General features: G+C 45.8%; 190 protein-coding genes, 4 tRNA genes, 1 other RNA gene and 3 pseudogenes (2 of these 198 running past the window's edge). 62 read left to right on the forward strand and 136 right to left on the reverse strand.

Annotated features, from left to right (window positions below; all coding sequences use genetic code 11):
• Nucleotides 1-225, forward strand: the 3' end of a protein-coding gene (gene malP, locus HYN51_RS10590) for a maltodextrin phosphorylase (protein ID WP_108899991.1). 2,169 nt of this gene lie to the left of the window's left edge; 225 of the gene's 2,394 nt are visible here — the last part of the coding sequence; the start codon falls outside the window, past its left edge; the stop codon is at nt 223-225.
• 10 nt (nt 226-235) lie between these two features.
• A complete protein-coding gene (malQ, locus tag HYN51_RS10595) occupies nt 236-2,335 on the forward strand; it encodes a 4-alpha-glucanotransferase (RefSeq protein ID WP_108899992.1) in 2,100 nt (699 codons plus the stop codon).
• Nucleotides 2,336-3,572: 1,237 nt separating this feature from the next.
• Here malQ and malM read toward each other — a convergent pair.
• The 3 genes from malM to malK form a co-directional block, all read right to left on the reverse strand.
• On the reverse strand, nt 3,573-4,499 hold the full coding sequence (gene malM, locus HYN51_RS10600; RefSeq protein ID WP_108899993.1) for a maltose operon protein MalM: 927 nt from the start codon (nt 4,497-4,499) through the stop codon (nt 3,573-3,575).
• 101 nt (nt 4,500-4,600) lie between these two features.
• Complete coding sequence (locus tag HYN51_RS10605) at nt 4,601-5,866, reverse strand: maltoporin (RefSeq protein WP_108899994.1); 1,266 nt, start codon at nt 5,864-5,866, stop codon at nt 4,601-4,603.
• A 41-nt stretch (nt 5,867-5,907) separates the two neighbouring features.
• On the reverse strand, nt 5,908-7,017 hold the full coding sequence (gene malK / locus HYN51_RS10610; protein ID WP_108899995.1) for a maltose/maltodextrin ABC transporter ATP-binding protein MalK: 1,110 nt from the start codon (nt 7,015-7,017) through the stop codon (nt 5,908-5,910).
• A gap of 413 nt (nt 7,018-7,430) precedes the next feature.
• Between malK and malE the strand changes: the two genes are divergently transcribed.
• The 3 genes from malE to malG all read left to right on the forward strand — a co-directional run bounded on the left by malE (nt 7,431) and on the right by malG (nt 11,216).
• The gene (gene malE / locus HYN51_RS10615) at nt 7,431-8,660 is read left to right on the forward strand and encodes a maltose/maltodextrin ABC transporter substrate-binding protein MalE (RefSeq protein ID WP_407936321.1); all 1,230 of its coding nucleotides are present in this window, start codon (nt 7,431-7,433) and stop codon (nt 8,658-8,660) included.
• Between the two features lie 85 nt (nt 8,661-8,745).
• Nucleotides 8,746-10,311, forward strand: coding sequence for a maltose ABC transporter permease MalF (gene malF, locus HYN51_RS10620; RefSeq protein ID WP_108899997.1), 1,566 nt, complete (start codon nt 8,746-8,748; stop codon nt 10,309-10,311).
• 14 nt (nt 10,312-10,325) lie between these two features.
• Nucleotides 10,326-11,216 carry a maltose ABC transporter permease MalG gene (malG, locus tag HYN51_RS10625; RefSeq protein ID WP_108899998.1) on the forward strand — a complete coding sequence of 297 codons (891 nt, stop codon included), beginning with the start codon at nt 10,326-10,328 and terminating at the stop codon, nt 11,214-11,216.
• A 401-nt stretch (nt 11,217-11,617) separates the two neighbouring features.
• On the opposite strand, the gene HYN51_RS10630 is transcribed toward malG, so the two are convergent.
• From HYN51_RS10630 to mltB, 10 genes are all read right to left on the reverse strand, one after another.
• Nucleotides 11,618-11,694, reverse strand: a tRNA-Arg gene (locus HYN51_RS10630).
• A gap of 79 nt (nt 11,695-11,773) precedes the next feature.
• Nucleotides 11,774-11,850, reverse strand: a tRNA-Arg gene (locus HYN51_RS10635).
• Nucleotides 11,851-11,930: 80 nt separating this feature from the next.
• Nucleotides 11,931-12,007 (reverse strand) — tRNA-Arg (locus HYN51_RS10640).
• Between the two features lie 21 nt (nt 12,008-12,028).
• Nucleotides 12,029-12,121 (reverse strand) — tRNA-Ser (locus HYN51_RS10645).
• Between the two features lie 290 nt (nt 12,122-12,411).
• On the reverse strand, nt 12,412-12,597 hold the full coding sequence (gene csrA / locus HYN51_RS10650; protein WP_027275176.1) for a carbon storage regulator CsrA: 186 nt from the start codon (nt 12,595-12,597) through the stop codon (nt 12,412-12,414).
• A gap of 278 nt (nt 12,598-12,875) precedes the next feature.
• Nucleotides 12,876-15,503: an alanine--tRNA ligase gene (gene alaS / locus HYN51_RS10655; RefSeq protein ID WP_108899999.1), complete on the reverse strand. Its 2,628-nt coding sequence runs from the start codon at nt 15,501-15,503 to the stop codon at nt 12,876-12,878.
• Between the two features lie 139 nt (nt 15,504-15,642).
• Nucleotides 15,643-16,110 carry a regulatory protein RecX gene (locus HYN51_RS10660; RefSeq protein WP_108900000.1) on the reverse strand — a complete coding sequence of 156 codons (468 nt, stop codon included), beginning with the start codon at nt 16,108-16,110 and terminating at the stop codon, nt 15,643-15,645.
• Nucleotides 16,111-16,149: 39 nt separating this feature from the next.
• A complete protein-coding gene (recA, locus tag HYN51_RS10665; protein WP_108900001.1) occupies nt 16,150-17,208 on the reverse strand; it encodes a recombinase RecA in 1,059 nt (352 codons plus the stop codon).
• A 105-nt stretch (nt 17,209-17,313) separates the two neighbouring features.
• A complete protein-coding gene (pncC, locus tag HYN51_RS10670; protein WP_108900002.1) occupies nt 17,314-17,802 on the reverse strand; it encodes a nicotinamide-nucleotide amidase in 489 nt (162 codons plus the stop codon).
• 204 nt (nt 17,803-18,006) lie between these two features.
• Nucleotides 18,007-19,116, reverse strand: coding sequence for a lytic murein transglycosylase B (mltB, locus tag HYN51_RS10675; protein WP_108900003.1), 1,110 nt, complete (start codon nt 19,114-19,116; stop codon nt 18,007-18,009).
• Between the two features lie 484 nt (nt 19,117-19,600).
• Here mltB and HYN51_RS10685 point away from each other — a divergent pair, with 484 nt between their 5' ends.
• A complete protein-coding gene (locus HYN51_RS10685) occupies nt 19,601-21,592 on the forward strand; it encodes an O-linked N-acetylglucosamine transferase, SPINDLY family protein (RefSeq protein WP_108900005.1) in 1,992 nt (663 codons plus the stop codon).
• Nucleotides 21,593-22,077: 485 nt separating this feature from the next.
• On the opposite strand, the gene HYN51_RS10695 is transcribed toward HYN51_RS10685, so the two are convergent.
• Nucleotides 22,078-22,293: an Arm DNA-binding domain-containing protein gene (locus HYN51_RS10695; protein ID WP_108900007.1), complete on the reverse strand. Its 216-nt coding sequence runs from the start codon at nt 22,291-22,293 to the stop codon at nt 22,078-22,080.
• A gap of 223 nt (nt 22,294-22,516) precedes the next feature.
• Between HYN51_RS10695 and mutS the strand changes: the two genes are divergently transcribed.
• Complete coding sequence (gene mutS / locus HYN51_RS10700) at nt 22,517-25,075, forward strand: DNA mismatch repair protein MutS (protein WP_108900008.1); 2,559 nt, start codon at nt 22,517-22,519, stop codon at nt 25,073-25,075.
• Nucleotides 25,076-25,155: 80 nt separating this feature from the next.
• On the opposite strand, the gene HYN51_RS10705 is transcribed toward mutS, so the two are convergent.
• Nucleotides 25,156-25,734: an MSMEG_1061 family FMN-dependent PPOX-type flavoprotein gene (locus HYN51_RS10705; RefSeq protein ID WP_108900009.1), complete on the reverse strand. Its 579-nt coding sequence runs from the start codon at nt 25,732-25,734 to the stop codon at nt 25,156-25,158.
• 4 nt (nt 25,735-25,738) lie between these two features.
• On the reverse strand, nt 25,739-26,845 hold the full coding sequence (locus tag HYN51_RS10710) for an ABC transporter substrate-binding protein (RefSeq protein ID WP_108900010.1): 1,107 nt from the start codon (nt 26,843-26,845) through the stop codon (nt 25,739-25,741).
• Nucleotides 26,846-27,114: 269 nt separating this feature from the next.
• Between HYN51_RS10710 and HYN51_RS10715 the strand changes: the two genes are divergently transcribed.
• Nucleotides 27,115-29,256, forward strand: coding sequence for a TonB-dependent siderophore receptor (locus tag HYN51_RS10715; RefSeq protein ID WP_108900011.1), 2,142 nt, complete (start codon nt 27,115-27,117; stop codon nt 29,254-29,256).
• 76 nt (nt 29,257-29,332) lie between these two features.
• On the opposite strand, the gene rpoS is transcribed toward HYN51_RS10715, so the two are convergent.
• The 4 genes and pseudogenes from rpoS to surE all read right to left on the reverse strand — a co-directional run bounded on the left by rpoS (nt 29,333) and on the right by surE (nt 33,187).
• A complete protein-coding gene (gene rpoS / locus HYN51_RS10720; RefSeq protein WP_108900012.1) occupies nt 29,333-30,322 on the reverse strand; it encodes an RNA polymerase sigma factor RpoS in 990 nt (329 codons plus the stop codon).
• 57 nt (nt 30,323-30,379) lie between these two features.
• Nucleotides 30,380-31,524 (reverse strand): annotated as a pseudogene (gene nlpD, locus HYN51_RS10725) (murein hydrolase activator NlpD).
• 275 nt (nt 31,525-31,799) lie between these two features.
• On the reverse strand, nt 31,800-32,432 hold the full coding sequence (locus HYN51_RS10730; protein WP_108900013.1) for a protein-L-isoaspartate(D-aspartate) O-methyltransferase: 633 nt from the start codon (nt 32,430-32,432) through the stop codon (nt 31,800-31,802).
• Between the two features lie 2 nt (nt 32,433-32,434).
• Nucleotides 32,435-33,187, reverse strand: a complete 753-nt coding sequence (gene surE, locus HYN51_RS10735; RefSeq protein ID WP_108900014.1) for a 5'/3'-nucleotidase SurE — start codon at nt 33,185-33,187, stop codon at nt 32,435-32,437.
• 318 nt (nt 33,188-33,505) lie between these two features.
• Between surE and eptA the strand changes: the two genes are divergently transcribed.
• Complete coding sequence (eptA, locus tag HYN51_RS10740; protein WP_108900015.1) at nt 33,506-35,134, forward strand: phosphoethanolamine transferase EptA; 1,629 nt, start codon at nt 33,506-33,508, stop codon at nt 35,132-35,134.
• A gap of 197 nt (nt 35,135-35,331) precedes the next feature.
• Here eptA and truD read toward each other — a convergent pair whose 3' ends face one another.
• The 8 genes from truD to HYN51_RS10780 form a co-directional block, all read right to left on the reverse strand.
• Complete coding sequence (truD, locus tag HYN51_RS10745) at nt 35,332-36,372, reverse strand: tRNA pseudouridine(13) synthase TruD (protein WP_108900016.1); 1,041 nt, start codon at nt 36,370-36,372, stop codon at nt 35,332-35,334.
• A gap of 8 nt (nt 36,373-36,380) precedes the next feature.
• Complete coding sequence (ispF, locus tag HYN51_RS10750; protein ID WP_108900017.1) at nt 36,381-36,854, reverse strand: 2-C-methyl-D-erythritol 2,4-cyclodiphosphate synthase; 474 nt, start codon at nt 36,852-36,854, stop codon at nt 36,381-36,383.
• Between the two features lie 18 nt (nt 36,855-36,872).
• On the reverse strand, nt 36,873-37,511 hold the full coding sequence (ispD, locus tag HYN51_RS10755) for a 2-C-methyl-D-erythritol 4-phosphate cytidylyltransferase (protein WP_230514059.1): 639 nt from the start codon (nt 37,509-37,511) through the stop codon (nt 36,873-36,875).
• A gap of 80 nt (nt 37,512-37,591) precedes the next feature.
• The gene (ftsB, locus tag HYN51_RS10760) at nt 37,592-37,894 is read right to left on the reverse strand and encodes a cell division protein FtsB (protein WP_108900019.1); all 303 of its coding nucleotides are present in this window, start codon (nt 37,892-37,894) and stop codon (nt 37,592-37,594) included.
• A gap of 75 nt (nt 37,895-37,969) precedes the next feature.
• Entirely contained in the window at nt 37,970-38,932 is a 963-nt protein-coding gene (locus tag HYN51_RS10765) for an aminoimidazole riboside kinase (RefSeq protein WP_108900020.1), read from the reverse strand.
• 151 nt (nt 38,933-39,083) lie between these two features.
• Nucleotides 39,084-39,812: an amino acid ABC transporter ATP-binding protein gene (locus HYN51_RS10770; RefSeq protein WP_108900021.1), complete on the reverse strand. Its 729-nt coding sequence runs from the start codon at nt 39,810-39,812 to the stop codon at nt 39,084-39,086.
• Nucleotides 39,805-40,566 carry an amino acid ABC transporter permease gene (locus HYN51_RS10775; protein ID WP_108900022.1) on the reverse strand — a complete coding sequence of 254 codons (762 nt, stop codon included), beginning with the start codon at nt 40,564-40,566 and terminating at the stop codon, nt 39,805-39,807. Before HYN51_RS10775 ends, HYN51_RS10770 begins: the two co-directional genes overlap by 8 nt.
• 67 nt (nt 40,567-40,633) lie before the next feature.
• Nucleotides 40,634-41,410 (reverse strand): basic amino acid ABC transporter substrate-binding protein, encoded by a 777-nt coding sequence (locus tag HYN51_RS10780; RefSeq protein ID WP_108900023.1) that lies wholly within the window; start codon nt 41,408-41,410, stop codon nt 40,634-40,636.
• Nucleotides 41,411-41,769: 359 nt separating this feature from the next.
• Between HYN51_RS10780 and HYN51_RS10785 the strand changes: the two genes are divergently transcribed.
• The 3 genes from HYN51_RS10785 to HYN51_RS10795 are packed head-to-tail and all read left to right on the forward strand — an operon-like array spanning nt 41,770 to nt 44,246.
• A complete protein-coding gene (locus HYN51_RS10785) occupies nt 41,770-42,603 on the forward strand; it encodes a nucleoside recognition domain-containing protein (RefSeq protein WP_108900024.1) in 834 nt (277 codons plus the stop codon).
• 17 nt (nt 42,604-42,620) lie between these two features.
• Nucleotides 42,621-43,088 carry a YjiG family protein gene (locus HYN51_RS10790; RefSeq protein WP_108900025.1) on the forward strand — a complete coding sequence of 156 codons (468 nt, stop codon included), beginning with the start codon at nt 42,621-42,623 and terminating at the stop codon, nt 43,086-43,088.
• Between the two features lie 45 nt (nt 43,089-43,133).
• On the forward strand, nt 43,134-44,246 hold the full coding sequence (locus HYN51_RS10795; RefSeq protein ID WP_108900026.1) for a M20 family metallopeptidase: 1,113 nt from the start codon (nt 43,134-43,136) through the stop codon (nt 44,244-44,246).
• Here the strand turns inward: HYN51_RS10795 and HYN51_RS10800 are convergent.
• A complete protein-coding gene (locus tag HYN51_RS10800; protein ID WP_108900027.1) occupies nt 44,230-44,412 on the reverse strand; it encodes a hypothetical protein in 183 nt (60 codons plus the stop codon). The two genes, HYN51_RS10795 and HYN51_RS10800, sit on opposite strands and share 17 nt — an antisense overlap.
• A 72-nt stretch (nt 44,413-44,484) precedes the next feature.
• On the opposite strand from HYN51_RS10800, the gene queD reads away from it, so the two are divergent.
• Nucleotides 44,485-44,847: a 6-carboxytetrahydropterin synthase QueD gene (gene queD, locus HYN51_RS10805; protein ID WP_157953029.1), complete on the forward strand. Its 363-nt coding sequence runs from the start codon at nt 44,485-44,487 to the stop codon at nt 44,845-44,847.
• Between the two features lie 355 nt (nt 44,848-45,202).
• Here the strand turns inward: queD and queE are convergent, their stop codons facing one another.
• The 6 genes from queE to rlmD all read right to left on the reverse strand — a co-directional run bounded on the left by queE (nt 45,203) and on the right by rlmD (nt 54,168).
• A complete protein-coding gene (queE, locus tag HYN51_RS10810) occupies nt 45,203-45,874 on the reverse strand; it encodes a 7-carboxy-7-deazaguanine synthase QueE (RefSeq protein WP_108900028.1) in 672 nt (223 codons plus the stop codon).
• A gap of 102 nt (nt 45,875-45,976) precedes the next feature.
• Nucleotides 45,977-47,278, reverse strand: coding sequence for a phosphopyruvate hydratase (eno, locus tag HYN51_RS10815; RefSeq protein ID WP_108900029.1), 1,302 nt, complete (start codon nt 47,276-47,278; stop codon nt 45,977-45,979).
• A gap of 171 nt (nt 47,279-47,449) precedes the next feature.
• The gene (pyrG, locus tag HYN51_RS10820) at nt 47,450-49,087 is read right to left on the reverse strand and encodes a glutamine hydrolyzing CTP synthase (protein WP_108900030.1); all 1,638 of its coding nucleotides are present in this window, start codon (nt 49,085-49,087) and stop codon (nt 47,450-47,452) included.
• A 113-nt stretch (nt 49,088-49,200) separates the two neighbouring features.
• The gene (mazG, locus tag HYN51_RS10825; protein WP_108900031.1) at nt 49,201-50,007 is read right to left on the reverse strand and encodes a nucleoside triphosphate pyrophosphohydrolase; all 807 of its coding nucleotides are present in this window, start codon (nt 50,005-50,007) and stop codon (nt 49,201-49,203) included.
• Between the two features lie 581 nt (nt 50,008-50,588).
• Entirely contained in the window at nt 50,589-52,820 is a 2,232-nt protein-coding gene (gene relA / locus HYN51_RS10830; RefSeq protein ID WP_108900032.1) for a GTP diphosphokinase, read from the reverse strand.
• A gap of 31 nt (nt 52,821-52,851) precedes the next feature.
• The gene (gene rlmD, locus HYN51_RS10835; protein WP_108900033.1) at nt 52,852-54,168 is read right to left on the reverse strand and encodes a 23S rRNA (uracil(1939)-C(5))-methyltransferase RlmD; all 1,317 of its coding nucleotides are present in this window, start codon (nt 54,166-54,168) and stop codon (nt 52,852-52,854) included.
• Between the two features lie 101 nt (nt 54,169-54,269).
• On the opposite strand from rlmD, the gene barA reads away from it, so the two are divergent.
• Nucleotides 54,270-57,044 (forward strand): two-component sensor histidine kinase BarA, encoded by a 2,775-nt coding sequence (barA, locus tag HYN51_RS10840; protein WP_108900034.1) that lies wholly within the window; start codon nt 54,270-54,272, stop codon nt 57,042-57,044.
• Nucleotides 57,045-57,136: 92 nt separating this feature from the next.
• Here barA and pdxJ read toward each other — a convergent pair whose 3' ends face one another.
• The 7 genes from pdxJ to lepA form a co-directional block, all read right to left on the reverse strand.
• On the reverse strand, nt 57,137-57,868 hold the full coding sequence (gene pdxJ, locus HYN51_RS10845; RefSeq protein ID WP_108900035.1) for a pyridoxine 5'-phosphate synthase: 732 nt from the start codon (nt 57,866-57,868) through the stop codon (nt 57,137-57,139).
• A 212-nt stretch (nt 57,869-58,080) separates the two neighbouring features.
• Complete coding sequence (gene recO, locus HYN51_RS10850; RefSeq protein WP_108902033.1) at nt 58,081-58,824, reverse strand: DNA repair protein RecO; 744 nt, start codon at nt 58,822-58,824, stop codon at nt 58,081-58,083.
• A gap of 11 nt (nt 58,825-58,835) precedes the next feature.
• Complete coding sequence (gene era, locus HYN51_RS10855) at nt 58,836-59,762, reverse strand: GTPase Era (protein WP_108900036.1); 927 nt, start codon at nt 59,760-59,762, stop codon at nt 58,836-58,838.
• Nucleotides 59,763-60,022: 260 nt separating this feature from the next.
• Nucleotides 60,023-60,583 (reverse strand): hypothetical protein, encoded by a 561-nt coding sequence (locus tag HYN51_RS10860; RefSeq protein ID WP_108900037.1) that lies wholly within the window; start codon nt 60,581-60,583, stop codon nt 60,023-60,025.
• A gap of 82 nt (nt 60,584-60,665) precedes the next feature.
• Entirely contained in the window at nt 60,666-61,346 is a 681-nt protein-coding gene (gene rnc, locus HYN51_RS10865) for a ribonuclease III (RefSeq protein WP_108900038.1), read from the reverse strand.
• A 160-nt stretch (nt 61,347-61,506) separates the two neighbouring features.
• Nucleotides 61,507-62,496: a signal peptidase I gene (gene lepB / locus HYN51_RS10870; RefSeq protein ID WP_108900039.1), complete on the reverse strand. Its 990-nt coding sequence runs from the start codon at nt 62,494-62,496 to the stop codon at nt 61,507-61,509.
• Nucleotides 62,497-62,512: 16 nt separating this feature from the next.
• On the reverse strand, nt 62,513-64,327 hold the full coding sequence (gene lepA / locus HYN51_RS10875) for a translation elongation factor 4 (RefSeq protein ID WP_108900040.1): 1,815 nt from the start codon (nt 64,325-64,327) through the stop codon (nt 62,513-62,515).
• A 383-nt stretch (nt 64,328-64,710) separates the two neighbouring features.
• Between lepA and bhsA the strand changes: the two genes are divergently transcribed.
• Nucleotides 64,711-64,971 carry a multiple stress resistance protein BhsA gene (gene bhsA / locus HYN51_RS10880; RefSeq protein ID WP_108900041.1) on the forward strand — a complete coding sequence of 87 codons (261 nt, stop codon included), beginning with the start codon at nt 64,711-64,713 and terminating at the stop codon, nt 64,969-64,971.
• A gap of 118 nt (nt 64,972-65,089) precedes the next feature.
• Here bhsA and rseC read toward each other — a convergent pair whose 3' ends face one another.
• Genes rseC through rpoE form a run of 4 tightly spaced genes read right to left on the reverse strand, consistent with a single transcriptional unit; the run spans nt 65,090 to nt 67,767 of the window.
• Nucleotides 65,090-65,545: a SoxR-reducing system protein RseC gene (gene rseC, locus HYN51_RS10885; RefSeq protein ID WP_108900042.1), complete on the reverse strand. Its 456-nt coding sequence runs from the start codon at nt 65,543-65,545 to the stop codon at nt 65,090-65,092.
• 3 nt (nt 65,546-65,548) lie between these two features.
• Nucleotides 65,549-66,505: a sigma-E factor regulatory protein RseB gene (gene rseB / locus HYN51_RS10890; protein ID WP_108900043.1), complete on the reverse strand. Its 957-nt coding sequence runs from the start codon at nt 66,503-66,505 to the stop codon at nt 65,549-65,551.
• A gap of 3 nt (nt 66,506-66,508) precedes the next feature.
• A complete protein-coding gene (gene rseA / locus HYN51_RS10895) occupies nt 66,509-67,144 on the reverse strand; it encodes an anti-sigma-E factor RseA (protein ID WP_108900044.1) in 636 nt (211 codons plus the stop codon).
• Between the two features lie 47 nt (nt 67,145-67,191).
• On the reverse strand, nt 67,192-67,767 hold the full coding sequence (gene rpoE / locus HYN51_RS10900) for an RNA polymerase sigma factor RpoE (RefSeq protein WP_108900045.1): 576 nt from the start codon (nt 67,765-67,767) through the stop codon (nt 67,192-67,194).
• A gap of 98 nt (nt 67,768-67,865) precedes the next feature.
• On the opposite strand from rpoE, the gene HYN51_RS16370 reads away from it, so the two are divergent.
• On the forward strand, nt 67,866-68,018 hold the full coding sequence (locus HYN51_RS16370; RefSeq protein ID WP_157953030.1) for a hypothetical protein: 153 nt from the start codon (nt 67,866-67,868) through the stop codon (nt 68,016-68,018).
• A gap of 78 nt (nt 68,019-68,096) precedes the next feature.
• On the opposite strand, the gene trmN is transcribed toward HYN51_RS16370, so the two are convergent.
• Nucleotides 68,097-68,843: a tRNA(1)(Val) (adenine(37)-N(6))-methyltransferase TrmN gene (gene trmN / locus HYN51_RS10905; RefSeq protein ID WP_108902034.1), complete on the reverse strand. Its 747-nt coding sequence runs from the start codon at nt 68,841-68,843 to the stop codon at nt 68,097-68,099.
• A gap of 195 nt (nt 68,844-69,038) precedes the next feature.
• Between trmN and srmB the strand changes: the two genes are divergently transcribed.
• Nucleotides 69,039-70,379 (forward strand): ATP-dependent RNA helicase SrmB, encoded by a 1,341-nt coding sequence (gene srmB, locus HYN51_RS10910; RefSeq protein ID WP_108900046.1) that lies wholly within the window; start codon nt 69,039-69,041, stop codon nt 70,377-70,379.
• 454 nt (nt 70,380-70,833) lie between these two features.
• On the opposite strand, the gene grcA is transcribed toward srmB, so the two are convergent.
• Nucleotides 70,834-71,217 carry an autonomous glycyl radical cofactor GrcA gene (grcA, locus tag HYN51_RS10915; RefSeq protein ID WP_108900047.1) on the reverse strand — a complete coding sequence of 128 codons (384 nt, stop codon included), beginning with the start codon at nt 71,215-71,217 and terminating at the stop codon, nt 70,834-70,836.
• Between the two features lie 389 nt (nt 71,218-71,606).
• Here grcA and ung point away from each other — a divergent pair, with 389 nt between their 5' ends.
• A complete protein-coding gene (ung, locus tag HYN51_RS10920; protein ID WP_108900048.1) occupies nt 71,607-72,284 on the forward strand; it encodes a uracil-DNA glycosylase in 678 nt (225 codons plus the stop codon).
• Nucleotides 72,285-72,353: 69 nt separating this feature from the next.
• Here the strand turns inward: ung and HYN51_RS10925 are convergent, their stop codons facing one another.
• The gene (locus tag HYN51_RS10925; RefSeq protein WP_108900049.1) at nt 72,354-73,748 is read right to left on the reverse strand and encodes a cytochrome c peroxidase; all 1,395 of its coding nucleotides are present in this window, start codon (nt 73,746-73,748) and stop codon (nt 72,354-72,356) included.
• A gap of 340 nt (nt 73,749-74,088) precedes the next feature.
• Nucleotides 74,089-74,670, reverse strand: coding sequence for a nucleotide exchange factor GrpE (grpE, locus tag HYN51_RS10930; RefSeq protein WP_108900050.1), 582 nt, complete (start codon nt 74,668-74,670; stop codon nt 74,089-74,091).
• A 125-nt stretch (nt 74,671-74,795) separates the two neighbouring features.
• Here grpE and nadK point away from each other — a divergent pair, with 125 nt between their 5' ends.
• The 3 genes from nadK to bamE all read left to right on the forward strand — a co-directional run bounded on the left by nadK (nt 74,796) and on the right by bamE (nt 78,035).
• Complete coding sequence (gene nadK, locus HYN51_RS10935; RefSeq protein ID WP_108900051.1) at nt 74,796-75,677, forward strand: NAD(+) kinase; 882 nt, start codon at nt 74,796-74,798, stop codon at nt 75,675-75,677.
• 85 nt (nt 75,678-75,762) lie between these two features.
• Nucleotides 75,763-77,424 (forward strand): DNA repair protein RecN, encoded by a 1,662-nt coding sequence (gene recN / locus HYN51_RS10940; RefSeq protein ID WP_108900052.1) that lies wholly within the window; start codon nt 75,763-75,765, stop codon nt 77,422-77,424.
• A gap of 263 nt (nt 77,425-77,687) precedes the next feature.
• Entirely contained in the window at nt 77,688-78,035 is a 348-nt protein-coding gene (bamE, locus tag HYN51_RS10945) for an outer membrane protein assembly factor BamE (RefSeq protein ID WP_108900053.1), read from the forward strand.
• Nucleotides 78,036-78,091: 56 nt separating this feature from the next.
• Here bamE and HYN51_RS10950 read toward each other — a convergent pair whose 3' ends face one another.
• Both HYN51_RS10950 and HYN51_RS10955 read right to left on the reverse strand, forming a co-directional pair.
• Nucleotides 78,092-78,376, reverse strand: a complete 285-nt coding sequence (locus HYN51_RS10950) for an RnfH family protein (RefSeq protein WP_108900054.1) — start codon at nt 78,374-78,376, stop codon at nt 78,092-78,094.
• Nucleotides 78,369-78,803, reverse strand: coding sequence for an SRPBCC family protein (locus HYN51_RS10955; RefSeq protein WP_108900055.1), 435 nt, complete (start codon nt 78,801-78,803; stop codon nt 78,369-78,371). The genes HYN51_RS10950 and HYN51_RS10955 overlap by 8 nt, the downstream gene beginning before the upstream one ends.
• A 235-nt stretch (nt 78,804-79,038) precedes the next feature.
• Here HYN51_RS10955 and smpB point away from each other — a divergent pair, with 235 nt between their 5' ends.
• On the forward strand, nt 79,039-79,521 hold the full coding sequence (gene smpB / locus HYN51_RS10960) for an SsrA-binding protein SmpB (RefSeq protein ID WP_108900056.1): 483 nt from the start codon (nt 79,039-79,041) through the stop codon (nt 79,519-79,521).
• 89 nt (nt 79,522-79,610) lie between these two features.
• On the opposite strand, the gene caiD is transcribed toward smpB, so the two are convergent.
• From caiD to caiT, 5 genes are all read right to left on the reverse strand, one after another.
• Nucleotides 79,611-80,396 (reverse strand): crotonobetainyl-CoA hydratase, encoded by a 786-nt coding sequence (caiD, locus tag HYN51_RS10965; protein WP_108900057.1) that lies wholly within the window; start codon nt 80,394-80,396, stop codon nt 79,611-79,613.
• 127 nt (nt 80,397-80,523) lie between these two features.
• Nucleotides 80,524-82,083: a crotonobetaine/carnitine-CoA ligase gene (gene caiC, locus HYN51_RS10970; RefSeq protein WP_108900058.1), complete on the reverse strand. Its 1,560-nt coding sequence runs from the start codon at nt 82,081-82,083 to the stop codon at nt 80,524-80,526.
• Nucleotides 82,084-82,169: 86 nt separating this feature from the next.
• Nucleotides 82,170-83,387 carry an L-carnitine CoA-transferase gene (gene caiB, locus HYN51_RS10975; RefSeq protein WP_108900059.1) on the reverse strand — a complete coding sequence of 406 codons (1,218 nt, stop codon included), beginning with the start codon at nt 83,385-83,387 and terminating at the stop codon, nt 82,170-82,172.
• An 88-nt stretch (nt 83,388-83,475) separates the two neighbouring features.
• Complete coding sequence (gene caiA / locus HYN51_RS10980; protein WP_108900060.1) at nt 83,476-84,618, reverse strand: crotonobetainyl-CoA dehydrogenase; 1,143 nt, start codon at nt 84,616-84,618, stop codon at nt 83,476-83,478.
• Nucleotides 84,619-84,652: 34 nt separating this feature from the next.
• Nucleotides 84,653-86,182, reverse strand: a complete 1,530-nt coding sequence (caiT, locus tag HYN51_RS10985) for an L-carnitine/gamma-butyrobetaine antiporter (protein WP_108900061.1) — start codon at nt 86,180-86,182, stop codon at nt 84,653-84,655.
• Nucleotides 86,183-86,860: 678 nt separating this feature from the next.
• Between caiT and fixA the strand changes: the two genes are divergently transcribed.
• The 5 genes from fixA to HYN51_RS11010 all read left to right on the forward strand — a co-directional run bounded on the left by fixA (nt 86,861) and on the right by HYN51_RS11010 (nt 91,642).
• The gene (gene fixA, locus HYN51_RS10990; RefSeq protein WP_108900062.1) at nt 86,861-87,634 is read left to right on the forward strand and encodes a putative electron transfer flavoprotein FixA; all 774 of its coding nucleotides are present in this window, start codon (nt 86,861-86,863) and stop codon (nt 87,632-87,634) included.
• A gap of 12 nt (nt 87,635-87,646) precedes the next feature.
• Complete coding sequence (locus tag HYN51_RS10995) at nt 87,647-88,588, forward strand: FAD-binding protein (RefSeq protein ID WP_108900063.1); 942 nt, start codon at nt 87,647-87,649, stop codon at nt 88,586-88,588.
• A 55-nt stretch (nt 88,589-88,643) separates the two neighbouring features.
• Complete coding sequence (fixC, locus tag HYN51_RS11000) at nt 88,644-89,933, forward strand: FAD-dependent oxidoreductase FixC (RefSeq protein WP_108900064.1); 1,290 nt, start codon at nt 88,644-88,646, stop codon at nt 89,931-89,933.
• The gene (locus HYN51_RS11005) at nt 89,930-90,217 is read left to right on the forward strand and encodes a 4Fe-4S dicluster domain-containing protein (protein WP_108900065.1); all 288 of its coding nucleotides are present in this window, start codon (nt 89,930-89,932) and stop codon (nt 90,215-90,217) included. The genes fixC and HYN51_RS11005 overlap by 4 nt, the downstream gene beginning before the upstream one ends.
• Before the next feature lie 108 nt (nt 90,218-90,325).
• Nucleotides 90,326-91,642 (forward strand): MFS transporter, encoded by a 1,317-nt coding sequence (locus tag HYN51_RS11010; RefSeq protein ID WP_108900066.1) that lies wholly within the window; start codon nt 90,326-90,328, stop codon nt 91,640-91,642.
• 47 nt (nt 91,643-91,689) lie between these two features.
• Here the strand turns inward: HYN51_RS11010 and aes are convergent, their stop codons facing one another.
• Nucleotides 91,690-92,655 carry an acetyl esterase gene (aes, locus tag HYN51_RS11015; RefSeq protein ID WP_108900067.1) on the reverse strand — a complete coding sequence of 322 codons (966 nt, stop codon included), beginning with the start codon at nt 92,653-92,655 and terminating at the stop codon, nt 91,690-91,692.
• Between the two features lie 463 nt (nt 92,656-93,118).
• Here aes and caiF point away from each other — a divergent pair, with 463 nt between their 5' ends.
• The 4 genes from caiF (at nt 93,119) to HYN51_RS11035 (ending at nt 96,106) form a co-directional block, all read left to right on the forward strand.
• Complete coding sequence (caiF, locus tag HYN51_RS11020) at nt 93,119-93,520, forward strand: carnitine metabolism transcriptional regulator CaiF (RefSeq protein WP_108900068.1); 402 nt, start codon at nt 93,119-93,121, stop codon at nt 93,518-93,520.
• Between the two features lie 143 nt (nt 93,521-93,663).
• Nucleotides 93,664-94,028: a transfer-messenger RNA gene (gene ssrA / locus HYN51_RS11025) on the forward strand.
• 389 nt (nt 94,029-94,417) lie between these two features.
• Nucleotides 94,418-94,990: an ORF6N domain-containing protein gene (locus HYN51_RS11030; RefSeq protein WP_108900069.1), complete on the forward strand. Its 573-nt coding sequence runs from the start codon at nt 94,418-94,420 to the stop codon at nt 94,988-94,990.
• Nucleotides 94,991-95,119: 129 nt separating this feature from the next.
• The gene (locus tag HYN51_RS11035) at nt 95,120-96,106 is read left to right on the forward strand and encodes an acyltransferase family protein (protein WP_108900070.1); all 987 of its coding nucleotides are present in this window, start codon (nt 95,120-95,122) and stop codon (nt 96,104-96,106) included.
• Between the two features lie 45 nt (nt 96,107-96,151).
• Here the strand turns inward: HYN51_RS11035 and HYN51_RS16375 are convergent, their stop codons facing one another.
• The 12 genes and pseudogenes from HYN51_RS16375 to HYN51_RS11090 all read right to left on the reverse strand — a co-directional run bounded on the left by HYN51_RS16375 (nt 96,152) and on the right by HYN51_RS11090 (nt 120,308).
• Nucleotides 96,152-98,308, reverse strand: coding sequence for a tail fiber/spike domain-containing protein (locus tag HYN51_RS16375; protein WP_157953031.1), 2,157 nt, complete (start codon nt 98,306-98,308; stop codon nt 96,152-96,154).
• Between the two features lie 52 nt (nt 98,309-98,360).
• Nucleotides 98,361-99,581: pseudogene (locus HYN51_RS11045) on the reverse strand (host specificity factor TipJ family phage tail protein); the annotation flags it as partial.
• A 596-nt stretch (nt 99,582-100,177) separates the two neighbouring features.
• Nucleotides 100,178-100,807 (reverse strand): hypothetical protein, encoded by a 630-nt coding sequence (locus tag HYN51_RS11050; protein WP_108900072.1) that lies wholly within the window; start codon nt 100,805-100,807, stop codon nt 100,178-100,180.
• 135 nt (nt 100,808-100,942) lie between these two features.
• Nucleotides 100,943-102,307 (reverse strand): hypothetical protein, encoded by a 1,365-nt coding sequence (locus HYN51_RS11055; RefSeq protein ID WP_108900073.1) that lies wholly within the window; start codon nt 102,305-102,307, stop codon nt 100,943-100,945.
• A gap of 696 nt (nt 102,308-103,003) precedes the next feature.
• Nucleotides 103,004-103,273 carry a YlcI/YnfO family protein gene (locus HYN51_RS11060; RefSeq protein ID WP_108900074.1) on the reverse strand — a complete coding sequence of 90 codons (270 nt, stop codon included), beginning with the start codon at nt 103,271-103,273 and terminating at the stop codon, nt 103,004-103,006.
• A 246-nt stretch (nt 103,274-103,519) separates the two neighbouring features.
• A complete protein-coding gene (locus tag HYN51_RS11065) occupies nt 103,520-104,608 on the reverse strand; it encodes a porin (protein WP_108900075.1) in 1,089 nt (362 codons plus the stop codon).
• 258 nt (nt 104,609-104,866) lie between these two features.
• Entirely contained in the window at nt 104,867-105,346 is a 480-nt protein-coding gene (locus tag HYN51_RS11070; RefSeq protein WP_157953032.1) for a hypothetical protein, read from the reverse strand.
• Nucleotides 105,347-105,802: 456 nt separating this feature from the next.
• A complete protein-coding gene (locus tag HYN51_RS11075; RefSeq protein ID WP_108900077.1) occupies nt 105,803-109,096 on the reverse strand; it encodes an autotransporter outer membrane beta-barrel domain-containing protein in 3,294 nt (1,097 codons plus the stop codon).
• A gap of 186 nt (nt 109,097-109,282) precedes the next feature.
• A complete protein-coding gene (locus HYN51_RS11080; RefSeq protein WP_108900078.1) occupies nt 109,283-117,190 on the reverse strand; it encodes an autotransporter outer membrane beta-barrel domain-containing protein in 7,908 nt (2,635 codons plus the stop codon).
• Nucleotides 117,191-117,923: 733 nt separating this feature from the next.
• Nucleotides 117,924-118,091, reverse strand: coding sequence for a hypothetical protein (locus tag HYN51_RS16475; RefSeq protein WP_192878397.1), 168 nt, complete (start codon nt 118,089-118,091; stop codon nt 117,924-117,926).
• Nucleotides 118,092-118,497: 406 nt separating this feature from the next.
• Nucleotides 118,498-119,046 carry a hypothetical protein gene (locus HYN51_RS11085; RefSeq protein WP_192878398.1) on the reverse strand — a complete coding sequence of 183 codons (549 nt, stop codon included), beginning with the start codon at nt 119,044-119,046 and terminating at the stop codon, nt 118,498-118,500.
• A 362-nt stretch (nt 119,047-119,408) separates the two neighbouring features.
• Nucleotides 119,409-120,308, reverse strand: a complete 900-nt coding sequence (locus HYN51_RS11090; protein ID WP_108900079.1) for a diaminopimelate dehydrogenase — start codon at nt 120,306-120,308, stop codon at nt 119,409-119,411.
• Nucleotides 120,309-120,629: 321 nt separating this feature from the next.
• On the opposite strand from HYN51_RS11090, the gene HYN51_RS11095 reads away from it, so the two are divergent.
• The 7 genes from HYN51_RS11095 (at nt 120,630) to HYN51_RS11125 (ending at nt 127,838) form a co-directional block, all read left to right on the forward strand.
• On the forward strand, nt 120,630-121,958 hold the full coding sequence (locus tag HYN51_RS11095; protein ID WP_108900080.1) for an MATE family efflux transporter: 1,329 nt from the start codon (nt 120,630-120,632) through the stop codon (nt 121,956-121,958).
• A 300-nt stretch (nt 121,959-122,258) separates the two neighbouring features.
• A complete protein-coding gene (locus HYN51_RS11100; RefSeq protein WP_108900081.1) occupies nt 122,259-122,594 on the forward strand; it encodes a hypothetical protein in 336 nt (111 codons plus the stop codon).
• 153 nt (nt 122,595-122,747) lie between these two features.
• Nucleotides 122,748-123,140, forward strand: a complete 393-nt coding sequence (locus HYN51_RS11105) for a VOC family protein (protein ID WP_108900082.1) — start codon at nt 122,748-122,750, stop codon at nt 123,138-123,140.
• 149 nt (nt 123,141-123,289) lie between these two features.
• Nucleotides 123,290-123,937: a glutaredoxin 2 gene (grxB, locus tag HYN51_RS11110; RefSeq protein ID WP_108900083.1), complete on the forward strand. Its 648-nt coding sequence runs from the start codon at nt 123,290-123,292 to the stop codon at nt 123,935-123,937.
• Nucleotides 123,938-124,108: 171 nt separating this feature from the next.
• On the forward strand, nt 124,109-124,804 hold the full coding sequence (locus HYN51_RS11115; RefSeq protein WP_108900084.1) for a pirin family protein: 696 nt from the start codon (nt 124,109-124,111) through the stop codon (nt 124,802-124,804).
• A 408-nt stretch (nt 124,805-125,212) separates the two neighbouring features.
• Nucleotides 125,213-126,289 carry an HlyD family secretion protein gene (locus HYN51_RS11120; RefSeq protein ID WP_108900085.1) on the forward strand — a complete coding sequence of 359 codons (1,077 nt, stop codon included), beginning with the start codon at nt 125,213-125,215 and terminating at the stop codon, nt 126,287-126,289.
• Nucleotides 126,273-127,838 carry a DHA2 family efflux MFS transporter permease subunit gene (locus HYN51_RS11125; protein ID WP_157953033.1) on the forward strand — a complete coding sequence of 522 codons (1,566 nt, stop codon included), beginning with the start codon at nt 126,273-126,275 and terminating at the stop codon, nt 127,836-127,838. Before HYN51_RS11120 ends, HYN51_RS11125 begins: the two co-directional genes overlap by 17 nt.
• A 175-nt stretch (nt 127,839-128,013) precedes the next feature.
• Here HYN51_RS11125 and HYN51_RS11130 read toward each other — a convergent pair whose 3' ends face one another.
• The 25 genes from HYN51_RS11130 to HYN51_RS11245 all read right to left on the reverse strand — a co-directional run bounded on the left by HYN51_RS11130 (nt 128,014) and on the right by HYN51_RS11245 (nt 150,335).
• Nucleotides 128,014-128,442, reverse strand: a complete 429-nt coding sequence (locus tag HYN51_RS11130; RefSeq protein ID WP_108900087.1) for a tail fiber assembly protein — start codon at nt 128,440-128,442, stop codon at nt 128,014-128,016.
• 3 nt (nt 128,443-128,445) lie between these two features.
• Entirely contained in the window at nt 128,446-129,192 is a 747-nt protein-coding gene (locus HYN51_RS11135) for a phage tail protein (RefSeq protein ID WP_108900088.1), read from the reverse strand.
• A 121-nt stretch (nt 129,193-129,313) separates the two neighbouring features.
• Nucleotides 129,314-129,904 carry a tail fiber assembly protein gene (locus HYN51_RS11140; protein WP_108900089.1) on the reverse strand — a complete coding sequence of 197 codons (591 nt, stop codon included), beginning with the start codon at nt 129,902-129,904 and terminating at the stop codon, nt 129,314-129,316.
• Nucleotides 129,905-130,570, reverse strand: coding sequence for a phage tail protein (locus HYN51_RS11145; RefSeq protein WP_230513971.1), 666 nt, complete (start codon nt 130,568-130,570; stop codon nt 129,905-129,907). It lies immediately after the preceding gene.
• The gene (locus HYN51_RS11150) at nt 130,567-131,307 is read right to left on the reverse strand and encodes a DUF2612 domain-containing protein (RefSeq protein ID WP_108900090.1); all 741 of its coding nucleotides are present in this window, start codon (nt 131,305-131,307) and stop codon (nt 130,567-130,569) included. Before HYN51_RS11150 ends, HYN51_RS11145 begins: the two co-directional genes overlap by 4 nt.
• Entirely contained in the window at nt 131,304-132,725 is a 1,422-nt protein-coding gene (locus HYN51_RS11155; RefSeq protein ID WP_108900091.1) for a baseplate J/gp47 family protein, read from the reverse strand. Before HYN51_RS11155 ends, HYN51_RS11150 begins: the two co-directional genes overlap by 4 nt.
• Nucleotides 132,725-133,078 (reverse strand): hypothetical protein, encoded by a 354-nt coding sequence (locus HYN51_RS11160; protein ID WP_108900092.1) that lies wholly within the window; start codon nt 133,076-133,078, stop codon nt 132,725-132,727. Before HYN51_RS11160 ends, HYN51_RS11155 begins: the two co-directional genes overlap by 1 nt.
• Entirely contained in the window at nt 133,075-133,740 is a 666-nt protein-coding gene (locus tag HYN51_RS11165; protein ID WP_108900093.1) for a Gp138 family membrane-puncturing spike protein, read from the reverse strand. The genes HYN51_RS11160 and HYN51_RS11165 overlap by 4 nt, the downstream gene beginning before the upstream one ends.
• Before the next feature lie 8 nt (nt 133,741-133,748).
• Entirely contained in the window at nt 133,749-134,690 is a 942-nt protein-coding gene (locus tag HYN51_RS11170) for a phage protein (RefSeq protein WP_108900094.1), read from the reverse strand.
• 34 nt (nt 134,691-134,724) lie between these two features.
• Nucleotides 134,725-135,045, reverse strand: coding sequence for a phage baseplate plug family protein (locus tag HYN51_RS11175; protein ID WP_108900095.1), 321 nt, complete (start codon nt 135,043-135,045; stop codon nt 134,725-134,727).
• A gap of 19 nt (nt 135,046-135,064) precedes the next feature.
• Nucleotides 135,065-135,745, reverse strand: coding sequence for a phage baseplate protein (locus tag HYN51_RS11180; protein WP_108900096.1), 681 nt, complete (start codon nt 135,743-135,745; stop codon nt 135,065-135,067).
• The gene (locus HYN51_RS11185) at nt 135,745-137,715 is read right to left on the reverse strand and encodes a tape measure protein (RefSeq protein ID WP_108900097.1); all 1,971 of its coding nucleotides are present in this window, start codon (nt 137,713-137,715) and stop codon (nt 135,745-135,747) included. The genes HYN51_RS11180 and HYN51_RS11185 overlap by 1 nt, the downstream gene beginning before the upstream one ends.
• A gap of 196 nt (nt 137,716-137,911) precedes the next feature.
• Nucleotides 137,912-138,325 carry a phage tail assembly chaperone gene (locus HYN51_RS11190; RefSeq protein WP_108900098.1) on the reverse strand — a complete coding sequence of 138 codons (414 nt, stop codon included), beginning with the start codon at nt 138,323-138,325 and terminating at the stop codon, nt 137,912-137,914.
• A 103-nt stretch (nt 138,326-138,428) separates the two neighbouring features.
• A complete protein-coding gene (locus HYN51_RS11195; RefSeq protein WP_108900099.1) occupies nt 138,429-138,866 on the reverse strand; it encodes a phage structural protein in 438 nt (145 codons plus the stop codon).
• 17 nt (nt 138,867-138,883) lie between these two features.
• Nucleotides 138,884-139,966: a DUF3383 family protein gene (locus tag HYN51_RS11200; RefSeq protein ID WP_108900100.1), complete on the reverse strand. Its 1,083-nt coding sequence runs from the start codon at nt 139,964-139,966 to the stop codon at nt 138,884-138,886.
• Between the two features lie 4 nt (nt 139,967-139,970).
• Nucleotides 139,971-140,468 (reverse strand): hypothetical protein, encoded by a 498-nt coding sequence (locus HYN51_RS11205; RefSeq protein ID WP_108900101.1) that lies wholly within the window; start codon nt 140,466-140,468, stop codon nt 139,971-139,973.
• Between the two features lie 552 nt (nt 140,469-141,020).
• Nucleotides 141,021-141,473, reverse strand: a complete 453-nt coding sequence (locus HYN51_RS11210) for a hypothetical protein (protein ID WP_108900102.1) — start codon at nt 141,471-141,473, stop codon at nt 141,021-141,023.
• Nucleotides 141,474-141,485: 12 nt separating this feature from the next.
• Nucleotides 141,486-142,712 (reverse strand): prophage tail fiber N-terminal domain-containing protein, encoded by a 1,227-nt coding sequence (locus tag HYN51_RS11215; RefSeq protein ID WP_108900103.1) that lies wholly within the window; start codon nt 142,710-142,712, stop codon nt 141,486-141,488.
• A 386-nt stretch (nt 142,713-143,098) separates the two neighbouring features.
• On the reverse strand, nt 143,099-146,245 hold the full coding sequence (locus tag HYN51_RS11220; RefSeq protein WP_108900104.1) for a prophage tail fiber N-terminal domain-containing protein: 3,147 nt from the start codon (nt 146,243-146,245) through the stop codon (nt 143,099-143,101).
• 366 nt (nt 146,246-146,611) lie between these two features.
• A complete protein-coding gene (locus HYN51_RS11225; protein WP_108900105.1) occupies nt 146,612-148,039 on the reverse strand; it encodes a hypothetical protein in 1,428 nt (475 codons plus the stop codon).
• 231 nt (nt 148,040-148,270) lie between these two features.
• Nucleotides 148,271-148,429: a hypothetical protein gene (locus HYN51_RS16870; RefSeq protein WP_456237235.1), complete on the reverse strand. Its 159-nt coding sequence runs from the start codon at nt 148,427-148,429 to the stop codon at nt 148,271-148,273.
• Nucleotides 148,368-148,793 (reverse strand): hypothetical protein, encoded by a 426-nt coding sequence (locus tag HYN51_RS11230; protein ID WP_108900106.1) that lies wholly within the window; start codon nt 148,791-148,793, stop codon nt 148,368-148,370. Before HYN51_RS11230 ends, HYN51_RS16870 begins: the two co-directional genes overlap by 62 nt.
• Nucleotides 148,790-149,215: a lysozyme gene (locus tag HYN51_RS11235; protein WP_108900107.1), complete on the reverse strand. Its 426-nt coding sequence runs from the start codon at nt 149,213-149,215 to the stop codon at nt 148,790-148,792. The genes HYN51_RS11230 and HYN51_RS11235 overlap by 4 nt, the downstream gene beginning before the upstream one ends.
• Nucleotides 149,205-149,522: a phage holin family protein gene (locus tag HYN51_RS11240; protein WP_192878399.1), complete on the reverse strand. Its 318-nt coding sequence runs from the start codon at nt 149,520-149,522 to the stop codon at nt 149,205-149,207. Before HYN51_RS11240 ends, HYN51_RS11235 begins: the two co-directional genes overlap by 11 nt.
• A gap of 453 nt (nt 149,523-149,975) precedes the next feature.
• Nucleotides 149,976-150,335: an antiterminator Q family protein gene (locus tag HYN51_RS11245; protein ID WP_108900108.1), complete on the reverse strand. Its 360-nt coding sequence runs from the start codon at nt 150,333-150,335 to the stop codon at nt 149,976-149,978.
• 139 nt (nt 150,336-150,474) lie between these two features.
• Between HYN51_RS11245 and HYN51_RS11250 the strand changes: the two genes are divergently transcribed.
• From HYN51_RS11250 to emrB, 4 genes are all read left to right on the forward strand, one after another.
• A complete protein-coding gene (locus HYN51_RS11250; RefSeq protein ID WP_108900109.1) occupies nt 150,475-151,191 on the forward strand; it encodes an XRE family transcriptional regulator in 717 nt (238 codons plus the stop codon).
• Nucleotides 151,192-151,479: 288 nt separating this feature from the next.
• Nucleotides 151,480-151,986 (forward strand): transcriptional repressor MprA, encoded by a 507-nt coding sequence (gene mprA / locus HYN51_RS11255; protein WP_108900110.1) that lies wholly within the window; start codon nt 151,480-151,482, stop codon nt 151,984-151,986.
• Between the two features lie 173 nt (nt 151,987-152,159).
• Nucleotides 152,160-153,326 carry a multidrug efflux MFS transporter periplasmic adaptor subunit EmrA gene (gene emrA, locus HYN51_RS11260; RefSeq protein ID WP_108900111.1) on the forward strand — a complete coding sequence of 389 codons (1,167 nt, stop codon included), beginning with the start codon at nt 152,160-152,162 and terminating at the stop codon, nt 153,324-153,326.
• 8 nt (nt 153,327-153,334) lie between these two features.
• Complete coding sequence (emrB, locus tag HYN51_RS11265) at nt 153,335-154,888, forward strand: multidrug efflux MFS transporter permease subunit EmrB (protein WP_108902038.1); 1,554 nt, start codon at nt 153,335-153,337, stop codon at nt 154,886-154,888.
• 387 nt (nt 154,889-155,275) lie between these two features.
• Here the strand turns inward: emrB and HYN51_RS11270 are convergent, their stop codons facing one another.
• The 6 genes and pseudogenes from HYN51_RS11270 to HYN51_RS11295 all read right to left on the reverse strand — a co-directional run bounded on the left by HYN51_RS11270 (nt 155,276) and on the right by HYN51_RS11295 (nt 162,475).
• The gene (locus HYN51_RS11270; protein ID WP_108900112.1) at nt 155,276-156,430 is read right to left on the reverse strand and encodes a glycerate kinase; all 1,155 of its coding nucleotides are present in this window, start codon (nt 156,428-156,430) and stop codon (nt 155,276-155,278) included.
• A gap of 89 nt (nt 156,431-156,519) precedes the next feature.
• Nucleotides 156,520-157,403: pseudogene (gene garR, locus HYN51_RS11275) on the reverse strand (2-hydroxy-3-oxopropionate reductase).
• Nucleotides 157,404-157,483: 80 nt separating this feature from the next.
• On the reverse strand, nt 157,484-158,251 hold the full coding sequence (gene garL / locus HYN51_RS11280; RefSeq protein ID WP_108902039.1) for a 2-dehydro-3-deoxyglucarate aldolase: 768 nt from the start codon (nt 158,249-158,251) through the stop codon (nt 157,484-157,486).
• 109 nt (nt 158,252-158,360) lie between these two features.
• On the reverse strand, nt 158,361-159,698 hold the full coding sequence (gudD, locus tag HYN51_RS11285) for a glucarate dehydratase (protein ID WP_108900113.1): 1,338 nt from the start codon (nt 159,696-159,698) through the stop codon (nt 158,361-158,363).
• Between the two features lie 88 nt (nt 159,699-159,786).
• Nucleotides 159,787-161,121, reverse strand: coding sequence for an enolase C-terminal domain-like protein (locus HYN51_RS11290; RefSeq protein WP_108900114.1), 1,335 nt, complete (start codon nt 161,119-161,121; stop codon nt 159,787-159,789).
• Nucleotides 161,122-161,140: 19 nt separating this feature from the next.
• Entirely contained in the window at nt 161,141-162,475 is a 1,335-nt protein-coding gene (locus HYN51_RS11295; protein ID WP_108900115.1) for an MFS transporter, read from the reverse strand.
• Nucleotides 162,476-163,022: 547 nt separating this feature from the next.
• Here HYN51_RS11295 and garD point away from each other — a divergent pair.
• The gene (gene garD, locus HYN51_RS11300; protein WP_108900116.1) at nt 163,023-164,585 is read left to right on the forward strand and encodes a galactarate dehydratase; all 1,563 of its coding nucleotides are present in this window, start codon (nt 163,023-163,025) and stop codon (nt 164,583-164,585) included.
• Nucleotides 164,586-164,891: 306 nt separating this feature from the next.
• On the opposite strand, the gene HYN51_RS11305 is transcribed toward garD, so the two are convergent.
• Nucleotides 164,892-166,046 carry a CdaR family transcriptional regulator gene (locus tag HYN51_RS11305; protein WP_108900117.1) on the reverse strand — a complete coding sequence of 385 codons (1,155 nt, stop codon included), beginning with the start codon at nt 166,044-166,046 and terminating at the stop codon, nt 164,892-164,894.
• A 243-nt stretch (nt 166,047-166,289) separates the two neighbouring features.
• Nucleotides 166,290-167,789: a dGTPase gene (dgt, locus tag HYN51_RS11310; RefSeq protein WP_108902040.1), complete on the reverse strand. Its 1,500-nt coding sequence runs from the start codon at nt 167,787-167,789 to the stop codon at nt 166,290-166,292.
• Between the two features lie 258 nt (nt 167,790-168,047).
• Here dgt and mtnN point away from each other — a divergent pair, with 258 nt between their 5' ends.
• The 3 genes from mtnN to HYN51_RS11325 are packed head-to-tail and all read left to right on the forward strand — an operon-like array spanning nt 168,048 to nt 170,247.
• The gene (mtnN, locus tag HYN51_RS11315; protein WP_108900118.1) at nt 168,048-168,749 is read left to right on the forward strand and encodes a 5'-methylthioadenosine/S-adenosylhomocysteine nucleosidase; all 702 of its coding nucleotides are present in this window, start codon (nt 168,048-168,050) and stop codon (nt 168,747-168,749) included.
• Nucleotides 168,749-169,603 carry a vitamin B12 ABC transporter substrate-binding protein BtuF gene (gene btuF, locus HYN51_RS11320; protein ID WP_108900119.1) on the forward strand — a complete coding sequence of 285 codons (855 nt, stop codon included), beginning with the start codon at nt 168,749-168,751 and terminating at the stop codon, nt 169,601-169,603. The genes mtnN and btuF overlap by 1 nt, the downstream gene beginning before the upstream one ends.
• Before the next feature lie 29 nt (nt 169,604-169,632).
• Nucleotides 169,633-170,247, forward strand: a complete 615-nt coding sequence (locus HYN51_RS11325; RefSeq protein ID WP_108900120.1) for a TRIC cation channel family protein — start codon at nt 169,633-169,635, stop codon at nt 170,245-170,247.
• Nucleotides 170,248-170,662: 415 nt separating this feature from the next.
• Here HYN51_RS11325 and erpA read toward each other — a convergent pair whose 3' ends face one another.
• Entirely contained in the window at nt 170,663-171,007 is a 345-nt protein-coding gene (gene erpA, locus HYN51_RS11330) for an iron-sulfur cluster insertion protein ErpA (RefSeq protein WP_108900121.1), read from the reverse strand.
• 378 nt (nt 171,008-171,385) lie between these two features.
• Between erpA and hemL the strand changes: the two genes are divergently transcribed.
• Complete coding sequence (hemL, locus tag HYN51_RS11335; RefSeq protein WP_108900122.1) at nt 171,386-172,672, forward strand: glutamate-1-semialdehyde 2,1-aminomutase; 1,287 nt, start codon at nt 171,386-171,388, stop codon at nt 172,670-172,672.
• A 29-nt stretch (nt 172,673-172,701) separates the two neighbouring features.
• Here hemL and HYN51_RS11340 read toward each other — a convergent pair whose 3' ends face one another.
• The 6 genes from HYN51_RS11340 to HYN51_RS11365 form a co-directional block, all read right to left on the reverse strand.
• Nucleotides 172,702-173,727 carry a hypothetical protein gene (locus HYN51_RS11340; RefSeq protein ID WP_108900123.1) on the reverse strand — a complete coding sequence of 342 codons (1,026 nt, stop codon included), beginning with the start codon at nt 173,725-173,727 and terminating at the stop codon, nt 172,702-172,704.
• Nucleotides 173,727-174,512 carry a thiosulfate reductase cytochrome B subunit gene (gene phsC / locus HYN51_RS11345; protein WP_108900124.1) on the reverse strand — a complete coding sequence of 262 codons (786 nt, stop codon included), beginning with the start codon at nt 174,510-174,512 and terminating at the stop codon, nt 173,727-173,729. The genes HYN51_RS11340 and phsC overlap by 1 nt, the downstream gene beginning before the upstream one ends.
• Complete coding sequence (locus HYN51_RS11350) at nt 174,509-175,177, reverse strand: 4Fe-4S dicluster domain-containing protein (RefSeq protein WP_108900125.1); 669 nt, start codon at nt 175,175-175,177, stop codon at nt 174,509-174,511. Before HYN51_RS11350 ends, phsC begins: the two co-directional genes overlap by 4 nt.
• A gap of 218 nt (nt 175,178-175,395) precedes the next feature.
• Nucleotides 175,396-175,995, reverse strand: coding sequence for a YdhW family putative oxidoreductase system protein (locus tag HYN51_RS11355; RefSeq protein ID WP_230514061.1), 600 nt, complete (start codon nt 175,993-175,995; stop codon nt 175,396-175,398).
• Between the two features lie 140 nt (nt 175,996-176,135).
• Nucleotides 176,136-178,235, reverse strand: coding sequence for an aldehyde ferredoxin oxidoreductase (locus HYN51_RS11360; protein WP_108900127.1), 2,100 nt, complete (start codon nt 178,233-178,235; stop codon nt 176,136-176,138).
• A gap of 56 nt (nt 178,236-178,291) precedes the next feature.
• Nucleotides 178,292-178,921 carry a ferredoxin-like protein gene (locus HYN51_RS11365; RefSeq protein ID WP_108900128.1) on the reverse strand — a complete coding sequence of 210 codons (630 nt, stop codon included), beginning with the start codon at nt 178,919-178,921 and terminating at the stop codon, nt 178,292-178,294.
• A 579-nt stretch (nt 178,922-179,500) separates the two neighbouring features.
• Between HYN51_RS11365 and yddG the strand changes: the two genes are divergently transcribed.
• A complete protein-coding gene (gene yddG, locus HYN51_RS11370; RefSeq protein ID WP_108902041.1) occupies nt 179,501-180,391 on the forward strand; it encodes an aromatic amino acid DMT transporter YddG in 891 nt (296 codons plus the stop codon).
• On the opposite strand, the gene HYN51_RS11375 is transcribed toward yddG, so the two are convergent.
• Together HYN51_RS11375 and acnB are read right to left on the reverse strand one after the other, a co-directional pair.
• On the reverse strand, nt 180,388-180,750 hold the full coding sequence (locus tag HYN51_RS11375) for a YacL family protein (protein ID WP_108900129.1): 363 nt from the start codon (nt 180,748-180,750) through the stop codon (nt 180,388-180,390). The genes yddG and HYN51_RS11375 overlap by 4 nt on opposite strands.
• A 324-nt stretch (nt 180,751-181,074) precedes the next feature.
• Nucleotides 181,075-183,675 carry a bifunctional aconitate hydratase 2/2-methylisocitrate dehydratase gene (gene acnB, locus HYN51_RS11380; RefSeq protein WP_108900130.1) on the reverse strand — a complete coding sequence of 867 codons (2,601 nt, stop codon included), beginning with the start codon at nt 183,673-183,675 and terminating at the stop codon, nt 181,075-181,077.
• Nucleotides 183,676-184,026: 351 nt separating this feature from the next.
• Between acnB and HYN51_RS11385 the strand changes: the two genes are divergently transcribed.
• Nucleotides 184,027-184,332 (forward strand): hypothetical protein, encoded by a 306-nt coding sequence (locus HYN51_RS11385; protein ID WP_108900131.1) that lies wholly within the window; start codon nt 184,027-184,029, stop codon nt 184,330-184,332.
• Between the two features lie 237 nt (nt 184,333-184,569).
• Here the strand turns inward: HYN51_RS11385 and HYN51_RS11390 are convergent, their stop codons facing one another.
• From HYN51_RS11390 to pdhR, 7 genes are all read right to left on the reverse strand, one after another.
• Nucleotides 184,570-187,248 (reverse strand): beta-N-acetylhexosaminidase, encoded by a 2,679-nt coding sequence (locus HYN51_RS11390; protein WP_108900132.1) that lies wholly within the window; start codon nt 187,246-187,248, stop codon nt 184,570-184,572.
• 22 nt (nt 187,249-187,270) lie between these two features.
• Nucleotides 187,271-187,600 (reverse strand): ChiQ/YbfN family lipoprotein, encoded by a 330-nt coding sequence (gene chiQ / locus HYN51_RS11395; protein WP_108900133.1) that lies wholly within the window; start codon nt 187,598-187,600, stop codon nt 187,271-187,273.
• A 55-nt stretch (nt 187,601-187,655) separates the two neighbouring features.
• A complete protein-coding gene (gene chiP, locus HYN51_RS11400) occupies nt 187,656-189,050 on the reverse strand; it encodes a chitoporin ChiP (RefSeq protein ID WP_108900134.1) in 1,395 nt (464 codons plus the stop codon).
• Nucleotides 189,051-189,563: 513 nt separating this feature from the next.
• Nucleotides 189,564-190,988 carry a dihydrolipoyl dehydrogenase gene (lpdA, locus tag HYN51_RS11405; RefSeq protein ID WP_108900135.1) on the reverse strand — a complete coding sequence of 475 codons (1,425 nt, stop codon included), beginning with the start codon at nt 190,986-190,988 and terminating at the stop codon, nt 189,564-189,566.
• 180 nt (nt 190,989-191,168) lie between these two features.
• Nucleotides 191,169-193,040 carry a pyruvate dehydrogenase complex dihydrolipoyllysine-residue acetyltransferase gene (gene aceF, locus HYN51_RS11410; protein WP_108900136.1) on the reverse strand — a complete coding sequence of 624 codons (1,872 nt, stop codon included), beginning with the start codon at nt 193,038-193,040 and terminating at the stop codon, nt 191,169-191,171.
• A gap of 14 nt (nt 193,041-193,054) precedes the next feature.
• Nucleotides 193,055-195,721, reverse strand: a complete 2,667-nt coding sequence (aceE, locus tag HYN51_RS11415; protein ID WP_108900137.1) for a pyruvate dehydrogenase (acetyl-transferring), homodimeric type — start codon at nt 195,719-195,721, stop codon at nt 193,055-193,057.
• Between the two features lie 118 nt (nt 195,722-195,839).
• Nucleotides 195,840-196,604 carry a pyruvate dehydrogenase complex transcriptional repressor PdhR gene (gene pdhR, locus HYN51_RS11420; RefSeq protein WP_108900138.1) on the reverse strand — a complete coding sequence of 255 codons (765 nt, stop codon included), beginning with the start codon at nt 196,602-196,604 and terminating at the stop codon, nt 195,840-195,842.
• A gap of 830 nt (nt 196,605-197,434) precedes the next feature.
• On the opposite strand from pdhR, the gene HYN51_RS11425 reads away from it, so the two are divergent.
• A complete protein-coding gene (locus HYN51_RS11425; RefSeq protein WP_108900139.1) occupies nt 197,435-198,775 on the forward strand; it encodes an amino acid permease in 1,341 nt (446 codons plus the stop codon).
• A gap of 423 nt (nt 198,776-199,198) precedes the next feature.
• Here HYN51_RS11425 and ampD read toward each other — a convergent pair whose 3' ends face one another.
• Entirely contained in the window at nt 199,199-199,747 is a 549-nt protein-coding gene (ampD, locus tag HYN51_RS11430) for a 1,6-anhydro-N-acetylmuramyl-L-alanine amidase AmpD (RefSeq protein WP_108900140.1), read from the reverse strand.
• A gap of 246 nt (nt 199,748-199,993) precedes the next feature.
• Here ampD and ppdD point away from each other — a divergent pair, with 246 nt between their 5' ends.
• The 7 genes from ppdD to yjfF all read left to right on the forward strand — a co-directional run bounded on the left by ppdD (nt 199,994) and on the right by yjfF (nt 208,073).
• The gene (gene ppdD, locus HYN51_RS11435; RefSeq protein ID WP_108900141.1) at nt 199,994-200,443 is read left to right on the forward strand and encodes a prepilin peptidase-dependent pilin; all 450 of its coding nucleotides are present in this window, start codon (nt 199,994-199,996) and stop codon (nt 200,441-200,443) included.
• Between the two features lie 14 nt (nt 200,444-200,457).
• A complete protein-coding gene (gene gspE / locus HYN51_RS11440; RefSeq protein ID WP_108902042.1) occupies nt 200,458-201,915 on the forward strand; it encodes a type II secretion system protein GspE in 1,458 nt (485 codons plus the stop codon).
• Nucleotides 201,916-201,925: 10 nt separating this feature from the next.
• The gene (gene hofC / locus HYN51_RS11445; protein WP_108900142.1) at nt 201,926-203,116 is read left to right on the forward strand and encodes a protein transport protein HofC; all 1,191 of its coding nucleotides are present in this window, start codon (nt 201,926-201,928) and stop codon (nt 203,114-203,116) included.
• 334 nt (nt 203,117-203,450) lie between these two features.
• Entirely contained in the window at nt 203,451-204,407 is a 957-nt protein-coding gene (ytfQ, locus tag HYN51_RS11450) for a galactofuranose ABC transporter, galactofuranose-binding protein YtfQ (protein WP_108900143.1), read from the forward strand.
• 111 nt (nt 204,408-204,518) lie between these two features.
• A complete protein-coding gene (gene ytfR, locus HYN51_RS11455) occupies nt 204,519-206,027 on the forward strand; it encodes a galactofuranose ABC transporter, ATP-binding protein YtfR (protein WP_108900144.1) in 1,509 nt (502 codons plus the stop codon).
• Nucleotides 206,028-206,038: 11 nt separating this feature from the next.
• Entirely contained in the window at nt 206,039-207,061 is a 1,023-nt protein-coding gene (gene ytfT, locus HYN51_RS11460) for a galactofuranose ABC transporter, ATP-binding protein YtfT (protein WP_108900145.1), read from the forward strand.
• The gene (gene yjfF / locus HYN51_RS11465; protein ID WP_108900146.1) at nt 207,054-208,073 is read left to right on the forward strand and encodes a galactofuranose ABC transporter, permease protein YjfF; all 1,020 of its coding nucleotides are present in this window, start codon (nt 207,054-207,056) and stop codon (nt 208,071-208,073) included. Before ytfT ends, yjfF begins: the two co-directional genes overlap by 8 nt.
• A gap of 110 nt (nt 208,074-208,183) precedes the next feature.
• On the opposite strand, the gene HYN51_RS11470 is transcribed toward yjfF, so the two are convergent.
• Nucleotides 208,184-209,227 (reverse strand): GMP reductase, encoded by a 1,044-nt coding sequence (locus HYN51_RS11470; RefSeq protein WP_108900147.1) that lies wholly within the window; start codon nt 209,225-209,227, stop codon nt 208,184-208,186.
• Nucleotides 209,228-209,404: 177 nt separating this feature from the next.
• Here HYN51_RS11470 and HYN51_RS11475 point away from each other — a divergent pair, with 177 nt between their 5' ends.
• The 4 genes from HYN51_RS11475 to yacG all read left to right on the forward strand — a co-directional run bounded on the left by HYN51_RS11475 (nt 209,405) and on the right by yacG (nt 211,928).
• Nucleotides 209,405-210,214, forward strand: coding sequence for a prepilin peptidase (locus HYN51_RS11475; protein ID WP_108900148.1), 810 nt, complete (start codon nt 209,405-209,407; stop codon nt 210,212-210,214).
• 44 nt (nt 210,215-210,258) lie between these two features.
• Nucleotides 210,259-210,882, forward strand: a complete 624-nt coding sequence (coaE, locus tag HYN51_RS11480; RefSeq protein ID WP_108900149.1) for a dephospho-CoA kinase — start codon at nt 210,259-210,261, stop codon at nt 210,880-210,882.
• Nucleotides 210,879-211,631 carry a cell division protein ZapD gene (gene zapD / locus HYN51_RS11485; protein ID WP_108900150.1) on the forward strand — a complete coding sequence of 251 codons (753 nt, stop codon included), beginning with the start codon at nt 210,879-210,881 and terminating at the stop codon, nt 211,629-211,631. The genes coaE and zapD overlap by 4 nt, the downstream gene beginning before the upstream one ends.
• A 99-nt stretch (nt 211,632-211,730) precedes the next feature.
• Nucleotides 211,731-211,928 (forward strand): DNA gyrase inhibitor YacG, encoded by a 198-nt coding sequence (yacG, locus tag HYN51_RS11490; RefSeq protein WP_108900151.1) that lies wholly within the window; start codon nt 211,731-211,733, stop codon nt 211,926-211,928.
• 50 nt (nt 211,929-211,978) lie between these two features.
• On the opposite strand, the gene mutT is transcribed toward yacG, so the two are convergent.
• The 3 genes from mutT to secM all read right to left on the reverse strand — a co-directional run bounded on the left by mutT (nt 211,979) and on the right by secM (nt 216,061).
• Complete coding sequence (gene mutT / locus HYN51_RS11495; RefSeq protein ID WP_108900152.1) at nt 211,979-212,380, reverse strand: 8-oxo-dGTP diphosphatase MutT; 402 nt, start codon at nt 212,378-212,380, stop codon at nt 211,979-211,981.
• Between the two features lie 338 nt (nt 212,381-212,718).
• Nucleotides 212,719-215,433, reverse strand: a complete 2,715-nt coding sequence (secA, locus tag HYN51_RS11500; RefSeq protein WP_108900153.1) for a preprotein translocase subunit SecA — start codon at nt 215,431-215,433, stop codon at nt 212,719-212,721.
• A gap of 109 nt (nt 215,434-215,542) precedes the next feature.
• On the reverse strand, nt 215,543-216,061 hold the full coding sequence (gene secM / locus HYN51_RS11505; protein WP_108900154.1) for a secA translation cis-regulator SecM: 519 nt from the start codon (nt 216,059-216,061) through the stop codon (nt 215,543-215,545).
• 33 nt (nt 216,062-216,094) lie between these two features.
• Between secM and HYN51_RS11510 the strand changes: the two genes are divergently transcribed.
• Nucleotides 216,095-216,631 carry a DUF721 domain-containing protein gene (locus HYN51_RS11510; protein ID WP_108900155.1) on the forward strand — a complete coding sequence of 179 codons (537 nt, stop codon included), beginning with the start codon at nt 216,095-216,097 and terminating at the stop codon, nt 216,629-216,631.
• A gap of 12 nt (nt 216,632-216,643) precedes the next feature.
• Here HYN51_RS11510 and lpxC read toward each other — a convergent pair whose 3' ends face one another.
• The 12 genes from lpxC to murE form a co-directional block, all read right to left on the reverse strand.
• A complete protein-coding gene (gene lpxC, locus HYN51_RS11515) occupies nt 216,644-217,561 on the reverse strand; it encodes a UDP-3-O-acyl-N-acetylglucosamine deacetylase (protein ID WP_192878485.1) in 918 nt (305 codons plus the stop codon).
• A 109-nt stretch (nt 217,562-217,670) separates the two neighbouring features.
• On the reverse strand, nt 217,671-218,828 hold the full coding sequence (gene ftsZ / locus HYN51_RS11520; protein ID WP_108900157.1) for a cell division protein FtsZ: 1,158 nt from the start codon (nt 218,826-218,828) through the stop codon (nt 217,671-217,673).
• Nucleotides 218,829-218,896: 68 nt separating this feature from the next.
• Nucleotides 218,897-220,153 carry a cell division protein FtsA gene (ftsA, locus tag HYN51_RS11525; protein ID WP_108900158.1) on the reverse strand — a complete coding sequence of 419 codons (1,257 nt, stop codon included), beginning with the start codon at nt 220,151-220,153 and terminating at the stop codon, nt 218,897-218,899.
• Nucleotides 220,154-220,184: 31 nt separating this feature from the next.
• Entirely contained in the window at nt 220,185-220,988 is an 804-nt protein-coding gene (gene ftsQ / locus HYN51_RS11530; RefSeq protein WP_108900159.1) for a cell division protein FtsQ, read from the reverse strand.
• 1 nt (nt 220,989) lies between these two features.
• Nucleotides 220,990-221,901, reverse strand: coding sequence for a D-alanine--D-alanine ligase (locus HYN51_RS11535; RefSeq protein WP_108900160.1), 912 nt, complete (start codon nt 221,899-221,901; stop codon nt 220,990-220,992).
• The gene (gene murC, locus HYN51_RS11540) at nt 221,894-223,324 is read right to left on the reverse strand and encodes a UDP-N-acetylmuramate--L-alanine ligase (RefSeq protein WP_230514062.1); all 1,431 of its coding nucleotides are present in this window, start codon (nt 223,322-223,324) and stop codon (nt 221,894-221,896) included. Before murC ends, HYN51_RS11535 begins: the two co-directional genes overlap by 8 nt.
• Before the next feature lie 88 nt (nt 223,325-223,412).
• A complete protein-coding gene (gene murG / locus HYN51_RS11545; protein ID WP_108900161.1) occupies nt 223,413-224,471 on the reverse strand; it encodes an undecaprenyldiphospho-muramoylpentapeptide beta-N-acetylglucosaminyltransferase in 1,059 nt (352 codons plus the stop codon).
• Entirely contained in the window at nt 224,468-225,679 is a 1,212-nt protein-coding gene (gene ftsW, locus HYN51_RS11550) for a cell division protein FtsW (protein WP_108900162.1), read from the reverse strand. The genes murG and ftsW overlap by 4 nt, the downstream gene beginning before the upstream one ends.
• The gene (gene murD, locus HYN51_RS11555; protein ID WP_108900163.1) at nt 225,679-226,998 is read right to left on the reverse strand and encodes a UDP-N-acetylmuramoyl-L-alanine--D-glutamate ligase; all 1,320 of its coding nucleotides are present in this window, start codon (nt 226,996-226,998) and stop codon (nt 225,679-225,681) included. The genes ftsW and murD overlap by 1 nt, the downstream gene beginning before the upstream one ends.
• Before the next feature lie 2 nt (nt 226,999-227,000).
• Nucleotides 227,001-228,083 carry a phospho-N-acetylmuramoyl-pentapeptide-transferase gene (mraY, locus tag HYN51_RS11560; protein WP_108900164.1) on the reverse strand — a complete coding sequence of 361 codons (1,083 nt, stop codon included), beginning with the start codon at nt 228,081-228,083 and terminating at the stop codon, nt 227,001-227,003.
• A complete protein-coding gene (murF, locus tag HYN51_RS11565; RefSeq protein ID WP_108900165.1) occupies nt 228,077-229,453 on the reverse strand; it encodes a UDP-N-acetylmuramoyl-tripeptide--D-alanyl-D-alanine ligase in 1,377 nt (458 codons plus the stop codon). Before murF ends, mraY begins: the two co-directional genes overlap by 7 nt.
• A protein-coding gene (murE, locus tag HYN51_RS11570; protein WP_108900166.1) for a UDP-N-acetylmuramoyl-L-alanyl-D-glutamate--2,6-diaminopimelate ligase crosses the window boundary here: on the reverse strand, nt 229,450-230,686 show its 3' portion. 263 nt of this gene lie beyond the right edge of the window; only the last 1,237 of its 1,500 coding nucleotides appear in the window; its start codon lies off the right edge, out of view — the gene reads right to left on this strand; its stop codon occupies nt 229,450-229,452. Before murE ends, murF begins: the two co-directional genes overlap by 4 nt.

Below are 230,686 nucleotides of genomic sequence, written 5' to 3' on the forward strand. Positions count from 1 at the left end.
GCCTTCGATCTGATGCTAAACAGTCTGGGCAGCGGCGGCGATCCGTATCTGGTTCTGGCTGATTTCGCAGACTACTGCGAGGCACAGAAACGTATGGGTGAGCACTTTATCGATCGCGACCTCTGGACGAGAACGACGATTCTGAATACCGCTCGTGTTGGTATGTTCAGTTCTGACCGTTCTATCCGTGACTATCAGCAGCGTATTTGGCAACGCAAAGCATAAGCAGGTATGTATGAAGAAAGAACAGTCACTCCTAGAGCAAACGGCCACCGCCGCAGGCATATCAAACAGCTATCTGAATGCCTATGGCCAACCCGAGATCATCAGCGATGAGGTGAAACAGCTATTGCTATCAGCAATGCAATTCACTCTGCCGGACGATAAAGAGGGGGAGCCACTTCCCCCGGTTATTGTGTTACGACAAGACAGTACGTTCTCTTTGCCACTGGCTTTTGAAGCACAGTGGCAGCTTACTTTGGAGCAAGGGGAATTACAGCAGGGAAACGTGGCTAAAGGTAAACCGTTAAAGTTACCGACCGATCTACCCTGCGGTTATCACCAGTTAACGCTGACCCGAGATCAGCAACAGTGGCGCTGTCAGGTTATTGTCGCACCAGAACGCTGTTATGAACCTGCGCCACTCCATCATCACCAAAAGCTGTGGGGAACCTGCGTGCAGATGTATACCCTCCGCTCGGATCGCAACTGGGGGATTGGTGATTTTGGTGATGTTCAACAACTGCTGAAAAGTATTGCTGAACGAGGCGGAGCCTTTGTTGGGCTGAATCCTATTCATGCCCTCTACCCGGCCAACCCTGAATTTTGCAGCCCTTATAGCCCGTCTTCCCGTCGCTGGTTAAATATTATCTATATTGATATCAATCAGGTGGATGATTTTCACCACAGTTCTAAGGCTCAAAAATGGTGGCAGCAGTCCGCTACTCAGAAAAAGTTAGCCGAGCTGCGTAAAGTGGAATGGGTTGATTATACCGGCGTGATGTCATTAAAGTTGGCGGCGCTAAAATTAGCCTATCAGCAATTTATTACCCGTCCGGAAAGAGATACATCACAGCGTGAATTCAGCGAGTTTGTGGCGCAGGGCGGTGATGACTTACGCTATCAGGCAATTTTTGATGCATTATCGGTTCATTTGGTACAGGAAGGCCACGCTTGGCAATGGTATCAGTGGCCGATGGACTACCAAGATAGTCAGAACCCTGAGGTCAGCCAGTTCGCTCAAGAGCATGCTTTTGAAGTGTCATTTTATCTGTGGCTGCAATGGTTAGCTCACCAGCAGTTAAGTGAATGCTACCGTCTTTCCCGTAAATTGAAGATGTCCATTGGCTTATACCGTGATTTGGCGGTGGGGGTTGCTCAGGAAAGTGCCGATGCTTGGAAAGACCGTTCCCTGTATTGCTTCAGTGCTTCCGTCGGCGCGCCACCGGATATTCTTGGGCCACTCGGGCAAAACTGGGCGCTACCGCCAATGAGACCCCATGTGATGGTAGAACGTGCCTATCAGCCATTTATTGACCTGTTACGAGGCAATATGACTCAGTGCGGTGCATTGCGTATCGATCATGTGATGTCATTGCTACGTTTGTGGTGGATCCCTCAGGGAGAAAGCGCTAAAAACGGTGCTTATGTGCATTATCCGGTTGATGATTTATTGGCGATTCTGGCGCTGGAAAGTCAACGGCATCACTGTATGGTCATCGGTGAAGACTTGGGGATTGTACCTAAGGATATTGTCAGCAAATTAAGCACCGGTGGTGTTTACTCCTACAAAATTCTGTTTTTTGAACAAGATGAACAAAATCAATTAACCCCACCAGAGGACTATCTACCCCAGGCGATGGCAACGGCAACCACCCATGATATGCCGACACTTAAAGGTTACTGGCAGTGCGGCGATTTAGCACTGGGTAAGCAACTGGGCCTCTACCCTAACCCATTGGCGCTGGCGCAAATCTATCAGGAACGAGAGCTTACCAAGCAGGGTATTCTGAACAGTTTGCATCGCTATTACTGTGTACCTAAAAGTATGCGTAAAACGGTGAAAGATATGCCGATGTCTCCGGAACTTAACCGCGGTTTGTTACGCTATTTAGCGTTGACGGATAGCGCTCTGGTGGGAATTCAGTTAGAGGACTTATTGGATATGTCGGAACCAGTGAACGTACCGGGCACCTATAAGGAATATCCAAACTGGCGTCGTAAGCTGACAAACTCACTGGAGAATATGTTTGCTGATTTATCGATACGTCGTGTGTTGAATGATATGGATAGCAAGAGACAGTTGGCGGCGACTCGGAAACCAAAGCGGAAATAGCGGTGAGGCTAATAACATTACGGGCCATCATTTGATGGCCCGTAATGTTTAATTGGTTTTTGAGGATATTCCGGCTGGTAGACCGTCTGTACGTTAAGCCAGAGTACGTCAGCCTTGCCAACGCTTAGCTTTTGGATAATTGGGAACTGAGGATATTCCGGCCGTAAACACGATCTTGCGTATATCACCGTTGTGCTCGGCCGGAAGACCGTTTGTACTTTGCTCTAGTGCGCTTCGGGCCTAGTCTGCCTAGGGGCACTCCGGCAGCTAAAGCTGCTACGACCCCAACGGCAGCCTCTCCCTCCGATTAGCAATGCTAACTGTCAGTCAGGTGATTCATTCAGGCATTTATTTTTTATATATTGCCCTTTGCCCTTTGCCCTTTGCCCTTTGCCCTTTGCCCTTTGCCCTTTGCCCTTTGCCCTTCAGGTTAAAGCATCCGAATGTTGCCTCAGCCAATAAAAAAGTAGCACGACCAACACGGATGTTGGTCGAGGCGCAGCGACGTCTGGAGCGGCTCTGCGCCGGTGCGTCGACTTTTTTATTGGCTGAGGTTGCCGCCGCAATGCGGCGGTCAACAATCGGCTGCGCAGGCGCGGGGAGTGCAGAGGGGCGTTCGCCCCAATGCCCCTCTGCTCGACGCAAACACCACCGTCGAGATAAACACTGAACCAAAAGCGGCGAAACTTACACCACCCCAGAACATTCAAAAAGGGGCGGTCAACAGTCGGCTGCGCAGGCGCGGGGAATGCAGAGGGCGTTCGCCCTAACGCCCCTTTGCTCGACGCAAACACCACCGTCGAGATAAACACTGAACCAAAGGCGGCGAAACTTACACCACTACAACCACCCCAGAACATTCAAAAAGCGGTGGTCAACAGTCGGCTGCGCAGGCGCGGGGAGTGCAGAGGGGCGTTCGCCCTAACGCCCCTTTGCTCGACGCAAACACCACCGTCGAGATAAACACTGAACCAAAGGCGGCGAAACTTACACCACTACAACCACCCCAGAACATTCAAAAAGCAGCGGTCAGCAATCGGCTACGCAGGCGCGGGGAATGCAGAGGGGCGTTCGCCCTAACGCCCCTCTGCTCGACGCAAACACCACCGTTGTAGTGGTCTAATAAACACTGAACCAAAGGCGGCGAAACTTACTCATGCCCGGCCACCACTCAGTAGCCGGGCAATACTTCATTGGCAGATAATATTGACTCAAAATCTAATCATTGGAAAATGAGTTATTTCTTCGCCTTAACACTCCCAACAAACGTCTCTCTCGCCGTTGTCGATCCCAATCTCTCCGCTTCATCCAGCAGCTTCAGTGCTTTATCAATATCGCCCTGCTTCACCGCAGCGCGAATACTTTGGTTAAAGTAGGTTTCGGTATCTGTCAGCACTTTTTCTGGCGCTGCATGCGCTTTCGCTACCGGTGCCGCCGCTGGCGCAGGAATGACGGCTGTAGCCGCCGCATCTGATGAGGATGCTGGCATTAATTGACCGATCATCACATTGCCATTTTGCTGATCAGATTTAACAACAACCTTCAGCGTCCCCTGCTCACTGTGTTGAGCAATAGGGTCCGGAATATCTGGCACTGCATTCCCCACGCCCTTGGCATAAGCTTTGGCTGGGGCGGTTAATTTGGTGGTCTGTTGCAGGTCTTTATTGGTGGTATACACCAGCATGTAGATCTGCTGTTGGCCTAAGGCTGGCGTCAGGCGCAACGTGCCTTGTAGGCGATCGGAATCCATAACTTCAGGACCGGCGTAAGTAAATCGCTCGCTAGGATAATATGCCGCCGGGCGCATTTGCTCGTCCAATACTAAAACGTTCGGTGCATAAACGCTTTTATTGTCGACTAGGCTGGATAATGTGATTTCCAACGTACCGCGATTAGCCGGTAGCGCAATGGTGGCAATCGCACCACGAATATCCCCCTGAGACAGTTGAGGTGATGCCGCATTCAGCTTGATAGTTTGAGTAGTCGGTGGAACTAGCGACTGCCAAGGTAACTGCTGTAGCTTACTGCCAGAAAGTGTAGGAGCGGTTGTCACGCTCTCCGGGGCCTGAACGTTATCACTGAACAGCGATACCGCCTGCGCCTGACTGCTCATGCCGCTGACCAGTGCCAGCGCTAAACATAAGGCCAGATATTTGTTATTCATTATTTTTTCCCTCTGAAAGTAACAAAAGACTCATACAACAGAAAAATGGCAGACGTTGAACAGCACATCATTCACGCCTGCCATTGGGACATCAGATGTTATTACCACCAAGCTTCGAATTGAACACCGAAGGAAAATTCATCGTTATTTCCACGGCTGTAGGTTTTAGTCGAGGTATCATTAGTGGCAACACCGTCGTTATATCCCCACTTCTCATCCCAATTTGCATAGGTACCAAATACGCGAATGGCCGGACGGGACCAAATGCTGTTACCTGCTTGCCATTGTTGTGCCAGCGTAATTTTATACTGACTGTTACGATCGCCCGTATTCTGAGCCTTCACATTATCATAGCCAGCTTCCAGCAAGGTGCTCATAATTGGTGTCCATTTGTACATTGGACGCACACCAACGGTGTACCACGTTGAGCCATTACTGTTATCAAGATCGGTATCCTGATACATAGCGACGTACATCAGATCCCAATCCTGCGCCAGAGAGATAGCACCGTGATCCAATACGCGGACCATACTGCCGTTATTATTCACGCTGGCACCCTGAGAGTGACCGGTATTCCAAGAAGTCATTGAATCTGTTGCATACTGAACCACAAACTTGTTAAAACCACTTAACATACTTTGAGTATGTTCTGCGGTGAACATAGCACCATCTTTTGAAGCATCATCCGCTAAAGAGTAGCCATCGCGTGCATTGGCGCGACCATAGTCAACACCCAGCTCCAGTACGCCATCCGGGTTGGTATTCAGGTTGGCTAAACGAATGTCAAACACGTCGTTAGCGGTAGGGACTTCATCCGCCTGTCCATCAATCCAACCGTGAGAACCACCGGCTTCGGTATCGCGCGTCACCGCCATAGACAATTTACCAAAGCCCAGATCGATATTTTCAAGCCCCGCTCCCGGACCTGAAATATCCCAGTAGTAAAAGTCGATCATATGTACATCGTGACGCTGGTAGAAACGCTTACCGGCCCACATGGTTGAACCAGGCAACCAGTCGATCAGGTTTTCACCCTTCACGTTAATTTCACGGAATGCCGGATCGGTTGCTTCCCAGTCGTTTGCCTGATCGATTGAGTAAGCTACGTTGCTGTCCAGATAAAACTTCTTATCGCCTTCTTGCCATAATTGTTGCCCTAGCTTCAATTCTGCGTAGGTTTCACATTCGTTACCTAAACGGTACTTACTCTGTGCTCCCGTTGCTTGGAAACACTGCTGGTCACCACCATCTCCTGACCAGCCAATACCAGAACGAGCATAACCATGAAAATCAACAGCCAGTGCCTGAGTTGCAAAAACACCTGCTGCAACGGCTAAAGAAAGTTGTAACTTGCGGGACACGACCATCGTAGTTCTCCTATGATGCCACTTAGTGGCAATATGTTTATTTAAACGCCCAGCTCTCTATGTAACCGTTGACAGGCCCTGCCATCGCTGTGAAATAGGTGACAGCGTTGTGGCGGTAAACCAATCGCAAAGGTGGAGCCTTCTTTTACCAAAACAACGTCGTTCTGACGGTAAATCAGGTTTTGTCCGATCGACGGAATTTGGATATGTATCTGTGTTTCATTGCCTAACTGCTCTACTACCTGTACTTCTCCCTCCAGCGTGACATCTGCAATCTCACTGGTTGTTAAATGTTCAGGCCGGATCCCCAGAGACATATTGGTCCCCACCTGAACTCCATGACTGTCTACCGGCAGCCAAACCTGCTGCCCGTTTGGTAATGCGATTTGAACTTGTTCAATGGCCGTCGCGGTGACTTTCACCGGTAGGAAATTCATTTTTGGCGAACCAATGAAACCCGCGACGAAACGATTCGCCGGATAGTGATATAGCGCCAATGGTTTACCGACCTGAGCAATTCGCCCGGCATCCAGCACCACGATTTTGTCCGCCAGCGTCATCGCCTCCACCTGATCGTGAGTAACGTAAATCATGGTGCGCTTCAGGCGGTTATGGAGACGGGAAATTTCGATACGCATCTGAACCCGCAGTGCGGCATCCAAATTAGAAAGCGGTTCATCCAGCAGAAAAACTTCTGGCTCCGCCACCAGCGTTCGGCCAATCGCCACGCGCTGGCGCTGCCCTCCCGATAGCTCTTTTGGCCGTCGATCCAGCATATGACCCAGTTGCAGCATCTCTGCAACTTGCGTCACGCGGTGCTTAATTTCGCTTTTAGGTGCTTTAGCCAACTTCAGGCCAAAAGACATGTTGTCTGCCACAGAAAGATGGGGATACAGCGCGTAAGACTGGAAAACCATTCCAATTCCACGCTGTGCCGGTGGTACCTCATTCATTCTTTTACCGTTGATGGTCAGTTCGCCGGAGGTAATATCTTCCAGGCCAGCAATCATGCGTAGCAAAGTAGATTTGCCACAGCCCGATGGGCCAACGAATACGACGAACTCACCATCATCGATTTCAAGATTAATGTCCCTGGAAATGACAACATCACCGAATGCCTTACTTACATTGCTTAGCGTGACATTGGCCATAATTAGCTCCTCTCTGTTTGTCGGTCTCTGTGGTCATACTCAACCAACCGATAAATTGGTATGGCTGCGATATTGCATAAAAAATCGCAAGTACAAATCATCCACTGGAAGGTTTTTTATGGGGGGAGGAGGTGGGAGGATGAGCTAAACAGAGGGGAGATGAATCCTCCCCTGATGAGAGAAAGATTGTGAATTTACTCACAAATTAATCACAGGCTTTATGTGATGACGCGCACAAAATGCGTTGCAAATGCCACACGCATCACACAAAGGTATTGGAGGGCATAGAAAAGAGGAGGATGCCTTTTATTCACGCACGGCGGCAACATAGTTACCGTGTAAATGTCTTTGCCTTGGCAACCGTATATCGATTGCCATCCAGACTACCTGACTAAATTGAAAGAAGGATAACTATGATGTTCCGTATACTAAACGCTGCACGTCGTCATACCCAACGTCCACTGGCGGTTTCTAAGGTGGCAACCATTTCTGCCCTAGTCGCACTTTGTCTCTCCAGCTCAGCGATGGCCAAAATTGAAGCAGGCAAATTGGTTATCTGGATCAATGGCGATAAAGGATACAACGGTCTGGCTGAAGTCGGGAAGAAATTTGAAAAGGATACCGGCATTAGCGTCACCGTTGAACACCCGGATAAGATGGAAGAGAAGTATCCTCAGGTTGCAGCAACGGGCGATGGCCCTGACATCATTTTCTGGGCTCATGACCGTTTTGGTGGTTATGCTGAATCCGGACTTCTGGCAGAAGTGACCCCGTCCAAAGCCCTGCAGGATAAAATTGCGCCTTTCACTTGGGATGCGCTGCGTTATAAAGGCAAACTGATTGGCTACCCTATCGCAGTAGAATCGTTAGCACTGATCTACAACAAAGACTTATTACCCGAACCACCAAAAACTTGGGAAGAAGTCACCGCTCTGGATACTAAACTGCGCGCTAAAGGTAAAAGCGCCATCATGTGGAATCTACAAGAGCCCTACTTCACCTGGCCACTTATCGCTGCTGACGGCGGCTATGCCTTCAAGTTCGAAAACGGTCACTATAACGTGAAAAACGTTGGCGTAAATAATACCGGAGCACAAGCTGGGCTACAGTTCTTGGTTGATCTGGTGAAAAACAAACACATCAATCCTGATACGGATTATTCCGTGGCTGAAGCTGGCTTTATTAAGGGTGAAACCGCTATGACCATTAATGGTCCGTGGTCATGGGGCAATTTGGATAAAGCCAAAATTAACTATGGCGTCACTATGCTGCCAAGTTTTAAAGGCAAGCCATCTAAACCATTTGTTGGCGTGCTTTCTGCTGGAATTAACACCGCCAGTCCCAACAAAGATCTGGCGAAAGAATTTCTGGAAAACTACCTGCTGACCGATGAAGGATTAACGCTGGTGAATAACGACAAGATGCTGGGTGCTGTGGCACTGAAATCCTATCAGGAGAAGCTAGAAAAAGATCCGCGCATCGCCGCTACCATGAACAACGCTCAAAAAGGCGAAATCATGCCAAACATTCCGCAAATGAGCGGGTTTTGGTATGCCGAACGCAGCGCTATTCTGAATGCGATCCACGGTCGTCAGACTGTTCCTGCCGCATTAAAAGATGTTGAAACTCGTATTACCAAGTAAATCTGTAACACAGCGGTGCAGATAACTGCACCGCTGTTAACGACCGAATGTTTGTAGTCTCCCGGGCCACCCAAAGGAGTTCGTCATGTCTGTTATTCAAACCGAATTACCGCAAGGAAACGGAAGAGTTAGCCTGGGGAACGGCCTGAAGTGGTTAATCATTACGCTTTTTGCTTTGTTTGCATGCTATCTGGTTGTGCTGATGTATGCACAGGGTGAATATTTATTTGCCATCCTAACCCTGATATTGGTGGGTTTAGGCCTGTATGTGTTTGCTAGCTCACGAACTTATGCTTGGCGCTATGTGTATCCGGGGATGGCGGGAATGGGACTATTTGTGCTGTTTCCTTTAGCCTGTACCATCGCCATTGCTTTTACTAACTACAGCAGCGTCAATCAGCTAACCTTTGAACGCGCCCAATCGGTACTGTTACAAAACCAGTTTACTTCTGGACATGCCTATAACTTTTCCCTCTATTCGGAAGGTCAAAAATGGCGTCTTTTTCTTAATGATACACAAAATGAGATGCTGCTTTCCGAAGCGTTTGATCTCAACGCGCTTCCGCCGACCCTAACCGTAGAAAAAATCACTGCGGCTCCAGCAGGAGAAGCCGCACCTTTGCGCGTAGTTATTCAAAACAACAAACAGCTTGGTACTCTGTCAGTTCAACTACCAGAAGAAAAAGTATTGCGCATGAGTTCACTGCGCCAGTTTTCTGAAATTCAATCGTTGTATGTGCTCGCAGAAGACCAAAAGACCCTGCTAAACCAGCAAACCGGCGTTCGCTACCTACCCAATGAAGAAACGGGATTTTATCAGGCTGTCAATGCCCAAGGTCAGTGGCAAAGCGAAGTGCTAAGCCCCGGTTTTACCGTTACCGTTGGCTGGAAAAACTTCCTGACGGTGATGTTTGATGAAGGGATTCAAAAACCCTTTATCTCTATTTTTATCTGGACTATCGCTTTCTCTCTGCTGACCGTGATATTTACCGTGGCCGTGGGCATGATATTAGCCTGTGTTGTCCAGTGGGAGGCGCTGAAAGGCCGGGCCATTTATCGGGTGCTATTAATTCTGCCTTACGCCGTTCCCTCTTTTATCTCTATTCTGATCTTTAAAGGGCTGTTCAACCAAAGCTTTGGTGAGATCAATATGATGCTAGAAGCGCTATTTGGCATCAAACCAGCCTGGTTTAACGATCCGGTGATGGCACGCAGCATGATCGTGATCGTTAATATCTGGCTGGGCTATCCCTACATGATGATTCTATGCATGGGGCTGTTGAAGACTATTCCCGATGATTTATATGAAGCCGCGGCGATGGATGGTGCAAATTTGTTCCAGAACTTTTTTCGTATCACCTTCCCGCTATTAATTAAACCGCTAACACCGCTGATGATTGCCAGCTTCGCGTTTAACTTTAATAACTTTGTATTGATTCAGTTACTCACCAATGGCGGTCCCGATCGAATAGGTACCACTACACCGGCTGGTTATACCGACTTATTGGTTAGCTTCACTTACCGTATGGCTTTCGAAGGCAGCGGCGGACAAAACTTTGGCTTGGCAGCGGCTATCGCCACCCTGATTTTCTTACTGGTAGGCGCATTGGCGATTATCAATCTGAAAGCATCACGTATGAACTTTGATTAAGGAAGGATAACAATATGGCAATGGTTCAACCTAAATCTCAGCGATTGCGTATCGGTCTTACCCATTTTCTGATGCTGTGTTTTATTGCACTGATCATGTTTCCGCTACTGATGGTTATCGCAATTTCTCTGCGCTCGGGTAACTTTGCAACCGGCAGTTTAATCCCTGAACAGATATCTTGGGAACACTGGAAACTGGCGCTGGGGTTTAGCGTAACTGATGCCAGCGGTAAAGTGACGCCACCGCCCTTCCCCGTTTTGCTGTGGTTATGGAACTCCGTCAAAATTGCGGTTATTACATCAATCGGCATCGTGGCCCTGTCAACCACCTGCGCTTATGCTTTTGCACGTATGCACTTTCGCGGTAAAAGTACTCTGCTAAAAAGTATGCTGATATTTCAGATGTTCCCAGCCGTACTCTCTTTAGTCGCGTTGTATGCATTGTTTGACCGTCTGGGACAATATGTTCCCATGCTGGGATTGAACACGCATGGTGGGGTGATATTTGCCTATCTGGGAGGAATCGCCCTGCACGTATGGACGATTAAAGGTTATTTCGAAACGATTGATGGCAGCCTAGAAGAAGCGGCTGCATTAGATGGGGCCACGCCATGGCAGGCTTTCCGTTTGGTTCTGCTGCCGCTGTCGGTGCCCATTCTGGCAGTGGTATTTATCTTGTCGTTTATTGCTGCTATCACCGAAGTACCGGTAGCGTCATTGCTGTTACGCGATGTAAACAGCTATACGTTGGCAGTAGGCATGCAGCAATATCTCAACCCACAAAACTATTTGTGGGGAGATTTTGCCGCTGCCGCCGTGTTGTCCGCTATCCCAATTACCGTTGTCTTCCTGCTGGCCCAGCGCTGGTTAGTGAGTGGCCTCACGGCAGGCGGTGTAAAAGGATAGTGTTTTTAAGCTGCATCCCTCATTGTTGTCTTTGTATCACTTCAGCGGTCTTTCTGGCCGCTTTTTTTATTGATATTTGTGATGCGGTACGTTGAAACCATCAGCACGATACTGGTGATATTGCCAAACTGATTGAGCACGCTGTAAACGGGTTTAATAAGTCACTTAATGAATCCAATCTCCTGTGCCTTACAAAACCCTCAGAAGGTGTTTCTGGCGCTATATTGGTGACTTAAGGAACGCAGGCTCTAATTCTATATCAGCGGCATAGAGATACTCGCTCACAGGAAATAATGAGCGCATAGAGAATCAACCGCTAAACCGTAGAGCAGCTAGGAATGGAAAAATATTAATTTTTGGACATAAAAAAAGATACCTTTCGGTATCTGCAAACTTCAAGATGGTGCACCCGAGAGGATTCGAACCTCTGACCGCTCGGTTCGTAGCCGAGTACTCTATCCAGCTGAGCTACGGGTGCTCTTTAATTCTTTAAAACAAATACTACAAGGCATTTGTTTTCATGACAAACGCTGTTATTAAAACAACAGAGTGAAGTATGGTGCACCCGAGAGGATTCGAACCTCTGACCGCTCGGTTCGTAGCCGAGTACTCTATCCAGCTGAGCTACGGGTGCTCTTTAATTCTTTGAAACAGATACTACGACAACATCTGTTTTTGATACGAATGCCGTTACTATAACAGCACTGTAAAATATGGTGCACCCGAGAGGATTCGAACCTCTGACCGCTCGGTTCGTAGCCGAGTACTCTATCCAGCTGAGCTACGGGTGCAGATTATAACAGCGTAGTAAATGGCGGTGAGGGAGGGATTCGAACCCTCGATGCAGCTTTTGACCGCATACTCCCTTAGCAGGGGAGCGCCTTCAGCCTCTCGGCCACCTCACCGTGTTCTTACTATCTGCAGGTTGCTAAACATTTAAAATGTTTATTAACACTGCGTGGCGCACATATTACTTTCCCGAACTTATAAGTCAAATACTTTTTCGTTCATTAGGTTCGTTTGTGCACTAAGCAAACAACACGAACACTTTGTCAGCAAAAAATCGTGCTTTTGTGGCTAAACCTGGGAATAAAACAAGGGTATAAATAAGACGTAATAACAAAAAAAATTGGCGTATTGCGCAAAAAACAACGCGCCTTACTTTCTATAACTGCAAGTAAAGCGCGTTAATGGATTAAAAAGTCGATTGCTGTGACTTTTCAGCCTGAATTCGCTGGTAAATCTCTTCACGGTGAACAGATACTTCTTTCGGCGCATTAACACCAATACGAACTTGATTACCTTTTACGCCCAGAACAGTAACAGTTACTTCATCACCGATCATCAGCGTCTCACCAACTCGACGAGTTAGAATAAGCATTCTTTGCTCCTTGACAGATTAAACAACCATTGCATCTCTTTGTGCATCCTGCCCATTATCCATGATATGTCCTAAGAACGTAAGCTATAAATCCGGTAGATTCACTAGCATCACGGTATTCATTCAGCCAATAATCAAGATAAGAACACGCATACGCCTAAGTTTAGCTAATTTTTGTAATTTTGTACTAAATTGTTTCAACTAAAAATATCAGACAATTCCGCAGGTTCTAATATGATAAAGCGCGTAATCATACAAACCTGCGGAATCTCCTATTTCTATAGTTTAGCCGCAACCCAATTTTCGACCGTTGCCAGTGCAGCCGGTAATGCTGCCACATCGGTACCGCCCGCCTGAGCCATATCAGGACGACCGCCACCTTTACCACCCACTAACTCCGCAACAGGGCTAATCAGGTCACCAGCTTTTACGCGATCAACCAGATCTTTGGTAACGCCAGCAATTAAACTAACTTTATCATCATGTACCGTTGCCAATACGATGATACCGGAGCCCAGTTGATTCTTAATATCATCAACCATGGTGCGCAGCATTTTTGGCTCAACGTTTTGCAGATTGCTAACCAGCAGCTTAACCCCTTTCACGTCTACCGCTTTGCTGACCAACGATGAGCTTTCCTGAGCGGCCAGTTGATCTTTTAACTGTTGAAGCTCTTTCTCAACGCCTTTGGCGTGTTCTAGCAGGCTTTTCACTTTCTCAATCAAGCTGTTGCTGTCACCTTTGACCAATGACGCAACTTCGCTCAGTACGTCACTTTGCTGATGCATGGAAACTATCGCGTTTTCACCGGTGACGGCTTCAATACGGCGCACACCAGCAGCAATACCTGATTCCGACGTGATACGGAACAAGCCAATATTACCGGTCGCTTCGGTATGAGTACCACCGCATAGTTCAGTTGAGAAATCGCCCATCGAGAGTACGCGAACTTTGTCATCGTACTTCTCGCCAAAAAGCGCCATTGCGCCTTTGGCTCGCGCATCGTCCAAATCCATGATATTGGTTTCTACCTGCAAGTTACGGCGAATTTGTTGATTGACTAAATCTTCAACAGCACGAACCTGTTCAGGTTTCATCGCTTCAGGATGGGAGAAATCAAAACGCAGATAGTTGTCATTAACCAGAGAACCTTTCTGTGCAACATGCTCACCTAAAATCTGACGCAATGCAGCATGCAGTAAGTGGGTTGCCGAGTGGTTCAGGCGAATACGTCCACGACGTACCACATCGACCAGAGCATCAACACTATCACCCACTTTCAGTTCGCCCTGAATCAAGCGACCAACGTGACCCGTTGCCTGACCATATTTTTGTGTGTCCAGCACGTCAAACGTGCTATTGGCAGACTTCAGTATACCCTGATCGCCAACCTGACCACCTGACTCGCCGTAGAATGGTGTACTGTCCAGCACCACTACCGCTTCCTGACCGCTCTTAATCTCTTTAACTTCATTACCAGCAACAAATAGAGCAATAACTTTTGATGACTGTTCCAGACGCTCATAGCCGCTAAAACAAGTTTCACCGTTGACGCGAATTAATTTACTGTAGTCAGCACTAAAACCGCTAGATTCACGAGCACGGCGACGCTGCTCTTCCATCGCCTTTTCAAAACCGACTTCATCAACTTTAATATTGCGCTCACGGCAAACGTCAGCAGTTAAATCCAGCGGGAAACCAAAGGTATCGTACAGGCGGAATGCGGTTTCACCCGCCAACGTATCCCCCGTTAATTTGCTCAGTTCATCATCCAGCAGCGTTAAACCACGCTCCAGAGTACGGGCAAACTGCTCTTCTTCCGTTTTCAGCGTTTGTTCAACCATCGCCTGCTGGCGGCGCAGCTCATCAGCAGCGCTACCCATAACGCTAATTAACGGCGCCACTAACTTATAGAAGAACGTTTCCGTCGCGCCCAGCATGTGCCCATGACGTACCGCACGGCGAATAATACGGCGTAATACGTAGCCACGGCCTTCATTGGATGGCATAACGCCATCAGAAATCAGGAAAGCACAAGAGCGAATATGATCGGCAATAACCCGTAAAGACTTACTGCTCAAGTCAGTGGCTTTCGTGGTTTTAACCGCAGCATCAATCAGGGTGCGGAATAGATCGATATCGTAGTTAGAGTTGACATGCTGTAGAACCGCCGTAATGCGCTCTAAGCCCATACCGGTATCAACAGAAGGCTTCGGCAATGGCAGCATAGTTCCGTCGGTTTGACGGTTGAACTGCATAAATACGATATTCCAGATCTCAATATAACGGTCGCCATCTTCTTCTGGTGAACCCGGCGGGCCACCCCAGATGTGATCGCCATGGTCAAAAAAGATCTCAGTACATGGACCGCAAGGACCGGTATCACCCATCTGCCAGAAGTTATCTGATGCGTAAGCGCCACCTTTGTTATCACCAATACGGATGATTCTTTCACGAGGAATGCCGATCTCTTTTTCCCAGATTTCGTAAGCTTCGTCGTCCGTCGCATACACGGTCACCCACAGCTTTTCTTTCGGCAGGTTAAACCATTGAGCGCCGGTAAGTAGCTCCCAGGCGAAATTGATAGCGTCGTGCTTAAAGTAATCACCAAAACTAAAGTTACCCAGCATTTCAAAGAAGGTGTGGTGACGGGCGGTATAACCTACGTTTTCTAAGTCATTATGTTTACCACCGGCACGGACACAACGCTGAGAAGTCGTTGCCCGAGTATAGGCACGCTTATCCAGCCCAAGAAATACATCTTTAAACTGGTTCATTCCTGCGTTAGTAAACAGAAGAGTAGGATCGTTATGCGGCACTAAAGAGCTGCTGTCGACAACCTGGTGCCCTTTACTATTAAAGAAATCGAGAAACGCTTGACGGATCTCAGCGGTGCTCTTGCTCATATAATTTCCAATATCTGGCTAAAATGAAGGCGATTCGTAAGTTAAGCACGAAAAATCAGAAGTAAACGTCTTATTTACGAATTAAAAGTAGCAATAAGATAAAATTTCTTTGATGGGAAGTAAATCCGCAGAGGATTTATTATTCAGAATCGCTGAAAACTAATTGAATTTCGTCCTGAGCAAAGCCGCGATAAGCCAGATAACGCTGTATTTTTGAGCGTTCTTTCCAATCCGTTGGGATATCATGACCAAAACGCTGGGCCGCAACTTTTTTTGCTTTCTCATACCAATCAATACCGCACTCTTGCATTGCTTGGGAAATATCATCCCGGTCGATACCCTTCTGCTGCAATTCCGACTGAATACGCTGACGGCCGTAACCTTTATGGCTGCGGCTGATAATAAACTTACGGGAGTATTCTGCATCGTTAAGCCAGTTGTACTGGTGACAATACTCAATGGCCTGATCGATGGATTCTTTGGAGATGGGATCTTTTTCTGCGGTGCGATCGAAAAAAGAATGCGCCGCAAGTTTACGGCGCATCTCTTGTTCACTATAGTCACGCTGGGCTAATAACCGCATTACTCGTGGTAATAGTGATTTCATAACTAATCAACTCGTTACAACTTAAACTTACAGTTGAAATTAAAACTCTTCGCCTTCTGGCAGCTCTGCATCATCTTCTTCAACATCAGACACTGCTGGCACAAACGGGTTGGTAGTCAGCAATAATTCACGCAGGCGTTTTTCCAGATCGTTAGAAATTGCCGGGTTTTCCTGCAAGAATTTCATTGAATTGGCTTTGCCCTGACCAATTTTGTCACCGTTATAGGCATACCATGCGCCAGATTTATCTACCAGCTTATGTTTAACCCCCAGATCGATCAGTTCGCTCTCTTTAGAGATACCGCTGCCGTACAGAATTTGGAAGTCTGCCTGACGGAATGGTGCAGATATCTTATTCTTCACCACTTTAACGCGCGTTTCGTTACCAACCACTTCTTCCCCATCTTTAATCGCACCTACACGGCGAATATCCAGACGGACAGAAGCGTAGAACTTCAGTGCGTTACCACCGGTAGTGGTTTCAGGGTTACCAAACATCACGCCAATCTTCATACGGATCTGGTTAATAAAAATCACCAGACATTTTGCGTTCTTGATATTACCGGTTAACTTACGCAGTGCCTGAGACATTAAACGTGCCTGCAGACCAACGTGAGAGTCTCCCATTTCGCCTTCAATTTCAGCTTTTGGTGTTAACGCGGCAACGGAGTCAATGATGATAACGTCAACAGCACCAGAACGAACTAACGCGTCACAAATCTCCAACGCCTGCTCACCGGTATCCGGTTGAGAGATCAATAAATCATCAACCTGTACACCCAGTTTGGCGGCGTAAATTGGGTCCAGAGCATGTTCTGCATCGATAAAGGCACAGGTTTTGCCTTCTCTTTGTGCCTGCGCGATCACCGACAGCGTCAGCGTGGTTTTACCTGAAGATTCTGGCCCGAAGATTTCAACTACGCGCCCCATCGGTAAACCACCAATTCCTAACGCAACGTCCAGACTCAGTGAACCGGTAGAAACAGACTCAACATCAAGAGATTGAGTGTCACCCAAACGCATGATTGAACCTTTACCAAACTGCTTTTCAATCTGTCCTAATGCGGCGGCAAGCGCTCTTTGTTTGTTGTCGTCCATTATGCGGCTCCGTAGTTATCAAATGTGGTCATAAAGTTATATGAGACTTTATTTCTAAAGCGATGAAGTGATTATACTGTATAATCATACAGTATCAAGTCAGTTTTAAATAAATTTTTCCAGCACGACCGTCAAGGCATATTCTACCGCCTGTTGACGGACCTGATGGCGGTTGCCATTAAAGCGCCTTTTACGGGCAATCACTACCCCATCACGATTCGCCCAGCCAAACCAAACGGTACCTACAGGCTTTTCAGCACTCCCCCCATCCGGCCCGGCAATACCGCTAACTGAAATAGCAATATCTGCACGAGCGGCCTTCAGTGCACCGGTAGCCATTTCTCTCACCGTTTGTTCACTAACCGCGCCCCACCGAGAAAGCGTCTGTTGGTTAACGCCTAGTAGTTGCTGTTTAGCCTGGTTACTGTAAGTGACAAAACCACGATCGAAGTAGGCTGAACTCCCGGCAATCTCAGTAAAATAAGCCGCAATCAAACCACCGGTGCAAGACTCAGCACAAGTGATCCACTGACCTGTCGCAACAAGGCGTTGGCCTATCTGCTGACTCAACGTACAGATTCTGGTGTCCAATATTGATACTCCCTTGCGGTGGGCTGCTCATCTCAAGGCCTGAGAACGCCTGTCTCAGGCTTTGTTCGCCGTTAAGAATATTACCATATCTGAACAACTACCAGAGAATCAAACCTGCGAGTGCCGATATGCAAAACGTCTTCCAATTTTTCTCTAAATATTAAAAAAGGAGCACATCTGTGCTCCTTTTCTGCTAATAATCATCCATTATCTGGCACGTTTAACCGCTTCACCTAGCTGCCATACCGCCATTGCATAATGTGCACTGTGGTTGTAGCGAGTAATGGTGTAGAAGTTTGGTAGACCGTACCAATATTCATAGTTGCTGCCCATATCAAAGCGTAACAGGCTAGCTTCCTGATAGCCGCCAAGGGAGCTTTGTGGTCTAAGCCCTGCGGAAGCCAGCGTTGAAAGCGGATAGCTGGTGTTAAAGCCCTGCTTTAGTGAAGGTGCCTCACCAATGCCCGGTACGGCAATCGGGGCGCCTTTAGTCCAGCCGTGTGCTTTAAAATAATGCGCTACGCTGCCGATAGCATCTTCCGGATCCCACAGATTGACATGACCGTTGCCATTGAAATCCACCGCATAGTCTTTAAACGATGATGGCATAAATTGACCATATCCCATGGCCCCTGCATAAGAACCACGTAGAGAAAGCGGATCGTTTCCTTCTTTGCGGGCCATCAGCAGAAAGGTTTCCAGCTCACCGCTGAAATACTCAGCGCGGCGTGGGTAATCAAAAGAGAGCGTTGCCAGCGCATCAATAATGCGAGTTTTACCCATTACGCGACCCCAGCGGGTCTCTACCCCGATAATACCAACGATAATTTCGGGTGGAACGCCATATTGCTGCCAAGCACGTTGCAAGGCTCCTTCATACTGATTCCAGAACACCACGCCATTTTGTACGTTGTCAGACGTGATGAACTTGCTGCGATAGCGAATCCATGAACCGTTTGGTACTGATGGTTGACCGGTGCTCACCGTAGTAGACGGTGCCTGTTTGTCCATCAATCTGATGACGGAATCCAGCCTTTTAGTCTGACCGAATACGCTTTGTAGCTGTTGGCGATCAAAACCGTGTACCTGCACCATCTTATCAATAAAGCGAGTCGCGGCTGGGTTATAGGCAAAATCACCGTCTGCCAAATGGTTGGCATGTTCAGCCTCAAGCTGAAAACCGCCTTTTACGGGATATACATCAGAACGCTGTGTTGTTCCAGATGTAGACGTAAGAACGGGAGAGGTGGGCTTAGGCTTGCTGCTACAGGCAGAAAGCAACAGGATTAAAGGTAAAAAAGCAGCCAAATAACGCATCAAATATCCATATAACCAAACAAAAAAGAATGGTGCCTATGGTAAGGCATTATCTGCCATGAACAAACAGGAATATGCCTGACCTGTTGCACAACCTTGAATCAACTGGCGATAAATTAGTCATGGATATCTGGGTTTATGAGCACCAACAGCGATAATCACAAAAGAGTTTTAATTTCTACAGGGCTGAATATGAAATTGCGGGGAACCTTGCCCTCTTGCCTACTCGCCTGTTTACTGTGCAGCATCCAAATCATCAACGGCAGTATTGATAATGCACGCAAGATAGCCGGGCTAATAATTCTTACAACTTCTCCGGCAGTCAAAATGACGAATCCGACTATTGTTGGTAAACTTAAGCTCTGTTTGCTGAAGGTGAAGGCTTCCTTTTAGGTAAAAAATATCAATTCCGCTTTAAGTATGAAGCGTAAGTTATGAGGCAGATTCAATTCTGTTGTTCATATCGAGAGCTCCAGGAGGGGCAATGAAGAGCAATCCACAAATTTTAAATCAGAAATATCAAGAAGCTCTGGCCTTATATAACAAAGGTGAATACTTAAAAGCCGAGGGCATTCTGCGTCAATTGGTGCAACGAGCACCAAGATTTGTTGATGCGGTACACCTATTAGGTGTTGTTTATTATCTGCTTAACAGACATACCGAAGCTGAATCACTCGTTCGTAAAGCGATAGTTATCAAACCCACCTCTGAATGCTATTTTAATCTCGGTCTGATCTATCGTGAATTAAACAAAGATGCCGAAGCAGAAACCGCTTTCCTCAATGCAATAAAACTTGACCCACGACACGCCAAAGCAGCCAATAATCTCGGCAATATAGAACTTGGCAAAAAAAATTACGTTAAAGCAGAACATTATTATGATGTTGCGATAGCCAGTGCGCCTAAATATGCCTTAGCCTATAAAAATTTGGGGCTGGTTCTCAGAGATACCAATCAAGAAGAAAAAGCCAAACAAATACTGCAAAAAGCCATCCAGTTCGATCCCAATCTTGCTGAGTCTTACTCTATTCTGGCGGGTATGCATGAGAAAGATGGTGAATTTCAATCCGCTATTGATATGTTCAAGAAAATTGGCAATTACTGTTCCGCGCAGCGAGCCGCACGCCGTGGCGCAATCTGGGATGGGCTGGAGGAATTAGACAAAGCCGCATTGCAAAGTTTAACCGACAGTCGCGAATACAATTTTTTTGAACCTTGGTCACTATTAAATATCCCTGGATTGACGCCAATTCAACATCGAGATATCGGTCACATGTTCGCTCAGTTCAAACTGAAGAGTGCGTTGCAGCGCACGCCTGTGCCACTGGCGCCTACATTACCTGCTGATAATGTGTTGAGGATCGGTTATCTCTCCTCTGATTTCTATAACCATGCCACTATGCATCTACTGTCCGGCATTCTGGAAAAGCACAACACGGATAACTTCTTTATTCGGCTCTATTCCTATTCTCCTCACAAAAATGATACTTATACGGAACGGCTAGCCGCACTGAATATTGAAATAATCGATCTCAGTAATATGTCTGACAGTGCTGCGGCGAAAACCATCGCTCAAGATAATTTACATCTTCTGGTTGATTTGAAAGGTTTCACCCAAAATACCCGCCTGGAGATTGCCACATTGCGCCCTGCTCCAGTCATTGTGAGTTGGTTAGGCTATCCTGGGTCATTAGGTGAACCACGATTAGCAGATTACATCATTGGCGACCCGGTGGTGACCCCCGTCGAACACGCAGAACACTTTAGTGAAACGCTGGCATTAATGCCTCATTGTTATCAACCCAACGATGACCGAAAGAAAATTGCACCACGACCAAGCCGCGCTGACCAAAACTTACCGGAAGAGGCTTTCGTTTTTTGTAGCTTTAATCAAATCATGAAATATACCCCGGAGACTTTCGCTCTTTGGTGCAAGTTGCTACACAACGTACCAAACAGTGTCTTATGGTTACTTTCCAGTTCATCTGTTCCAATGGATAACTTACGTGCCGAGGCGGTAAAAAACGGGATTGATCCACAACGTTTGATTTTCGCCAATAGCCTACCGCTCGAACAGCACCTTGGACGTTTGCAACTGGCTGATTTAGCACTGGATACTTATCCGGTTGGCTCACATACCACCGCCAGTGATGCCTTATGGGCCGGAGTACCATTGGTTACCCGACTTGGTTCACTCTTTGCCAGCCGTGTCGCAGCTAGCCTACTTACCGCGGTTGGGTTACCCGAGTTGGTGACTGAAACCAATGAAGACTATTATCAGTTAGCCCTCTCACTGGCCAATGACCTGGCAAGAATTCAGCAGCTCAAAGATAAACTGGCCGCCAGCAAAACCACTTCACCACTATTTAATACCGAACAGTTTACCCGGGATTTAGAGCGGTTGTATCGAGCTATATGGCAACAGCATTGTGAAGAAAATGCGGAACGGAATCCGATAGTTTTGCAAAGCGAATAATCAATTTTCTGAAGTGAAAAGGCGCTCTTCTGCATGGAGGGCGCCAATAAAAATATTCGGGTGTCCACTTCCCTATATTTAGGACAGATCATAAACATACATTATGGTCATCAGGAGAAAATATTTGAAACCACTCTGAGTGTTATACTAATAAAGTTTCATTACGACGAGATAACTTTCCAATACCCCGCCTTTGTCGAGCCGACCCTTTCCAGAAACTTCAACTGCTGCAAAGTATTAAGATGATGTTCAACCGTTGGTGCTAACTTGCAGCTTTTCCGCAACCATGGTCATCGTCATCGTTGGGCTTTGTTTCAATAGGTTCTGTCAGGTACTGTTCTACCTAGTTCTTCAACCATAAGGATGGATACTTGTTGCTTTTGGCTCTCTTCTAATAACCTTTGTTTTTTGTTCTCTACGCTCAGTAGTCGGACAACGCCCCAATCGCCTTATTTATTTTATTTTTTTAGCTTAAGCCTTGCATTTTAAAGTGAAATTTGCGGGAAGCATCCGATTGTTATCTGTATGAGATTACCCACTATTGGGCTAGAATAACGATAGAAGAATATTTTAACGCCGGTCGCGCCACAAGTGACGTGCAAACCCATATTTTCTCCTGTATCAACCTTATCTTTATCATAAGGCTTCATCGCCTCACGGGCTTTAGTGGAAAGTGACTTTGCAGGCTGTTTGTCTCTCATGGTTACTTCACTTTAAGATAACTAAATGATAGATAACACTAATTTCAAAAATGATCGGTTTTTATTTTATATGTTAAATTATGTCATATTCAACTAAACACCTACATTTTAACCTACTGTTTTATGTGCGTTTTAGTGATATTTTATGGACAACATGAGATTTAATGATAACAAAGCAAACAATAATAAACATTAAACTCAATAACTTAATTGGATTGACTTTATGAATGACAGTTTAAATTTAGATTCACATACCCCCATGATGCAACAGTACCTGAAGCTGAAAGCCCAGCATCCTCATATTTTACTGTTTTACCGTATGGGTGACTTCTACGAGCTATTTTATGATGATGCCAAGCGCGCCTCTCAACTGCTGGATATTTCTCTGACCAAGCGGGGCGCTTCTGCCGGTGAGCCAATTCCTATGGCTGGCGTACCTCATCATGCGGTAGAAAACTACCTGGCGAAGCTGGTTCAGTTGGGTGAGTCGGTTGCTATCTGTGAACAGATTGGCGATCCCGCTACCAGCAAAGGGCCGGTAGAACGTAAAGTGGTACGCATTGTGACTCCGGGCACCGTCAGTGATGAAGCCCTGTTACAGGAACGTCAAGATAACCTGTTGGCCGCCATCTGGCAGGAAGGTGCCCAATTTGGCTATGCTACGCTGGATATCAGTTCTGGCCGCTTTCAGGTTTCCGAACCCGTAGATAAAGAGACCATGTCGGCAGAAATTCAGCGTACCAATCCCGCTGAATTACTCTACCCGGAAGATTTTACCTCAATGGCGCTTATCGACCAGCGCCACGGTCTGCGCCGTCGTCCATTGTGGGAGTTTGAATTAGATACTGCTCGCCAACAGCTTAATTTGCAGTTTGGCACTAAGGATTTAAATGGCTTTGGCGTAGAGAAATCAATACGCGCCCTGCGTGCAGCAGGTTGCCTACTGCAATATGTTAAAGATACTCAACGCACCTCCCTGCCCCATATTCGTGGTATTACACTGGAACGCCAGCAGGATGGCATCATTCTTGATGCTGCCACACGCCGTAACTTGGAACTGACCATCAATCTGTCGGGGGGCACGGAAAACACGCTGGCGGCCATCCTTGACCATGCGGTGACGCCTATGGGCAGTCGGATGCTCAAGCGCTGGATTCATGCCCCAACCCGTCATATTGAGCTACTGCATAACCGTCAATCCGCAATCAATGAGTTACAGGGTTACTACGACGATATTCAGCCTTATCTACGTAATATCGGCGATTTAGAGCGTATTCTGGCCCGTCTCGCACTGCGTACTGCCCGCCCACGTGATTTGGCCCGTATGCGTTATGCTTTTCAGCAATTGCCAGATATCCATCATGTTCTGGCACCGCTTGACTCCGGTTATATTCAGACGCTAAAAAAGCAAATTGGTCAATTTAATGAATTACAAGCATTGCTAGAACGCGCCATTATCGAATCACCGCCAGTATTGATCCGTGATGGCGGGGTAATCGCTCCCGGCTACCATGCAGAACTGGATGAATGGCGAGCTTTAGCCGATGGTGCCACCGATTACCTCGATCGTCTGGAAATCCGCGAACGCGAAAAACTGGGGCTGGATACCTTAAAAGTTGGCTTTAATGCGATTCATGGTTATTACATTCAGGTGAGCCGCGGTCAGAGCCATTTAGTGCCCATTAATTACGTTCGTCGCCAAACGCTGAAAAATGCAGAACGTTATATCATTCCTGAGCTAAAAGAGTACGAAGACAAAGTTCTGACCTCCAAAGGAAAATCTCTGGCATTAGAGAAGAGCCTGTATGATGGGCTGTTCGACCTGCTGTTACCACATCTTGAAGCGTTGCAACAGAGTGCTTCTGCATTAGCCGAGCTGGACGTACTGTGTAACCTGTCTGAACGGGCCTATAGCCTCAACTACATTTGCCCACAGTTAACGGATAAGCCCGGTATTTCCATTACCGGTGGTCGTCATCCGGTGGTTGAACAGGTACTGAACGAACCCTTTATTGCCAATCCATTACTGTTATCGCCTCAACGCAGAATGCTGATTGTTACCGGCCCCAATATGGGAGGTAAAAGCACCTACATGCGTCAAGCTGCGTTAATTGTCTTGATGGCCCATATCGGCAGTTTTGTTCCCGCTGAGAGCGCGATTATTGGCCCTGTGGATCGCATTTTCACCCGTATCGGTGCCGCTGACGATCTGGCTTCTGGACGTTCAACCTTTATGGTTGAAATGACTGAAACCGCCAATATTCTACATAACGCAACGGAACAAAGTCTGATTCTGATGGATGAAATTGGTCGGGGTACATCGACCTACGACGGTCTTTCTCTGGCATGGAGCTGCGCTGAAAATCTGGCGAATAAGATCAAAGCCATGACGCTGTTTGCCACTCACTATTTTGAACTCACCACCCTGCCTGAACGTATGGAAGGTGTGGAAAATGTTCATCTGGATGCGGTTGAGCATGGCGATACCATTGCTTTTATGCACAGCGTACAACCGGGCGCAGCCAGTAAGAGTTATGGTTTGGCGGTTGCTGCACTGGCTGGTGTGCCGAAAGACGTAATTAAACGCGCCAGACAAAAACTGAAAGAGCTGGAATCACTGTCGATTAATGCGGCTAATAGCACAGCAGAAGGTTCACAAATGGCGCTGATCGCCGTTGAAGAGACATCTCCAGCAGTTGAAGCACTGGTAAATCTAGATCCGGATACCCTATCACCTAAGCAAGCGCTGGAGTGGATCTACCGGTTAAAAGATCTGGTCTGATTTTTCCATCCTTAACGTAAAAAGCCGGTCAATTGAACTGTATTCATTGCCCGGCTTTTTGTTATAACAAATAACGCGATTTATGACACTGTTTCACGCCCGGTGTGAAACTGGATAATATCATCAAGAGAAGGCGCTTTATCCTTATTGGTTTGGCTTTCGCTATCCCACAATTTCGCCAGCGTAATAGCCTGACCGCAGTGAATAAATGCCTCTTCAATCTCAACCACAATCACACACTTCACTTTTTTACCGGTATCGGTGAAAAACTCACACAGAGAAGGGTCGATAGAGATCGTCGCTTTACCATTAATGCGAAAAGTTTCGTTATAGCCTGGCACTAAAAAGGTTAAACCAACCTGCGGGTTCTCAATAATATTCTGCAGGCCATCTAAACGATTATTACCAGCATAGTCAGGGATTAATAACGTTTTCTCTCCTACGGTTTTCACAAAGCCCGGATATCCACCTTTAGGTGATGCATCCACCCCGTTTTTACCCACCGTCGCCAGTACAAAAAACGGTGACATGGAGATCAGCGTCTGACCATAAGGTGCCAAAAAATCAATCTGCTTTTTCACCACTATTTCATGAGGCATATCGTAGTGTTCACGCAGTTGCTGTTGAGAAGAGACTGCGTGTTCAGGTTTTATATACATAATACTATCTCTGCAAAGTCAGCCAGTAAGTCCCGGTTAACTTCACGGGAAGAAACCGTTGATTCATTTCGTTCATGGTCTGCTGTGGATCAATGTCCTGATACAGCTCAGGCTGGATCCATTTCGCCATCACTTCAGCACCAACAATATTAAACGGCGAGCCAGAAAAATAGTTCCAGAAACCATACACTCGCCCATTTTTAACCGCATCAAAGGTATTAATCCCTTTCTGCTCCACCAGCGATTTTAACTGCCGCTGGCTTAATGCCATATCAACACTGGTGCCTAATGGCAGGGCTTTTTGTGGATCGACGGCAGAATGACCGGTCGCAATATATACCTGAGGGTTTTTCTGAATTAAGTATTCAAGGCTCAGTAATCCACCATTAGCCGTTGGGAACTTATCAGCACCAACGTTTTCACCTTTAAACAGTGATATATACTCACCAAGACCACCAGAACCACTGCTCCAACAACATTCCCATACGCCAGGATAAGCATGAAGCAAGACTCGCGGATGCTGTAATTGAGGGCCGTTAAGGCGGGAGGTCAAGCGTTCCATATGGTTTTGATAGAAGGCTATCAATTCCTCAGCTTTCGCTTCGCGATCCAACACCTGCCCCAGCACTCGCATAGAAGGAACGGTATTTTTCAGCGGTGACTGGTAGTAATCAATAAACACCACCGGAATTTTGCTCTTATTCAGCAGTGCTATCAGAGATTGCGAACGTGGCGCCTGCCATGCCTCGAAAATCACTAAATCCGGAGACAGCGACAACATCGTTTCTAAAGACAGCTCATCCCCGCTACCACTGCCGATGGTCTTCAATGAGGATAGTTTAGGAAAATGCTTCTGAAAAAGTTCGTAAGTGGCGATATCAAATTTCTTTAGTTCACTTCCCCAACCAACCAAAAATGATGTGGGATCTTCATGGGCATATGACAATGCGACAAAACTATAGCCCGATGCTAAAACCACTCGCTGTGGTTTTTTATTGATAACGACCTGATTGCCTAATACATCGGTGACCGTTTTTGGCCACTCTGCTGCACTGGCCGTTGACATACTGAAAATCAGTACTAACACCAGCTTTAACAAGCTTTTGCTCATCGAATTCTAAAACCCTATATATCAAAAGTGAAAACGGTTGGTATCCATAGCCCATGTGAAAACTCGCAGATCATACCACCGCTGATAACTATAGCTTATAAATAATGATAACTATTCGCAATATATTGTCTTAATGCGCGCTATTCCACTGGTTTAAAACTATTCATCAGGCTTCTTATGGTTTCAATTGACAAAAACATACAAAAGAAAAGAGAATACGCATGATAATTATTCTCATTTTAGATTCATTCATCAGGATACCCTAATCTATGAACAATCCGGTTGCACCGAACAGCCTGACTTACAAGCCATTAGCTTATGCTATTTTACTTAGCCTGACGGCGATTTCACCTGCGATGGCTGAAGAAACCACGGCTAAAAAAGCGGCTGACGAACATGAAACATTGCTCGTTACCGGCAGTAATACGGCGATGAAAATGGATACTCCCGCAGCAGAAACGCCAAGGTCAGTATCAGAAGTCACAGAACAAGATATCAAAGAGCGTGGCGCAAAAAAAATTGATGAAGCCTTACGCTACAGCGCAGGTATTCAGACCGGCCAGTACGGCGCAGATAACCGAACCGACTGGTTGATTATTCGGGGCTTCGAATGGGCACCTTATCAAAACGGTCTGCCCAGCATTTATAATGAAGCAGGATTCTACTCCTGGCATCAGGAAACGTATGGTATAGAGCGCATTGACGCCCTTAAAGGTCCGGCCTCCATGCTGTATGGTCAAAACCCTCCGGGGGGGTTGGTGAATATCATCACCAAACACCCAACTCGCTTAAAGCAAGGGGAAATTGACGTTGCCTATGGTTCAGACGATTACCGCCACTTTGGTATCGATACGTCTGGCCCGGTCAACGAAGAAGGTAACGTACTTTATCGCTTCGTTGGCTTTGCCAAAAAAGATAACGGTCCGGTAGATGGCGCATCCAGCGAGCGTTACTACTTCGCTCCAAGCATGTCCATTGATTTCAACGATAAAACAAGCCTGACGCTGCTTACCAGCTACATGAAAGATAACACTAACCCAACCAGCGGCTTTAAGCTGCCATACGGTACGCTGCATAGCACACCGTTCGGTAAGGTGGATAAAGACACAAGCTTTGGCGAGCCGAGCTACAGCAAAGGCAATTCAGAGCAATTCAACATCAGCTATGAGCTGAGCCACATGTTTAATGATACTTGGACATTTAAGCAGAATGGCTCCTACAGCTACCTTAACCTACTGTTACGCAACGTTTACGGCTCATATATGCTTGATGACCGGAACATTCAACGGGGCCTGACCTATCGCGATGGTAGCGCTCAAAACTATGCTATCGACAACCGTTTGGTCGGTAACTGGACGTCAGGTCGTTTTGAAGATACGTTATTGCTGGGTACCGATTACTCAACCATTAACTCACGTGGTACCGATGGTAACGTCTATAGTTTCGGCAGTCCTCTGGACATATTTAACCCAGTCTACGGTAACTACACGCCAGTCAGCGACGACCAGCTATTTGGTCACCACACCAAACGTTTTCAAACGGGGATATACGTTCAAAACCAGCTGAAGTTTGATGATAAATGGTTATTATTGCTCGGCGGTCGTTACGATAAAGCGCGTTCCAGCGACATCATCTCAAACGCGGGTGCCAACAGTAACACCGCCGACAGCCGTATCGATATGGATGACCACAAGTACACCAAAAGTGCAGGTTTAATGTATCTGGCTGACAATGGTCTTAACCCATACATCAGTTATTCAGAATCCTTCCAACCGCTGTCTGGGCGTGATGGCAACAATAAACCTTATGAGCCACAAACGGGGCAACAAACGGAAATCGGTGTTAAATATGTTCCCGCTGGCTTCAACGGTTACTTTAATGCTGCCGCGTTTGAAATATATCAAAAGAACATTTTGACCACGTCAAACGACCCAACCATTAACTACGCTCAGATTCAAACAGGAATGGCGCGTTCCCGAGGCCTAGAGCTGGAAGCCGTGGGTTATGTCACCGATGCCCTTCAACTTCATGCCAACTATACGCTAAATCGTGTGGAGACAATTCGTTCCGGCAATAGTGATGAAATTGGTAATCGCCTGCCGTTAACGCCGCTGCACATGGCTTCTCTGTGGGCCGACTACGCCTTCAATGGGAAACTTGAAGGGCTAACCATTGGTTCCGGTGTCCGCTATATTGGCAGCACCTACGGCGATAAGACTAACGATAAGGATCTGAAAGTCCCGGCTTACACACTGTGGGATGCAATGGTCCGCTATGACATCAACAAAGAGTGGCAAGTGCAGGTCAACGCCAGCAACCTGACCGATACTAACTACGTTAGCGGCTGTAACTACTGGTGTTACTACGGTGAAGGTCGAAAAGTAACAGCGAACATCAATTACCACTGGTAATTTAGCAACGCATGAAAAAAGCCGGCTTTATTTGAAGCCGGCTTTTTATCGTCTAATAGATTAATACCTAAAGGGATTATTCCTGAAACAGCGACTCAATATTCAGCCCTTGTTTCACCAGAATCTCACGCAACTGACTCAGCCCTTCGACTTGAATTTGACGAACGCGCTCACGGGTTAACCCAATCTCTGCGCCAACATCTTCTAGGGTTGCCGCTTCATAACCTAACAGGCCGAAACGACGGGCTAATACTTCTCGCTGCTTTGGATTCAGCTCAAATAACCATTTAACGATGCTCTGCTTAATATCATTATCCTGAGTCGTAAATTCAGGATCATTGTTATTCTCATCCGGTAAGATATCCAACAATGCACTATCTGATTCACCATTTAACGGAGAATCCACAGACGTCACACGTTCGTTAAGCCGTAGCATCCGACTAACATCACTCACTGATTTATCCAGTTGGAGTGCAATGTCTTCCGCGCGCGGTTCGTGATCCAGCTTTTGGGAAAGCTCACGGGCGGTACGCAAATAGACATTGAGCTCTTTAACGATATGAATCGGTAAGCGAATGGTTCTGGTCTGATTCATGATGGCACGTTCGATCGTCTGACGAATCCACCAAGTGGCATAAGTAGAGAAACGGAATCCTCTTTCAGGATCAAACTTTTCTACCGCACGAATAAGACCCAAGTTGCCCTCTTCGATAAGATCAAGCAGTGCAAGACCCCGATTGTTATATCGACGAGCAATTTTGACAACCAAACGCAGGTTACTTTCTATCATGCGACTGCGGGCTGCGGCATCGCCACGTAATGCCCGCCGTGCAAAATAGACTTCTTCCTGCGCGGTTAATAAAGGTGAAAAACCAATTTCTCCGAGATATAGCTGTGTCGCATCCAGCACATGTTGAGTCACATCTTGTGAAAGCAGTATGTCATCCGTGGAGCTATCTTCTTCGACGGTATCCAGTTGAGCTTTTTCGTCGAACTCCGTGGGTTCACTATCATCGAAATCGGCATTTTCAGGCCATTCGTTGACTTTCAGCGTATTGGAACTCATTTTTGTTTTCCTACCTGTAAATTGCGACAATCAGGCAGGAAAACAACTCCTGCCCAGTTAACGCTGCGGCAAATGCTGCAGCGGGTTGACAGACTTGCCCTTATAGCGGATTTCGAAGTGCAATCTCACCGAGCTGGTGCCCGTACTACCCATTGTTGCTATTTTTTGACCTGCTTTGACTTCTTGTTGCTCAGCCACGAGCATCGAGTCATTGTGCGCATACGCACTCAAATAGTCATCATTATGTTTGATAATGATTAAATTACCGTATCCACGTAGCGCATTGCCTGCATAAACAACTCGCCCATCAGCGGCTGCCTGTACAGTCTGACCACGAGATCCCGCAATATCGATCCCTTTATTACCCCCTTCTGAGGTGGAAAAGTTCTCTATCACCTTCCCTTCAGTCGGCCAACGCCAGCGAACATTTGAGGTACTGCTGCTACTCGCCGTTGCCGGTGTCGTTGCGGTACTACTCGCTGTGGTTGTCGTTCCGGCCGCTGTCGTAGTCGGTAACGTTTTATCAACATTTTGTTTACTACTTGGGGCGTGTACGCGCCTGAATTAGCAGAATCAACACTTGTTGTAGGATTTTGGTTAGACGTCACAGATGAGACGGATGCCCCATTATTACTGGCTCCAGCCAACATTCCACCCGTATTCGCACCGCCGCTAACGTTTAAGGTCTGACCAGCTGATAAAGAATAAGGTTCTGCAATGTTATTTTTTTGTGCCAATTCACGATAGTCATTACCGGTGATCCAAGCAATATAGAATAAAGTATCACCACGAGAGACGGTATAGGTTGGCCCCCCGTTGTAAGAACCTTTTGGAATATCAGAGTAGCTACGATTATAAACAATACGATCGCCGGAAGCGGCAGCCTGATGGCTGACAGCTTTGCTCTGACTAAACGGGTTACCGCTACTCTGAGCGGACGCATTAGAGGCTGCCGGAGCCAATTCCTGACCTTCGGTATAAACAATATTCGGACGGCTGGTATCCATCGCGACTGTCGTCTCTGACCCGGAGGTTTTTGCTGGGGTTGAGGTGGAGGCAGTAGAATAGGTTCCGCTGCTATTATTAATAGACGTAATTGGAGCAGGTTTTGTCGGCTCACTACTACAACCAACCAGTAACACACTTATCGCTGCGCCTATTGCTATACGCCGATACGTCATCATCGGGCTTCCTTTATTCATGCTTCCCCCACCGTGTAGCAGAATCAAAACTGATAATATCCATGCTTATCCCGTCAATAACAGGACAAACCTGCCATAAATATGGCGACTTAAAATTAAGTAAATCTGACGCTGCCGTTGCTAAGAAATCATCAAGATTACGGCAGATAGCATCACTTTATGCGACTTATACTACTAACAACTATCTAATAAAGACAGATAGCCGTAAATTGGACACTAAATTGATAGGTAACGTCAAACAAGAATAGATAAATTTACCTATCTCTACATATGGATCAGGCCAGTTCCCCTTTGACCATAGGAACAAAGCGCACCATTTCAATGGTCTCTACCATAAATTTGTCACCATAGCGTTGAATCAGTTGCAACAACTGAGATTGATGCTGTTCTCCCACCGGCAGTACTAACCGTCCCCCCTCCACCAGTTGAGTCATCAGAGAGGGGGGGATTTCATCCGGTGCCGCAGTAACAATAATTGCGTCAAAAGGCCCACGAACCGGCCAGCCTTCCCAGCCATCGCCGTGACGGGTTGACACATTATGCAAATCGAGCTGTTTCAGCCTTCGTTTCGCCTGCCATTGCAGGCTCTTAATACGTTCAATGGAATAAACATGATGTGTAAGATTGGCTAAAACCGCCGTCTGATAGCCAGAGCCTGTGCCAATCTCCAGCACTTTTGAGTTTGCCGTCAGCTTCAGCAATTCCGTCATTTTAGCCACCATATAGGGCTGAGAGATAGTTTGTCCGGCACCTATTGGTAATGCGGTATTGTCATAGGCCTGATGAGACAGCGCCTCATCAATAAAAAGTTCACGCGGAACGGATGCTATGGCCTGCAGAACCCGCTCATCGCTGATCCCATGCCCGACAAGCTGTTTTAGCAATGTCTGCATACGTTTACTTGCCATTCTCAGGTAACCTTGGTTTGCAATAGCCATTGATTAATCACATCTTGTGCTGCATACGCGGTTAAATCAACCTGCAATGGCGTAATGGATACATACCCTTGTTCAACTGCCGCAAAATCAGTATCAGCACCCGCATCATCTTTTTCTCCCGGAGGACCAATCCAATAGATATCATGCCCTCGAGGGTCCTGCTGGCAGATAACTTGATCTGCCGGATGACGCCTACCGCAGCGCGTCACTTTAAATCCTTTAATTTCATTTAAGGGCAAATCCGGCACATTAATATTCAGAATACGATTGGTACGTAACGGCTCCTGTTCCAACATACGCAATAGTCTACAAGCCATTACCGCAGCAGTTTCAAAGTGTTGGTTTCCCACCAGCGAAACCGCTAATGCCGGTAATCCCAAATGACGCCCTTCCATTGCTGCCGCAACTGTTCCAGAGTAGATAACATCATCGCCTAGGTTTGCCCCTGCATTAATGCCAGATACCACAATATCTGGACGCGGTATCATCAGGGCATTCACCCCCAGATAAACGCAGTCAGTCGGCGTACCTCGCACAGAAATATCGCCCTGTTGCTGGGTGTGGATGCGTATTGGTAACTCCAGCGTTAACGCATTGGAGGAGCCGCTGCAGTTGCGATCCGGGGCGACCACTTGTACCTGAGCAAATTTTCGCAGATGTTCAGCTAATATCTGAATGCCCGGCGCAGAAATGCCGTCGTCATTGCTCAGAAGTATTTTCATCATCAATATTGCCTGCAGCCCTTAAAATCTGAATAAGTATGGATGATATTTATTCCCTGACCCACTCGGCCTAGAGGTCGTTCATCATCATTATTAACACAAGTTTGATTATAACCACTTCCGCATGTGCAGGAAAACCTGACAACCCCATTCAGTGGTGCTTTCTTCTAAGATTTGTCCCTCGCTGGCGATATATTATGCAAACTATCATCAATGAAATAATTAACCGTTATCAAGTCTGAACTAAACGATAACCACAATATCCAAATAGCTGTCATTTCCAACTACCCGCTTGTCAGATTATATGACTGGAGCAACGCTATGAGTATTGCCAGTAAGTTACGCTGCCGTGGACTTACCTTTGTTGTAATAACCGCATTGTTTTTTACCCTGTTTCAAAACGCGCTGGCATTAACCGCATTCTGGCACGCCATTACTGATACCGGACGGCAGCACTGGCTTTTTATGGCGACGGTGCCAGTTACACTATTTTGTGCGTTGAATATCCTATTTAGCTTACTGTTGATCCCCTGGTTGCGAAAACCATTGGTAATCGTTTTATTGTTGGTCGGCGCCTACGTTAACTATGTGATGTACAGCTTCAATGTGGTTATTGATCGCAATATGATGCAAAACGCCTTAGAGACCAACACGCAGGAAATCATAGCGCTGATAACCCCAAAAATGATGCTGTGGCTCTTTCTGTTGGGTGTGCTGCCTTCTATACTGGTCATTGCGGTAAAAATTCAGTCGACACCGCATTGGCTAAAAGCCGTGGGAACAAGGCTGATGAATATTGGCCTTTCACTGCTGGTGATTGTGGTTATCGCTTTCTTTTTCTATAAAGACTACGCTCCTCTAATTCGCAATCACCCTCATCTGGTCAAGATGCTGATTCCCACCAACTACATTTCTGGTTTAACCAGTGCCTTAAAGCGAGAAGTAGAGAGCCATCAGCCGTTGGTTGATATTGGTATGGATGCGCATGAAGGTCCCGTTATTCGGCAAGAACCGAAAAAGACGCTGGTCATTCTGGTCGTCGGCGAAACCGCCCGGGCGGCTAATTTCTCCTTGGGTGGCTATCCACGGGAAACCAACCCTAAGCTGAAGCAAAATAATGTTATCTATTTTACGCACGTAACTTCCTGCGGTACCGAGACTGCGGTTTCCGTGCCCTGTATGTTTTCCGATATGACACGCAAAGAGTATGACGCCGTAAAAGCCGCACATCAGGAAGGACTGATGGATATTGTTGCCAGAGCCAAGGTCAATGTATTGTGGCGGGAAAATGACGGAGGATGTAAAGGCGCCTGCGATCGCATTCCTCATCAGGATATTACCCAACTAAAACCTGATGGCTTATGCCACAATGGCAGTTGCTATGATGACGCATTATTGAGCAAACTGGATAACTATATTAACGGCCTGAATGGCGATGGTCTGATCGTATTGCATCAAATGGGCAGTCATGGGCCGGCCTATTTCGAGCGTTATCCCTCTGAATATCGACAATTCACGCCAACCTGTGACAGTAATCAGATACAGGACTGCGACCACCAGTCGCTGATGAATACTTATGACAACACACTGCTCTATACCGATGCCATGCTGGATAAAACCCTCAGCCTGTTGAAAAGTCACCAGCAGAAATTCGCTACAGCACTGGTTTATCTTTCCGACCATGGGGAATCACTGGGTGAAAAAGGATTGTATCTGCACGGAACCCCTTATTTACTGGCTCCAGATGAACAAACCCATATCCCGTTCCTGATGTGGATGTCAGACGATTACCAACAGAATTATAAAATAGACCGTCGCTGTCTGGAACATAAAGCTCAGCAGCAGGCGTTTTCACAAGATAACCTGTTTCACACCATTTTAGGAATGCTGAATATAGAGACTCAGGAATATAAATCCGAGCTGGATATTCTACAGGGGTGTAGGGCGTAGGAATAATTAGACAACGCGTTGATATTGCGTATTTACGCTCGAAGACAATCCAGACTCGAAGTACACCGAGGCTGAGTAGATGACCCTTCCGGCCGAGCACAATCGTGAAATACACACATTGTATTTACGGCCGGAATACTCACTAAAATTGAAACAAACAAATCTGCTAACCACTATCTGACAATAGCGGTCAGCAATTATTCTTCCGGAATATCTTCACTGGCTACGGCTAGCATCACCTCGCGCACCACGCTGGTAGCAAAGCTCCCCGCCGGTAACCAGAAGTTAACGGATACCGTGGCATCATCCAACCATTGCCATGCCATATGCTGAGGTTGAACCAAGATCGCCCGACGAGCAGGCTCTACCCGTTCGCGTTTTACCAGCGCGTACAATGTTTGGTCGTCAACCAATGCCTGTTGCTCAAAAATCTGAGCATTCAACTGGGTCCCCAGTTCGCCGTCGCCCGGTAATGGTGCTGTCACTCGCAACTCGCCCTCGTTTAACCGCTGCTGCAAAGATTCAAGCTCTTCAGGTTGTGCAACAAACCAGCTTCCTCTGCCACTCAGTTGCATGGCATCACCGGGCATCACTTGCTGATATGACGATTGCGCTACTCGCTGGCTGGCAACATGGTTAAACATCGCGCTGCGAGCAGCGGAAAGGTAAAAGCTACGTTTGTTACGCTCTTTTACGCTAATTTCATTGTTGGCCCAACGTTCTGCCATCACCAGATTACTACCCTGACGGCCAAAACGTTGTTCACCAAAATAGTTGGCCGCTCCGGAGTGCTGAATCTTTTGTAAGCGCGACTCAACATCATCCTTCAAACTGATATCCCTTAACACCAGTTGAAAAAAATTTCCTTTGAGAGTACCGATACGTAGCTTGCGGCGATGACGAGCCACTTTCAGCACCTCACACCCTTCCAGTGAGAAGGCGCTGAAATCGGGTGTCTCTTTCCCCGGCATTTGCAGGCAGAACCACTGCTCAGTCACCGCATGACGATCTTTAAGTCCGGCATAACTAACTACCCGACCCGACACTTTTGCAAAACGCGCCAGATTATCGGCTACAAACTGAGTATTACAGCCAGTCTTGCGTAAATAAACCAGTACGTGTTCACCTTCACCATCGGGTTCAAACCCCAGATCTTCTTTAACGCAGAAATCTTGTGGGAATTTTTTAAGTACGCCGGTGGCAGCCGGTTCGCCATATAGCCAGGATAATGACATCATGCTGTTGTTCACGCCTTAACCAGCAGGGCTACGGCTTCACAAGCAATCCCCTCTTTACGTCCGGTAAAACCAAGCTGTTCTGTCGTTGTCGCTTTGACGTTAACCTGCTCCATATGACAACCTAAATCTTCCGCAATATTGACCCGCATTTGTGGAATATGGGGAGCCATCTTGGGTGACTGAGCAATGATGGTGACATCCACATTGCCAATCTCATAGCCCTTTGCCTTAACCTGACGAAAAGCTTCACGCAGAAGCGCTCTGCTATCTGCACCTTTATAAGCTTGATCGGTATCGGGAAACAGCTTGCCGATATCCCCCAACGCCGCTGCGCCCAGCAGGGCATCCGTTAATGCGTGCAGTGCCACATCCCCATCAGAATGGGCAAGTAAACCAAACTCATAAGGGATGCGAACCCCACCAATAATCAGCGGGCCTTCTCCGCCAAATTTATGTACGTCAAAACCATGACCAATACGCATTAGCCACTCTCCTGTCTCTTATTGGTGTGTAAGATAGAATGTTGCCAGCGCCAGATCTTCAGGGCGGGTAACTTTAATATTGTCTGATCGACCAGGTACTAGCAGCGGATGAAAACCACAATATTCCAGAGCTGAAGCTTCATCGGTCAATACTGCGCCTTCTTGTTGCGCCCGAACCATGCATTCAAACAGCAGTTCCAAAGGGAACATTTGTGGCGTTAATGCATGCCAAAGGCCGTTTCTATCTACCGTATTCGCAATCGCGGCTTTATCGATAACTGCTCGTTTCATGGTGTCTCTGACCGGCATGGCCAAAATACCGCCCTGCTTTACGTGTAATACCGATTGAATCAGCTTATCTAAATCACCGTAATTCAGGCACGGACGAGCGGCATCATGTACTAAAACCCAATCAGCCTGCAGGGTTTTGGCCCGCGTCAAGCCAGCCAATACCGAGTCAGAACGTTCAGCACCGCCCACAACCACTGAAACGCGAGGATCTCGGGCCACCGCCAGTTGAGCAAAGGTATTATCCTTAGGATTTAGCGCAACAATAACCTGACGAACAGCAGTATGGGACAATAGCGTATAAATAGCGTATTCAATGATCGTCTGTTGACCAATAGTGAGATACTGTTTGGGACAATCAGCCTGCATGCGGCTGCCAATACCCGCGGCGGGAAGGATGGCAACAATATCGGGATAAGATGACGTGGAGGAAGAATTTGCCTGCGTCACTACTTTTTACCACCTTGTGCTGGCTGAGACTGTTCAGTAATAATCCGATAGAAACTCTCTCCCGGTTTAATCATTCCCAGTTCATTACGGGCACGCTCTTCAATGGCCTCTTGGCCACCTTTCAGGTCGTTAATTTCTGCGAACAGTCGTGCATTACGAGATTTTAGTTTGGCATTGTTATCTTGTTGTACAGCCAAATCATCTTCTACACGGGCATGATCGTGCATGCCATTTTTGCCCAGCCACAGGGAGTACTGCAACCAGCCAATAAGTACAATCAATAACAGCGTAAGTTTTTTCATCCCGCCCCCTAAAAACCGGCTAATCATCCCATAACTCAAGGCTAGACTCCATACAGAAATGGGATAAAACTGAACTTATCGCGTTCCCGGCTTTAACATTCCCTGTATTGAAAGAAAGTGTTGCAACTGATTTGGATTCGGTAATGCCGCCCACGCGCCTTTATGGGTTGTCGACAATGCCCCACACGCGCTGGCTTGACTGATAATCAGGCTCAGGATTTTTAATACCTCGTTTTCTTGTCTTGGAATGCCATATTTGGCGATACCCACCAACAATCCGGCCATAAATGCATCTCCGGCCCCGGTAGTATCGACGCTGGTTACCGCATAGCTGTCAAATGCGTGGATCGTATTCTGGCACAAGACCAGACATCCCTGTTTGCCTCGGGTAATCACTACCAGTGCTGCCGGATAATCGCTTAAGCGCGCCAAGGCATCGGACCAACTATCATCAGAACTCTGGGTTAACCAAAACAGTTCTTCCTCTGACAACTTAAGCACATCGGCCTTAGTGCAATATTCAGCGATGAGTTGATACATTTCCTGCTTATCCGCCCACATCTGATCCCGCAGATTCAGGTCAAAACTCACCATTCCACCCTGCTGCTTAATCTGACGGGTAATATTGAGCAGCGAATCCCGACAAACTTTACCCGTCAGGGCCAGTGAACAGGTATGCAAAATAGCCGCCGATGCGTCAGGTAATGCATGTAAAGCAAGAAACTGATCTGCCGAAGGGCTAACCAAAAAAGTAAAACTGCGCTCACCGCTGGCAGTTAAATCGACAATAACGGTGCTGGTTTTATAATGGTCATCCTGTTCAATGCACTGACAGTCAACCCCTTCCTGTGCCAGTGATTCAGCCATAAAACGACCAAATGGATCGTTACCCACCCGTCCGACAAAACCTGATGGATGCCCTAAACGAGCAACCCCCACCGCTACATTAGCCGGAGCACCACCGGCACAGGCCTGATACTGCATATCTTCCAGCGGTAGCAGATCGACTACCACATCACCTAATGACCAGATTTTCATCATATTCAATGTTGATTGTTATCAATAACTGAGGTGCAGGGGGATTCGCCCTAATACCACCCTGCTCGATCACTTGCACCAATGCTAATTCGGACGCCCCACGGTTAGTGGACGGAACTTACTCCGCAATTAATACAAAAGCCGAACTAAACTAAACCGATAATACCTTACTTAAAAATGCTTTAGTTCTCTCACTCGACGGGGCGGTAAACAATTTTTCTGGTACGTCTTCTTCCTGAATGACGCCCTGATCGATAAAGATGACTCTATCGGCAACATCCCTAGCAAAGCCCATCTCGTGGGTCACCACCACCATTGTCATGCCTTCATGGGCTAGAGACTTCATGACGGCCAAGACTTCACCCACCAGCTCAGGATCGAGCGCCGAAGTGGGTTCATCAAATAGCATCACTTTGGGTTCCATCGCCAGCGCACGGGCAATAGCTACCCGCTGCTGCTGCCCACCGGATAACTGGCTTGGATAAGCATCAATCTTATCGATCAAACCTACTTTTTGCAGTAGTTGTTCAGCGCGTTTTATCGCTTCGGCTTTCGACAATTTTTTCACGTCCATCGGCGCTAGAATCAGATTCTCCAACACCGTCATGTGAGGAAACAGGTTAAAACGCTGAAACACCATACCGACGCTTTCACGCAGTTTATTCAAATCGGTTTTACTATCGTGAACATCATAGCCCCCGATGGTAATTTCACCGCCGCTCATCTCTTCCAGCGCATTCATACATCGCAGAAATGTACTTTTACCTGAGCCCGATGGGCCAATAATACAGACCACCTCATTGGCGGCAATATCACAGGAAATACCCCGTAAAACGTGAGTTTTTCCAAACTGTTTTTGTAAATGACGAATCTTAATCACTTCGGCCTAACCTCTTTTCCATATGCCTTACCGTCAGCGAAAGTAAGAATGTGATCACCCAGTAAACAACAGAGATTGTCAGGTAGGGTTCCCAGTAGCTGGCATAGGCACCAGAAACGGTGCGGGCGGCATAGGCCAGATCGGCAAGCCCAATGGCGGATGCCAGCGAAGAGTCCTTAACAATGGCAATCGCGTTATTACCCAACGGCGGTAACATACGGCGAAACGCCTGCGGTAAAATAATCTTACGCATGGTTTTACCATAGCTCATTCCCAGCGAACGGGCCGCTTCCATCTGTCCACGATCGATAGACTGAATACCGGCGCGGAAAATCTCGGAAACATAAGCCCCAGCGTTAAGGGTAATCGCCACTACGCAGGAGAGAAATGCACCGTATTCCGATCGCAACATGCGGGCAAAATCCACAGACATGATGCCACTGCTGACCAGTAAACCATCGCGAGGATTAATCAGCAGGGGGATCAGGGCAAAGTGTACCACCATGATCTGAACAAACAGCGGCGTACCACGAAAGGCACTGACATAAATCTTAACTGGCCACTGTACAAAAATATGCAACAGGCGGTTTAAACCGCGATTGCGTGGCGCCTGAGCCGTACCGCCTAACCCGAGAATGAGTCCCCAAGTGACACCCAATATCACACAGATGATGGTACACTTGATGGTCATCCATGCACCCTCAGCAAACAGCGGGGCATACTCCTGGATTATCTCCCAGCGAAATCCTGACATAAAATGAATCCGTTATAGAAAAACATTCAGGGCGAATAATCACCCTGAATAGAAAATCGGTGAAAAATCACTCGGCAGGTAATACCGGTACGTTACTGTCAAACCACTTCTGATAGATTGTCGCGTAAGTGCCATCAGCAATGATTTTCTTCAGGCCAGTATTGATCTTATTGCGTAACTCTTCGTTACCTTTCGCCACGGCGATACCAAAGAACTGACGCTCAAACTTATCATCGGCAACCAGAGAGAACTCTTTTTCCGGATGATTTTTGATGTAGAACTTAGCAACACCTACATCACCTACCGCTGCATCGATGCCATCTTCATACAGTTCTTGCAACATCAATGGCGTATTGTCAAAGCGCTTAATTGAAGTGCTGTTCTTCCCCAATACTTCCGATACCACGATATCGCCAGTGCTGGAATTAACCACGCCGACTTTTAGCGGTTTCAGTTCAGCAATAGACTTGATGTTTTTATTTTTTGGTATCACGATAGCCTGCTCAGCAGGGAAATATGGCGCAGAAAAATCAACCATTTGCTTACGTTTATCGGTAATAGTAATACCGGAAATGATGATGTCGCGATCGCCACTGCCTAACGTAGCAAAGATCCCTTCCCACGGCGTATTCACCAGCTTGATATTGAAGTTTTCAGCTTTAGCAATCGCACTGATGATATCAATATCAAACCCTTCCAGCTCTTTTTTGCTGTTTTCAAATTCGAAAGGACGATAAGTACCACCAGACCCTACAACATAGGTTGGCTCTACTGCATTAGCCACAGGTAATGTACATAGGGCTGCTACTAGGCATATACCAAAAATAGAAAGACGTTTAAACATTTATGCATCCTTTATTATTGCATGGGGAATTGTACAATTATGCACTAAAATCGCATAAAAAAACACTGGCTATACAATGGTTATATAAATGAATAAGATTTACGTCTATCATTCCTTTTATAACAGAAAAACTTGCTAAACAGCGCCTGACTTTTAACAAATAAATTACATTTCAATCAGTGTAACTCATTATTTTGTATAAAATTCAATCAGCAAAAGAATGGAAAATGAGATTAATGTCAAAATAGTGATCTCAAGCAGCTATATTGTTTGATCGAAGTCAAATGCTGATAAAACATAACTAATAGATAATCGGAAATTATTCACCACTATCATTATTTCTTAATGGAACAATTAATATGTCAAATGATAATTCACTACCCGCCGAGCCGAAGGAACTAAAAATTAGGGTAGGTGCCTATTTTGCGTTGTTTTTTGCTATTGTCTTTTTCTCTGGGGTATTTGGCCCAACATCCTCAGCCACACTCTGGGTTGCCTCACAAATTAAAGAATTACATGTACAGCACCCTGGATTATCCCACTGGCTAACAGATTGGATCGTTCCATTGTTATCGACCATTGATTTCACTACCCTCAATGGCTCCTTTGGTAAAATACTCACCGGGGTGACTCAGGTCGATAATGCCCTAAAAGCAACTAACGGTACTTATCGTGGCACCGGTGGTAGTGGCGCAATGGAGGGTTTCTTATTTGCCTTTGGACTAATTCCTTCAGTCATGTTCGCTTTGGCAATGATTAATGTGCTGGAACACTACGGAGCGCTAAATGCAGCACGTAAATTATTAAGCATCATTTTACGCCCTCTTCTGGGCATTCCTGGCGTTACCGGTCTGGCTATTATTGGTAGCCTACAAAGTACGGATGTTGGTGCATCACTAACTCGCGCTCTGGCGGATGAACAAAAAATCAATGCAAAAGAAAAAGAAGTATTAACCATGTTCCAGTTCTCTGGTGGAGCCATGATTACTAACTTTTTCTCTTCCGGTGCCGTCTTATTCACATTAGTACTGGCATCCGGTGAACTCGCTGTTCCTACGACGATCGGAGCCTGTATTGGCGTTATTTTCATTATGAAAATTGTTGGAGCCAACATCATGCGTCTTTATCTGACAACATTCCCAGATAAAGACGAACAAACTCAGCAACAATCAAACGCTACGACACAAAAATAATAAGGGAATAAAGCATCATGTCTAATAATTCAAATCCAATGATCACAGATATTTTTGTTGCTGGAGCGCGTAAAGGCTGGGGAATCGCGACTACAAGTACACTACCTAACGTACTGATGGCGTTTGTCATTATTAAAGCATTACAGATCACCGGCCTGTTAGATCTGCTAGGCAAGCTATGCGAGCCTGTAATGGCACTATTTGGCTTGCCGGGAGAGGCTGCTGCGGTTTTAATTAGCAGCTTAATGTCTATGGGTGGAGCAATCGGTGTTGCTGTAAGTCTGTTCCAAAGTGGGCACCTCAATGGAGAACATTTGGCGATCCTTGCCCCAGCGATCTATTTGATGGGTTCGTTAGTGCAATATGTCGGGCGTGTTTTAGGCGTTGTGGGCACGAAGGGCAGCCGGATTCCATTAATGTTGTTGATTGCCGTCATCAATTCATTTGGTGCAATGTTCCTAATGAGAATTATCATTAATTTATAAGAGAATACGCCTCTTCAACACGAGACAGTTAAGGAAGGATGAACCATGCACTTAAACCAATATTTAGATGAATTACGTCCGTTGGTTAATATTGATTGTGGCACTCAAACCACCGAAGGCGTTGCCGTTGTGGCCGGTCTGATGGAGAAAAAATATAAAGATTTAGGCTGGCATACAGAAGTGGTTGATCTGGGTAAAGAAGTTGGCCCGGGTGTATTTGCCACCAATAAACCAGGTGCTACTCAGTTTGATGTATTACTGATTGGTCATATGGATACCGTATTCCCACCGGGAACCGCGGCCGATCGTCCAATGTCTACTGATGATACGCGTTTGTATGGCCCGGGTGCAGCAGATATGAAATCTGGCCTGCTAAACATTCTGTGGGCTATTCGTGCGCTGAATGACAGCGATGTGCAGAGATTATCTATTGCCGTTGCGATGAACCCTGATGAAGAGACCGGTTCCGTTTATTCTCATCAGTGGTTGGGGAAATATGCCAAGCAGAGCCGCTATGTGCTAGTTGCTGAAGCGGCACGTGCCGATGGTTCGCTGGTGAAAGCCCGGAAAGGCATGGCGCGTTACAACATTGATTTTCACGGACGTGCGGCTCACGCGGGTAATGCACCTGAGAAGGGACGTTCAGCGATTACCGAATTGGCTAACTGGATTCTAGCAATAAACCAATTAGGTAATGCTCAAGCCGGTACCACGCTAAACGTAGGCGTAGTGAAAGGCGGTGATGCTGCCAACATCGTCCCGGATAAAGCCCAAGCGGTCATTGATGTGCGTTTTTGGGATAACAATGAGTATCACCGCATTGATAAAGCCATCAATGAGATGAGTAAAAAAGCTTATGTGGCAGATGTCACGGCCACCATTACCGAGATGGCTCATACTCCGGCGATGTCCCCTTCGGCTGAAACAGAAAAACTGATGACATTAGTTGAGCGTTGTGGTCAGGAAGAAGGTATTCCCGTGAAATGGCAGGCCGTGGGCGGCGGTTCTGATGCTAACCATACGGCGGCTCTCGGCGTGCCTTCTCTAGATGGTTTTGGCCCTATCGGTGCCGATTTCCACAGCCCGGCTGAGTATGTTGAGTTAGAGAGTATTATTCCTCGGATTAAGTTGCTGAGTCGTATTATAAAATCTTTGTAATGCGTTTTGTTTTTATGTGAAAACCGCCTTCTGGGCGGTTTTTTATTGCAAATAGATTGTCTTTATTGGCTATTGTTAATATTCCAGCCATCAAGATGATGGTGATACGCCCTACCGCCGCCGAACGCCACCAGACACTAAATACCACAATAATGGTAGCTATCACACCATCACCTCTTCGTGGCAACCCCCCGTGCTTTTTAGTAATATACCGCTGGAATTTTTATCAGAGGCGATTATGGTAACCACATTATTTAAAGACTTTACTTTTGAAGCCGCACATCGGTTGCCAAATGTTCCCGAAGGCCATAAGTGCGCCCGTCTGCATGGGCACTCTTTTGTAGTCAGAATCGAAGTTACTGGTGAAGTTAGCCCGAATACCGGCTGGGTGATGGATTTTTCTGAAATTAAAGCCGCTTTTAAGCCCATCCTGAACCGTTTAGATCACTACTACCTGAACGATATCCCCGGACTGGAAAATCCCACCAGCGAAGTGTTAGCCCACTGGATTTGGCAACAGCTTAAGCCGGGGCTTCCGTTGTTGAGTGGGGTTCGGGTGAAGGAGACGTGTAGTGCTGGGTGTATTTATAATGGGGAGTGATCCTCTATTCAGGCAACCCATCTGATTCAGATTAAGTGATGTTGAAAATTTAAAGTGCTATTGAATTTGGAGTATGTTTCGGCCATATCAGTATCGTGTTTGAATTAACATTTGTGATCGGCCGAGCAGGGGCATTATGGCGAATGCCCCTGCACCCCACGCCTTTCACACAGAAATTCAGGTCGCTTAGGCGACTCCCTTCCTCCTTCGTTTGGCCTTAACGCACCGGCACAGAGCCGCTCCCGGCGTCGCTGTGCCTCGCCCTGCATCCATACGGGGCGTGTAGCCTCTCTCAGTCGTCAGCTGAATTCAAGTGTTCATAGGAAAGATCAAGAGCAAGGGCTGGAACTGACTATTATTCAATCCCTAAGTATTTATGCGTCTGCATCGACAACCGCCAGTTGCGTTCAATACAGGTCTTAATACACAGCTCGGTGGCTCTTGGATTTTGGCTAATCGGCTGTAGCGCTATCACGCGTTTTTTATCATCTGACAGCGTCGCTAACAAAATGTCCAACTGTTCAATATCTCGCTCACGGGCTACCGGATGTTTTATTTCATCTGCTCTGACCAAAGCCTGTGATATCACATTCAGTCCACCGCGCATATCGACTTTAGGGGAAACAGTCACCCAGGTTTCCGTCGAGCACATCACCGGTTGAGTACCGCTAGTTTCAATTTGACACTGAAAACCATGCTGCTCCAGTAAACCAGTCAGAGGAAGTAAATCATAAAGACAAGGCTCGCCACCGGTAATCACTACATGACGAGCCGTGTAATGCGGTTGCTGTAGAATAGCCAGCAGTTGTGGTGCACTGGCTTCTGCCCAACTATCGCTCTCTTGGGTTTTCGTCAGAATATCATCCATTGATTGCTGACGATCGGCAATCTTTTCCCATGTGTGTTTGGTATCGCACCAGCTACAGCCAACCGGGCAGGCCTGCAAACGAATAAAAATAGCGGGAACGCCGGTGAAGAAACCTTCACCCTGTAGGGTTTGAAATAACTCATTAACGGGATATGACATTTTTCTCTCAGAGATTTTCTTTCAGACAGTGCGGCAAAAACAAAAATCCCGTATTGATATCAACCAATACGGGATTTAACTAAGCGACGGAAGGATTAAAAATTAACCCTGACCTTTCACTTCTTTTAAACCGTAGAATGGAGCACGGTCACCCAGCGCTTCTTCAATACGGATTAATTGGTTGTACTTAGCAACACGGTCAGAACGGCTCATAGAACCCGTTTTAATTTGACCAGCAGCAGTACCTACCGCTAAATCAGCGATAGTGGCATCTTCAGTTTCACCTGAACGGTGAGAGATAATTGCAGTATAACCAGCGTCTTTAGCCATTTTAATTGCGGCTAAAGTTTCGGTCAGAGAACCGATTTGGTTAAACTTGATCAGGATAGAGTTAGCGATACCTTTTTCGATACCCTCTCTCAGGATCTTGGTATTCGTTACGAACAGATCGTCACCAACCAGTTGGATTTTATCACCCATCACTTTAGTCTGGTAAGCAAAGCCATCCCAGTCTGATTCGTCTAAACCATCTTCGATAGAAACGATTGGGTATTGCTTAGTCAGCTCTTCCAGATAGTGAGTGAATTCGTGAGAAGTGAAGGTTTTGCCTTCGCCTTTCAGCTCATAGTTGCCAGTTTCTTTGTTGTAAAACTCAGAAGCTGCACAGTCCATGGCTAAAGTCACATCTTTACCCAGTACATAACCTGCTTTTTCTACTGCTTCTTTGATAGCAGCCAATGCAGCAGCATTAGACTCTAGGTTAGGTGCATAACCACCTTCATCACCTACCGCAGTGCTCATGCCTTTAGACTTCAGAACTTTAGCTAGGTTGTGGAATATTTCAGAACCGATACGTACCGCTTCTTTCAGAGTTTTAGCGCCGATTGGCTGAATCATAAACTCTTGAATATCAACGTTGTTATCAGCGTGCTCACCACCATTGATGATGTTCATCATTGGTAATGGCATAGAGAATTTGCCTGGAGTGCCGTTCAGTTCAGCAATATGCTCAAATAAAGGCATACCTTTTGACGCGGCTGCTGCTTTAGCCGCTGCTAAAGAAACCGCTAGAATCGCGTTAGCACCGAATTTAGATTTGTTCTCAGTGCCATCTAAGTCGATCATGATCTTATCGATGTTAGCCTGATCTTTTGCATCTTTACCAGTCACAGCTTGTGCAATTGGGCCATTTACCGCAGCAACGGCTTTCAGTACACCTTTACCCATGTAACGCGCTTTATCGCCGTCACGCAGTTCCAGAGCTTCACGAGAACCGGTAGATGCACCTGATGGCGCAGCAGCCAGACCTACAAAACCGCCTTCTAAATGAACTTCAGCTTCAACAGTGGGATTGCCACGAGAGTCGATAATTTCACGACCGAGCACTTTAACGATTTTGGACATTCGGTTTTCCTCAGTACAAGTTGATTAAACTACAAACTGTAGATTGCAACGCCTCATTGCGTCGCATACTCTGGCCTAATGTATCAATAAACGCCATGTCTGAACATTTAACGTTTACGACCAGTAATCAGGCCGGGTTTACTGAATACTTTCAATGCTATTGCTGACCACTTAGTCTGCCTGACGCTTTTGGTACTCACCAGCAGCCTTCACAAAACCGGCAAACAGTGGGTGGCCATCACGCGGAGTTGATGTGAACTCCGGGTGGAACTGACTGGCAACAAACCACGGATGATCAGGCAGTTCAATAATTTCCACCAGCTTATGGTCAGCAGAACGCCCAGCTACAAGTAACCCTGCTGCTTCAATCTGCGGCAGCAACATATTGTTCACTTCATAGCGATGGCGATGACGTTCTGTGATTGTTGGTGAACTGTACAGTTCGCGTACTAGGCTGCCTTCAGTCAAATGACATAACTGGCTGCCTAAACGCATGGTTCCACCTAAATCGCTCTCTTCTGTGCGAACTTCAACATTCCCCTCTTCATCACGCCATTCAGTGATCAGCGCGATAACCGGATACTTACAGTCTGGCACAAATTCGGTCGAGTTAGCACCGGGCATACCAACAACATTACGTGCAAACTCCATCATCGCAACCTGCATGCCTAAACAGATCCCCAGATAAGGGATCTTGTTTTCACGAGCATAGCGGGCAGCAGTGATTTTGCCTTCCACACCGCGGTAGCCAAAACCACCGGGAACCAAAATCGCATCAAGACCAGACAGAACTTCTTCACCTCTGACCTCAACATCTTGCGAATCGATTAGCTTTATATTAACGCTGAATCGATTCTTCAGTCCACCATGCTTTAATGCTTCGATGACAGATTTATAGGCATCTGGCAATTCAACGTACTTGCCGACCATACCAATAGTGACTTCACGGGTAGGATTCGACTCTTCATAAATCACCTGTTCCCACTCAGATAAGTTGGCTTCAGGGCAGTCGAAACGGAAGCGTTTACAGATGAATTCATCCAGCCCCTGTGACTTCAATAGCGCAGGAATTTTATAAATAGAATCAACATCTTTAAGAGAAATAACCGCCTTTTCAGGCACGTTACAGAACAGCGCAATTTTAGCCCGCTCATTGGCAGGAACTGAACGGTCGGAACGACACACCAGAATGTCTGGCTGAATACCGATAGAGAGTAATTCTTTTACCGAGTGCTGAGTTGGTTTAGTTTTCACTTCACCAGAAGCCGCCATGTATGGCACCAGTGTTAAATGCATAAACAGTGTGTGCTCACGACCCACTTCAACCGCTAACTGGCGAATGGCTTCTAAAAACGGCAGTGATTCAATATCACCCACGGTGCCGCCAACTTCCACCAGTGCCACATCATGGCCTTCGGCACCCGCAATCACGCGCTCTTTAATCGCATTGGTAATATGAGGAATAACCTGAACGGTTGCTCCCAGATAATCACCACGACGCTCTTTGCGTAATACATCGGAATAAATACGACCGGTCGTAAAGTTATTACGGCGGGTCATTTTTGTGCGGATAAAACGTTCGTAATGGCCTAAATCCAGATCGGTTTCTGCACCGTCTTCGGTGACGAAGACTTCACCGTGCTGAATTGGGCTCATTGTACCTGGATCGAGGTTAATGTAAGGATCCAGCTTCATCATAGTGACGTTTAAGCCACGAGCTTCAAGAATAGCGGCCAGAGAGGCTGCTGCAATACCTTTACCGAGTGAGGATACAACCCCGCCTGTCACAAATATATAATTAGTTGTCATGCTGAACCTGAAGGTTAGGTTTAAAGACTAAAATGGAGGTACTAGGACGGGAAAGTAGTATACCAGACCCTTTCCCTCACAACAAACGCTGAAATCAGATAGTGAAAATAAATCTATTTTTCTGTCTGATTTTCTAGGCTTTTTACCTGCTGCCATGCAGCTTCCATTTCATCCAGCGATGCTTGCTCCGTGGATTTCCCCGATTGAGCAACCAATTGTTCCACCTGACGGAAACGACGTTCAAACTTACGATTAGCCGCCTGCAGAGCACTTTCTGCTTTATGACCCAAATGGCGACTCAAGTTAACCGTGGCGAAAAATAAATCACCTAACTCCTCTTCCAGTTTAGACTGGTCGATGACAACTTGCTTAGCCTCATGCATCACTTCATCAATCTCTTCGTACACCTTGTCCAGTACCGGACCTAAGGTTGTCCAGTCAAATCCGACCGAAGCACAACGCTTCTGAATTTTATGGGCCCGCATCAATGCGGGTAGCACTTCAGGAATATCATCCAACACCGAAAACTGTGCTTTCTGCGCCCGCTCTTCACCTTTACGTTTCTCCCAACCGGCAATCACTTCCTGACTGTCATGCTGAGTTTGAGTATCAAAAACATGGGGATGACGGCGTTCCAGCTTGTCGCTAATGCTGTTACAGATATCATCAAAGTTAAACCGGTTTTGCTCATCCGCCATACGCGCATAAAACACCACCTGAAACAGCAAATCCCCTAACTCCTCTCGCAAATCGCCAAAATCCGAACGCCGAATCGCATCCAGCACTTCATAAGTTTCTTCCAGCGTATAAGGCGCAATGGTCTCAAACGTCTGTTGCTTATCCCACGGACATCCATTTTCCGGGTCACGTAATCGGTTCATAATATTCAGCAACCGCTGAATGGGCGTAATCTGATCCATTATTTATCTTCTGATTGGTGAAAATACATTCAAAATTATAAATGTATAAAGGGGCTTTAATTGATCTTTTGAGACTGCTAACAATCCTAATAAATCGGCATCAATGGACATTCCGGTCGTAAAATCTAATATGCTTATATTGGCTTGGTGCTCGACCGGAAGACCACCAATACTTAGCGTCAGTGTATGTCGGGCCTAGCCTCCCTAGGGGCAGTTATGAAACACCTTGCGGTGTTTCACCCTGACGGGCCAGCGCAAGCGCTGTTCAAACAAGCTTTGCCTGTTTGTCGTTGGCTTACGCCAAGTCGCTCCCCACGGGAGTCCCTCCCGACAATTGGCTCTTTTAAAACACAAAACTGAGCAAATTAATGATACTAATCGAGCTAAACGACGGGAGGGATTGCCGTTGGGGTCGTAGCAGCTTTAGCTGCCGGAGCGCCCCTAGGGAATCCAGGCCCGTCGCACTCCGCGGTCAAGTACAAACGGTCTAGATCTACCGGCCGAGCACAGCGTTAATATACGCACACAGCCATTACGGCCGGAATATCCTCAAAAGCCAATCCCCCCTTGAAAGGCAAAGGTTACTTAACCCCTAACCTCTTAGCCTCAATAATATCCGGCAACTGATTGATTCGCGACAGCACCCGATCCAACACCTGCAAGTTATACAACTCGATCTCCATATCAATGGTGGCCACCTGTTTTTTCACATCACTGCGGCTGGAAACGCTCAGTACATTCACTTTTTCGTTAGCCAAAATAGTGGTGATATCACGCAGCAACCCGCTGCGGTCATTGGCAATCACTCGCACCACCAGCGAATAACCGCTGGAGTAGCAATCACCCCATACCGCCTCAACCAGACGCTCTGGCGCATGATTCTTCAGTTCATTTAACTGATCGCAGTCGGAGCGGTGAATGGAGATTCCTCGGCCCTGAGTGATAAAACCAATAATGTCATCACCCGGAATCGGCTGGCAGCAACGAGCGATATGGTGCATCAGGTTACCGACCCCTTCGACCACGATCTGACTGTCATTTTTCGCATTACGCTGCTGGGCGTTAGCGGTCTTCTGATTTAGCTGGCGCAGCGCTTCACGATCCGCCTCTTCCGCTGTTGGTTGGTTAAATTTACTTTGCAGGAAATTCACCAGTTGGTTGAGACGAATATCGCCACCGCCAATACCTGCCAGAACTTCATCAAAAGAGTGCACGTTATAGCGAGGTACCAGCAGCTTTTCTGCATCTTTAAAGCTGATACTTAAACGCTCAAGTTCATCATCCAGAATCTGGCGACCTGCAAGAATATTCTTATCCCGATCCTGCTTTTTAAACCACGCCTGAATTTTCGCCCGCGCTCTGCTGCTGTTAACGAATCCCAGATTTGGATTCAACCAATCCCGACTGGGATTAGGCTGTTTCTGAGTGATAATTTCGATCTGATCGCCCATCTGCAATTGATAGGTGAAAGGAACGATACGCCCACCAATTTTGGCACCGATACAGCGGTGACCTACATCGCTGTGGATGTGATAGGCAAAATCCAACGGTGTGGAACCGGTCGGCAAATCGATAACATCACCTTTCGGTGTAAAAACATATACCCTGTCATCAAATACTTGGCTTCTGACTTCATCCAGCATTTCACCACTGTCAGACATTTCTTCCTGCCAGGCAACCAACTTACGTAACCAAGCAATACGCTCTTCGTAACCGGAACGACCAGATATCGTACCCTCTTTATATTTCCAGTGGGCTGCAACCCCCAGTTCCGCATCTTCATGCATTTGGCGCGTACGAATTTGAATCTCTACCGCATGCCCTTTAGGGCCAAATACCACAGTATGAATCGACTGATAGCCATTAGGCTTTGGGTTAGCGACATAATCATCAAACTCACTCGGCAGATGACGGAAATGAGTGTGAACAATGCCCAACGCCGCATAACAATCCTGCAGGCGCTCAACAACGATTCGCACCGCGCGCACGTCATACAGCTCTTCAAAAGCCAGCGCCTTCTTCTGCATTTTGCGCCAGATGCTGTAAATATGCTTCGGTCGACCGTAAATCTCCCCCTGAATGCCCTGCTCTTTCATGGAGTCGCGCAGAGTTCGAACAAAGGTATCAATATAAACCTCGCGATCGATACGGCGTTCGTGCAACAAATTGGCAATCTGCTTGTATTCGTCCGGATGTAAATAGCGGAAACAGAAATCTTCCATTTCCCACTTCAACTGCCCAATACCTAAACGGTTAGCCAGCGGAGCATAGATGTTAAAACACTCTTTAGCCGCCAGAACGCGGATTTCCTCTGCGTCATCTTTAACTTCACGCAGATGGGCGATACGCTCTGCCAGCTTGATAACTACGCAGCGGAAATCTTCCACCATCGCTAACAACATACGACGAACGTTATCTACCTGTATTGAGGTGTTAGAACCATTATGCGTGGCGTTAAGCTGACGAATGGCATCCATATCCAGTACCCCATGTACTAGATTGGTTACTTCACTACCAAATTGTTCTTTTATCGTCTCTTCATCAATAATTTTAGCGTCAGCTAATGGAAACAGCAGAGCAGCACGCATACTCTCGTTGTCCATGCTGAGGGTAGCTAAAATTTCCACTACCTCCAACCCGCGCCATAATAGAAGGGAAGCATCCGAATTGCCCTGAACCTGCTGCTCACAATACCGCCAAGTCGCTGCCAAACGTTCGCATAATTCCGGATTACTAATGCCCAGACTACCGATCCATTTATCCAGCTCAAACTCTCCAGCTGTATTTAAATGCGCACTTCTTACCGCAACCATAAGGCTTCCTCATTACTGACTACTAAGATACTTACTTTTTAATAAATAATGCCATTGACTCAATATGCCCCGTTTGCGGAAACATATCCAGCATACGTAATTGGTCTAATTGATATCCGCCTGACAACAGCACTTTACTGTCTTCCACTAGCGTTAGTGGATTGCAGGACACGTACACAATGCGCTCAGGATGTAAGCTAACGATCTGTGACATGGCTTCTGCTGCCCCGGCTCTGGCAGGATCCAACAATACTTTATCAAAACCTTCCCTCGCCCACGACTGTTGACTGACATCCTGTTCTAAATTGTGGTGTAAGAACTCAACGTTTGATAAACCATTTAGGCGAGCATTCTGTTGCCCTCTGGCTACCAGAGCCTCTACCCCTTCCACACCAGTGACCCATAAAGCGCGTTTAGCGATGGGTAGGGTAAAATTACCCATACCGCAAAACAGGTCTAATACACGATCGGTCGGCTGTAGCGCCAACCAGGCGAGTGCTTGCTGTATCATTAACTGATTAACACCCGCATTAACCTGAATAAAATCTCGCGGGTTAAAGCCAAGAGTTAAATCATCCACCTGATAGCAAGGATCCGCTCCAATCAACCGCTCCAGTGAATCATTCTCTCCCGCCAGATAGATGGCTATCTGATGATTCGCAGCAAACTGTAGCAAACGTTGGCGATCGCTTTCTGCCAGCGGAGCCAAATAACGTAGCACCAACAGTGGCCCATTATCCGCCATCACTAGTTCAGCATGCCCCAGTTTCTTCACTATCGATAACTCACTAAGGCACGTTCTCAAAGGAACCAGTAATTGCTCCAATTCAGAAACCAGAATCGGGCATTCGGTCATCTCCACCAAATCGTTGGACGCTCGCTGGCGAAAGCCCATCTGCAAGCGCTGTTGCTTCACTTGATACTGCAATCCCAGTCGAGCACGGCGTCGATAGTGATATCCTTGAGCAAAAATCACCGCTCCCTGAGCAGGTTCTAATCCAGTTTCTCGTTTAAACAGCTGGCTGAGTGCTTTATATTTGCTACTATGCTGCAAATCAGAGGAAACATGTTGCTGATTACAGCCTCCGCAAATACCATAATGTGAGCAAGGCGGCGTCATTCGTTGAGAACTAGGCGATAAGATACGGATCGCTTTGGCTTTAGAATAATTTCGTTTATTCTCGTAAATCTGCGCTTCAACCTGCTCTTGAGGAAGTGCACCAGAGATAAAAATAGTTTTACCGTTATCACGAGCAACCCCCTGCCCTTGAGTATCAAGTTCATGGGGAATAACATTGATGATTTGTTGTGCCGCCTTACGACGACCGGGCGAGTAAAATTGCGCCATAATATCTGAATAAAGATTTCCGTAGTTTATTACTATTTATACAATCGGGTACGTCACTAAGTCGCTAATTGTCACATATTGTCGTCCCATATTGGAACCTTATGACCAAATACAGCCTTCGGGCCCGCATGATGATATTGATCCTTGCCCCAACCCTATTAATCGGGCTTCTGATCAGTACCTTTTTCGTGGTTCACCGCTATAACGAGCTACAGGATCAGTTAGTTGATTCTGGCTCCAGCATCATCGAACCTCTTGCCATTGCCAGCGAATATGGCATGACGTTCAGTAACCGTGAAGGCGTTCGTCAATTGGTCAGTATGTTACACCGACGCCACTCAAATATCGTGCGTTCTATTGCTGTTTTTGATACACAGAACCACTTATTGGTGACCTCCAACTTCCACCAGAATTATACCTTATTACAGTTGCCCAAGGGGGCGGCAATTCCGGATGATTTAACCGTCACCACGAAAGGGGATTCCCTGATCCTCCGAACCCCTATAGTCTCAGAAAATCAGCTACCTGATATGGATGTCAGTCTGGAGCCAGACCACAGCACGTTAGGCTATATTGCCATTGAGCTGGATTTACGCACTGTTCGTCTACAACAATACAAAGAGATTTTCGTCGCCACCCTACTGCTTAGCCTCTGTTTATGTATTGCCATGCTGTTTGCCTATCGCCTGATGCGCGATGTTACAGGCCCCATTCGCAACATGGTGAACACGGTAGACCGTATTCGCCGCGGTCAGCTCGATAGCCGGGTTGAAGGCTATATGCTGGGCGAGTTAGATATGCTAAAGAACGGGATTAACTCGATGGCGATGTCTCTTGCTGCCTATCATGAAGAGATGCAGCAGAATATCGATCAGGCGACCTCTGACCTGCGCGAAACGTTGGAACAGATGGAGATCCAGAACGTAGAACTGGATCTCGCTAAAAAGCGCGCTCAGGAAGCGGCTAGAATCAAATCTGAGTTCTTGGCCAACATGTCCCATGAGCTTCGAACCCCTCTTAACGGCGTGATTGGCTTCACTCGTCAAACCCTGAAAACATCACTGACGCCAACTCAAACCGATTATCTGCAAACCATTGAGCGTTCGGCTAACAACTTGCTAAACATCATTAATGATGTACTGGATTTCTCAAAGCTGGAAGCCGGTAAACTGGTGCTAGAACATATCCCATTCTCACTTCGGGATACGGTAGATGAAACAGCGATACTGCTGGCTCACAGCGCCCATGCGAAATCTCTAGAACTGACGTTGAACATCAATGATGATGTGCCTGACAATATCGTCGGCGATCCGCTACGTCTGCAACAAGTGATCATGAACTTGCTGGGAAATGCCATCAAATTCACCGAACAGGGCAATATTGATATCAATATTGAACTGCGTATGTTGCATGAAAATAGTGCGGATATTGAAATTCAGGTACACGATACCGGTATCGGTATTTCTGAACGTCAACAGTCGCAGTTATTCCAAGCTTTCCGTCAGGCCGATGCCAGCATTTCCCGTCGTCATGGCGGTACCGGTTTAGGTCTAGTGATTACCCAACGTTTGGTGAAGGAGATGGGTGGCGATATCTGTTTCCACAGCCAGTTACATAAAGGTTCAACCTTCTGGTTCCATATTAATCTGGAACTTAGTGACCGTTCTATCTTGGGTGATGGACGCCATTTGGTCAAACTCTCAGGCCAACGCATTCTGTATGTGGAAGCTAACCCTGCCGCAACTCAAGCTACATTAAACATCTTCCAGTCGGAGCCGGTAGAAATTATTCACTATGATAATTTCGACCAGATTCCAGAAAAACATCAACAATACGATATCGTTTTGCACGGTGTACCTATTGCTACCGATGATATTGCTAGGTATACCAATGGCGTGATGAAGCAGGCGTTATCGCTGTCTGAACGTTTGATTCTGGCCATTCCGAATCAGCCTCATATGGATGCGGAAACCCTGAAACAAGCCGGTGCTCAAGCCTGCCTGTTTAAACCCCTTTCCCGCAATCGTCTGTTTAATGCCCTGTTGGCGACGCAGTCATCGCCAACACCATTGATATCGACCAAAGCTAATCATCTGCCATTAACAGTCATGGCCGTTGATGATAATCCCGCCAACCTGAAACTGATCGGTGTATTACTTGAAGACTTGGTTTCCAACGTCATTTTATGCCACAGCGGTGAAGAGGCGATTGCCCAAGCGAAAAAACACGATCTGGATATTATCCTGATGGATATTCAGATGCCGGAAATTGACGGTATTAAAGCCGCAGAGCTTATTCGTAAGTTGCCAAACCATATCACTACGCCAATTGTTGCCGTTACCGCTCATGCTGCCATTGGCGAGCGAGAACGACTGATGAATGCGGGTATGGATGACTATCTGGCTAAGCCAATAAATGAAGATATGTTGTTCAATGTGTTAAAAGCCCAGTGCCGAATTCCACTAAGCATTCAGGCTAAAGAGCCGTTTGTTCCAGTAAGTCATCTGGAAACCAGACCGGTTACCATGGCATCAACATCACTGGATTGGAGTCTGGCGCTACGTCAGGCGGCAAATAAAGAAGATTTGGCTCGTGACCTGTTAACGATATTGGTCGATTTCTTGTCTGAAGTTGAGGAACGCATTCAAGCGGTGCTGGATGGTAATAAAGATGATGACATCATTAATATCATCCATAAACTGCATGGAAGCTGTAGTTACAGCGGAGTGCCGCGGCTGAAGCAACTGTGTCAATATTTAGAAAGCCAACTGCGTAACGGGACACCTCCAGAAGAGCTGGAACCTGAATGGATGGAACTGTTGGATGAATTCGAAAACGTCAGAAGCGAAGCCGTTGATTTTATCAAAACGGAGTAAGCGATCATTAATTGACTGACTTACCCATGATTATCTACCTGTCGCCCCGTGAATTGCGGGGCGACGTCATGTTCAGAGCGATTAACCTAAAATTACTTTCTCGCAGCCAGCATCAATGCCTTCATATCCGCCACGGCTGCATGTAGCCCTGACATCACCGCTCGGCCAATAATGGCATGTCCAATATTCAGCTCATAAATTTCAGGCAGCGCTGCAATTGCCTGAACATTATGGTAGGTCAATCCGTGTCCGGCATTCACATGCAGACCTTTACCAGCGGCATAAGTGGCCGCCTGAGCAATACGCAGCAGCTCTGCTTCACGCTCCAGCTCGTTTTCCGCCTCTGCATAGCGACCAGTATGGATTTCAATAAAAGTGGCGCCAACGGCCGCGGCTGCATCAATTTGACGATGATCCGCATCAATAAACAGGGAGACAAAAATACCGGCTTCCACCAAACGCCCTACTGCTACGGTCATTTTATCGATTTGACCGGCCACATCTAATCCACCTTCAGTGGTGACTTCCTGACGTTTTTCCGGAACCAAACAGCAGAATGCTGGCTTTATTTCACAGGCGATATCCACCATTTCATCGGTGACGGCCATTTCCAGATTCATGCGGGTCTGAATCGTCTGACTAAGCAACTTCACATCCCTATCGGTAATATGGCGGCGATCTTCCCGCAGGTGAATCGTAATGCCATCCGCCCCCGCCTGCTCGGCTATAAACGCTGCCTGAACCGGATCGGGATACTGTGTACCACGAGCATTACGTAAAGTCGCAATATGATCGATATTAACGCCCAACAATAAATCCGACATGATTCCACCTTAAAAGTTATTAAATGCCCATTCTGGCGACGAAGACTGAACTATTTTCATGTTCCAATCGTTTTACTCACAATCCTGTGTGCTATTGCGCCTGATGTTAAGAATGGACTAAAAAATCTGTTCCATTCTTTTACCGGATTTAATCAAAAAAGAAAATGAAATCAGAAATTTTAACGATAGGACAAGGTATAAACCTTTAATGATTATTGGTCGTCAACGGGTAGTACTGAGTCTAAAGTAGGTTTCTTAATGGTAAATTGTCGGAACAGCTCGCGGCTTTTCAACGGTTTGCCGCCCAAGTAGGGTTTCAGTGCGATACGGGTAAAACGTTTGGCCGCTTTAAGTGTGCCAACATCAGGAAACTCTCGATTAGCAAGAGCCTGTAAATCACGGCCGGTGAAAGAGAAATGGTCTACGACTAGACTGGCAATAAAACCTTTTTCTGCCCGATAGCGATAAGTCATTTGTTCGGTGACTGGCTCACCGCTGCCAGCGCAGTGCAGAAAATCAATGCCGTATCCCAGATGGCCCAACAGAGCGAGTTCAAAGCGACGGAGGATTCGTTCTGGTGAACCGGAAATACCGGCAAGAGACTGAATACAATCTAAATAATCGAAAAACAGCGCAGAGTATGGCGTTTCTGCTTCCAGCACCCTATCCAATACTTCATTAACGTAAAGCCCGCTGTATAGGGTTAGGCCCGAAAGTGGTAAAGAAAGGGAAACAGCTTCAGCCGCGCGTAAGGTTTTAACACCGCCTTTCCCTCCCCAGCGCACTAAGAGAGGTGTAAAAGGCTGCAAGCAGCCTTTTAAATGTGAACGGCGACCACGAGCACCTTTCGCTAGTAACTTTATTCTGCCGTGACTCTCTGTAAACAGGTCCAGTAGCAAACTGGTTTCACTGTAAGGTCGTCCGTGCAGAACAAAAGCCCGTTGCCAGCCGTCAATCATGCTTACCTTCAGAGGTCGTCGGTATATCCCAGACTGCGTAATGCGCGTTCATCATCCGCCCAGCCTGATTTAACTTTCACCCAAAGCTCTAGATGAACTTTGGCTTCGAACATCTCTTCCATATCGTGACGGGCTTCAATACCGATAGTTTTGATTTTCTGCCCCTTGTTGCCAATAACCATTTTCTTCTGGCCTTCACGTTCTACCAGAATCAAACCGTTAATGTCATAACCGCCACGTTCATTAGCAACAAAGCGTTCAATCTCTACCGTAACCGAGTAAGGCAACTCTTCTCCCAGAAAACGCATCAGCTTCTCACGAATAATTTCAGAAGCCATAAAGCGTTGGGAACGGTCGGTAATGTAATCTTCTGGGAAGTGGTGCCCAGCTTCCGGTAACAGTTTACGCACAATACCGGCAATGGTGTCGAGATTGATCTCCTTCTCCGCAGAGATAGGAACAATATCCATAAAGTTCATCTGCTGGCTCAGGAAAGCCATGTGCGGCAGCAGTGCCTCTTTATCGGTAACGTTATCTACTTTGTTGATAGCCAGAATAACCGGGCATTTTAAGCTGCGTAGCTTATTTACGACCATCTCATCATCTGGCGTCCAGTGGGTACCTTCCACCACAAAGATCACCAGCTCGACATCACCAATCGAGCTGCTGGCAGCCCGGTTCATCAGGCGGTTGATGGCACGTTTTTCTTCAATATGTAACCCCGGGGTATCCACATAAATCGCCTGATAAGGCCCTTCGGTGTGAATTCCCATAATACGGTGACGAGTGGTTTGCGCTTTACGCGAAGTAATCGATACCTTCTGACCTAAAAGCTGGTTCAGCAATGTTGATTTACCAACGTTAGGGCGGCCTACGATGGCAATAAAGCCACAGTATTGCTTATCCGTATCGGTTAATTGATTATCTGTTGTCATTCCAATCCTAAATATAACGAATTATTTATTCATTAAAATCAATTAATTAATTCTAACGAGTTGATTCTAATGTATTTGCTAATAAGCAGACGTGAGCGTGGTTGATCTTTGCTCAGCGGTTTTCGTTGTGAATGTGGGTAATATTAGCATTGATTGGGGTGGTTTGATATCACTGGCTGGAATGAGAGAAGTGATTAAGTCATGGGCTCAAATAAAAAGATCAAAAGAAAAAAGCTAAGGAATAATTATTACTTGATTCACTACAATCGCCCAAGGCTAGCTGCCAGCGAGGCGATAAGTCCAACCAAAGTCAGGGTGCTGCCAATAATGATAACAGGCATCAGTGCACCGAGTATGATTGGGCGAGTGTAAGGGGCGACTTCTAATTTAAATTCGGGGCGAATCTTCTCTGGAGTGGTACAGGTAACCTGATATTTTCCGGGTCTGTCACACTGAAAATAACCTAAAGGAAGTGACATATTACCGCGCATATCTGTACGCCGTACGGTAAACAGGTTAAAGCGGCTAAAGGATGTGTATTCTATACCTTGTGCGGAACCGCTTTCTTTAACGGAAAATTTAGCGGAAAAATGCGCAATCCCAACAATAAACTTTAACGGGGGTATAACCACCGAAATCACATATCGCCCCGGTTCCGGAAGATCGACTTCTTCTCCTGGTTCTGGCGTGACCGGAAAAACATAGCGCGTGTTGGGAGAAATTATTTTCCGTGCTCGCAAAATAGCAATAACCAGAATGGCACTACCGACAATAAAACCGAGGGGAGCAAGAAAATAAAGAAATGGGAGTAGTATGCTCATCGATTATCAATCCGTTGATAAAACACCAGCAAAGAAATTTAGCTAATGCGCTCACCCGATTAAAATGAGCGCACTGTATCGATTATTCCAGACCTAAATGTTTAAGCGCCTGCTCTGCCGCAGCCTGCTCTGCCTTACGACGGCTGGAACCAATGCCTATAATCGCCTCGTCGATACCGCTCACTTGGCAATGAATGGTAAATTCCTGATCGTGGGCTTCACCCTTCACTTGCGTCACTAAATAACTCGGTAACGGTAAATGACGCCCTTGTAAAAATTCCTGCAACCGAGTTTTAGGATCTTTTTGTTTATCGCCCGGGCTGATCTCATCTAAGCGACTCTGATACCACGCCAGAATCAATTGCTGGACTCGATGAATATCGCTATCAAGATAAACCGCACCGATTAACGCCTCTACCGTATCAGCTAAAATCGAATCTCGACGAAAGCCACCACTTTTCAGTTCACCAGGCCCCAGACGCAAGCATTCACCTAAATCAAACTCTCTCCCCATTTCAGCCAGCGTATTCCCTCGCACCAGCGTCGCACGCATACGGCTCATATCGCCTTCATCAACGCGAGGAAAGCGCTGATAAAGTGCATCAGCAATGACAAAACTCAAGATAGAATCGCCCAAAAACTCCAGACGTTCATTATGTTTACTGCTAGCACTCCGATGTGTCAGAGCTTGCTGTAAAAGCGCTTGCTGTTGAAACGTATAACCCAGCTTTCGCTGTAGCCTCTCAATGATGATGGGGTTCATGCATTACCAACAAATGTTCCAAACGAGAAAAAATAACGGCCTAGCTTAACGGTTATCCAGCTAAAGCACTACTATGTTATGGCGAGATAATAAAAAATCCGGATCTAAAGGGTTCTAAATCCGGACTATTCACATCTTAAACAATATAACTCAGAACAAATTAATGAATTCCACCAATACGGCTAAAACGAATACCGGTTGGCCACTCACCTTCTTGTTTCTCAAAGCTCATCCAGATCCCGGTTGCTTTACCAACAAAGTTTGCTTCCGGTACAAAACCCCAGAAACGGCTGTCCGCACTATTATCACGGTTATCGCCCATCATGAAGTATTTGCCTTCCGGCACAATCCAAGTATTAGCCGGAGCGCCCGGTTGTTGATAATAATCACCCGCGCTGTTTGATACGCCCGGAATCATTAATGTCTGATGGAGTTCACTACCCAGTTTTTCTTTGCGTTCAACCATATACACACCGCGTAAACCTTCAGCACGTGCTGCTTCGGTTTTGGTATCAAAGAAGCGAGTGGTCATTTGATTTGCACCGCCCGCAGAAGGTTCAAAACCAATAAACCAGCTGCTTTTCTCCAACTCAGAATACTCCAGCTCGGCGGTTGGCTTACACGCGTTACCCGAAGGACAGGCTGGAGTGATAGTTAACTTTTTCGAGGTTGGATCAAAATGAATGGTATCTCCCGGTAATCCCACTACACGCTTGATATAATCGATATTCTTATCCAGTGGATATTTGAATACCGCAATATCACCGCGCTGCGGTGTACCGGTTTTAATCAGTGTAGTCTGGGTAATAGGGTCTTTAACGCCATAGGCATACTTCTCCACCAGAATAAAATCACCGATAAGCAACGTTGGCATCATTGAACCTGATGGAATTTGAAAAGGCTCATATAAAAAAGAGCGCAGCACAAACACAATAGCCAATACGGGAAACACAGAAACGCAGCTTTCAATCCATCCTGGCTGTCTGGCAACTCGGGCCAGTGCTTTGCCATCAATCTTTCCGTCGGTCTCAACCCTGAGGGCTTCGATCTTAATGCGTCGCGCAGGCGCCCACTTAAAGCGGTCCAAACACCAGATGATTCCAGTCACCAGTGTGGCCACAGCTAAAATTAAGGCAAACATATTCGCCATGCGAGCTCCTTATTACTTATTTACCAACGTGGAGAATAGCCAAGAATGCTTCCTGAGGAACTTCGACGTTCCCCACTTGCTTCATGCGTTTCTTACCATCTTTCTGTTTCTGCAATAACTTTTTCTTACGGCTCACATCACCACCGTAACATTTGGCCAACACGTTTTTACGTAATTGTTTGACCGTTGAACGGGCAATCACGTGGTTACCAATAGCGGCTTGAATCGCAATATCAAACTGCTGGCGCGGAATTAATTCACGCATTTTCTCCACCAGATCACGACCGCGGTTTTGTGAGTTATCCCGGTGGGTGATCAATGCCAGAGCATCCACTCGCTCACTGTTAATCAACACATCAACCCGCACCATGTCGGAAGTCTGGAAACGCTTAAAGCCATAGTCCAATGATGCATAACCACGAGAGGTAGATTTCAGGCGATCGAAGAAATCCAGAACGACTTCAGCCATCGGGATGTCATAGCTCAAGGCAACCTGATTACCGTGGTATACCATATTGGTCTGGATGCCTCGCTTCTCAATACACAGAGTGATGACATTTCCCAGATACTCCTGTGGCAATAGCATATGACACTCAGCGATCGGTTCGCGCAGTTCTTCAATATTGTTCAACGCAGGAAGTTTAGACGGGCTATCCACATACACTGTGTCGCCGCTGGTAGTGATAACCTCGTATACTACCGTTGGTGCTGTGGTAATCAGGTCAAGATCGTATTCACGTTCTAGACGCTCCTGAATGATCTCCATATGCAGCAGACCCAAGAAGCCACAACGGAAACCAAAGCCCAGCGCCGTTGAGTTTTCTGGCTCATAGAACAGAGATGCATCATTTAAGCTCAATTTGCCCAATGCATCACGGAATGCTTCATAGTCGTCAGAACTGATTGGGAACAGGCCCGCATAAACTTGAGGTTTAACTTTCTTAAAGCCCGGCAGTGCTTTTTCTGCTGACTTATGTGCATTCGTCAGGGTGTCTCCTACCGGTGCGCCAAGAATATCTTTAATGGCACAAACCACCCAACCCACTTCGCCACAGCCAAGGGCTTCAGTATCTATGCGCTTCGGCGTGAAAATACCTAAACGGTCTACGCCGTAGGTTTGACCGGTGCTCATTACTTTAATTTTATCGTTTTTACGCAGCACGCCATTTTTGATACGTACCAATGACACTACGCCAAGATAGTTATCAAACCATGAGTCGATGATCAACGCCTGTAACGGGTCATCAGCAGAGCCAGACGGAGGTGGAATATCACGAACTAATCGTTCCAGCACCTCAGGTACACCCAAACCGGTTTTAGCCGAACAGCGCACGGCATCGGTCGCGTCAATTCCTACGATATCTTCAATTTCCTGCGCGGCACGATCGGGATCGGCTGCCGGTAAATCGATCTTGTTCAGAACCGGAACCACTTCCAGATCCATTTCAATGGCGGTATAACAGTTTGCCAGCGTTTGGGCTTCAACCCCTTGTCCGGCATCAACCACCAGCAGAGCACCTTCGCAAGCCGCCAGTGAACGTGATACTTCATAAGAGAAGTCAACGTGACCTGGGGTATCGATAAAGTTCAACTGATAGGTTTGACCATTCTGTGACTTATAATCCAGCGTCACACTTTGCGCTTTAATGGTGATACCACGCTCCCGCTCTAGATCCATAGAATCCAGAACTTGTGCCTCCATTTCACGCTCACTCAACCCGCCACAAATTTGAATAATACGGTCGGACAATGTCGACTTACCGTGGTCAATGTGGGCAATGATCGAAAAATTTCTTATATTCTTGTTTGCTATACTTTTATTATCAGTCATTTACCTAAATCCGGCTGATACAGAAACCCACTGATGCAAGGAATATATTAAAAATCCTCACACAGCAAAAATTCACTTAATCTCTAAACTGGCGGACATTCTACACGTCACTATGACTAAAACATAGCAGCATACGTTATCAGCTAACCAGTTAAATATTGCTGTTACGCTTTTCTTCCCGGCGAATTATCGTTGAAATCAGCCATCGCGTTAAATGATTAGAAATGAAACGTACAGGATTAAACATCCTCCTTTCACACATTCAAATAAATTGAATAAATGAATCAATTCTCTCCGATATCCATTCAGACTCACTCCTTTAGAATGTGTGTTACCAAAAGACAATAATCTTTCAAGCTGTTAACTAACCGGAGCTATCTACCATGAAAAGCATTAAATATATTGCTACTGCCGCCATCCTAACAACTTTATCTTTCAGCACTTTTGCCGCTGAACAAGTCACTCGGAGTCAAACAGAAAATTTGGATAAAATCGGTACGATTTCCGCCAGCGATGCGCGCTCTTTATCCGCATTAGAAAGTAAACTCGCTGCCAAAGCCGATGCGTTGGGTGCAAGCCACTATTATATTACCTCTGCGTCTACCAGCGAGAATATCCACGGCACAGCGATCATTTATAAATAAGCTAGGCTCTTTTATCGCCTTCTATTCCTGAATCAATCACTCCGTCATGCGGAGTGATTTTTCCATTGTGTCATTGAGGATAGATAAAAATAAGAAAAACACAGGAATTCCGAGTAATTTAGTTCTCGGTCTGGCTCACGGAAAGAATACCTATCTGCAATATAACCGGATGAACTGACGCATTAGTGGCTAATTTTGCCGCATAAAAACGTGCAACGGAGAAACCACCAACCCCCCCGATGACAGACCCGACAACCGCAGCGATATCACTTCCTAACCAATAATAAAACAGCGCAGAACACAAGAGAATGCCCAACAGAGGAACCATATAAACCAGCAGTGCGGATAACAGCACTCCAGACTCAGGGATCCCCAGTTCAACACGCTGCCCTACAGATAAGGGTTGCTCAACCGGTATTTGCAGATCGTGAACAACCTGAGGCCCCAATTTATTCAACACTCGAGTCCCGCAGGAAGCTTTTGACTGACAGCTACTGCAACCTGCCTGTTGTTCACAGCGCAAAGTCGCAATGCCCTGTTGCCAATCGATGACGGTTGCCCACTCACGTAACATTTATCAGCCTTTATTGACCACTACGCTGGTAGCAACGCGTTTGGCGGTAGCTGGAGGTAACTCACCAATCACCGTAATTTCTACATTATTACGATTTTCGGTATGAATAGTTCGACGCCCCTGACGCAATGCGTGTTCACTGGCCTGACCCTGATAACTGTTCGGCGATACGTTCAGTGAGAAACTGAATAAGCCATCAGAATAGAGTCGAGACTCCACCGTGCTATTTTTCGCATCAGAAACTGTGTGGCGGCTGCGAGAGGATTCGGAAAAACCTTGAGGTAACCAACCCACACTCCAGTGCATGGTCAGTTTATCGGTAGGAGGAACAGCTAACAATGGAGGCATTACCGGCATCGAAAAATCAGCCATTTTGGCTTTTACACTATCGCCATCACTAAAGGCCACCACGCGAAACTGCTCTAACGTGTCGCCATCTCGATCGAGTAAATCGGTACGCAGAGGCAGTTTGGTTTCAGTGTCTAACCAAACCACATAGCTATAACGTAACCCATCGTGCGGCACTACTCGAACAACATCACAAATACGATTAGCGATACGTGAACGCCCCACCGGAACAAAATCATAGTTTTGTTCTAAACGACCAATATCGGCAAACACCAAAGAGGGTAATGAGTCGACAATATGGTCACCGCGAATGCTAAAAGGCTCCATGCCGGGCTCGAAGTAACTCACTTCAATACCGCGCAATATGGCCTCCCGCTGAGGTCCATCCATATTGATTAGCTGAACCAGCGGTTTACCATTTTGTATAGAATGTCTGTACTGCAGGGATTCAATGCCCACTTTGCTAACATTCACATAAGAGAACTCATAGCTTAAAGTCTGGCTGGCATTGGTCATTTGCTGCAATAAAACTTCTGTTGGATTCGGTTCAGAAACCGCAGCCAGGGGGAGCCCCCCCAGCAAACAACAAACAATAAACGCGATTGGTTTCATCGACTACTGCGCTAACCCTGTTGACGCAGAATTACTGGTTTTTGCACTGGTATCAGCAGCCCTTGGTGCGATTTTCAGCTGTTCCGCGTGTAAACGACGTTGTAATTCATAATCCTGTAGCATAGCGTTAATGCGTTTACGCTGCTCCAGAACCTGCTGATTAGTATTCTGAGCACCTTCCGTTGCCACATCAAAACTGACTGGCGATGCTTGTCCGCCTAACGGAATGGTATTAAATACCGGAGCATCTGGCGTACTATCAGTGCCTTGTTGATTGTACTGCTGTACGCCAACAATCACTGCCAGTGACACACAGGCTGCCACACCAATTTGCCCAACCTGAGCAAACCATGGACGAACCTTATGCCAGAACGGCATCTTCTGCCAAGTTGCAGGATGAGGCTGTGACACTACCGGTTTATCAACGGTAGATAACGTTGGTTCCGACGCTAATGCGGCAAAAACTTTATCTGCGATATCGAAATGAACCACTTCGCCGATATCTCCACGCAGAGTATCGCGAATCAGGTGGTAGCGATGCCAACTTTGCTGAAGCGTTCTATCTTGGGATAGCCCATTGATAACTTCATTATCAATGCTTTCTCCATCCATCAGAGCGGAAAGCTTTTCTTTTTGCATGCCTAATACCCTTTTTCTTACAACATCCTAGAAGTCAGATACAAACACTATCGCTGTATCAGTGGCTGTACTTTATTATCAATTGCTTCACGAGCCCGGAATATTCTTGATCTTACTGTACCTACCGGACAATCCATGATTTCTGCAATCTCTTCATAACTCAAACCATCGATTTCACGCAGGGTGATTGCCATCTTTAAATCTTCAGGCAATGACTCGATAGTTCCAAACACAATACGTCTCAATTCCTCTGACAACATTAAGTTCTCAGGGTTCGAAATTTCTTTTAATGCTCCTGCATTTTCGAAATTTTCTGCATCACCAGCATCCACATCACTTGAGGGAGGACGGCGCCCCTGAGCCACTAAATAATTTTTCGCGGTATTCACTGCTATTCGGTATAACCAGGTATAAAAAGCGCTGTCACCACGAAAAGACTCCAACGCTCTATAGGCCTTAATAAAGGATTCCTGCGCCACATCGGCAACATCTGCCTGTGGTACATAGCGGGAAACAAGGCCCGCAACTTTATTCTGGTAACGAACAACCAGAATATTAAATGCGTTTTTATCGCCCTTTTGGACCCGTTCAACCAACACCTGGTCGGTTAACTGCTCGCTCATTCGAGGTAAAGTCTCCTCAACTATCTCGATGCGTTTCGTGCTGCCAAACCTATATGTTGTACTAATTTGAGCAAGCAACTTCTTAGAGACGCTGTTTAATGATTAGTTCCCAACATCTCACGCGTAAAAATATCGTTAGCTGGTTTTTCAACCAATCTGCCTGTTATTTTGTCGTTCTGGAACGCCCATCAGGTGCATGGCATCAGGATATTCAGCCAATACAAACCCGTTCCAGACCGGATTCGGTGTAGGCTACCATGATTTTTCACTTTCAGCCTCACTCTATACAAAAGATTGCAATAATTCGCCATGCTATTTTTATATATTTTTCAGAGTGCAAGATAAAAATCTTTGGCTAACTGTTTAAATTCTTCCGTGTAATCTTTTCTACCTGATTGATGCGTCACCAGCTTCTGCTCATCACAAATGAGTGGAACTTTGGATAACTCCAACAGCACAATATAAGGTAATTTATCCGGCACATCACAAACCCAAGTACGGCGGACAACAAACCACCCCATATCCAACGCCAGTTTTTCCAACTGTTCACCAGAGGCACAAGGTAACATCACCGAAAATCGCCCCTGTGGTGCCAGCAATTTATCAGCGTACATCAGCAAATTCTGATGGCTAAGAATATGGGTATAACGCGCTTTAGCTCTAGACTCATCGCGACAATCTGTTCCCTCTGGAAAATAGGGAGGATTACTGACGATTAAATCATAGCGGCTATCCGCTATTTCAGCATAATCAGCAATATCCTGATTAAATACCCTGATACGCTGATGCCATGGTGTAGCCTGAACATTCTCTTGCGCTTGCTGACAAGCCGCAAGATCAATCTCAACCGCGTCAATCATAACCTGCTGTTCACTGCGCTGTGCCAGCATCAGTGCTAATAATCCGGTTCCAGTGCCAATATCCAAAATGCGTCGACATGAACCCACATGAGTCCAAGTTCCTAAAATAACGCCGTCTGTCGTTACCTTCATTCCACATCGGTCATGACCAACAAAAAATTGCTTAAATGTGAAACCACCGCGGCGAAGTAAAGGTTTCTCCCTATCTTGTTTCATCGTAACCTGCATAAATAACCCATACGCTTTTACTGCCAATACAGCGAATTATTCTGTATTTTGCCAATAATTTCATTCACCAATAACGTCAGATGAATTCTAACCGAAAACGAAGATAAATGCCTGATGTCAACAATAACAGATGAAGATCGCGCTCAATACATCTATAATCGGCGCCCCAAGTAGAGGTAGATAATGACAGTATTAGACTTTTCCGCACTCGATCTCGACCAGCTGTTGCTGGATGCATTAAGTGACAAGGGCTATGAGCGCCCAACAGCCATTCAGGCCGCGGCTATCCCGGCAGCGATGGATGGACGTGACGTTCTGGGTTCCGCGCCAACGGGAACCGGTAAAACTGCGGCATTCCTGTTGCCCGCACTTCAGCACCTGCTCGATTATCCGCGCAAAAAGTCCGGCCCTCCGCGCATTCTGATTCTGACGCCAACCCGAGAGCTGGCCATGCAGGTAGCAGAACAAGCACGTGAATTGGCGGCCCATACACATCTGGACATTGCTACTATTACGGGTGGTGTGGCTTATATGAATCACGCTGAAGTTTTCAGCGAGAATCAAGACATTGTGGTCGCGACGACCGGTCGCCTGCTGCAATATATTAAAGAAGAGAATTTTGACTGCCGTGCGGTAGAAACACTGATTCTTGATGAAGCAGACCGCATGTTAGATATGGGATTTGCTCAGGATATCGAGCTCATCGCCGCAGAAACCCGCTGGCGTAAACAAACTCTGCTGTTTTCCGCGACGCTGGAAGGGGAAGCTATTCGTGACTTCGCCGAGCGCTTGTTAAACGATCCTATTGAAATTGAGGCGGACCCTTCCCGCCGTGAACGTAAAAAAATCCATCAGTGGTATTATCGCGCTGATGATATTAAGCATAAAACCGCCCTACTTTGCCATCTGCTGAAGCAACCTGATGTGCATAAAGCCATTGTCTTCGTACGCAAACGCGAACGTTTACACGAGTTGGTAAGTTGGATCCGTGATGCTGGCATCAGCTGTTTCTACCTTGAAGGAGAAATGGTACAGGCAAAACGTAGTGAGGCGATTAAACGCCTACAGGACGGAACGGTTAACATTCTGGTAGCCACCGATATTGCAGCACGCGGTCTGGATATTCTGGACATCAGTCACGTATTCAACTTTGACCTACCGCGCACCGCCGACACCTACCTGCACCGCATTGGCCGTACTGGCCGCGCGGGTAAAAAAGGCATCGCGATCTCTCTGGTGGAATCTCACGATCACCTGCTGCTGGGCAAAATCGAACGTTATCTTCAGGAGCCACTGAAAATACGCGTGATCGATGAACTGCGCCCAACCAGCAAAGCGCCTGGACCAACCAACGGTCGTAAGCAATCCAAGAAAGCTAAAGAAAAAGCGGCAGAAAAGAAAAAAGAGAAAAATAAAGAAAAGGTCAAAGTAAAAGTCCGCCACCGGGACAGCAAAAACGTAGGCAAACGGCGTAAGCCAGCCAATGAGCCCACATCTCCGGATACACCTACAGATAAAGCATAATGAAATAACGGCTCCCTTCGGAGCCGTTACTTTTTAAGCCTCTTTGCCCTTTGTCCTTTGTCCTTTGCCCTTTGCCCTTTGCCCTTTGCCCTTTGCCCTTTGCCCTTCAGGTTAAAGCATCCGAATGTTGCCTCAGCCAATAAAAAGGTAGTATGAGCCGCAGGGATGCGGCGAAAGGCGCAGCGACGTCGGGAGCGGCTCTGCGCCGGTGCGTCATTTTTTTGCTGACTGAGGTTGCCGCCGCAACGCGGCGGTCAACAGTCGGCTGCGCAGGCGCGGGGTGTGCAGAGGGGCGTTCGCCTCAACGCCCCTTTGCTCGACGCAAACTCCACTGCCGAGATAAACACCGCACTTAAAGCGGCGAAACTTACACAATACGACCAATAAAACAATTCAAAAAATACAATAAAAAAGGCCGCTGTTCCCAGCGGCCTTTCCGAAAAACTACCTGCTATTACAAGCTTTCAGTGAAAGTACGAGTAATAACATCACGCTGTTGTTCCGGAGTCAGTGAGTTAAAACGCACTGCATAACCAGATACACGAATAGTCAACTGTGGATATTTTTCTGGGTTCTTAACCGCATCTTCCAAGGTATCACGGCTCAGTACGTTAACGTTCAGGTGTTGACCACCTTCTACACGTACGGTTGGTTTAATTTCCATTGGAACTTCGCGGTATTCGATTTTGCCCAGTTGGCTAACAGGTACAACTTGATCTTCTGAATAATCAGCTTTTGCACAGACGCAACGCGCTTCAGCCGTTTCATCATCCAGCAACCAGAAAGAGTTTAATAATGTTGCGTTATCAGCTTTAGTAATTTGGATACCAGTAATCATTTGGTGCCTCCATCAGTATTTTAAATTTAAGTTCCCCCTAATCTTTTGGGGAAACAATATCGAATTCATCCAGTCGTAACATTAGCAATACAAAACTAACATTATTTTTTATCTTATATATCAGCGATACATTTCATATTCTTTGATTAAAATCAATTTTTGAAATACATGAAAAATGACAATTTGGTCACCTTTTTGTTTTATATCAATTTTTGCCCGTTTTTGACATTTAATTATTTTTGTAAATTTTCAACTTTTTTTATAACCGCAGTTAATTCACCATCCGAAATCACGATTAAAAGATCATAATCGTAGTCGCCTTACTGTATTATTCATCGATACCTTTTTCTTAGCGCTCGATATACCATTCAAAAGAAAGGAGATCCTCTATGAGCGACAAACTGACATGGCATGATGTTATTGGTCAGGAAAAGCAGCAGCCTTACTTTCAGGACACTCTCAAGTTTGTCGCCTGCGAAAGAGCGGCTGGAAAAGTGATCTACCCCCCACAAAAAGACGTTTTCAATGCCTTTAGCTCAACTGAGCTGGCAGACGTTAAAGTGGTGATATTGGGTCAGGATCCTTATCACGGCCCTAATCAGGCTCACGGTCTATCGTTTTCCGTATTACCAGGTATTCAACCGCCTCCATCTCTGGTCAATATGTATAAAGAACTTATGAGCGATATCCCCGATTTTCAACGCCCAAACCACGGTTATTTACAAAACTGGGCATCGCAAGGAGTGATGTTACTCAATACCGTCCTCACCGTTGAGGCAGGTAAAGCGCACTCCCATGCCAGCCTAGGTTGGGAAACCTTTACCGATAAAGTCATTGCCGCCTTAAACGATCACCGTGACGGCGTTGTCTTTATGCTATGGGGCTCTCACGCTCAGAAAAAAGGCCGCATTATCGACCGTAAACGCCATCATGTACTGGCTGCGCCTCACCCATCCCCATTATCGGCTCATCGTGGTTTTCTTGGCTGTAAGCACTTCTCTCAAGCTAACAGCCTGCTAGAACAGCAAGGTCTGACACCTATCCGTTGGCAGTTAGATAACCTTTGATATCCGGTTTGGCTGGTAAAAAACAACCGCGCTCTTTAGCGCGGTTATGCATTGTAACTTCAGCCAAGATTAGAGCTTGGTCGGCTGATCCAGCTTATATTCACCGGTAGTAGACTTCAGAAACTCAACGATATCATCTACGTCTTTTTCTGGCAGACTAACTTCTAACTGATACTTAAGCATCATCTCAACCGCACTTTTCAGAGTGTCCATACTACCGTCATGCAGATATGGTGCAGTTTGCTCGATATTTCTCAGAGTGGGTACCTTAAAGCGGTTACGGTCGCGTTCAAAGGTAGTGAAGTTGAAACGCCCCCGATCTGCATCGGTGATGCCACCGCGAGCAGCGAAGTAATCTTCTTTCAACCCCATCATTTCAAACGACTGACCACCCAAGTTTTTACCTACGTGACAAGTTCCGCACTTGTTATCTTTGAACAGTTGGAAACCGCGCTTCTGCTGAGCCGTTAATGCACTATCATCACCCTTCATGAAGCGGTCAAATGCACTGTTTGGCGTTACCACTGTCTTTTCAAACTCTGCGATAGCGTCAGTAATAGTGTCCGCGGTAAAACCTTGCGGATAAACTTCAGTAAATGCCGCGGTCAACGCCGGATCCTGAGACAGTTTACCAATGATTTGATCCCAAGATTCTGAGCCCATCTCAATTGGATTCAGAGGAGGCCCCCCCGCTTGCGCTTGCAGGTTTTTCGCACGTCCATCCCAGAATTGTTCAATGTTATACACCGAGTTAAACACGGTTGGTGCGTTAATTGGCCCAATTGAACCGTTGATACCTTTTGAAGTAATCAGATTATCAACACCACCCGCATCTAACTTATGACAACTTTCACATGACAGTGAGTTATCACCGGATAAACGGTTGTCATGATAAAGGATAGACCCCATCGCCACTTTCTTTGGATCCGTTGGCATAGGAGCAGGTAATGGTTGAACCACCTCGTTCTTAAAGGCTGGGCTGACGCCCTCTGTGACGTAGTATTTAGATCGTTGCTCTTGCGCCCAGGCCAAAATCGCCGCTTTATCTTCTGCCGTTACGCCACCGCGCCAGTGCACGGCAGTATAGCGACCAGGAGGCATGATTTCGTCCCGAATAGCGCGTTCAATTTTAGCCAAGTCTGACTCTGGTGCTGCCGTACCATTAACCAGGCTATCCATGGTGCCTTCTAGGTTGAAGTGTATATAGCCCATCTTCACATCGTGTGCCATTAATTGCTTGGCAATTGGAAATGCTGCATAGAAAGGCATCTCGGCATTAGCGGTATGGCAATATTCGCAACCACGCTGATAGAAAATTTCTCTCACATGCGAATCACCTTTCGGTGCTACTGTGGCAATCAAACGCTCGCTTCGCTTAGCATCATAATTGTAAATATAGGCTGCCGTCCCCAGATAACCGACTATGCCTAAAGCACAAGCTCCTACGATTAGCTTCTTTATCATAGTTCCCTCAGATTCTTCTCTGTCTTATTGGTATGTCATGAGAAAATGCGACCTCATGATGAAAATCTTTTGGATTATCTCTGGTAAGAAAAATATCGAATTGATGCGGATCAAGTATCACAGGCAGTCTTACCTATCATTAGAATAGGCTCTAGCTATTAATAGGTATTTGGTTGGGAATATCTGATAAAAATCGGGGAAGCGAATAAAAATTACATCTAATAAATTGAATAATATAAAAATATAGAAATGTGAGATAAGGTTTATTTTAGACTCCTATCTCACATTAATCATAACGCTAACTCTTATCAAGTCCAATTAGCATTCGTTTGTATCCCGACTATTTAGAAACAGCCACCATTGCCGGGCGAATCAAACGGCCATTTAGGGTATAGCCTTTTTGCATCACCATCATTACATGGTTTGGTGCATGATCGGCAGACTCCATCATGGTCATTGCCTGATGTAGCTCAGGGTTGAAAGGAACATTAACCTCTTCCACCACTTCCACACCAAATCTACTGACTGCATTAAGCAGTGATTTCAGGGTCAGATCCACACCTTCCACCAACGCAGCCAAGTCAGGATTCTCTTTATCGGCAGAAGCCAAAGCGCGCTCAAGGTTATCAATCACCGGAAGCAACTCAATGGAGAACTTTTCTAAGGCAAACTTATGTGCTTTTTCCACGTCTTGCTCTGCACGACGACGGACATTTTCAACTTCGGCACGAACGCGTAAAATATTCTCGCGCTCCTGCTGCTGAGCCTGAGCCAGCTGAGCTTCCAGATTAGCAACTTGCTCAAAAATTTGAGTATTTATCTCTATCTCTGCGGCTTGTTCTGCGCCTTCCACTCGCTGGTGCTCGTTTAATGTCTCATCCAAGACTTGCTCATTAGGGGTGTTTTGTTCTTTACTACTCATGTAAATCTCCGCAGTTTGGCATTACGCTCACTTGTTCGCTTATATTATGGGGATGAAAATTGACGAATCAAGGAAGTCATTCATATTGTATGGATGCTATTGTCGCATCTGACAGGAAAAATTAAATGAATAATAACAAGTTCAGTTGCATTGGGTTAGTCGGACACCCACGTCATCCTTCAGCATTAGCGACACACAAGGCATTATACCACTGGCTAAAGAGCAACGGTTATACTGTTATTGTAGAGCAACAAATAGCAAACGATTTAAATCTGGAGGATATGACCACCGGTAGCCTGTCGGAAATTGGACAACAGGCCGATCTGGCGGTAGTCATCGGTGGTGACGGAAATATGCTGGGAGCGGCACGGGTTCTCTCCTGTTACGATATTAAAGTCATTGGCGTTAACCGCGGGAACCTCGGTTTTCTTACCGATCTCAATCCAGATAACCTCCATCAGCAACTTTCTGAAGTACTATCAGGCGAGTTCATCACCGAAAAACGTTTTTTGCTGGAAGCACAGCTGCATCATGCGGGTCAGCCACCTCGCCTTAGCACCGCCATGAACGAGGTGGTGCTGCATCCGGGTAAAGTGGCCCATATGATTGAGTTTGAAGTGTATATCGATAATAACTTTGCCTTCTCTCAACGTTCCGATGGTCTGATCATTTCTACCCCTACTGGTTCAACGGCCTATTCACTGTCCGCCGGTGGCCCTATTCTGACACCAACGCTGGATGCTATCGCTTTGGTCCCCATGTTCCCACATACCCTAACCTCCAGACCTCTGGTTATCAGTGGTGATAGCATTATTCATCTGAAATTTTCTCACTATAGTCGTGACCTAGAAATCAGCTGTGACAGCCAGATAGCACTAACGGTCCAAAAAGATGAAGAAGTCATCATTAAACGTAGTGAAGCACACCTGAATCTGATTCATCCTAAAAATTACAGCTACTACAATACATTAAGTACAAAATTAGGGTGGTCAAAAAAATTATTCTGAAAAATCAAATATCCCTCTTTACTGTATATAAAACCATATTATACTGTATGTAATTACAGTCATTGGGTTACACAGGAAGACAACCATGCTGGCACAGTTAACCATTAGTAATTTTGCCATTGTTCGCGAACTGGAAATTGATTTTCAGTCAGGTATGACAGCCATTACCGGTGAGACCGGTGCCGGTAAGTCGATTGCTATTGATGCATTGGGCTTATGTCTAGGTAGCCGTTCCGAAGCGGCGATGGTGCGTAACGGTGCCAACCGGGCTGATATCTGTGCCCGCTTCTCCCTGAAAGATACCCCAGCAGCCCACCAATGGCTGGAAGATAATCAGTTAGACGACCAGCAAGAGTGTCTGTTACGCAGGGTGATCAGCGCTGATGGTCGTTCCCGTGGTTTTATTAACGGTACGGCGGTTCCTGTATCCCAACTGCGTGAACTGGGTCAGCTACTGATTCAAATTCATGGTCAACACGCCCACCAGTTGCTGCTAAAGCCTGAACACCAAAAACATCTGCTGGATGCTTACATACACCAAACGGAACTGGCTAATGAGATGCAGCAGAGTTATCAATGCTGGCATCAGAGCTGTACCCAACTGGCACAGTTTCAACAGCAGAGTCTTGAACATGAATCCCGCCAGCAACTATTACAGTATCAGCTCAAAGAGCTGAATGAATTTGCCCCACAGGCTGGCGAATATGAACTGATTGATGAAGAGTACAAACGTTTGGCTAACAGCGGTCAACTGCTCTCACTGAGTCAGGATACCTTACAGGTACTGGCTGAAAATGAAGAACAAAACGTACTCAGCCTGCTGAATCACGCGAAACATAGCCTGCAAGAACTTTCCGCTATCGATGAAAAAATGGCGGGGCTGCTGACCATGCTGGAGGAGGCCGCCATTCAGGTTAGCGAGACCAGCGAAGAACTCCGTCACTACGCGGAGCGGATGGACATGGATCCAGTACGCCTGTATGAACTGGAACAACGCCTGTCTCGTCAATTGGCTCTGGCTCGTAAACACCATATTGCGCCGGAACAGTTACCGGATCTCCATCAGCAATTGCTAGATGAACAGCAACAAATCAGCCGTCAGGGTGATGATTACGAAGCACTGACCGAAGCGGTTGCTCAGCATCATAAACAGGCTCTGGAAGTGGCTAAACGTCTGCATGTGCAACGTGCCCACTATGCCGCAGAACTTTCCACCATGATCACTGACAGCATGCACTCACTGGCCATGCCGCACGGTCAGTTGGTGATTGATGTGGAATGGCAGCCAGAACATCTGAATACCGAAGGTGCCGACCGAGTTGATTTCCGGGTCAGCACTAACCCAGGACAACCACTGCAAGGGCTGTCTAAAGTAGCTTCCGGTGGTGAACTGTCACGTATTGCCTTGGCGGTTCAGGTGATTACCGCACAGAAAATGGATACCCCAGCGTTAATATTTGATGAAGTGGATGTCGGTATCAGCGGGCCAACCGCTGCTATCGTCGGTAAGCTGCTGCGTCAGTTGGGTGAATCCACCCAAGTTATGTGCGTCACACACTTACCTCAAGTTGCCGGTAATGGTCATCAGCACTTTTATGTCAGTAAGCAAACCGATGGCGAAGAGACCGAAACCCAAATGTTGCTGCTGGATAAAAATGCCCGTTTGCAAGAACTGGCCCGCTTACTGGGCGGCAGCGAAATTACCCGCAACACCTTAGCCAACGCCAAAGAACTGCTGGCCGTCTGATACTCATGTAATCGTTAAACGATAGTTGAGCGAAAGTTAAACGATAGTAACGACCGATAAAAAGAGCCAAATTAACAACAAAAGTTTTAATGCGGCTCAACTTTTTGTGAAAATTGGGGTCGAATCAACACATATCTGAAGCATAAGAACAGATTTGCAGATAAAATCTTACTAAATGACCTCGATAAACAATCAGTAAAGGTTTCCAAATGTCGCAAGGTCTATTATCATCGACAGCCTATGTTCTAAAGGAAAGTACTATTATGCGCTGCAAATTGCTGACTGCCGCTGTGGTGGCTCTTGGAATTCTGGTAACCGGTTGTTCTACATTAGAAAAAGTAGTTTACCGTCCGGATATCAATCAGGGTAATTTCTTAACGCCAGCAGACGTCTCCAAACTGCAAAAAGGCATGACCAAGCAGCAGGTGGCTTATATTTTAGGCACACCAATGTTGCAGGATCCATTTGGTTCCGAGACTTGGTTCTACGTCTTCCGCCAGCAGCCAGGACACCAGGACGTGACACAACAGACGTTGACGCTAACGTTTGACGGTGGCGGCTCATTAAGCGGTATCACTAACGATACTTCTATGATGAAGCAAGAAAACTAAGTAACACTAATCAGGTTACTCATGCGAATGACATAAATAAGACGCCAAATGGCGTCTTATTTTTTTGAACGCTCTGCCCGCATACGACGCAACTCTTTAGGATCGGCAATCAACGGACGATAGATTTCTACCCGATCGCCATCGTGAACCGAATCGCTTAATTTAACCCCGCGACTAAAAATACCCACCTTATTAACTTTCAGGTCAATCTCCTGGCGCATTTCCAAAAGGCCAGAGGCGATAATAGCCTGCTCTACGCTGCTACCTTCAGCCATAGTTAGATTTTTAACGTACTGTTGCTCAGGTAAGGCATAGACAACTTCAATACGAATATTAGACACCGTAAACCTCTTTCGCTCTACGAGTGAATGATTGCACCATGTTTTGAGCTAAATCCTGAAAAATTCGGCCAAAGGCTATTTCAATCAACTTACTACTAAATTCGAACTCAAGATTAAACTCAATGCGACAGGCATCATCACCTAGAGGTGTAAATAGCCAGCCGCCCTGCAGGCTGCGAAACGGCCCATCCACCAGCTTCATATCAATAATGGCGTTTTCTACCATGTGATTACAGGTGGTAAAGGTCTTACGAATGCCCACTTTGGCAACATCAATAGATGCTGTCATGGTATTTTCTGTTTGCTCAAGTATGCGGCTGCTCACACAACCCGGTAAAAACTTCGGGTAAGAAAGAACATCGTTAGCCAGTTTATACATTTGCCCGGCGCTATAATTGACCAGTGCCGAACGTTTGATACGCTGCATAACATTTCCTAATCAATGGTCTGAAAGCAAGAAAGATTTAAACGGCGCAAATCATATCATCTAACCGGATTGTGACCAAAAACCTTATCACCCGTCTCTTTTCCCGACAAAAAGTAAACCACAGGCAATCATCCAGTGAATACACCGATATAATAAAACGTAATGGAAGAAAATTACCCGAGCAGAGCGCTTAGGGGATATCTTTCAAATCAGCATTAAGTATAATAAAAACATTATGACAAAGAAAAAAGCATACAAACCCGGTTCCGCAACCATTGCGATGAACAAACGAGCACGCCACGAATACTTCATCGAAGAAGAGATCGAGGCGGGTTTAGCCCTGCAAGGCTGGGAAGTAAAATCCATGCGCGCGGGCAAAGCAAATATCAGCGACAGCTATGTGGTATTCCGTGACGGTGAAGCCTATCTGTTTGGGGCCACCATCATCCCACTTAACGTTGCCTCGTCACATATTGTTTGTGACCCAACTCGTACCCGCAAGCTTCTGTTAAACAGAAAAGAACTTGATAAGCTGTTTGGCTTGGCAAATCGCGATGGCTACACCATTGTTGCCCTTTCCATGTACTGGAAAAATGCCTGGAGCAAAATCAAAATCGGCGTGGCAAAAGGTAAACAACTGCACGATAAGCGTACCGACATTAAAGATCGCGAATGGCAGTTAAATAAAGCGCGGATTATGAAGAACGCCAACCGCTAAGGGTTGGCTACTTTCTGTTAATGTAGCTTTCACCAACACGATAAGCATATAAGTGCGTATCGTGTTGGCAAACCACACTGACCTCTGGCTTACTTTCCTTTCCATACCGGATCGCGTTTCTCTGCAAAGGCTTTTGGCCCTTCCAAGGCATCTTCTGAATGAAGAACTGACGGATAATTTTTCAGTTTGCCGCTACGTATATGGCGATAGCCCTCTTCCACCGACATTTCACCGGTTTCACGATAGATTTCCTTAATCGCCGCCACGGCTAACGGCGCACTGAGAGCCAGTTGATGAGCCATTTCGCGAGCCACTTCCATTAGCTGTCCGCTTTCCACCACCCGATTCACAATCCCCCAACGCAAAGCCTCTTCGGCATTCATCTGGCGTCCGGTCATCATCATTTCATTAGCAATGGCTGGCGGCAATATTTTAGGCAGGCGCAGCATACCGCCGCTGTCGGGTACGATACCGAGTTTCGTTTCCGGTACGGCGAAACTGGCGTTTTGAGAACAAACAATCATATCTGCCGCCAGCGCCAGTTCAAAACCACCGCCAAAAGCATAGCCATTCACTGCGGCGATCACCGGTTTATCCAAATTGAAAAGCTCCGTCAAGCCAGCAAACCCACCTGGGCCAAAGTCGGCATCGGGTGCTTCCCCTTCCGCTGCGGCTTTTAAATCCCAGCCAGCAGAGAAAAAACGCTCACCGGCACCGATAATAATCGCCACCCGTAGCTCAGGATCGTCACGAAACTTAATAAATACGTCACCCATTTCAAAACTGGTTTTGGCATCAATGGCGTTAGCTTTGGGCCTGTCTAAAATAATCTCCAGAATGTGACCATTCCGGCTTACGTGTAACGATTCGCTCATATTAATACTCCATTAACTGGCAATTAATAACGTCACTGAGCTGATAATGGAGCACAGTAAACCAATACGGCATCCTCATGAATCACCGTGTCGTATAAGCGCTCTTTTTATTATTTCACTAGCAAACTCAGTGCAGACCTTTTTTGATAATTTTTCCCGAGCAACTTCTTGGTAAGCTCTTTCTGATTTCCAGAAAGGATGGCACTTTAAATTTGGCCATCTGGCTTTCACAAAACGAGAAGAACTCCTCTTCGGTTATGACTTCGCCTTCATTGAGCACCACGAAGGCTTTAATCGCCTCATCACGAATCGAGTCCTTCAGGCCAATTACCGTGACGTCCATTATTTTGGGATGGGTAGAAATAATATTCTCCAACTCGACACAGGAAATATTTTCACCACTACGCTTGATCATGTTGCAGCTACGCTCAACAAAATAGAAAAAACCTTCGCTGTCTACATAGCCATAATCACCGGTACGCAGCCAGCCATCAGCACACAATGCTTTAGCTGTCTCTTCGGGCATGCGGTAGTACTCTTTAAACAGGGTCTTGCCGGGGATGCCTTTAATGCAAATTTCCCCGGTGACGTTAGCCCCCAGTAGCGTTCCATCCCGATCGCGGATCTGCACTTGGTAGCCAAATCCGGCGCGACCAATAGATGGCCAGCGGCGTTTATCTCCGGGGCGATCGCCAATGGCACCAACGATGGTCTCTGTCATACCGTAAGAGGTGAATAATCGAACGCCAAAACGCTGCACAAAGGCATCTTTCTCCCTATCCGAGATATTGAGATAAAACAGCACCTCACGCAGGCAGTGCTGTTTTTCCCATGGCATTTGCGGTTGCATCATCATCGTTTTGATCATTAACGGTATACATTCGGTCACCGTCGCCCGGTATTTGCATACCTGAGCCCAAAAGGTACGTGCACTAAATTTCTCCAATAGCACAAAGGTCGCGCCTGCGGAGAATGCCGCCATCGCCGCAGTACACTGACAGTCAATATGGAAGGCTGGCATTGGCGTAAGGTAGATGTCATCCTGACGCAAAGCGCATTGCCAAGAGGTATAGTAGCCAGCAAATCTCAGGTTATAGTGAGTGATCACCACCCCCTTGGGACGAGAGGTGGTACCGGAGGTAAACAATATTTCCGCCGTATCTTCAACATCGAGCGCTTCCCAATGCATCAAATGGAGGGGTTGAGCCTGTTTCAGATGATGAAAGTCCAGCACATTGGATAAGGGCTTATCTTCTGCCACCGGATCGATCAACATCAGTCGCTGTATGGGTGCCAGCGCCTCCTGCTGAATCTCCTGATACATGGCATAGAATTCCCTGCTGGTCACCACCATCAATGCTTCACATTGGCTAATAATATAGGCGCTTTCATTTTTCAGCAGATTAGCGTTAACCGGTACCATCACCGCACCGATTTTCGCCAAACCAAACCAGCAAAAGAAAAACTCAGCACAGTTATTGAGATGCAAAGCTATCTTGTCGCCTTTAGCCACCCCCTGCGTATGAAAGAGATTGGCGGTACGGTTAATCTCCTCATTCAACTCACGGTAACTATATTCCAGCGCCAGCCCCTGAAGATTCTCTACAATCAATGCGGTTTTATCACCGTGCAGTTCCGCAAGGTCGTCCCACATTTGACGTAAATCTTGTCTACCTACTATATCCATTCAATACCTACCCAATATTGCTGCACGGTTGGTGGGGGTGCAATGACGGCAAAACATGACTCAGTTAATGTTAATAACTAAAGGGGTTACCCCACCTTGGCCAAACCTTTAATTACCAGTTGTTGAATGTCCGCTTCACTGTAACCAACGTTGGCTAAAATGGCGGCAGTATCCATGCCCAAGGTTGGCATGCCGCGCCAAATTTGCCCCGGATGATTCTTAAACTTCGGCATGACGTTAGGCCCTTTACAGTCCTGACCATCAATGGTTTGCCAATGGGTGATAGACTCACGGGCAACATACTGAGGATTACCTTCCAACTCAGGAATAGTAAGCACTTTAGTCGATGCAATTTTCAATTCAGCAAAACGAGCCAACACCTGAGCAATCGGCCTTTCGGCCAAAAACTCATCCAGTTTATCTTCAACAAATTGGCCTTTAGGACACTCAATACGGTGTATCAGTTGAGTATCTTCCGGAATATCGGGGGTTCCCCACAGGGAGTCAATGCCCATATCCTTAAACATTTCCTGAATCTGATTCACACCCACCAGCTCCATGACGATGTAGCCATCCTGACATTTATACAGGCCGCAGCCGGTATAATAGGGGTCTTTACCTTTGGTCATACGCGGACAGACTTCGCCACCGTTAAAGTAGTCCATCATGAAGTACTGACCCATACGCAACATAACTTCGTACATTGCTACGTCGATACTTTCACCCACACCGGTCTCCCGCACCTTATGCAATGCAGCCAACGTGGCGGTGGTGACTGTCATACCAGAGAAATAGTCCGCCGTATAAGGGAAAGCCGGCATCGGTTGATCTTTATCACCATTTTGAATCAGATAGCCGCTAAAAGCCTGAGCAATGGTGTTATAAGCAGCAAGATTGGTGTACTCCGGCGTACCGTACTGACCAAAACCAGAGAGGTGAGCAATCACCAGCTTTTTGTTATGTTCCCACAACACCTCATCGGTCATGCCACGACGGGAAAAAGCAGGGCCTTTACTGGCTTCAATGAAAATATCAGTCGTTTCAATCAGCTTCAGAAAGGCTTCACGCCCTTCGTCTTTAAAGATATTCAGTGACAGCGCGTGCAGGTTACGCCTTGAAAGTTGAGGGTAATTAGGTTGAATACGAATCGTATCGCCATAAGTGACGTTTTCGATCCAGATAACTTCAGCCCCCCACTCGGCAAACATTTGTCCGGCAAAAGGACCGGCGATCTCAATTCCGGAAAAAACTACCCGTAAACCGGAAAGTGGGCCGAATGTGGGCATGGATAACCGTTCAGACATAATTAGTAGCCTTTTGTATAGGCACCAGCTCAGGAATGCTTTAGATCAGTTCGTCACCAAAAGCATTCCCGTTCTCTGGTGAGAGTGATTAACGATACTTTTTCAGTTCGGCACGGCCCAGAGTCAGAATCTGCATTTCATCGGACCCACCGGAAATGCGGTCAACCCGCAGATCACGCCAGAAACGTGTTACCCGATGGTCTCCAGCAATACCAATACCGCCCAACACTTGCATCGCGGAATCCACCACTTCAAAGGCAGCGTTAGCACAATAGAATTTACACATTGCCGCATCGCCAGACGTCATCTGGTCGTTATCGCTTTTCCAAGCTGATTCAAACAGCATGTTCTTCATGGCGTTCAATTTGATCGCCATATGGGCGAACTTTTCCTGAATCAGTTGGAAACGGCCAATCGTCTCACCAAACTGTACCCGCTGATTAGCATACTTAGCCGCATCTTCATAAGCGCAATAAGCGGTACCATAGTTGGTTAAAGCCACAATGAAACGCTCATGGTCAAACTCTTCTTTCACCCGGTTAAACCCGTTGCCTTCACGGCCAAACATATCCTTCTCTTCCAGCTCGACGTTATCGAAGACGATTTCGCAGCAGCTATCCATTCGCAAACCGAGCTTCTCCAGTTTGGAAACTTTAACTCCCGGCTTACTCATATCCACAAACCACTCGGAGTAAACAGGCTTATCCGGTGAGGCGGCATCCCGAGCCATCACCACGATATAAGGGGTATAGGCGCTACTGGTGATAAAGCACTTGCTACCGTTGAGATACACTTTGCCATTCTTGCGGGTGTAGTTAGTTTGCAGGCTACCCACGTCAGAACCAGCGCCCGGTTCGGTAATGGCCGAGTTCCACATTTGTTTGCCGGTGCCCTGAAACGCCATAATCTTATCGATTTGTTCCTGAGTACCTTCCCGCAGAACCGTATTGAAACCTCCCGGCAGCTGATACAGCACATAAGTCGGTGCTCCCAAACGTCCTAGTTCGGCCCAAACCGCTGCCAGCGTGACGAAACCCGCTTCCAAACCGCCGTGCTCTTCCGGCAGCAGCAGGCTATCAAGCCCCATCTCTGCCAGCGCTCTCACAAAACGTTCAGGATACTCACTGTTACGGTCGCATTCCGCAAAATAGGCTTCCCAATTTTCCTGCGCCATCAAATCTCGAATACCGGCAACAAACAGTTCCTGTTCATCGGTCAATGTAAAATCCATAAGTAAAGCCTCTTCTATTTTCGATGTTAAAAGATCAATATTTCCAATGAGTCGCTTTGGCGTCTTTCAGGAAAGAGATGGTTATCATTATGTTGACGAAGAACAGCGGACATCCTCCGGCAATAATCGCTGTCTGAATCGGCTTAAGACCACCTAATGCCAACAGGATGATGCCGATAATGCCAACCAGTACCGACCAGCCCACACGCACCCAAACCGGCGGTTCATCGTAACCATTAGCCTCTTTGCAGGTTGACATGGCTAGCGTGTAAGAACAGGCGTTAATCAGGGTGACCGTGGCGATAAAACAGAGAATAAAGAACGCCCACATGGTGACGGTGCTTAACGGCAATGCAGCCCATGTATGGATGATGGCCCTCGCCACACCGTGCTGTTCAATGATTTGAGGAATATTGATGGTTTGGTTATTGATCAGTGACAGGGTGTTACTGCCCAGAATGGTCCACAACAACCAAGTAGATGCTGTTAGACCGCCGACCATTCCCAGACACAATTGGCGTACGCTACGTCCTTTAGAGATACGCGCCAAGAAGATACACATCTGGATGCCGTAAACGATCCACCACGCCCAGTAGAATACCGTCCAGCCCTGTGGGAACCCACCCTTGCTAATTGCATCGGTATAAAACAACATACGGCCCACGTTCATCAGCAACACACCAACCGAGTCAGTGAAGTAATTCACCGTAAAGCTGGTTGCACCAATGATAAATACCCAAGCTAGAATGATAATACTCAGATAGTTACGTACATCACTGGCAATCTTGATCCCTTTTTGCAGGCCAAACGCGACGCAAATGGCGTTAAAAACAATCCAGCAACCAATGATTAGCGCATCCAGTTCCAGAGTATGCGGAATACCAAACAGGTACTGAATACATTCAGTTACCAGCGGAGTTGCCAGCCCCAGACTGGTTCCCATCGCCAAAATCAGCGCCACTAAGTAGAGGTTATCCACCATTGTACCGACGATCCCTTTACAGCACTTCTCTCCCAGCAACGGTGCTAAGGTTCCGCTGGGCCGCATCACATTGATTTTTCTTACAAACATGAAGTAGCCAAACGCCACCGCCAAGAAGCTATAGGTTGCCCACGGCAATGGACCCCAGTGGAATAGGCTGTAAGCCAAACCTAACTCTTTAGCCGGAGTAGAAAACGGTTCCAGACCAAACGGTGGAGAAGAAACGTAGTAATAAATCTCAATAGAACCCCAAAACAGTACTGCAGCAGACGTACAGGAAGCGAACATCATGAAAATCCAGCTCAGCGTGCTAAATTCCGGCTTCTCATCCCCCAGAGTGCGATGGGCAAATGGCCCAAAAATCAGCCAGAACCAGCCACCGAACATCACGACCATGTACCATTCAAACGCCCATCCCCATTCGTAGGTGATGTAGTTAAATACCGCATTGATAACCGCGTTGGATGCCTCCAGATCGCGCACCGTCAGATAACAAAGTATTCCCACTATAATCAGTGACGGAAAAAAGACTTTGGGTTCTATTCCCGTTTTCTTTTTACCTGTTTCATTTTCAGTTTTCATTGTTGTATCTGCCCCATGAAATATTCTCCTCACAATGGCAATATTGAGAGCTACATTTCTAAATAGAAACTATCCATGTCACCTCTAATCGGTGAACACACCCCAGTATGAATTTGCTTTTTAAATTAAACATCAGAATCAGAAACCAGAATAGACAACACATTTAATATATAAAAAATCCAAACCATATTCCTTAATGCAAAAAAAACAGCGAATGAATATTGGGTTTATAATGAAATCTGAGCGGTGAATAATCCGTGATCTTAATCAAGTTATGTCCTTGAACTCATCTCATCGAAAATGAGTGTATGAGATGATTTATTGCTTTTTCATTAAAAATAATATTTAAAATCAATTAAATAAAAATAAAAACATCTACCAAAAAAGAGTTATATCCAGAGGTGTCACTTTCAATATTGGTGATCCAAGTATTATTTTGACCCAGTGAATCATGGTATTTCTATTGTCATCAGGATAATTTGATGTTGAGGAATGGATAAAGAGAATATTAATTAATCACATTAAGTTTAGTGAACTCTTTTATAGTCAATAACCACGTAAACATTTAAACGGCTTTACACATGCCGTTATATTATATTTTCCTTAATTTGTATTTTATTTATAATTTTGGAAATACTTCACAATATTGAAATATTATATTGCCTAATCGGAGAAGTGATGAAAATAATTGCATGCTATAAGCTCATTCCCGAGGAGCAGGATATTACCGTCAACGGTGATGGCACGCTGAACCTCAGTAAAACAGATGCAAAAATCAGCCAATTCGACCTTAATGCCATTGAAGCTGCCTGTGCCTTAAAACAGCAAAATAACGACATTCATATTGTCGCCATGAGCACCGGTGGTGAAGCGCTGGCAAATCCCAAAGGGCGTAAAGACGTACTCTCTCGCGGCCCAGACGAACTGATTGTTATCTCTGAGCCGGGTCTGGAAAATGCACTCCCCCACCAAACCGCAGCTATACTGGCCGCGGCCGCGCAAAAATCGGGTTTCGATCTGATACTGTGTGGTGATGGTTCTGCTGACCTTTATGCCCAGCAGGTTGGCCTGCTGCTGGGTGAAACCCTTGGCGTTACCGCCATTAACGGCGTCAGCCGTATTATCCAGCTTTCCGACACACAAATTCAGGTGGAACGGACTCTGGAAGATGAAGTGGAAACTTTAACCCTCAATCTGCCTGCGGTGGTCGCCGTTTCTACCGATATTAACGCCCCACAAATCCCGTCAATGAAGGCTATTCTCGGCGCAGCTAAAAAACCTGTGCAGGCCTGGCAACCAGCAGATTTAGGTTTAGGTAATGTCGCCTCTTACACCACATTGCTCAGCATATTGGCCCCTCAACAGAAAGCGCGAACCCGCGTGATCATTGAAGGCGATGGCGAAGAACAAATCGCCGCATTTGCAGAACACCTGCGTAAAGTAATCGGTTAATGAGGGGATGACATGAGCAAATTTTCAACTGTTTGGGTATTCAGCGATACAGCATCCCGTCTGCCGGAACTGATGGGTGCGGCCCGAGAGCTTGGCGAAAACATCCGTGTGATAGTTCAGGGTCATGAGCTGTCAGCTCAGGCCTTCCGCCTTGGGGCTGACGCGGCTTATGATGTAGGGACAATACCCGCCGATCGCATTATCGAAGACTATGCGGACACGCTGGTACAAACCATCAAAAATCACAGCCAGAACGCACTGGTGCTGCTACCCGCCACCCGTCGCTGCAAAGCGCTGGCGGCTCGACTGGGTGCCCGTCTTACGGCGGGTGTAGTGAATGACGCCAACGAACTGGTGTTGCAGGATGGTCACTTAGTGGCAACCCATATGGTGTATGGTGGGCTGGCGTTCGGTAAGGAGCAAATTACCACGCCTTACGCGGTAACCACCCTGAACAGCGGCGTATTTGAAGCCACACAGGAAGACGCATCCCGCAGTGGTAATGCTATACCGTTGGAATTTATCGCACCGAAAAATCCAATTATCTGTGTATCCCGTAACGTTAAGCAAAGTAACAGCGTCGACCTTGGCAAAGCACGGCGAGTGGTCAGCGTGGGCAGGGGTATCGGTAATCAGGCCAATATCTCTATTGCCGAAGCCCTCAGCAATGCAATGGGTGCCGAACTGGGCTGTTCACGTCCGGTAGCAGAAAATGAAAAGTGGATGGAGCGGGAACGCTATGTTGGTATTTCCGGCATTATGATCAAGCCAGAGCTTTATCTGGCGTTGGGTATCTCCGGTCAAATCCAGCACATGGTTGGTGCCAATGGCGCCCAAATCATTATGGCAATCAATAAAGATAAAAACGCGCCGATTTTCCAATACGCCGATTATGGTCTGGTCGGCGATCTGATGAAGATCGTTCCCGCGCTAACTGAGGCGTTAAAACGTTAATGAAACGGCGTAGCCACTCAAAGCTACGCCCTTTTATCGTCTACCTGGAGACACTATGTCCGAAGATATCTTTGATACCATTATCGTCGGTGCGGGGCTGGCTGGCTGCGTTTGTGCACTGGTACTGGCGCGCGAAGGCGCGAACGTATTAGTTATTGAGCGCGGCAACTATGCCGGTGCCAAAAATGTTACTGGCGGCAGGCTGTACACCCACAGTCTGGAACGCATTATTCCCGGCTTTGCCGAACAGGCACCCGTTGAGCGCCGTATTACCCATGAGAAGATCTCGTTTCTTACCGATGACAGCGCCGTTACCCTTGATTACCACCGCGCTGGCGATGCCAAACCGCTAAAGGACTCCTACTCCGTATTGCGCGCCCAATTCGATCCTTGGTTGATGGCTCAGGCTGAAGCGGCAGGCGCACAGTTCATCTGTGGTATCCGCGTCGATAAACTGGTTCAGCGTGACGGAAAAGTAATTGGCGTTGAAGCGGATGGCGACGTGCTGGAAGCCCATACGGTGATTCTGGCTGAAGGGGTTAACGCCATTCTCGCTGAACAAATCGGTATGGCTCAACCGGTGTCTCCTGCTTCCGTTGCCGTTGGCGTCAAAGAGTTGATTGAACTCCCTCAAGATCTGCTGGAAGCGCGCTTTAATCTGGAAAGTAATCAAGGGGCAGCCTGGCTATTTGCCGGTACCCCTTCAGATGGTCAGATGGGCGGTGGTTTCCTGTATACCAACCGCAATACCCTCTCTCTGGGGCTGGTATATGGTTTGCACCACATCGAACAGGCAAACAAATCTGTACCGCAAATGTTGGAAGATTTTAAACATCACCCAGCAGTACGATCGCTGATTGCCGGAGGAAAAACCATTGAGTATGCCGCTCATGTCGTGCCGGAGGCGGGTATCAATATGATGCCAAAACTGATTGGTGACGGCGTTCTGATCGCCGGTGATACCGCTGGTATGTGCCTCAACCTTGGCTTTACTATTCGCGGTATGGATTTAGCCATCGCCTCCGGCGAAGCCGCAGCCCGAGCCGTGCTGGATGCCAAAGCCAAAAACGATTTCAGCGCTCAGGGATTAAGCAGCTATACCCAGCATCTGGAAAACCTGTCGGTAATGCAAGATCTACGTCACTATCGCAACGTTCCCGCCATGATGGATAACCCACGCATGTTCACCCAATACCCTCAAATGGCCGCCAATATTATGGCAGATTTGTTCACCATTGACGGGCAGCCCCCGCAGCCGTTACGTAAAAAAATCATGCGCCACGGAAAACAAGTCGGCTATCTGAATCTGCTTAAGGACGGTATTAAAGGAGTAACTGCGCTATGAGTGAGCCAGTCAATATTGACGTAAAGCTGGGTATTAACAAGTTTCATGTGGACGAGGGGCATCCCCATATCATTATTCGCGAACACCCTGATATGGCGGCATTTCGTACCCTGACTCTCGCCTGTCCTGCTGGGCTGTATAAACAACTGGAAGATGGTTCAATTCGTTTTGACTATGCCGGTTGTCTAGAGTGTGGGACTTGCCGCATTCTATGTCGCCATTCGGTTTTGGAAGAGTGGACCTACCCGCGCGGTACCTTTGGGGTTGAATATCGTTACGGTTAAGGCCAATGCGGAAATAGATGAAATTTCTATTTCCGCTCTTCACATAATAACAATAGCCTGATGGCCTTCACGCCGGCCAGAGGCATAACAAATGTGGCCTGACACTTTATGGAACAATATAAAAAGTTCGATGACATCAGTTTTTCACCGATACACCGCAAAATTATGTTGTGGGGTAGCGGAGGCCCTTTTCTTGATGGCTATGTTCTGGTCATCATCGGTATTTCTCTGGAACAACTTACCCCAGTTTTAAAACTGGACGCTAACTGGATAGGTTTAATCGGTGCTGCCACGCTGGTTGGCTTGTTTATTGGTACCGCCCTGTTCGGCTATATCGCCGATCTGGTTGGTCGTCGCCTGATGTTTCTGATTGATATTCTGGCCATCGGGGTGATTTCTGTGGCCACTATGTTTATCTCATCCCCGCTGGAACTGGTACTGATGCGCTTTCTTATTGGCATTGTAATAGGGGCTGACTACCCTATCGCCACCTCTATGATTGCTGAATTCTCCAGTACCAAACAGCGAGCCTTTACCATGGGGTTTATTGCCGCCATGTGGTATATCGGTGCAACTGCTGCCGATCTGGTGGGCTATTTACTCTACGATATGGAAAACGGCTGGCGCTGGATGCTGGGTAGCGCCGCTATTCCCTGTATTATCATTCTGCTAGGTCGGTTTGAACTACCGGAATCACCCCGCTGGTTGATTCGCAAAGGCCGGGTAAAAGAGTGTCAGGAACTGATGTTTAAACTGTTTGGTGAGCAGGTGGTTTTTGAGGAAGAACGGGAACCTGAAACCCGCTACCGTCAGATTTTTACCCGCCGCCATTTCACTTCACTGCTGTTTGTCGCCATTATCTGGACTTGCCAAGTGATCCCAATGTTTGCCATCTATACCTTTGGCCCACAAATCATCACGCAGTTAGGCCTTAGCGAAGGGAAAGATGCCGTATTGGGTAATGTGATAATCAGCCTATTTTTCATGCTCGGTTGCCTACCCGCCATGTACTGGCTAAACAGCATTGGCCGCAGGCCGTTGTTGATTGGCAGTTTTACTATGATGAGCATCGCCCTCGCGCTGCTGGGTTTTGTTTCAGAACCCGGCATTCTGTTTATTATTATTGCCTTTGCGACCTATGCTTTTTTCTCTGGAGGCCCGGGGATCCTACAGTGGCTGTATCCTAATGAGCTGTTCCCCACCGCCATTCGTGCCTCTGCGGTTGGTGCGGCAATGTCCCTCAGCCGCATCGGTACGATGATTTCCATCTACGGATTACCGCTATTTATGCAACAGTACGGTATTTCAGCAACCATGCTGGTTGGTGCTGGCGTATCGCTGTTTGGTTTACTGGTATCCGTTGTACTGGCACCGGAAACTCGCGGCATGTCGTTGGAGCAAACCAGTCAAATGAAACTTTATTAAGGTATTTTGTGAAGGTTGCCCAAACGGGCAACCTCAGGAAAAATTGACTAATTTAGATGGCGACAGAAGTAGTCAGCCCCATCGCGCAGGGCTCGATCGGCACTCTTCATCATGCGGGAATAGTGCAAAAAGGCGTGCAGGGTTCCAGAATACATCTGGTAGCAACAAGGCTGTTGATGCTCACGCAACGTTTGATACAGCGCTCTACTATCATCAATTAACGGGTCAAACTCCGCTCCGGCAATAAAACAAGGCGAAATATCATGAGTTAAGTCATTATTAAATATGCAATAGTAAGGTGATTCCTTATCTTGTTCATTCGCCAAATAAGCTTGCTCATACTCTTCCAAATCTTTTTGGGTTAGCCCATCCCAACTGCCACCGTACAGACGTCTGGTCATGGAATCACGTAAACCATATAGTCCATAGTAGAGCAACACACCCGCGATACGACCACAATCAATGCCACGATCCCGCAGCCACAGGGTGGTAGCAAATGACAACATCGCACCAGCCGAATCGCCTGCGAACCCAATCTGCTGCATATTTAACTGATAATCCTGAGCGTGAGCATAAAAATATTGGCAGGCAGCAACCGTCTCTTCAATCGCCTGCGGAAATCGCGCTTCGGGAGAAAGTGAATAATCTATCCCTATCACCGCGCAACCGGTGTAATGTGCCAACAGGCGCATAATCCGATCGTGAGTATCGAGATTGCCGACAATAAAACCACCACCATGTAAATAAAAAAGTGTGGCCCGGGTTTTGTGTTGTGGATAATATATTCTCGTCCCAATTTCACCATATTTATTGGCTATTTTTACCGATTGCGCTTTTACCATTTCTGGCCCTTCACTATTCCAATATTTACGCTCGTCAATATAACTTTGGCGAATCATTTCATAATCTGAATTAGCGGGTTGAGGTTTGGCATTTTGTAATTGAAATTGCAATACATCGCGCATTTCCTGAGAAATACACTCAAGAACATTCACTTTATTTTCCGGCTTCATTTTATCCTCCTCGCAGATATCGATTAATTTTATTGATTCTCTGAAACCGAACTAAGATCCACACCACAAAAAAGTAATTCAATGAAATTTAGAATAAAAATCGCTGATAAATTGATTGGCAAACAGAAGCTAACACAGAGAAATACCTCACCCTTTATCAATAAATGATGATGACCAATAAAAATAGTTAATAATTATTTAAATGTCACAAATAATCATTTTAAATTACGCCAGAGACACCTTGCTGAAACAATGGATTAACATTATCAATTAATTGATATTTTTATAAAAAATAGTATAAAAACACATAGTTCTTTGGGGCATGATTAGGTATATTCAGGCGAATTGATAATAAAAAACTTAAATATCAATATATCGTCGTGACATCTATTTATTGCTCTAAAAAAATAGATAAATGTTGGCAATATTATAGGTTAGTAGTCCTGATGAAATAGGTGAGAATATGTACAGACAGTATGTTCAAGAACCTTTATACCTTTCCATCGCCCGCTGGGTAATGCAGCAAAGTCGTTGGATTAGTGCAACAGAGATTGCAGAGCACTTCGAGCTAACGCCGTGTAAAGCCATCAATACCGTTTCTTATATTCTTTCTGCCGTTGATGAGATAACCTGCAAAACCAAAAGCGTACCTAATCAGCTTGAAGGCCGTGGCTGCCAGTGTCAGCGTCTGATTCAGGTGAGCCACATTGATGAGGTAATCACCACCCGCATCAAGAATGCCGTCAACAGCGAAACTGAACACGATCCCGTTTCACGTTTGGATCCCTCTCTGCGAGTTCCCCCTCCGGAATTGAATCGTGAACAAAAATGGCAATGGATGCTTTCTAAAGGACAACGTAAGTAATCATCCCCGTTAGCTGACCTGACGGGCTTATCTCTACGCCCTGTCAGGCACTCTATCCCCAGCGACTCTGCCTATAAAACCGGCAAACGGTTAAGTCGCTGGTGTGTGCAGGGATAAATCTGTTATAATCGCTAAGTAAACTTGGGGCTGATTCTGGATTCGACGGGATTTGCGAAACCCAAGGTGCATGCCGAGGTGCGGTAGGCCTCGTTAATAAACCGCAAAAAAATAGTCGCAAACGACGAAAACTACGCACTAGCAGCTTAATAACCTGCTCAGAGCCCTCTCTCCCTAGCCTCCGCTCTTAGGACGGGGATCAAGAGAGGTCAAAACCAAAAGAGATCGTGTGGATACCTTGCTTGGGGTTGAAGCATTAAAACTAATCAAGCTAGTCTGGTAGTGGCGTGTCTGTCCGCAGCTGCTAGGCGAATGTAAAGACTAGACTAAGCATGTAGTGCCGACGGTGTAGAAATTTCGGACGCGGGTTCAACTCCCGCCAGCTCCACCACTTTTAGTGAGACAGTGATAAGACAACAGTATTTAAAACAGTAAGTTAGCGTTTTAAGTTGGACATCACTGAGACACAATTAAGACTTGAAATGATCCACAGGTGATCCGCGGATCAGATTTGACTCAAAGAGATATCCAAGACTATAGTCAGCTCATACCAGCAAATTCTGGTATCGAGATTGACCTCTCGGATATCCAAAAGGCGCATATACCGCGCAGGCGGTTTTTTTATGCGTTAAACACGGCTACATGTATATGGTGGACTGTGTTAGGGCAGAGAAATCTGCGCCGGAATCCTTTTGGCCGGTAAGGTCAACCTTGCACAGTTCACCACCCATCGATTGACCTCGTAAGTGGTGATTTCCAAGACCAAAAGGAAAATCACAAATGAATAATCAATTATCAGTTTCAAGCCTTCCCTCTATTACCCACAATAGTCAGCCTGTAATTACTACCGAATTATTAGCTCAATTATATGGAGCTGATATAGTTCGTATTCGTCAGAATCACCAGCGAAATACTTCCCGCTTTGTATGTGGTAAACATTATTTTAAAGTCACAGGTAAAGATCTTGATGATTTGCGAGTATCTTTAAGCTACCCGCAAATCTCGCCTAAAACTCGAACACTTATCCTTTGGACAGAACGTGGAGCCTGCCGGCATGCAAAGATGCTGGAAACCGATCAGGCATGGGACGTATTTGAGAAGCTGGAAGATAGCTATTTCCAGAAGAGACAAGAACCAACCCTATCAACCCGCTTTCTCGTTTCTATTGAGAATGGACGCCAAACAGTTATGGCTGTTCCTGAAGATGCCTGCGTTATGTCAGTAAAAGGAATGGCTGCTAAGGTGGCCACTGGTGAAATGTATGTGACGAGTGAGGAATTGTATTCATTTATCACTGCTGCTGTAGATCAGCTTTACCGGCGCAATGAATATCTAATGAATAAATCAGCATAGGTAGGATTTGAAAAGAGCCGCTGATGATCTGCGGCTTTCTATTTTTATTATGTTCTTGGGATCGCTCGGTGCATATCTCCGGATTTTGTGATTAAATCTTGGTTAATTTTAGGTTTGGGTGAAAAATAGATGGTATCGCACAAAAAAAACTCATTTGATATAGCCAGGCACGTAGCTGCCCTGATGGTTATCTTCTCTCATCATTTTGCTTTATCAGGGTTGCCTGAACCTAGTTTCCTTGGATTTGAGACATATGGTGGACTTGCTGTATTAATTTTCTTTTCAATATCTGGTTTTTTAATTTCTAAATCAGCAATGAGAAGTGATGACTTCATATCATTCACTGCAAAGAGAATAAGGAGAATTTTTCCTGCACTGATAGGTTGTGCTATTGTTATCAATATATTTTTAGGGAGCATATATTTTCCTGATGCTAGCTTTATTCATTACCTAAGCAGAGCAGTAAAAACTATTTCATTAAATGGTTTTAATGTATTCATCACATCTAAGGATTTCACCCATACAGACTTATTGAATGGTAGTTTATGGACATTACCATTAGAAGTGGCTTGTTATATGATTGTAGGTTGTGTGATCATTTTTAGTAAAAAGCCACAATATTTTGTTGCAGTGTTATTAATAATATTATTTGGCGCTATATACACCTTATCTTTTAATGTTAATATTCAGGTCTTATCCATCCCTGTTAATCTATTCTTCACTAGAGCGTTAGCTTTCTTTATCGGTAGTGTGATGGCTATGTATTACGAAAAATGGAATAAAATTAGCATCAAATTATTTTTAATATCATTTTTAGCTTTTTATATGTATGGTGTTAAAGAAAGTCCTGTTAATTATATAATCTCTGCCTATGCGCTTTTTAGCGTGCTTACAATTATTATTTGCACTTCATTTCATGAAAAAATAATATCTGGAAGATTCGATTATTCCTATGGAATATATATATATGCATTCCCAATGCAGCAATTAATCATTCATAAAACAAATTTCTCATTTTACGAAGGGATGGCAATAACAACGGTGATTGTTGTCATTATAGCAGCCATTTCATGGCATCTTATCGAGAAAAGATTTTTAGCAAGAAGTAAAAAATAAAATACTGCCCTATAGATGAGTAATACACCTATAGGGCGTTATTAATTATTTTTTGAAGGCTCCAAGAAGTTTAACTGAATAGCCAGACGTTATCAGATCTCCAACTGTATCTGTTAACTGTATAATTGCAGCCCCTCCCACTCCAATGACAGTAGGAAAAGTTACACTTCTACGAAGTGGCGTCCCTGAAAATCCTCCTGAGATTACATCGGTACCATTAACCCTTAACACAATGACTCCGGTAGTAGTTTGCCCGCCATTTATGGCACAAGATGCACCTGATAAAATCCCATCATCAATAGTTATGGCATTACTAATACTGGTATCATTTGCGCTCGCGCCACCTTTAAAGTTGTATAACCGCATTGCAGTAAACGCAGGTGAGAACTTATTGTAAGCGGGCCCCCAGTTTACATTTTCACAATCCTTCGTCTCTATCTCCATTGACCCGCTAACTGTTCCTGGTAATCCAGAATCAAAGTATTTAACAATAGCCCTTGCAGTATTATTATCCCATTTCAATCTTGTATGACTGCCATAGCTAGCTATTAACGTTGTTAGATCTTTAAATACACATTCGCTTATTTCATTTCTATCACCGCCTTGCAAAACAACACCTGTTTGTGAGGATGTAATTTCTACATAACGGCTAAATGATCGCCTTAAGCATGATGCTGTTAATGCAGGGGTACATGTAAATCCAATAAGATTACCGAATACTGGATCAGTGATATTTCCTGTTACGGCTGAAATTGTATGTTCAGCGCCAGAGTCAAGCATTATCTTTAATCCCACTACTGGAGCCGGGCTGCCGCTATAAACCGGAATATATGCTGCTCCACTATCAAACCGATATATTCGATCATATGCAGATACTCGTGAGTAAAAATCTATATCATCTCTCTCGCAAATATTATTTTTAATCGTAGCATCATTTGTATTTATCAATTCTAATGCGATTTTGCATGAAATTGTTTTTGTTGACATTATTGTTAAATTCTTGGGGTTTAATGTGCTTTGAGATGCAGAGCCAGTACACGATATCCCCACAAGGCTATTAATAACACGCGTTCCCGTCACATCAATATTAGGACTATTATTTACAATACCTATGCCTTTTTGTGTATTTGAGATAATACCACCAATAACGGCACCTCTTTGGTTTGATTCAACTGTCTCAAACTCTACGCCATAAAGACCAATATATTTCATTAATGGGTTTGTTACTAAAGCCGATTTAACCCCAGTCCCACCGACACCAGATTGAACCTGGCAATTTGTCATGACTGGGTTTTCGACATGGTAATCATCAATATTGATGTGAATTATACCCCACCCTTTTACATCTTTAATATTTGGGTTAACAGAATGGCACAGACCAGTACAATACATATACTCAATGCCTGAATCACCATCTGCAACAGGATCAACGCCACCATTAAACTTATCAAGTTTCGCACCAACAATAATTGCATCTGTAACTTTAGGGTTTGAGCAGCCATCAAATACAATAATTCCCCGATATTTATCGGCAAAAATGAAATTTGTATCAATAGTTAGGTCTGCGCCATTTCTAAACTCAACTGTTGGATTGGTTTTATCTTTAACCAGCAAATGAGTGCTGATGAATATATTATGTGGGATGACAATATGACCGCCAGTATCGCTTATTGCCTGTTGAATCGCTGTAATATCGTCTGTCACGCCATCACAAACCGCTCCCCACCCTCTAATATCACCTTCATCTCTCCAGCGGGCCAATTGAAATTCTGGATATTTTGTACTTCCTTCTGGGTCTTCTAATTCAGTGCGAAGTGCTGCATCCCCAACGCCCAGCCATTTACCAGCACCAATGCCACCCGAAGTTTCTGGGGTTGAACCAACAGGGACTGATTTTGGAAATTCGCCATCCCAGCGATAATATTCTCCATCGCCATCAGGAAGTTTCCAGCGCAAAACTTGGTTAGGAAGAGTTAATTCAGCTCCATCTTGAAATGAATCAATAGTTATATATCCATATTTAGATATTGCTTCTTGTGCCCATTTTTCTATGCCATACCATGTCTTTCGGGGTACGCCAAAACGATCATTCCATTCAATATTTACCCGATCGTTTGAGAGATGATCAAAGTTTTCCGCGTTATCATATAAATCCTTTGCGGCAGGTGACCCTAATGGATTACCGGTATTATATGTAGTCATATTTATCCTCATAAACAAAAAAACCGCCTAAGCGGTTTATGTATTGTGTTTTTTACGATGGCAACCCTGGGTAAACAGCATCGTCATAGATATAAAAATTAGATCGGTATTCATTAGCGGTTACTTGACACGTCCCATCATGCTGAGGTGCTATTTCAGAAACAATTGCATCATAACCAGCTCTTGTAGACGCACAAAAAATAAGGCGCGGAGGCTCAATAACAGGGTCGTTAATAACCATAGAATCGAATGCTGGTATATATGGCACTGCTAATTGATAATCACCAGCTTGGGTTGCCGTAATCAGCCCTGAAGCGGTACCATCTTGATAACGAATAAGGACTCTTGGGTTTTCGAATGTCCAATCAAGAAGTTCTGATACTGTTAATGTCGTCACTAAACCAACTGTGACAACACTTTCAATAAGGCATGATATTGTTTTATCGCCTGGAATATCATCCGTCAAAACTAAACGATCCCCTACGTTGTAACACATAGCATCCATTTCAGTTGTCAAACTAAAGGACAATCGCTGATACCGGTATTTCATCAAACGGCGCATACCAATTTGGTAGGCTCTATCCCTACTTAATACGCCATCCAAATTATAGCTTTCTACTTTTTCAGGGCTTGGATTACCAGCTGTTCGACATTGAACTACTTCTTCCGCCCACGTTGTCCCATTAACATAGGTTACATCAACACCACCGTAATCATCTTGTGATGGGGCTATAAATGCAGTTTGCAGATCGGTCGTCATTTCCTGAGGGCTAATAATACCTATCCAAGGTTTTATTCCTTCTCTCCCAACAGATGCCAACCCATCGGAAAGTAAGAAATAACTTTTACCGGCATTAGTAATCTTCTGTAGCATTTCCAGTGCAGAAATACTGTCAGTTGCGGCAAAATCAAAAAATTCGTTACCCGGCGTCCAATATGTATTTTCCAACTGATTTATCGTATCAGTATCCATATTCAGTCCGAGTGAATTACCCACATGATAAAGCGCTCCTGATAAACTGCGATCATTTCCATATTCATAAAGACGAGTTGCTACAATATTAACTCGTCGATCAGACTGTGCTGCCAGCTTACCGCCTGTTTCGACTGTTACTCCCATTGTAGTAACACCAGCATATGATGTTGGCCGGTTTAATAACCTCCCTCTGAGGGCTTGCCAGTACATACTATCTCTCGCATTGTCGCTGCCCTGTTCATTCCTGCGACGACAACGCACCTCAACAAGCCCGGCGTTGGCAGCAATGAGAGAATCGAAGCTGGAAAGAATGGAATTATATTAGGATTAGGAATAAGTTTCGGCTTATTTATAGCTATTCCTGAGTTTTTAAATTCAAGTTTTGAATGGAACATATCCATGGGATTTGGGCTTGGTATTTATTCTATTATCATTACAGTTATATGAGCTTTAATAGGAGCCTTTTTATCCATAGAGTTGGAGGAAAGAAAATACCGTGGTAAACCACCAAGATTTTTTAGAGTAAGAAATATATAAACACTTAGGATAACTACTAACCAATTATATTCTAATAATATGTTAATTATTAATATATAAGATTACCTAACGTTTACCTTATTAATGAAATTATTTATTAGTCAATCTAAAAATACTCTGCAGCAAGGCATGATCACATCTGATAACCCGTTAAGAAAAAAATACGGACTTAATGCTTTTGAAAATTAGTTGCTAAAAGATCTCACTAAATATGCAAAAAACCATATTCTAAACCGAATATTACACTAGTCATCGATTTTAGATATTCTTTATCCAGTAATTGACGATAGCTTGTGAAGCAGCATAATTCTCTTTATCGACAAAGAAAAAGGTGTAGCACAATTAAGTATGATTATTTAGCTAGGAATGGTAGGTACTGAATTCATGGACTGAAAACGAATTGCACCTTTTGCCCAGCGGTCTCCCAACCTTGCTGCATTATTCAATTCATTTGGATTAGATAATAACCAAGTCGCAAATTTTTTCTTCACTGTCTTTGAAGAATATTGTTTTTGGCAGTATTCAATAAATTCTTGAACTCGAATTCCAATATCATCTGGAAAAATAAACCCCACCTCTTCTGCATATCGAATTTTTTCAACATATTGAAGATAATTTGGTAGAGCAACATTTTTTGACCAAGCAACCATTGGCATAGATACCGCACATATTCGAGATCTTCTGGGTAAATAAGACACACATGGGTCTAAAATAACTCCATTTGCTTCAACCCAATAGTGACTAGGTTGAACCATATCACCACCACTAAAACCCTCTAGCAAAGCTTTTCGACCATCAGCAGATAGGGTAAACGCTCCCATATTCCCACCTACTATAACGGCTTTAACTCCTTTGCTTATAAGTATTGCATGAATTGCACACGCACTATATAAGCATCTAGCATCATAATCTTCAGGAAAACTATTTTTTATACACCAGTCTATAACGGCAAATAAATTCTCAATTTTAACGTCACTGATTTGCAAAATAAACTCTCCTTTTCCATGTTAATTATTTAAATTTAACTATATATCAATTAGTTATTAATTTAACAAATGGGTGCAGCCCCTTAGCGAATTAATAAAAGACATAATGTCACAAGTCCCCTTCGAGGACCTTTTCTATTTCCCGTAAAGCGCATCATCAAACTCAGCAGTGCTTCCGGCGAACAAATTTTCCTCCACGGCAAATGCTTCCTGCTTGAATCCTGCAATTTTTAGTTTACGGATGATTCGTGCAGGGTAGCCATTATGTCCAATACTTTGTATCCAGATATCATTAATTTCGGCCTCACGAACTTCCTGCATTGCATCACAAATCATGTTCATTTCCTGCAACTGATATGAATATCCTTTGTCATAATCCTCAGGAAATTTATAGCACCCTGCGTCTAACAAGGTGTAGAGTCCAGCTAGTTTTTCAGGGGTAGTCCACTGGTGGAACTGCTCACGAGCCTGTTCAGCATCTCTTATGCTTTCATTCTCGCTCTGGATAACGTCCATTATGTGCACCGGCACCACAGCAGAACTGCCCCCATTTATATAGTCATGCAGCTTACTTTTCAGCTTGTCATAATCCCACGCTATCTTCCAAATATCATTTAACTGAACAAAATCCATCGTAGATAAGCCTGGTACGGAAATAGGAAGTCCAATTTCCACCGCCATATCACGGGTTTGCTGAATCAGCATTAAAGCTTTACTCAGTTCTCTGTTACTAATGTCATATTTAGATTTAATTGAGGCTTTCACGTTATCGAAATCTACATCTCTCCAAGTTACACGCGGAGGCAGCTGACGCGCTATTATCATAAGCTCCTCCCTACTCAAGTGACGAGTAAATGTTCCCGTTCTATATTCGGAGATCAGCCAGTCTGTCAAATAATGGAGAGCATCAAGTTGTTCCCGGATTAGTTCGAATACCTCGCGTAGAACCTGTATGTTAATGACACTTACATCGGTCAAGTGCTTGACTGCTTCTGTACTGTAACTATACCGGAAAGTCTGGCCAGTCGGATCTGTATCAGCGATGCATTTGATCAACGGAGTAAGTGGCTGAAGCAGTTCGACATAGCGACGGTCTGTAACGACTGCACCGACAACAAAAAAATCCCACAAAAGCTGAATATCATGCCCATTAAGTACCTTTTCCAGTTTATCGTCTGTTGCCAGTGGCTGTTTGCGTATTTTTGACAATCTGACCAGATCCTGAATTTGTCCTTTTATCGTGAGCTCGACCGAATGTCGCAGGCTGAAACATATCGGGTAAATAAGAGTGTCCAGCGCCCCTCGGTGCTGTTCCAGATCTTCAATAAGCAGCGTAACACTGTCAGCGAAACCATCAGCGTAGAAATAGATATCAGGTGAACCGTTATTTCCAACACAAGCGTTATAATTAATGCGCGATCGGTCACCTCGAAATAGAGTATTCCAGTTAAGAGCTGGACGGGTAGTTGTAGCCTCAGCTCGCGAATCACTATCAGTCATATACAAACCTCTTAAATATCAAAATATTATTCTAATAATACAATAATAACTCAATCAATTCTTTGGGCTCTGTAGGATCCACCGGAAGTCAAAAAAATAAATAATAATCCAGAGCCCATTCAGGGTATACCTACGATACCTAATACTCTGTCTGGATAGCTGATACTTCATTATTGAGGTGTTTTACTACATGGGCGGGGCTTTTTCGTCAAGAAGGTAGTTTAAAAATAGATTTAATTATAGCTCCTCGTACTGAGAGAAACTGGCTTAACACAGTACTTTGTGGTTGGTACTATAAACACACCTGTTTTAGTACCATTCACATTGTATATCGTGAAGCGGACATATTACCCAATACTCACGTCACCAAATTTAATACCAACGCAGACTCTAATACCACTCCCCCTCTCTCTGATGACGAACAGCAATCACAGTAATCACTTCCTGTTCAATTTCAGACAAAAGAACGTACCCTGAAAACGTCCCCAAGATACGATCGGCACACGGAAAATAGGCGCAAGAACTTCAACCCTACGCCCGTCCCAAGGAGAAGACGATATATATTCCAGTCCTTTCTGTAAGGCAGCAAATGCATTCTCAGCAATGTTAAGCCCCTGTCTTCTCCCATATCCAACAAGAATTGATATAATCGCTAGAGCTCTTCCTCAGCATCGAGTGTAAAGCGAACGTCTATATTCACTTCTGCTTCACCTTGGCTTCATTAAGCTTTGTAGATAAAGCAGATAACACATCGGTAGCAGAACGATACTCTCCAGTCTCTCTGGATTTATCTCGCGAATTCATCGCATTTTGAATAAATTCATTATTCATTTGCCGTTGCTCAATTTGCTTGATAATAGCCTTCTCAATAAAGCCAGATATCGATTCTCCGTCATAAAGTGCTCTTTCTGCCGCACTTCTCAACTCCGGACTTACACGTAGTGATGGGAAACTGGCAGTTTTCATAATGACCTCTATCTGTGGTACTCCGGATTAGATGCATTGCACTATGAGTAAAAATCAACCAACTGATTTTTCATCATCCCCCAATAATCAAAAAACCTATAATTATAAGGAAAAAGATCACCACCTTTTTGTACAAGTAATAAAATGCCGATACAAAAGAATACTCAAACTAAAAACCATAAAAAAGGCGCATTACGCGCCTTTCCAAAACTCAAGCCACTCACCCACCAGCAAGTAGCCCTTCAATTAAAACTGATAAACGAACGCCACCGAAACAATATCGTCCGTCGATATATCCGCGCTCTTAGTGAATTCGTTGCTATCAAGCATATTGATCTTATAGTCGATCTTAGTGGTGAAATTGTTGTTGAAGTGGTAATAAGCACCAACATCAATATAGTTAACCAGATCTTCGTTATCGTAAGTTTTACTGCCTACGCTATGACCTAGGTCTTTACCTTTGGAGTAAACCCACGCCAACGACGGTTGCAGGCCGCTGTTAAACTGATACTGAGCCACCAATTCTACGTTCTGAGTTTTATTAGCAATAAATTCATCACCATACTCAGTCATATTGTAGGTTTGCCCATAGATGGCAGCCAAATACAAATCGTTTGCATCATATTTGATACCGGCATTCGCTCCGTCAGCACGGTCACCCAAGCCATCTTTCGACTGAGTGTCAGTACGGTCAGATGAAGCATAAGCAGCACCAACAGAAAGCCCCATGCCTAAATCATAGGTAGAGGACATACCCCAGCCGTCGCCGTTGCTATCGGTTCTATTACGGTCATTGGAATCGTTGCGTCCCTGATACTGAACGGCAAAATCCAGCCCCTGAACGGCACCAAAGAGGTTTTTATTACGATAAGTTGCCAGATTAGCCGCGCGCTGAGTCATAAAGCCATCGGTCTGCTCATAGGAATCGCCACCGAACTCAGGCAAAACGTCCGTCCAGCCGCCAACGTCATACAGGATCCCGTCGTTACGACCGTAGTCGAAAGAGCCTAAATCACCAAATTTAATACCCGCGAATGCATAACGCGTGGTGGAATTATTCGCACCGCTGTTTTCGCTTGAACTAGCGTTAAGTTGTGTCTGATAGTAGCCGTAACCCATGATTTGCTCAGTGACCTGAGTTTCTCCACGAATACCAAAACGAGCATAGCTGTTGTCGCCATCTTGCTCTTTATCATTAGAGAAATAGTGGTTACCTTGAATTTGTCCCGAGAAGTCTAACTTATTGCCGTCTTTATTATAAAGCTCCGCCGCATTTGCTGTACCCGCCACCATAATAATAGGTAACAGCCCTACCAACAGTTTATTGTTTCTCATTATTCTTTTCCTTGATTGATCTTGCCTAAATATCACCTGTAGCACTGCAGAGGACAGAGAAAATATGAGATATCAGACCCTATACTCAACCGCGGATTTTATTGAATCAAACAATAGGTTAATAAACAACATATAATAATTATTTTCATTATCATTTAAAGAAAAAAGAGGACGGCTTAATGGCAGGGATATTGATAAACTAAATACAGTAAAGGGGCTTTCGCCCCTTTACTAAAATCATCGTTTAACGCTTATAAATCAGTCGTCTTTACCATCATCAGGTTTCGCATCAGGGTTCTGTTTTTCAGCTTTTTCTTTATGTCCACCTTGCTTTTTATCAGAACGTTTTTTATCACTTCTGGCTTTGCGTTCTTCAGACGACTTTTTATCGCCCCTTTCTTTACGATCTTCCGGCTTCACGTCAGGACGTTGCTTATCGCCTTGCTCTTTACGATCTTCTGATTTGCCATCAGGGCGCTGTTTATCACCTTTTCCTCGGTGACCTTCTGGTTTTCCATCAGGATGTTCGCCTTTTTCTCTACGCTCATCCTTTTTCGCATCAGAACGCGTATTATCACCTCGGTCTTTATGACCATCTGGCTGACCAGATGAATGCCTTTCGTTATGCTGTGTATCTTGAGATTGCTGTGCACTATCTGGCTCGGCAAATGCGCTGAAGCTGCCCGTTAATAATGCTGCGCTAAATAGACCGATAACCATAGCTTTTGATTTCATCATATTTCCTTATTAGTGTGATAATGCCCTCTACGCTTATCAAAATATACCAAGGCATTTCACCGTCAATGCGCTTTACGCTTCCTTAACAGAATTTTCGCTTCCTTATCGATTGATATATAAAAATAATTTAGATGAGTAATTATTAATCGGAAATGCGGTAAATCGTTCATTCCAATTAATCTGTTTAAGACGTAATAATAGTGTCATGGTCGATTACAACTCATTATCTTGCCGTTTGGCTAATAAGTATCTTTTCTGCACTTCTGTTTTCGTCGCTAGTTAAAATGATTCAATAAATTAATTCGCTGCCTGATTATTTTTAGAAAACGTCATATATTGCAGCAGTGATATTTTTATCGAACCACCACATCCTGACGTATCGTGATTAATAACAGTATAAAAAATCAAATAAAAAGGGCTGCGATCATCGATTGCAGCCCTTTTACTCAGTGATTACTAGAACTTATATTTAAATCCAACGGTAACCGCCGTGTCGCTATAACCATCATCACCCAGTTGCTGGGCCACGTTAGTCCACAGGTTGATGTACTTATTCAGTTGGCCTTCGGCCCCCAGCTTCAGTTCACCAATGTTCGCGCTTCCCGCCTGTTTAATAGCCACGCCGTCCATGGTGGCACCCGCCTGTTCGGTGTTGTGCAGCCAGTTGGCTTCGGTATACACGGTAAACAGTTTGTCGCTGCCTTTGTCCATATCGCTCACGCCATCACGGGATAACTTCACGCCCAGACGCGTCTGAACATTATTGTTGTCATCAGAGGTCACGCGGGTGCCGTTGGCTTCCTTATGATCGTCAGCGTTGATACCGCTCCACGTGATCTGCGCCTGTGGGGTCACAAACACATTGCCGTTTTCACCCTGATAAACCGGAATACGATAGCCGCTTTCAACCGAGGCGCTCCATCCATTAATATCGTAGCTTTCACTGGATAGCTGCTCACCGTCCACCGAGGCATTTAACATGCTGTATTGTACCCAACTGTCGACATACAGACCGTCCAGCGTTTTCGCATCCTGATACCACGTGGCGTAAACGCCGCCGCTGTAACCATCGACTTGGCCTCGGGAGTTATAACCACTGCGGTGATTACGACTCTGGCTGTCTGACTTACCGTAACCTAACATCAAGCCAACGCCTAAACGATCGGTATCCGAAAACTGAGTTTGCGCCACTTCACCGCCGCCCTGTACCACATAGGTATTGGTGGCGGTTTTAATTTGCCCGCTGTTATCTCTAAACTTGGTACGGTCTCCCTGCTGACGCAGCCACATGCTGGAGTTCTCTGCCCGACCTTCACGGTCTTCTAAACGCAGATTAAACATCTTGCTGGCTGCCGCCATATTCGCCATGTAGCTACCGGCTTCCGGACGAATCGTTGGTGAAAGCGGCGTTGGATTAGGTGTCGGCACTGGATCCACCGTCGGTTCTGGTGTCGGTGTTGGCTTCGGTTCTGGGGTCGGTTCCGGTATTGCCCCAGAATGGAGATACCAGCCACCGTCATTTTGATTTTTAGCCAACTGATATTCATAGGCACCCGCAACCGCACGGCCTTTCAGCGCAAAGCTACCGTCTGACTGGCCGGCAACCGACACCAGTTGGATACCATTAATCGTTTGTGCACCGGTACCGCCCGCATTTTTAACTTGAATAGCAGTATCACCGCTGGTGTTGCCCTGAACCACTAACTTGTCGCTTTGTGAATTATCATCCCCCAGCGCCACGTTCATGTTGAGAAGCCCGCCGTTACCGGTCATATCCCCCCTCACCGTTAGCGTGCTGAAGTCAGTACCCGATGCGCGATAGCTGTTGCCTGGCGTATAATTGACCTGTCCACCAAGGTTCAGCGAAGCCACATCAGCATCACCGGTCAGGTTCCACAGGCTGCTGCCGTCAACACTGATATTGTTGGCATTGCGCGCAGCACCGTCCCAGATTGAGCCATTGGTCAGGGATAAATTGGCAATATTATCCTGCTCGGCCTGAATATCGCCGGTTAGGATAGTCTGGTTATCCGCCGTCATATTGACGGTACTTGTCAACAACGTACCGTTGGGAATATCGGAGATCGCATTAATCAGAATACCGTTGCCGCCTGTCACTTTAGAACCATTTATCACATCGACATTCAGGTTGATACCGTTGGCGGTGAGCCCGTTGCCTAACGCACTATTTAACGACGTGTTATCTAACTGGACACTGACATCTTGGCCAAAACCCATAGGGCTATAAGAACCATTAGTCATATTGGCAGTAGCAGCATAAATTCCATCAGCATTAGCGCCGCTGGTTGATACCTGGCTGTCTTTTACCAGAATAGTACTGCCATTTTGAACATTGATACCATGAGCGCCAACGCCTGTTGACTCGGCCCGAATATTATTCGCCGTAATGTTTGAAATATTGTTAGCCAATAGCAGGCTTGATGATTCACCCGACGTGGTAATAGCAGAGTCTGCCACCGTAATGCGGCCATATAGATCGGTGGAAATACCTTGGCTACCCACTCCCGCAGTAGTTATGGTCATATTAGATGCATCAACAACAGCGTAGCTAGAATCTTTAGACGAATAACCGCTAACTAGTAAAGCCGGGGAATTGTCTCCGTTAGTGATAATGTCAACATTATCAATGGCGGTTTTACCCATAGTGCGTATCCCAACGCTTTTATTTCCATGGGTCGTTATTTTAGCCTCGCTAACATCAAGCTCACCCGCCTTCAAAGAACGCCACTGATTACTATTTATGCCGTCACCATTAGTGACATCATAGGCCCCACCTTTAATCTTAAGTGTACCGCCGTCTAAATAAACTAAACCAACGTTACCACTGACATCATTAATCGCCCTATAGTTAATATTTTCATCAAGCACAGCCGTGACATTAACGTTAGTTAATGTTGTCATTCCCTGCCCTGACGGCGAAGACAAACTTATTGCACTACGTCCACCGGTCTGGTTAATCGTAGCATCACTCATATTTAGGGTAGAAGAATCACTAGTTATCCCAGCATTTTGTGAGCCAATCGTAGCCGTTACATTTAAGTCATTAAGCGTAAGGTTAGTATTAGAGGAGGCATTTATTAACTGACTAAATACTGAATCAGCTGAGGTCGTAAAGGTAGTCTTATTCAGAATAGCCGTTGAATTTTCAAGGTATATACCCGAATTATAACCTGAAGATGCTATAAAGGTATTGTTAACACCAGTTAGCATTGTACCGGCAGTGTTCATATCTGTTATATCGATAAGTTTGCCACCGGCAGATGTCATCGTTGAGTTATTTAACGATATTTTTGCACCATCTGCACCAGATATACCTATCTGACCACCCGTTATCTGAATATTACTTAGAGCAACTTCAGTACCAATCCCTGTCGCAGAAATACTCGCATTCGCATTTTCTAAATTGAATAATGCGCCATCTAAATTCAATGCACCGCCGTTTTCAACCATGACACCGGTTAAATAAGCCGATGATTCAAAACTGGTTGGCCCATTATTGCTTACTGTGCTGTTCGGATTTGTAACATAAATCAGATTAGTATTATCAGTAGCGCTACTATAAATTCCAGAGATGACAACGCTGCTGCCATCAGTAACGCTGGCTGTTCTATCAACTGCCCATACGGCAGGGCTTATTAACGGTAATAACAAACTGGCTAATAGTGTTTTACGGAAAACGGGCAATAAGATCCGATCACTTTCAGAACATACATTTCCTTTGTGCTTCATAACATATCCTTAATTCAGTTGATTAAGTTTTTGATATCAGAAAAAAAGAAAAATCGACTTACCCAATAATTATAATCATTAAATTAAGACAACATCTTAAAAATCAATATCAAATATTAAATTCACTTCACTTTTAATTATAATCAGCCTGCAATCATCGATTGCAGGCCTTTTACTTAACTATTATTAGAACTTATATTTAAATCCAACGGTAACCGCCGTGTCGCTATAACCATCATTACCCAGTTGCTGGGCCACGTTAGTCCACAGATTCACATGCTTGTTCAGTTGCCCTTCGGCTCCCACCTTCAGTTCACCAATGTTCGCGCTTCCCGCCTGCTTGATAGCTACGCCGTCCATGGTGGCACCCGCCTGTTCGGTGTTGTGCAGCCAGTTGGCTTCGGTATACACGGTAAACAGTTTGTCGCTGCCTTTGTCCATATCGCTCACGCCATCACGGGATAACTTCACGCCCAGACGCGTCTGAACATTGTTGTTACCGTCAGAGCTCACCCGCGTGCCGTTGGCTTCCTTATGGTCATCGGCTTTGATACCGTTCCACGTGATTTGCGCCTGTGGGGTCACAAACACGTTACCGTTTTCACCTTGATAGACCGGGATACGATAGCCGCTTTCAACCGAGGCGCTCAGCCCATTCATGTCGTAGCTTTCACTGGAAAGTTGGTCACCGTGCACCGACGCATTCAACATGCTGTACTGTACCCAGCTGTCAACATACAGACCGTCCAGCGTTTTCGCATCCTGATACCACGTGGCGTAAACGCCGCCGCTGTAACCATCGACTTGGCCTCGGGAGTTATAACCACTGCGGTGATTACGACTCTGGCTGTCTGACTTACCGTAACCTAACATCAAGCCAACGCCTAAACGGTCAGTATCAGTAAACTGAGTCTGCGCCACTTCACCGCCGCCCTGTACCACATAGGTATTGGTCGCGGTTTTAATTTGCCCGCTGTTATCTCTGAACTTATTACGGTCTCCCTGCTGACGCAGCCACATGCTGGAGTTCTCTGCCCGACCTTCACGGTCTTCTAAACGCAGATTGAACATCTTGTTGGCTGCCGCCATATTCGCCATATAACTTCCCGCTTCCGGACGCACAACGCTGTTGGTCGGGGTCGGAGTGACTGGCGTCACCGGGGCTACTGGTGTATCTGGCGTCTCTGGATTAACCGGGGTGTCTGGATTAACCGGCGCTGGCAACACTGAACGCAGGTACCAATCACCGTCGTTCGGCGTCGAAACACCACCTTTATTCAGGAAGTATTCATACGCACCCGCCACCGCACGGCCTTTCAGCGTAAACTCGCCGTTCGAGCTGCCACCCACATCGATAAGTTTAATCCCTTCGACGGTTTGGGCTCCCTCCCCGCGGGCGCTCATGACCACAACCTGACTCTGTCCGGCGGTATCGCCTTTGATAATCAGTTTATCCGTCGCGGAGTTGTCATCGCCCAAATCGGTATTAAAGGTCACGGTGCCGTTATTGCCGGTATAGTTACCGTTGATGGTAAATTCACTCGGTGCACCGCCCGTTAACGCACGGCCCATCGTCAAGTTACCGCTGTTGTCCACATTACCCACCACCTGACCGTAACCACCTAATGTACCCTGCTCGGTGATATTCACATTGCTGGTCAAGATGGCCTGTGATGCGGTGCCCGGCGTTCCACCTACCTGCAACACCCCATTCTCAATGGTGGTCAGCCCGGCCGAGACGTTGTTACCGTCTAACAGAACGGTACCCGTGCCGCGTTTCACCACGGTGCCACTGCCGTCGACGGTGTTATTCATCGCCCACTGCTCTGCCGTATCCAGCACAAAGGTGCCGTCATTGTGAACCGTTGACGACCCCAATTGCTCACTGGCCGTGCTGGTCAGTGTGGTTCCGCTGGTGGTGGTGAAGGTACCGGCATAGTCGGTGTTATTTCCGCCCAAGGTGATGTCTGCGTCCTGCGTTAACAACACGTCACCCTGAGTGCCTTTCAGGCTGTTGAGCAAGGTGCCCGCCGCGCCGTCCAGATTCAGTGTACCTTCATTATTAATCACACCCTGACCTAAGCCCTGAGGCTGCGTCACGCGGGCGGTTGCCCCGGCGTTAATGTCGGTGGTCCCGGTGAATCCACTGTTGTTCTGGGTCAGGGATAGCGTATCCCCTGTCAGGGTCAACTGGCCTGCGCCCGCCAGACTACCGTCAACCTGTCCACCGTGCGTCACGGTCAGGTTACCGTTGTCCAGATTCAGTTGGCTGGTCTGTGCCGTCGCTAACTCACCCACGGTCTGGGTTTTACCATTAACGTTCGCCGTGGTGCTGTCAGCTAACGTCAGTTTGCTGGTTTGTCCTAATGCGTTATCAGTCCCCAGCGTCAGGGTTCCGGTTTGCAGGTCGGTCTCGCCGGTGTAGCTGTTGGTGACATTGCTGATGGTCAGCGCGTCCGCGCCATTACCCGCCACAATCCCTAAGTCGCCACTGCCGATAACCTTAGCGGACAAGGTTTTTTCCGTGCTGTCGGCGGTATTAATCACCAGTTTGTCGGTGCCGCTGGTTAACAGGTCAAGCTGAGTTAAGCCATACGCCACGTACAGGCCATTGCCCTTATCTCCGCTGGTGGTTAAACGATAATCATAGGTCCCATCGGCGGCATGAACCCCGTTCTGACTGATGGCGCTGACACTGCCATTGCTGATAGCGGCCCCGTTTTCATCAATCAGTTGCAGCGCACCCGCCCCACCGATTGCCGTCTGCGCGGAGACTAACTGCACCAACGTTTCGTTCTGCTGGTCCAACAGGCCGAGGGTTTTATTCACCACCGGCACGGTCGCGTTATCAAAACTGCCCTTGGTGACCTGAATTTTACCGATACCCGATGCATCCAGCGTACCCGCCACCGCAATGAAGCTATCCGACGTAACCGAATTCGGAATGGTCACCCCGAAATTCATCGTACCGCCGTCGATGCTTAAGCCACCGATATTCTGAATGCCGTTGCCGACCGTGGTGGTGTTATTGCCCATCACCGACAGCGTCGCTTTGGTCAACGCCGTGGTATTCAAGCCCGAAAGCGCAAACTCCGCGCTGTTCATATTCACCCGTCCGGCAAACTGATTGCCCGCCGCCGCGCCGAAGTCGAACTGGGTACCCGACGTCACGTCAATCTTACCGTTGCCGCTCAAGGCATGGTTCAGGGTGTAATCCGCCGGGGCCGCAATGGCCAACGTTGACGTGCCGTCAATACTGATTGACCCCGCGCCGCCCGCCGTATCGGTCATCTTGATTAAATCAGCGGTGTTAATGGTTGAACCATTAATCAGCTTCATGTTTTCAAAATGGTCAATATCACTGGTCGCGCTCAGGGTATGCGTTGCGCCATCAAAGGTCACCGTATCCGCGCCGCCGCCAATCCCCCCCTCTAGGGCGGTAAAGGCCGCATCGCCTTTCACGGTCACATTGTTAACGCCTGTAGTCCCGCTGACGTTCACCACCGTTGAACCGGCGTTCAGGGTCACATTATTGGTGCCTGAACCCAGCGCGATATCGCCCACAATCGTGCCGCTGTTCGTCACGGTGTTATTGCCCGTGGCAGAAATGATGTTACCGGTGATGCTCGCGCCCGCCGCGTTAGTGGCGGTGTTGGCACCAGCACCCAAATCAACCACCCCGATAATCTTACCGGTGTTGCTCAGGGTTGAATCCTGCGCATCAAAGGTCAACGCCGCCCCAGTCGCACTGGCCGCATTGATTTCACCGCTGTTGGTCACGGACTTCGTCGCACCCAAATCAACCACGTTGGCGGTTGAAGCGGTGTTCAGTTTGCCGGCGTTCTCAAAGGTCGAGACACCACTTAATGCCACCGCAGAGCCGCCACCGGCCGCCACGGTCACATTGGCCGCATTTTTCACCTCGCCATTGCCGGTGTGTTTCACCGAAATCCCGGTACCATTAGCGCCAGTCACGTTGATATTCAGGGCGGACGAGCCTGACAGGTCAACATTGTTGCCCATGGCCGCACCCGCCGCGTCTTCAAACGCCAGACCCGTGCCAGAGCCGGCCACATTGATGGTGCCGCTGTTGGTGGTGTCTAACGACGCCGAAGTCCGCACACCCTTGCCGTTCATCACGTCAATCGTGGTGTCATTTAACTGAATACCGGCAATATTTCCGGCATTCTCAATGCCGTTACCGCTGGCACCGGCGGCGTTAACGATCAGATGTGCACCGCTAACGGTTAAGCCGGTCGCGCCGCTATCGACTAACACCGCATGTGCCGTGCCCTGACCCTCAACCGTATTCACGCCCGAGCCAACCAGATTGAGGTTCGCTCCCGTGCCTAACTCGACCGCAGCCTTACCGTCGGTGGCCAAGATCGCCCCACCGTTATTTTGAACCGTGGCCTTCGCCCCTTCCACATAGACGGCCGTGCCGTTGGCTGAAATGTTGGCGGTGTTGATGAACGTCCCATCCAGCACCTTCACGGCCTGACTGTTAGCACCTTGGAAATTGATGGTGCCATTGTTGGTCAGGATCCCCTGATTCTGAGTAATAAAGCCGGTCGCCCCTGCCGTGGTGGAGTTGAGAGTAGCGTCAGAATTGAGTTTAGAGCCGGTGTTGGTGTTCAGTACCGTGACGCCATCAATCGCGTATTCGTTACCGTCTACCGTCCCGACGATAGTGTTGGTTCCCGTCAGGTTGACGGTGGTTCCCGCTTTAAGGTTTCCTTCCGCGCCGCCTTGTACCAATACCGCCATGGCGTTGTCACCACCGACATTGAAGGTGGAGCCTGACAATGCCGTCACGGAGGTGCCCGCACCCGTCGCCCAGATACCCCGCGAGCCAGTTCCTGTTGCCCCCATGTTCAACACGCCTGATTGAGTCGCGCCATTTTCAAGGCGGATCAGGGTGGAGTTTTTACCGGAAGCCACCAGGCCTGTACCCGAAGTATTGGTGTTAATGGTGGAGCCTGCACCGGATACCAGGAAGGCTATCTGATCGGTGATACCGGTAGGCTCGGCGGCAAACGTCACCGCTGAAGTCCCGGTCAGGTTAACTTTAGCACCGGCGGTGGCACTCACGCCCACGGCACCTTGGCCCTGCATGTCGATAGTCCCTGCGGACATATTCACCGTCACCGCCGAACCGGTTGCGGAGATACCGGTTGTGCGATCGGCATTGGTGCCGCCTTTGAGCACCAGACTACCGGTGTTGTTCAAGGTGGTGGCCGCGCCTGAGGACGAAGCACTCAACCCCACAGAGCCGTCTTGAACGGTGATTGAGCCTGAGTTCCCCCCGGTTGAGCCTTCAAGTACCTGAATACCCGTGGTCTCTTTACCGGTGAAGACAATATTGCCCGAGTTACTGAATGATGCGCCGTTTTTAGCAATGTAGCCGGTCACCTTATCTAAGGTGGAGTTGAGGTTCGCTTGTGCAACCAGCAACGTCCCGGTGCCAAAACCTGCCGCACCGGCTGCCAGCGTACCATTACTTAAGGTTCCGGCGATTGGCGTGCCCGTGGCTGAGCCATCCAGCGCGTGCTTTTGTCCATCAACAACGCCAGCTACGGAGCCCGCGCCGGTTAAATTAATGGTAGCAGTAGAGGCAATCTTACCCTGTGCGCCCCCTTCAACCAACACCGCCACCGCGTTTTCGCCGCTGGTGTTAATGGTCATGCCGCCGGAGTTGAAGGCGGACACATCAGTGCCAGTACGGCCAGTCACCAGAACAGCGGTGGAATCTTTACCCGATGCGGTCAGGATTGAAGAAGCACCCGCCCCGCCGGTAAAGTCTGCGCCATCTTCCATACGGAACAGCGTCGAGCCTTCCGTTGACACATCCTGTGTGCCAGTGCTGGTATTGTTGATGGTCGCACCGGTGCCGTAAGCAAAATAGCCGATCTGCTTGGTGCCACCAGAGAACACAACATTGCCGTTGCCAGAGGTGGTTACATTACCCAGAGAACGGGCATGAACCCCGATGGCCCCATCACCGGACAGATTAACTGTACCCGACAAATTGACCTGCGCACCATTCCCTTCCGACCAGATACCATAGTTACGCAACAGAGAAACCTCATCCATACCACTGATGACGTTGATTGTTCCGGATGACTGCGCCTTGCCATTGCTTTTAGTTTGAAGGCCAATAACATTAATACCCGTCAGATTGATGGTGCCTGCATTATCAAATACGGCAGACGTATTGCCATTGGTGGTGTACATACCCACATTTGATGAAGGTGCTGCGTTATAATGGCCGCGTACCTCAATCGTGCCGCTATTGACGGTGGAGTTGGTATAGGAGTTAGCGGAGTAAATACCATACCCCTTCTGGACCTTATCCCCAATAATAATAGTGCCTTTATTATTGACGTTCGCACCAGCACCGAGCACTTGAATCGCGTAGCTTCCGTTGCCTAAACTGACGTCCGCACCCCCACGACCGAGCGGGTCACCCGTTGTTATGGTAGAGGCAGCGCGGCCAATATACATCAAACCATCAGTATCATTGGTAAAGGAACCCGCACCACGAACACGGACTGCGGCCGCAGCATTATTCGGTGCGGCCGTTGTTCCAACATTCACTGCACCATGGTTAACCGCGTCTCCCGACATCACGTCAAGCCAATAAGCCGTATCGCTAGGCCGAATATTAACCGTACCATTGTTAACATGGGTTGAACCTGCATCAGTGAGGAGATCAGGTATATAGGTGCGCGAATTATAGACACCATTATTAATGAAGTGTCCTCCACTTGAGACTGACACACCGCCAGTAAAGCCACTTCCTGTTTCTAAGGTACCGTCATTGATGATGGTTCCGCCGTTTCGCGCCGCCACAATGAATGCCGGTACAGAGTTAATCGAGTTTGTCGATGTCATCGACATCGATCCGGTCGCAGTAATATGCCCCGTTGCATTCACACCATCGGCCAACATGCCAATCTGGGTTCCGGTAGGAACAAGAAGCGGGTCAGTCCCATTAACTGGTGACGTTTGTGGGTTAACGGTATAGGTGGCGTTGGTATTGCTGTAGGCCAGAGCGATAGCACTATTATAATTCCCTTGTGCTGCTGTACCCGTTCCTAACTTGCCTGCCTTCAACTGCTGGACTAACCAAGTATTATAAGCCTGAAAACTGGCAAGATCCGTAACACTCTGCGCTTGCGGGCCATCCGTGGTTGTCACGTTAAAAGAGCCAGAATAGCTCGTCCATAATTGATCCACGGTATAAGGCTGTAGCTGAGCCGTCGTAACGGCCGTGGCGGCAGCTGCGAAAATGATGGTGTTGACCGAGTTCCAGTTAGCGGTACCGTCAGTAACCTGAACGTAAACGGTATCTTTAACCGTATTGTTACCAACATTACCGTTGGCATTCATATTGAAAACGCCACCGCCAGCTACATTGGCGATTTGCGAAGAAACAAATGGCCCACCGCCAGCAGAAGACGGACCATAAACATAAAATGAAGTGGTGGTAGCCCTTTCCAAAAAATTTGAATTAACATAAGTGTTAACACTGATGTTACTTTGCGTCACCGGGTCGAAAACAAGAACCGCGTTGTTCTGCGCGTTCAAATAAAGGCTCATCTTGCCATTGGGATCAACACTGCCAGTCACATATCCGGCATTGTAGCCGAGAGTTACGTTAGAAGCCGCCACGTTAGCCCCGGTTGACCCAGTCCAATCCATTGTCCCGTTCAAATTGACGGTATCAGAGCCGACGGCAATAGACTTAGCACTGTTATTGGCGTTGCCAGGCGTATAAGAGCTTGCGGTTATATCTGTTGCATTCGCAGGAGAAGCAAGAAACGCGAACGTACCCGCTACAAACAGACCCTGTAGTTTCTGTTTTACTCCGTAAGACTTACCCTTACCTTTAATGACGTCAGAAACAGCGACCCAACTGGAAGTTTGATCGTTCCAGATCAATCGATATGCTTGATCACTGATAGATGATGTTGACTCTCCGCCAGTCGATGTCTTCGATGCCGCACTTTTGGTTTTTCCTCGACCTAACTCAGAAGTAACAACCCACAGCCCTAACGTATTGTTCCAAATAATACGATATATCTTATTCATTAATAACTCCCAAAAATGATAGTACGATCCTTGTATTCAAACTATATCGTTATTTAATGAATTAACGACCTTCGCCTGAAAGCTTAATCAATTATGTTCACCACAGGCACACCCTAGAGACAGCGGCAGGCCTTAGGTTAAAAAGATAAGATTGTCACATTGATGCGCTACACAACGCCCTTAACTAGGGGGATTCTCTAAGAGAATTATGACTAGCCGTGTTTTTAAAAGCGCGGCTTACCTCTATTCGCGCGAGATTGTAATCCAGTTTTTATTTGCCAATTATCCAAAAAGCGAAATAACGTAAAAAGTTACAAAATAGTTTCAATTGGAAATATTTTATAAATTTATACGTGTTTTAATTAATAATCATAAGATCATGAATGAAAATGAAATTGCATTCATAAACATGGTGTGAAAACTTTATTTTAGTAAAAAAAACTAATTAATATCGCGTGTAATTATTTTTTAACAAATGAAAAAAATAATATAATAAAGTAGAGTTTTTATTTCTTATAAAAATAATAAAATTCGTATTTATTTTTTTATATCTATTTTTTCAATTAAATACATATAGTTATGATTTTTAAATGCGTAATTAAACCTGTTAACTTTTAAACCAACCCTTCAATACAATGTGTATTTATCAAATGGCCGTAGTCCTATTGCCTAAATTTAAAGCATAAAAAGGATTGTCCCCTCCACAATCCTTTTTAACTGACCACTATTACCGTTACTCTCCCAACACTTTATACAACGCCCTCAACCGCTCTTGCAGTACAAACATTAACGCTTCACGAGTGGCTAGGTTTTCGGTATTCAACGCGGCATTGATCACGGCTAAACACTGAACCGCAATCTCTTCAGGGGTTAAAGATTCTTGTTGGATAAGTTCGTTCATGGGCTAACTCCAAAGGTAGTTAATATCTCCCACCTCCAAAGCTGCAAATCTCTCGGGGTGGTGGCTTTGATCGGGTTTGCAGACCGCCCCTTGGAAACGGCACATCCAAAGATGTCCCAGCCAAAGCCACCATAGAACAAACATTATGACATGTTTTCAGGGTGCGCAAAGACCATGACTATAAAAATACTTTATGTATCAATATGTCATTCTCAAGGAGCTTAGCGGGCTGCAAATCCCGACATCCCAACTCAGGATGCCCCGCCACTATACCAACCCTAAAACCACCAGCAATCGACCAGTTCAGATTCGTGCCAACAATGCGAAGCATCTCGAAAAACTATGCAGTGTGCGGCTAAAAAACGTTAACTATTGCTTGTCTGTATTCCAAATAATTCTAGCTAGCTTATACCGGACGATCTAGCTTCGCCGCCGCATCCTCTAACAGCTTATCCAGACTGGAATACAACAGTTTAGACTTCACCTCTTTACTTTCAGTTTCGAGCTTTGAGCCGACCTTTTTATCCATCGTATAGATAGTCACTTTTCCTTCCTGATGGTCGTAAATCAGCAAGCCATCGACACCATAGCCATCCTGATCTGCGAATTTGCTCAATACACTTTGCATTTTCCGTTTGGCAGTATCGTCCCCTTTCACTGCTTTACGCAGTTCCTCAACGGATAAGCCCACTGGCACAGAGTAGAGATAGAGCATATCAACAGAGCCGCTTCCGCTACTATCTTTGCAGAGAAAACAGTACTCTCTTTTTCCATCCGGCAGTGACTCCATTTTTCTCAAGTCAACCAGCAGCTTTTGACCATCCTGATAGGGCTCTTCCGAGATATCCAGAAACACTAATCGGAAAGGTCCCGGATCTCCGGCATGAGCCGAAAAGGTACAGCCCAGCGCTAAGGCAAAAAATAACCCATAAATAAACTGCTTTATTCTTTCCATCACATTGTCCTTAATAAAAATTGGTCATTCACTATATTCGTTTCCGACAAAACAGGAAATTACACTTTATTATCACCAGCAACACAGTCGATTTTGCGCCAACATGTAACACAAAGCATCGAGATAAAGAAAAACGCCCGTTGCTGTTGGTGGATTGGGTGCAAGTATTTTTGTGTGGAGAAGGGCTAAAAACTTTGCCCAATATGGAGAATATATTATCTTTTACCAATTGATTATGTTGGAAAAATATCGACTCTGCCGTTCTAACCCGGTTTGTCGCCCATACATCATAGTAATAACAAAACCCGCGCACCAATAGGTTAACGCGGGTTTTGTTATTAAACGGCTAAACTTGAGTCGAATTACACTAGGCGCTCAATCAGTTTATCCGTTTCTCCCTGTAGGAAGTGAATAGGCGCCACTTCAATCACCGTGTAGGCACCGCTGTTTAGTTTGGTGGTCGCTCGAGCGGCAGAGACTAAAAACTGTGAAGTTAACGCCGGGTTGTTAATACGCATGGAGTATTCAAACAGTTGGTTTTGAGTTTCGCCAGACACGCCTTTATGGGTTAAATGCACGCCGTGCCCCATATCTCTTAGGTTGTCGACGCAATCGACCTGCTTCACGTGAGTCTCGTCCGAGGCGAAATAGTCATCAGCCTTCAGCGTTTTTTCTACTGTAGCAAAATCAGCACCCTGCTCCAGTTCAACATACACCAGACGGCGGTGCACGCCGGTTCCCATCGGTACCGTCACGGATAGCGCTTCTTTAACGCCCGGAATCGCTCTGGCCGCCACCGAGTGCCCCATGCTCATACCCGGCCCAAAGTTGGTATAAGTGATCCCTTTTGGCGCCATCGCCAGCATAAGGGTGCGTACAATAGAGTCAGAACCCGGATCCCAACCGGCAGCCACAATAGACACCGCGTTATTGGCTTTGGCGATAGGGGCCAGCGTATTTTTTAAATCAACAATCTGAGAGTGAACGTCAAAGCTGTCTACGGTATTAATACCCTTTGCCAGAATTTTCTGGGCCACTTCTTTAATCGCTCGGGTTGGTGAGCAGAGAATGGCTACATCAACATTGTGTAACTTATCAATGTCATCCACCACTTGATAAGCCGCTAGCTCTGCCAATGGTTCACCCGCGCTACGACGTACTATACCTGCAATTTCAAAATCATCTGCCGCGTTCAGGGCTTCAATCGCATACTTACCAATATTTCCATAGCCGACAATGGCCGCTCTAATTTTTTTAGTCATGGTTATCCCTGTCTCAGTGATTGTTTTAATCTTGTCTTTCTCATTCTTCCACTAACCAAAATGATTAACAAAAGAAAAACCGCTTCTGACTTTAACTAATGCTATCAAATATTTCAAAGCAGAAATAATACTCTGGTTTTAATCAATCAAAATTAACACCTCCCCGTCACGATTCAGGGAGCGATTTAGTTTAAAAAATTATCACTCAGTTAGAGACTATTGGTTGAACAATGCTACAATACGACGTGTTGTTTTCCCTTCTCACCTGAGTTGAACGTCCGTTTTAACGTTTATCTGATAAAAAAGTATTAGGATTTTTTAATGCATCACCATGATGTTACAGAGCGCTCATTATTTTCTCTGAGCTGGCCAATATTCATCGATCTGTTTTTACACTTTTCGACGCTGCTGATTAATACCTATATGGTCAGTCAGGTATCCACCGCCTATCTTGCTGCGATGGGGCCGGGTAATCTGGTTTTCGATATGTGTATTACCATATTCAGCTTTATCAGCGTTGGATGTAGCGTTGTTATTGCTCAGTATCTGGGTGCTCGCCATATGGATATGGCAAAGAAAGCCATTCATATCTCCATTGCGTTTAACTTTGTACTTGGCCTGTTCTGCGCGGCGGCCATCATCTTCTTTGGCTATAAAGCTTTGAATATCATGAATATGCCTGAACATCTGATGACAGATGGTTTCAACTATTTGCATATTCTGGGTATTTGTCTGATCCCTGAAGCGGTTTCCTTGATTCTGGCAGCCTGTTTGCGGGTTTATGGCAAATCTAAAGCGGCCATGTACGTGACGCTGATTGTGAATATTATTACCATCCTCGGTAATATTCTGGCGCTGTATGTTTTCGATGCGGGTCTGATAGGCGTAGCGTGGTCGACGGTATTTGGTCGCGTTATCTGTATTATTCTGCTCGCCTGTTTGTTGAATTACGGTTTACGCATTCGCTTTGAGATAAAACTCTTTTTTCATTGGTCTAAAGAGCTACTGGGAAAAATTCTGCGCATAGGCTTACCGGCCGCCGGTGAGAACATGGTGTGGATCCTGCAATATATGACTGCCAACGCCTTCATCGGCCTGATGGGTGAAACCTCTCTGGCGGCACAAACCCTCTATTTCCAGATAGCGCTCTTTGTCATGCTGTTTGGTATTTCCATCAGTATCGGTAATGAGATCTTTGTTGGTCATCTGGTGGGGGCTAAACGCTTCGAGGATGCCTATCGCCAGACTTTCCGCAGCTTGAAGCTGGGCGTGGGCGTGACCATTCTGGTGGTGATTGGCTTTTGGCTAGCGGACGTGCACATTTTGCACTTCTTATCGAAGGATGACGGCATTAACAAGCTGCTAATGCCGCTATTTTTACTGTCGGTATTCCTTGAGCCGGGCCGAACCTTCAATATCGTGATGGTCAACGCGCTGAGGGCATCCGGCGATGCCACTTTCCCTCTGTGTACCGCCATCTTCTTTATGTGGTGTGTCTCAATACCCGTGGGCTATTTCCTCGGTATAACCATGGAAATGGGTCTTGTTGGGATCTGGATCGGCTTTATGTGCGACGAATGGCTGCGTGGCCTAGCTAACACCTGGCGCTGGAAATCAAGAAAATGGCAGGAAAAACGACTAAATATTTAGTCTGTTGTTTTTAAAACAGGCTTACTCTGCTTTATTCAGAGTAAGCCTGATACTCCGGTTACACCAATGAAGTATTTCATTATTTTCTCAAGAATCCTGGCCGTTCGCCTGCATCACTTTCCTTCCTAACGCCTAATCGCCACCGCCTCCATTTTCTTTAATATTCGGCAAATATTGCCGATCTTTCCTCAGTTTTGCGTATTACAAGCGTAAAAAAATCGTAAAACCGATTTAGCGCTATTGAACAATTTCCCTTAAATGCAATGATTAAAATATGTTCACTCGCTCAGGAATATCAATATGCTTAAGAAGACACTGTTCATTCTATTATTAGCGGTATCGTTCTGCGTATCTGCAGGGCCGAGGGATTATCGAGACTATCGCGGTTATAAGAGTTATCCAAAGCATTATAATTACAACCAACATAATCAATATCGTGATCGCGCCCACCATAACTATAGAAGCTATAGAAACTACAGTAATCAACGCGATAACCATCGCTATAATCGTGATGCTAGCTTTCAGTATCGTTATCATCTGAACAACTATCGTCCGGTATATAAAGGAGATTATCGATCGGCTAACCGATACCGCGCATACGACTATCGCGGTGGGCGTCCATCACATCTTCGTTAGTTCTATCCTATGCAAAGAGTCTGAATACCATTTCAGGCTCTTTGTTCACCAGCCTACTTCACAATTCCGATATTATTGTCCCTTGGTGATAGATTTCCGTTATTCTTTTGCCATAATTTTATGACTGACCGCATAAACAGACAGGATTGTATTATGGTTAAATTTGGATACACCATTGTCTATGTCGACGATGTTGAGAAAACGCTTCACTTCTTTAATGAAGCCTTCAATATGAAAACCCGTTTTCTGCATGATACCGGGGCTTATGGCGAGCTGGATACCGGTGAAACCGTTCTCGCATTTGCATCTCATGAATTAGGTCATGGTCATTTCCCTGATGGCTATATACAGGCCAGCAGCTCAGAAAAACCACTGGGCATTGAAATCGCGCTGGTGACAGACGATGTTCGAACCATTCACAATGCCGCCATTGTTTATGGCTCCACCGAGCTAAAAGCCCCGGCGGTAATGCCGTGGGGGCAAACGGTTTCTTACGTCAGAACACCGTCTGGAATTCTGCTGGAATTATGTAGCCCGATGTCCTGAGTGTTGGCGGCAGGTTTGCCGCCTCGCTATCTATGTTACTTGCCATTTTTCTTGGCTTAGTTGAACAGGCGGTAAGATAATAATGGCATCCATTTTCATTCTGGGTTAAACCTATACTATCCCCTGATTCTGCTGGCTAAGGATATATTATGAAGCTCTATGTCTATGACCATTGCCCCTTCTGCGTGAAAGCACGCATGATATTTGGCATCAAAAAAATCCCTTTTGAACTGGTAATGTTACTGAATGATGATGAAGAGACACCCATCCGCATGATCGGCCAGAAAATGGCCCCTATTCTGGAAAAGGATGATGGCAGCTACATGCCAGAAAGTATGGATATCGTGCACTATGTTGATGAGTCCTTTGGCGCGCTAGCTTTAATGGGTAAAACCAATCCCGCTATTGCTGATTGGTTGAAGCAGGTTTCTCCTTATCTCAATAAATTATTAATTCCTCGCTACGCTCAGGCTGACTTCTGTGAATTCAGAACGCCATCTGCTCGTCAGTATTTCAGCCATAAAAAAGAAGCTATGATTGGTAACTTTTCTGAAGCGTTGGCACAGTCGCCGGAACTGATTAAGCAGTTGGAGCAAGACCTTGCTCAACTGGAAAAACTGATTCAATCACCGGGAGCCTGTAACGGTGAACTGTCGGTAGATGATATTCACCTGTTCCCGTCGATACGAGGAATCTCCATTGTGAAGGGTGTGAAATATCCCCCTAAAGTCGATGCTTACCGTAAAGAGATGTCAAAGATATCTGGCGTTAACCTGCTGGATAGTCTCGCTCAGTAATTTTGCTCGTAAAAATGGCATTCGGCATTTATCAATTTGCCGGATGCTATATTCCATCGTCTGTTTCAACCTATTCTATTATTCAATTTATTTGAATGTCTGAGTGACTTTTTTCCGCTTTTTATCTCTGTGCTATCGACTAAACTGTTTAAAACGTTAAGGAGGTTTCACATGATTTATTTACGTAAAGCTGATGTACGCGGCCATGCTAATCATGGCTGGCTTGATAGTTGGCACAGTTTTTCTTTTGCTGATTACTACGATCCTAACTTTATGGGATTTTCTGCACTTCGAGTGATCAATGAAGACCGCGTCGCATCAGGCCAGGGTTTCCCTACCCATCCACATAAAGATATGGAAATACTCTCTTATGTTCTGGAAGGTTCAATTGAACATCAAGACAGTATGGGAAACAAAGAGCGTGTTCCAGCCGGCGATTTTCAGATTATGAGTGCCGGTACTGGCGTTCGCCATTCAGAATACAATCCGAGTGATAGCGAGCCACTACACTTTTATCAAATCTGGATTATTCCCGATCGCAAGGACATTACGCCACGTTATGAGCAAAAAACCTTTACTGAAAAGCATGCTCGTCAGTTGGTTCTATCACCGGATGCCCGTGATGGCTCTCTTAAAGTCTATCAGGACATGGAGCTATGGCGTTGGACGCTAGATGCCAAAGAGAAGGCTGAATTCAATATTAAAGAAGGACGCCGCATCTGGGTACAAGTGGTAAAAGGGGAAGTGGAGATCAATGGTGTTCAAGCCTCAAGCAGCGATGGTATTGCCCTATGGGATGAGCCAACCATAAATATCACCGTTCATAGCGATAGTGAAATTTTGGTATTTGATTTACCTGAAGTTTAATATTTTAAAACAACCGGTTTGCTATTAATGAGTGAATTCTATCATTAATGGCAAACCTTTTTTATTTCTGAAAAATAACCATTAATTTAATTATTCAACGATTACATAAAAATCATCCATTCCCCACTGATTATTAACGCTATAAATCCCCATAAAAAATTACATAATTACTTATAAATGGCAAGTAAAGACTTACAAATCTATATATAATCATATATTTAATCTACAATTCATAGCTATAACCATTGACATCCATAACGTTAAATATTATTAATACCGCCGAATTAAAAATACTCAACATCAATTATATTCAAGTGCCTTTCGAATAATGAAAAATAGGAAAACTCTTATTTACTCGTCAGGCTATTAACAAGGATATTCCGTTTTAATACAGGGAACAAAATCAGCATGTCGCCCGACAACAATATAATACCAGCAGCAACAACGGGTACAAAAAAAAACAAAAATAATAAGAAACGAGTATTCTCTCTTTATATATTATTGTTGTTGATCATCGGGCTGTCCTCCTTCAGTTATTACTGGTTCTGTCTGAAAGACTACGAAAGTACCGATGATGCCTTTATTGATACCCATATTGCGAAAGTTTCTGCGGCCGTCCCCGGTCGGGTGGATCGTATTCTGGTAGAAGATAATCAATATGTCGAAGCTGGTAACCTATTGATTGAGCTAGACGCTCGTGATTACCAGAACCTGCTAAATAAAGCCATTGCCGCCCAAAATGTGGCATTAGCACAAACACCCCAGCTACATAATCAAATTGAAGCACTGGAAGCAAACTTAAAGCAAACGCAAGCCAACGTAAAATCAGCAGAAGCCGAATATCAGCGAGATAAAGACGACTACGACCGTTATCAAAAGTCACAGCAAACCTGGAGCCAAAGTCAGTTAAGCATGCAGCATGCGGCTTTTAAAGCCAGTTCAGGTCGATTAGACGCCACTCGTCAGGCGGTTATCTACAATCAAGCGCTGCTCAATAAAGGAAAGGCCGCGCTGGAAGAAAACAATGCCCTGCTTAAACAGTTAGAGGTCGAAATTGAAAATGCAAAATTACAGCTTTCCTATACCAAAATTATCGCGCCGCAAAGCGGGCATGTCACTAAGCGCAGTGTAGAATTGGGAAGTTATATCGATCCAGGTAAGACCCTGTTATCTGTGGTTTCTAATAATGTCTGGATTACCGCCAATTTTAAAGAGACTCAGCTCGCCAATATGCGACCTGGGCAACAGGTCGACGTTGCTATTGATGCCTATCCTCAAGACAAATACAGTGCAAAAATAGAAAGCATTCAACGGGGAACTGGTCCAGTATTCAGCATGTTACCAGCAGAAAATGCCACCGGTAACTACATTAAAGTCGTTCAGCGGGTACCGGTAAAGATCCTGTTTACCGACCCCAGAATTAATGACGCCGAGCATCCTTTGTCTCCCGGTATGTCAGTCGTGCCAAATGTCCATATCAAATAATAGCGGCGCGGCGTACCTTCCCCGATCCGCTGCGGGAATTCGTAGCCCGTGGTTAATGACTATTATTGCCTCTATTGCCACATTTATGGAACTGCTGGATTCCACCATCGCTAACGTTTCGCTTTACCATATTTCCGCCTCGCTCAGCGTCTCTTATAGCGAATCACTGTGGGTATTAACCAGCTACATTGTTGCCAATGCATTGGTTCTACCGATGAGCGGCTGGCTGGCCAGCACCATCGGTAGAAAGCGCTACTATATGTTAAGCATTACCGGATTTACGATTGGCTCTCTGCTTTGCAGTCTTGCCACCAGCATCGAATTTTTGATTATCGCCCGAGTTCTGCAAGGATTGAGCGGCGGTGGACTCGCTCCGGTTGAACAATCCATGATCACCGATTCATTTCCGATAGAGAAACGCCCCCATGCTTTTGCTCTGTACGGCGTTGCTATTCTGGTTGCCCCGGCAATTGGACCTTTTGTTGGCGGGTGGTTAACGGAAAATTTGTCATGGCATTGGATCTTCTTAATCAATGTACCTATCGGCATTGTTTCACTGATACTCAGCTACTACTTTATTGTAGAGCCGTCACTTCTAAAACAAGAACGTGAACAGCGTAAACAACAAAAAAGTCATATCGACTACATCGGTATTTTACTGGTGATTATCGGATTTGGTACCTTACAGCTATTTTTTGACCGTTTTGAAATCAATGACGGCTTCTCTTCCAACTTCATCTGGATTATGGCTATTACCGCAGCAATTTCACTCAGCGCTCTGGTGATGTGGGAGTGGTTCCATCCTCAGCCAATTATGGATATTCGACTGCTGCGCTACCGTAACTTTTCCATCAGCAGCCTGATCATATTTTTAATTGGTTTTCTCAGCTACAGCACCACTCAGGTTCTGCCACAGATGACTCAGGAGCTGTTTAACTATACGGCGACAATTGCCGGTATCATGCTGGGCATTGGCGGTATATTGGTGGTTGTTCCCATGATGATCGTAGGTAGTATCGCCGGTAAGGTCGCTCATCCACAATGGCTGGTGGCAATGGGTTTGTTGGGTACCGCCATTTCAACCTGGCATATGTCACAAATGACGCTGAACGTTGATTTTTCAACCTTCGTCTGGGCCCGTATATTACAAGTTATTTGGTTTCCGGTAATGTTAATCCCGGTCAGCCTGATGGCCTATGAAGGACTCCCTGCAAATAAAAGTAATGAAGCCGCCGCTTTTGCGGCACTCATGCGTAACATCGGCGGCAGCGTGGGCCTCACGCTAATGGCAAATATGCTTCACAGTCGAACTAATCTGCACTACAGCCGCATCAGCGATCGAGTCACAGAAAGTGTAGATTTAAGCGTGTCGCTAGAAAATATAAAAGAGATCGCCTACGCGCAAGCCAGATTACTTAGCTATCTGGATATTTTCTATCTGATGGCGGCTATTTGTGTGGTATTTATCCCACTGGCATTTTTGTTCAAAACACCGCAAAAACGTGCAGAGGAAGGGAGTTGTGAGGTGGGGTATGGGCATCATGTTTGATGTGGGAGAAATAGGCGTGACTTATTCAGATCACAGAATACGCAATGGTATTGTAGGATAGTAGTACATACTAGCGATGCTCTTATTAATTTAAGATAAGAATTGAAAGCTGTTATATTGAATAGCACTAGTATTTTATCAAATAAAATACTAGTGCCAAGTATTAACTAGTTCACTATGCTGGAACTATAGGCCATGTAATATTAGGCGCTGTAGATGTATCAATTGCGTTTAAAGCATCAATATAGTCAAGCCATTCATTAAATGATATTTTCTCCACCTCTAATAAGCGTTTCAATATTAGTTTAGAAGGCCAGTTATTTTTATTTATAACGTCATTAGCCTCAATGATAAGATATTTTCTTTTATTTTCCGCCCCCATAATTAATTCATCTGGTGTAAGCGGTGGCTGCTCTCTCCATATAGGTACTCCCTCTGAATCAGATGCGCGTATCTTACCAGTTGAATTTTGTCCAGAAAATTCATTAAATATAGAATCAGAAACAGCTACGCCATCATCTGGCCAAGATTTCGAATTTTCATATTCAAACTTAAGTTCTATTGGATAAAATGCGTTGTTTTTGGCGCTATAAATATAATTCATTTATTAATAGCCTATCGCAATATAATACACAGAAACTTCATTCGAGCCTGAACCAGACCGATAGCATCTAAACAGTGTATTATTAACCACAAAAACAGATACAACCCCCACTATTGCCGGGGAATGTCCTGTGTGGGTAGTTGTCACAGCCAAACATTTATTAGGAAAGGCAATAGGAAAGCTGTTTAGAGCCCCAGCTTCGATAGAACCAGATCCTGCGCTGAGACAACATCCCCATTGTATGATGATTCCCGATGGTAACTTTTGCCATCCAAATTCTAGGTTTGATGATTTAAAAAACGACATATCTGGAATTTGATTTTCACCATTTCCAATGTTTCGTGTTGCAGCCTTTTCCGACAGACCAAGGTTTTTCAGAACCTCAGCAACATCAGCAACATCAGCTAAATTAGCACTCTTACTTAGTGACTTCGTAGAAACATCTTGGCTAGCCTGCAAAGCAATACTATGCGCCGATTTAACCGCTTTTGAGGTCGCCGCGATATGTTCATCATCACTATTAATCGCATTACTTAACTTCACAATGCCAGATTCAGTGAAAGATGATGCGGCTGGAGTAAAGTATTTCTTCAATACATTACTATTAACCGACTTATCAATAATACCCTGTCGAATAAGTAACAAATCTTCTGCACTTAAATCCGTTGCCGCAGGTAATTCAGATAAGGTTATTTTATTTTCATCTAATAATGCTAATAACGCTTGTTCTTGTTCAGTTGTTAAAGCCATTTTGTTTTCCTTATAATTATATTCACTCTAAAAAACATGAGCTAATCCATGCCAATAAATTAATATACTTATGACATTTTATTAAATAGAGTTAATACATTATTATTTTTAATAAAATATATTATTTAGCTGGCGGTAAAGGCCAGGAAATATTGTGAGGTGAATTGATGTCAATTTGATCTAATAGAACTCTGTACTTTCGCCATTCTTTCAATTTAAAAGTATCATCAGGTAAAGCCATATCTAATTCAATTGCATCTGATAATTTTTCAATCATTTCTTTTGCGATAGATTCAAGTTGATATTTCTTTTCCTTTATCTGGACAATAGTTAATTTATGCAAAGCCTCAGAATCCGTTACCCAAGATGAACCATGCCACTTATCGAATGCTGTTTTAGGCTTAAATATTGTGACATTATTAGCAAGAGATCCCAATTCAGTCACATTAAGTTCCTCGCCAGTCTCGATTGAATAAACTACCTGATTACGAAAATCAGCGATATATTCCCAACCTGACTCCCCACGACAAATAGCAAACCCTGCTTTTTCCGGCAATGGTTTCTCGATATAGCTATATGCTGGTAGTCCAATCCCTTGATTTAAAAACTCATAAGTACTATAAATATATTCATTGGTTACGGGATTTACGTTATAAACATAAATAAAAATATCCGAAGTAGCCAGACCGTTTTTATCTAACAAAGTGTTCATTTATGCTGCTCTTACTACATATAGAAATGCAATATTGCGAGGACGCGTCTCATTCGAGCTTCTGGCCACGTTTGCAGAATTAAATGATACGTTAGCAACACCATAACCACCTTTAGGTAGATCGCTGGATTCCTTATTAACAGTACTATTATTTGAACCCAAAAAGACTCCTTTATAATCAGCAATTCCTTTCATTTGGATACCATCAATAGAACCCTGTAAATGCTGTATAGAATCCATTTGTGAACTCAAAATTATTCTACCCGCATCAACCCTTCGCCCATCATCCCACCCACGAATAAACTCCCCTCTCAGGTCAGGCAATACCCCTGCTGGATAGCCTTCAGCTAATTCTGGATATTTTTCTTTGTCAAAAGCTGCACCATTACACTTTAAATAACCAGCAGGGGCCTCGGACATAGGACACGCAATTGGCATCCAGGCTGGGATAACCCGGCTATTTAACGTTTCACTTTTTTCTTGTAGTTCAAAAGTTTTGCGATAAACATCCCGAAACAACCAATTCAAATACTGTGCCGGTAACGGCATACCCGGCGCATCACGGGTTTCAGGCGTAAAGCCATTACGCATAAGCGCTTCTGGCAAAGGGGCAACGTTTAGCTGCCCATCAGGGAAAACGATATTATTTTCTGCAAACGTGGTCATTGAAATACTCCTGGTAAATGATATCCGTTATCAAAGACCTGATAACTGGTGCTGACAGCCAGAATACCGCCGCCAACGCTGATTTTGACTTGATTAGCCGTAAGTGAAATCTTGTTAGGTGACATGCCCGATAACCGAGCAGAGCCCAATGGGTTACTATTGCTGATGGTTAACTGCCGATCGTTAGTCTGTAACTGACCACTTCCATCCGAAGTTTCTACTTTCATGCTCATTGGGCTAGCCAAGCGTCCGGTACGAAGAGGTGCAGCTCGCCCATAACTCACCATTAAAGGAACATTTTCAATAGCCGTTGGAGCAATATCCTGTAGAATCGCCTGGCTGCCTTCCGGTACTGATTTACCATTAGAAAACAACAAAGCGCAGGCAGGATAGCTTTCCATATATTGAACCTCTGTCGCTTTAGTTAAAAAGCGAACCCCTTCAATCAAGTCTTGCGGTCTGGCCTGAGAGGTATTACTGAGGATCCGTGATTTAATCGCCGTTCGATATTCATCATCACCCCGGCTCAAACGGCTAACACCCACGATATAGCCACAGCCATCCAACTGCGCGCCAATCGCATTATCTACCCAGCGAAGATGCTTAATTTCATCCAGATCGGTTGAAATATCTTCGAGTGGAGCCACCATGGACTCCACTAACGCTTTAACTTTTGGCTTATCCTGAAATTGCCCTACCAGCCGTGAAAGTGCGGTCTTCCTGTGGGGAAACGTCATAATCCAATCACCTCCAGACGTAATTCATCAAACAGTGCAACGCTGCGTTTATCGATGGCGATATTTTCTGATTGATATTCTGGTTGTTGATCTGGAGCACGGGTAATCGCCGCTTCAATAGCTATTTCAGCTAAGCCACTGGTGTTGCTGTAAATAGGCCCCAGCATACGTTGTAAAATGATGTCATCACCAATACCCAGCGTTTCGCCATAACTCAGCACCGCTTTTTTAATATTGTTAATGACATCCTGCGGCAGCGTTTCTTCATCATATAGCCCGGTGACATTAATTTTGATCCAGGCGTATTTCTGGCTTGGCCTTGAGAAGCTAATTTGCTGACCATCACCATTTTCGTCTTTCACCATCACGCTATTTGAACCAAAAGTTTCGATACCCGCTGGCTTATATTTCCATAAGGCCTCTGCAACACTTTGGGTATCGCCGCCAACGACCAGCGCCTCAAAACCATGCGGTGGAATGCCATCTTCAGACATGCTATTCGTGCGGTTTTCAAAAATATAAACCTCACTGACGCCAGTAACTTCCTGAATCAGTCGAGCACGAATCGCTTTAACGGTTGCCGAACCGGTTACCTGACGGGACTGTTCAAAACGCAGTCGAAGTTCAGCATCACTTTCTCGTTCCCGACCAATCACTCCATCATTCAGGTTTGAAATGGCATCCCAACCGCTGCGTGGGGTAACGATTTCCGTTAACGCTCCCGCAGGCAGAACCTTTCGTCCCTCTTCCATCGCAATAAAGCGGGCAGGAGAACCAATTTGGGCTAGCGTTAAATGTGCACCAACCGAAAGTGCGAAAGGCGTAAAACCATCCGCAGCATAGATACGTAATGCTTTCTCTTTTATTTCATAACGCAGAATTTTGGCGTTTAACTGCTCACCAAAACCCTCTGCAATTTGCCCCACTGTTGCATGATTTTCTGAACGATACTTAAACAGCACACCGCTAATATTGATGGCGTACTCCGTATTATCCTTAGCATCAATGTCAATCAGGGTATCAATCGCATTAGCCCGGCTGATAACCACATCCAATACGCTTTGGTAGCGTTGGCTTCCATCCGTTGCCTGAGCACCACTTTTCAGTAACGTTGACTCTCGACCATATGCCGCGGCAATCACCTGAGTTGACGTGGCCGCAAATCGGGTGATCCCTACGTAAGACACGGCACCATCCAGCGACACACCCTCCGCACTAAATGGATACATAGAGTGATAGGTATCCTGAGCTTGCTCATAGATATTGGCTAATGCTTCAGCCCAAATGCCTTCAAGCTGTCCAATAACCGAGTCAGGCTGAGTATTGATTGGCCCAAAACGATTGATCAGTAAGCGGTCATACTCTTTTTTCAGTTCAGCTAACCGTTTGATTGTGTAGCCATCTTTAGTTAAAGCCATTATTGTTTACCTTTATATTTGACTAAACCATAAGGCGTTTTAACGGCAAACTGCACGGTTAACTGCCGGGTTTGCCGGTCAAAATCGTAGTTAAATTGTTCGATCTCCTGTACGCCATCCACTTCATTGATGCTATTTTTTAACGCCGCCAGAGCGCCATTCAGTGTGATGTGTTTTCCCAAAATCTGCTGGAGATAAGGCGTACCAAATTCGGTATTTAAAAACCACTCACCTTTCCATAATTTCAGCTTGACCTGAAGTTGTTGATGTACACGTTCTGCCCCATCAACCCATAGCAGGTCGTTACGTTGCAGTTCGAGATCGCCCGTAGTATCAAGTTTTAGATCTATCATTGAGCGGATCCTGTTGAAGGCCCATCATGTTCGCGATGGGTATGTTGAGTTAATGAAATACCGCTGCCCTGAACATCCCCTGTTGCCTTCACCGTTCCGTTAATTGTGGCACCACCGGTGCCGGACATTCCTGCCTGATAGCTCAGCTTGCCTTCGGTGGTTAATAAACCTTTATTCAGGGTTTCAGGTGTGGTTATCTCCACACCCGCCGGAGCATTAATCAGCAACTTGCCATCTTCCGTCAGGGCTACATAGGCTTCACCAAAATAGAGTTGCATCTGGTCATTTTCGGCACCGCGACCTTTCGCGGCGCCAAAACCACCGACAATGCAATAAGCATCAGTGAGCGAAAAACGGCGTTCATCATCGCTGTCGTCCACTGCCTGCTGACAAAAAACCAGCAGACATTTATCGCCAGGTCTTACCGGGCCTTTAACGCCGGCAACATCTCCGGCGAAGCGTGGCCACATTACTGGGATATTGGGGATGACGGGGTAATCGATTTTACTCCCATCACTAAACCGCTTTTGTGGTATTGGTTTCACACATGCAATACCTGCGTTATAGCTCTCAATGATCCCGTTGACTGCCGTGTTGATTTGGCTATTTTCTGCTTGCACGATAGATTGCAATGCTTGTAATAAATTATTATTTTCTGCCATTTTTAACCTTATCCAATTGCTTTTAATTGGCACTCAGTTAACCAATCATCCTCATGAGTATCCCCCCGGTGCACTACTGTTTCAGCCCGAAAAAAAGCTCTGGGACGACGAGTATTGCTACTATCAATTAACGGATCTAATAGCAGAACATTACTTTCTAATCCGACATAGCAACCAGGGTATATCCGTGGTTGTAATAGGCAATTAACCTTATAACCATCGATTTGAAAATGTTCCCCCTCTTTTAAACTTTCAGATAAAACCATTCCGGATGGCGGAGAGCTATCACCTTGGGATTTCTTACGCGTTGCATCAATAATTCTTTCAGGAATATTAATTAATCCATTTTCTGGTGTCAGAACTACAATTTCATCACCAAAAGGTCTATTTTTATCCAGTATTTGAATTTCATTATTTTGTATGGACCACGTTAATCCAAGGTAATTACAAATCTCACTCATTGCTCCTTCAGCTTTACCACAGAATGAATATCCGCCAGAATAAAATTTATCGATTAGATTTTTAGGTAATGGTTTAACTGGAATCGCAAAAGATGCCATCACATCATCAAGTATTGATAGTGCTGATGTTCCTTTCATATAACTTAGAGATATCTTCGTATCTCTTAATGGTAAAATACCGTCACGAACAGATAATTCAGTGATAATGTCATTGCCTACACTAATGGTCCATGCGCTGACAACAGACCCCGTAAATATTGTTACAGCACCGATATCATTTTTATAACCAGCCTTCAAAATAACATTATTATTAACACGTTCAACAACACTACGAGTTTGTTTATTCATGTTATATACTTTTAATGTCAATTTATTAGTTGATTTATCATTATCTTTTTCTATAGAAAAAGAAAAACGCAAATCATTAATAATAACGGCATTACCATTAGCCTCGCCGACTATTAGTTCAGCGACACGATCAAATAGCATATCGCCACCTTATTATATTAAATGAAATAAAAATTTAGTTATAATTTCGATAAATAAGAATATGGTCATTACCCAAAGAATAAAAATCAGGTCTCGATTTACCACTATTATTATCATAAAAAATAAAATCACCTGCAGGTGAATTAAGATTGTAACGTGACAACAAGGGAGTGTTCTTTACTAGTTTAACACCACTAATAATAACATCCCGATTGCGTTGATATATATCTAAAGACCAATATCCTGAATATTCATTCCAATAAACTCTTAGTGAACATGTTTCCGTATCTAAAATAACATCTAATCGTTGATCGGCTAATCCAGCAATCAACGGTACTTTCATATATTTCGCCATCTTACCGCCTGTTGATTAATCACCATGGTCGACCAGTGTTGACGGGCTGACATCCTTCAGGACCACATGAACCATTAAAGGTCGTATCCGCACCTTTCTCTGTTTCTCCTGAAGCGGGTTCACAGGGTACTTTACCTCTATTTTTTTCAGGTGAAGACTTACGTGAGGTTTCAGCCGAGTCGCTATTTTCTGCATTGATACCTGCATCCTCAGCACTAACTAATAGCGTTGAAACACACCGAACATGGGTGAATGTTGCAGTAAACTCAATACAATCACCCGCTTCTACGGTGCGTGGAATATTCAAACTCGTTAGAACCATATCAGGATAATATTTATATTGGGTATAAACAGTAACGGGCCGTTTTTCATCCATTAACTTGTATAATTTATCAAATGCTTGTTGAACCATAGACTCAGTACCTAAACCCAAATCCATCCGTTCAATCAATCCACCTAGCTTTCCATGAATTGATGCATTACTAATAATGCCTGTCATTTGTAACGTATCAGGCTTTCTCTGAACATGATCGCTTACTGGCTCCCCTTTTTCTACGGGATTGGAAGTTGTTTCCGCTGTCCATGAATGAACTTCATTCGTGACAACTTCAAACTCCATATTCATGTAATCGCCATATATACTTATAACGCTATTTTTTTTATTGATAAATTTTGCTAGTACTCCCCAAATTTGGCTCATTAATTAAGCCCCCTATTCACTTCATTAATTAGACTCGCTTGGCTTTCATTAGCACCTTTAGTAACGGCTTTAGTCACTGAGTTAGCCAATGCTTGCGGAGTATTAGCAGTAACATGAACATCAATTTTTTGATTACTAACAATGTTGTTATTATTAGTAACGCCAGCTACAGCTTTTGTCGATAATACAGGAACACCAAAACTTTCATTTTTAGTTAACTGGCCAATACTTTGATTAGGTTCTGTTAATTTTTCAGCCAATTTTTTGGCCTTTGGATTAATCGTTAACTGACCAGATTTAGTTTGAGATGAATTTAACTGACCAATACTTTGATTGTATTCTGTTAATTTTTCAGCAAAAAGTTTAGCCTTTGGATCAAGAGCTAATGCATCAGGCTTAGTTTGAGATGAATCTTGTTGAGGTTTATTATTTTCACTTTTGGGATCGGTAGAACCCAAAAAATCTAAAATACCAGGACTCATAGATTTGAATGGTTGAAGAAAATAATCAATCGCTCCTTTTATTGATTCCTTAAAACTATCAATGATATTTAAAATACCAGAACATAGCTGTTCAAAACCCGCTTGAATCTTATCTTTATCCAGCGTGAACAAACCGGATATAATCGTTCCCAACCCCTTAGCTGAAGTCATAAAACCTGAGAATATTAATTTAACATTTTCCCAAATATTTTGTAATGACGTTAAATAATTATCCCACGGGCCGATTAAACTACCGATAACTGAATCTTCACCCTTAATCCAATGATAGGCATCCACCAATGCGAAGATTGCTGCAATAATAGCCCAGATAGGCCAACTAACACCGAAGAGAATGCCCCGAAGAACGCTAAAACTTGTTTTTAAAATATTAATAACAGGTCCCAGTTTTCCCAATGTAGAAATAAAAGATAGAATCAGACCTACCGATTTCCCGGCAAATACAAGTCCTATAACACTGGCAATAAGTCCTAAGGCATTTTCAACACTACCACAGTTAACAATCAACCAATTGATAGCTTTCTCAACTAAGTCAAATCCTTTAATAAACATATTTGAAACTTTAGTAATAACACCACTGCGGTTTTCTAAAGCAAAAATAAGCTCATCCCAACGATTACTGACTTTAGTAACAGCATCACTCCATTTCATCGGCAACTGATCAACGCCTTTTTGCATTCCAGGTGCGGATTTCTTTAATGCCTTATCTAATTGAGCGCCAGTGATTTTTCCTTGCTTAGCCATTGACTGCAGTTGTTTAGTTGATACCCCCAAATTGGCGGCCAACTCACTTAATGTTTTTTCACTTAAATGTGATAAAAACCCAGTCATCGCCGTAGCATCTATCTTTCCTTTTTTAAAAGATGAGGCCAATTCTTTTAGAGCTGCCGATTGTTTTTCCGAACTCCCAGTTCCAAGCTTAAGTGCATTAGACATTGCATTCAGTGTATTAGTCACTTCAGCAGGTGATTTCAGCATTAATTTACTATTTTTAGCCAGATCAACATAAGCATCGCCATAAGCTTGGATAGGCATGCGTGCTTTATTAGCCTGCTGAGTTAAATAATAGATTCCGTCAGCTGAATCACAAAAGAGTTGAGGTAACCCTTTAATTCTTTGCTGTAAATCTTGAAGTTGATTCGCACTACTGGCCAAAGATTTTAATGATAATTTATTATCAAACCATCCATTTACTTTACTAAATCCTTTAATTACTTTATCTGAAGCATCACTTAATTTTTCAGCCCAGGATTTACTTTTTTTCTCCGAATCCTGAAGTTTATAATTAATCTGATTAATGTTTACACTAATTGCATTAACTGTATTAGCTGATATAAAACTTTGAGCAATATTAACCTGAGAAACCTTTTGGTTAATCACCGTTATTTGATGAGTTAGTTTCCCCAACATGGCAGATAATGCGTTATACATTGCAATATGTTCTGATGATATTGTCGCCAGACTACTCATATGCGACTCTCCTGTTGCGTTTTAGACTGTATTGCGTCACGCATATCTAATAACGCATTAATTTTTAATAGATCCTCTACACAGATAGAACCTGATTTTACAGATTCAAGTGTAACAAGTTGGGCCATAATTGGACGCCAAATCCATAACTCATCTTCAAGGTCGGAACTAAGTTCTCCAACATCATTACTACTAACTACACTTTCGCTACTTCTGCTGTATGGCTTCCAAAATGGCTGGCCAATTGTTCGATAAAAGGGGCAAAATTCAATTTCAATACCTCCCAGACCAGAAGATAGAAATCGAGTAAATTATCTACCGTAAAACAGAAATTCATATCCGCTGGAGAAGCAATTTTTCTTTTATTTTCGACTGAATAAGTAGCCGAGACAGACAAAATTGGAAATAAAATATCTTCATGCGTTTTTTCATCCAATCCCGAGAAAAGCTCTAAAATTGATGAGTTATGAACCTCTCCACCTTGCCCCATCAGAGCAAGACCCGGTGCAACAACAGATTTTAATTTGAGTAATAAGCGGCCTGCGTCAAATGCATTCATTTTTCCTGCTGTAAACTCACGATTACCAATAATAAAAGTTTCAACTTGCATCTTATTTCTCCATAAAAAAGGGGGGAATCCCCCCTATTAAAATTATTGATTCAATAATAAAGTGATAATTAAATTAATTTTTCATTATCAATTAGATAGAATATTAGTTACCACCAACAAAGATTTTTAAATCAGCACATTCAAGCACCCAGGATCTAGCCCCAACAGAATCGCCAAAAGAAATTTCAGGAAGCGCTTTTAACCACGCCTGACCGGCGGAACATAATGTACGACCATTGCCATCATTTACACTCACCGATAGCACTGGAGAACCATCTTCGTTGAAGTTATCTACATAGAACAATTCGGAAAGCTCATCATTCACCTTACTGGTTTGCAGTAACTTAAGCTCAATGGCTCCTGATTTATTTGCGTTCCGTACTCGAGCGACTCCCCCATCAATACCCACTTTAGTTGTGTATAATTGTGCCGCACGCTTAACAGTGATCGCATCACCGTCACTAAAACCAGAAATCAGAACCGGACCTACGGTAACAAAAACCTGATCGCCTTTATAAGTACCTGTTAATTCAGCTGCCATAGTTTAGTTTCTCCTTATTATTGTAATTCGTACGACAGATTGCCGTTGATGTTAGTTAGATGAATAGCACCCGCCAGACGAGCAGAGAATGCTAAATTCAGAATACGGTCGGCTTTGTCCTGGAATGGAACATCAACACTGCGTGGATAAGTCACGACGAAGCCTTTGACATTATTGCCATCTGCATCGATTTCATCCGGTGCAATACCGCCAACGCGTTGGCCTTCAATCAAGCAACCGGTCAGGTTGTTCACAATCAGCGCGATACCACCATCGGTATAAGGCACTTTATTGCGGTTGATCATCAACGTACTCAGGCTGGTTTGAATGGTATCAGCCAACCAATCACGGAAGCGGATCACATCTACCCACTCGCCGCTGACCACTTTACCCGGCGTTGTCAGATAAATTTGTGGCGCAAAACGTTCGAAGGTATTACCGCCCTTCTTAAGGATGGTTTGCTGTTCAGTTGCGCTCCAGTCAGAAGCTTCCACAGCCGAAAGTTGTTTCAGAGCCCAAGTTTCACCACCCGGAGCAATTGTAAAGCAGCGACCCATCCAGGCCATTTCCAGATACTGATCCGCTGCATGTTTATCAACGATAACCGCAGTACGCAGGTAGTTTTTAGCCGCTAGCGAAGACAGGACATCTGTCGTGCTACTGGCATCAGTAATTGCCACTTCAGCGCTGGAGGTAAAGAACATTTTGGTTTGAGTTTCAGCCCATTCTGCCGCTGCTAATTGCAGTGCAGGAGTGCGTTGAGTCAGCGCAAAACCGTACCAGTTAGCATCTTCAGCCTGAATAGCTGACAATTGTGCAGCCAGCGTATTGGCAACCACCTTCCCATCAGCACCAACATCCAAACGACCTACTTTGCACATTTGTGGCCGTGGCGTTTGGCTGAATACTGCACGCAGGGCTTTCAGTACGTCTGCCGGGAGGTTATCTTCCTGAGCAGCATTGTAATCAAGATAGACACGAACACGTTCAGTGAACGTGGTTAATGGAGCAATAATCATTGGTACGCCAAAAACACCGCGCGGTACGCTGGTAGTACTTAGTGCAATATTTACATTCACAATCTGATTCAGAGAACCCATTGTTTTACCTCGTTAAGTTAATCATGATTTCGCTACCATCAGTGGCAGCATGGATATTATCAATGACGCTAATCGCGTCCTTGATAATGACAGAATAGTGGATGAACAAACTCAGATAGGTTTCCGAGTTTGGAGTCCATTCAGCGTCTTCTTTCATTTCTGTTTTAAGTTGAGCGCTGCCTTCTACTCCGATTTGTGCCAGTTGAAACCGCTCTGACACGGATACTTTTCTCAGTCTGTCGCTGAGTTTATTTAATTGCTCCACTACCCCCTCTCCACGGTAGTGAATCGCAATTTCAGCTCGACGTTGGCCACGGATGATCAAATAGCCTTGTTCATCGACCTCCTGCCCAACTTCATCGCTCATGCCTAATGCCTTACAAGAAACCATACTCAATTCGGCATAGGGTTCTTCCGGTACGGCTTCCCCCTTAACAATCAAGCTGGCGTCCAGCAGGGGTTGCAGCAAGTTTTTCAACTGCTGTTCAATGCTTATCGCCATGAAAACCTCAAGAATTGATATTCAGTAGATGGGATAAATAAAAAAGCCCCGCATTATGCGAGGCTGGTGTTGGTTGTTAGAACAGTCACTATTGTTAAATAACCAACAAAATAACAACTTTAATAAGCCATAATAATTGCGTAAAAAATGACATAAGACCATCAATAAAGATAAGAAGCCGGATAGCAAAAAGCCTGCATTATCTGCAGGCTCTTATACAATCTATCAAGATACAACTTCGTGACTTTATAGTGGTTACTATACCTGATAATCAGATAAAATCAACATCTTTTTATTGTTTTTACCACTTTAAGTTTATTTATTTGTAAATACAAACGTAATCAATGAATAACAAGAAACAATCAGAATATGGAAAATTACGTTAATTGGATTGTTCCGGATGGTAAATTACCCCAGTCAAAACTACTAAAAGACAGAGTTGTTGCCCCAGAATAAACAGAACCCCTACCTACAGTACATTCTGAGCAGCATTCGTACTTAATAACTGAATCGGCGCGGCTTTAATTTTCAATACTGCAATATAATCTCAAATTATGGTCTAATTGGGGGCATGGGATTAACCCCATCACCTGAATAGCTTTTGACGGCCTGGCGATATTCGCGTAAATGTGATGCATTTCCACCGACATCTTCAATATCATTGATCTGATCTTTCAACCAATACAACTCGTTATAACGCCATTGTTCAACATCAATAAATTTTGTAAACGCTTTACCATCGTAGCAATACCGTGTCGTATAGATATCATTTGGGATTTCATCTAAAAAATAAACTTTATAGGGCTGACCAAAACCAAAATATCCATCTTCATCTGCACCACAGACATGGTAAGGCGATTTTATTTCAGTAATAACCACATACTTAGGGCGAATATTGTCTCTTAAATCATAATAATTATCGCCATGTTCATTACTGATAATCCAATAAGACTGACTCTCATTTATTGTTTTTAATTCTGAATTCCTAAATATACCTTTATACATTTCACCCTCTTACTAATTACTTTCTGCATTAACCCACGTACCATTAACAAGATACATTGGCACCCTGAAATACCATCCACAAAACCGAAGGTTTCCGTCATTAGTTGAATTATTAAAACCGGTTATGTAGCCATCAGGAATTTCATAATTTGCTGTCCCATCAGGAGGCCTTGTATACTGTTGTGAACCTCTGCGGATCCCCTGAATGAAATTTTTTCTTACCCAACTGCTAAGAGTGCCACCAAACGCGGATCCATTGATATCACCGCTAGAATTCATATATGAGTTACCCGCATACACCCAGCCACCACTGGCAATAATATCTTGCCCGGCAGTGATGCTCTTTGGTGCATTATAGTTACCCTTAACATCCCATTTATGATTAACTTGCTGCCCCCCAGAACCAATCATATGAAGCAGCCAGCTTAAGTCTGTTCCTCCAACCAGCACTCCCATAGAAAATGCATACGCATTTACGCTGGGGAGAACAGTCCTTTGTTTAATTATGGGATGATATTCGCTGCCTCCTGCTGGGCGCTGGACTGATTGATAAAATGCAGATTTTGTATTGTATTGGTCTGCGTAAGCATTCGATCCAATATATGTACCGGTAATCGGCTGAGCAAACGTACCACCAGTCGTGGCAGAAACAGCGTCTACATCAACAGCACTTAATGTAATAGCGTTGCCAGACTTACCATTAATCGTTGAAACTTTACTATCTGCTAAATCATTTGCCTGCTTCACCGCTTTAGATGTTGCCGAATCCGTTGAACTATCACTGGTTATGCTGTCACTCAGTTTTACAATGCCGGCAGTTGAAGTTGAGGCTTTAGGTATATTAGAAAGCATATTAGCCGCTAGATCATAAGTTTGTTTAGCCTCAGCAGCCGCTTGCTTAGCCTCATCGCGCAATTGCTGAAAGACTAAAACCTGTTGCGGTGATAATTCACTTTCCCCCGGCGAAATTAAGAAGTCGTTCAACGTACCTGAAGGTGAGTCCGAATAAACAGTAATACTACCAACACATTTAGGTGAGAATCCTTCAACAAACAGTGTCACATCATATTCACCAGGTTCCACATCCATACTGTATGAACCGTTCTTATCAATTAATAAATTTGCTTCGGTTTTAATGATGACATTCTGTGTGGTTCTTTTTGTTTTTAATTCAATCGTACAATTAGGAATAGGCTCTCCTATTCCATCCTTCAAAATCCCGGCAATATTTATAGCCATGGAAGCTCCTGAATGTTATTAACACATATTGAGTAAATAGAATAAAAAAGCCCCGCATTGTGCGAGGCTAAAATTGGTTGTTGAAATAATCGATCTTGCTAAATAACAAATTCAGATAACAATACGTTAATGAGTTAAAACGTTTTCATTATGCGTTATATAAGGCCACAAACACAGCCCTGAACCAGATGGCAAAAGAGCCCGCATATCATGCAGGCTCTTTACACACATCATTCGGATACAACTTAGTGACTTTATAGTGGTTACTATACCTGATAATCAGATAAAATCAACATCTTTTTATTGTTATTACCACTTTAAGTTAATTTAGTTGTAAATAAAAACGTAATCAATGAATAACAAGAAAACGATAAGAATGTGGAAAATTACGTTAATTGGATTGTTCCGATACCATCAGCCATAATCTGATTACTAACAATACTACCGGCTGTGCCACTAGCCCGAATAGACCTGCCAACCAACTTATATTTGATCTGATAGCTCCCAGCGCTCACTGTTTGAGTTCCATTTTTAAATACGATTGACAAATTACCTGATAACTTAAAAGGCCCTGTACCTGATGGATTAATATCCCCTAACTCTTGCACAATAACTTTTTTCAGATCTGAGCCTGTTTGTGATGTGAAATTTCCCAAAAACGCCGAAACTCCACTCAGATTGTCAAAAAATACTGACACATCTTCGTTGTCAAATTGCGACGGTAAATAGGCATACAAACGAGCGTCATAAAGCCAACCATCAGTATCAATTTGAACTGCCGATTTGAGTGATTTAGTTCCTAAAGTAGACGATGGTAAATTACCCCAGTTTAGAGAATTCAAAGTCAGCGTTGTTGCTCCAGAATAGACAGCACCTCCACCTACTGGCACGTAAAGACCATCCGCCTTTTTCTGTAATTGATTGCCTGCATCTGTAGAAATTTTTACTGAAGCGGAAAGATTTCCTTTGTTTGCCAATAAATTAATAGAATCAGTATTGGTAACTTTAGCTAAGGCATTGAGAGAATTATCAGGTGTCGTATCTTTTGGTATGCATTTTAAAAAACCATTCTCATCAGATACCGTATTAGCAGTCGATAACATTTGAAAACTACCGGCCTTATACTCTTCAGCCACATTTAGAACCATCTGACCAGCGTATCCAGAAGAGGCTCGAACAACAAAATAGACTGAACTACCGGAACTTTCTAACTGAACTCTGGCCCCAACTTTTTCCGGAGCAACATTTGTGCTCACCAACGTAACATTGGGCCACCCAGCAGAATATATATAGGGTTTATTATAAATATTAGTTGGAGATACCTGAACCAGATTAGTTCCATCATCCGTAGCCATTGCCTTTAAACCAAGATTATTTCTGGCGGTTGCTTTAGCTTCAGATGTCGTGAGTTCAGACAGGTTATTCCCTACCTTGAACAATTTAGTAGAATCAATACCACACGGATCCGTCATAATGGCCAAAGAAGCATTATTGTGTGTTTCTGTCATTCCACTAGTCAAAATCATTGAATGACTACGCTCACCTGATTCGATTTGTGCAGTATCAGCATAAATCGAGTCGCCAATAGTCGCAGATGTAGAACCCAGTGCGTTAGATGGCCCAAAAAAAACGAAATAGTTAGCAGCCAATGGGGCTGTGAATTTCACTGTTAATAGAACACAGCCGTTCCCCTGTGCTGTGGCTTTTGCTGAATGGGGAATCATTGCGCCACGGGGTGTACCTAGTTTTGTCATAAGCGTTGATAAATCGCAGAAAAACGTCATGCCGTCAGCCAGTCCTTCACGCTCAATTGTTCCGTGTAGGAATTTTGTCGTTCCCTGCTTAACGATGATTTGCATCACCCCCACTCCAGCAGGCAGAGGACGAGTCACTGTCACCCGAGGAAAAGATACATCAGTAGCTGTGATTTGCTGCATCGTGTGGTTGCTTATCAGACCATCAACTAACGTATTTACAACAGTGACTCGTGTCGCCGTCCATTTTGTGAAATCTGACGAATAAAGAAAATTATTTGAGCCCTGTGGCTCTGGTTCATGCCGACCAACAGCTATACCATTAATATATTCAACTGGGTATATATCAGCTCCTGCATAATGCAACAAACCATTGGCTCCTTTATAAGCATACCCATTGGCGCACTTATATCGCAGACGGTTATCCAGCTCTTCTGAAAGCATATTAATGACGGAACCATTACTGTATTTGATACTTTTTATGTAGCGAGCACCCCAATCGAGTGATGCTTGAGGCAGTGAGAACCATTCACTATCATCAAACGCGATCTCGGTTTCATCACCATTCGTATAATAGATAGTACAACTGCGTTTGGTATCAGAATCGGCAGGTATAAAAAGTCCATCACTCTTCTTCTGCAACTGATTTCCCGCAGATGCCGATACTTTTACGTTTGCCGAAAGCGTTCCCTTATTGGTCGTTAAATCGATAGTTTCAGTATTCGTAACGTTAGCCAAAGCATCCGCTGTTGAGGCTAACGTCCGGATAAACCCATTTGTATCTACGGTTGTATTTGATTCCGAACGGAATTGAAACCAATTACTCCACACTCCCTGTACTTTTGTCCTTTGCCACATCAAATTTTCTGCGCCAGATAAAGTAATCGCAAGCTGGCTTGAATATTTGGACAGCCCATGTTCAAGATGAATAACATAGAACCAGACAGAAGGTAGAGGAGCATTAGTAATCCCATCTCCCATATAAAATCCGGTTTTTTCAATATTATTCCAGTCTGCTGGAGGCTCAATACGTTGGCATACCCCACCCAGACCAAAAGCCCCCACCGGCATTAAATTACCGGAGTCAGTTCCAACATTGCTCGCCGCCGCTGTACCCAACCCCAAGTTTTCTCTGGCTTTAGCGCGAGTCGCTGTATCAGCAAATTCTGAAAGGCAATTGGATATTTCTAGAACTTCATCGTCGGAAGCTGCGCCAATCATCGCTCGGGCATGAGACGAATCTGATGCAGATAACAAAGTTCGACCTAATTCACTCAAGGCAGTAACTGCTACAGAGTCAGGCCCTCTCAGATACATCAGCTCATCTGCCGCTGTTTTAAGTGCAGCAATTGCTGTAAGTAAAGGTGACTTATCCTGCTTATCATCCAGGCCAATAAGTACTTGTTCTGCACTATTTTTAGCCTCAGCCGCCGCCTGTTTAGCCTCATCGCGCAATTGCTGAAAGACTAAAACCTGTTGTGGTGATAACTCACTTTCCCCCGGCAAAATTAAAAAATCGTTCAACGTACCTGAAGACGAGTCCGAGTAAACAGTAATACTCCCAACACATTTAGGTGAAAACCCTTCAACATACAACGTCACATCATATTCACCGGGTTCCACATCCATACTGTATGAACCGTTCTTATCAATTAATAAATTCGCTTCTGTTTTAATGATGACATTCTGTGTGGTTCTTTTTGTTTTTAATTCAATCGTACAATTAGGAATAGGCTCTCCCATTCCATCCTTTAAAATCCCGGCAATATTTATAGCCATGGAAGCTCCTGAATGTTGTTAACGCATATTGAGTAAATAGAATAAAAAAAGCCCCGCATAGTGTGAGGCTGGTGTTGGTGATAGATAGATAAATGGTTACTAAATAATAGCCTCTGATATAACAACTTTAGTTGGTTAAATTTGTCATATCAGAAATAACAAAAATTATAAAATCAATTATTCTGCTGTAAAAACAGAGAGCCCGCACAAATATGCGGGCTCTCTGTATGTTCGTTCGGATACACGTTTTCGACTTTATAGTGGTTACAATACCTGATAATCAGATAAAAACAACATCCTTTTATTGTTTTAACTACTTTTAATTAACATTCATAACCAGGTAAACAAGCCGAAGTCTCCTTGCTGTCAGCGGCATCCATGACTACACTTATTTTCTTTCATCGTCCAAACTTCACAGCCCTGAGAAGCACAGGCGGTACCGATATACAGAGTGTGATCATCAGGCGTATACATTTTTCGTATTCCCATATTTTCCCCATTGCCAAAGCCATCAATAGAAATCATCTCGAAAGTCTTTCCATCTTTACTGCTCGCAAAATCGAAGCCAAGGCTTTTTGGGTATTTGAAAAAAGTACGGAACCACGCTTTAAACCAACGCGTCATATGATAGTCATCTTCAACGATATTCGTATTAATACTTTTGAAAAAGACTCGAAGAAAATCTGCAAGCTTCTTGTATTTTTCGATAGAAGGATGCAAAACCAAATCACTAAAAAACGTCTTATAAACGGTGCCGGTATCCCAACTTCCCAAATATAAGCGCCCATCAAAGCTTCGTAATTCCCAGCAGTAGGCATTAGCCATATTACCAAGACCCGATGGATATTTTCCTAGGTTTCTGGTGCCGGTTGTGGGCTTCGTGGGTGAAATAGGTTTCTGCCCGATGATAATTTCCCATTTGTCAGCTTTAGATACTCTGACTAAATCAAATCCTTTAGAAATAACCCACCGATTGACAGGATCGGTACTGTAAAGTGAGCAACTGATCCCTACGCCGACATAGAGGTGATTATCGAATACTTCTAAAGAAAGTGGGCATTCGTTGAGTTCATCACCCGCCCCTTTATCGATAACACGCTTCCAATTACCACTTTCTGGATCTTCACATCGCCACAATTCAAACCCACCAATCGGCATCGTTGCAATATACAGGCTACCGTTGAAACTGATCATATTAAATATCTCACCGATTATCGCGTCTGTGTTTACGCGAGTCCAACCCTTTTCAGGGTTTTCAGTAACATATAAAAAACTTTCCAGTTCAGTAGTAACTTGATGTAACGCCGAGGTATATAGCTTTCCTTTATGAGCCTTAACGCTTCGCGTGCTGTATTCTGGCTCTATGCCCGCCAGAATATGCGTCCAACTCACACCATCGGTGGATTTCAACATATACGAAGGGCCGTTTCCTCTTGCATAGCAGCCGCAGTACAAGGCGGTCTCACCTTCATCATCAGTGAATATCTCCATACTTCTAAAGCCCATCACACTCCATTCTTCTGGTGCACGAAAAACTCTTTCCCATCGTTTGTGGTCACTATCACACTTTGGATAGCGCCATATCTCAGCTGCCATTACCGGGTTATCGGGTGTATAAGCCTTTGGAGCGATTAAACCAAAATTTCCATAGGCATTATATGGAACATTCCGGCCTGTCCCTACATAGACGTAGTCGCCAAAACCTAACATACTCCACGCATAATTATTCTGACGTGCATTGTCAGGATCGGCTTGATCGAACCCAGGTACTTTAGTTATTTTCTCAAATTTCATAATGAACCACTTAAATGTTAATGTAATTTGGTCGTTATTAGGCCATTGTTAATGCCTACAACCTTTTTCTTATTGTTTTTTATATCTTTTCTATATGTATTTCTTCTTCATTCTTTGCTGTCGATAAAGCGGAAATAACGCATCAAAAGCCGCCCCGACTATCACAGAGCTCTCCCTCTCTAAAGAATGATGAAAAAATATTGGTGCACTTGTAGTGACATATAGAACTTTTTACATTTCTGATGTTTTCAGTATTTCCCGTACCCCCTTTAATTGCCCGTTACATTGCTCGATAACAGCAAAAAGCTCAGCGATATAGCTGGGATAATCACCGTAATGTTGAACCCGATACTCCGGCACCAAACAAGGCCTGAACAGGCTCGTTGGCACCGGCAGCGGTGGCGTTGACTTCGACGACTCGTTCACGCAGCCGCTGAGTAACAGCATCAGGAACGGGAACAGCAACGCAGGGACTCTCCAGTTGGCTTTGCGCCAATGCTCGTTGCAACACTGCAGTGCGTTTTTCACTCTGTTGTTTTTGCTCTGCAACACCATCCATCACCTCCTGGATTTGCAAGTACTGGGTCCTGATCTTGGCTGAATAGGCCCGTTCTTCTGCTAACGCCACCACTGCCTGTTGCTTCTCACTCCTTAGCTGATTTAACTGATGGCTCAACCAGCGGCAATAGAGCAGCAACACAACAATGCATAAAGCCGCTAATGCGGCAGTAACCCATTTACTGGAAAAACTCATGACTCAAACATCCGCTTCTCCAGACGGCGGCGGCGCTCCAGCCCGCCCAGCCTTTTTCCATCGGCATGTACCCAACGGGAGAACTCTTCCGCCGAGCCGCCGTAATCTCGTTGATTGAGTTTGCGTAACAGGGTTGAGGTGCTGAGCGCCCGAGTTCCACAGTTAAATGCGAAAGAGACCAACGCATCAAACTGCCCCTGAGTTAATGGAACACGAACAATTTTTTGAATATCCTGCTCTACACGAACCAAATCTGCTTTTAGGTAGCGTTCAGCCTGCATCAGGCTAATTTGATCTCCTGATTTCACCCCCCCGGTATGGCCATAACCGATGGTCCATACGTTTGCCGGACAGAGATAAGCTTTTAGCTGGCAGGATTCAAAAGACTTAATATGATCCACACCCTGTTGACTAGTTATCATGATTTCCTCCATCGACCCGCTTTAGAAAGCGCCTCTCCAACGTTTTAATAAATTCAGCACCAGACCAGCCGGATAGCCCGGCTATGCCACCGGCAAACTCGGCGGCCCAGTGATAGTAATTGGCTGCCAGTAACACCAGCGCACCGGCAAAGATGGCCACGATGGCTTGCAGGAGAAGAATCGACCAGCGAAACTCCTCTCCATTAAGAATTCGATAGGCGTAGCTGGCGATAGCCCCCAGCAAAGTCATAATTAGTACAAGTAAATGACTAAGTAGATTGAAGTTTTCAGGTTCTTTTATTGGCATTTATGTTTTTCAACTCCTGAACGGGAGAAATAAAAAAGCCCCGCAGAGCGGGGCTAAATTTGACAGACTGATACGTCACACGTGGTTAATATATGGCATCCTGCGGTTTAACCATTTTTGTTAATAGTTACCGAGGCTGTTGACGGACAGCATTGATGACACCTTTTGCCATTCTGGCTTGTTTTCCATTCATGTTTCTTCGTATCAAATAAGGCCATAAAGCCGTCATCCTCCAGGCAATAAAAACAAAAATGCCCGCATTCAATAGCGGGCATTTGTTGAAGCACTCTTTGGATACAACTTTTTGACTTTATACTGCTTACTATACCTGATAATCAGATTAAGTCAACACCTTTTACTTGTTTTAACAACTTTGTTTATAGGGGATTTAAAATGAAAAGTGCCGCCTTTCGGCAGCACAGCGATGTAAAAATCAATCATCGAAAAAATTCATCAGACAGAAACGGCCTCTCCCGTTTGAACAAAAATTTGTCCCGCAATAAAAGCTTCTGCCACTCTTAAAATGCCTGCAATATAGCTTTGAGCTTTACCAAGTTGCTTAGCCAGTTTTGACTGGCTAATTCTATAAACATAGTGTGCAATCACCAGCTTATAGGCTAATTGGTCATAATGCCGCAGCCCGGCGACGGCAGAATCGACCACCATACCTTGCTCGTCATCAGTGCGAAAAAATGTCGAATTGCTATCCGGTAAAACCGCTTGAAAAGTGACATTCACTTTGGAATATTCAGTACCGACATTGCAACGAGCCCAGTTGCCCCACATCTCTAAAGTTGTCTTGATATTGTTCATTATATCCCCCGGACATTAACAACATTTTGTTGTATGGCTATACTAATGTAAAATTAGGGGTTGATCAACATATATTAGTTGTTATAGTAGAACTATATTTAGTTGTCATTTTCACCTTTTATCTATTATGAGAATCACTATGCAGACGTTAGCAGAGCGCGTTGCAAAGCGGCGCGAACAGTTGGGTTTAAGTCAGAAAACCCTGGCAGAAAAGATTCAGGTCAGCCAACAATCGATTAATAAAATCGAATCGGGCCAGACCCGATCGCCACGCAATCTGGACAAACTGGCCGAAACGCTAGATGTCAGCCCACAATGGCTATTATTTGGCGATGAGCCTGCGCCCATTAAGTCCGTTGACATCTATGATAGTGAAATCAAGGCCAGCAGTTTGCGGGTTGAAGAATGGGAATCAATGAATCACGACAAAGACGAATTTGTCGAAGTTTCCATGCTGAATGTGGAAGCCGCCTGTGGTGACGGGGCTATGGCCGATAATGAGCATGAAGTCTATGCCCTACCGTTTCGCCGCTATACCTTACGCAGAATGGGCGTTAATGCCCGTAATGCGCGAGTTGTACGGGTTATCGGTAATAGCATGGCGCCAATGCTACGCAGCGGGGATGTCGTAGGTATCGATACCGCCAATAACTCAACGATTATTGATGGCGACCTCTACGCTATCCGTGACGGTAATCTGATTAGAGTAAAGCAGATGATCCCTCGTCCAGATGGTGGTGTGATCATTAAAAGCTTTAACAACACAGATTATCCCGATGAACAGCTAACCAGAGACGAATTCGAACAACGTATTCATATTATTGGTCGCGTTTTCTGGTCGTCCACGCTTTGGTAAGCAAAGATTGTTATATACCCCAAAAAGCCTGTCCAGATCGCAAATCTGTCAGGCACAATCCATGTATACGTTTAACGACCACGCCCACAAATCGCATGATTATTACCTTATTCATTATCAATAAGATGACAGATAAAATCTTTATAAAAGGCTTTGCTAAAGCGTTGCAAAAATAGACTTAATTAATTCAATCAAACTAATAAAAACCATGTGGGAAAATTTATAATATTTACTTATGGGCATTAACAACGTTATTATTATGCAACGCTAACGAGGAGAATGTAGCACATGGAAAGTTCATTTTCGCCTACTGAAAGTATCTTAAGCCTGTACGCAACAATACAGGAAGAATTTCCACATCAGGAAATTCAGTTAACCCGTCTTAGCATGCATACCTACTCAAAGTTACTTGAATGTCGTAATAAGATTTTCAAGGCTCAAGGAATAAACGAAACGCTCTTTATGACGTTAGTAATATTGAATGCACAAAAAGACAAATCAATTCAACCATCAGAATTAAGCCTAGCCCTTGGTTCGTCCAGAACCAATGCTACACGCATTGCTGACGAGCTGGAGAAAAAAGGATGGATCGTTCGTAAGGAAAGCGGCAAAGATCGTCGCTGCCTGCACCTGTTTATGACTCCTGCAGGACAGGCATTTCTTAACGGTATGTTCCCACAGCAGCATGCTAATTTAATTAAAATTTGGGACGTCTTCTCTGAAGAAGAACGTATCCAACTTGAATTGTTAAATCGTAAACTGCTTACCCGTTTAGAAGCTATCGATCACACCTGATGGTTAATGCTGTAATTTAGCTAAATATGCGATCCCATCGTATACTGCTAAATTACAGCGATTTAACGCTGCCTTATTGCACAAAATACCCATAAACTATAACGCTGAATTTCAGGGTAACTGAATGGGTTTCTATACCATTCAGAGCGAACTTATTTTTGAGGTAGAACCGAATGTCCGCGGAAACTCTCTCCCCGCAACCAAGAAACAAAAAACAAACACGCAAGCTGGCTATGACAATAGCAACCGTGCTGTTCGTCATTATTGGCGCGGGTTATGCCATCTACTGGTTTGTTGCATTACGCCACCATCAAACAACGGATGATGCTTATGTCGCCGGTAATCAGATTCAAATTATGGCGCAGATAGCCGGCAATGTAACCACTATCCATGTAGATAATACCGATCGGGTAAAACAGGGAGATGTTCTGCTAACGCTGGATCCAACCGATGCTCAGCAAGCCTTTGAGCGAGCAAAAACCGCGCTGGCAAATAGCGTGCGTCAAACCCACCAACTGATTATTAATAACCGGCAATTGCAGGCCAATATTGAGCTGAAGAAAACAGCACTGAATCAGGCAGCAGCAGACCTAGTTCGCAGAGAAACGCTGGGTAAAGCCGCAGCGATAGGGAAAGAAGAACTCCAGCACGCTAGAGATGCCGCCGTTAGCGCCCGTGCTGAACTGGAAGTGGCACTACAGCAATATCAGGCCAACAATGCGCTAGTGCTTGATACTCCGCTTGAACTGCACCCTTCAGTGCAGCATGCCTCATCTCAGCTACGGGATGCTTGGTTAACTTTACAGCGCACGAAAGTCGTTTCGCCTCTTGATGGTTATGTTTCACGACGTAGCGTTCAGGTTGGCTCGCAAATCGCAGTAGGCACCCCGCTAATGGTGATAGTTCCTGCCGATCGGGTGTGGGTTGATGCTAACTTTAAAGAGACTCAACTGGCCAATATGCGCATCGGTCAGCCGGTCCACATTACCAGCGATTTCTATGGCGATGATGTGGAATATACCGGCACCATAGCAGGGCTGGATATGGGAACCGGCAGTGCCTTTTCTTTACTTCCGGCGCAAAATGCTACCGGAAACTGGATTAAAGTCGTGCAGCGCCTGCCCGTTCGTATTGAGCTTGACCCAAAACAGGTTGTACAACATCCATTGCGTATCGGTCTGTCAATGGAAGTCACCGTAGATACTGCCGACCAACATGGATTAGTACTGGCGGAAAAACCACGTCAGGGAATCGCCTATGAGACAAAGGCCCTTACTTATGACCTAGCACCGGTGAATACATTGATTACTGACATTATTCATGCCAATGCTGGCAACTGATGCCAAAAATGAATAACACACCGCTAAAGCCCCTTGAAGGGGCTCAACTAGGCTGGATCACGCTGGCTCTGGCTCTTGCTACCTTTATGCAGGTGTTGGATTCCACGATCGCCAATGTGGCGATCCCAACCATTTCAGGCGATCTGGGTTCATCCCTTTCTCAGGGCACATGGGTCATCACCTCTTTTGGTGTGGCTAACGCTATCTCCATCCCTTTAACCGGTTGGTTTGCCAAACGTGTTGGTGAAGTTCGCCTGTTTATGGCTTCCATCACGCTGTTTGTGGTGGCTTCATGGCTGTGCGGAATGTCACACAGTCTGGAGATGCTTATCCTTTCCCGAGTGATACAAGGATTGGTCGCTGGGCCGATTATGCCTCTATCACAAAGCCTGCTATTGAATAACTACCCTCCGCTGAAGCGCAGTATGGCGCTGGCACTGTGGTCAATGACGGTCACGGTAGCCCCCATTTTTGGGCCAATACTGGGTGGCTGGATCAGCGATAACTACCACTGGGGATGGATTTTCTATATCAACGTTCCGGTCGGTATTGCTGTCGTTATTATTATCTGGGGCATATTAAAAGACCGGGAAACACCAACCGAGATCCGTCCTATTGATACCGTTGGGCTGGTGCTGCTGGTGGTGGGGATCGGCTGCTTTCAGATGCTGCTTGACCGGGGCAAAGAGCTGGACTGGTTCCAATCGACTGAAATCATTGTTCTGACTGTGGTTGCCGTGGTGGCGATTACCATCTTGATTATTTGGGAGTTAACCGACGACCACCCTATTGTGGATTTATCGCTGTTTAAATCGAGAAATTTCACCATAGGATGCCTGTGTATTAGCTTGGCATTCATGTTGTATATCGGTTCAATTGTGCTGCAACCACAGCTATTACAAGTGGTATACGGTTATACCGCCACTTGGGCAGGGCTAGCAGCGGCTCCGATTGGGCTCGTTCCGCTACTGTTAGCGCCGATTATCGGAAAATATGGTCCTAAAATCGATTTACGTCGATTAGTCACCTTTAGCTTTATTGTGTATGCCGGTTGTTTTTACTGGCGAGCTTATACCTTTGAACCTGCGATGGATTTTGCCGCCGTCGCCTGGCCGCAATTTGTGCAAGGCTTTGCCATTGCCTGTTTCTTTATGCCGTTAACCACCATCACCCTTTCTGATGTAGAACCATCAAAAATTGCAGCGGCTTCTAGCCTGTCCAATTTTTTACGTACATTGGCAGGTTCGGTGGGAACGTCCATAACCACCACCTCCTGGACTCAAAGAGAAGCGCTGCACCACTCCCGATTAACCGAAGCCATTAGCCCTAATAATCCGCTATCGCAGCAGGCTTATGAATCTATGGGGAAAATGGGCATGTCACCGGCGCAGATTAGCGCTTATCTCAACAACCAGATAACCAATCAGGGGCTGATTATTTCTGCCAATGAAATCTTCTGGCTGTTTGGCGGGATCTTCCTGTTATTACTGGTGTTTGTCTGGTTCGCTAAACCACCGTTTATTATTGGCGGCGGGGCCGCGCATCGGGGTGCAGAACACTAGTTAATCAAAAAGTAATCTGCTACTTACAGGCTGATTACCTTAGTAAAAAACAACCTGCGTTGAGATTTATTCAGGTTGTTTTTTTATTCCAGAAGCTAGTCTTATCTTTTGATGTTGACCTTATAGAGAATTGGAATTCAGCTGACGACTGAGAGAAGGTAACACGCCAAACAGGAACGTTTGGCGTGGCACTGCTTCGCTTGGAGCGAATCAGTGCCGGTGCGTAAACCCGAACGAAGACGGAAGGTAGTCGCCGCAGGCGACCTGAATTCGTGTGCGAAGACTCAGGGGGCGTTCGCCCTTAACGCCCCCTGCTCGGCCACTCACTCCATTGCTATTTTTTACACTGCACTGCTAGTGGACGATACTTACTCAATACAATGGTATTCAATCAGACCTCCCCCCAGACGCCAGTCCCAAACGATATACCATTGCTATATTCCTAGCCGTCATCCTGACATTATCCGCTGCCTGAGTCAGTGCCTCATCCAACGAACTAATTTTATACAGCACGCTAAACGCCGCATCCAAACCATGTTGATAAACAATATCCACGTCGCTGCTTAGGCTACCAGCAATGGCGATCACCGGTTTATGGTAGCGTTTAGCAACTCGGGCCACCCCAATAGGTACTTTTCCGTTAACCGTTTGGCTATCAATCCGGCCTTCACCGGTAATCACCAAATCTGCTTGCCTGACGGCGGCATCTAACCCAACGGCTTCGGTGACAATATCAATCCCCGGACGCAGCTCCGCACCAAGGAAAGCCAATAAAGCCGCGCCCATACCACCCGCAGCCCCAGCGCCCGGGACATCATTTACATCCAGCCCAAGATCGCGCTGAATAATTTTTGCGTAGTGGAGCAGATTGGCATCCAGCTGTTCGATCATCGCAGGTGTTCCGCCTTTCTGTGGACCAAATATCGCTGAAGCACCCTGAGCGCCGGTTAGTGGATTGGTTACATCACAGGCCACCTCAAACCGACAGTCGGCAATACGCTTGTCCATCTGGCTAACATCAATACGATGTAACCGGGCAAGTTCTGCACCACCAAATCCAATTTGTTGGTCGTTTTCATCGAGTAATTGAGCACCCAGCGCCTGAACCATTCCTGCACCACCATCATTAGTCGCACTGCCACCAATGCCAATAATGCAGTGTTTCACGCCGCTGTTAAGGGCTTCAACAATCAACTCACCGGTCCCAAAAGAGGTGGTAATCATTGGATTACGCCGGCTGGCTGGAACACGTTCCAGCCCACTGGCCGCTGCCATTTCAATAATGGCATAGCGCTCGTCACCAGACAGTCCTAAAAAAGCAGAGCCTCGTTCACCTAATGGATCGGTCACATCGACGGTAAGAACTTGTCCTGATGTCGCAGCTACCATCGCTTCTACTGTTCCTTCTCCTCCATCGGCAACGGGGAGCCTCACATACTCCGCCTGTGGGAAAATCTCACGAAATCCAGCTTCAATCTGGGTCGCAACGTCCAGAGCGCTCAGACTTTCTTTGTAGGAATCCGGTGCGATGACTATTTTCATAACCTATCCATATATAAGATTATTGAATGACCAACAATAGAAACAATATCTTTGCCCGCCGTTCACCTGTGAAAGCTGGCAAACGGTGATTACCGGGTCACTTCGACTTTAGCCAACTTCTCATAGTAACGCGCTAAAGCACAGTGGTCAGAAGTACCCATATCGTCAGCTTTCAGGGCTTGCATCATTTCCATCACTGCGGCGGTGAGTGGCAGTTGAGCACCAACGTCATGTGATGTATCCAGCGCGTTCGCCAGATCTTTAATATGCAGATCGATACGAAAGCCCGGCTTAAAGTTACGATCCATCACCATAGGCGCTTTGGCATCCAGTACGGTACTGCCTGCCAGCCCGCCGCGAATGGCCTGATACACGAGATCCGGATTTACCCCTGCTTTGGTTGCTAATACCAGCGCTTCAGACATAGCCGCAATATTTAGCGCAACGATCACCTGATTAGCCAGTTTGGTCACGTTACCGGCACCAATATCACCAGTATGGACCACAGAACCCGCCATCGCTTTCATAATGTCAAAGCAGCTATCAAATATTGCTTTATTACCACCCACCATCACCGACAGTGTGCCATCAATGGCTTTTGGTTCCCCCCGCTCACCGGGGCATCCAGCATTTCTACGCCTTTTTCAGCCAGTACTGCACATATTTCTCGGCTGGCCAATGGCGCAATGGAGCTCATGTCAATGACGATAGCCCCTTTCTTCACGCCTTCAATAATGCCGTTCTCTCCCAACACGACGTCTTTTACCTGCGGTGAGTTTGGCAGCATAGTAATGATCACATCACATTGCTCTGCGACTGCTTTTGGCGTTGTCGCAGCGGTTGCACCTGCAGCCACAACTTCAGCAATTGAATCCGTATTGCGATCCATAACAACTAATGAGTAACCCGCTTTCAGCAGATTTTTGCTCATTGGTTTGCCCATAATCCCTAAGCCAATAAAACCGATTTTCATTACATATTCCTCATGGTTCATTCTTAATCCTGTGGCATTCACCACAGGAAAAGGGGTAAAACAGAATCGTCGTCAGACAATCACTTATATTTGTCTTTCAGTGCCTGAGTGGCGGTACGGAAAACGCCGAGATCGCTACCAACAGCAACAAAGGTCGCCCCCCACTCCAGATAGCGGCGCGCATCGGCTTCAACCGGGGCTAAAATGCCGCAGGCCTTACCGTGCGCTTTTGCCCGATCAAAAATATGGCGGATCGTTTGTTGTACATCCGGATGCCCAGCCTGACCTAAATAGCCCAGAGCAGCCGACAGGTCGCTTGGTCCCACAAAGATGCAGTCCACGCCATCGACTGCGGCGATAGCATCCAAGTTGTCCACGCCCTGCTGGCTTTCGATTTGAACCATCACGCTGATGTTGTCGTTAATTTTGCTGAAGTAATCCGCTACGGTACCGTAGCCATTGCTGCGGTGAGAAACCGATACCCCACGAATGCCCTGTGGGGGATAACGGGTTGAAGCCACCGCCTGCAGTGCCTCTGCTTCGGACTCAACAAAAGGGATCAGCAAGTTATAGAAACCGATATCCAGTAAACGCTTAATAGTGACGGGATCGTTCGACTGAGGGCGCACAATAGCTGCACTATCGCTGTCTTTCAGCGCCATCAGTTGAGGGATAAACGTATTGATATCGTTTGGCGCATGTTCGCCGTCCAACAGCAGCCAGTCAAAACCGGCATAGCCTAGAACCTCGGTGGTAATCGGGTTGGCAAGTGAAGCCCAGCAACCAATTAATGGTTTACCACTCAGGAGATCCTGACGAAATTGGTTAAAAACGGTAGATTTAGACATCATGAGTCCTTCTTATTATCTGTAGCACGGCGGCTAGTGATTCAGTATTGATAGTGCCTGAGTGATAACGTTTCAAACGGGCTACGCTCATTACCGCAGCCCTTTTAAATTAGCGAACCAGACAAGGTCGTTTGTTATCAAAAGCCCAGTTTGGCACCAGATACTGCATCCCCATCGCATCATCACGGGCGCCCAGCCCCATGTTTTTATACAACTCGTGAGCTTTAAGTACCTGATCCATGTCGATCTCTACGCCCAATCCCGGTTTCTTCGGCACCTGCACCATACCGCCCTTAATTTGCAGCGGCTCTTTGGTGATACGCTGATTGCCTTCTTGCCAGATCCAGTGAGTATCAATGGCGGTGATTTTTCCCGGTGCCGCAGCGGCAACCTGAGTAAACATCGCCAGTGAAATATCAAAGTGGTTATTGGAGTGAGAACCCCAGGTCAGGCCCCATTCGTGGCACATTTGCGCTACGCGTACCGAGCCTTGCATGGTCCAGAAATGCGGGTCAGCCAGTGGAATGTCCACCGAATGAAGCTGTATGGTATGTCCCATTTGACGCCAGTCGGTGGCAATCATATTGGTCGCTGTTAATAGGCCTGTAGCGCGACGGAACTCAGCCATAATTTCACGACCGGAGTAGCCCGCTTCAGCCCCGCATGGATCTTCCGCATAGGCCAGATAGCCGCGTAGGTATTTCCCAATACGAATCGCTTCATCCAGCGACCATGCGCCGTTAGGATCCAGAGTGATACGCGCCTGTGGGAAGCGTTTAGACAGAGCAATAATGGATTCGGCTTCGTCTTCCCCAGCCAGTACGCCGCCTTTTAGTTTGAAGTCATTGAAGCCATACTTTTCATAAGCGGTTTCCGCCAGACGCACTACGCTGTCCGGTGTTAATGCTTCTTCATGACGCAGGCGATACCAATCGCATTTCTCATTTGGCTGGCTTTGATAAGGCAGATCCGTTTTCTTACGGTCGCCGATGTAGAACAGGTAACCCAGCATTTCTACTTCATCACGCTGTTGACCATCACCCAGTAGAGAGGCGACTGTCACCCCTAAATGCTGGCCCAGCAAGTCGAGCATTGCCGCTTCCACCGCCGTTACTACGTGAATGGTGGTACGCAGATCGAATGTCTGAGTGCCGCGACCGCCTGCATCTCTGTCAGAGAATTGTGCGCGAACGGCGTTCATCACATTTTTGTATTCACCCAGAGTTTTGCCCATGATTAACGACTTAGCATCTTCCAGCGTCTGGCGAATTCGTTCTCCGCCCGGAACTTCACCAACGCCAGTATGACCAGCGTTGTCTTTCATAATGACGATATTACGGGTGAAGTAAGGCGCGTGAGCACCGCTGAGGTTTAACAACATGCTGTCGTGACCGGCAACCGGAATCACCTGCATCTCGGTAATAATTGGGGATGCTGAAGAACTCATATTTAATCCACCTTGTTCTATATTATTCAATGAATAAAGTCTGCTTTAGCTGACTGACCGAAGTTAACCGCCAGCCCGCTAATCATGATTAACGCACCATTGCCGGACGCTTTTTATCAAAGGCCCATCCAGGGATCAGATACTGCATCGCCATCGCATCGTTACGTGATCCAGACGGCATTTTCTTATACAGCTCATGGGCTTTTTCTATTTGGCCCATATCCAGCTCAATACCCAAGCCAGACTTATCGCTCAGGGCGATTTTACCGTTAATGATTTGCATTGGCTCTTTGGTCAAATGCTGTCCTTCCTGCCAAATCCAGTGGGTATCCAGCGCGGTTGGGTTACCCGGTGCCGCAGCCCCTACATGGGTAAACATTGCCAGTGAAATGTCGAAGTGGTTATTCGAGTGGCAACCCCAGGTGAGCCCCCATTCGTTACACATCTGAGCAACACGGGAAGCCCCGGTCAGCGTCCAAAAATGCGGGTCGGCCAAAGGAATATCGACCGCCTGTAACATAATGGCGTGGCACATTTCGCGCCAGTTTGTCGCCACCATATTGGTGGCAGTTGGTAATCCGGTTGCCCGACGAAACTCGGCCATAATTTCACGACCAGAATAACCATTCTCGGCACCGCAAGGGTCTTCGGCATAGGTAAGAACATGGCCCATGCCTTTACATAAACGGATGGCTTCATTCAGTGACCAAGCACCGTTAGGATCTAACGTAATACGTGCATCAGGGAAAGTTTTAGCTAGCGCTGTCACCGTTTCGATCTCGGTTTCACCCGCCAATACACCGCCCTTCATTTTAAAATCTTTGAAGCCATAACGATCTTTCGCTGCGGCAGCCAATTCCACCACTGACGCCGTGTTCATAGCCTTTTGATGACGCAGACGATACCAGTCATGTTTACCCGTTTCGGCTGCTAGATAAGGTAAATCAGTTTTCTCACTGTCGCCGATGTAGAACAGATATCCCAGCACGGTGACTTCATCACGCTGTTTGCCCGGCCCCAGCAGCTCGGCTACCGGTACACCCAGATGTTGGCCCATCAGGTCTAACAGTGCCGCTTCCAGCGCAGCAACGGCATTGACGCGTAACTCGAAGGTCCATGCACCTTTACCAAAGGTGTCATAGTCTGAATACAAATTCCCCTGATGCATCTTATCAACCAGTCGATTAAGAATTGCCACCGACTGGCCTTCCACATGAGGAATCGCCTCGATCAATGTGTTGTAAATCACTTCACCGCCGGGTGCTTCACCAACACCGGTATGACCGGCGTTGTCTTTGATAATCACAATATTGCGGGTGAAATAAGCACCGTGTGCGCCACCAATATTCATCAACATGCTGTCATGACCGGCAACCGGAACCACCCGCATGGAAACAATTTTTGGCGTATCTTGCGTATGCATCGTGCTTGTCTCCTGATGATTACAGCTTCAGTTCAATACGTTGAATCTTACCAACCACAAACAGGTAGCTGACAATCGCGATCGCAGCATGGATACCAACATAAACCAGTGCACCGTTAAATGAGCCCGTGGAATAGACGATATAGCCGATAGCAATTGGCGTCACGATACCGGAGATATTGCCGCACATATTGAACAAACCACCGCTCAAACCGCTGATCTCTTTTGGTGCCGTATCGGCCATAACAGCCCAACCTAACGCACCAATGCCTTTACCGAAGAATGCCAGCGCCATAAAGCCAACCACCATCATTTCGGATTCAACATAGTTACAGAAGATCATGGAGATAGATAACAGCATCCCCAGTACGATAGGGAGCTTTCTTGCCAGCGTGATGGAGCCGGTTTTCTTCATCAGATAGTCAGATATAATGCCGCCCAGAATACCGCCGGCAAAACCACAGAGTGCAGGAATAGAAGCCACGAAGCCCGCTTTCAGAATCGACATTCCACGAGCCTGAACCAGATAAACCGGGAACCAAGTAATAAAGAAGTAAGTTAGTGCGTTGATACAATACTGACCGATATAAATACCCACCAGCATGCGTGAACTTAATAACTGTTTGATATAGTGAAGTTTAGGGCCACCATCTTTTTTAGCGCTCTGCTGATCCATGTTAGTCAGCGCACCGCCTCGTTCAATATGGTCGATTTCGCCTTGGTTAATGCTTGGGTGTTCTTTCGGGTTGTGGATCACTTTTAGCCAGACAAAGCTAACGATGATACCCAGACCACCCATAAAGTAGAACACGAACTGCCAACCTAAAGTATGAGTCAACCAGCCCATAATTGGCGCAAAAATCACCGTAGCGAAATATTGTGCTGAGTTAAAGATAGCAACCGCAGTACCTCGCTCTTGCGCCGGGAACCAAGCAGCAACAATGCGGCTATTACCCGGAAATGAGGGAGATTCCGCTAAACCAACCAGAAAACGCAATGTGAAGAGTAATACCAGTGCCCACATACCGCTCAGGAATCCAATAACGCCCTGTAACAGCGTGAAGGTTGACCAAATAAAGATACTCCAGAAATAAACCCGTTTAGAACCAAACTTGTCCAGTAACCAGCCTCCCGGCAGTTGGCCCAATACGTAGGCCCATGAGAATGCAGAGAACACATATCCCATGCCAATGGCATCCAGCCCCAGCGAGCTAGACATTGGTGCTCCCGCGATCGATAGGGTTGCACGATCGCCATAGTTAATTGCGGTGACCACAAACAGCATAACAACGATCCAAAAGCGAACGTGAGTGGGTTTTTCCCCTACCCCTGTCACCGACTTTGTAGACTCCATGATATTCTCCTGTAGATAAAGTTATTCGATCAACTTATCCATCATTTTTTAATATTGTTAGTAATAATGGGTGTGATAAAAATTATTCTTTAAGTAAGCAATAGATAAATCCGAAGATTTATTTCGTCAGAAATAAGAAAATAGAAAAATCAATAATTCATAAAACCGCTGAGGGGATACTAATTGTTTCGGGTTAACTAAAGCATTGGGCATATGCACAATCATTTATGTAATTCAGACCATTTCTTGCACATTAACTCATATAAAAATATAAAAAATATCAATGAAATCATTTTATTGATTATTTTATCTTTATCAGAATTTCAGTGAAAAAATAGTCCGAAAAGTTGACTCTTGTCACATATCAATCGCCAATAATTTATTTATTAAATCATTAAAAAAAATAGCCATTGTTATTTTCAAAAATAGGCAGTAAAAATATAAATAGGATATAAACGTAAATAGAAAAATTCGCTAAACCGCTGCTAATGACAATACTTTTAAAATTATCACCTGTTAAAATGCTTTAACACTGAAGGTATTTACAATGAATAAAGACAACAATCTTGCTGCTCCGCTTTATATTAAAGTCGACGAGCAAGACAATGTGGCGATTGTAGTGAATGACAACGGGCTACCGGCTGGTACCCGATTTAGCTGTGGCCTAGAATTAACTGAATATGTTCCTCAAGGGCATAAAGTTGCTCTGCAAACCATCACTGAAGATGCCGCCATTGTGCGCTATGGGGAAATTATCGGTTATGCGGTGCGAGATATTCCTCAGGGCAGTTGGATTGAAGAATCGCTGGTGACACTTCCCCAAGCTCCTGCATTAGAAACATTGCCACTCTCCACTAAAGTTCCTGAACCGCTTCCACCATTAGAAGGCTATACCTTTGAAGGCTATCGTAATGCCGATGGCAGCGTCGGCACCAAAAACCTGCTAGCGATTACCACCAGCGTTCAGTGTGTTGCTGGTGTTGTAGATTATGTAGTGAAGCTAATTGAACGGGATCTGCTGCCCAAATACCCTAACGTTGACGGTGTTGTTGGTCTAAACCACCTTTACGGCTGCGGGGTGGCAATTAATGCACCGGCAGCCGTGATACCTATCCGTACCATTCATAATCTGGCGCTTAACCCGAACTTTGGCGGCGAAGTGATGGTTATTGGTCTGGGTTGTGAAAAGCTCCAGCCTGAAAGGTTATTGGAAGGCACTCCTGATGTACAAAAAATCATCCTCACCGATAGCCCCATTATTCGCCTACAGGATGAGCAACACGTTGGTTTCGAGGCCATGATCAAAGAGATTATGTCCGTCGCTGAAAAACATCTGCAACGTTTGAATAAGCGTCAGAGAGAAACTTGCCCAGCTTCTGAGCTGGTGGTGGGTATGCAGTGCGGCGGCAGCGATGCTTTCTCCGGAGTGACCGCTAACCCGGCGGTAGGATACGCTTCTGATTTGCTGGTGCGCTGTGGTGCCACTGTGATGTTTTCTGAAGTTACGGAAGTTCGTGATGCCATCCATTTGCTTACGCCTCGCACCGTAACGCCAGAAGTGGGTAAAGACTTACTGCGTGAAATGGCCTGGTACGATAACTATCTAAACAGCGGTGAAACCGATCGCAGCGCTAACCCGTCACCGGGCAATAAGAAAGGCGGTTTAGCTAACGTGGTTGAGAAAGCGTTAGGTTCCATCGCTAAATCAGGCAAAAGCGCCATTGTTGAAGTACTCTCTCCCGGTCAGCGCCCAACTAAGCGCGGACTTATTTATGCAGCGACGCCAGCCAGCGACTTTGTGTGTGGAACCCAGCAGTTAGCTTCCGGTATCACATTACAGGTATTCACTTCCGGCCGCGGAACGCCTTACGGTCTGGCAGCAATTCCCGTCATTAAAATGTCTACCCGCAGCGCTCTGGCTAAACGCTGGTTCGATTTAGTGGATATCGATGCAGGGACTATCGCTACCGGTGAAGCAACTATTGAGCAAGTCGGTTGGGAACTGTTCCACCTGCTGTTGGATGTTGCTAGCGGACGTAAGAAGCCTTGGTCAGATCATTGGGGATTACATAATGCGCTGGCGGTGTTTAATCCAGCACCGGTGACCTGATTTCTTTTATTTAAAAAGGTCAGTCATTACGTACTGACCTTTTAGACTAATGGCAAACTAAATAAATCAACACCAGTAAATATTCCGCTCGTAAAAACAATGTACTTATATCTGCACCGGGAGCGGTCGGTAAACCGTCTGTACTCAGCGACTTTCTCCTTGGCCTCTTTTCCTGTTGGAATTTTAATCAGTATCGCACCGCCTGTTTTTTAAACTAAGGCGCACACTAAAGCCCTTAGAGGAACATCGCCGATTTTTCTGTTGCGGTAAATCTCGCGGTAACAGCCAATCTATTCATAACACGCCTCATTCATCATCTAACTGCAACGCAATATACAACTGCATATGATCATCAAACTTCTTCAGGTTTAATCCGGTAATTTCCGAGATGCGATTCAAGCGATAATCCAGAGTATTACGATGAATATAGAGCGATTTGACCGTCGCACCCGGATGCATATTATGTTTAAACCATGCCAGCAATGTACGACGCAACAGACCGTTATTATCCATGGCTTTTAGCTTAGCCAGAGGGCGATTCAGTTCATTTACCTGCCAACCACCGCGCAGGCTATCCAATAATACTGGCAGCATCAGATCCTGATAGTAGTAGCTATGCTGTTCAGGCATTCGCTGCTTACCTACCGACATGGTCGCTTTAGCCGTACTGTAAGAACGGGCAACACAGCCCGGGCCGGAGAAATAGTTGCCTGAAGCAACCCTGACATTTAGACGGCTGCTTTCAGAAATACGCAGCAAAAGGCTATCGACCCGCTTACGATGTTCTTCCGCATCCCAACGTCCGTGGCTATTTAAGGCCGGTTGCAGTACCACCATTTCATTCAAAGAAACGATGGCAATCAGGTTATCCCGATCGGGAACCGTTAACAGACTTTGCAACTGTTGCAGCTCTTTCATCGAGACATCCACGCCCAAATGACCACTGTCCAATTCAATCAACGTCACGACCCGCGGCTGGGAGAGGTCAATACCTAAGCGCTGTGCCCACTCCATCAGTGACGTGGGTAATTCATCGCTGCGGATCAAGTTTAATACCAGTGCTTCACGCATCCGACTATCCTGCGCCAGCATATTCATCAACCTTGCCTGCTCCAGCATCATCTCCGCAGCCATGCCAACCAGTTGACCATGCTGACGCAGGACGCCCGGCTCCCCCGTCAAACCAATAACCCCGACAATATCACCTTCAACCCTCAGCGGTAGATTAATACCGGGGCGAACCCCATGAAGACTGGCAGCTACCGCTTCATTAATTTCTACCACTCGCCCTTGAGAGAGGGCCAGTAGTGCACCTTCATGCAATTCACCAATGCGGTTAATGTCTCCACTGCCAATAATGGTTCCTTTGGCATCCATCACGTTAATGTTGCTGTCGATAATCTGCATCGTTCTATCGACGATATCCTGAGCGAGTTTGGCATCAAGGTGATAAAAAGACATGGCGGTATCCCTGAAGTGGTCCTGACCGTCAAGATTAATTGTTGTTTTTATTCAGCACATTGTGCAAACGCCCAAATTTGTATTCTATTTGTTCAAACTGCGGAAACAATCACAATTATGGCAGGCAGAAATAACGGCTGGTGTAGAAAAAATACCAACCTAATTACAAGATTGGTATTTCTCCCTGAAACAGGGAGAGGATAAAGGGGGGATATCGCAGGGTTCTAAAGATCCTGTAGAGGGCTACTCCGCCGCCATTAATTTACGATACTCATCATAAGCATAGAGATCGGTCATGCCGCTAATGTAATCCTGAATCAGTCTGGCACGATAATAGAATTCCCGAATCTCCAACTGAGATTCAGGCAAATGCCCTAATTTAGCCATAGCCTCTTTATAAGCCATACAGTGTTTAGTGGAGAGCTTGTGAAACAGTCGGGTTTCTATCAGATAACCCCGGTGGCTATTCTCTTTAACCAAACGCATAAAATCCGCCATTGGCATATCCAACAATGGGCTATAAATATCCAACAGGCCATTAATCACCCGATAGCCCTGCAACTCCAACTGTTCAACCTCTTCGTGGCTGAAGACATATTTCAGCGCTACATTTTTATAGGCGCTTAATAGCTTAAAGGCTTCGTCACCATCTTCCAGCAGCGCCTGATTAAAGTTTCCGGCAAAAATCGCCGGTAAATTCTGAATAAAGCGCTGAGCGGCTCTGGGTACCAAATGGCCAACGGTATATACCCGCAGGTACATAAAGAACTGATCTTCACGGTGGCGATAGCCGCTTCCCTGCTCCATCTTGCGTATGGCATTGCCTACCGTTTTATCAAACAGATCGCCGGTTGATACCGTTCCCCAGGCACTCTTGAGGTGATCATAAAGTTGTTCAATCGTCAGAATGCTCTTCTCTACTGCGTCTTCAAGATCGGCAATGCAGTAAGAGATATCGTCTGCCGCTTCCATAATATAAGTCAGCGGATAGCGGCTGAACTCTTCCATTCCCAGCTTATAACGCAGCTCTGTCACAAAAGCTTCTTCCGCCAGATAATAGCCGGGCTTCTTCATCAGATAACTAAACTCCGCCGGAACACTCTCTGACCAGTAAGCGGGTTTAGTGTATTTCAGTATGCAGGCAACTTGGGAATAGGTCAGATTCAGTTTCAGTAATGTATGCACCAGCCGAATCGCCTGAGCATTTCCTTCAAAGTTGCTTAAATCCTGACAAATACGCAGGCGCAGTTGGTTCAATTCTGGCTGTTGATCTTCCAGACGCAGGCAAGGGTAGTGACACAATTTACCGGCCTCAGCGTTCAGGCGTTTACCAAACCAGTTATTGATTGCCGCTTCACCAAAATGACCAAATGGCGGATTACCCACATCGTGCATCAAACAGGCCATTTCAACGATACTTTCAAAAGCCTCTAAGGTTTTATCCAACCCCAGTTGCTCAATTCGCCCCTCTTTTTTCAGCAGGTGGAAAATATCTTTGGCAATATGGCGGCCTACCTGTTGCACCTCCATAGAATGCGTCAAACGGCTACGCACTGCGGCATTGCGCTCCAGTGGAAATACCTGTGTCTTTTGCTGTAATCGGCGAATAGCCGCAGAATTGATAATACGTCCGCGATCGCTTTCGAACTGGCGGGTAATTTCGTATTCCCCTACAGGGGCTGGCGATGATGAACTAAAAGGACGCTGAACTGTTATTCTCTTGCCAAAATCAATCCCGGACATAGCCTCTCCCATTCTGCTGATGACAGCGCTACGTTCATCCCCCCGAAGCCCTGCCTTTTCAATTCTATCCTGATGAAAACCAAAGCGGTTCTGTTTCATCGCGATATGTTATTTTCTATCACAATCATACATTATCCGTTCACGGATTAAAGATTAATCAAAAGGCGTAAAAATCTCTGCATCTGAAACGGCTTATTTCCCTCAGTAGCATGATAGACTACGCGCCAATTTATGCATCGGACTTAGCAGGAGATCTCGATGAAAATAGGTATTATTGGCGCTATGGAGCAAGAAGTTGCCCTGCTGCGTTCTCAAATTGAACATTGTGAAACCATTAAACGCGCTGGCTGTGAGATTTATACCGGCCGCCTGAACGGTGTCGAAGTCGCATTACTGAAATCAGGTATCGGCAAAGTATCCGCTGCACTGGGCACTGTACTGTTGTTAGAAAACTGTAAGCCCGATGTGGTCATCAATACAGGCTCTGCGGGTGGTTTGGCATCAACACTCAAAGTAGGCGATATCGTGGTATCAGACGAAGTTCGCTATCACGATGCCGATGTAACCGCATTTGGCTATGAGCCAGGCCAAATGGCAGGTTGCCCGGCAGCGTTTCCAGCGGATCCAAAACTGATTACTTTGGCCGAACGGTGTATTCAACAGTGTAATCTTCATGCGGTTCGTGGCCTGATTTGTAGCGGTGACGCATTTATTAACGGTGCCGAACCTTTGGCTCGCATTCGTGCCACCTTCCCTGCGGTGGTTGCCGTTGAAATGGAAGCGGCTGCCATTGGCCACGTGTGCTATCAGTTTGGCACGCCGTTTGTGGTGGTTCGTGCTATCTCTGATGTTGCCGATGGAGAATCTCATCTTAGCTTTGATGAATTTCTGGTGTTGGCTGCTCAACAGTCTTCTCTGATGGTTGGTACGATGCTTAAGGCTCTGGCAGAACAACAATAATGACCGCTCGGGTTTTACTGGAAAAATACCTAACAACACCGCTGTTAGTTGTGCTAACGGCGGTTGTTTTGTCTATGGGTACACATCGGGCCGATGCGGCCCCACCCCGGGTTATCAGTTTAGCGCCTCACACTACCGAGCTGGCCTATGCGGCGGGGATGGGCGACGAGTTGATCGCGGTCAGCGACTATTCAGACTATCCGCCAGACGCTAAGCGGCTGGAAAAAGTAGCCTCTTGGCAGGGCATCAATCTGGAACGCATACTGGCGTTAAAGCCCGATCTGATTCTGGCTTGGCGCGGCGGCAACCCACAGAAAGTATTGGATCAACTATCCGGCTTTGGCATTTCACTATTCTATTCCGATCCGCAAACTATTCAGGATATTGCTGATAATCTGAACCAATTAGCCACCTACAGCCCAAAACCAGAAGTAGCCCGTCAGGCCGCCGCTAAATTACTGGCTGACCGGCAGGCTCTTGAACAGCGCTACCAGCGAAAAGGCGAACCGGTCAGAGTCTTTCTACAATTTAGTCATCAACCGCTATTTACTGCCTCAGGCAAGACATTACAAAGCGAAGTCATTTCGCTATGCGGCGGAAAAAATATATTTGCCGATAGTCCGGCCCCTTGGCCTCAGGTGAGCCGTGAGCAGGTACTTGCCCGAAAACCACAGTTAATTATTATTGCGGGTGAACAAGAAAAAATTAAAAACGTTCAAACATTCTGGCGCGGTCAGTTAGATATTCCTGTCCTTTCCGTTCCTGAAGACTGGTTTAACCGCAGCGGACCAAGGATAATCCAAGCCGCTGAGATAATATGCCAAAAGATATCTGAAATACCATCTATCCCCTAGATACACCATAGGATTGGAGTACCTGTAATATGTTGATTTATTGGCTTGATATTCTTGGAACCGCAGTTTTTGCTATTTCTGGCGTACTATTAGCGGGAAAGTTACGCATGGACCCATTTGGGGTTTTAGTGCTTGGTGTGGTAACCGCAGTCGGCGGTGGCACGATCCGCGATATGGCATTAGCCAACGGCCCGGTATTCTGGGTTAAAGATCCAACCGATTTAGTGGTCGCACTGGTCACCTGTGTATTCACTATTCTGCTGGTTCGCCACCCCCGCAGCCTGCCAAAATGGATCTTACCGGTACTGGACGCCATTGGACTCGCCGTGTTTGTCGGTATTGGCGTAAACAAAGCCTTCATCGCTGGAACCGGCCCATTAGTAGCGACCGGCATGGGCGTATTAACCGGCGTTGGTGGAGGTATAATCCGCGACGTACTGGCCCGCGAAATCCCCATGATCCTACGCACCGAAGTCTACGCCACCGCCTGCATCATCGGCGGCTCAGTCCATGCCACCGCCCACTACATCTTCAATCTAGGCCTAGAAGAATCCGGCATGATGGGCATGGTCATCACCCTCACCATCCGCCTAGCCGCCATCCGCTGGAACCTAAAACTCCCAACGTTTAGTTTGGAAAAGTAAGAAATAGAATGAGTAAATCAATTCAATTGAAAAGCTAATCGTCAGGAAATAGAGAGATTGACTTAGATTAAGCCAAGGACAAGCAGACAAGGATTATTCTAGATTGATAACAACATCCGGCAATTCAGCGTTGTTTCTTAAAAAAGCCAATCGTTGGGAGGGATTGCCGTTGGGGTCGACTTGGCGTCAGCCAACGACAAACAGGCAAAGCTTGTTTGAACAGCGCTTGCGCTGGCCCGTCAGGGTGAAACACCGCAAGGTGTTTCATAACTGCACCTAGGGAATCCAGGCCCAACGCACTCCGTTCCCAAGTACAGATGGTCTTCCGACCGCGCTAAATACCAATATAAGCACACAGCGATTACGGCCGGAATACCCTCGAATGCCAATTTACAATACTTATCAGCATTAGCACTCAAACACTAAACGACGATCCACACCCACACGTACTCTTCGCATTCGGGTTCTGAATAATAAAGCGGGAACCTTCTAAACCTTCAGTGTAGTCAACCGCCCCCCCCACAAGATACTGTAGGCTCATTGGGTCTACTACGAGAGAAACGCCCTGCTTCTCGATAATCATATCGCCGTCATTGACTTTTTCGTCAAAGGTGAAGCCATACTGGAAACCGCTGCAACCACCTCCGGTAATATAAACACGCAATTTCAATTCAGGATTGCTTTCATCAGCAATCAGCGCCTTTACTTTATTCGCTGCCGCATCGGTAAATTCGAGGGGTAAAGCAGTTGAATCACTCATCAATTGTCTCCGGCTTATCTGGTTCAGACCCGCTACACGGGCGAGTCTAATAATCTTATAATTATCTAATAGTTGACCAAAACGTTCAAGTATTATACTCAGTCACGCCTCATTCCACAATCAATCAGCAAGAGGCATAAGAAAAAACATAGCCCGTAAGCTACGCCTGATTATTCTATTTTACCACCAACGCAGGTAACAAAATGCGCCAGATTACGCTTTATTTTTTCCTACCTTTACCGCTATTTTCCCCAACTATCATCAAACTATCGAAACCTTCTGACAAGACTGGTAATTATTCTAAAGCTGATATTTATCCTTACTTCTTTTAGAATAGGCGGATATAACCTATTCCGATAACAAGGCAGGAGCCTCTTCATGAGTAAATCAGAAAGTCTATATCTACAGGCCCAGCAGGTCATTCCCGGTGGCGTTAACTCACCAGTACGTGCATTTACCGGCGTGGGCGGTGTTCCACTGTTTGTTGAACGTGCAGATGGCGCTTACCTGTATGATGCGGATGGTAAAGCCTATATTGATTATGTTGGTTCATGGGGTCCAATGATCCTTGGCCATAATAATGATGTTATCCGTGATGCTGTTATTGAAGCTGTACAGCGTGGTTTAAGCTTTGGCGCACCAACCGAAATGGAAGTGGAAATGGCAACGCTGGTGACCGAACTGGTTCCATCTATGGATATGGTGCGGATGGTTAACTCCGGTACAGAAGCCACCATGAGCGCAATCCGTCTGGCTCGCGGTTTTACCGGTCGCGACAAAATCATCAAATTTGAAGGTTGCTACCACGGCCACGCCGACTGCCTGCTGGTAAAAGCGGGGTCCGGCGCACTCACTCTGGGCCAACCAAATTCTCCGGGCGTACCGGCTGACTTCGCCAAACATACTCTGACGTGTACTTATAACGATCTCAACACGGTACGTCAGGCGTTTGAACAAAATCCTGAAGATATAGCCTGTATTATTGTCGAACCCGTAGCCGGTAATATGAACTGTATTCCTCCGGCTGCCGATTTCCTGCCGGGATTGCGTCAACTGTGCGACCAGTATGGTGCGCTATTAATTATTGATGAAGTCATGACTGGCTTCCGCGTCGCGCTGGGCGGTGCTCAAGCTTACTATGGCGTTACCCCAGACCTGACTTGCTTAGGTAAAATTATCGGTGGCGGTATGCCTGTTGGCGCCTTTGGTGGTCGTCGCGATGTCATGGCGGCACTGGCACCAACGGGGCCGGTTTATCAGGCGGGAACCCTGTCCGGTAATCCTATCGCTATGGCCGCAGGCTATGCCTGTCTGAGTCAGCTCACCGATGTGGGCGTTTACTCACAACTGGCTGAAAGAACGAAGCAATTAGCCAATGGTTTACTGAAAGCAGCAGAAAGACAAGGCATTCCTCTGGTAACGAACTACGTTGGCGGTATGTTTGGTATTTTCTTCACGGATGCTGACAGCGTCACCTGCTATCAGGACGTGATGAAATGCGACGTGGAACGCTTTAAGCGTTTCTTTCATATGATGTTGCAGGAAGGCGTTTATCTGGCACCGTCGGCATTTGAAGCAGGCTTTATGTCTCTGGCCCACTCAGAAAAAGATATTCAACGCACTATTGATGCGGCGGAACACTGCTTCGCGAAACTGGCTGGGTAAGTCATTACTATCCGGTGATATCTCTGATATCACCGGGCTTCGCTATCCCATTCCACAAACTGATGCTGATGATTCAGGCAGTATTTCACCCCCGCCTTAATGTTTTCTTCCCCTTCATAAGCAACCGCAAAACGGACTCGTTTGCCATCAAAATAGGGAATGGAAGCGCAGCCGCCTTTTCCCAACACGATATAATCAACCGATCCGGCACAGGCAATCAGAGAGTCCGGCCCCATCACGACAATGCGCGCATCGTTCCCGGCGCTAACGACACGCGCCTCGGCACCAAAGCTAGAAATATGCGAAAGATCGCCAGCACTAGCAACTTTAGAAGCATCCCCCACACTGCTAATACGCGCGCGCATTCCCGCGCTGCCTATCTTTACCCCTCGCCCGGAACTGCTGATTTTGGCGGAATTCCCCGCCACCGCAATACGCGCCCTGTCCCCTGAGCTTCCAACCCGAACATCGTGTCCAACACAACCGACTCGTGCACTATATCCACAACTGGCAACTTGGGTTGAGTAGCCGGAACTGCTAATCCAGCCATACTCACCGCAACTGCCAATCTGGCTATTCACCCCTGCGCTGGCAATTCTTACGCTGCTGCCAGTGCTACCTATTCGGGCTTCATCACCGCTGTTGCTGATCTGACTGCCATTATGCGTATTCATGACGCTGAAATAGTCGGCCTCACCGGCCTGCCGGACAGCATATTGATTAGCGGAAGTAGTTTTGAATTCACCTAGCACGGAAGGTTGTAGTGAAGATAACGGCAAAGATGAAGGTATGCCAACAGTCAGTAAACGATGGCTTAACTCATCGGCCAGAAGGTCGGTGGCATCGGTTTCCTGCACAGCAAAGTTTTCTTGTTCCAACCACAGGGAATAAGCGTACTCTACCAAGCTGGTGGCCCAGTCAACATAACCATAACGAATCAACGCACTGTGAACATCCGCATAACGCCCGCCCTCAGGGAAATTTCTGAGAAACCAACGGTAAATATTTGGGCCTGTTCGCCAGGCCCTTAACTCTCTACGGGTTATTAGCATCATCAGTGACGGTGATAGCCATCAATCATGCATCTGAAGGTTTCCGCTGGTGTACGCCCCGTGGTGCACAGGTACAGATGACCCAAAATAAAGAAAACACTAAATATCGCCAGTAAAAAATGGGCCTGAAGGATCCAATATCGAATACCAATCTGCTGTAGGCCTAAGGCCTCTGGATAGAGAGATATCAACCCAGAAATCAGTAGCAGAGGCACCAATCCATACATTACGCCCAGATAAGCAACCTGCTGTAGCGGATTAAACTTCGAACGTTCAGTCGCCGGAAAAGGATGGTCTTCCCCTTTCATAATGCCAAACAGATAGAAATTCACCTGCCTGATGGCGCGTCCCAACCAACCCTGGGGTTTAATCACATAGTGATGGCCATTACCTCCCAACGCGTTAATCAATACAAAGCTAATCCAGCAGGCTAACAATAAAAATCCGCAAATTTTGTGTACACCAACCAGGCTCTTAACCGCTACTGGGGCAACCAAGTTGAAATGATTAATCAAACCACTGCACAGTAATAAAATGAATAACAGCGCGTTAGACCAGTGCCACAGGCGTATTGCTTTGGAGTAGAGATAGACCTTCTCACCATGACCGTGCATTGGTCGGTCGGCCTGCCTAAAACGCAGAAAGGCATGCAGCGCCAACACCAGCAGCATACCTGCTAGCGTGATGCCGGCAATCACCAACCATACCGGCCAAAACTCCGGCGTAAACACGGGAACATAAAGACTTAGCTGGGACTGAAACTGTTCAGCATTTGGCATCGCGTTCATACATTATCCTTACTAATCAGATGTTGACCGAAACGACGATAAAGATGAGGAGCACCGGCACCTTTCAGTTGATACTCATAATATTTGTTATTTTTTAGCCAGTTCTGCACCACTTCGCTGTCTTCACGACCAAAAATCAACGCATTCTGTGGACAAACGTTAACACAGATGGGCGCAAAGCCTTTTGCCAGTCGAGACTCGGCGCAGAAATCGCATTTGTCCGCGACTTTGGTCACCGGATTAAGGTAACGAACCTGATAAGGGCATGCACCAATGCAGTAGCTACACCCAATACAGCGAGGTTTATCTACCCGCACAATTCCTCGATCGTCGCGCCAAGAAGCGCCCGTTGGACAAACCTCAATGCAGGGTGCATCTTCACAATGCTGACAAGACTGGCGGAAAAAGTGATATTGGGTTTCGTTTTCATGATCCGAAACAGGGATATGGGCAATGGATAAACGACTTCCCTGATCGGGAACATGATTCACTTTACGGCAGGCTCTGGCACATAGGTTACAACCATTACACAAGGTCTCATCATGAATCATGGCGTAACGAACCTGACTGGTTTTGTTTGATGCCGCAAGTAAACTTTGGCCCGGACCGGAAAAAAATATAACCGTGCCCATGCCGATGACAAATTTACGCCGAGTGTAGGTCATCTGCTAATCCCCTGATTCTGTTGACTGCAGTACTTCGGCCTGATCCATAATGTTAACAATGCATCGCTCATCTCTCTTTCTCCGCCATTCTCTATTTCTAACGTGATGAAATAGCAAGATACTGCTTATGAATAATGACCTGAGTCTTCTGTTTTTTAATGGTCATTACACCCTATTAATCCATACGCAACGTTGTGCTGACTGACTATTTTCATGCGTTACGGATTTTGAAACTGCTCAACTTCCAACCATTCGCACAGTCCATAAGCTTTGCCATAACTCATAAACCGTTCGCTAAACAGATACGCCTGCCCATCAGATGACGCGACCGGCCTGATATCTGCGTAATCAAGATGAGAGTCAATCGCCGTCAGAGCCGCTTCAACTTGTTCCGGTTCGAAGAAGTAAGGAGCCTGAGTCAACATTGCAACCTTATAAGGTCGCGGGTAGGTTTCGCATTCAAACCTCACCGCTTGTGCAATGGTCCGACAGATATCTTTTTCGATCACCAGTACGCACATGTTGGCGTAGTTCACCGAAATACTTTGGGTCGAATAGTAGTAATCATCCTGAGTTCCGGCATTCTGCATAATGTCGGCAAATGCTTCGATATACCCCATTTCTTCCAGTACTTGAGTCAGATCCTGTTCTGACATCAAGTAAGGTGGTGCCAGCAACATACTGCGCGTTACCAGCGCACCAGCGATAGAACTTTGCCGGATAAAATCTGCCACCACATCAGCGGGAGAATCTTGTGGCTCTGCCCTTTGTTGTGCTGACTCCATTTCCTGCTGGAGAGCATCTGCTCCGCCCCCCATCGCCGTTATCCAGCGTCGTTTTCCCCTATCTACCCCCTCTGTTGTTGTGATGTCAGACTCGGCCGATAAACGATCAACAGCACTTTCATTAACAAAGGCGATACCTTCCGTCGATTCCCGCATATTTCCACCGTTCTGATTTAAGGTAACAGGTTCAATGAAGCCAAATCAGTGGCGACATCTTCCATCCCTAAACGATGCAATGTCTCCTTGGTTGGGCAACCTAACTGGGGATCCCAACCCATTTCGGTGTAGAACATGGTGAATGCTTTATGCATGTCTTCTCGGTCCATTTTGTCGGTACCTTCAGTAAATGCAGGGATTTGCGGATCCTTATCGAATACCCATGAACAGATCTGATCGTGTTCATTACGCATATCCTTGGTTTGCATCAGCTTCACGGTATAAGCACGATGCAAAGTGAAAATACGCTCGGCGGCTAAATCTAGACTTTCTTGAGTGGTTTCATCGCCAGTGATAGCTTGGAAGAACTTGGCTTCCATCGCTAAATCGCCCCGGTAATTACGACTCTTCAGAGGAGAAACCGTCATTGGCCATACCCAGTTACATAAGGTGACGGCATTGTGTAAACAGACTTTCAGTAGGGTCCATTTGGCATACTTAATTTTGGCTGGGTTAATTGGCGTATAATTTTTGGTTTCATCATAGGCATCTTCAGAACCAAATAGCTCGGCGGCCACTTCCCGCTGCAATTTAAAGGGCAAACCAGAACCAATAAAGTTGATATGAGTGTGGGTCATGCAGTCACGGTTAAACATACAGTTAGTGATTGCGCCCACCTGCGCAGAGGCTTCATTCGCATGGTGAACCGGGAAGCCAAACGGAGACCAAAGTTTGTTTTTAGCATAGGCCCAGTAGGCGTCCCCCAAGTTCCAACGCTCTGCAATGGCATACGAGCCATCCGCCAGATGACTCAGTTCACCCGTACGATGCGCTAGGCGATGGTAGAAGTCTTTAATGAAATTAGGATCGCCATCTTCCAACTGGTCCCAACGAATTCCGGCATACTCTTCTGCTGGTAAAACCCGCTTGAAAACCCCTTTGGTATAGCAATAGGTGAAATCACGATGTAGCTGACCATAGTTACACCAGATACCATAATCATCGAACAGTGTAAGCCCGACTAAATTGCCAACAACGCTACCATCGCCTTTCTCATCAAAATCTTTGGGGCCTTTCGGGAAGATAGTGGTATGAACAAAGTTAGCCACGCAGGTGTTACCGCCGGTGGTGGGTAAGCCAAAATCTTTCACCCGAGGAACATTCAACTGAGACATGCAGCGAATGGGGCAAGAGTGGCAGCCACTCATTTTTACCGTGTATTTTTCTGCTGCCGGGCCTAAATCAAACACGGACTTATAGGTACGGTAACCAACGGTGTTTTGGTTACCCGGTGGTATTTCGCCGGTTTCAATAGGTCCACCTTCTGCGGCCCCCCAGTACAGTCCTTTACGGGCGTTCCAGCGGGAACCCGGCGATGAATACTCGGCCCAAGCCTGAGGCGTACTTGGTACCACATGATTGTTATTGGCACCAATCAGTTCGGTCATCATATAGTCATTAAGGCGTTTCATCTCCTGACGGTCGGCCACCTTGACGCCTTTGGTGCCTTCAACCGCTATCGCCTTCAAATACTTGGAACCCATAATTGCACCAGTCCCTGCACCACCGCTGTGATTGCGGCTATTAAGCATGCAAGAGAGTGGTACCAAATTCTCCCCCGCCTGACCAATAGCCGCGACGCAGGTTTCAGAACCGGTTATCCGGCAGATCTCTTCAGTGGTTGCTCTTGTGCCTTTGCCCCACAGGAAATCCGCTTTTTCAATGGTAACTTTATCGTCTTTAATATTGATCCAGACGGGAGACTTGGCTTTGCCTTCAATAATAATTCCGTCATAACCGGCAAACTTCATCTGAGCGGCAAAAAAACCGCCCATATGAGCATCAACCACCAGATTTCCTTTGGTAAAAGTAGAAAGTGAGGTGATATTGACCCGAGAACTACATGGCGCTCCAGATCCGGTCAGTGGACCGACGGCAAACACCAGTTTGTTGGCTTCATCAAAGGGTTTGGTTCCGGCAGGGACCTCGTCATACATGATTTTGTAACCAATCCCCATACCACCAACAAATTTCTTATATTTGCTGGTGTCTTCCACACTAATCTCTCCTGAAGAGAGGTTGATTCTTAAGATGTTACCCATCCAACCATTAGCCATGATGTTTTCCTTAGAACACATAAATCAAAAAGGTGCTGTTTTACGGAGAATGCCGATTAAACAGTGATATCTTTCCACTCAATGATCTTTAATGCCCCAGTAGGACAGGCATTAGCGCATTCACCACACAAAATACATTTCGATGATTTCTTAGTTTCTGTATTTACGGTGGCCATCATCCATGGGCAGGCTGTGGTGCAGGCACTGCATCCAATACAACGTTTATGATCGACGGCAATACAGCCCGCTTTTTCGTTATAAGAGATAGCGCCAATAGGACAGACTTTCAGGCATTGAGGGTCTTTACACTGTCTGCAGGTATCCGCGGTGTAATTTAAATCACCAAACAGACCGCCGCCGGAGCCGATGCCTTGGTCACCAAAGAAGTAGTGACGGTGGATTTTAATTCGGGAAAAAAAGGTACCAACGGAACCGTCATTGAAGGTTGTGCAGGAGGTTTCGCAGCGATGGCAACCGGTACATCGTGCTCTTTGCGTTACCAGCACGCCTTTTGGCGTTGTTATCAAGCCAACCGTACCGTTATCGACATCCTCTTGTTTACAACCAAAAAGGGATAACAGAGAAGGCGCTATTGCCAATCCGGTAAGACCTTTACCTGAGATACGTAAAAACTCGAGTCGTGTTAGACCCATTGCTAACAATGGGCGTTCAGCATTATTAGGCATTTAATTCACATCCTTTTCCGTACTCGCTTAAATAACAACGCTACTAAAATTATTTTTATAAAATGGGCAAAACCTTGATACCTCTAAGGGGGTATCTATTTTTAATCATCATCTCTTTCGAGATAATAATCCGTGATCGTTATCAATTAAAAAACAATAGCCACAATATAAATAAGGTTATTGATTTTCATTATCATTTGAAGGAATTTAAAAGTGTTTTTTATTAATAAAAGCGTTGTAATGATAATTTTCAGCAATAAAATCATGGAATAAAAAACCAACCAAATAAAATAAATTGGTGCTTTATGATAAAAAATCAAATTAATTTCATCTAACTCGATATATTTAATAGGTTTGTAAAATCCGTTTTATTGTTATTACCCGGATTAAATCGTTATAATACTTAACTCTAGCTCTGGCTAAAAAATAATTCCTTGATACAAAATCATTTGATATTTTGATTATTCCAGAACAAATAAATATAAATTTATCTGCTGCCGTCTCATGTCAGATCTGCTAAACAGGGAAGATAATGGTAAACTCCATGCCCATTATCTCTTTTTTACTATGTCTAATCTTATGAACAAACTTGCCACTCTGTGCGGTGTTATTGCCATTTTACTGTGGAGTATGAGCGTAGCGCTCACTCGCAGTATTGCTGAAGCGTTAGGGCCTTTTGGTGCCGGTGCTGCGATATATAGCGTAAGTGGTCTACTCGTGTTGTGCGTTGTTGGTATGCCAAAAGTCAGAGAGCAGCGTCCTGCTTATCTTTGGGGCTGTGGTGCACTGTTTGTTATCTATATGGTTTGCTTTGCGCTTGCTATTGGTATGGCAACTAATCGCGCTCAAACATTAGAAATTGGGTTAATCAATTACTTGTGGCCTAGCCTGACCTTAGCGGCTGCCCTACCATTATTAAAAGTAAAAGCCCGCTGGTGGTTATGGCCGGGAATACTCTTGGCGTTTTGCGGCGTGGTTTGGGTGGTGAGCGGTGGATCCCTTAGCCTTCAGCAGTTTATTACCCATGCAGAGCAAAACCCTATCGCTTATTTGCTGGCTGTAATCGCGGCGTTGTCTTGGGCACTTTATTCTAATTTGGTAAGAATATACTGTCAGGGAAAAGGCGTTTTACCTCTGTTTTTGCTGGCAACCTCTGTTTGCCTGTGGGTGATGACGTTTGTTTTCTCCGATCTTCCAACAACGATACCGTCTACATCAACGCTGTTAGAATTACTGCTTATGGGAGGAACCACTGCCATTGCTTACCTTTGCTGGGACAAGGCAATGCGCCAGGGGAACGTAACTCTGGTAGCTGCGCTCTCGTATTTTACGCCGCTGTTCTCTATTCTGATTGCCAGCCTGTGGCTCAGCACTTGGCCGGGCAATGCCTTTTGGTCTGGGTTAGTGATGGTTATTTTAGGCTCCCTGCTTTGCTGGTCTGCCAGTAGGCATAAAACCAGCAACAGCTAACGTCCTGCAACGAAATTGCGATAACCTTTGAGCACCTCGAGAAAATCCTCTACGCCGCAGCAGGATAGGCTTTCTTCATCGTAGTAAAACATGCCTTCTTCCATTTCATCGCCTTCCAAGCCGATTTGGTTGGCACGCACAATCACCTCTTCGCCATCCAGCCACAATGTATATTCATGACCCACTTTTTGCCATTGACGTTCACTGCCACGAACCTGTTGTATAGCCAGCTCTACTTCATCCAACAAGGCTAAATTACCTTCTACTTCTTCATTTAGCCAGTGGCCGATAGCTTCATGTCCCATAGAAAAGCTGGCAAAGACCTGACCAGTAACGTCGATCCTGAGTTCATAGTCCATAATATGCTCCTGTTGTGGTGCTGTTTCCGTTAGTTTTGCGGCGGGATAATCCCGTGGTTGATGTCTCTATAATAGTCATGGAATGGAGTGGCGTACTATGATCTTTTTGGGGTATTGCTATGTTAGAGGAGAATTATCGCGGCAATATTCTTATCCGCTTTAGTCGGTTTTCAGTCGTAATGGCTTTCATACTCATAAGCGCATTGTGCTTGACCAGAAGGCCATCTGCACTTGCCTACCTCTCCCTCCGATTCGCACTTTGAAGGGCCACTTATGTAAAAAAACACGCCCGAGGGCGTGGTTTTGTTTTGGAACAGAGTGCTATCACACCGCCGTTTGGAAAATTACGCCTTCGGCTTTTTTAGTGTACTCGTTTAATTGGTCAAAGTTCAGGTAGCGATAGGTGTCATCCGCCGTTTTATCTACTTCAGCCATATATCCAAGGTACTCTTCTACCGTTGGTAGACGACCCAGCAATGCGGCTACTGCGGCCAGCTCAGCGGAAGCGAGGTAGACGTTAGCACCGTTACCTAAGCGGTTCGGGAAGTTACGAGTAGAGGTAGATACCACTGAAGCACCTTCATTGACGCGTGCTTGGTTACCCATACACAGTGAACAGCCAGGCATTTCAATGCGCGCACCGCTTTGTCCGAAGATGCTGTAATAGCCCTCTGCACTTAACTGATTTGCATCCATCTTAGTCGGCGGTGTCACCCACAAGCGCGTTGGTAGTTTACCCTTCACTTTTTCCAGTAACTTACCGGCTGCACGGAAGTGACCAATATTGGTCATACAGGAACCGATAAAGACTTCATCAATCTTATCTCCGGTAACCTCAGACAGCAGACGGGCATCGTCCGGATCGTTTGGCGCACACAAGATAGGCTCTTTGATTTGGTTCAGATCGATTTCCAATACTGCCGCATATTCTGCATCAGCATCGGCTTCCAGCAACTGAGGGTCGGCTAACCAGTTCTCCATCGCTTCAATTCGACGACCGATGGTACGCACATCGCCATAGCCTTCAGCAATCATCCACTTCAGCATAACGATGTTAGATCTCAGGTACTCTTCCACCGGTTCTTTGTTCAGCTTAATAGTACAACCTGCAGCTGAACGCTCTGCCGATGCATCTGCCAGTTCAAAAGCTTGCTCTGCTTTCAGGTCTGGTAAGCCTTCGATTTCCAAAATACGACCAGAGAAAATATTCTTCTTACCCTGCTTCTCTACGGTTAGCATGCCTTGCTTAATCGCATAATAAGGAATGGCATGTACCAAATCTCGCAGCGTAATACCCGGCTGCATTTTACCGGTGAAGCGCACCAATACGGACTCAGGCATATCCAGTGGCATAACCCCGGTTGCCGCAGCAAACGCTACCAGACCCGAACCCGCAGGAAAAGATATACCAATTGGGAATCGGGTATGTGAGTCAGCGCCAGTACCAACGGTATCCGGCAGCAACATACGGTTTAGCCATGAGTGAATGATACCGTCACCAGGGCGTAAAGACACTCCACCACGGTTCATAATAAAATCTGGCAGTGAGTGATGCATCTGGACGTCTACCGGCTTAGGATAAGCGGCAGTGTGGCAGAATGACTGCATGACTAAATCAGCAGAGAAGCCAAGACAGGCTAAATCTTTCAGCTCATCGCGCGTCATACCACCGGTGGTATCCTGAGAACCTACCGAAGCCATCTTCGGTTCACAGTACTCTTTAGGACGCACGCCCTTCACGCCGCAGGCTTTACCTACGATTTTCTGTGCCAGAGTATAGCCTTTACTGGAGGCATCAGCTGACTGCGCCAGTACAAATACATCACTGCGTGGTAAACCCAGTGATTCTCTGGCTTTGGTGGTTAAACCTCGTCCGATGATTAATGGAATACGACCACCGGCACGCACTTCATCCATCAGAACATCGGTCTTCAGAGCAAAAGTGGCCAGCAATTCGTTGTTATCATGACGGCGGATTTCACCTTTTACCGGATAGATATCAATAACATCACCGGTATTCAGTTTGGAAACGTCAACGTCTTCAACCGGTAGCGCGCCAGCATCTTCCATCGTGTTAAAGAAAATAGGGGCAATTTTGCCACCCAACACCACACCGCCACCCCGTTTGTTTGGTACAAATGGGATATCATCACCCATAAACCATAAAACGGAGTTAGTGGCTGATTTACGGGAAGAGCCGGTACCCACTACGTCACCCACATAGACCAGTGGAAAACCTTTTTGCTTTAATTCTTCCAGTTTTTTGATCGGACCGACTTTTCCCTGCTCATCCGGCACAATACCATCGCGAGGGTTTTTCAACATCGCCAGGGCGTGTAGAGGAATATCAGGGCGAGACCAGGCATCAGGAGCGGGTGATAAGTCATCGGTATTGGTTTCACCGCTGACTTTAAAAACGGTCATGGTTAGCTTATCCGCTAACGGAGGACGAGAAAGGAACCATTCTGCATCAGCCCAGGACTTCATAATCTGTTGAGCGTGTTTATTTCCTGCTTTAACTTTTGCTTCAACATCATAAAAGTTATCGAACATTAATAGCGTATGGGATAAGCCTTTCACCGCAATCGGAGCCAGCTTGTCATCATCTAATGCATCGATCAGGGGCTGGATATTGTATCCACCCTGCATCGTGGCCAGTAACTCAATGGCTTTTTCTGGTGAAATCAGCGGTGATGTTGCTTCGCGTTTAACAATGGCAGCCAGAAAACCAGCTTTAACATAAGCGGCTTCATCAACACCAGGCGGTACACGGTTAGTTAACAGATCGAGAAGAAATGCGTCTTCCCCAACGGGTGGATTTTTCAATAACGTTACTAAACCTGCCATTTGCTCAGCATTCAACGGTTTTGGCACAATGCCTTCGGCACTGCGCTCAGCTACGTGTTTACGGTATTCATCTAGCACGACGACTTCCCCCACTATCATTGTTATATTAAGCAGTGAACTTTATAGCGTTAAAGACCACAATTTTGTTAATCAGCGGTATGTTATCACCTCGAATAAGTTGCACCAGCGCACTCGGTTAGCCTAGTGATATACACGCATTTTGTTAATCTAGTCACACTAAGTCTATATGCTCATTATGGCCTTTATGAAGCAAATAATACCTTACTCCAAACTACCCTAACTGGCCCCATCAAGCATAGTATTTTATTACATTTTTTTTACATTTTCGCAAAAAAAATAGCATTCGTTTTTTCATGGGTAATCAGGTATATTTGAGCTCTTTTATATCATTCAAGCAAGGACGCAGGAATGAACCTCAAAAAAGGGTTAAACCCCTCTCATTACATACTGTTAGTTATAGCAATCACCATCATTGTACTCGTGGTGGCTCGCTTCAATCTTTACCACTTTAATACTGACCTCTATCGCACTTCGGGTGACATTGAATCACCGCTGCATGAGTCACCACTGCATATAGTTGAATCAGAGGTTGAATGGAACCCACTGCTCTCTTCGCTAGAGTTTGGCCTGCACTACCTATTAATCGTTTTAATCTCCATTGGTTCCATGCTTTCCATGTTCTTTTTCTTTAGTTTTAAAGATGAAGGAAACTAAAGAACAAAACTAAACGGTCAGGGTTCATCAAGACAGATAAAGAATATATTGATTGGCACATATGTTGTCCGATAGCCATTTCCCTTTGTTATTGCCTGTGGGTTCTCTGACTTATAAATGAAAAAAACCTCTGGCACCGATAGTGCCAGAGGTTTACCACTCCTATGAGAAAGTAGCCACTAAGTTCACGCTCTCTGCCGTGGCCAAAACAGAGAACGTTATCAACTATAAAACCTTTCAGTTAGCCTTTTCAGGACGGCTGAAGCGCTTACCATCATGGCTCTGACTGCGAACAGACACATCACCCTTCACTTCTGGTTTCGCGTTAGCATCATAATGTTTCCAGCTCTTACCGTTATCAGTAGTGTATTGGATGATAACGCCAGGCAGAGCAACGTTAGCTTCCAGTTTGCCATTAACCACTTTCGCTCCCGGTACTGGTAAACGGTAAGAAACACCGGCTTTATCCAGCTTCGCAAGCTCACGTTGGCCAACAATATTGGCAAAACGGATCCAGTCGTTATTCAATGCAGCTTTATCAACAAATGTTGTTGCGCCACCTTTGAATTCTTTGCCCTTCTGATAATCCAGTTCCCATGAAGCACGGTGCCACGCACGTTCTGCCAGCGGCATCATGCGAGGATAAATCATATACTCCATTTGGTCGTCAGTACGCACCACTTCACTCCAGAGTTGTCCGGACATACCATAAGCTCCCGGCCATTCTTTATCACTCTTGGCAGCGAAGGCATTACCATCGCGGTCGACTGATGTTTCTGCGTTCTGAGGTAAGTTGTTTGGTGCAAAGCTGAATAGTTTACGCTCGTCACTGAAGCGTGTACCCCAATAGTAACCGCGCTCTTGTGGATTCACTTCATACGGGAAGTCTAAGTAGACGTAATCCGGGTTAGAAATAACCACTTCATAGCCTTTATTTGCCCACTCGTTAGCGGAGTCAAACCCGCCCCAGTACAGCGTATCCCAGAAGTTAACACCAACACGCTTAGTGGCAAATGCTTTGGCATCTTTAGCGTCTTTCAAGCCATCTTGCCATGCCTGCATTCTTTCAATGCCGTGAGCATTAACCAGTTTGCTAACTTCCAGAGCAAAATGACTTGGCAGGTGTTCGTAATCTTCAATCTTGCCCTCTTTGATCATCGTCTGACATACCTGAGATTTAGCCCAAGGTTTGTCTTCTTTACTCTGATCGATAGTGCCTTTAAATGCTTCTTTCTTTTCAGCTTTCAGATCCTGATAGCCTGCACCTAAGCGAATATTTTTCGCTTCGTCGCCACCAAAGTGCCAAGTCCCGATTGGCTGACCCGCTTCTTTGTGCATGGCGGCAACTTCACCAATCACCTTATCTACAAAGCGCTTGGATGACTCCAGACATGGGTTCAGGTAGCTCATACGGTTATAGAACTGAACGGAAGTGGTATTAGAGGTATCCGTTGGATCCAACAGGCGGAACTCATTTGCCTCTTTTTCTTTGCCTTCTTTCATCAGGCGATCGTGACGTGCTTCCATTGATACGATTGCGGCACGTGCGTGAGCAGGCATATCAATTTCAGGGATCACTTCGATTTGGCGTGCATTCGCGTATTTTACAATCTCGATATAGTCGGCACGGGTGAAGTGACCGCTACCGTTATTGTTGCTATCCGGCCCCGAACCTAACTGAGGTAACAGGCAGCTCTTCTCATCCAGATCGTGACAGCGCTTGCTGCCCACATCGGTCAACTCAGGTAGCCCAGGGATCTCAATACGCCAGCCTTCATCATCACTTAAGTGGAAGTGGAATTTATTCAGCTTATAGGTCGACATTTGGTCTAACAGACGCAGTACTGCTGCCTTAGTATGGAAGTTACGACCCACATCAAGGAAGATGGCACGGTATTCAAAACGTGGTGCATCTTTAGCATCCAGCGTGGCAATTTTCTTGCTGCCGTCAGCAGGTAACAGAGAAAGAATGGATTGCAGACCATAGAACACACCGGCCTGATCGTATGCGGTAATTTCAGCCCCTTTTTCACCGATTTTCAGTTCATAAGCGCCAGAAACAGCCATTGGGCCTTTAAACGCATCGGCAGAAATTGCTGCTTTCACCGGATAACCTGAGGCATTGTCAGCAACACCTAACGCTTTAAAATGCTTCAGTACGGCATCGGTTGCTACTTTATCCAGATCTTTCGCTTCCAGAGAGATACCCTTGCTCAGATCCACATCTTTCTCATGAACCGTCACTTCCATTGGCGTTGGAATGATTTGCCCACGCAGATCCGCAGCAGGTAACACTTTCACATCGGCGTTCTTATCAAAGCGGTTAGCGGTGTTCATCAAGATGTTATGGTCGTCTTTAGTACGTTTCCATACATCACCATAGTTTTCACCGGCCAATGGATCGCTGAATTTACTTAAATCTTCGGTGTCAGTACTGGCGATAACTTTTGCTTTCGCGCCTTCAGACGCGGCATACCAACGCGGTATCGCGTCAGTTTTAAAGATCTGCCAGTATTCAGCAATAATTGGGATTTCGACGGTTTTATTTTCAGGGAAAGAGGTGAATTTGTCAGTTGGTTCCAGCTTATGTAAGTCACCGGTCACCAGACTAATTTTGAACTGGTCGTTATCAACCCGCAGGATCTGACGAATACTATGGAAATAGATCGCCCAATCTTTACCTTTAATTTCTGCTGAAGGGTTAGTCAGCGTAAACGTGAGCTTAGTACAAGAGGCCCAGTCGGCACCCAAAGCGCTACAATCTACCCCGTGTTCGGCAGCCAGATTATCAACAATCTTGTAATTAACTTTAAGATGGCTCAACTGGTCAACGGTTTTTTGGTCAGCATTGGCGCTGCCAACAAAACCGCAGGTGGCGGCTAAGACTGCAAGGGTACTTAGTTTGAACTTATTCATGCTTATCTTGCTCCGTTTTTAATTAACCATTATTTGCGCGAATTTCTTGCCAGACCTTATCGCATTGTTTCTCATATGCTTGGCCATTACCGGTTTTAGCTGCCTGCAGGCAACGCTGATAGTCCAGCACCCGAACCGTCTCTTTCTCTGCAAACTCTTGATGCTTTTTATCTTTCTTCAAAACATCTAATACTGACTGGCAGGCCTGAAGTTTTTCTGGAGAATCTTTAGAAGTATTAATACAGGCGCTGTAGGCATCTCTGAGAGAGACATCTTCCTGCACGGTTTCTGTTTGAGGGGCACAAGCACCTAAAGTAATGGTCATCGCAATAATAAGTAAAATTTTTTGCATGGCGGATAATCCTATAAAAAACCTCAGCCTGAAAACTCAGGCTGAGGTAAAAGCATTAGAAAATGGTGAATGGCGCAATAACCATAAACTTAACGTCGCGTTCATCTTGGAACATGTTGCCGTAGCCGTTGCTCCCAGTTGAGTTATTAGAATGGTTGTCATACTGAGTAAAGTGCAGCTTAAACAATGTACCTTTAGCACGACCATCTTGGATGGTATACAGGGCATCCAGACTATAAGCGCTTTCTTTTACCTTCTGGCTCTGATCATATGCTTCATTAGTGCTTGGTTTAGCATCCCATCCATAGGCATAAGACCCCCCCACTGCCCATCCCGCTAAATCCCACTTGCTCAGGTCATACATTACACCGGCAAATACGGCTTTCTCGTCGTTAGCGTTAAAGTCTGAACGGTTATCCCACCAAATATCTAAGCGACCGTTAGAAGATGCGTAGGTTGGCGTCATACGCTGTAGGAAATATCCCTGATTGCCATCGGCTTGAACCCAAGTTCCTTCTAGACGGAAATCAAATTGCCCCGCTTTGTAACCAACAGTTAGCGCTTGTAACCATGCTAAGCCATCATAAATATCGTTAACCCCACCGCCCGTAACTTTATCCCGTGTACCGTAGAATTGATAACTGGTGCTTAACGGGTTACCCAATACGTCAAATTTATAAGAACTCTTGGCAAAATATTGATCTACATAGCCCTGTGCCTGACCAAAAGCCGCCTCTAACACTAAGTTATTTTTAAAATCATACTTAGCACCCACCGAATGCAAATAGTCAACTTTGGTCTTTTGATCATTCTGATAAAAACCATCGGTTTCAAGGTGCCATGGCGCTTTATATTCGTTGGTCCACATGTAGGAAAAGCTCAGCGCCCCTGCTTTATCAAAGTCAAAATTAGCACCAGCCTCAGCCCCCTGATATGTACCAGGTAATAAGCTCCAGTGTGGAGCTAATAGAGTTTGACCAGATGGCTGAATATAACCGCCTCTCGCCCAAACCGGACCATATTTAAATTTAGCCGCGGCTTTATACAGGCTAATACCACTCTTATCACCAGACCAATCTTCATCATAAGCGTGGTTTGACGAAGAAAAAGCAATTTCATTTGGATGCTTACTATCGTTGGCTTCAGCCATTTCAATTGCGGTGAACGCAGCAATGTCTAAACCAAACATATCGGCAGCATAACCGGAGGAGAAATCAAGATTAGCGTTCCAAGTCGAATGGGACAGGTTAGTCTCATAGTTTCCAGTACTGGCATCTTTACGATCTCGTTCACGCTGCCAGTAATAAATACCACCGGTCATTGTCGAGTCTTCAACAAAGCCTTTACCTTCCGCCGCTGCTTCAGGAATAAAAAACTGCCCTGACGCTAAAGTGGCTCCTGCGATAACATATGCCAAATACTTTCGCTTGAAACTATTAATTGTTCTCATCCTCAACGTCTCCAAGATATCACATGGTTAAAATTGCCCATCTCAGAATCCCCACTGAATGAGCCTTTGTAATGTTTCGTAAGCTCAAGCATATTTTTCGCGACGCGAATTATCAACGCATTTTATAAGTAAATGTTAAAATCATGACATGTGGCACAAAATGATAAAAAAGGCGAAAACAACAAAGAAAACAGACTAAACGAAATAATTTATTGTTATTTATAAAGAAATAATGACACTAAAAACACATTGAATACAAAAACCAATCGATGTGTTATCACAAAGATAATTATTCAAATTAAATAACTTGTCATTCAATTAACATATTTTCTATAACGAAAAATGATGGCGCATTATTTTTCGCAAAAATGGTTATATCGCTTCAATTAGGTTGGGAGTAATGCAAGAAAAGGGAGAGGTACCGAAAAATGGCAGTAATGGGTGATTCAATAAATTTTCCACATAAAAAAACCGCCTTAGCGGTTTTTTTAATATAAACGAATAACCAGTGAATTACTTTTTCTTCGCTTTCGGGTTAGGTAAGTCAGTCACTGTACCTTCGTAAACTTCCGCAGCCAAACCAACTGATTCATGCAATGTTGGGTGAGCATGAATAGTTAATGCGATATCTTCTGCATCACAGCCCATTTCAATCGCTAAACCAATTTCACCTAACAGTTCACCACCGTTGGTACCTACAATGGCACCACCGATAATACGGTGAGAATCTTTATCGAAAATCAGCTTGGTCATACCATCCGCACAGTCAGAAGCAATCGCACGACCGGAGGCCGCCCACGGGAAAGTGGATACTTCATAGTTGATCCCTTTCTCTTTTGCTTCTTTCTCTGTCAGCCCAACCCATGCCACTTCTGGCTCAGTATAGGCAATCGATGGAATAACTTTCGGATCGAAGTAGTGTTTCTTACCAGAAATAACTTCTGCTGCTACGTGACCTTCATGAACACCTTTGTGAGCCAACATCGGTTGACCAACGATGTCTCCGATAGCAAAAATATGAGGAACATTAGTACGCATTTGCTTATCAACGTGGATAAAGCCGCGATCATCAACTTCAATACCTGCTTTACCCGCTTCCAGCAGTTTGCCATTTGGTACACGACCAATAGCAACCAGAACGGCATCGTAGCACTGTGGCTCGGCAGGCGCTTTCTTGCCTTCCATCGTCACATAAATACCGTCTTCTTTCGCTTCAACTGCGGTTACTTTGGTTTCCAGCATCAAGTTAAACTGCTTGCTGATACGCTTGGTAAATACTTTAACAACGTCTTTATCTGCGGCAGGAATGACTTGATCAAACATTTCCACTACGTCGATCTGAGAACCCAGCGCGTGATAAACCGTGCCCATTTCCAGACCGATAATACCACCGCCCATAACCAGCAGGCGCTTAGGTACCGATTTCAGCGCTAATGCGTCAGTAGAGTCCCAAACACGTGGATCTTCATGAGGAATGAATGGTAACTGGATAGGACGCGAACCCGCAGCAATAATAGCGTTGTCAAAATTAATGTTAGTTACGCCATTCTCACCTTCAACCGCAATGGTATTCGGGCCAACAAACTTACCATAACCATTAACTACCTGAACTTTACGCATCTTGGCCATACCTGCCAGACCGCCAGTCAGTTGGTCGATAACTTTTTCTTTCCAGACTCTCACTTTATCGATATCGGTTTTTGGCTCACCAAAAACAATACCGTGTACGGCCAGTGCTTTTGCTTCTTCAATCACTTTAGCTACGTGAAGCAGCGCTTTTGACGGGATACAACCTACGTTCAAACATACGCCACCCAGAGTGGAATAACGTTCAACGATAATGGTGTCCAGACCTAAATCCGCGCAGCGGAAAGCTGCTGAATAACCTGCGGGACCTGCTCCAAGTACCACAACCTGAGTTTTAATATCAGTACTCATCTATGACCTCTTAAATTTTTCTCGGCCGACCGGCGTTGGTTCTGTTTCATCATAGTGTGCATTGCCGGAACCTGTGTGACCACTTCAGTTTACAGAAACATAACAATTCTGCAAACAAGAGTGCCCAATAATTCCGTACAAAACAAGAATTAAAAGGCCAGCCAATGGCCGGCCCTCAAATTACATCACTAAACGGCGGATGTCAGACATCGCATCATTAATGAAACTGATGAAACGTGCACCATCAGCACCGTCGATCACGCGGTGATCGTAGGAGAGAGACAGTGGCAGCATTAGACGTGGTGCAAATTCTTTACCGTTCCAAACCGGCTTCATTGACGATTTGGAGACGCCTAAGATAGCCACTTCTGGTGCGTTAACAATTGGTGTAAACGCAGTACCACCGATACCACCGAGGCTGGAGATAGTGAAGCAACCACCCTGCATATCGGACGCTGTCAGCTTACCGGCACGTGCTTTCTTGGATATTTCAGCCAGCTCACGGGACAGTTCAACGATACCTTTCTTATTCACATCGCGAAATACCGGAACCACTAGGCCATTTGGTGTATCAACCGCCACACCAATGTTGATGTATTTCTTCAGCGTTAACTTCTGACCATCTTCAGACAGTGAACTATTAAAGCGCGGCAATTCTTCCAGCGCTTTCGCTACTGCCTTCATGATGAAGACCAGCGGAGTGATTTTCACATCCAGCTTTTTCTTCTCGGCTTCAACGTTTTGCTGCTTACGGAAAGCTTCAACATCAGTAATATCTGTTTCGTCAAACTGTGTAACGTGAGGGATCATCACCCAGTTACGATGCAGGTTAGCGCCAGAGATCTTCTGGATACGACCCAGTTCAACTTCTTCAATGTCACCAAACTTGCTGAAGTCAACTTTCGGCCACGGTAACAAACCCGGTAGAGAACCACCAGAAGCCGCAACCGCACCAGATTCAACGCGTTTAACCGCATCTTTCACGTAGGCCTGAACGTCTTCTTTCAGAATACGGCCTTTACGACCAGTACCTTTCACTTTCGCCAGGTTAACGCCAAACTCACGCGCCAGACGACGGATAACCGGAGTCGCGTGGATATAAGCATCGTTCACTGCAAATTCATTGCTGCCGGAAGCTGCCGGTGCCGCTGGTTTAGCCGCGGTAACCGCTGGAGCCGGTGCCACAGCAGCCGAAGCGGGGGCACTTGCCGCAGCAGGCGCAGCGCCTGCCACTTCAAACACCATAATCAATGAGCCAGTAGACACTTTGCTGCCCACCTGTACTTTGATCTCTTTAATGGTACCTGCAAACGGAGCGGGAACTTCCATCGAGGCTTTATCACCTTCAACGGTAATCAGTGATTGCTCAGCTTCAATTTTGTCGCCGACTTTCACCAGCACTTCGGTCACTTCGACTTCGTCACCGCCGATATCCGGAACCTGAACCTCTTTCGCTGAAACACCACTCGCTGCCGCCGGAGCCGCCACTGAAACAGGTGCACTTGCAGCAGGCGCAGCGCCTGCCACTTCAAATACCATAATCAATGTACCAGTAGACACTTTGTTGCCCACCTGAACTTTGATCTCTTTAATGATACCTGCAAACGGAGCTGGGACTTCCATTGAGGCTTTATCACCTTCAACGGTAATCAGTGATTGTTCAGCTTCAACTTTATCACCCACTTTCACCAGCACTTCGGTCACTTCGACTTCGTCACCGCCAATGTCAGGAACCTGAACATTTTTAGCTGCTGAAGCCGCCGGAGCACTGGCTGCCGGAGCAGCAGCCGGAGCTTCTGCTTTCGGAGCTGGTGCTGCATCAGCACCATCAAAAATCATAATCAGCGAACCGGTAGACACTTTATTGCCCACCTGAACTTTAATTTCTTTAATCACGCCACCCTGTGGTGAAGGAACTTCCATTGAAGCTTTATCACCTTCAACAGTGATCAGTGATTGCTCAGCCTCAACGGTATCACCCACTTTCACCAGCAGTTCGGTTACTTCTACTTCGTCAGCACCGATGTCCGGCACTTTGATTTCAATAGTCATTTAATCTTTACCTCTTATGCCAGACGTGGGTTAACTTTGTCTGCATCGATACCAAATTTGGTAATCGCTTCAGCCACAACGCTGGCCGGTACATCGCCGCGTTTTGCCAGTTCACCCAGTGCAGCAACCACAACGTAGGAAGCATCAACTTCGAAGTGGTGACGTAGGTTTTCGCGGCTGTCTGAACGACCGAAGCCATCAGTACCCAGTACGCGGAACTCGCTGGCTGGAATAAAGTTACGAATTTGTTCAGCAAACAGCTTCATATAGTCAGTGGAAGCTACAGCTGGTGCATCATTCATCACTTGAGCAACATAAGGCACACGTGGAGTTTCTAACGGATGCAACATGTTCCAACGCTCACAATCCTGACCATCACGAGCCAGTTCAGTGAATGAAGTTACGCTGTAAACATCCGAACTGATGCCGTAATCTTTCGCCAGAATCTGAGACGCTTCACGTACATGAGGCAGAATAGAACCTGAACCCATCAGTTGAACTTTACCTTTACCATTGCCCGCGACGGTTTCCAGTTTATAGATACCTCTACGGATACCCTCTTCCACACCTTCCGGCATTGCTGGCATGTGGTAGTTTTCGTTCAGGGTAGTGATGTAGTAGTAAACGTTCTCCTGATTGCCATACATACGCTGTAAACCGTCATGCATGATAACAGCCACTTCATAAGCGTAAGTTGGGTCATAAGAGATACAGTTAGGGATAGTCAGAGCTTGAATGTGGCTGTGACCATCTTCGTGCTGTAGGCCTTCGCCGTTCAGCGTAGTACGGCCAGAAGTACCACCCACTAAGAAGCCACGAGCTTGCTGATCCCCTGCCATCCAGCACAGGTCACCAATACGTTGGAAACCGAACATGGAGTAGTAAATGTAGAACGGAATCATTGGGCAATCGTTGGTGCTGTAAGACGTTGCAGCAGCCAGCCATGATGCACCCGCACCCAGCTCGTTAATACCTTCCTGCAGAATCTGACCCTTCTCATCTTCTTTATAGTAAGCCACTTGCTCACGGTCCTGAGGAACGTATTGCTGGCCTTTAGGACTATAAATACCGATTTGACGGAACAGACCTTCCATACCGAAAGTACGCGCTTCATCAGCCAGAATCGGCACTAAACGAGGACCGATTGAGGCATCTTTCAGCATAACGTTCAGCGCACGAACGAAGGCAATCGTGGTAGAAATTTCTTTATTCTGTTCTTCCAGCAGTTGGCTGAATTCACTTAACGCAGGAATCGTCAGCGGCTGAGTAAACTCAGTTAAACGGCTTGGTAAATAACCTTCTAACGCATTACGGCGTTCGTGCAGGTATTTGTACTCTTCAGAATCTTTTTCCAGCGTCAGCAGAGGCAGTTTTTCAATATCGGCATCAGCGACAGGCACATTGAAACGATCGCGGAATTGGCGAACGCCGTCCATGTTCATTTTCTTAACCTGATGAGCGATGTTTTTACCTTCTGCGGTTTCACCCATACCATAACCTTTGATGGTGTGAGCTAAAATCACCGTTGGCTGACCCTGAGTTTCTTGTGCTTTCTTCAGTGCGGCATACACTTTTCTTGGATCGTGGCCGCCGCGGTTCAGAGCCCAGATTTCGTCATCGGTCATATCTTTGACCAGCGCAGCGGTTTCTGGGTATCTGCCGAAGAAGTGTTCACGAACGTAAGCACCGTTTCTGGACTTGAATGTCTGATAATCACCATCAACGGTTTCGTTCATTAACTGAATCAGTTTACCGGTGGTGTCTTTACGCAGCAGCTCTTCCCAACGGTCGCCCCACATGACTTTAATTACGCTCCAGCCGGCGCCTTTAAAGATGCCTTCCAGTTCGTTAACAATTTTACCGTTACCAGTAACCGGGCCATCAAGACGCTGCAAGTTACAGTTGATGATGAACACCAAATTGTCCAGTTTGTCACGGGTCGCTATGGTGATAGCGCCTTTAGATTCTGGCTCATCCATTTCACCATCACCGAGGAAGGCATAAACGGTTTGTGCAGAAGTATCTTTCAGGCCACGGTTATGCAGGTATTTCAGGAAACGAGCCTGATAAATGGCGCTGATTGGACCCAGACCCATAGAAACGGTTGGGAACTGCCAGAATTCCGGCATCAGTTTAGGGTGAGGATAAGAAGAAAGACCTTTACCATGAACTTCCTGACGGAAGTTATTCATTTGCTCTTCGGTCAGACGGCCTTCAAGGAAAGCACGGGCGTAAATCCCCGGTGAAATGTGGCCCTGGAAGAACACCAGATCGCCGCCGTCTTTAGCGTTACGAGCACGGAAGAAGTGGTTAAAACACACATCATAAATCGTGGCTGAAGACTGGAACGATGCCATATGGCCACCCAGTTCCAGATCTTTCTTGGAAGCGCGTAATACGGTCATCACCGCATTCCAACGAATAATAGAACGGATACGACGTTCTAAATCAAGGTTACCTGGATAGGTAGGTTCTTCAGACAGTGGGATGGTATTAATGTAATCACTGACGAACCCTTCACCTGAAGGTAAATTGACGCCGGCCTTACGTGCAGACGCCATAACCTGATCAATCAGGTATTGAGCTCGCTCAACACCTTCTTCACGGATGACCGATTCGATCGCCTGCAACCAATCGCGGGTTTCAATCGGATCCACGTCTTGATTTACAATTTCCGACATGGTTGTTTCCTTATTCTATCTTTACGTTAGTTATTCAAAGCCTGTCTTAATCGCGTCTTATACCGAAGAAATGCAGACGTTATTAAGACAGGCTCGGTGTTGTGGTGAGCTGAAAGCTCTAATCCCTATGCTGCTGTAACAACCGCAGCGATCGCTCGCGACGAGTATGTTCTCGGTCGAGGTCGAGCAGCACTTCCTCGATAAAGGCTAAATGCCGATGCGATGCTTCACGTGCTTTTTCTGGCTCACGTGCAACAATAGCTTCGAATATACTAGCCCTGTGATTACTCACTCTTTCCAGCATTTCACGGCGGGAATAGAGCAAATCGAAATTCTGACGGACATTCTGTTCTAACAACGGCGTCATGCAGCGCAGCAGGTGGAGCAATACCACATTGTGGCTGGCCTCTGTCACTGCTGTCTGATATTGCATTACGGCTTCAGCTTCGTTTTGTTTATCACCGGAAGCCTGTGCTATTTCTATTTGCTGGTGATATTCACGGATACGCTGAAAATCTTCATCGGTACCACGTAAAGCTGCGTAATAAGCCGCTATACCCTCTAAGGCATGTCGCGTTTCTAACAGATCAAATTGGGATTCTGGATGATCGGCCAACAGCTCGCTTAAAGGATCTCTTAAACTTTGCCACAGGTTGGTTTGTACAAACGTACCGCCCCCTTGCCGACGTAATAATAGTCCTTTCGCTTCCAAACGCTGGATGGCTTCTCTTAATGACGGGCGGGAAACATCGAATTGTTTAGCTAACTCGCGCTCAGGAAGAAGTTTCTCCCCGGGACGGAGGGTTCCTTCAAGAATCAGCGTCTCGAGCTGCTGCTCTATCACGTCGGATAACTTGGGTTGACGAACCTTGCTATAAACCATAATGCTTCTCAAAAATGCCCTGAAGTCAATTGGTAATACCAATATCAAAAGTGTGACGATAAAGTAACAAATTATTCACCTTGTGTCCATATGGCCTTTGACCTAAATCATAAAACCTTACCTATCGCTGTGATTTATACAAGGTATTGTTAATTATCATACCAATAAAGAGGTACACCCAATTCAACAACCTCACAATAATTTAACGTTTTTTAAACGAATAAAAAGTAAAACTGAAGCGGATCAGCAAACCAATTTGTGAATATAAAATCGATTCAAAAGAGATTACATTCAATCTAAAAAGTTAATCGATGTGATTGACAGGATAGCTTCCTAAAAATTTATTGAATATTTGTGAAATTGCCTGATTAGTGACATCCGTTTATGGAAGAAAGCATCCCACAAAATGCTATTTTTTGAACACCAAGTTTATCATTCCAGCCCTATCTATAAGCAGATCGAAATCAGTAAAAACACCTTTATGTGACATCTGTTGCTTAAAATGTAGATGGAATCACTGGTTTGATATTGCCATTATCTCATTTACGCCAGTGTCAGATAAAAATATCAAACCCTATTTAATTGAAAAATAAGTAATTAAAAAATATTATTTTCAATTTATTACGCAAGAAAGAAGAGAATAAAACGCTGAAGAAAGAAAAATAATGCAAACTTTTTTGTTTACCACTATTCTTCCCGCACGAATAGATGGTATCTAAAAACTTTTTATTGGTAACTGTAAATATTTTAATACAGAGGGATAGCCCATCCAAAAAAATCCAATAAGAACAAACCGCTAAATGCAAAAAGCCAGTGAGGAAAGAAGAATAATGAGTGAGCAGCTCAAACGCGGCCTTAAAAATCGCCATATTCAGTTAATTGCCTTAGGGGGTGCCGTCGGCACAGGCCTGTTTTTAGGTAGCGCTCAGACCATCAATATGGCGGGGCCATCCGTTATTTTGGGCTATGCCATTGGCGGTATTATTGCTTTCCTGATTATGCGCCAATTAGGTGAAATGATTACTGAAGAGCCGGTAGCAGGGACGTTCAGCCACTTCTCTTATAAATACTGGGGGCCGTTTGCCGGTTTCCTGTCTGGGTGGAACTACTGGATGCTGTTTGTACTGGTCAGCATGGCGGAGCTAACCGCCGTAGGAATGTATGTTCAGTACTGGTGGCCGGACATACCTACTTGGGCTTCTGCGGCTTTCTTCTTTGTCCTAATAAACCTAATTAACCTCTCCACGGTTAAAGTTTACGGAGAGATGGAGTTCTGGTTTGCCATTATCAAAGTTGCCGCCATTATCGGTATGATTGCATTTGGTATCTGGTTATTGGCAACCGGTACTGGTGGTCCAGAAGCTGGGATCAATAATCTCTGGTCGCAGGGCGGATTTATTCCTTTTGGCTTTGAAGGTTTAGTAATGGCTACCGCTATTATCATGTTCTCTTTCGGTGGTCTGGAATTAATCGGTATTACCGCGGCTGAAGCGGATAACCCAGAAAAAACCATACCAAAAGCCATCAATCAAGTACTTTACCGTATTCTGATTTTCTATATTGGTTCACTGGTTGTTTTGCTGTCTCTCTACCCATGGACCAAAGTCGTAGAAGGCGGTAGCCCATTCGTGATGATTTTCCACCACCTAAACAGTAGTATGGTGGCTACGGCTCTGAATATCGTCGTTCTGACTGCTGCGCTGTCGGTTTATAACAGTTGTGTATACAGTAATAGCCGTATGCTTTACGGTTTGGCTTTACAGAAAAATGCGCCTCAGGCACTAGCGAGAACCAGCCGTCGCGGCGTACCGGTTAATGCAATTATATTTTCCAGTACGGTGGCAGCAATCGGGATTATCATTAATTACTTAATTCCTAAAGAGGCCATCAGTATTCTGATGTCGCTAGTGGTTTCCAGTATTGTGATTAACTGGGCGATGATTAGCCTGTCGCACTTGAAGTTCCGCGCAGCTAAAGACCGTGAGGGTGTAACTCCAAAATTTAAGGCTATCCTTTACCCATTTAGCAACTATCTGTGTTTGCTGTTCCTAGCTGGTGTATTGGTCATTATGTATATGACGCCAGGAATCCGTATTTCAGTGCAGTTGATTCCGGTTTGGCTGGTGATTTTAGGGATTGGGTATTTGATTACCCGGAAAACAGTGAAGTAAGCGTTACTGTTGCTGTTTTTTGATGAGAAATCCCCCCATGACATGAACTGCCCCCATAAAGTTGGACGGTTTATATTTGGCGGGGATTTTTGTATCTGGAGTATCGCGTTTTAAAATAGGGTTTTGAGGATATTCCGGCCGTACAAAACAATATTGCGCATATCATCTTTGTGCTCGGTCGGAAGACCATTTGTACTTAGCACTGGAGTGCTCCGTGCCTAGTCCGCCTAGGGGCAGTTATGAAACACCTAACTGTGTTTCACCCTTCGGGCCAACGCAAGCGTTGTTCAAACAGGCTTTGCCTGTTTGTCCGGCAGCTAAAGCTGCTACGACCCCAACGGCGACCTCTCCCTCCGATAAGCGTTGCTAACACCCAAAATGCCAAAACTACGATATGAATATTTGAGGGCCTGTAGTTCAAATCTATTTATTAGTCTTAATCTGCTTTTTATAACGTTGCCAGTCGAAGTGTGGGCCGGGGTCGGTTTTGCGGCCGGGCGCGATGTCGCTGTGTCCGGTTATTCTTTCTGGTGTGATAGCGTAATGTTGGAGCAGTTGCTGGGTTAATTGTTGCAGGCTTTGGTACTGTGCCGGAGTGAAGTCCGTGGTGTCGGTTCCCTCCAGTTCGATACCGATGGAGAAGTCATTGCAACGTTCTCGCCCTTCAAACAGAGAGACGCCCGCATGCCAAGCGCGTTTATCAAAAGGAACATACTGGACAATCTGACCATCGCGTCGAATAAGGCAATGGGCAGAAACTCTCAGATGTTGAATTTCGGCAAAATAAGAATGCTCTTCTGGGTTTAAAGTACCGGTAAACAGTTGGTCAATATAGGGGCCACCAAACTCGCCGGGAGGCAGGCTAATATTGTGGATCACCAGCAGTGAAGGTATCTCCCCTTCTGGTCTTTCATCAAAATGGGGGGACGGTACACGCTTAACGCCAACTATCCATCCTTGCTCTAGCTTCATTGAATGCCTCAGTTACCCTGCTGTTATCGCCCGATTATAAATATATCGGCTATTTCTGCGTACTGATTTCTCTTCACGCCACACGTTCACCCCACTAAATATGCAAAACGTCTCCCATTATTTGATGCAATCAATACGCTATCACAAAATTGTCTGGAGACGGTTTCCTAAACACCAACTTAGCCATTTTCTTCCCTTCCAGCCTGAATATGATGTCCGCACTTTCAATTATTCAGGAGTAAAAAGATGAATCAACAAACTGGTTTTACCCTATTCGAACTGATGATCGCTATTGCGATTATTGCCATTCTGACCGCCATTGGATTACCCGCCTATCAGGGTTATATTCAGAAAGCGGCACTCACCGATATGTTACAAGCAATGGTGCCTTACAAAACTGCGGTCGAACTCTGCGCCCTAGAAAGCGGTGAGCTTAGTCAGTGTAATAACGGGAACGCTGGTATTTCAGCCACTAAAGAGACCCGCTATGTTTCCCGAATCTCCGTGGCTAATGGTGTGATTTCACTTGCAGGAAAAAATGCCCTATTAGGATTAAGTGTTGACCTGACCCCAACGCTCGATAATGCATCTGGCGGCCTACAGTGGCAGCGCAAATGTAGTAGCGATAAGCAAAACGATAATATGGTTCAGGCCTGTAATGACACCTTCCGTTTTGATGATGTGAGCAATCCATGAGTGAGATCAGTTTAATGACTCAACAGATAAGTGAAGAGGTCATTGCTGAATGTTTGCGCCATCAGGTAGTTCCGGTGGCGCTAAACCAACAGTACCTGACTATCGCCGCTATACAAGGAGAACCGCTTCATCAAGTTACCGCCTCCCTCACCTTTACCTGTGGGAGGCAGGTTAAGATTGAATATTGGCCACGCATTAAAATTGAACAGTATCTCAGCGACCTAAGCCATCATCGACCTAATAAAGCATTGCTGGAAGCCGCTGGACAACAGCAGCCTATTGAGGCCTCAGCAACTCAGGAACATGATGATGAGCCGGTGGTACAGTTCATTAATCAGGTTATCCATCAGGCACTAAAACGTCGGGCTTCAGATATTCACTTTGAACCCTATACCAATCACTTTCGTATTCGCTTGCGTATTGACGGCTCTTTGCAAGAAGCAGCCTCGCCGCCTGTGGTTCTGGCTCCCCAACTCGTTGCTCGACTGAAAATTATGGCACAACTAAATATTGCCGAACGACGACTTCCACAAGATGGGCAGCTCACGTTCCAGCACGATAATCAGGAGCGCGCATTGCGAATATCCACGCTACCGATTTCTGACGGTGAAAAAGTCGTTCTACGCGTGATGGAATCTGAACAGCATCAACAATCCATTGATACCCTTGGTATGTCTAATACTGAGCAGCAACTCTATATTCAGATGCTTCAGCAACCTCAAGGAATGATTTTGGTTACCGGGCCAACGGGTAGTGGTAAAACGATCACCCTGTACAGTGGACTACGCCTGTTAAATGATGTCAGTCGTAATATCTGTAGTGTGGAAGATCCGGTGGAAATACCGACATCGGGTATTAACCAAACTCAAGTAAATAGCAAAATTGGCGTCACTTTCAATACGGCATTAAGGGCTTTTCTACGTCAAGACCCTGATGTACTGATGGTAGGAGAAATTCGCGATAAAGAAACCGCAGAAATCGCGGTAGAAGCGGCTCAAACCGGCCATTTAGTATTGGCTACCCTGCACACCAATTCGGCAGCAGAAACCTTAACTCGTCTCGGTCAAATGGGAATACCTGACTATCTGTTAGCCTCCTGCCTGAAACTGATTGTCGCCCAGCGCCTTATTCGCTGTTTGTGTCCCCATTGTAAACAGCAGCGTATTGAACCCGATAATATTCATTTTGAACAAGATACTATCAGCTGTCGTACTTTTGACGCTATTGGCTGTGAGCACTGTGTAGGGGGTTATTATGGCCGAACAGGGCTATATGAAATGTTGGTTATCAACGAAGATATTCGCCACGGGGTACTGACTGGTCAATCCGCTTCCCAGTTGCATCAGTTAGCCTGCCGCCACGGTATGACTTCGCTTTTACAGGCGGGAATCGCGTTGGTAAAGCTAGGTACAACCTCTTTAGCGGAACTTTACCGAACGCTAGGGTCATCTTCTGAGTCCGCCATTTCGTAATGGGTATTTTATGATAAATAATTCCCGGCTCTATATCTGGCGCAGTGTTGATGGGCTAAACGGCGAAATCCCCGCATCATCAATCATCAATGCGCGACAAATGTTAATACTTAAGGGGATTATTCCCATAAAGATCGAGGCCAGCGTACGGTTAGGAAAAAAGTGTTGGCAGTTGGCTACACTCTCAATTATTACTCGCCAATTAGCCACCATGCTGCAGGCAGGATTACCGTTATCCAACTGCCTGCTGTTGATTGCAAATGAGCACCCTCATCCGGCATGGCGCTATCTGCTAAAAGAGCTACAAATGGCTATCTCTCAAGGAAAATCATTCTCACTGGCATTAAATGAACATGCCTACGCTTTTCCTCCATTATTCAGAGAGTTGATTGCCACAGGTGAACTCACCGGCAAACTGGATGAGTGCTGTTTTTTGATCGCCGAACAGCAGGATAAATTATTAAAACTGCAGAAGAAGGTGCGTAAAGCACTGCGCTATCCACTATTTATTCTTGCCGTTGCCAGTATCGTTACACTATTGATGTTGATCTTCGTTTTACCCTCTTTTGCCGAGATATATCGCTCGTTTAATGCCCCACTGCCTTGGTTTACCCAATCGATTATCTCACTGTCAGAAGCCATTATTAATTACGGGATGTTTATCGGTTCGCTTCCCGTTTTACTGTATGGCTATTACACAAAGAAATTAAGACCACAAATGAGCTGGAAAGAAAAAGAACAGAAATTATTATTAAACCTGCCGTTATGTGGAAAGCTATTGCAAATAAGCGCACTGGCAAAAATATTCCGAACACTGGCAATGACTCAGCATGCCGGCATATCTATAACAGCAGGAATTAAATCATCAGCCAACGCATCTGGGAATATTCAATACTTGAATGCAATGATAGAAGCAATAAAAATAATTGAACAAGGAACACCACTATTTAAAGCATTACACCAACAAATTCTTTTTCCACCGCTTTGCTATCAACTCATTCGTGTTGGAGAAGAGTCAGGAATGTTAGATGTAATGCTGGATAAACTCGCTAGTATCTATGAGGCGGAATCTGAAAATCAGGCAGATAGCCTATCTTCTCGTCTGGAACCTGTATTGATGCTGGTACTTGGCATCATTGTTGGTGGATTAGTTATTGCTATCTATCTCCCTATATTTCAGTTGGGTAATGTCATGGGATAACGCAGAATCAGAACGTCTATTTGACGCTAATTCGCTAAAAGAGAATCACCAATGACGACCCTTTACACACATTCAAATAAAAACATAGGTCTTACATTTAACCGAACGCTCATTAAAAAACATAAAAAACAAAAAATAAAATTTTTAATCACTAAAATGAGGTTAGCACTATAATTCAGAAGACCATACATATTGGGTTATTTATATTCACTATTCTGCTATTTATGACTATATGAGAAGTTGCTCTCTTTTTATTCTGTTAGTTTTGCCAAATTGTAGTAGCAATCATTTTACTGCTTTACCAACCCGCTAAACTTTATTAGAGGAAAGTAACATGCTAAAACGCTTATTGCTCGTAAGTTCTATCGCAACACTTCTTTCCGGTGCAGCTTATGCACAATCCCTCACCGTTGGCTTTTCACAAATTGGTTCTGAATCGGGCTGGCGGGCTGCTGAAACGTCTGTCGCAAAAGAACAGGCTAAACAGCGTAACATTACCCTAAAGATTGCTGATGCCCAGCAAAAACAGGAAAACCAAATTAAAGCAGTACGCTCTTTTATTGCTCAGGGGGTTGATGCCATCTTTATTGCTCCGGTAGTACAAACAGGATGGGAGCCGGTATTGGAAGAAGCTAAAGATGCCAAAATCCCCGTATTCCTACTGGATCGCAATATTACCGCGAAAGATAAATCGCTTTATATGTCAGTAGTTACCGCTGATAACGTTTACGAAGGTAAAGTCGCTGGTGAGTGGCTGGTAAAAGAGATGGCGGGAAAAAACTGTGACGTTGTTGAATTACAGGGTACCGTTGGTGCCAGCGTAGCGTTAGACCGCAAAAAAGGCTTTGCTGACGCTATTGCCGCTACCCCTTCAATAAAAATCGTTCGAACTCAGTCCGGCGACTTTACCCGCAGTAAAGGTAAAGAAGTCATGGAAAGCTTCATTAAAGCCGAAGATCGTGGCAAAAACATTTGTGCGGTCTATGCCCATAACGACGATATGGCCATCGGTGCCATTCAGGCCATTAAAGAAGCGGGCTTAAAGCCGGGCAGCGATATTAAAATCGTCTCTATTGATGCCGTACCGGACATCTTTAAAGCCATGCAGGCCGGTGAAGCTAACTTAACCGTCGAGTTGACGCCAAATATGGCTGGCCCTGCATTTGATGCTCTTCAGGCCTATAAGAAAGACGGCACTATTCCACCAAAAGTTATCCTGACCGAGTCTAAAGCCTTTGGCCCGGACAGCGCTCAACAGCAAATCGAACTGAAGAAGAATATGGGTTACTAACATTAACTAACCCGTTCACCCGCTGCTATGTCAAAGCCATAGCAGCGGTTTCTACCCTATCTGTCAGCAATCATATTAATAATGTTATCACCAGTGAAAACAGGGGAATCTATGGCAGAGCAACAGCACTCAGACGATACTCTTCTGGATATCAAAGGGATCAGTAAATCTTTTCCCGGCGTCAAAGCGCTGCACGATGTTTCACTGACGCTTCGTCGCGGCGAGATTATGGCGCTACTGGGAGAAAATGGCGCAGGTAAATCCACGCTGATTAAAGCGCTAACTGGTGTTTACCCAAAAGACAGTGGAACTATTTTTCTGGAAGGAAAAGAGATTAATCCAACCAGTACAGCTCACGCTCAGTCTATCGGGATCGGTACGGTCTATCAGGAAGTTAATCTGTTACCCAATATGTCTGTTGCAGATAACTTATTTATTGGCCGTGAACCTAAAAAATTTGGGCTGGTAAACCGAAAAGAAATTATTCGTCAGTCTCAGAAAATTATGACCAGCTATGGCTTTGAGCTGGATGTCACTCAACCACTTGGCTATTACTCGGTAGCCATGCAGCAAATTGTCGCCATTGCCCGAGCGGTTGATCTTTCCGCTAAAGTTTTGATCCTCGATGAGCCAACCGCCAGTTTAGATACCAGCGAAGTCGCGTTACTGTTCAGTATCATGCGTGATTTACGCAACCGGGGTGTAAGCCTGATTTTTATTACTCACTTTCTTGAACAGGTATACGCCGTTACCGACCGAATTACCGTATTGCGTAATGGTGAGTTAGTGGGTACCCGTGTTACTGCCGAACTGCCGCATATTGAACTGGTAAAAATGATGCTTGGCAGAGAGTTGGAAGATAATGCTCTGCGCCGTGCCGGACGCACTTTGAGAAGCGATAAACCAACTGTCGCTTTTGAGCACTATGGTAAAAAAGGCACTATTCTTCCCTTTGACTTACAAGTTCGTCCCGGTGAAGTCGTTGGACTAGCGGGACTACTGGGCTCTGGCAGAACCGAAACTGCGGAGGTTATCTTTGGGATTAAACCTGCTGATAGCGGTAAAGCCAGAGTCAAAGGTCGAGAGGTAAAAATAAAATCAGCCCGGCAAGCCTCATCATTAGGCTTTGGTTTCTGCCCGGAAGATCGTAAAACTGAAGGTATCATTGCTGCTGCTTCAGTCAGAGAAAATATTATTCTAGCTCTACAAACTCAACGCGGCTGGCTGCACCCTATTTCGCGCAAAGAGCAAGATGACATCGCTGCACGTTTTATTCGCCAGTTAGGAATCAAAACCCCCAGCGCAGAACAACCCATTCAGTTTCTTTCCGGGGGCAATCAACAAAAAGTCCTGCTCTCACGCTGGTTGGTAACCAAACCGCAGTTTCTGATCCTTGATGAACCTACCCGTGGTATTGATGTGGGAGCGCACGCTGAGATCATTCGCCTGATTGAAACCTTGTGTGCCGATGGTTTGGCATTGTTGGTTATCTCTTCTGAGCTTGAAGAGCTTATTGGTTACGCCGACCGGGTGATTATTTTACGGGATGGTAAACAAATTGCAGAAATTCCGGCAGAACAGTTATCCGTACCCGCCATCATGAACGCGATTGCGGCTTAAGGGAGGAACTCATGACATCACACTCAGCACCTCCTGCTTCATCGACAAACAAAAAGGAATTCAGCCTGCCGAAAGGTATTGCTCAGGTTGCTGCACTGATTGCTATTTTAATTGTCAATGCGCTGGTGGCTAATAACTTTTTCGATATTCATATTCAGGATGGACGCCTGTTTGGCAGCATTATCGATATTCTGAACCGCTGCGCCCCTGTGGCTATCCTTGCACTGGGTATGACGCTGGTTATTGCTACTGGCGGTATCGACCTTTCTGTTGGTGCAGTAATGGCAATTGCCGGAGCAACCGCAGCCAGTATGACAACCGCTGGTTTTCCATTGCATATCGTCTTGTTTGCCGCTCTGGGTTCCGGAGCACTATGCGGCGTATGGAATGGATTTCTGGTGGCTATCTTCAAAATACAGCCCATTGTTGCCACCCTAATGTTAATGGTTGCAGGTCGCGGTATTGCTCAGCTGATTACCGAAGGACAAATTGTCACCTTTAATGACCCGGCTCTGGCCTGGATTGGCAGCGGGACTTTCCTGTTCTTGCCGACACCCGTTTCTATTGTGGTAGTGGTGTTTGTGCTGCTTTGGCTACTTACCCGTAAAACCGCACTGGGGCTATTTATTGAGTCAGCGGGCATCAATATTCGGGCGGCCAAAAACGCTGGCGTCAATACCAGCATCGTGGTGATGTCCACCTATATTCTTAGCGGTATTTGTGCCGCAATTGCCGGCGTTATTGTTGCTGCGGATATTCGTGGTGCCGATGCGAACAACGCCGGTTTGTGGTTGGAAATGGATGCTATTCTTGCGGTAGTCATCGGTGGTGCTTCACTCATGGGAGGACGCTTTAGTCTGGCGCTTTCTCTCATTGGAGCCTTAATTATTCAGGGCATGAATACCGGCATTTTGCTCTCCGGCTATCAGCCACAGTGGAATCTGGTGGTTAAAGCGTTAGTTGTATTGCTGGTTCTGGTATTGCAGTCCCCGGCATTTATCCGTCTGTTTAAAAGGAGAACCGGCCATGTTTAAACGTCACCTTCCCCTGATGATAACCATTGCCGTTTTTGTTATGGGCTATATGTTCTGTTTCGCCCGCTTTCCCGGTTTTGCGTCTACCCGAGTCATCTGCAATATACTGACGGATAACGCCTTTTTGTGCATTGTCGCCGTGGGTATGACATTTGTCATTCTGTCTGGTGGTATCGATCTTTCTGTTGGTTCAGTAATCGCTTTTACTGGCGTATTTTTAGCTAAAGCTATCGGCGAGTGGGGCTTTGATCCATTCACCGCCTTCGTAATTATTATGGTGATGGGCTGCTCATTTGGTGCCTTAATGGGGTGGTTAATTGATGCCTTAAAAATCCCCGCCTTTATTATTACACTGGCCGGGATGTTCTTTCTGCGGGGTATTAGCTTTTTAGTTTCAGAACAATCGATTCCCATCGATCATCCACTATACAGCACATTATCCGCCGTAGCCTGGAAGATCCCCGGCGGAGGGCGCTTTAGCCTATTAGCGGTCATTATGTTACTGGTAGTTATTTTCGGTATGGTTCTCGCCCATAAAACGCGTTTTGGTAACAATGTTTATGCCATCGGAGGCAACGCTACATCTGCTGAACTAATGGGGATCTCAACCCGTAAAACCACTATTGGTATTTACATGCTCTCTACCGGGCTGGCAACTCTGGCAGGTATTGTCTTCTCTTTCTATACCTCAGCAGGTTATGCACTGGCCGGAATCGGTGTTGAGTTAGATGCGATTGCCGCTGTGGTTATCGGAGGAACATTATTAAGCGGTGGGGTTGGTACCGTATTTGGTACTCTATTTGGCGTGTTAATTCAGGGGCTAATCCAAACCTACATTAACTTCGACGGCACGCTCAGCTCTTGGTGGACTAAGATTGTCATCGGTATCTTGTTGTTTGGCTTTATCGGATTACAGAGATTGCTAACCGTATTCTGGGCGAATCGCCAAATCTCCACCGTAAGGCGAATTGGTAGTCATCCTCATGATATTAATGCGGCGAGTTCTGCATGATGGTTTTCAGGAATTGATTAAATCAGCCTCAACGAATATTCCAGCTGAATACAAACTCAAAGTGCGCCAAACAGCGCACTTTTTAAATATCTTAAAAATTCGAACCGGTATTAACCTTGTCCGAAAACTCGGTTTTCCTGCTCAGCAACCCGAATGAAAGTAGTACGCTTAGTTAGCTCTTTCAAGCGTTCCGCTCCAACATAAGTGCAGGCTGAACGCAGGCCGCCAAGGATATCCCGGGCGGTATTCTCTACCGAGCCACGGTAAGCCAGTTTCACGGTTTTGCCTTCTGCTGCTCGATACTCAGCGACACCCCCTACATGGCGATTCATCGCAGACTCAGAGCTCATGCCGTAGAACTGCATGTACTGGTTGCCATTCTCTTCGATAATCTTGCCTTCACACTCCTGGTGAGCAGCCAGCATTCCACCCAGCATGACAAAATCTGCACCGCCACCAAACGCTTTAGCGACGTCGCCCGGTGTTGTACAACCGCCATCACTCACGATTTGACCACCAAGGCCGTGTGCTGCATCAGCACATTCGATTACCGCCGAGAGTTGAGGATAACCAACCCCTGTCTTCACTCGAGTGGTACAAACAGAGCCAGGTCCAATACCTACTTTGACGATATCCGCACCAGAAAGAATCAGTTCTTCCACCATTTCACCCGTAACCACGTTACCAGCACAAATAACTTTATCCATATGAGCTTCACGCGCTTTGCTTAGGAAAGCAACAAAATGCTCAGAGTAGCCATTCGCCACATCGATACAGATAAATTTCAGTGCAGGCGAAAGCGCCAGAATCTGCCCCAGCTTAGTGAAATCCGCTTCCGATGTTCCGGTTGATACCATTACGTGGCGCAGTACAGACTCTGGCACACGAGCAACAAACTCGCGCCATTGTTCAACGGTATAATGTTTGTGCACCGCCGTCAGCAAATCGAAAGAGGCTAATGTTTCAGCCATGGTAAAAGTACCTACAGTGTCCATATTCGCAGCAATAATAGGAATGCCTGACCACTGATGGCCTGAATGTTTGAAGGTATAGGTGCGTTCAAGTTCTACTTCAGAACGACTTTTCAGCGTGGAACGCTTAGGACGGATTAAGACATCTTTGAAGCCCAGCTTCAAATCTTCTTCAATGCGCATATCTGTAGTTTTCCTGGTTTTTGGCGACGTATCGCAAATTAGCTATAAGCTGAATGTTGGCCATTTCCAGTGACGTTATCATACACATGAATAATTAATGAACAAGTCTGAGATTTTCAAAAAATTTCAGCTATAATCCCGTAAATTTATCTGCAGAAAAGCAGATTAAGGCAATTCATGGATAACGCCTTTGTAATCCTCAGTTTTGGACTATTGGGTCTGCTAGGTGGTAATCTGACCACTCGTATTGCCCACCAAATTCCTCCTATTTTATTTGCCCATTGGCGGCAACAATATCGCCAGATAATAAATACCACGGCTCCCTTATCAACCACGTCGACAACGTTTTCTCCGGCTTTGCTTTCCTATCCCCTATGCCCTCACTGTTCTCAACCATTTTCAAAGATATCTTTATTACTGATGATTCCTTGGCTATGCCTTAGGGGTCGATGCCCATCTTGTCGTCAGGCTATCAGTGGTCGTTATCCGTTAACTGAACTGGCCTGTGGATTACTGTTTATGCTAATTGCCAATTCAGCGACCGACCCTGTCAGGATGACTATTCTACTCTTGGTCACCCTATGGCTGGTGACAGCATCGCTGATTGATATATCTCATCAACTATTACCAGATATATTTACTCTACCACTAATATGGAGCGGGCTGATTTTTGCCCTGTTTGGCCTTACGCCATTATCTTTACCTGAATCCCTGACGAGCACACTTGTTGGATACATGCTTCTTTGGGTACCCGCTACGCTATTTCGGTTATTGAAAGGTATATACGGGCTAGGAGGCGGTGATATTAAGCTTTTGGCAGGGCTTGGAGCCTGGACCGGAGTAGATGCACTGCCAATGATTATGGTAACTGCTAGCCTGAGCGGGCTGATTTGTTTATTGCTAATTAACCGGGGTCAGGAAACTAAAAACCACACAATAGCCTTTGGCCCTTTCCTTGCTATTGCTGGATGGCTTGCACTTCTGTGAGATCCCTTTATTATTGAACTATCAATCCTGTTACAGGCTTTTATATGAGTTATATCGTGGCACTTACCGGCGGAATTGGTAGCGGAAAATCAACCGTATCCAACGAGTTTTCCCGTTTGGGCGTTCCCGTCGTTGATGCTGATATTATTGCCCGTCAGGTAGTAGAGCCGGGCCGCGATGCTCTCCAACAAATTGCATACCATTTTGGTCATTCCATACTGTTGGCCGATGGTACTCTGAATCGTAAAAAGTTACGTGAACACATTTTTAGCCATTCAGCGGACAAACAGTGGTTAAATAATCTGCTCCATCCCCTAATTCAACAAGAAACCCAACGTCAATTTGCAGATCTAACGGCACCTTATCTGCTTTGGGTTGTCCCATTATTGATAGAGAATAACCTATGTTCCCGAGCTAACCGAGTGTTAGTGGTGGATGTCAGCAGAGAGACACAGTTAAGCAGAATAATGACCCGAGATGGGAGCAACTTACCATTGGCAGAACAAATCTTATCTGCTCAAACTTCACGCGCTGAGCGCCTGTCTCATGCAGATGATGTGCTGAACAATGATAGGGAACCTGAAGCGTTGATACCACAAATTGCCCTATTGCATCAAAAATATTTAACCTTAGCCAACCAATTCAACAAGCAGGATTTGTCGATATGAGTGATTTATCCCAGAACATACTTTTTGAACATCCGCTTAATGAAAAAGTCCGTACCTGGTTACGCCTTGAATTCCTGTTACAACAGTTACAGCACAATCGCTCTTTGACCAATTTAACCAACACCTTAAGCTTTTTCCGCACGGTCAGTGAGTTGCTGGACATAATAGATCGTGGTGATGTTCGTACCGAACTGGTTAAAGAGCTAGAACGTCAACAGCATAAGTTACTGCAATGGATTGATGTTCCCGGCGTTGACAGTGAGCGCCTTAGTGCTTTACGCCATACCTTGAAAGATCATTCGAATACCTTGCTGGTAGCCCCACGCCTTGGGCAAGAACTGAAAGACGATCGATTGATTAGTATGGTTCGTCAACGATTAAGCATTCCTGGCGGTTGTTGCAGCTTTGATCTACCTATACTGCATATGTGGCTACATAATCCTAAATTGCAACGGGACGAACAAGTCACGGGATGGATCGAAACCACAGCGCCGCTCAACAATGCACTTAGTGCCTGCCTTGAATTAATTCGCCAGTCGGGCGCCTTTCAAAAACAAACCAGCCTGAACGGTTTTTATCAAGATACGGCTGAAGATAGCGATATTTTACGCATTCGTGTGGACTCGGCTTATCAGCTTTATCCGCAGGTTTCCGGCCATAAATCTCGTTTCGCCATTCGCTTTATGCCATTTGACAGCGAAATCGGTAACACACCGGAAAGATTTAATTTTGAGATTGCCTGCTGTTAATTGTTATTTGCTGGTGTTTCGACATCAGCGATGTCGAGTATCATCAATAAGAGATAACCTTTTATTTTTGCTATTGATTATGTTATTTGGGAGTATTTTATGAGTGACACCCCGCTTCAGGTAAACTGCCCTACCTGTGGAAAAGCTATTATCTGGAATGAACAAAGTACTTATCGGCCATTTTGCAGTAAGCGCTGCCAGTTAATTGATTTAGGTGAATGGGCCGATGAAGAGAAACGCATTCCAAGCTCTGGCGATCGATCCGATAGTGATGAATGGAGCGAAGAAGAGGAGTAGTAAATCTCGCTCTCCTAGTCAATAAATAACGTTATCGTATCATCTACTGATTATTCAATGCGGTAACGTTGTTTTAGCTCAACAATCACTGGCTGATTTGCTTCCGGAAACTCTGCTACATTAAGCTTCGAAACATCAATCCAGCGAGATACCTGTCCTTCACGCCCTTCTGGCTGACCTTCCCAACCATCGACGATGAAAAAGTGCAGCGTTAGCTGGCGGTCGGGATAGTCATACTCCAACGTTTTTAATGGGATAGAGTGAATCATCTCAATACCCACTTCCTCATAAAGCTCGCGTTTCAAAGCCTGTCTGGCATCTTCGCCTGACTCCACTTTTCCACCGGGAAACTCCCAATAACCCGCAAGATGACTACCTTTAAGTCTCTGGGTAACAAATATAGCCTGCTCAGAATTGATTATGATTCCAACAGCTATTTCGATTCGCTTCATATGGATACTCATAGGTCAGTTATTATTATGTAGATAAAAGGAGAGCGCCAACAGGCGCTCTCGATTAATGACAAAGTCATATAATTCAGTTTTATGTCTTAACATGGCTAATTGTCGGGAGGGGTTGCCGTGGGGGTCGACTTGGCGTAAGCCAACGAAGTGCCAGTAGGCAGACCAGGCCCGACATGCGCTGAGGCCAAGTACAGACGGTTTTCCGGTCGAGTACAAAGTTAATATAAGCACTTTAGTTATTACGACCGGAATGTTTATTGAAGCTAATTCATCTGGTTTGTCATCAGTCTGAGAGCGCCTACCGGTGCTCTCATCCCTTAACAAACTTACTGCAAACTACCATGACACTGCTTATATTTCTTGCCGGAACCACACGGACAGGGATCATTACGACCAATCTTGCGCTCTTCACGTACCATTGGTTGGTTCAGCGCAGGTTCTTCTTCCAGCGCATTCTCTTCCTGATGGCTAAACTGCTGCTGAAGGGCTAAGCGTTCAGCCTCTTCACGACGCTGCTGCTCTAGTGCCTCAACCTCTTCAGGCATACGTACCTGAACTTTGCTCAGCACGCTGATAACTTCATATTTCAGCGCTTCCAGCATATTAGCAAACATAGAGAACGACTCACGCTTATACTCTTGCTTAGGATCTTTCTGTGCATAACCGCGCAGGTGAATACCTTGACGCAGGTAATCCATAGCAGCCAAATGCTCTTTCCACATAGTATCCAGAGTTTGCAGCATCACGCCCTTCTCAAAGTTACGCATCACCTCAGCACCAACGACCTCTTCTTTCAGGTGATAGATTTTAGCGGCTTCCTCTACAATACGTTCGCGTAGCGTCTCTTCATGCAGCTCATGTTCAGTATCCAGCCATTGGGCAATCGGCAGCTCGAGATCGAAATCGTTTTTCAGACGAGTTTCCAGCCCTGGAACATCCCACATTTCTTCCAAAGATTGAGGTGGAATATAACTGTCAATCACCGTGCTAAATACATCCTGACGGATACTGTCGATGGTTTCGCTGATATCACTAATATCCAGCAGCTCATTACGCTGAGCATAAATAGCACGACGCTGATCGTTAGCAACATCGTCAAATTCCAACAATTGCTTACGGATATCAAAGTTACGGCTTTCTACTTTACGCTGAGCGTTCGCAATAGCTTTAGTTACCCATGGATGTTCAATCGCCTCACCAGGTTTCATTCCCAACTTACGCATCATTCCTGCTACACGGTCAGAAGCGAAGATACGCATCAGGGCATCTTCCATCGACAGGTAGAAACGTGATGAACCCGGGTCACCCTGACGACCTGAACGTCCACGCAACTGGTTATCAATACGACGAGATTCATGACGTTCAGTACCGATAATATGTAAACCACCGGCAGCCAGTACACGATCGTGACGCACTTGCCATGCGGCTTTAACTGACTGAATCTGCTCTTCTGTTGGATCTTCTAGCTCGGAAATTTCGCTCTGCCAGCTACCGCCCAGTACGATATCAGTACCACGACCCGCCATGTTGGTAGCAATGGTAACTGCGCCTTCTTGGCCTGCGTTAGCCACAATTTCTGCTTCCATTTCGTGGAATTTGGCGTTCAGCACTTTATGAGCAATTCCTGCTTTTTTCAGCTCATTAGAAACCACTTCCGATTTTTCAATCGAAATGGTACCCACCAGAATCGGTTGTCCCTTGGTACTACGATCTTTAATGTCTTCAATGATGGCCTCGATCTTTTCTTTCTCGGTCATATAGACCAGATCGGACATATCATCACGAACCATTGGGCGGTTAGTCGGCACCACAATGGTGTCTAACCGATAAATCTGACGGAATTCGAATGCTTCGGTATCCGCAGTACCGGTCATACCGGCCAGTTTTTCATACAGACGGAAATAGTTCTGGAAAGTGATAGAGGCCAGCGTTTGATTCTCATTCTGGATATCCACTCTTTCTTTTGCTTCAACAGCCTGATGCAGGCCATCTGACCAGCGACGACCTTCCATAGTACGACCAGTATGTTCGTCAACGATGATGACTTCACCATCTTTAACGATATAGTCAACGTCACGAGTAAACAGTGCATGAGCACGCAGTGCTGCGGTTACGTGGTGCATTAATACGATATTGACAGGTGAATAGAGTGACTCACCTTCTTCCATCATACCCGCGTCCATCAGCAGATGTTCAATCAGCACCAAACCGCGCTCAGTTAGGTTAACCTGACGGCTCTTCTCATCAACGGAGAAATGCCCTTCACCTTCAAAAGTATCAGAATCTTCTTTTTCTTGACGCAGCAGCTTAGGAATAATTTTATCGACTTGTCTGTACAGTTCAGAGCTGTCTTCTGCAGGCCCAGAGATAATCAATGGAGTACGCGCTTCATCGATTAAGATGGAGTCAACCTCGTCCACCAACGCATAGTACAACTTACGCTGAACGCGCTCTTCAGGGCTGAATGCCATGTTATCGCGCAGATAGTCAAAGCCAAATTCGTTGTTGGTCCCGTAGGTGATATCCGCAGCATAGGCTTCACGTTTTGCCGGAGGCGGCATACCTGGAAGGTTAATACCAACAGTTAAACCTAAAAACTCAAACAGTGGTCGGTTATTTTCCGCATCGCGTCGTGCCAAATAGTCGTTTACGGTAACCACGTGCACACCACGACCCGTGAGCGCATTCAGATAGGCTGGCAGCGTTGCGGTCAGAGTTTTACCTTCACCAGTACGCATCTCCGCAATACAGCGATCGTTCAGCACCATACCGCCAATCATCTGTACATCAAAATGACGCATACCAAATACACGCTTACTGGCTTCACGCACTACGGCAAACGCCTCTGGCATAATTGATTCCAGCGACTCGCCCTTATCCAAACGCTCACGGAATGCCTCAGTTTTAGCTTTCAGCTCATCGTTAGATAATGCTTCATATTCTGGTTCAAGACGGTTAATAGTTTCAGTGCTTTTACGCATACGGCGCAGCGTCCGGTCATTACGACTACCGAAAACTTTTGTCATTAATTTAGTTAACATAGGTCTAAATATCTCTTTAGTACTGCCTTGTCCGGCAGTATGAATTCAAAGAAAAAAATCAGAAAAAACGCGCCCAAGGCAACAAAGATAAACCTCGTTACCGGGATGACTATGCGTATGAAGAAGGACCTGCGCGGATACCCTGAACCTTGCTCAGCCAAAATCTGACCGGGTGAAGGATAAAAGTCGACTCAAGGGGAATTAGACGCGATACTGTCGAAGGCAGCTTTGCCTCTATTGCCGCTTGTGTCGATAATGAATCAAGAAGCGCATGATGGCTAACCGTTAGCTTATCATCACTGACCTTCACCTCATCGGAGGTAGCTTCATCATCTTGAGGGAAGGAAACAGCAAGGCGGGTAAGATAATTACGTATCGCGAAATGCTGCCACGGATTAAGATTCTGCAGTGGCCGCGTGTTAATTTCGCCGGATAACGCCAACTGCCCAACCCCCGGAACCGCCGGATTAATTGGATTGACGTCTGAAAAGGCTGCAGATAATGAGACTTGCTGAGGTAAACCGTTCAGGCTTGCAGGCGCACCAATACTGGTTGCCACAACCCCCAATAAGAGGTGCGGCCAAAAATAACGCCTACCAAATTGTCGCCAACGATTTAAAATACCCATTATCAACTAACTATTACCTGCCGGAATCTGCTTATGCGCGATAGTCGCCCATTATTATTAGATACGCTATTTGACGATACAGACTTGTTGCGAAACGTCCAACAACGAGCCATAGCGCTGATAAAACTTAATAAGACAGTTAAGGCGCTGTTACCTAAACAACTGCACGAATTCTGTCGAGTTGCTAACTACCGTCAAGGTATTTTAGTCCTTGAGGTGGCAAATGCCAGTTGGTTGACACTTTTACGTTATGAACAACAAACGTTATTAAGCACACTCAGGGTAGAAATATTACCATCTTTAGTGTCAATCGACATAAAGATTAATCCAAAGTTAAGCATAAATAAGCAGACTGCTGAAAATTTAGTCCACCGCTACATTCCTGAAAGTACAAAAAATGATACGCCTATGCGTCAGCTTAGCGTACATAGCGCAGAACAGTTAAGGGAATTAGCAGCAAGAAGTCCAAAAAGACTGAAAGAGAAACTAGAACGACTTGCTGCACTAGCTGGAGAGAGAGTAACCAGCGCAACAAGCCGTAATGATATAAGTGGTACTAAAAAACCGTAATATTATCTGACATTAAGCCAGTACAGTTCTCGACGTTTTGAACGCCAATGGCATTTCAGCTTCGTCTTCAAAAGTAACGTATTCCCAAGCTTCTTGTTTCGCTAATACCGCTTGCAGAAGCTTGTTGTTCAATGCGTGGCCAGATTTGAACGCAGTAAATGCGCCAATAATGTTATGACCACACATAAACAGATCACCGATAGCATCCAACATTTTATGACGAACAAATTCGTCTTCAAAACGCAGACCATCTTCGTTTAGCACACGATAATCATCTACTACGATAGCACAATCGAAGCTGCCACCTAGGCACAGACCTTTAGACTGTAAATATTCGATATCACGCATGAACCCGAAGGTACGCGCACGGCTGATCTGACGAACAAACGCATCGGCAGAGAAATTCATACGATAGCGCTGTGAGCCGGAATCAATCGCCGGATGGTTGAAATCGATAGTAAAATCTAAGCTGAAACCATTAAACGGTGTCAGTTCAGCCCACTTGTCACCGTCTTCGACGCGAACAGGCTGAGTAATACGTATGAATTTCTTCGGTACGTTTAGTTCTTCAATTCCGCCGTCTAACAATAAGTAGACAAAAGGTGCCGCACTGCCATCCATAATTGGAATTTCTGGTGCGTCAACTTCAATAATAATGTTGTCGATACCTAATCCTGCGAGTGCAGCATTAAGGTGTTCCACAGTAGAAATACGCACGTCATCTTCATTAACCAAGCAAGTACACAACATGGTATCACGCACGGATTTTGCATCTGCCGGAAAATCAACCGGTGGATTCAAGTCAGTACGACGATAGATGACACCCGTATTAGCTGCGGCCGGGCGCAGAGTCAGGCTAACCTTGCGTCCGGTATGAAGACCGACGCCAGTAGCTTGAATGATGCGTTTTAGTGTCCGCTGTTTAATCATCATATTATCTCGCATTGTTGATCCGATTTACCGTAGCTTACACCACGGTCTCCGCGCCAGTTTAGCATAAAGAGCGGAGAATCCAAATCATTCAGCGTTAACAGCCTAATTAATCTGCTTGTTTACGCAAGAAGGCTGGAATATCTAAATAATCGGGTTCTTTGTTCGGTTGAACGCCCTGATCATTTACCACTTTAGCTGCAGCAGGTTTGCTCTCTTGTGGTTGCAGAGGGGCTAGACCGTGTTGAGCATAACGATGGTCGACTGGTTGTGTAGCCGGTGATTTAGAGACCAGCGTAATTTCAGGGCGCTTGTCCATACCGATACCGGTTGCAACGACAGTAACACGCAACTCATCGCTCATATCTGGATCCAGTGAAGTACCGATAACCACGGTGGCATTATCCGATGCAAAGGCACGAATCGTGTTACCTACGGTTTCAAACTCATCCAGACGCAGGTCAAAACCCGCAGTGATGTTAACCAGAACACCACGCGCACCAGACAGATCGATATCTTCCAGTAGCGGACTAGAAATGGCCATTTCGGCCGCTTCTTCAGCTCGGTCTTCGCCACGAGCAATACCTGAACCCATCATGGCATAGCCCATTTCAGACATCACAGTACGTACGTCTGCAAAGTCAACGTTCATTAAGCCAGGGCGGGTAATCAGTTCAGCAATACCCTGCACCGCACCTTTTAAGACGTCATTGGCAGCACCGAAAGCATCCAACAGTGAAATACCGCGGCCTAATACTTTCAGCAACTTGTCATTAGGAATAGTAATCAGCGAGTCTACATGCTTGGAGAGTTCGGCGATGCCTTGCTCTGCAAACGTCATACGCTTTTTACCTTCAAAGTTAAACGGTTTGGTTACCACGGCAACGGTCAGAATACCTAATTCTTTTGCCACTTCAGCAACAACGGGAGCAGCACCGGTTCCGGTACCACCACCCATGCCAGCAGCAATGAACACCATGTCCGCACCTTCCAGTGCAGTACGCAGTTGTTCACGGTCTTCTTCTGCAGAATTGCGCCCGACTTCAGGGTTAGCACCTGCACCTAAACCTTTGGTTACGCCACTACCGATTTGGATAGTTTGGCCAACGGCCGTTTTCCGCAATGCTTGAGCATCCGTATTGATGGCAAAGAATTCAACACCTTCAATGTGCTCACGCACCATATGTTCGACAGCATTACCGCCGCCGCCGCCAACGCCGATGACTTTAATCACCGCATCGTTGGTTAGCTCCATTGGTTCAAACATAATTTCTCTCTCCGTTTTAACTCTTACGCAATGAATTATCGCTTAAAACTCGTTAATTGCACTACTGATTAAAATTCTTTACGTAACCAACCGGTCAAACGCTGTGCCCAGCTACGCATAGATGTTCTTTTTTCTACATCAGTCTCGCCTCTAAGGTGAGACTCTTTACCGTAGTGCAACAAACCTACTGCCGTTGAGTAGTAAGGCTCTTGCGCATAATCCGTTAGTCCAGTGATATTCAGTGGTTGTCCAATACGCACTTGGGTATGGAACACTCGTTGAGCACACTCAGCTAAACCATCAATCTGAGCCGCTCCCCCTGTTAACACAATGCCGGCGGCTAAGTGATGCTTAACCCCCTGTTGACGCAGTTGTTCCTGCACCTGCAAAATTTCATCGTTCACCAGATTAAGCAACTCGGTATAACGTGGCTCAATCACATCCGCTAACGTCTGACGCTGTAAACTACGTGGTGGTCTGCCACCAACACTAGGGACTTCCACATTCTCATCTTTACTGACGATAGAACCTAAAGCACATCCATGGCGCACTTTTATTGCTTCAGCATCTGTTGGCGGAGTTCCGAATGCATAAGCGATATCGCTGGTAACCACATTACCTGCGTAAGGAATAACTTTAGTATGACGCAGAGCACCGCCAGTATAAATAGCGATATCCATGGTTCCGCCACCAATATCAATGACGCAGACACCCAGTTCACGTTCATCTTCTGTCAAAACAGCATAGCTTGAGGCCAAACCAGCAAAAATAAGTTGATCTACCTTAAGTCCGCAGCGTTCTACTGCTTTAACAATGTTTTTAGCCATATCATTATGGCAAGTAATCAGGTGTACTTTTGCCTGCATCCGTACCCCAGAAAGCCCAACCGGATTTTTAATGCCTTCTTGATAATCGATAGCATATTCCTGAGGGATCACATGCAGGATTCGGTGCTCGTCACGAACCCGCACCGATTTAGCGGTATGAACCACGCTCTCAACATCTTCTTGTGTCACTTCTTCTTCAGAAATTGGCACCATACCAATTTCGTTCTGACAGCTAATATGTTTACCTGATAGTGCTAAATAAACAGAAGCAATCTGGCAATCAGCCATCAGTTCGGCCTGATCAATGGCTCGCTGTACTGACTTAACCACTGACTCTAAATCGTTAACACCGCCTTTATCCATTCCGCGGGACGGGCAACTCCCTACGCCAATAATATTAACCATACCGTCAGGCAGTACTTCTCCAACCAGCGCAGCAACCTTTGCTGTGCCAATTTCCAGTCCAACCACCAGTTTTCTGTCTGTCGATTTGATCATTATTAATTGCCTGACTCTGTTGTTGTTTAACTCAATCAGAAAAAATTGCCTGACTGTCAATAAATGCGGGAGCCCAACCAACCGCAGCACCCGTGTCATAACGCATATCCAGAGAGGAGATACGCTTATCAGCAGGTACTTGCTGCAACAGCGTAGGATAGAGAGCGATGAAGCGGTCTAAACGCTTGGTTCGATTTTCTCTTCCCAGCTCGATGCGCACATCGTTATTTAACACTAACTGCCATGAGCGACGTTCACTCATTGCCACAATTTTCAGCTTAAACTTTCCAGCGGCCAGCGCCTGACTCATGCTGTTGTATCCTTCCAGAACCTCTTTCTCGCCATCTTCTGGACCATACAGCAGAGGAAGGTTCTTATCACTCACTCTCTCTGCCGGTATGCTGAATACATTGCCATCTTTATCTAACAGCAGGAGGTCATTCCAGCGAGCGTAAGGAACATACTCCACAATATGAATCTTAAGCTCATCAGGCCATTGTTTACGTACACTGGCCTGTTTAATCCATTTCAGATGCAGAATCTGCTGTTGCAAAACATCCACATCCTGAGACATAAAGGTACCTGGTGCACCAGATGCCAAGATAGTCTGCCGAATATCATCATTGGTCGTGATATGCCGCTCACCGGTGACCACTAAGCGGGAAAGCGGTAGGCGTTCAGCATCATTCATCCAATGAATGACCGCCCAACAGCCCCATACAACAGTACCTATCACCATCAGCAGAAAGATCAGGCCAATGAGCTGAGTTCCGTTATTGCGCCCGGTGCTCTTTTTTTCCTGCTCATCACGGACATTCCTTGCTGCCTGAGACATATCAGTCAGCCAACGCCAAAATCTTAACAACTAGCTGAGAAAAACTTAAGCCATGCTGGCGTGCTGCCATCGGTACCAAACTATGATTAGTCATACCCGGTGCCGTATTCACCTCCAGCAAATAAAACTGACCATTGCTATCCTGCATTACATCCACACGACCCCAACCCTGACAACCTACGGCCTTATAAGCAGCCGATGCCAATGCCCGAATTTGACTCTCCAACTCATCACTTAAGCCACTTGGGCAAAAATATTGAGTATCATCAGAGATATATTTTGCCTGATAGTCATAAAACACACCGGCAGGCTGAATACGAATAGAAGGCAGAACTTCATCTCCTAAAATAGCCACAGTAAACTCTGGGCCACTCAGCCACTTTTCAACCAGCACACTGGTATCATGCTTAAAGGCTTCTTTTAATGCCGGCAGCAAATCTGCTGCAACATTCACCTTGCTCATACCAACGCTTGAACCTTCACTACTTGGCTTCACAATCAGCGGTAATCCCAGCTGTTTGATGATGGCATCGGTATCAACCTGTGCCAGTTGCTCTGCGTTCAATGCAACATAAGGTGACACCGGAAGGTTAGAGCCTTGCCATAGCAATTTAGTTCTCAATTTATCCATCGTTAATGCAGAGGCCATTACACCACTGCCGGTATAAGGCAGACCAAGGAACTCCAACAGCCCTTGTAACGTACCGTCTTCACCACCGCGACCATGTAACGCAATAAATACTTTATCGAACCCATCCGCCTTTAACTGAGCAACAGGATAAGTTTTTGGGTCAATCGGATGAGCATCAACGCCCGCCTCGCGTAAGCCTGCTAATACAGCAGCACCAGAGTTCAGTGATACATCACGCTCTGCTGATGTCCCGCCAAGAAGGACTGCCACTTTCTCAGTCATGATTTCCCTCGTTTGTATTTATTGTTTGTAATTTTAATTCAGCTAATCGACGGGCCACGCGCCCAATATTACCGGCACCCTGTGTCAGAACAAGATCCCCGCTCTGCAACACCTGCTGCAACATATCCGGTAGCGCATCAACGTCTGATACAAAAATCGGATCTAACTTGCCACGCCCACGAATAGTACGGCACAGCGAACGGCTATCTGCACCCGGAATTGGCGCTTCCCCTGCGGGATAAACATCCAACATAAACAGCACATCAACCTGAGACAGTACATTAGCAAAATCGTCGTACAGATCGCGGGTACGCGAATAACGATGAGGCTGGAAAATCATCACTAAACGCCGCTCTTCCCAACCTGCTCTAGCGGCTTTAATGGTGACATCCACTTCGCTTGGGTGATGACCATAATCATCAACCAGCATGATATCGCCGCCGTCTTCACGTTCAAATTGGCCAAGAAAGTCAAAACGACGACCGGTTCCCTGGAAGTTAGCCAGCGCTTGAACGATAGCGTCGTCACCGATACCCTCTTCCGTTGCCGTCGCGACTGCTGCAGCCGCATTTAAAGCGTTATGACGGCCCGGTGCGTTAAGCATCACCGTTAAATCGCTCTTATCATGACGACAAAGCGTAAAGAACCCTTGAGAGCGTTTCTGTTCATAATCTTTAATACGGACATCAGCATCTTCACTGAAGCCGTAAGTAATCACCTGACGACCTACCTGAGGGATAAGCTCACGCACCACCGGGTCATCAACACACATCACAGCCCGACCATAAAACGGCAGGTTGTGCAGGAAATTAATAAATGTCTGCTTTAAGTTTTCAAAGTCGCCCTGATAAGTATCCATATGGTCGGCTTCAATATTGGTCACAATCGCAACCATGGGCTGTAAATGCAGGAACGATGCATCGCTCTCATCGGCTTCAGCGATCAGATAACGACTACAACCCAATGCAGCATGGGTACCTGCGGCTTTAACCAAGCCGCCATTCACAAACGTTGGGTCTAATCCTGCGGCGGCATAAATACCAGTCACTAATGCCGTGGTCGTCGTTTTGCCATGAGTACCCGCAATCGCGATACCATGACGAAAACGCATCAGTTCAGCCAGCATTTCTGCACGACGGATAACCGGAATACGCGCTTCACGAGCGGCAACCACCTCAGCGTTATCCGCAGGAACAGCGGTTGAAACAACAACCACGCTGGCTCCTTTAACGTTTTCTGCGCGGTGATTAAAGTAAATTTCTGCACCCAGCGCAATTAACTGTTGCGTGACGGCATTTGGCGCCAAATCGGAACCACTGATCTGGTAACCTTCGTTAGCCAGAACTTCAGCGATGCCTCCCATACCAGCCCCACCAATACCAACAAAGTGGATATGTCGGACGCGTCGCATTTCCGGCACCATGGTGCGAAGTTTCGCCAATCGTTGTATATCTACATGCTCATTCACGGTTTTCTGTTTGCTCTTGTCATATTTAAAGTTCACTTCAAAACTATATTGCAACGCTTTTAACTACCGCAGAAACGCGTTCAGTCGCGTCCGGTATGGCTGTTGCTCTGGCTTCCATTGCCATTGCTAGTAGTTTTGATCGATTCAATTCTTCCAACGCCTCCGTTAATGTGTCCACATTAAACTGAGGTTGTTCAATAATTTTGGCCGCACCCGCTTTTTCCAGCGGTAACGCATTCCAGTATTGCTGGCGATCTTTGTGCATAAATGGCACAAAAATGGCCGGTAAGCCTGCAGCAGCAATTTCGCTCACAGTCAAAGCGCCAGAGCGGCAAACCACCACATCTGCCCACGCATAGGCAGATGCCATGTCGTCAATAAATTCAGTGATGTTATGTCCGTCTAGACCACGTTGCTGATAATCTTGCTGGACGCTTTCCAATGCACCTTTACCAACCTGATGCCAGAAAATAACGTTATTACCCAAACGTTCGGCCGCTTGCGGAACGGTCTGATTGAGTATCCGCGCGCCCTGGCTGCCACCAACCACCAGAACCCGAATAGGTCCACTACGCTCAGATAAACGAACTTCCGGCAACGGCAGCGCCAATACATCGGTGCGAACTGGATTGCCGACCACATCTGCATTAGGGAAAGCTCCCGGAAATGCCTGTAACACGCGCTTAGCAATTTTAGCCAGCCAACGGTTGGTTAATCCTGCAATGCCGTTCTGTTCATGCAATACCACCGGAATACCGCACATCCAAGCCGCTAGGCCGCCCGGACCAGAGACATAACCGCCCATACCTAATACCACATCCGGTTTATAATTACGCATGATGGCTTTCGCTTGACGTACAGCGCGAAAAATTCTGAATGGCGCATATAATAATGCAACGATACCTTTACCGCGAAGCCCGGAAATATTAATAAAATCGATTTCTATTCCGTGTTTCGGGACTAAATCCGCTTCCATTCTATCCGCAGTTCCCAGCCAGCGAACTTCCCAGCCTTGCGCCATCAGGTCATGGGCAACAGCCAGCCCCGGGAAAACATGTCCTCCGGTTCCACCTGCCATCACCATTAAACGCTTCTGCTTCATCGGGTACCTCTTACATGCGCTTGGCTGTTGGCCTGACGCGTTTCATAATCAATTCGAAGTAGTAAAACCAGCGCGGTAGACATCACTAACAAACTGGATCCACCATAGCTGATTAACGGTAAGGTCAAACCTTTAGTCGGTAAAATACCGGCCGCTGCCCCAACGTTAACTAGTGTCTGGAAGCTAAACCACAAACCAATTTCACAGGCCAGAAAACCGGAGAAACGTTGCCCGGCTTCCAGAGCGCGGCGACCGATCAACATTGCTCTAAAAGCGACGAAGAATACCATTAAGAGGATCAAAACCACACCCAAATAGCCTAATTCTTCACCGATAATGGCAAAAATAAAGTCGGTATGGGCTTCCGGCAGATATTCCAGTTTCTGGATTGAGTTACCTAACCCTTGTCCCCAAAGTTCTCCACGGCCAAATGCCATCAACGATTGCGTCAGTTGATAACCTGCACCAAACGGGTCGGCCCACGGGTCCCAGAATGAAGTCACCCGGCGTAAACGATAAGGCTCCGCAACAATCAACAGCCCTACTGCAAACACACCCGATCCAATAATTGCCAGAAACTGCCAGAGTTTAGCCCCCGCTAAAAACAGCATGCCCAGCGTAGTAATAAACAATACTATCACGGTTCCCAAGTCAGGCTGAGCCAGCAACAAAACGGCCAAAACCACCATAACTCCCATCGGCTTACAAAAGCCCCAGAAGTTATTGCGAACTTCATCTACCTTACGAACCAGGTAGCTGGCCAGATAGAAAAACAGGGCCAGTTTGGACAGTTCTGCTGGTTGGATACGAACCGGTCCTAAAGCAATCCAGCGGGATGCTCCATTAACCGAGCTGCCTACCGCCAGTACGATTAACAACATCACAATGGCAATCAACAGAATAATCGGGCTATAGCGTTGCCATATCTCCATCGGGATACGCAATGTTACCAATGCGGCAGCCAAAGCCAGAAGAATGTAAATAGCGTCACGCTTAGCGAATAAAAACGGGTCGTCAGTATATCGTTGGGCAATCGGCATTGATGCCGATGTCACCATGACAAAACCAATAATCGTTAAACCAATAGCCATCCATAGTAAGGTGCGATCGTACATAACATCATAATCGCCTGACTCACTGCTCTGACGGGATCCCGTTACCCATTGGGTAAACGACTGGAAAGGTTTAACTAAACTCAATACGCTCATTAGCCAAGCTCCTGAGCTAGGCGAGCAAACTCCAACCCACGCTGTTCATAGTTTTTAAATTGGTCCAAACTGGCACAGGCCGGCGACAGTAACACCATATCACCCGGTTTCACTCGCTGTGCAATATGCGCCATTGCCTGCGCCATAGTATCAGTCATCTCCGCCACTTCAGGACGTAAATCGTATAGCGGCTGTTTATCGCGGCCAAAGCAGTAGAGACGAATATGGTCTCCCTTCAGGTAGGTCGACAACGGTGAAAAATCAGCTGATTTACCATCACCACCCAATAACAGATGTAAAACGCCGTCAACGCGAATACCGTTTAATGCGGCTTCCGTGCTGCCCACGTTAGTCGCTTTGGAATCGTTAATCCAACGGACGCCTTTATTCTCCCACACCAGTTGGAAGCGATGGGCTAAACCGGTGAACTGCGTCAGCGCTTGCAGGCTGGAAGATCGAGGTAGCGACACCGAATCTGCCAGTGCTAATGCAGCCAGAGCGTTCAAATAGTTATGTTGCCCCACAATTTTCATCTCTGCCGTATTGAGCACTTTTTCACCGTGAACACGCAGCCAAGTTTCGCCCTGCTGGTAGCTGAGGTGATAATCACCTACATCTACGCCAAAGCTAACGCAGCGGCTGTCAGCCCCTAGCACTGGCATCGTCAGCGCATCGTCGGCATTAACCACACAGACGCTGGCATTGTCATAAATACGTAATTTAGCTTCACGATACTGCGCCATCCCCTGTGGATAGCGATCCATATGATCTTCGGTGACGTTTAAAATAGTGGCTGCGGTGGCGTGTAAGCTGGACGTCGTTTCCAACTGGAAGCTAGATAACTCCATGACATACAGCTGACATTCAGGATCCAGCAACGATAGCGCTGTCTGCCCCAGATTACCGCCCATGGCAATATTCCAACCGGCAGCTTTACCCATTTCACCAACCAGAGTGGTGACGGTACTTTTCCCGTTTGAACCGGTGATTGCCACAATTGGGGCCTTAGCTTCACGACAAAACAGCTCAATATCACCCACAATCTCGATACCTGCCGCTGCCGCTTCTTGCAGAACCGGGGTTGCCAGAGCGATACCAGGGCTAACCACCAACAGGTCAGCGGTCATAATCCAGTCACGGTTAAAACCACCGGTATGGCATTCTACACTTTCCGGTAGTTTATCGAGACCCGAAGGGGCTGCTCGCGTATCAATCACTTTGGGGGAAACACCCCGGGCAATAAAATAATCGACACAGGATAATCCTGTGGAACCTAATCCAATGATAACAACCCGTTTATCCTGATAGTCGATTGTCATGATTACCGCACCTTCAAGGTTGCTAGGCCAATCAGCACCAGCATTAATGAGATAATCCAGAAGCGTACGATGACGCGTGGCTCCGGCCAGCCTTTCAATTCATAGTGGTGGTGAATGGGTGCCATGCGGAAAATACGTTGACCACGCAGTTTGAACGACCCCACTTGCAGAATGACCGACATGGTTTCAACCACAAACACCCCGCCCATAATCACCAGTAAAAACTCTTGACGCAACAGTACCGCAATCACGCCTAAAGTACCGCCCAACGCCAGTGAACCAACGTCGCCCATAAAAACTTGAGCCGGGTAGGTGTTAAACCAAAGAAATCCCAACCCTGCACCGACAATCGCAGTACAGAAAATCACTAACTCACCGGCATGGCGGATATAAGGAATATGCAGATAATTGGCGAAATTAACGTTACCCGTCGCCCAAGCAACCAGACCAAAACCAGCAGCAACAAATACGGTAGGCATAATTGCCAGACCATCCAAACCATCAGTCAGGTTGACGGCATTACTGGTACCGACAATCACAAAGTAGGCCAATAGAATATAAAGCACACCAAGCTGCGGCATCACGTCTTTAAAAAATGGCACAACCAGCTGAGTCGCTGGTGTGTCTTTGCCAATGGCATACATGCTAAATGCGACAATCAGCGCAATGACTGACTGCCAGAAATACTTCCAGCGGGCAATTAATCCCTTGGTGTCTTTACGCACCACTTTACGGTAATCATCCACAAAGCCAACGGCACCATACCCCAGTAGAACAAACAGTGAGCACCAGATATAGGGATTGCTCAAGTTAGCCCACAGCAGTACCGAAATGGTAATAGAAGCCAGAATCATGATACCGCCCATCGTTGGCGTACCACGTTTACTGAAGTGAGACTCAGGACCATCGTTACGAACCACCTGACCAATCTGCAAGCGCTGTAAGAAAGCAATCAGACGCGGCCCCATCCACAAAGAGATAAATAGCGCGGTCAGCAGACTGACAATGGCGCGAAACGTCAAATAAGAAAAGACGTTAAAGCCTGAAAAAATTGAGACCAGATGTTCCGCCAGCCATACTAACATTGTGCTATCTCCTGTACTCTGCGTACTACCTGCTCCATTGCGGCACTACGTGAACCTTTAACTAAAATTGTTATGACCGCATGCTCAGATAGCAACTCACTCAAGCGTTGTGCTACAGCCTCTTTATCCTTAAAGTGCTCGCCATTCCCACTTGCATTACTAATCATTTCGCTTAAATTACCAACGCTTAATACTTTATCTACACCCGCTTCACGAGCTGCTTCACCAACTTGATGATGACACTGTTCAGCTTCATCACCCAACTCGCCCATGTCACCAACAACCATCACCCGATAACCCGGCATGGAAGCAAGTACCTGAGCGGCAGCGGTCATCGATCCCACATTAGCGTTGTAGGTATCGTCCAGCAGCAGTTTTTCTGCACTCAACTGCACTGGAAACAAACGCCCCGGGACGGCTTTAAGCAGCGATAACCCTGTTACAACATGCTCTAAAGATGCACCCACAGACATAGCTAACGCTGTAGCAGCCAGTGCATTGGCAATATTGTGTTTACCCGGCAGTGGAAGTAAAACCTCCGTTTGTCCTACCGGTGTATGCAAGACGAACTGGGTGCCCTGTGGTTTTACTACTACATCCGTTGCATAAAACTCAACCTGCTCAGTGTGGCTGGCTGAAAAGCGCCACACTATTTTATCGGCCAGCAGACTTTGCCAACCGGACAAATCATGACTATCTACATTGATGATAGCGATACCGTGAGAAGGTAGACCTTGGAAAATTTCGCCTTTCGCTTTAGCGACACCAGCCAGTGAACCAAACCCTTCCAAATGAGCAGCGGCCAGATTGTTGACCAGCGCGCTTTCCGGATGGGCTAACGCAGTAGTATAGGCAATTTCACCCGCATGGTTAGCGCCCAACTCCACTACCGCAAACTGGTGGCGTTTCGTCAGGCGTAATAACGTCAATGGCACACCGATATCATTATTCAAGTTACCTGCGGTATACAATACTTCGCCACACTGTTGCAGAATGGTCGCCGTCATCTCTTTCACGCTGGTTTTGCCAGAGGATCCCGTCAATGCCACCACGCGTGCAGATACCTGCTGTCTCACCCAACCACCCAGCTTACCCAATGCAATACGGGTATCCGCTACAATGATCTGAGCCACATCCAGCGGTAAGTGCTGACTCACTAATAAAACGCCGGCTCCCTGATTTAGGGCTTCAACGGCAAAATCATGTGCATCAAAACGTTCGCCCTTCAGGGCAACAAACAAACAACCGGCAACGATTTTGCGCGTGTCAGTGACAACGTCAATAACTTGCTGCCCGGTAATATCTGCCGTAGAGGCGATCAGTTTACCGTCAACCACCTCAGCCAGCTGTTTCAGGGTAATCGGGATCATACTAATACCCCTGAAGCCATACCCAGCAAATTCGCGACTGTGGTACGGTCAGAATAGTCGAGTCGACGATGACCAATGATTTGATAATCTTCATGGCCTTTACCGGCAATCACCACCACATCATCAGGACCAGCCTGCATAACCACACTGGTGACGGCTTCTGCCCGGCCGTGAATCACATTGGCACGTTTATTATCGATAAATCCGGTCAAGATATCGGCGACAATCGCCTGAGGATCTTCGCTACGAGGGTTATCATCAGTCACAATGACACGATCGGCAAACTGCTCAGCCACCCCACCCATTAGTGGGCGCTTACCACGGTCACGATCGCCACCGCAGCCAAACACACACCACAATTCACCCTTACAATGCAATCTTGCTGCTTCCAGTGCTTTTTCCAATGCATCTGGCGTATGGGCATAATCGACGACTACCGTTGGACGACCCGGCGCAGTGAACACTTCCATACGGCCACAAACAGGCTGTAAATTCGGCGCAGATTCTACCAGATGATTGAGTGAATAGCCTAATGACAACAGCGTTGTCAAAGCAACAAGCAGGTTGCTGACGTTAAATGCCCCCAGCAAACGGCTTTCTACCATACCGCCGCCCCAACTGGAGTCAAATTTTACCGTAGCGCCGTTATCATGATAAGAAACTTCATGGGCTTTTAACCAACGCCCCTGCCAGCCTTGAGGAAGGTTATCCTCCATAGTAACGGCAATGGCATTGGGCATCGCTACAATACGGCGAGCGCCCACTGCATCATCCACATTGATAATGACTTCACCAACTTGGTGACATTCAAACAGTCGCCATTTAGCTGCTTCGTACTCTTCCATGCTGCCATGATAATCAAGATGGTCTCGACTCAGGTTGGTAAAGGCTGCGGCAGCAAAATGCAGCGCAGCAACCCGCTCCTGAATCAGCCCATGGGAAGACACTTCCATTGCGGTAAAGGTCGCACCGTTTTTCACCAGCTCATTCAGTTCTCGCTGAACATCAACTGCCGAGCCAGTAGTATTCTCTGTTGGCACAACATGACCTAATAAACCATTACCCACGGTGCCCATCACCGCGCTTCTTTCACCCAGAAGCTGACTCCACTGAGCTAACAGCTGAGTGGTCGTGGTTTTACCGTTAGTTCCTGTCACGCCGACTAAACGCATTTTGTCTGACGGCTGCTGATAAAAACGACCTGCAATAGCCGACAAATGTAAATTCAGACTC

Source organism: Limnobaculum parvum (genome assembly GCF_003096015.2).
Classification (GTDB): domain Bacteria; phylum Pseudomonadota; class Gammaproteobacteria; order Enterobacterales; family Enterobacteriaceae; genus Limnobaculum; species Limnobaculum parvum.

Bases quoted from the DNA above. Each gene is read 5' to 3' on its own strand.
- malQ (WP_108899992.1), top strand. From the start codon at position 236: ATGAAGAAAGAACAGTCACTCCTAGAGCAAACGGCCACCGCCGCAGGC.
- malM (WP_108899993.1), bottom strand. From the start codon at position 4,499: ATGAATAACAAATATCTGGCCTTATGTTTAGCGCTGGCACTGGTCAGC.
- HYN51_RS10605 (WP_108899994.1), bottom strand. From the start codon at position 5,866: ATGGTCGTGTCCCGCAAGTTACAACTTTCTTTAGCCGTTGCAGCAGGT.
- malK (WP_108899995.1), bottom strand. From the start codon at position 7,017: ATGGCCAATGTCACGCTAAGCAATGTAAGTAAGGCATTCGGTGATGTT.
- malE (WP_407936321.1), top strand. From the start codon at position 7,431: ATGATGTTCCGTATACTAAACGCTGCACGTCGTCATACCCAACGTCCA.
- malF (WP_108899997.1), top strand. From the start codon at position 8,746: ATGTCTGTTATTCAAACCGAATTACCGCAAGGAAACGGAAGAGTTAGC.
- malG (WP_108899998.1), top strand. From the start codon at position 10,326: ATGGCAATGGTTCAACCTAAATCTCAGCGATTGCGTATCGGTCTTACC.
- csrA (WP_027275176.1), bottom strand. From the start codon at position 12,597: ATGCTTATTCTAACTCGTCGAGTTGGTGAGACGCTGATGATCGGTGAT.
- alaS (WP_108899999.1), bottom strand. From the start codon at position 15,503: ATGAGCAAGAGCACCGCTGAGATCCGTCAAGCGTTTCTCGATTTCTTT.
- HYN51_RS10660 (WP_108900000.1), bottom strand. From the start codon at position 16,110: ATGAAATCACTATTACCACGAGTAATGCGGTTATTAGCCCAGCGTGAC.
- recA (WP_108900001.1), bottom strand. From the start codon at position 17,208: ATGGACGACAACAAACAAAGAGCGCTTGCCGCCGCATTAGGACAGATT.
- mltB (WP_108900003.1), bottom strand. From the start codon at position 19,116: ATGCGTTATTTGGCTGCTTTTTTACCTTTAATCCTGTTGCTTTCTGCC.
- HYN51_RS10685 (WP_108900005.1), top strand. From the start codon at position 19,601: ATGAAGAGCAATCCACAAATTTTAAATCAGAAATATCAAGAAGCTCTG.
- HYN51_RS10695 (WP_108900007.1), bottom strand. From the start codon at position 22,293: ATGAGAGACAAACAGCCTGCAAAGTCACTTTCCACTAAAGCCCGTGAG.
- mutS (WP_108900008.1), top strand. From the start codon at position 22,517: ATGAATGACAGTTTAAATTTAGATTCACATACCCCCATGATGCAACAG.
- HYN51_RS10705 (WP_108900009.1), bottom strand. From the start codon at position 25,734: ATGTATATAAAACCTGAACACGCAGTCTCTTCTCAACAGCAACTGCGT.
- HYN51_RS10710 (WP_108900010.1), bottom strand. From the start codon at position 26,845: ATGAGCAAAAGCTTGTTAAAGCTGGTGTTAGTACTGATTTTCAGTATG.
- HYN51_RS10715 (WP_108900011.1), top strand. From the start codon at position 27,115: ATGAACAATCCGGTTGCACCGAACAGCCTGACTTACAAGCCATTAGCT.
- rpoS (WP_108900012.1), bottom strand. From the start codon at position 30,322: ATGAGTTCCAATACGCTGAAAGTCAACGAATGGCCTGAAAATGCCGAT.
- HYN51_RS10730 (WP_108900013.1), bottom strand. From the start codon at position 32,432: ATGGCAAGTAAACGTATGCAGACATTGCTAAAACAGCTTGTCGGGCAT.
- surE (WP_108900014.1), bottom strand. From the start codon at position 33,187: ATGATGAAAATACTTCTGAGCAATGACGACGGCATTTCTGCGCCGGGC.
- eptA (WP_108900015.1), top strand. From the start codon at position 33,506: ATGAGTATTGCCAGTAAGTTACGCTGCCGTGGACTTACCTTTGTTGTA.
- truD (WP_108900016.1), bottom strand. From the start codon at position 36,372: ATGATGTCATTATCCTGGCTATATGGCGAACCGGCTGCCACCGGCGTA.
- ispF (WP_108900017.1), bottom strand. From the start codon at position 36,854: ATGCGTATTGGTCATGGTTTTGACGTACATAAATTTGGCGGAGAAGGC.
- ispD (WP_230514059.1), bottom strand. From the start codon at position 37,511: ATGCAGGCTGATTGTCCCAAACAGTATCTCACTATTGGTCAACAGACG.
- ftsB (WP_108900019.1), bottom strand. From the start codon at position 37,894: ATGAAAAAACTTACGCTGTTATTGATTGTACTTATTGGCTGGTTGCAG.
- HYN51_RS10765 (WP_108900020.1), bottom strand. From the start codon at position 38,932: ATGAAAATCTGGTCATTAGGTGATGTGGTAGTCGATCTGCTACCGCTG.
- HYN51_RS10775 (WP_108900022.1), bottom strand. From the start codon at position 40,566: ATGTCAGGATTTCGCTGGGAGATAATCCAGGAGTATGCCCCGCTGTTT.
- HYN51_RS10780 (WP_108900023.1), bottom strand. From the start codon at position 41,410: ATGTTTAAACGTCTTTCTATTTTTGGTATATGCCTAGTAGCAGCCCTA.
- HYN51_RS10785 (WP_108900024.1), top strand. From the start codon at position 41,770: ATGTCAAATGATAATTCACTACCCGCCGAGCCGAAGGAACTAAAAATT.
- HYN51_RS10790 (WP_108900025.1), top strand. From the start codon at position 42,621: ATGTCTAATAATTCAAATCCAATGATCACAGATATTTTTGTTGCTGGA.
- HYN51_RS10795 (WP_108900026.1), top strand. From the start codon at position 43,134: ATGCACTTAAACCAATATTTAGATGAATTACGTCCGTTGGTTAATATT.
- queD (WP_157953029.1), top strand. From the start codon at position 44,485: ATGGTAACCACATTATTTAAAGACTTTACTTTTGAAGCCGCACATCGG.
- queE (WP_108900028.1), bottom strand. From the start codon at position 45,874: ATGTCATATCCCGTTAATGAGTTATTTCAAACCCTACAGGGTGAAGGT.
- eno (WP_108900029.1), bottom strand. From the start codon at position 47,278: ATGTCCAAAATCGTTAAAGTGCTCGGTCGTGAAATTATCGACTCTCGT.
- pyrG (WP_108900030.1), bottom strand. From the start codon at position 49,087: ATGACAACTAATTATATATTTGTGACAGGCGGGGTTGTATCCTCACTC.
- mazG (WP_108900031.1), bottom strand. From the start codon at position 50,007: ATGGATCAGATTACGCCCATTCAGCGGTTGCTGAATATTATGAACCGA.
- relA (WP_108900032.1), bottom strand. From the start codon at position 52,820: ATGGTTGCGGTAAGAAGTGCGCATTTAAATACAGCTGGAGAGTTTGAG.
- rlmD (WP_108900033.1), bottom strand. From the start codon at position 54,168: ATGGCGCAATTTTACTCGCCCGGTCGTCGTAAGGCGGCACAACAAATC.
- barA (WP_108900034.1), top strand. From the start codon at position 54,270: ATGACCAAATACAGCCTTCGGGCCCGCATGATGATATTGATCCTTGCC.
- pdxJ (WP_108900035.1), bottom strand. From the start codon at position 57,868: ATGTCGGATTTATTGTTGGGCGTTAATATCGATCATATTGCGACTTTA.
- era (WP_108900036.1), bottom strand. From the start codon at position 59,762: ATGACAACAGATAATCAATTAACCGATACGGATAAGCAATACTGTGGC.
- HYN51_RS10860 (WP_108900037.1), bottom strand. From the start codon at position 60,583: ATGAGCATACTACTCCCATTTCTTTATTTTCTTGCTCCCCTCGGTTTT.
- rnc (WP_108900038.1), bottom strand. From the start codon at position 61,346: ATGAACCCCATCATCATTGAGAGGCTACAGCGAAAGCTGGGTTATACG.
- lepB (WP_108900039.1), bottom strand. From the start codon at position 62,496: ATGGCGAATATGTTTGCCTTAATTTTAGCTGTGGCCACACTGGTGACT.
- lepA (WP_108900040.1), bottom strand. From the start codon at position 64,327: ATGACTGATAATAAAAGTATAGCAAACAAGAATATAAGAAATTTTTCG.
- bhsA (WP_108900041.1), top strand. From the start codon at position 64,711: ATGAAAAGCATTAAATATATTGCTACTGCCGCCATCCTAACAACTTTA.
- rseC (WP_108900042.1), bottom strand. From the start codon at position 65,545: ATGTTACGTGAGTGGGCAACCGTCATCGATTGGCAACAGGGCATTGCG.
- rseB (WP_108900043.1), bottom strand. From the start codon at position 66,505: ATGAAACCAATCGCGTTTATTGTTTGTTGTTTGCTGGGGGGGCTCCCC.
- rseA (WP_108900044.1), bottom strand. From the start codon at position 67,144: ATGCAAAAAGAAAAGCTTTCCGCTCTGATGGATGGAGAAAGCATTGAT.
- rpoE (WP_108900045.1), bottom strand. From the start codon at position 67,767: ATGAGCGAGCAGTTAACCGACCAGGTGTTGGTTGAACGGGTCCAAAAG.
- HYN51_RS16370 (WP_157953030.1), top strand. From the start codon at position 67,866: ATGATTAGTTCCCAACATCTCACGCGTAAAAATATCGTTAGCTGGTTT.
- trmN (WP_108902034.1), bottom strand. From the start codon at position 68,843: ATGAAACAAGATAGGGAGAAACCTTTACTTCGCCGCGGTGGTTTCACA.
- srmB (WP_108900046.1), top strand. From the start codon at position 69,039: ATGACAGTATTAGACTTTTCCGCACTCGATCTCGACCAGCTGTTGCTG.
- grcA (WP_108900047.1), bottom strand. From the start codon at position 71,217: ATGATTACTGGTATCCAAATTACTAAAGCTGATAACGCAACATTATTA.
- ung (WP_108900048.1), top strand. From the start codon at position 71,607: ATGAGCGACAAACTGACATGGCATGATGTTATTGGTCAGGAAAAGCAG.
- HYN51_RS10925 (WP_108900049.1), bottom strand. From the start codon at position 73,748: ATGATAAAGAAGCTAATCGTAGGAGCTTGTGCTTTAGGCATAGTCGGT.
- grpE (WP_108900050.1), bottom strand. From the start codon at position 74,670: ATGAGTAGTAAAGAACAAAACACCCCTAATGAGCAAGTCTTGGATGAG.
- nadK (WP_108900051.1), top strand. From the start codon at position 74,796: ATGAATAATAACAAGTTCAGTTGCATTGGGTTAGTCGGACACCCACGT.
- recN (WP_108900052.1), top strand. From the start codon at position 75,763: ATGCTGGCACAGTTAACCATTAGTAATTTTGCCATTGTTCGCGAACTG.
- bamE (WP_108900053.1), top strand. From the start codon at position 77,688: ATGCGCTGCAAATTGCTGACTGCCGCTGTGGTGGCTCTTGGAATTCTG.
- HYN51_RS10955 (WP_108900055.1), bottom strand. From the start codon at position 78,803: ATGCAGCGTATCAAACGTTCGGCACTGGTCAATTATAGCGCCGGGCAA.
- smpB (WP_108900056.1), top strand. From the start codon at position 79,039: ATGACAAAGAAAAAAGCATACAAACCCGGTTCCGCAACCATTGCGATG.
- caiD (WP_108900057.1), bottom strand. From the start codon at position 80,396: ATGAGCGAATCGTTACACGTAAGCCGGAATGGTCACATTCTGGAGATT.
- caiC (WP_108900058.1), bottom strand. From the start codon at position 82,083: ATGGATATAGTAGGTAGACAAGATTTACGTCAAATGTGGGACGACCTT.
- caiB (WP_108900059.1), bottom strand. From the start codon at position 83,387: ATGTCTGAACGGTTATCCATGCCCACATTCGGCCCACTTTCCGGTTTA.
- caiA (WP_108900060.1), bottom strand. From the start codon at position 84,618: ATGGATTTTACATTGACCGATGAACAGGAACTGTTTGTTGCCGGTATT.
- caiT (WP_108900061.1), bottom strand. From the start codon at position 86,182: ATGAAAACTGAAAATGAAACAGGTAAAAAGAAAACGGGAATAGAACCC.
- fixA (WP_108900062.1), top strand. From the start codon at position 86,861: ATGAAAATAATTGCATGCTATAAGCTCATTCCCGAGGAGCAGGATATT.
- HYN51_RS10995 (WP_108900063.1), top strand. From the start codon at position 87,647: ATGAGCAAATTTTCAACTGTTTGGGTATTCAGCGATACAGCATCCCGT.
- fixC (WP_108900064.1), top strand. From the start codon at position 88,644: ATGTCCGAAGATATCTTTGATACCATTATCGTCGGTGCGGGGCTGGCT.
- HYN51_RS11005 (WP_108900065.1), top strand. From the start codon at position 89,930: ATGAGTGAGCCAGTCAATATTGACGTAAAGCTGGGTATTAACAAGTTT.
- HYN51_RS11010 (WP_108900066.1), top strand. From the start codon at position 90,326: ATGGAACAATATAAAAAGTTCGATGACATCAGTTTTTCACCGATACAC.
- aes (WP_108900067.1), bottom strand. From the start codon at position 92,655: ATGAAGCCGGAAAATAAAGTGAATGTTCTTGAGTGTATTTCTCAGGAA.
- caiF (WP_108900068.1), top strand. From the start codon at position 93,119: ATGTACAGACAGTATGTTCAAGAACCTTTATACCTTTCCATCGCCCGC.
- HYN51_RS11030 (WP_108900069.1), top strand. From the start codon at position 94,418: ATGAATAATCAATTATCAGTTTCAAGCCTTCCCTCTATTACCCACAAT.
- HYN51_RS11035 (WP_108900070.1), top strand. From the start codon at position 95,120: ATGGTATCGCACAAAAAAAACTCATTTGATATAGCCAGGCACGTAGCT.
- HYN51_RS16375 (WP_157953031.1), bottom strand. From the start codon at position 98,308: ATGACTACATATAATACCGGTAATCCATTAGGGTCACCTGCCGCAAAG.
- HYN51_RS11055 (WP_108900073.1), bottom strand. From the start codon at position 102,307: ATGACTGATAGTGATTCGCGAGCTGAGGCTACAACTACCCGTCCAGCT.
- HYN51_RS11060 (WP_108900074.1), bottom strand. From the start codon at position 103,273: ATGAAAACTGCCAGTTTCCCATCACTACGTGTAAGTCCGGAGTTGAGA.
- HYN51_RS11065 (WP_108900075.1), bottom strand. From the start codon at position 104,608: ATGAGAAACAATAAACTGTTGGTAGGGCTGTTACCTATTATTATGGTG.
- HYN51_RS11070 (WP_157953032.1), bottom strand. From the start codon at position 105,346: ATGATGAAATCAAAAGCTATGGTTATCGGTCTATTTAGCGCAGCATTA.
- HYN51_RS11075 (WP_108900077.1), bottom strand. From the start codon at position 109,096: ATGAAGCACAAAGGAAATGTATGTTCTGAAAGTGATCGGATCTTATTG.
- HYN51_RS11080 (WP_108900078.1), bottom strand. From the start codon at position 117,190: ATGAATAAGATATATCGTATTATTTGGAACAATACGTTAGGGCTGTGG.
- HYN51_RS16475 (WP_192878397.1), bottom strand. From the start codon at position 118,091: ATGAACGAACTTATCCAACAAGAATCTTTAACCCCTGAAGAGATTGCG.
- HYN51_RS11085 (WP_192878398.1), bottom strand. From the start codon at position 119,046: ATGGAAAGAATAAAGCAGTTTATTTATGGGTTATTTTTTGCCTTAGCG.
- HYN51_RS11090 (WP_108900079.1), bottom strand. From the start codon at position 120,308: ATGACTAAAAAAATTAGAGCGGCCATTGTCGGCTATGGAAATATTGGT.
- HYN51_RS11095 (WP_108900080.1), top strand. From the start codon at position 120,630: ATGCATCACCATGATGTTACAGAGCGCTCATTATTTTCTCTGAGCTGG.
- HYN51_RS11100 (WP_108900081.1), top strand. From the start codon at position 122,259: ATGCTTAAGAAGACACTGTTCATTCTATTATTAGCGGTATCGTTCTGC.
- HYN51_RS11105 (WP_108900082.1), top strand. From the start codon at position 122,748: ATGGTTAAATTTGGATACACCATTGTCTATGTCGACGATGTTGAGAAA.
- grxB (WP_108900083.1), top strand. From the start codon at position 123,290: ATGAAGCTCTATGTCTATGACCATTGCCCCTTCTGCGTGAAAGCACGC.
- HYN51_RS11115 (WP_108900084.1), top strand. From the start codon at position 124,109: ATGATTTATTTACGTAAAGCTGATGTACGCGGCCATGCTAATCATGGC.
- HYN51_RS11120 (WP_108900085.1), top strand. From the start codon at position 125,213: ATGTCGCCCGACAACAATATAATACCAGCAGCAACAACGGGTACAAAA.
- HYN51_RS11125 (WP_157953033.1), top strand. From the start codon at position 126,273: ATGTCCATATCAAATAATAGCGGCGCGGCGTACCTTCCCCGATCCGCT.
- HYN51_RS11130 (WP_108900087.1), bottom strand. From the start codon at position 128,442: ATGAATTATATTTATAGCGCCAAAAACAACGCATTTTATCCAATAGAA.
- HYN51_RS11135 (WP_108900088.1), bottom strand. From the start codon at position 129,192: ATGGCTTTAACAACTGAACAAGAACAAGCGTTATTAGCATTATTAGAT.
- HYN51_RS11140 (WP_108900089.1), bottom strand. From the start codon at position 129,904: ATGAACACTTTGTTAGATAAAAACGGTCTGGCTACTTCGGATATTTTT.
- HYN51_RS11145 (WP_230513971.1), bottom strand. From the start codon at position 130,570: ATGACCACGTTTGCAGAAAATAATATCGTTTTCCCTGATGGGCAGCTA.
- HYN51_RS11150 (WP_108900090.1), bottom strand. From the start codon at position 131,307: ATGACGTTTCCCCACAGGAAGACCGCACTTTCACGGCTGGTAGGGCAA.
- HYN51_RS11155 (WP_108900091.1), bottom strand. From the start codon at position 132,725: ATGGCTTTAACTAAAGATGGCTACACAATCAAACGGTTAGCTGAACTG.
- HYN51_RS11160 (WP_108900092.1), bottom strand. From the start codon at position 133,078: ATGATAGATCTAAAACTTGATACTACGGGCGATCTCGAACTGCAACGT.
- HYN51_RS11165 (WP_108900093.1), bottom strand. From the start codon at position 133,740: ATGGCAGAAAATAATAATTTATTACAAGCATTGCAATCTATCGTGCAA.
- HYN51_RS11170 (WP_108900094.1), bottom strand. From the start codon at position 134,690: ATGCTATTTGATCGTGTCGCTGAACTAATAGTCGGCGAGGCTAATGGT.
- HYN51_RS11175 (WP_108900095.1), bottom strand. From the start codon at position 135,045: ATGGCGAAATATATGAAAGTACCGTTGATTGCTGGATTAGCCGATCAA.
- HYN51_RS11180 (WP_108900096.1), bottom strand. From the start codon at position 135,745: ATGAGCCAAATTTGGGGAGTACTAGCAAAATTTATCAATAAAAAAAAT.
- HYN51_RS11185 (WP_108900097.1), bottom strand. From the start codon at position 137,715: ATGAGTAGTCTGGCGACAATATCATCAGAACATATTGCAATGTATAAC.
- HYN51_RS11190 (WP_108900098.1), bottom strand. From the start codon at position 138,325: ATGCAAGTTGAAACTTTTATTATTGGTAATCGTGAGTTTACAGCAGGA.
- HYN51_RS11195 (WP_108900099.1), bottom strand. From the start codon at position 138,866: ATGGCAGCTGAATTAACAGGTACTTATAAAGGCGATCAGGTTTTTGTT.
- HYN51_RS11200 (WP_108900100.1), bottom strand. From the start codon at position 139,966: ATGGGTTCTCTGAATCAGATTGTGAATGTAAATATTGCACTAAGTACT.
- HYN51_RS11205 (WP_108900101.1), bottom strand. From the start codon at position 140,468: ATGGCGATAAGCATTGAACAGCAGTTGAAAAACTTGCTGCAACCCCTG.
- HYN51_RS11210 (WP_108900102.1), bottom strand. From the start codon at position 141,473: ATGTATAAAGGTATATTTAGGAATTCAGAATTAAAAACAATAAATGAG.
- HYN51_RS11215 (WP_108900103.1), bottom strand. From the start codon at position 142,712: ATGGCTATAAATATTGCCGGGATTTTGAAGGATGGAATAGGAGAGCCT.
- HYN51_RS11220 (WP_108900104.1), bottom strand. From the start codon at position 146,245: ATGGCTATAAATATTGCCGGGATTTTAAAGGATGGAATGGGAGAGCCT.
- HYN51_RS11225 (WP_108900105.1), bottom strand. From the start codon at position 148,039: ATGAAATTTGAGAAAATAACTAAAGTACCTGGGTTCGATCAAGCCGAT.
- HYN51_RS11230 (WP_108900106.1), bottom strand. From the start codon at position 148,793: ATGAGTTTTTCCAGTAAATGGGTTACTGCCGCATTAGCGGCTTTATGC.
- HYN51_RS11235 (WP_108900107.1), bottom strand. From the start codon at position 149,215: ATGATAACTAGTCAACAGGGTGTGGATCATATTAAGTCTTTTGAATCC.
- HYN51_RS11240 (WP_192878399.1), bottom strand. From the start codon at position 149,522: ATGCCAATAAAAGAACCTGAAAACTTCAATCTACTTAGTCATTTACTT.
- HYN51_RS11245 (WP_108900108.1), bottom strand. From the start codon at position 150,335: ATGAACAATATCAAGACAACTTTAGAGATGTGGGGCAACTGGGCTCGT.
- HYN51_RS11250 (WP_108900109.1), top strand. From the start codon at position 150,475: ATGCAGACGTTAGCAGAGCGCGTTGCAAAGCGGCGCGAACAGTTGGGT.
- mprA (WP_108900110.1), top strand. From the start codon at position 151,480: ATGGAAAGTTCATTTTCGCCTACTGAAAGTATCTTAAGCCTGTACGCA.
- emrA (WP_108900111.1), top strand. From the start codon at position 152,160: ATGTCCGCGGAAACTCTCTCCCCGCAACCAAGAAACAAAAAACAAACA.
- emrB (WP_108902038.1), top strand. From the start codon at position 153,335: ATGAATAACACACCGCTAAAGCCCCTTGAAGGGGCTCAACTAGGCTGG.
- HYN51_RS11270 (WP_108900112.1), bottom strand. From the start codon at position 156,430: ATGAAAATAGTCATCGCACCGGATTCCTACAAAGAAAGTCTGAGCGCT.
- garL (WP_108902039.1), bottom strand. From the start codon at position 158,251: ATGTCTAAATCTACCGTTTTTAACCAATTTCGTCAGGATCTCCTGAGT.
- gudD (WP_108900113.1), bottom strand. From the start codon at position 159,698: ATGAGTTCTTCAGCATCCCCAATTATTACCGAGATGCAGGTGATTCCG.
- HYN51_RS11290 (WP_108900114.1), bottom strand. From the start codon at position 161,121: ATGCATACGCAAGATACGCCAAAAATTGTTTCCATGCGGGTGGTTCCG.
- HYN51_RS11295 (WP_108900115.1), bottom strand. From the start codon at position 162,475: ATGGAGTCTACAAAGTCGGTGACAGGGGTAGGGGAAAAACCCACTCAC.
- garD (WP_108900116.1), top strand. From the start codon at position 163,023: ATGAATAAAGACAACAATCTTGCTGCTCCGCTTTATATTAAAGTCGAC.
- HYN51_RS11305 (WP_108900117.1), bottom strand. From the start codon at position 166,046: ATGTCTTTTTATCACCTTGATGCCAAACTCGCTCAGGATATCGTCGAT.
- dgt (WP_108902040.1), bottom strand. From the start codon at position 167,789: ATGTCCGGGATTGATTTTGGCAAGAGAATAACAGTTCAGCGTCCTTTT.
- mtnN (WP_108900118.1), top strand. From the start codon at position 168,048: ATGAAAATAGGTATTATTGGCGCTATGGAGCAAGAAGTTGCCCTGCTG.
- btuF (WP_108900119.1), top strand. From the start codon at position 168,749: ATGACCGCTCGGGTTTTACTGGAAAAATACCTAACAACACCGCTGTTA.
- HYN51_RS11325 (WP_108900120.1), top strand. From the start codon at position 169,633: ATGTTGATTTATTGGCTTGATATTCTTGGAACCGCAGTTTTTGCTATT.
- erpA (WP_108900121.1), bottom strand. From the start codon at position 171,007: ATGAGTGATTCAACTGCTTTACCCCTCGAATTTACCGATGCGGCAGCG.
- hemL (WP_108900122.1), top strand. From the start codon at position 171,386: ATGAGTAAATCAGAAAGTCTATATCTACAGGCCCAGCAGGTCATTCCC.
- HYN51_RS11340 (WP_108900123.1), bottom strand. From the start codon at position 173,727: ATGATGCTAATAACCCGTAGAGAGTTAAGGGCCTGGCGAACAGGCCCA.
- phsC (WP_108900124.1), bottom strand. From the start codon at position 174,512: ATGAACGCGATGCCAAATGCTGAACAGTTTCAGTCCCAGCTAAGTCTT.
- HYN51_RS11350 (WP_108900125.1), bottom strand. From the start codon at position 175,177: ATGACCTACACTCGGCGTAAATTTGTCATCGGCATGGGCACGGTTATA.
- HYN51_RS11355 (WP_230514061.1), bottom strand. From the start codon at position 175,995: ATGGGGGGCGGAGCAGATGCTCTCCAGCAGGAAATGGAGTCAGCACAA.
- HYN51_RS11360 (WP_108900127.1), bottom strand. From the start codon at position 178,235: ATGGCTAATGGTTGGATGGGTAACATCTTAAGAATCAACCTCTCTTCA.
- HYN51_RS11365 (WP_108900128.1), bottom strand. From the start codon at position 178,921: ATGCCTAATAATGCTGAACGCCCATTGTTAGCAATGGGTCTAACACGA.
- yddG (WP_108902041.1), top strand. From the start codon at position 179,501: ATGAACAAACTTGCCACTCTGTGCGGTGTTATTGCCATTTTACTGTGG.
- HYN51_RS11375 (WP_108900129.1), bottom strand. From the start codon at position 180,750: ATGGACTATGAACTCAGGATCGACGTTACTGGTCAGGTCTTTGCCAGC.
- HYN51_RS11385 (WP_108900131.1), top strand. From the start codon at position 184,027: ATGAACCTCAAAAAAGGGTTAAACCCCTCTCATTACATACTGTTAGTT.
- HYN51_RS11390 (WP_108900132.1), bottom strand. From the start codon at position 187,248: ATGAATAAGTTCAAACTAAGTACCCTTGCAGTCTTAGCCGCCACCTGC.
- chiQ (WP_108900133.1), bottom strand. From the start codon at position 187,600: ATGCAAAAAATTTTACTTATTATTGCGATGACCATTACTTTAGGTGCT.
- chiP (WP_108900134.1), bottom strand. From the start codon at position 189,050: ATGAGAACAATTAATAGTTTCAAGCGAAAGTATTTGGCATATGTTATC.
- lpdA (WP_108900135.1), bottom strand. From the start codon at position 190,988: ATGAGTACTGATATTAAAACTCAGGTTGTGGTACTTGGAGCAGGTCCC.
- aceF (WP_108900136.1), bottom strand. From the start codon at position 193,040: ATGACTATTGAAATCAAAGTGCCGGACATCGGTGCTGACGAAGTAGAA.
- aceE (WP_108900137.1), bottom strand. From the start codon at position 195,721: ATGTCGGAAATTGTAAATCAAGACGTGGATCCGATTGAAACCCGCGAT.
- pdhR (WP_108900138.1), bottom strand. From the start codon at position 196,604: ATGGTTTATAGCAAGGTTCGTCAACCCAAGTTATCCGACGTGATAGAG.
- HYN51_RS11425 (WP_108900139.1), top strand. From the start codon at position 197,435: ATGAGTGAGCAGCTCAAACGCGGCCTTAAAAATCGCCATATTCAGTTA.
- ampD (WP_108900140.1), bottom strand. From the start codon at position 199,747: ATGAAGCTAGAGCAAGGATGGATAGTTGGCGTTAAGCGTGTACCGTCC.
- ppdD (WP_108900141.1), top strand. From the start codon at position 199,994: ATGAATCAACAAACTGGTTTTACCCTATTCGAACTGATGATCGCTATT.
- gspE (WP_108902042.1), top strand. From the start codon at position 200,458: ATGACTCAACAGATAAGTGAAGAGGTCATTGCTGAATGTTTGCGCCAT.
- hofC (WP_108900142.1), top strand. From the start codon at position 201,926: ATGATAAATAATTCCCGGCTCTATATCTGGCGCAGTGTTGATGGGCTA.
- ytfQ (WP_108900143.1), top strand. From the start codon at position 203,451: ATGCTAAAACGCTTATTGCTCGTAAGTTCTATCGCAACACTTCTTTCC.
- ytfR (WP_108900144.1), top strand. From the start codon at position 204,519: ATGGCAGAGCAACAGCACTCAGACGATACTCTTCTGGATATCAAAGGG.
- ytfT (WP_108900145.1), top strand. From the start codon at position 206,039: ATGACATCACACTCAGCACCTCCTGCTTCATCGACAAACAAAAAGGAA.
- yjfF (WP_108900146.1), top strand. From the start codon at position 207,054: ATGTTTAAACGTCACCTTCCCCTGATGATAACCATTGCCGTTTTTGTT.
- HYN51_RS11470 (WP_108900147.1), bottom strand. From the start codon at position 209,227: ATGCGCATTGAAGAAGATTTGAAGCTGGGCTTCAAAGATGTCTTAATC.
- HYN51_RS11475 (WP_108900148.1), top strand. From the start codon at position 209,405: ATGGATAACGCCTTTGTAATCCTCAGTTTTGGACTATTGGGTCTGCTA.
- coaE (WP_108900149.1), top strand. From the start codon at position 210,259: ATGAGTTATATCGTGGCACTTACCGGCGGAATTGGTAGCGGAAAATCA.
- zapD (WP_108900150.1), top strand. From the start codon at position 210,879: ATGAGTGATTTATCCCAGAACATACTTTTTGAACATCCGCTTAATGAA.
- yacG (WP_108900151.1), top strand. From the start codon at position 211,731: ATGAGTGACACCCCGCTTCAGGTAAACTGCCCTACCTGTGGAAAAGCT.
- mutT (WP_108900152.1), bottom strand. From the start codon at position 212,380: ATGAAGCGAATCGAAATAGCTGTTGGAATCATAATCAATTCTGAGCAG.
- secA (WP_108900153.1), bottom strand. From the start codon at position 215,433: ATGTTAACTAAATTAATGACAAAAGTTTTCGGTAGTCGTAATGACCGG.
- secM (WP_108900154.1), bottom strand. From the start codon at position 216,061: ATGGGTATTTTAAATCGTTGGCGACAATTTGGTAGGCGTTATTTTTGG.
- HYN51_RS11510 (WP_108900155.1), top strand. From the start codon at position 216,095: ATGCGCGATAGTCGCCCATTATTATTAGATACGCTATTTGACGATACA.
- lpxC (WP_192878485.1), bottom strand. From the start codon at position 217,561: ATGATTAAACAGCGGACACTAAAACGCATCATTCAAGCTACTGGCGTC.
- ftsZ (WP_108900157.1), bottom strand. From the start codon at position 218,828: ATGTTTGAACCAATGGAGCTAACCAACGATGCGGTGATTAAAGTCATC.
- ftsA (WP_108900158.1), bottom strand. From the start codon at position 220,153: ATGATCAAATCGACAGACAGAAAACTGGTGGTTGGACTGGAAATTGGC.
- ftsQ (WP_108900159.1), bottom strand. From the start codon at position 220,988: ATGTCTCAGGCAGCAAGGAATGTCCGTGATGAGCAGGAAAAAAAGAGC.
- HYN51_RS11535 (WP_108900160.1), bottom strand. From the start codon at position 221,901: ATGACTGAGAAAGTGGCAGTCCTTCTTGGCGGGACATCAGCAGAGCGT.
- murC (WP_230514062.1), bottom strand. From the start codon at position 223,324: ATGGTGCCGGAAATGCGACGCGTCCGACATATCCACTTTGTTGGTATT.
- murG (WP_108900161.1), bottom strand. From the start codon at position 224,471: ATGAAGCAGAAGCGTTTAATGGTGATGGCAGGTGGAACCGGAGGACAT.
- ftsW (WP_108900162.1), bottom strand. From the start codon at position 225,679: ATGAGCGTATTGAGTTTAGTTAAACCTTTCCAGTCGTTTACCCAATGG.
- murD (WP_108900163.1), bottom strand. From the start codon at position 226,998: ATGACAATCGACTATCAGGATAAACGGGTTGTTATCATTGGATTAGGT.
- mraY (WP_108900164.1), bottom strand. From the start codon at position 228,083: ATGTTAGTATGGCTGGCGGAACATCTGGTCTCAATTTTTTCAGGCTTT.
- murF (WP_108900165.1), bottom strand. From the start codon at position 229,453: ATGATCCCGATTACCCTGAAACAGCTGGCTGAGGTGGTTGACGGTAAA.